This window comes from Pedobacter sp. Bi126 (genome assembly GCF_918698245.1).
Lineage (GTDB): Bacteria > Bacteroidota > Bacteroidia > Sphingobacteriales > Sphingobacteriaceae > Pedobacter.
The window spans coordinates 230,685-461,370 of the sequence record NZ_CAKKMS010000004.1 but is presented as its reverse complement, the minus strand read 5'-3'; the positions used below and the strand labels follow the sequence as shown (position 1 = coordinate 461,370).

Genomic DNA, 230,686 nt, shown 5'->3' with positions numbered 1-230,686 from the left:
ACGATCAGAACTTTAACCTAGAAGGCGCAACCTTTACAGGCAATGAGTGGCTACTTTTTAACCGCGGCAATGGGATCGATGCAAAGAATGGCATATTCAAAATCCAGGAAGTAGATTTAACTAAAACTAAACAAGCTAAGTTCAATCCTTTTAAGCTTCCAAATATCGATCATGTTGAATCCTCTTTTACCGATGCTGTATTGGTGAAAAATGAAATATTTTTCATTGCTACTGCGGAAGATACCAAATCGACTTATGCCGATGGCGAAATTCTGGGCAGTTTTATCGGCAGTATTAACCTACAGACTTTGAAGCTAACCTTCAGCCATAAAATTTCTGACAAACATAAATTTGAAGGCATTACTTTACTTAGCCAAAACGAGCATAGGACAACTTTTTTATTGTGTGAGGATCGTGATAGCGAAGAACTTAAAACGGTAATTTATAAGCTGATTCTAGATCATTAGCTTATGAACTATTAACACTCTAACAAACCATTAGCTGATAACACTAAGCCTTTATATCATTATGTAAACCCAAACATCTAATCAACTATGAAACGCTTCCCTCTCAGAATTTTTCTAGTCCTCACCACTTTACTTTTTGCGTGCCAGCATGATAAGCCGATTATACAAAAGAACGTCGTAAACGATGTTACGCAACTCAACCCCATAAAGGTTGCCAAAATAATTACGCCACAAACTTCTGCTGAAATTACTAAGGCAGTTAAAACCCACAATGGACCAATCTCGATAGGTGGAGCCCGATTTAGTCAAGGTGGACAAACGGCTACAGAAAATGCTTTTCAAATTGACATGAGAAAGTTTAACAGGATTTTAAGTTTCTCAAAAGAACGGAAGGAAGTCACCGTTCAAGCCGGTATAAGGTGGTGCGAGCTGATCCAGTTTATTGACCGATATGATTTATCTGTTAAAATTATGCAGACTTATGCGAATTTTACGGTTGGCGGTTCACTTAGTGTTAACGTGCATGGTCGTTATGTTGGGCAAGGGCCAATTATTTTATCAGTTAAAAGTTTTAAGATTGTTTTAGCCGACGGAAGTTTCATCACCGCGAGCCCAACGGTTAACAGTGAAGTTTTTTATACCGCTATTGGCGGCTACGGCGGAATTGGTGTAATTACCGAAGTAACCTTATCGCTAACAGACAATTATAAAATAGCGCGAAAAGATACCCTGATGGATATTGCCGCCTACAAAAAGTTCTTCTTTTCTAACGTTCGAAATAAACCCCAGTTCGTATTTCATAACGCAGATATATACCCAAACCGTTACAAGAAAGTTAGAGCGGTTACTTATGCAAGAACCGAAAATAAATTAACCATAACCGAGCGTTTAAAACCGAACGATGTAAATTATGGATTGAAAAAATTTGCCATGAAGGTAGTTGCTGGTTCTGATTTTGGAAAATGGCTAAGGCAACACATTGTAGATCCGATACATTATACAGGTAAAGTTGTTGAATGGAGAAATTATGAAGCGACCTATGATGTACAAGAGCTCGAACCAAATTCGAGAAAAAAAGCAACCTATGTTTTACAAGAATATTTTATACCAGTAGATCATTTTGATTCCTTTTATCCAAAAATGATTAAAGTATTAAAAAACAACGATGTGAATGTGATCAACATTTCAATCCGGCATGCAAACAAAGATGCGGGATCGTATCTCGCCTGGGCTAAGGAAGAAGTTTTTGCTTTCGTAATTTATTACAAACAGGAAGTATCTGATGTAGAAAAGGCAAAAGTAACCCAATGGACAAGGGCCTTGATTGATGCGTCGCTTTCTGAAAAGGGTGCTTACTATCTGCCTTATCAAATACAGGCTACTCAATCACAGTTTTCAAAAGCTTATCCAAATGCTGAAACATTTTTTAAATTAAAAAGGAAGTACGATCCTAATTGTAAATTCCGGAATAAGCTTTTTGATGCCTATTATAATCCAAAAAACTAGTATTAAACGAGTTGCCAACTTAATAACCATTTAGCTAGAAAGTTGACAACGCTGAATGATGTAGACCAAGATTTACTTCTTCGATTCGTCTATGGCTTTATTTACCACATCCTGAATTCTTCCTCTAATCTTCAGATTGGATAGTTTATCCGTAACGGTAGGGTTCACACGGTTAGACAAAAACACATACACCAAACCTCGGGATGGATCTACCCAAACACAGGTTCCGGTATAACCGGTATGACCATAAGTTTGCGGCGAAGCCAGTTCAGACGGGTAATGTTTAGTACTATCTGGATCCCAGCGATCGAAACCTAGCCCTCTTCGGCTAACATTCGATTGTTTGGAAGTAAACATATCTACTGTCGAATTCTTGAAATATTCTACTCCCCCATAAGTACCACGGTTTAAAAGCATCTGATAAATAATGGCCAGATCGTTGGCGCTGGCAAACAAACCTGCGTGACCAGAAACACCGCCAGCTAAAGCCGCACCCTGATCGTGAACGTAGCCAACTAAAAGGGTTTTCCTGAAATAGCTGTCCATTTCGGTTGGAATAATCTGCTCTGGTTTAAAACGGTTGCGTGGCAAGAAACCCGCTGTTTGCATACCTAATGGTTTGTAAAAGTTTTCGTAGGTATATTGATTTAAAGGTTCTTCGCTAATATGCTCCACAATATCTTTCATTACATACATGCTGATATCGCTGTATACATACTTGCCACGAGTTTTTATTGGCGAGTTTAACATTTTCGGCCACATAAAATCTTTAAAAAAGCCTTTTTTAATGTAATAATTATCGGCCACTTTCGTCGGATAGGCTGCTGAAGAATCCCTGCTGTAATCGCCGGTTTTCACATAATCGTGAAAAGGGATATAGGGAATGAAACCTGCCTGATGCAACATCACTTCACGCACCTGAATGTTGTTCATCGGCGTAGTACGTGCCTTTGGGATATAAGCACCAATATTGGTATCTAATTTTAGTTTTCCTTCTTCAAACAAACGCATTACGGCAGGTGTGGTTGCAGTTACCTTGGTTACTGAGGCCAGATCGAAAATATCGGTTACCTTATCGGGCACATTGGTATCATAAGTATGCGTTCCGTAGGCTTTGTTAAAGATCACTTTGCCATCTTTAGCCACCAAAACCACCAATCCTGGCGTTGCTTTCTGCGCTATGGCCTCAGCAGCAATGGCATCAATTTCTTTTAAGTTGTTCGAATTTAAACCTGCATCTTCGGGAACGGTGTACTTTAAGCGCGTGGCCGTTGTAGTAAAACCAGAACCCATGGTATAACGTGCGGAATAAGCAGTAGTTAACTTATTTGAAGCGGCAATGCCACCAAAAATATACTGTGGTACAATAGCAGCGGCATCAATATTGTTTTGACCGGTCCATACAATCGGCGATTTTAACAGATCGAATGATTTTAAACCAGGTCCGTTACCAAAAAAAGAAATAATTACCTGTTTATTTTTACTGATACTGTTAATGAAGTTAATGTATTTGGCTTTGCTTACATTTTGATCATCAATAGAAATTAAAATGGTATTAAAATATTTAAGGTCATCTTCTAAATCGTTCAAATTCACGCTGTCTTTATAAGAATCGGCAGAAAATGAAGTAATTTTATCATATTTATTTGCCAAACTATCGAAAACGGCACTATAAGCAAAGCTCAGGCTAACCGAAGCAATATTCTTTTTCTCCAACGATTTTAAAGGAATAACACCATCCTGATTGTTTAACAATACGGTTGTATTAGCTATCGCATTGGCAATAGCCAGTTTTTTCTCATTCGCTGTATGCTCCTGTGCGCAGGCGATTAAACATAAAATATTGCAGCAAAATGCTACAACCAGGATACACAATCTATTTCGCTTCATATACTTTTTCTCCGTTCAGGTAGGTTTTTAAAACTTTGGTTTTTAATATGTTTTGTGGTGTTGATTTTAAAATATCGTGATCGAGTATAACAAAATCGGCCAATTTACCTTTCTCCAAACTACCCTTTTCGTGTTCTTCAAAATTGGCTTTTGCTGCCCAGATGGTCATTCCGCGTAAAGCTTCTTCAGGTGTTAAGGCATTCTCCATTTGGAAGCCCCCTTTCGGAAAACCTTTTGCATCTTCTCTCACTGTTGCTGCATAAAACGTTAATAATGGATTAATGTTTTCGACCGGAAAATCGGTACCCAAAGGAATCCAACCGTTTTGTTTTAACAATTGTTTGTAAGCATAGGCACTTTTTAACCTTTCGGTACCTAAACGCTGTCCGGCCCAGTACATATCGGAAGTGGCATGGGTAGGCTGAACGGATGGAATAATGCTGGCCTTTCCGAACAGATCGAAATCGTTGGCATTTACCGCTTGTGCATGTTCAATGCGCCAGCGCTGATCGTTTTTGCCTTTTAAAATTTTATTGTAAATATTCAGGATTACCCGATTGGCCGAATCGCCAATGGCGTGGGTACACATCTGGAAATGATTGGCTGCGATCTGTTTGGCCACTTCTTCAAAGTGTTTTTGATCGCTCAATAGAAAACCCGTTTTATTTGGCATATCGCTATATGGATGCAACAGGCAGGCCCCACGCGATCCCAAGGCACCATCAGCATAAACCTTAAAAGCCCGGACATTTAACCGATCGGTTTTGATCGGCCCGCGACTAAAAAGATATTTATAATTATCAGGCTCATCAGAAAGCATTACATAAAGCCTCATTTTCAGTTTATGTTCTTTCTGCAGTTTTTCGATAAATTCGACAGCCAGGTAACTTAAGCCACAATCATCAATGGTGGTTAAGCCTGCCGCGAAACAGTTTTTCTGTGCATCGATAAATATTTTTTCAGCCAGTTTAGCATCTGGTGATGGGATTTTACGCTCTACTAAAGCGACGGCATTATCGATTAAAACACCGGTTAACTTTCCGTTTTGGGTAAGCATATCGCCCCCAACCAATTGCTGCCCGCCTTTAATGCCTGCATCATCTAAAGCTTTTTGATTGGCGATAGCCGCATGACCATCGATACGCTTTAAAAATACCGGGCGACCAGGAAAAAGTGCGGTTAACTTTTCATTAGTAGGGAAAGCTTTATTGTCCCAATCATTTTGGTCCCAGCCATTGCCAATTAACCAACCATCGGGATGTGTTTTGGCAAAGTCGGTTAAGCGCTTAAGCACTTCATCCCACGATTTTGTTTCTCTTAAATCGGCCGTTTGCAAACTTTGTCCGTAGCCATAAAAATGGGCATGAGCATCTATAAAGCCAGGATAAACAGCTTTCCCATCGGCATTAATCTCTTCTTTGCCAGCGTATTTTGATTTGATATCATCACTTTTGCCAAGCTCCAGAATCTTACCATTCTTCACTGCGAAGGCCTCAACTGTTTCGAACTTGTTGTTTACGGTATAAACCTTAGCATTATAAACAATTACATCAGCTTCTTCTTTCCTGGCACAAGAAGTCAAAAGTATAGCTAGAGAAAGGCTGTATAGAATGGATTTCATATCGATAAAGATAGAAAATTGAAATCATTGCCTTTGTAAATTCGGTTTTACAGAAAGGACGATTGTCATGCTGAGGCACGAAGCATCTGTAACCATCAACACACTTGTTGAATTTTACTGCTTATTTCAGTGGCTGTATTTTAACGGCAAAAGATTCTTCACTGTGTTCAGAATGACAGCCCGTTGTAAAATAAACCAGATGGAAGCGGTATACTTTTTGGCGGTCACCCTGAGGGATAATTTATTGTATAAAAATCAATATGAATGACGCATATCTTTTTTTGCCCAGAGGCTCATCCTTGCCTCGGCTCGCCGCCGCCGATGGGGCTCTTTCTTTTTGCTGTCAAAAAGAAACAAAAAACACCGGCTGAAAATTTTTCTTTCAAAGCTAGTGGGTAGGCTGGGTCGGCGGAGCCCGAAAAATTTGTTAGGCCGGATTTAAGTAGAACGGGGATACCGTGCTATGGCCTAGCTGGACGGAAATGCGACAACGGCTAAAATTTTGATTAATAGTTGTTTATGAAATAACGTCAATGGTAGCGTAGTCGAAGGGCAGCCAAAAAGATACAGCGGACAGCGGGACTACCGGAACCGATTGACACAGGAACCTGCTTTTCAAAAAAACAAAAAATTTAAGCATAAAGAATTAATTCTTTCCAGCCATATCCTTCGACTCCGCTCAGGATGACCACTGGTGTAAATAAAACCAGTAGAAGCAATTATTCCTCTTTACCAACAGTCATTTACATGTTGAGTTTTAAACAAATCGGGTTCTTTAAGCTTATTTTGCATAATTTAGCAAATTCACTTTGCCTTAATACATGACTGATATTATTCACTTATTGCCTGATGCTGTTGCCAATCAGATTGCCGCCGGAGAAGTTGTTCAACGACCTGCTTCTGCGGTAAAAGAATTGCTCGAAAATTCGATAGATGCGGGTGCAGATAAAATTCAACTGGTAGTAAAAGATGCCGGTAAGGCATTGATTCAGATTATAGATAACGGCTGTGGGATGAGCGTTACCGATGCCAGAATGTGTTTCGAACGCCATGCCACTTCGAAGGTAAAAAAAGCCGAAGATTTATTTGCCATACGTACCATGGGTTTCCGTGGCGAAGCGATGGCCTCTATTGCAGCAATTTCGCAGGTTGAAATGAAAACCCGCAGGCATGAAGATGAAATCGGCACCTGTATCTCTATAGAAGGTGCACAGGTAACCAATCAGGAACCCGTTGCTACCTCACCAGGGACACAGATTTCGATTAAAAACTTATTTTTTAATACACCTGCCAGAAGGAATTTCCTTAAAAGTAATCCGGTAGAAATGCGCCATATTCTGGATGAATTTCAACGTGTAGCATTGGCGCACCCCGCTGTTTTTTTTAGTCTGCACCATGATGGCACCGAGATTTTTAACCTGCCAAAAGGCAATTTAAAACAACGCATCGTTCACCTTTTTGGCAATAACTATAACGAACGCCTTGTTCCTGTTGAAGAAGAAACAACCATCATCAACCTAAAAGGCTATATCGGTAAACCTGCTTTCGCAAAGAAAACCAGGGGCGAACAGTTCTTTTTTGTGAATAACCGTTTCATTAAAGATCCGTATTTAAACCACGCGGTAAGTTCTGCTTTCGAAGATTTATTACCGGACGACAGTTATCCGCTGTATGTACTGTTTATAGAGATCGATCCATCAAAAATTGATGTAAACGTTCATCCCACCAAAACAGAAATTAAGTATCTGGATGAAAAATCCATTTATGCGATCATGAAATCGGCGGTAAAACGTTCGATTGGCCGTTATAACATTTCGCCGACTTTAGATTTTGATCAGGAAACAGGTTTTAGCAATATGATTACCCATAAAGCGGTTGAAGATATTGTTCCACCAAGCATTAATTTCAATCCTGATTTTAATCCGTTTGCCATCGATAGCAGTTCTACATCGGGTTACGCTTCATCACCAAGAAATTATGAAGCCAAACCGAGTGCTAAAAACTGGGGTTCGCTTTACGAAATAACAGAACAGCCAATTGTAGAACAAACTTCTATTTATGCTGATGAAACAGTTTTAGAAACCAAGCAAAAGCAGTACATGCAATTGCACAACCGTTATATTGTTTCGCAGATTAAGTCGGGATTGATGGTGATCGATCAACAAATGGCACATGAGCGAATCCTTTACGAGCGTTTTCTCGTACATCTGGATGACCGCAAAGGTGCATCGCAGCAGAGTTTATTTCCTCAAACCATTACACTAAATGCCAATGATTTCGAACTGGCCAAAAGTTTACTGGATGATATAAAAAGTTTAGGCTTCGATGTACGGGAATTTGGAAAAAATACGTTGGTAGTAGAAGGCGTTCCGGTTGACCTGGGCAGCAGTAATATTAACGAAACGCAGCTATTTGAACAGTTGATTGAGGGTTTTAAAAACTCACAGCAGGAACTAAAATTAAGCAAACGCGATAGCCTGGCCAGAAGTTTAGCAAAAAACAGCGCTATAAAAGCCGGAACAAGTCTTGGTCAGGAGGAAATGAATACTTTGATTGATGAGCTTTTTGCGTGTAAAACACCTAACTTTAGCGTGAGTGGCAAACCGATTATCCAAACCATTACTTTGGCAGAGCTGGATAAGAAGTTTGAGAAATAGACTAAAGACCAAAGCTAAAAGACTAAAGAGAAAAAGTCGGGGATCAGGGATCGGAAGTCAGAAGATTGAAGTGCGTAGCAAAACTTGAAGCCAAAGAGAAATACAAAACAGTTAACCGATTAACCAGTTAACCCTTTTTAAAATTAAATGAATAACATATATATCCCGCCAGTAGTAAAAAACCTACTGATTATTAACGTCTTATTTTTTGTAGCGAGTTACCTACTAACAACACTCCACCTTGATGATCGGCTAGCAGTATATTATTTCGACTCACCGTATTTTAGATATTGGCAGCCTATTACCTATATGTTTATGCATGGTGGTATTGCGCACATCTTTTTTAACATGTTTGCATTGTACTCTTTTGGAAGCATTCTTGAATCAAGATGGGGGGCAAAGAAATTTATCACATTCTATTTTATAACAGGCTTAGGTGCATTATTTTTACAGTGGGCAGTACAGGCCTTTGAGGTTCAGCAGATTATTGGTCAGATAACATTATTTGATAACTGGCCGCAACACGTAACAAGCCAAGCTCAAATGACTACTATAAAGGGAATATACGGGGGCGGTATGGTAGGTGCTTCTGGTGCTATTTTTGGTTTATTGGTTGCCTTTGGTATGCTTTATCCAAATGCCGAATTGCTAATCATGTTTATTCCTGTTCCGGTGAAGGCAAAATATATTATACCAATTTATATTTTAGTAGAGTTATCTTTGGGTGTTGCCCAGTTTGAAGGTGATTCTATAGCCCATTATGCTCACCTTGGAGGTGCCTTAATCGGCTTTATACTTGTTAAAATATGGAAAGACAAAAACGATACATTTTATACACTCTATGAATAATACTTTCAAAGATTTAAAATACAAGGTTTTTCAATCGGGCAACCCATTGTTCTTTTACATTGGGATTAATGTAATGCTGTTTTTGATTACCGCTATCATTGGTGTAGTTGTTTTTTTAGGCCGTATCCCTATCGATTTTGATTTATGGCTTAGAGAATATATTGGCTTACCAGCCAGTATTTCCAAATTGCCTGAACGCTTTTACACCATATTTACTTACATGTTTTTTCATGATGGGATTCTTCATATCCTATTCAATATGCTCGGCTTATTTTGGTTCGGCAACATATTCATGAATTTTCTAAAAAGCAGGCAATTTCATTTCGTTTATCTTGCCGGTGGTTTATTTGGTGGCTTATTTGCCATAGCCATATTAAATATATTTCCAGTTTATGCTGGCGGATTAGCAGGAGTAACCATTGTAGGGGCATCTGCAGCGGTAATGGCCATTATTTTCGCTGCTGCAACGCTGGTACCGAATTATACCATCACGTTACTTTTCTTTGGCGAGGTTAAAATTAAATGGATTGCCATTGTATATTTTGTACTCGATTTTATTGCCATCGGTTCAGTAAATGCTGGCGGAAGTTTAGCGCACATTGGTGGCGCACTTTTAGGTTTCACTTTTATTAAAAGTTTGCAGAGCGGAAGGGATTGGAGCAAGCTGTTCGAACGCAAACCGAAATTAAAGGTAGTCCGGAATGAAAAACCGGTTAAAAAACCCGAATTTAAAGGCGGCGTTTCCCAACAGGAAATAGACGCCATTTTAGATAAAATATCAACCTCAGGATACGATAAATTAACAGCAGTAGAAAAAGAAAAACTATTTAAGGCAAGTAAAGATTAATGGCCACAAAAAAAAAGAAGTATAGTTTAGTGGATAAACTCCTTTTGCCCATTGCCGTTGTATTGGCAATTGCATTGCTATTGGGGGTTCTTGCCGGAAATATGGATCCAAGAAAACATGCCATTATTGCTTTTTTCGGTCTCGCCTACCCCTTTGTCCTATTCGCTAATATTATCTTTTTGGTGTGGTGGTTTTTAAGCAAAAAATGGATTTTTGCAATTGCCACCGTTCTGGTTATTGCATTGGGTGCTAAAACTTTAAAAGCAACCTTTGCCATTGGTGGCGATGAAGGTGGCACTGAAAAAGCAGACAATAGCATCCGGATGATGACCTACAATGTACACAGCTTTAAACTATACGGCGAAGACAATACCGAATCGGTAAAAGAAAAAATGCTTCAGGTAGTGAAAGATCAAAATCCTGATATCATCTGTTTCCAGGAATTTTTTACCCGTTACAAAGGCGCTTTTGATACGGTTGATAGCTTGAAGGCACTACTAAATACAAAATATTACTACTTTGTACCCACCAATAAAAACGATTACGAAGCTACTGGCTTAGCCATATTTTCTAAATTCCCGATTAAGGATTCTGGTAAAATCCCTTTTGTTGAAGGTTTCCCTGGCAACATGAGTATTTATACCGATTTAAACATCAAAGGAAAAACCTTAAGGGTTTATAATGTGCACTTTCAATCTATTTCTTTCGAAAAACAGGATTACGAATACTTAGATAAGGTAAAAGAAATGAATACCGAACTGCAGCCATCGAAACGGATTTTAAGAATGCTGAAAAGTGCCTTTTTGAAACGGAGCGGTCAGGTTGATATTATGAAAAAGGAAATGGCAACCTGTAAAACGCCTTACCTTATTGCCGGCGATTTTAACGATACCCCGGCTTCTTATGTAGTTACCCAAATTACCTCTGGACTAAACAATAGTTTTATTAAAAAGGGTAACGGTTTTGGCAAAACCTATAATGGTAAGTTCCCCAATTTTCAGATCGATTATATTGCCACTTCTAAGGAACTTGAGGTGTTAAATTACAAAATTACCCAGGCCAAGTTATCCGATCACTTTCCGGTGCGCAGTGACCTTAGATTTGTGCCTTAGTTTTTCTGTTAATAAAAATTTATTTCGACTATAACTTATACGTTTTTCATTTGGAGCGGAAGGCCAGTACAAATCAGTAAGTTTCTTCCCGTTTTACGCTTTTACGCTTCGCTTCCTCGTGCCTCGTTGCTGCAGGGTAACGCTCCAACCGGGGCTAGGTGGCCAAAACAGCATTTCATTTTTGCGGTTGCATGGTGTACAAACCCTTGTTCCTAAACCTGACAGCAGCGACAGCATCCGTCCCGATTTTACATCGGGATTCATCGGAGCTATAGCGAATGGCAGGGCTGAAAACCGCCAAGAACCACAAGCCAATCATTTTCTAATTTTAATATAGTGCTTTCATCATTCGTCATTCTGACCTTATTCCATTTCGGTCAGTGAGACACCAACCTATAGGATAATCCTGTTTCTTTATTTCGCTTCTTATTCCGTTGGCTGAAGCCAACGGTAAAGAGGGATTTTTCTTAGCCGTTGGCTTCAGCCAACCGAGACCAAACAAAAAAATTTCTTACCATACATCAACAATAGGTTTATTCCTTATCTCCATATTTGCTTCATAAAATTTAAAAAAAATCTTCAAAAATATGAGCTTAATAGATGCCCTAAACTGGCGTTATGCCGTTAAGAAAATGAACGGTCAACCTGTTGAACAAGAAAAGGTTGATAAAATTATTGCTGCAGCACACCTGGCACCAACATCATCTGGTTTACAGCCATTTAAAGTGATTGTGGTAACCAACCAGGAGTTAAAAGAGAAAATCGCACCAATTGCATTTAATCAATCGCAGGTTATCGATTCTTCTCACCTGTTAATTTTCGCAGCCAACGAGAACTATACTGAAGAAGGTATTGATGCCGTTTTTAGCAGAATGAACGCTGAACGTGGCTTACCAGAAAGTGGAACTGATGCATACAAAGCGCAATTAAAAGGTATGGTTTTATCCAGAACTGCTGAAGAAAACTTTAACCATGCTGCCCGTCAGGCTTATATCGGTTTCGGCATTGCCATTGCAGAAGCAGCTTTGTTAAAAGTAGATGCCACACCAATGGAAGGCTTTAATGGCCCTGCTTTAGATGAACTTTTAGGTTTAGATAAAAAAGGCTTAAAAAGTGTTACCCTACTGCCATTAGGAAACAGGGATGAAGCTGGCGATTGGTTGGTAAATCTTAAAAAAGTACGTTCACCTAAAGAAGAATTTTTGATCGAGTTTAAATAACAGGCAAACAACATCATAATTTAAAACAGGCCGCTATTTAGCGGCTTTTTTTGTTTTAGGAGCGTTAGTTTGGCGCTGGGAGTTTGGCGTTTGGAGTCGATTAACCGATTTAAACAATTAACCGGTTAACTTAACCCCTACATTAGATCCTGAAACAAGTTCAGGAAGACGGCACGCAGGGAATGCACCAATGACCAGTAAACCAAAGGCCAATGACCAATAAACTTAAATCTTTTGTAAAAAAATGTTAAACATCATCACATTTTATGTGCTCTATTTATAATTGGATATATTTACGGGCTTAGCATTTAATATCCAATACATGAAGATTTTTAGATTATCGTTTATAATACTGTCACTTCTATCAGCACTAAGTTTTTCTTCGTCGGCACAAACCGACACCATTAGCATAAACAGCATCATTACTAAAACAAATAAGGTATTGAGCGATTATCCTGCAGAAAAAATTTATCTTCATTTCGATAAACCCTATTACGCTGTTGCCGATACGGTTTGGTTTAAAGCCTATGTTACCGAAAACCAGAATTTCTTATCTGCAATTAGTAAGATCATTTATGTTGATGTGATCAATCAGAAAGATTCACTTATCCAAACCTTAAAACTACCCATTACCGGTGGTTTTGCTTATGGCAGTTTTCCCTTAGATCAGATTAATTATAAACAAGGTAACTACCATATCAGGGCTTATACTTTATGGATGCTAAACAGTGAAGATCCTGCTTATTTTAACAAGACTTTTTATGTGGGGGAAGCCATTGACAAGGAAGTAAAAACCCATATCACTTATAAAAATACCTCTACTGATAAGTTAGAAAAAATTGATGCACGCGTACAATTTAAAGATGCCAATAATAAACCTCATGCCAATAAAAATGTAAGCTGGCAAGTGGTTACCAGTTATACAGTTATTGCCAAAGGAAGAGGCACAACAGATGCCAATGGTTTTTTAACAATAGCCATGAGCAATGCACAAAAGGCAGAATATCAACTACAAAAAGGCGAACTGATTACCAGCATTAATACAACTGATAAAGATGTGGCAAGCAGTAGCTTTCAACTTAAAAACGCTATCGTAAGCAAAGATTTTCAATTTTTTCCTGAAGGTGGCAGTTTAATTGCCGGCTTAACCAACAAGGTAGCCTTTAAAGCCATTAAAAGTGATGGTTTGGGCATTAACGCTAAAGGCACGGTAATAGATAACGATGGCAAAACTGTTACTACTTTTACCGCTCAGCATTTAGGAATGGGCAGTTTCAACTTATTGGCTGAAGCTGGCAAAACCTACAAAGCGGCAGTTACTTATGCTGATGGCACTACTCAAAATTATAATTTACCTGCAGTGGCTGCAAATGGTGTGGCCATAAACATCGATAACAGCAGCGCCGATAATGTGGCCATAAAAATTGCAGCGAATGATGCTTTCTTTGAGCAAAACCAAGGCAAAAAGCTTTATTTAATTGCGCAGAGTAAAGGTGTTATCTGCTATGGTGCGCAAACAGCATTATCGAACAAAACGTACAATACCACCGTACTTAAATCCAAATTCCCGAATGGAATCGCACAGTTTACCTTATTTAATGAATTTGGTAAACCATTAAGCGAACGCTTGGTTTTTGTTCAGCATAAAAATACCATGGCTGTAACTTTAACCAGTGCTGCAACTACTTACGGAATCAAGAAAAAGGTTAAGATAAATGTGGCGGCTAAAAAAGACGGCGCCCCTGTAGAAGGTAGCTTCTCGGTAGCAGTTGTAGATGAGTCGAAGGTTCCATCAAGCGAGGATGCAACCAGCACTATTTTAACAGGCCTGTTATTAAGCAGCGATGTTAAGGGTTATATCGAAAAAGCAAATTACTACTTTAATGCACCTGATGAGAAGAAAAACGCAGATTTAGATGTGTTGTTACTTACCCAGGGCTACCGCAGTTTCAAATACACCGATATCATCGCCAATAAATTACCCAAAATTGATTTCTTACCCGAACAAGGCATCGAAATTTCGGGTATTTTAAGGCAGAACAATGGCATACCAGTTAGAAAGGGAGCTTTGTTATTAACCATACCTGATAAACGTTTTAATTTAGAAAGCACCACAGATCCTGTTGGAAATTTTAAATTTCAAAACCTGATGTTCAACGATTCTTCTAAAGTGACCATTACCGCCAAGTATAATGTAAACTATAAAAACATGACGTTAAGCTTAAACGGTGCACCTGTTCCTTCTTTAACGAGAAACTTTAGCGCAGCCGAAGAGGTTCTTAACATCGATAGTGCTTTAACCAGTTACCTGGATAACAGCAAAAGACAATATGCTTATTTACATACCTTAAAAGATGTAACCATTAAAGCAGCCGTGGTGCCTAAAGTAAGCCATAAAGATTACCCGGCATTAAGCGGACTTAGCCAAATGGCCGACCATGAAGTGAGTGGCGATCGATTAAAAGGCTGTGGTTTACTGATTAACTGTTTACAGGGCATGTTGGCTGGTGTTACTTTTGCAGATAACAATTTCTATGTAACTAGAGATTATAACCAGGGCAAAAAAATTCCGATGGGTATCTTTATCAATGGAATGAACGTGGATGTAAACCAGATCAATACGCTTGATGCCAATCAGATCGAATCGGTTGAGGTATTTTTAAGAGATGAATTAGGCTTGGTAAACCGCGCAAACAATGTAAATGGGGTTATTGTATTCAATCAAAAGAAAGCGCCTAAAGGCACTAAAATATCTAAAGCACAGCTGATGGATATGCTACCCAAATACTACGAACTTACTTTCTCACCACAGGGTTACAACAAAGAAAAACAGTTCTATTCACCAAAATATGATGTTCCTGCCAGCATGAACCGCAATGATTTAAGAACTACCATTTACTGGAATCCTAAGGTGGTAACCGATGCTACGGGTAATACTTCTTTCGAATATTACAATGCAGATGGTAAAGGCCAGTATAAAGTAATTATCGAAGGTATAGATGCTAACGGAAATTTAGGAAGATCGGTATTTAAGTACATGGTAAAATAGATTCATGTAGACGGTCCATGGTTGATAGTTCATAGCCAATAGCTAACAGACTATCAACCAGTTATACCTGCGTAGTTAAGGGATCATGGCCATCAGACTATAAACCATTAACTATTAACCCAACAGAAATTTTCACCTCTTATACCTCAAAAGGCAGTTGCTCTCCTTTTAAACCAGCCAGAACATTTTTAACAATAATTTGTGCCATGGCTGCACGGGTTTCTTCGGTAGCTGAGCCGATATGTGGCAAAACAGCGACACTTTCCATCGATAGCAAAGGATTATCTTTATCCATTGGCTCCGGATTGGTTACATCTAAACCTGCTCCCCAAATGATCTTTTCTTCCAGCACCTGGATCAAATCTTTTTCATTGTGAATAGCGCCTCTGGCGGTATTAATAAAAATCGATTTGGGTTTCATCTGTTTAAAAACATCAAGCGTAAATTTACCCTTAGTTTCGGGCGTTAGCGCTGTATGTACAGATAATACATCACTTTGTGCCAAAAGTTCTTCAAACGAAACATATTTGGCTCCGATTTCTTTTTCAGCTTCTTCGTTACGCGATCTGTTGTGATAAATTACCTCCATTTGATAGGCAGCCATGCATTTTTTGGCCATCTCTAATCCAATTTTCCCCAAGCCAAAAACACCGAGCGTTTTGCCATTTACCTCAATTCCTAGTTCGGGTGATGGTTCATAGTTTTTCCATTCGCCTTTAATGATTTTTTTGTGCGAGAAAAAGGCCTTTCGCGATACGGCAAGCATCAATAAAAAAGCGGTATCGGCAGTTGCGCCGCTCAAAACACCAGGCGTATTTCCGATTGGAATATTTAATTTTTTGGCGGCAGCTATATCTACCTGATCGTAACCTACAGAATGTAAGGCAATAACCTTTAAATGACTACAGGCCTTTAAAAATTGGGCATTAAGCTTATTTGGCCCGACACTGATCAAGGCATCCTGACCTTGACAGGCTTCAATCAGTTTTTCGGCTGTAATCTGTCGGTTTTCTTTCCATTGGGTAATCGAAATATTGTTTTCTTCCAGTTCTTTTATGCCAACTGAAGCAATGTTGCCACTTATAAATACTTTCATGTTTTATTTAACACTAAAAATTCTAAGGTGTTTTGGATAATACGAATTGACTTATTTATGGGTACTATTTCACAGTTGCTGATAACATCTGGTAAGTATTGGCACTAAAATAGCCCAGTGCATGATTAGAAATATTTGAAGTCGGGTTAGCTGGTGTAGTACCCTGATTTGGCCCCCGGTTCGATTGCTGACTTAAAGCATACCAATAATCGAAAATATTCGAATCGATACACTCCATTTCTATTTTAATCTTATCGTTCGAATTCAACTCATCACTGTCGTGGTCGGTAGTAGGCGGTTTAAAAAATAACTGGATCCTTAAATCGTTTCCATTTGTTAAACGATCGTTATTTACATAGAAACGTTCCGATAAAATATCATTTACATAAAGGTTAAAATGGTAAAAATTGGTTTCGTTGATCGGGTCTTTTAAAAATACAGCAGCAGTTTTGCGTTCGCGACCAAAGAAAAAGTTTTTAATCACCCCTATCGAATCCATTTTAACCGCATTGGGCATTTTTGAGCTGGCGGTGTAAGTTTGGCCTTCGGCAGTAACGGTTAAATTATAGGTAACACCCGGCACGCCTTTCATTTTATTGATATAAGTCCCTGGTGTTGTACCTTCTTTAAAAACATAAGTATTTCCCTTATTATCGGTTACCGTTACGTTTGCTCCCGAAATTTTCGGAAAAACATTCGCTTCGGTATAACCAATGGTTTTGCTGATCTTAATCTGCTGATCGATCAATTGATCATTAATTATACCTTCAATTACGAGCTGAGGATCGGCATTTTCAGTTTCAATTTGAATAATTTTCTTGCAACCTGTAAAACAGAAAGTGAACAGCAAAAAGTATATAATCAGTTTTTTCATGTTTTTAAAATTTAAAGTTCCAGGTAATTGATGGGATAAGACCGAACAGCGAAGTTTGCTGGGCAGCAGTTTTGCCCGGATGATCAGGATCCGTAATAAATTCAATGGCATAAGGATTTTTTCGTGCCAATAAATTATAGATGCCAAAATTCCAGCTCGATTGGTATTTCTTACCGGGTTTCCCCTCTAAAGTTGCACTTACATCCCAACGCATATTATAAGGCATTCGGCCTGCGTTTCTTTGCGTGTAATAATAAGCAGCCTGGCCACCAATTGTATATTTCCCCGCTGGATAAGTAACGGCATTACCGGTGCTGTAAATAAAGCTCGAAGAGAATGTCCACCGCTTGGTCATATTGTAAATGCCCACTAACGAAATATCATGCGTACGGTCTTGTCTTGCCGGAAAATATTTACCATCATTAAGCTCGGTAAATTTACGCTCAGTACGTGATAAGGTATAGCCCACCCAACCGTTCAGCTTGCCAAATTTCTTTTTAAAAAATAGCTCCATTCCATAAGCCCTGCCTACTCCATATAAAAGTTCTGATTCTACATTTGAGTTAGCCAATAATTCGGCCGCATTTTTATAGTCGATCTGATTCTGGAGCCACTTATAATAAATCTCTCCCGAGAGTTCATAATTGTTATCCTGAATGTTTTTGAAATAGCCCAAAGCCACCTGATCGGCAATTTCGGGTTTAATATTGGTACTGCTCAACACATACTGATCGGTTGGTGAGCTGGAAGTAGCGTTGGTTAAAATATGGACGTTCTGGGTATTCCGGTTATAAGAGGCCTTGATCGAATTTTCATCGTTAAACAGATAGCTCACCGAAAAACGTGGCTCCAGGTTAAAGTAGTTTTTATGGAATTTTCCCTTGGCTACATTTTCTGTCGACAGGGTATTTCCATCAGCATCATAGGTACTAAAATTACCGGGGCCCATTAAAGAAAAAGCAGCCAAACGTACACCATATAAAAAGTTTAAATGTTCGTTTACGGCCCACTCGTCAGAAATGTAAGCTGCTGATTCTATGCCATAACGCCTTTCCTGCGTAAGCGAATTTACCTGCGATGCTTCATCGCTATCAATATCAATCGGCGAGATACGGTGCTGCGTGGCATTGATACCAAAACGAAGTGTATGCTTGTTGCTGAAATACTGAAAATCTTCTTTAAAGTTAAAATCCCGAACCAGTGAGGTTGCTTTAAAGTTGGTCGCATCATTTAATAAGCGAACGGTATAATTATAGTTGTTGTAAATTAACGAGGTATTCGAAAACAAACGGTCGCTAAAAATATGGTTTAAACGGATAGTGGTGGTTACATTGCCCCAGTTGTTTTCGAACAGGTCTTTAACGCCGATATTATCCTTGCCAAAATAACCTGAAATATAAATGGTGTTTTTATCGTTGATCTTATAATTTGCCTTTGCATTAATATCATAAAAATTTAAGGTACTCCCATTTACAGTCGAATCGGGCGAAGACCTTAAAAACAGATCGATATACGTTCTGCGGAAACTCACCATAAATGAACCCCTGTCTTTTACAATCGGCCCTTCTGCTTTTACACGCGAGGCAATCAATCCGATGCCACCCTGAAATTTAAATTCCTTATTGTTCCCATCGTCCATTTTAACATCTAAAACCGACGATAAACGGCCGCCGTATTGTGCAGGCATGCCACCTTTGTATAAACTTACATCCTTAATTGCATCAGCATTAAAAGTAGAGAAAAAGCCCAGTAAGTGAGAGGAATTGTATACCACCGCTTCATCCAGAATAATTAAATTCTGATCGGCAGCACCACCGCGCACATAGAAACCTGTATTCCCCTCACCACCCGACTTTACGCCTGGTAACAGCTGGATGGTTTTTAAGATATCCTTTTCGCCGAGCAGTACAGGTATAGAATTAAGCGATTTCATATCAATCCTTTCCAAACCCATCTGCGCACTTTTAACGTTTTCATTCTTACGGTTGTTTGCGTTTACCGTTACTTCAGCCAGATCGATTGCACTTTTTAATTCCTCATTCAGCTTCGTATCTTTAGTTAGATTGATGGTTTTAACAATAGGTGCATAACCCGTATAACTTACAGAAACGGTATAAGTTCCCTCAGGTTGGGTTAAGGCAAAATAGCCATAGTTATTGGTTAAAGTTGCCGCTGTAGATGCTCCAGTAATCCTTACCGTAGCACCGATTAAAGTTTCACCTGTACCTGCATCGCGGATGGTGCCACTAAGGGTAAATTTATTTTGAGCAAAAATAGGGGTTGATATAAAAAGAAGGAAGAATAAAGCTAAGTAGTGTTTTATGAGCATATTGGCTACTATCTAATTTTTAAGGTGGAAACCAAATGTACGAAATCCAAGTCCTATTAATGGATAGTGGGAAATTTCTTAATACAAGTTTGGGTTTTACTTATTAATAACGGGATAAATGGCAATATGGTGTGAGCGTAACCTATAAGGACTTAAATGATCTTTACCTGCCTGTTGAAAGGTGATCAGTTTTGAAGATTCTTTAGGCATATGGCAGTCGATACAATTGGTACTGAGCGATCCTTTAGCTAAAGTGGCTTCGCTATGATTGGTACTTTTGTGGCAATTGATACAGCGCTGAGAATAGAGGCTTAAATTCCCTTTAATATTTCCGTGTGTATTGTGGCACGATTGGCAAGTCATGGTTTCACTTTTCCGATAACAATTACTACCTTTTAGCATAGCACTTTGGTTACCGTGTACATCAATATCACCACCGCCAAAACCTGTAAAATCCTGTGAATAATAAGCCTCTAAATCGTCGCCGGGCTGGAAACCGAAAACCGATCGCTGTGCCACCAAAGTATTGCCCGAATGACAAACAGCGCAAACATCCATCTTTTGTTTTCGGGTAAGCGTTTTATACAATGTGATAAATTTTGCTGTCTTTTCTTCTGGATTCTCCATATGAAAAACAACATGTTGTTTGCCTGGTCCGTGGCAACGTTCACAATCTATCCCATAAATAACAGCGCCCTTTTCCATTTCCTCATCTTTTGAAAAAGTAGTTTTTTGTGTGAGTTTAATAGCTACATAAGATGCGTGGCACTCTAAACAACGGCTCGTTATCGCCCGATCATAATAAAAACTTTCTTTTGGAAAACCAGGGCTGATGGCCCAATTCTTAATAGCAGTGAAGTAAGATAAAGGCAGTTCGTACATTTTCTTGCCTTGCCAATAGCTATAAGTATAGGCTTTTTCGCCTGAACCAAACTGCATATCAAACTTTTGCGCACGCACAGCTTTGCCATTGTGATAAGCCACCTGAAATATACCACTGTCTCTCTTTTCTATTACTACTTTTTGGGTTGCATCATATTGGAAACTGTTCGAATCAGGGGCGAAAATTTTTAATAAAGCGGCATCTACCACAGGCTTAGAAGTTAAGCCATGCGGACTATGTGCGTAAGACTGCGATAAATCTTTATGGCATTTAACACAGGTAGCCGCTCCGGTATAAGCCTCACCCCTCGCATCTGCGGGCAATTGATCGGCCACATTCATGCATCTTGAAAGAACAACAACCGCAATGGCAATTGCGCCCAAAATAAGCAGGATACGTTTTATGCCTTTCAAGATGATGTTTTGTTTTTTATTTTATTTAACAAATTGAATATAACCAAAATTATAGCCCCCTGCATCTGCCAGCACCTTAATTTTTTGCTTGCCCGCCTTTAAAACAATGTTCTTTACCGCAAAGGTTGCAAACTTCTTATGATCTACGGTATTTGGAACCGCAATATCTTTGGCTACGACTTTGTTATCGATCATAATGGTCATTCTACCTGAAGTATTATCTGCCGCAGCATTTATTTTTAAAGTGTAGGTTCCTCTTTGCGAAACATTTACGGTATACTGTAACCACTCTCCTTTTTCGATATGGTTTACATAATACTTTTCGTACTGGGTAGAATCTTTTGCAATATCCACCCCATCATTCCGATAAATCCGGCCATGGTTACCTGCACTTCTTTTTCCTGTTGAGGTATGGTAATCGGCAGTATCTGTATCGAAATAAGCTTTGCCATTTTTACCTAAATCGTAATCTACAGCGTACACAATGCTTTTATCTCTAATTAAACTGGGCTTAAACGGTTTGGTTTCATTACTAAAAGGCTGACGGATCATTGCATCGATCACATCTCTGTGAATAATCGTATTTTCTAATCTTGAATAAATAGCCAGCTCCATTAAACCGCTGTATACGTTGCTATCTTTAGGTTTGTCTCCACCGTTATTGAAGTACTTTACCAGCGCATCGTAATTGGGGTTCGATTTAATTTCCATCGGATTATTCGCGCCTATCTTTTTCAATGGCCACCAAGCCCAGCCGATGTTATTCTTTTCTAAAAGGTGGATGGCATCAGTAAACCAAACATTCGAATTTTCTCCTGTTTCACCAAGCCAAACCGGAACATGCTGCTCATCCCTGGCCTTAATAATGTGCGCAATTGACGCCTGATCGTTATAATTCCAGTATTTATGATAACTCAAAACCATGTTTTTATCCCACAGTGGAAAAATGCCATTATAATTATTGCCCCAGCCATTGCCTTCGATAATAATGATGTGCCTTTGATCAACCTCACGGATGGCTTTGGTAATCTCGACCATTAATTTTCTTAATGGTGCATTCACCTTTTCTTTTGTTCCGTTTTTATCTTCTTCAGGGTTTGAGAAACCGTAGTTAGGTTCATTCAAAATATCGTATGCACCAATATAAGGTTCATCTTTGTAACGTTCAGCCAGTTTTTTCCAGAGTGCAATGGTTTTCTCCTGATTGGCTTCACTGTCCCATAAATAAGGTTTTGATGGATCGCGGTCGGCAATATTTAAATCATTCCCTTGTCCGCCGGGTGCAGCGTGCAAATCTAAAATCAAGTACATTTTATTGGCCTTACACCAGGCTAATAAGCTATCGGTTAAGGCAAAACCTTTTTCAAGCCAGGTATTTTTGCCTGCAACAGGCTCTTTATCTGCCGGCAGGGTGTATAAATTGTAGTGCATGGGTAAACGGATGGAATTAAACCCCCAGCGTTTCATCGAATCGACATCAATTTTACGCATGTGGTTGGCCAGCCAGGCATCGTAAAACTCCTGGGTCTGTTTTGGCCCCATCAGTTCTTCTATCCGTTCGCGGATGCGGTATTGTTGTGCCTCTTGGTTGATTTTGAGCATATAACCTTCCTGCAACATCCAGCCACCTAAACCAAAGCCGCGGAGCAAAACATTCTCGCCTTTTGCGTTCACTATTTTTTTACCCTCGGCTTTTAAAAACCCCTGACTAAAGCCTGTAAACGAAACGATGCTGAACAGAAAAATATATAAGATTGATTTTGTAAAAGACATAAATAAAATTAGGTTTTAGATAATTACCAGATATAAGTGGCTACAGATCCTTTATCAAGCGCTGCAACAAGTGATTGGCCATTAAAGCTAATATTAAACTTAGCGGCATTTTTACCGCTATTGGCTACAATTAAAACATGTTTTCCACCAGGTGTTTTAAAGGCGACATTGGACAGATCGGGTAAATCGTTCGTAGCAATGCGAACAGCGCCTGGACGAACAAATTTAGAAGCATGTGCAATGGAATAATAAGCCAGGTTTCTGCTATAAGAATCTTTATCAATGGTTACTGCGCCCTGGCACATCGAACAGCCGCCCCTATCGGTATAAGGTTTGTTTTCAGGATCGGCTGCTAAATTCCATTCCAGCACATTTTTGCTCCAGTTTCTGGTGGCGCCGATAATCAAACGCCTAACCGGATTAACAATTTTAATATCCGTAGCATTTGGCTGCTCCACTACCATTTGCTCAGAAAAGTAAATGTTTTTATCAGGATGGGCATTGTGCACATCAGTTAAGGCTTCTATCTTTCCTCCGTACAGATGAAAGGCAGATCCGTCGATATATTTTTTCGCTTCCGGATCATCTAAAATGCTAATCGGGTAATCCGGGCGATCGGCGTTATGATCGTAAACAATAATTTTGGTCTTAATATTGGCTTTGGCAAAAGCAGGACCGAGAAATTTCTTTACAAAAAGCGCCTGATCTGGTGCAACCATAAGCAAGCTGGGATTATTACCCGGGTGCAAAGGTTCATTCTGAACCGTAATGGCATCAATAGGGATCCCCTCTTTTTGCATTTCCTGTACGTAACGCACAAAATATTTAGCGTAAGCATCGTAATATTCGGGTTTTAACATCCCACCGCGGGCATCGTAAGAGGTTTTCATCCATAAGGGAGGAGACCATGGCGAGCCCATAATTTTCAGTTTGGGGTTGATCGCAAGGATTTCCTTCATTACCGGAATCACATCTACTTTATCTGGACCGAGATCAAATTTAGCCTGCGTTAAATCGGTTTGTCCTTCGGGAAGGTCGTTGTAAGAAAATACTTTTTCATTTAAATCGGAAGCACCAATGCTCAAGCGGATATAGCTCACCCCGATGTTGTTTCCATCAGTCGCAAACAACTCTTTCAATAAAGCGGCTCTGGCTGGTGCCGACATTTTAATAATATGCTGCGCACTTCCACCTGTTAGGGCATAACCAAAGCCATCAATGGTTTGATAGGTTTCTTTGTTATTTACGGTAATGGTTGGCAGATTGTCTTTAACTGCATTAAAACTTAATTTACCTTTCTGTTTGGCAAATAAAACAGATCGATCGGCTTTAGTAAGCCAAACTTCAGGTTGGTTTTGAGCAATGGTAGAAAGTGAAGAACAGGTAAAAACACAAATGATAAAAAGGCGAAGAAATTTGGTAGAAAGCATAGGTAAAAGATGAGCAGATTAAAAAACAGGAAGAAAGATTTCGCTTTCTCCCTGTTAACAATTAAACATTAAGCGTATATAATAGATGAGCAGCTATTTTGTTCCGCCCCATTCTTTACTTTGAAGAATTTTGGTGTTGTTTAACTCAGCCTGTGGGATGGGCAAGGTCTCATTTTTATTTGCCTGAAATCCTTTAAAAGCCAGTTTAGTTGGGGCAAGCTTCCACCTAACCAAATCGAACCACCTTTGCCCTTCTGCTACCAGTTCCAAACGTCTTTCTTTCATAATATTATCCATGGTTACCGCAACCGGGTTTAAACCTACACGGGCCCTTACTGCGTTAAGGAAAATGTAAGCCCTGGTACCCGCACCAACTGCGGCACCACTTTTCAATAATGCTTCGGCTTCCATTAAGTACGTATCAGCTAAACGTATTTCGTACATATTCTGCCCAAAGTTTAGTTCTAACTGGCCAACAGCTGCTTTGGTAGAAACTCTTCCAGCATATTTTTCAACAAAATACCCAGTATTATCATTGGCATGCTTGTAGGTTACAATACCTGCCTTTTCCAAGCTATCCAAATTGGCAACTGTAGGTTTATTACGCGGATCGTAGTGAATCAAGTCAAATAATTCTTTGGTTATCGGCATCACACTCCAACCCGAAACATAATCAGGTGCTTGTGCAGCAATTACAGGCACATAGTTCCGTGGCCCTACCAAAATGCCCATAACATTACCTTCACGGCTTCCAACGTTGCCCCAGCCCATGTTAGAGGTTGTATTGTAGCTGAGTTCTAAGATAGATTCTGAATTGAATTTGTTTTTCCAATTCCACAGATCGGCAAAATTTGGTAACAGCTTATATCCATAAGTACTCGCGCCTGGTGCAGTACCGTTTACCAATGCAAACTCTGCTGCTGCTGGCCCCCATTTTTCTTGCCATAAGTAAACCTTGCCTAAAACCGCATGAACTGCGCCCTGACTCAGACGCCCCGCATCAGCAGTAGGAATAGTTACAGGAAGAGCAGGCAATGCTTCTGCTAAATCAGTCTCTATTTGTTTATAAACATCTGCAGGGGCAACCTGTGTAACATCAAACATGCCAGACGGCTCTATAGGTGCTAAGATTAATGGTATATTTTTGAAAATACGGACTAAATCAAAATAAAATATAGCACGCAATGCTTTAGCTTCGGCAATATACCTTGCCTTGGTTGAAGCATCCATTGTAATTCCTTCTATTTTTTTCAATAAAATATTTGCACGGTAAACACCGGTAAAACCTTTACTCCATAAATAACTTGGGCCACCCGATAATGAGTTTACCGTATAATTATTCATCGCTTGCATATCTCCTAAATCTGACGGAGAATCGGCTCCGGCGAAATGATCATCCGATGCAGAGCTAAATAAATTAAGTTTAGTGAGATACCCACTGGATTGATTACCCAATTGATCATAAACAGCTACCAAGCCAGTAAAAGCTTGCTGCTGGCTTTGATAATAACTTGTCTCCAAAATACGTTCACGCGGATTTACATCCAGTTGCTTTTGACAAGAAACGATTATTTGAGAAGCAGTTAAAAGGGCTGCAATAGCTAAAATATTTTTTTTCATTTTAATTTTTTTTAGAATCCAACATTTAAACCTACCATAAACGAACGGGCTTGCGGATAAATCCCCCGATCTATACCCAATACAGTTCCACCGATTTCGGGATCGTAACCTGTATATTTCGTAATGGTCCAGAGGTTTTCACTCATCAGATACACCCGAACTTTTTGTGCGCCAATTTTTTTAATCACATTACCTGGAAGGTTATAACCTACCTGAAGGGTTTTTAAACGGAAGTAATCTCCTTTTTCCAAATAATTTTTAGAGAACTTGGTATAGTTTCCGTTAAGGTCTTTATCGGCAACACGGGGAACGGTAGTTGACGGGTTTGTAGGCGTCCATCTATCAAGAATTGATTTTTGCCAGTTTCCATAAGTTACATCTAAACGCCTTAACCCCTGGAAGATCATATTTCCACCTACGCCGTTTCCGAAAGCAACAAAATCAAAGTTTTTATATGCCAGATTGATGGTAATACCATAGGTGTATTTTGGAAGCGGACTACCTAAATAAGTACGGTCACTACCATTTATGGTTTCATTTCCATCTAAGTTGGCAAATTTAATGTCTCCGGGTTTTGCAGCAGGTTGCAGCACTGTACCACCTGGTCCTTTATAAGCATTAATTTCTGCTTGCGACTGAAAAATACCAGCCACTTCATACCCATAAAACTCATTGAATGAACGTCCAATTGCGGTACGGGTGAAGTTACCCATGCCCTGAAAACTCTGTGCATTATCCTCTATAAACTCTCTTCCTGGCAATAGCTTGGTTACCTTATTTTTTAAAGTTGAGACATTAGCATTAATACCTAAATTAAGCTCGCCGATTTTTTTTCTATAACCTAATTCGAATTCTATACCGGTGTTCTGCATATCGCCAACATTTTCTGCGGCACCGCCAGCTGCACCTAAATAAAGTGGAATAGAAGGTGTTTGCAATACACCAATAGTTTTCTTTTTGAAGTAAGAAGCACTAAGCGAAAAATCTTTAAACAATGTAGCATCTAAACCAATATCTGTTTGGTGGGTTTCTTCCCATTTCAAATCAGGATTTGACAAGGCAGCAGGACTCCATCCAATAGTACTTACATCTGTAGTGCCAAAAGTATAATTACGTCCGCTATTCACTAAGGATACGTAACTGAAATCTCCAATTGCATCGTTTCCTGTAATTCCGTAGCTACCGCGTAATTTCAAGAAATTAACGATGTTGTTTTCTTTCCAGAAAGCCTCTTTTGTAGGCACCCAGCCAATTGAGGCTGAAGGGAAATAACCAAACCGGTTATTTGTACCAAAGCGTGAAGAACCATCACGGCGAATAATACCTGTAAATAGGTATTTTTCATCATAATCATAAGTTACACGGGTAAACAATGAGTTAACAACATGCAACGTAGCATCACTACCATCGCCCTGAATATCGGCAGTTGCAGGTTTGTAATTTAAATTACTCTGATAAAAATCCTGCGCAATTATATTGTTAAACCTTACGTTTAAGCCACGGTTATTGTTATCCATATAATAACCTTGCCCAAATATTGCGTATGCATGATGTTTACCAAAGCTTTTTGAATAGCTAATGGTATTTTCCCAGTTATAATTTAAGGTCATATTCATCTCGCGATAGAAATTTGCCTTAGTATTGGTGTTTGAAGGACTTAACCAGAATAACGGGGTGTAAGACTCTGACCCATAAAAAGCAAGTTTCGTTCCCAGCGATGATCTGAATTTTAAATTCTGAATGGGCTCAATTTCTAAGAACGCATTGCCAACAATATTGTGATCCCAACCATAGTTACCTAATCTGGTTTGAATATAAGCAAGCGGATTGCTCATTTCCTGGCCTACAGGGCCCGAAATACCATAAGGAAATCCTGTTGCCGGATCTTTTATAATATTCGCAATGGTATAAGGAGATTTTCCTATAGCAGTTGGATCGGTTTGAATAACCGGCGTCATTGGATCTAAATGGATTGCCGAACTCAAAGGCCCACCGAACTCACTATTGGTATTACCTAAAGAACTGTTAACCGAATGGCTATAGCCTAAATTCTCGCCGAAGCTTATCCACTTGGCAGGCTTAAATGTAGAATTAATACGAATGTTAGCACGATTAAAATTAGAAATCGGTGTGGCTACAATACCTTCCTGGTCTATATAACCAAAAGAAGTATAAAAGGTAGATTTATTAGTTCCGCCTGAAACGCTAAACTCGTGGGTTTGTCTGCGGGCATCGTCGTTAAAAACAACTGATTGCCAATCAGTACCTTCTCCATAAGATGATGGATTTGAATACGGAAGTGTTAAAGGGCCATCAGTTGCTGCGTTATAGCTATTTGAATATGCTTCATTCCTAATCGTTGCATATTCACTTGCATTTAGCAGTTTTAGCTTTTTAGCTGGCGCCTGTGTGCCGTAAAATCCATTGTAATTAATAGATAACCTTCCTTCTTTGCCCTTCTTGGTTGAGATAATAATTACCCCGTTTGCCGCTCTGGCGCCATAAATTGCCTGCGAAGCCGCATCTTTTAAAACCTCGATCGATTCGATGTCTGATTGATTTAAATAACCAATGCCTCCATTATCTACAATTACACCATCAACAACCCAAAGCGGATCGTTATTACCTGAAGACGCAAAAGAGGTAAAGCCTCTCACTCTTACTGTTGAAGCAGACCCTGGCTGTCCATTACCACTGGCAATAGTTAAACCAGATGTTCTTCCTTGTAAGGCTTGCTCTACCCTGTTAATAGGCATTGATTCCAGATCTTTTGCTTTTACGCTGGAGATTGACCCAGTTACCAGGGCTTTTTTCTGTGTACCATAACCAACCACAACCACTTCCGTTAAATCTTTCGAATCCGCTGCAAGCGAAACATTGATACGGCCGCCTGCTGGAACAGTTACCGTTTGCGTTGCCATACCAATTAAACTGATGGTTAATTTACCACCAACAGGCGCCTGAATGCTAAAAACACCATTGGCATCAGTAGATGCAGCTTTGGTAGTTCCATCAAGCTTAACCGTTACGCCAGGTAAAGGAGCACCATTTTGTTCTGTTACTTTTCCTGTAACCGGAATGTCTTGTGCCAATAAGGCCAGCGGAAATGCCATGATACAGTAAATGAAGAATACGAATGTAAATCTTCCTCTCATAGAAATTAGTTTTAAGTTAATATTTGGTTAGTTAAATGACCGGGGCTTTTGGTAGCCCGTTTCATAAATCAAATCTATAACCGTGCAATACAATTGAACAATTTTGCGCTACTACACAAACCATACAGCAGCACTCAATTAACCTAAAAAGAAGATTTTTAGGCCTACATAAGCCCTACAATGAAAAAGAAATCAAACTGAATACCAGACACTTAAGACATTTTAACTAGAAACGTTATTATTTGTAACGAAAACATTGTTTTAAGGCGTTTTTTGGCGGGCTATGTTGATCAGGAACTCATATAAATTAGTTTCTGGCTTAAGCTGGAGTTTCTTTCTTAAGCGATATCGGCCTACTTCGATGGCTTTAATGGTTACATTCATCAACTGCGCCATTTCTTTTGATGAAAGATTCATCGATAAATAAGCACAAAACTTTAAATCGTTCTGACTTAAATCAGGGTAAAGGTCTTTGAGTTTATTAAAAAATTCGGTGTTTACATGATTGAAGTGCACGCTCAGATGATCCAGTTCCTGATCCTTCTTTTCTACATCTTTGATCAGCCTGATGAGGTGCCTGAAACTTGGCGAGCTCTCATTTATATCGTGGTTTTTAATTACAGCCGATATTACTTCTTTAATCTTGGCCAATACTTTACCCCGCTGTACCAGGTGCATGGTCATGGTAGAAAGTTCTTTGTTCTTATAATTTACATCGGCTTCTAACTTTTCGTTCTGCAGCCTCACAATTTCCTTTTCGTTCCGATCCAGTTCCAGTTGATGCAGGTAACTCATCCGCTCCTGCTCTTTAATGTGTTTGCGTTTTTGCCACCTGATAATCAACCTGATTAACAGCACAATCAAAATCAGGTAAAAAATCCTCATCCATATGGTATTGTACCAGGCTGGCAGCACGACAAAAGTATAGCCTACCACTTCCGATTCATTACCTACATCCGTTCTGGCTTTAATATTGAAAGTATATTTCCCTGCAGGTAAATTGGTATAGTCCTTTTCGCTTTTCGTGTTCCATGCCGACCACTCCTTATCGAAACCAACCAACTGATAACTGAATTTAATATTTTTATCATGCTCGAACAACGTTGAGGAATATTCGAAATGCATTGAATTTAAATTATTGGTGTATTCCGGTATCTCGTTCTGATCTTGTTTGGCAGAAATGATGCCTTTGGTTGTAAAATAGCCTCCAAAAACCAGACTATCCTTTTTACCAAGCAGTTTGATCTGCCCCAGCACTACAATTGGTTTGGTTATGTTCTCGATGTATTTTTCATAGTTAATATGGTAGGCTCCCTTATTGGCTCCAATAAATATGTTCTTACTATCCAAGGGGTAAATAGATTCGAAGCCGCCTACTACTTTCCCATCTAACTCTGGCAGATAAAAAATACTAAAAGGATTCGATCCTGATGGTCGGCTAAAATCGATTACACCTACTTTTTTATTGCTTACAAACCAAATGTTCCCGTCGTTATCCTCCTTCATATACTGCACCGAAATACCCTTTATGGCATTGGCCAATAATTTTAGGCGGACAAATTTTTTCTTCGTGTTATCATATTCATAAATGCCATCAACAGTTGCAATTACCGCCCTGTTTTTTATATGGTACACATAATTGTACAACTTAGAAGGTAATCCATCATGGTCGGTATACATGGTGGTATGCAACACACGTTTATGATCGGGCTGCAATTCTATTTTATATACGCCATGGTAGGGGTGCGATGCCCAGATATGATCGGGATTATTATTATCCGCTACAAGAAACCGCAGGGGTTCATTTATGCCGTCAATTCTTCCGCCATTATTAAACACGCCATCCTTATACGTTAAGTGTTGTAAACCCCAATAAGTGCCTGCAATAACCTCGCTGCTCGGGTAAACCCGATCTAAGCTCTGGTACAACCAGGTGCCTGGTAAATTGTAAAGCGGCTTAGCTACATTGTTCTGCACCAAAAGCGTACCTTCTTCGTGTGCTAGCAACAGCTGGCTGTTAATCTCATCAAGCCCCCAAACCTGCCCTTTGGTATTTTTCACCTCCTCAAAATTCGAGGTAGTATAACTTAAATCTTTGGCAGCAGGATTAACTTTGGTCATGTACAAACCGTTCGATGTACCAATGTAAACCGATTGGTTAAACTTCCTAAATGCATAACTCGTAATCTGTTTATTGCGGTCAGGAAAAATGCTTTTAATGGCACTATTTATGGCCACATAGGCAATCCCATCGTCTAAAGCCAGCCACATGTTCTTATCGCGGTCCTGCAGCACTCCCCTTACGTTGTTGTTCTGCAAACCTTCCCTGTAATTGTATTTCTGGATCAGTTCTCCACCTTTGTTCATAATATATACCCCACCAGAGGTGGTACCTACTACATACAGATTTTGATTGATCTGATTGGCAAAATAAATCCGGTCGTTAAAAAACACATGATCGAGATTGGTTTTGAAGGGTTTAAGCTGATGGTTAATCAATAGAAAAAAACCGCCCTTTAAGGTAGAAACCATCAAAGTATCGCCACTATAAGGCAAAATAGCTGTAACAGACGATTTCTTGAAAACCGGATCAGCACAAAAAGGCTTCCACATTTCCTGCTCGTAAACCATTAAAACCGATTCTTCCGATTGGGCAAACACTTTATTATTGGCCATGCCCATAAATAGCCAGGCCTTACTGGGTTTATAGTTTTTAATCACCCCATCCTTATAATGCAGAATGGAGTTGTTCGATCTGAAAAAAACTTCGTCGTGGATAATCGAGATGTCCCATATATCAGCCAATTTCCTCAGGTTTTCGGGTAGCAGGCCTAAAAGCGAAGTATATTTTAAAATCCCTTTCTCATTGGGGTAATAGAAACCAAATTCATCCTGCCCACCTACATAAATCCGGTTTTTAGAGTCGATCCCGATGGAGCGTACCGAAGTATAATTAGGTAAGCGAAACAGGCTCCAGTAGCGACCGTTAAAAGTAAGCAGCCCCTCATTGTTCCCAAAATAAAGAATCCCGTTTTTATCCTGCTTAACATCCCAGTTCTGCATCCCTGCGTTATACTGCTCGTTATTGTAATTTACTACCTGCGGAATGGCCAAAAGATCCTGGGCCGATGCATGATAGCCCATCAGAAGAAAAGTAACGGCAAGCAGAAGTTTGTACATATGGTTAGGGATCATTCGCACGCAATAATAAATATATAATTTTAATTCCGGTTAACATTGACTACCGCATCCACTAAAACAAATCATTTTGAGCATGAAATAGGCTAATGCTTATTCTTAGATGTGCCCAGGAGCCTTGGATGGTAAAAATGAAAGCTTATATGTCTTATATAGTAAAATTGACTCGTAAGGTGGGGTATGTGCCTGAGGTGGTGAGAAAATTTAATCTTATTTTTTTGGAGCGCAAAGCCTGTAGTGTTTAGGGTTGTTTCAGTCCCGCTTTTACTTCAAGTCCTCTCCCGACGAAAAATCGGGATTGCGGGCTTTCCGTTCAATCGGGGCTAGTTTGCTTGGACTGTGCAATGAAATTAAAAGCGTCAAGGGCTTCTAACCATATAAGAATTTAAGTACATGTAAGCTCATATGTTCTTACGTGTCTTATATAGTAAAAAATAATTAGAGATAAATATTTTGATCACAATCTCTTAGTTAGTAGAAAATGACTATTTTATTAAATACGGTTCTACCGCTTTTCGCCAGATGGCATAACCCGCAGCATTCATGTGCAACATATCATCCACAAAAAGTTCTGGCCTAAGTTGCCCGTCTTTGGTTAACATCAATGGATATATATTAACGAATTTCGTGTTGGCCTCGCCAGCTAAAAATTTCGCGATCAATGCATTCGAAGCTACGGCCTTTGCTTTAAATTTATCCCTGCTCGGACTCGGTTTAATCGAGATGTAAACAATAGGCACCGTTGGTAACTTTGCCCTAATGGCCTGCACTAAACGGATGGTACGGTTTAAAACGGTATCAGGTGTAACCGTTTCGTTTGGTAAATCGTTCTCCCCCACATACAGTACAATCTGTTTGGGCTGGTAAGGGAAAACAACATCATTTAAATAAAAGATAATATCGTTAATTACAGCACCACCTATTCCGCGGTTTAAAGCATTGTATTTGGCAAAAATCCTTGTACAGTCGTCCCATTTGCGGATAGATGAACTTCCTACAAATAACACCGGATGAACAGGTGGTTTGTACATTTGATCGTATTTTTTAATGGTTTGCACATCATCCCAAAAATTAGGTTTCTTTTGGGCAAAAGCAGATATAGTTAAAAAAGAAATTAAAAGGAAGCTTAAAAATGATCTTTTCATGCGAATATGGATGTTTAAAGGCACACAATATACCAATATCCTATTTTTTACAATCAATTCAATCAAATTTATTACTGTATGTAAAAGGAATAGATTGAAGTTTTCTGTGTAGTAGTGCCTGATTCGCCTGCATTGAGTAATGCAGGCAAACAGGTCTTGTTATCATCAACTAACCAAATATAATGATGAACAAATATAGATCTTTATTTAGAATTATTCTAAATAATTAACATTAATTAACTAAAAGCATAATAAAATACTAATAATCAATCCATTTAATTTTTAATAAGAACGCTTAACAACCCAGGAATGAAGTTTTTCAATAAAAATTGTTCAAAGGATTCTCCTTGCAGGCATCCTGCTATATCTAGCCAAGCCTGTTGAAGGTTATTAACGAACAATTTGCTATGATTAGTACAAAGGGGGGACCCCGCTGACGCTGATTTTTAGAATCTGTCATCCTGCGGGATAATTTATTTATAAAAATCATTATGAGTGACAGGAGAATTTAAAAAATTAAATCTCCTCAGATTATCGTCATTGCGAGAAGGCTTTTCAGCCGACGAAGCAATCTTACAACTATCGCTATTAACGTACGCTTTAAGATTCCCGCCTGCGCAGGAATGACGACCACTTTATGGGAGTCAGTCATTGTGGTCTATCGAAGCCCCTCTTTCTGTGAACCATATTAAGACATATAAGTTTCATATAAGCTCAACAAGTTAATCTATCTCTAGAAAATTGATGATCTTGAAGTTTCTGCGCTCATCACCTTAATCTGCGGGAACAAAAATGAGCTCAAAAGTTAACAGCTAGCACGGCCCTGACTCCGCTCTCCTTAGGAGTCCCTTGGACACACTGACAAACAAATAAATTTAGCCCCTGAAACCCGCACTAAACCTGTTAAATTCTAATGATAAAGCCGCAATATGTGCCAGTTTCTGTTTGGTAGAATGGTCATCATGATCAACATCTATTGCATCAAAATGAGCAGCCCGTTTTAATATAGCCCCATCACTTAAATTACTTATAATCTGCTTAACCAATGATGGATCAGCCTGTTCAGGTTTATGGTTAAGCGAAAGGTATATAGAAGTGATAATTGCATTGATCTGGTAAATCGTCGACTGTACCCCATACAAGCCATTAAAATCGATGTGTTTCCGCATCGGCTCCTGACTGGCCGACTCAATCGCTTCGCTTAATGCAGATAAACTCAGGTTGGCATTTTTTCTGGCCATGCGCGGAATATTCCCGCCCAGGTTTTCCTTCCTTTCTATCGCCACCTGCAAATAGTGCAAACTATCTTTTGTGGCTTTGCTTATTTTCTCTTTCAACTGGCGGCTGTCCCAAATTGGGAAAAGATAGGTGGCAAAAATGGCAATTACACAGCCCAGCACGGTAAATATAATCCTGTCGTGTACGATATGGTCGAAATGCCCTTGGTAACTACCCAATGTTAAAATTACCGCAGGGGTAATAAACAATACACTTACGGTATAATTTAAACGGTTAAAGGCATAAAAACCCAATAGAAAAACCACCGAAAAAGAAAGCAGCACCGCCGGACTCTTCACAAAATAAATGATGATCAATCCGACGGCAACCCCGCCAAGACTTCCTTTTAACCGCTGTAAGTTCCGTTTCCAGGTAATCGAAAATTTTGGTCGCGCCACAATGACAAGGGTGAGAAAAAGCCAGTAACTGTATTTACTCGGTTCCAACTGCCAAATAAGCAAGAAACCAAACAGAAAACAGATGGCCAAACGCAGCGAAAACCTAAAGATGGGTGATTTTAAGGTAAGGTGTTCCCTGATCGAAAAGCGATCGCCGGTAACAAACAAGGGATAAGAAATAGATTCGCTCAGCTCTTGTAAGTGTTTCTCGGGCGTACGCTCGTTGCCCCTAATCATTTCGATAATGCGCACAATATCGTTCATATTCGAAACCACTTTTAATACAATTTTACGCTGGGTTTCGTTTAAATGCTCTATTTCCTGCAACAACATCACGCGTTTCTGGTAATATTCGATATTGGTGGCCACTTCTCCCTTATAAGCCTTGGCCGACCGAACATGCCTGCCCAACTGTTCAAGCTCTTTCGCCAGCAATCCAATCAAGCTGGCAATCAGTTTTAAACTCGGACCCCTTCCCAGCGTTTTGCGCACCAAAGCATAATCATAATGTACGGCATTCAACTGCTCATACAAATCGATCAATAACCTCGCCCTTTCCAACAACAGTTGGCCCTTGGGGTTATTGGGGTTCATGGCGTACTTATCGGTAAGCAGCAAATTCCGGATGAGCTCATGTTTCTGGTTAACCTTAATGTGCAGTTTTATGGCTTCCTTTTGTTGCAGATCGAGCGGAACATCAATATCGTAATTTTTGGCTTTGGCATTCAAGAACATCGCGCTGCTCATCAAACATTCGAAAATGGCGTGGTGAAGCGAACGGTAAGGGCGCAGCAAAATCTGGATTAAACTGATCACGTAATACCAAATCCCGCCAACCAGGATATAACTGCTAAAATACAGCGGTCGTTCAGGATGAAGCCCCATCACAAAGGTGCACACAATCAGCGCCATGGTACCAATCAGTGAGAGTTTCTGCCCATATACGCCAAACATCGAAAAGCCGAAAGCTGCAATGACTACTACTACCGCGCTGAGGTAAACATGATCTAAAACGGATGAAACCACCAGCGTGGTGGCGAAAAAAACGATAATACTTGATAGTGCTGTTTTCAGTTTATTCAGTCGGTTATCGGGCAGATCGGTCAGGCTGATCAACAAAGCTCCAACGCCTATTCCTTTGGCCGCTTCAGGATTACCCAGGTAAAAGAATAAAATAATGGGTAATACCACGGTAATGGTGGTGCGCAGGGCATCAGAAAAGTACTCGCCTAAAAAGAAATACGAAATGGTAGAGCCGATGCTGTTTTTGCCCATGAATAGGTTACTGAATGCTAATAATTGATAAAAGCTGCAAAGATAACAGATTTATAATGCATGCATAACAAATAGCTACACAAAACCAGATACCGATCTGTTCTTTGGGCTTTAGAAGCGTAATTGCATGTTCATAACTTAATCTTCTGTGTTACTCTGTAGTGATGCTGCGCTGAACACTACGGAGAGGAAGGAAGGGGATTTGGGGAAAATAAATTGTGTTGTATTCTTATTATTTCCACGCCTGACTGAATACAGCACTTATTGGAGCGATCATAGGAGCAGCCCCGAATTTTTCAGCAAGTTCTTTTTCCACCTTACTTTTGATCTCGTCTATACAGTCAGGATTCTGTTTTTTGATCTCCTCAAAAACAGGTCCCCACTCTACCAAACCGCATGCAGCTTCTTTTGCGGTTGCACTTACGGAAAAAAGTTTTACTTTTTCAATTGATATTTTTGCAAAGCCGGCATCCTTTAGTAATGGTGTTATAAGCGCTTCATTATTCATCGAGGTTGCAAGGTTATGCGATTCGGGCAAGGGTTCGTCTAAATATTTCGTTGCAATAGATCTGGCAGAATAAGATGCCGCATTATTCTCCAGCTTATCCCAGGTTGTAAATAAAAACAAGCCACCCGGTTTTAAAACCCGATAGGCTTCTGCAAATGCTTTCGGTTTATCAGGAACAAACATATACCCGAAGCAACAAACCACCAAATCTATACTATTATCGTTAAAAGGAAGTTGCTGGGCATCAATATTTCGCCAGTCAATATCAAGGTGGCTCAATGTCTTTTTGGCTACGGCCAACATCTCCTCGCTAATATCTGAAGCGATCAGCTTTGCTGCGTGTGGAATATGCTCGCGGATATGACGGGTAACACGACCTGTCCCAGCCGCAATTTCGAGCGCAACAGAAACCGGAACGGAGTGAATTCGTTTTGCAACTTCTACAGCATAGGGTTCAAAGAATAATGGGCCGAAAAACTGCTCGTAACGAGTGGCAGTATCTTCGGGCAAATCAGCCGAAGGATCTTTTGTCAAATTATCGTTCATAAACGATTGATTTTATATTTCGTTCAAATACAATAGGTGATATTGTGACCCCTCAGGGGTTCGAACCCTGGACCCACAGATTAAGAGTCTGTTGCTCTACCAACTGAGCTAAGGAGTCTGGTAAAATAAATATAGGTTAAAAATAATAATTAGTCGCTTGGATTTAAATATAGATCCAACCTCATTGCTCCGCAATTATCAGCTCTCTCGCATCTTCTCGGTTCTCAGAAGTGAGTAACTTGTAAAAGTGTATTAATATCATATATTTGCCTGACATCTTATCATCAATATGGTGACTCTAAAATACCTCATTCTCACAATAATTGGATTCTTCTGTTTCAATAGTGTAAAAGCACAAACCTTTGGTTGTCTAAAATTCAAACAGGGAAAGTTTAAGATGATATATAACGAGAAGTTATTAATAATAAAACGTGACGCAACTCATCAATATGAATATTACGATAATTCAACCGTTCCTATTTCGTATAAAATAAAATGGATTAGCAATTGCTCTTACATATTAAAGCCAGATGCAAATAACTTCAAGAGATTTCCTAATACCCCTAAAAATGCACTTATTACAGTTAATATAATTAGCTATAGTAGGGATACTTATAAGATAAAGGCAATATCTAATTTCAGTCCGCTGGCATTAGAAAGTGAGATTACTAAAATCAACTAAGGTTGTCTCTCTGCAATTGAACCATATATTCTCACACGCGGCACGCGTGCGCCAGCGAAGGAGCTAGTAAGGATCCAAAATTATGAAATATGGAATGTACACCACCTATTTTCTTAATTAATAAATCTATCTATCTCTTGCTTCAAATGTTTAAGAGACTCTATAGAAGAATTTTTGCCAACCCGATAAGTAAAACTGTCAGAGTCAGTGTTTGTTAACACCCCGAATTTACCTGTTAACCTGAATTTCAAAATATTCATAAGACACTTACCGGGAGCGTTTACTCTTAAGCTATCACTACTGAAATAATCTTTACATATATCGAACTCATTATCAAAATCACCTGTTGGATATTTTAAGATATACTGACTTTTGACCAATGCAATATAATCTGAAATATAGTTACCTCTTAATGAATAAGGTTTAGTAATAATGTTTAAGTCTCTCGGAATGTTAATACTATAGTAACCACAAGATAGTTCATGCAGAAAAACAATAGGGAAGCAGCTTATTAAATCCAACAGCAAAACATCCAACTCAGCTAGAAAATTGTCAAATTGAAAAATCGCTTCAAAATCAGCATTTTTAAGTGTAGTTTTTTCTTCTTTTACCAATTCAAAAAGCGCCTCTTGATTTATCAAATAGTTCTCTATTGAATATTTACGCAAATAAAAAAGGTTAGGCAATTGTTGCTTGCTCCTAAAAAAGTCATCGAAGTCTTGGTCAACAATATAAACATCCTTTTTAGAATTTGCTATCGATTCAGCTGCCTTTATTACGTTAGCCTTTCCATTTAAGCCTATGATTCGATTTATTTTAATTCCATTAAAAAGATTTTTAAATAAGTGGAAATAAAAATGTTCTTTGTCTACATCCTCAACATAAAAATTAATATCATTAAACTGATCGAATAAAATTCCGAAATTAGACTTCGCTTGTAATGACCTTGTTGGCATAATCCCTTGGCTTTCTATACTCATCTACTATTTAAAATAAGGATTAAAAATCTTGCATTTGTCTTTATATACTCCAATAATCTCTGGCGAATGAGTTGCAATAATCAATTGTGTATCTGGTTTTTTAAACTTATAAATAGCTTTTAAAAAATCTTCCTGCCATTTTATATGTAAAGAAAGTTCCGGTTCATCAATCATGAACAACTTTTCTTTCCTATATTTTATGTAGGTGAATAAAATCAATAGTTGTCTCTCCCCGGAAGAAAGAGTATTAATGTTTATTCCAGATTCAACTATTTGTTTTTCACTATCTATAATATCATATTTCAACTGACCTGTCTTCTTCTCAAAATAAAGCCTTTTTGCTGAATCAACTAGAAAATCATTTATAATCGCAATAAATTCCTCTAAAGGTGCAATTTCAAGCTTAGAGTTTTCCTCAAACGTGCTAAAGGCATTTATTAGTTTATTCACCTTACTAAAATGACTTATATTAACCGCATATTCAAGGCTTTTCTCTGAAGGATTATCCTTAAGCAACCTTTTTAGAGAAGTAAAGTACTGTGAAATGTTAAATTCAGTAATATTGACTTCAGGAGAATCCTGAGCTTTCTTTTCGCGACCATTTGAATTGTGGTTCTCATTCAAAAAACTTATTATTTGTTTCTCGAGAGTTTCCAAAATTTCAATAGATGGAGGCTTTTGGCTCATTAAATCGATTAATTGCTCCTCTGTGTAGACCTCATCAAATGTAGACATGATGATTGTCTCGTTTAGGGTTCTAGTCAATTTTAAGATTTCGTTAGTGTGATTGGTAAATTCCCGAGATAAAATTCTACCGACCCGTTGTAATGGATTAAGTCTATTTGGACCGTAATGAGATTGATTAGTGTTAATATCTTCATCTACAGTAGTACCACCTTCATCCGATAAGATCAAAGTTCTATCCAAACCAATATTCATTGGTTTTGGAAAAGATTTTATTAGATTATATGTTTCCTGTTCAGTTTCATCGGGAGTTACTTTAGAATAAATATCAAATTGTTCATTTTTTACCCGCAGACTTTTTAGCCCTTTGGTATCATGATCAAGCTTAATAACTAAATTTTTAAACGAATATCCTGTTTGTATATCAAGTAGATTTATTATGACAGTCTTTTTATCTTGAACGGCGCTGTATAAATAATCCTTTCCATCTAACTCAAATGTTAATTCGATCTTTTCGTAACATTCAGTAGCTAGTTTTCCTGTATCTAATTTGATTAACCAATTTATAGCGTTTAGTGCGCTTGTTTTGCCACCACCATTTATCCCAACTAAAAGTGCTAAGTCGTCATCAAGATCAAATTTGCTGTTCAGATAACCATGTAGTTTTTTGATACTTACTTGTTTGAGTTTCATTCTAATTTAAATATACAAAATTGATCAAAAATGCCATTGATCAACAATAATTTAAGCTCAAAAATGAAAACGAAGTTATACTGATTTGAGAGCCGATCGTGCAAAGTACCAAAAAAACCTTTACTTGCAAATTCTATTAGCAAAACAATCTTTGCGAAAGAGAACATATCTTTTGGATATAAAAATCGTAACACAATCTATTCGCAGTTGAACTACAAAAAATTAGATGATAGGCTTAATAATGTTTTCTCATACGCGGCACCCTTTCCCATTCTAGCTCAACACTCAACCCCTGACTAATCCGCCAAACGCCAGTCACTAAACGCCACACGCCTAAAACCCTCTTGACATTAACTAATCATTTCGTTACTTTAGTTCTATCATATCCTTATTTTACTGAGCAGCGATTATTTCATTACGCTCGGCTTAATCATCCCACATTTTATTAACGGGTTTTATTACCCATAAATTAATTGAGTTATGGCAATAACAGGCATGATTAGGGAACCTCCGCGTTCTGCAAAGACTGCAAAGGCAGTACAAAAACAGGTTAAAAAGCATCTTTTTTGGTTAAAAGGGGCAAATTACTTTGAAACCTTCCTGCCATGGGCAGCACCCAACCAAAGTTACTTTGAAACCTTCCTGCCGTGGGCAGCGCCAAATCAAAGTTACTTTGAAACCCTCCTGCCGTGGGCAGCGCCAAATCAAAGTAAAATCTACAAAAACAGTAAAAAACATAATTATTAAAATCTATGATTAACAGTATAATATTACAACCACTCAGAAATGGAGAGTATATCCAGTTCTTAACCGATACCTTAAACATTGTATCGAAAAACAATCCTGAAGCACTTAAGGTTAGCGCACAATATGATGCCTTACGTACAGCAACCGCCGATATTGAAAAGCTGTTTAAAATTAGTCAGGGCAGTTTGGTAACCCAGGAATTAGAAGTTTTAGATAAACGAAGAGACGATGCTATAAACGGCATTACTTTGCAGGTGCAAAGTTTATCGTACAGTGCCGATGCCGTATTAAACAAACATGGCAAAACCCTTTCGGCCCATTTGGCACTGTTTGGCACCGGCATAGCCAAAGATAACTACCAGAGTGAAACCACTAGCCTGCGTAATATTGCCAACGATTGGAAAAACAAACCCGAACTGCAGGAGGCGGTAACAGCTTTAAGCCTGGGCAGTTGGCTAACCGAAATGGAAACGGCCAACGATGCGTTTAACCTGGCCTATATTAAACGGAATGAGGAACTGGCGTTGGCACCCAGCGATAAGTTAAAGGAACTGCGCAATACGGCCAACAACCTGTATTATAAACTGCGTACCCGGATTAACTCCAACCTCGACATTAGCGATGGTGCAGAACCATGGTCCGCTACGGTGAACCTGCTTAACCAGAACATCAGCACCTATACCGCCTTGCAAACCCGCCGCGGAGCAGGAACGGGCGGGGAAGCACTTACGCCAACCATTGCCTGAAAGTAAACAGCAGATGAAAAAGAGCTATAGCGATATAGCTCTTTTTTATTAATTTGTGCGTTATAAATACGCAGGAATGACTGATAATAATTATGTTTCCAGAGGTGGCTGGTTTAGCTTCAGATTAGCTGACGGCTGGACAGAATACGATGATGAGGATGATTCTACCCATGCTTTCTGGAATGAAGCGGAGGCATCTTGGACTGGTAATTTTAGGATTACAGCCTTCCAATGGCCAAATGTAACTGACTCTGATGTAGATAAAGCTGGTGAATATATTAGCAATGAGGTTTTGGAGAATACTGGCGCACAGAAAATTATTTTAGGTGAATACGACTGCGCGCATTATAAGAAAGAATTTCAACAAGAGGAAGATCAGCAGGTAGTCTATTATTGGGTTACCGGAGCACAGAATGATATATTTATCTGCACATTCGCAATTGATAAGGAACAGGAGGCATTGCCGATTAATAAAAGGGAACTAATGGCGGTTCAAAATATGATCGCCAGTATCAAAATCATTTAGAACGATTGATTGACTTTATTTATTTCCCAAGGAAGGAACTTATCAGCAACAATACAAAGACACCATGTACATTCAAAAACTATCCATTGATATAAAGACTAACACAAACAAAGACGACCTCATTGATGAGTTTGGTGTACTGATGTCTTTTTATCGTGGAAATGGGCAAACACAAGGAAGAATAGAATCTCGGTACATTAAAAACGACAAGATCGTTTGTTTACCTTTCACTCTTGAGAAAAACTCCCTTAACAGAAAATTCAATAATTTCTATGTAAATAGACAAACAAAAAAAATCGAAGATCTCTGTAATTCCAGGCTGAGCTATAAAACTATCGGCAAGTCGTATGACAGTTACAAATCTCCTTGCAAATGTAAAAAGTCTGACTTCTATATTCTGATTACAAATTATATCACAATTAAATCTCCATTAACTTGTGGCACTTGTAATAAATCAGTACCGCTTTACAGATTACCGATTTATTACGATCATGGCTATATGCCAATCTTAAGCTGGGAAACGAATTATATTTCATGCGACAGTTTACAAATGAATTGTGAAGTTGGAGAACGTTGGGCTTTAAATCAGATGCAAGAAATTAAATCTCAACTATCCAAACAAGGACTCGAAATTTGCAAAAAAATCGAAGGAATGACTTCAATCCCAACTTTTTACTATTTACATAATTACAAGAAATATAAAGGAGATCAGCTAACAAGACCTTGTCCAGGTTGTAATAAGAAATGGAATCTAAAAACACAACTAAACAATCAGTATGACTTTAAATGTGACGAGTGTAAAATAATATCAACAATATCGCCAAACGTTTAACAAAGAATAACCTACACGCATGCTTCCCAACCTACGCAAATCTCAGCACCCTAACCTAAGCAATTGCCTGAATCGGCTTTCAAATAAATCAACACATTAATCTCGCTAAAAGCTTAACGAGTTGGATACATAAATGCAAATTAATACACCCCATTGTATTCAACTTAAATAAAATTCGCTTCATTTACTCAATCAAGAATTTGATAAAAATAGCAATTATGTATATTTAAGCGTGGGGCAGCAACTTACAAAACCTAATATGGACCAAGAAACAGCAAGTTATATTATAAACTACTTCAGTAACTTAATGACTGACAATGAAAAGTTAGCACTGAAACACCATATGCATACCTATAAAACTTCTGATGATCCTAAGATGAGAAGGATTTTGACTAATAGAGGTTGGATTAGAACGGAACCCGAAATACTTAACTTTCTAAAAGACGGCTACGATGAATTTGAGTTGAGCATCGCAAAACGAATTATGACGGAAAATCCTGAAAAGGTATTTCTCAACAATTGTTCAAAGTGTAATAAACTTGCAAGGACTCCATACGCTAGGCAATGCCGACATTGTGGCGATAATTGGCATGCAATAACCGTTGCTCAGTTTAAGCTTAACAATGCTTATCAATTGAAAGGAAAACAATTTTTCTTACTTGGAACAGTCGTGAAAGGAGACATCAAAAAAGGCCAATTTATAGATCTGACAATGTTAGGACTGAACAAAAAACCAAAAATTGAGACAATTGAATTTGCACTTAAACGAAAAGACGGAAAAGTATCGGAAGACATTGCACTCGGTACAAACGAACTAACCGAAGATGATAAAGATTATATTACAAATAAGGGTCCATTTGCTACACCATTCGACATTATAAATGACCGATCAACTTAAAAACACTTGTGTTTTACACTATTGAACCTGAAGCATTTATAAAAAAAGTCCGCTCTTCAATTAAACATTTATGCAGATATATTAAAGCCAACAAATGATCATAATAATAATTGGATTTATATTTTTTTTCTTAATAACAGCCCTTATTTACCTTACATATTGGTTACCAAAGAAATTGGGCTACCCAAAGGTTGGAAAATATACCTCCATAATTTTGACACTTTTGATCTTGATAAAAACTGCTTTATATGTATTCGAAGACGAGCTGTTTTCGAAAACAGATGCAGAAAAATTATTAATGGAGCAGGGTATTCAGCTAAAAGATAATTATAAAATTGAGGAGAATAAATCTGATTGGGGAGTGGGTGACTATTACCACACCTTTACTTTGATTATTACACCTCATGATAAACAAAGAATCATAAATCAGATAAAAAATGCTTCTAATTTCTCTAAAGAGGAAGAAGTTATAACCCGTTTTGATAACCAGGAACGCGACTACAATGGCCCTAAAAGATTTACAAATTACGAAACAGAAGAACAGTATGTTAGGGAACTTTTTGAGCCACATGGAAGTGGATATGCACCAACCTGGAGGAAAATAGAAATTGAAAAGAAAAACAACAAATTAACGTTCGAAGACATAGATGAATGATACCTCCGCTGGCGCATGCGTACCACGTGTGAAGAACAAAAGAAAATAGGCTATAGAATTAAATTATATAGTTATTTACAAAATTTCATAAGAACGATGATCCTAATCAAATACTCATGCATCCAACAATAACAGACATTATAGCCAGAATTATGGCTGATAAGGAAGAACTTGGGATTATGCTTTATGCGCCAGCTTCCCCAGCGGAAATATTGGATTTTGAGAATAGCATGGGCATTAAATTACCAGATGATTTAGTTAAATTCTATCGCTTTTCAAATGGTTTCGAATCAGAGGAAGATATGTTTAGGATCATTCCATTAGACGAAATTATTGACAATATAGACCAGCCAGATACTTATGCAGTGGAACTAAATGATTTCCACTTTGCAGAATATTTAATCTATTCTGATATGTGGACAATCAATATAAATCCTGTCGACAGTAATGATTACCACATTTATAACAAGGTGGAAAATGTAATCACCTTAACAAATTCATTCCCTGAATTTTTAGAGGCATTTTTAACCGGCGGTGTTTTTGACGGGCTTTACACCTGGAGAGAAAATATAAAACGATTGACTAAATAAAATTGATTTTATTCGGTTTACTTTAGTATATCGGATCCCAAAACTTTATCTTTAGAACAACTCCAGCTATTCTACCCAAATGTTTCGATGCTAACTCCAATATTATGAAACGTTATCTAAATATTCTAGCTTTACTTTTAATTGTAGCTGCCTGTACTAATAAACACCCTACTAAATTGAGTATAGCTCAAAAAAATCCAAGTCAAAACTGTGATTGTACAAAGGATACATTGTTAGCCCAAATTATTTCTTGTGAACCAATTTCTTTAGATAATGGGGCAAAACTATACTGGAATTATAATTGCGACTCTTCATGGATAACTTTTGAAAATAGAAATCGAGAGAAAAAAACAATCTTTACATTAGGTGATGGATTAGTACAATTGACTAATCGGCTTGGACATACAAGTTTTCAAGAATTTAGAACAACATTCCTATATACAAACAGGGTCATTTCTGGTTGCTGCGATCCAGACGATTACTATTTATACAGCAAAGCTTCAGGTAAACTAATAAAAAAAATTGGAACAGCTATCTACGTTTCAGACAATAGTCAAATACCTTTTGTGGTTTCTGTTGCCAACAGAAGTCATATTCAAAAATTCGATTTTAATTCTCTAACACTCTATAATGTCGACACTCAAAAATCTTTCAGGATTAAAATCAAAAAAGGAGAAATCGAAAAGGGAATGAAAAATAACAATTACATGTTCCCAGAATACATTTTTGACAATCCTACTATTCACGGGCAAATCCTTACTATTAAATATTTTACAGAAAAGTATATTAAGGGGGTTAACCTAAAGTATAAAACGATCAAAATTGACTTAAAACAATACAACCGTTAGCAACTCCTTGCTATCTAGCCCAAGTCTTAGCACCCGGCCTAAGCAACGGCATGACTTGTTCTGCCGTTAAATTATAAATCAATTTCATTATTAAAAACTTGATGAGCCAAATACTGTGAATGCACAAATCATCCAATCCACTTCCTAGCCAATAAGAACTGCATCAGTGGGGGGGGCTTTCGAGGCACAGCCCTATCTAGCGCAAGTCTTTGCGCCCTGGCCTAAACAAGGCCTGACTTGTGCTTTAATTTAGCATTAAATTTAGATTGCTTCACACTACTTCGCTACCCCTGCCCTTCAGTTCGCAATGACGAATCTCTTCGCCTTTATAAACCCAAGCTTCGAACCTCCAACTCCACACTACCCTCATCAAAATATACCCAGTAAATGGTATTGACGCTAAATATCGCGATTGGGAAATTTGCCCATAACAAACAAACAATAAAGCATGAAAATAAACAAACTACTATTAATGGCAGTGCTTGTGCTATTGATTACTACATCCAATTTAATTGCACAGGTAAAGAAATCAGCAACCAAAACGGCTGGTCCCCTTAAAACCAAATATGGTGCATTGGCTATAGACCGATCCAATGGTTTTTATTATGGTTTTTCATTCGATCAGCCAAACCGGGCAGAAGCCGAGAAGAGAGCAGTTGACGAATGCAACAAACGAGGCGGGTCTTGTAGCATTGTACTCACCTACTCGGGTACAGGTTGTGCGGCATACCGCACCATAAACGGCAATGTGGGTACCGCATTTGGCTGGGGCATAGCCAAAACCAAAGAAGAGGCCGATGCAATAGCAACTAAAGAATGTTTAAAAAGAAGCGGCGGCATCCAACCTACCAACTTTGTTTGGAGCTGTAACACAGCACAAGCGGCGCCGTTAAAAGAAATGTACAATGCCTCGCCTGAAATTACCGGGCCGGTAAAAATTGGCAACCAGGTGTGGACAAGTACCAATTTAAACGTGAGCACCTATAGAAACGGCGATCAGATTTATTACGCAGCCAACCAAAAAGAATGGGAAAAAGTAAGCAGGGATAAGATTCCGGCTTATTGTTATCTTAATTTCGACAGTAGTAATGAAAAGAAATACGGTAAGCTGTACAACTTTTATGCGGTTACCGATCGCCGAGGCTTAGCGCCTGCTGGTTGGCATGTACCTAGCAGCAGTGAATTTTTAACCCTTATTGCGGCTTTAGGTGGTGAAAAAGTAGCCGGTAAAAAAATGCGTGGCACTACTGGCTGGGACGTAAAAGATTCGTACAAATTTGCGCATGGCAATGGCGATAACTCATCAGGTCTCAATTTACTTCACAATGGCAGTGCAGGTGGTGATGAATATGGTGGCGGCCAGTCTTTCAAGTATGGGGTGTGGTTAAGCTATTGGTGGTCGAGTACTACCAAATCAAGCGGCGACAGCTTTGCCTACTACCTTGACTTTAACAAATACAGCGAACCGCGTGTAACTGACTATAGTAAAACCACAGGCGCCGCGGTAAGGTTAGTGAAAGATTAATTTGCGGTATTATAATATTTAAAACCTTAAGGTTCGAAATCGCTTACTCAACCGGGAATGATCAAGATTTTCCGGTTGATTTTGTTTAAAGGGTCATAACAAACCAAACACCACTTATATTGGTATTTGACCATATCAGGAATTGAAGGGGATACAAACTGATATCTAATTATAGGGCTTAAATCGTTTGTTTAATAATTGGATTGCTTCACCTCACAGTTCCTCCCTTTGGTTCGCATTGACGTATCGTTTAGTTTACAAGTCCAGACTTCGGACCTCCAACCCCTGACTCCGACTAATCACAATGACCTACCAAAACCCTTCTTTTAACAATTGCCAAAACAATTGCCTTTTAAAAGGGATTATATAAGTACACCAATAACATTTGATATGAAAACGAAAATAATAATCTTGGTAGCTGCCTTTGGCTTAGCGTTGTCAGCGTGTAGTGGTAAAAAAGCCGATCAGGAAAATGCCGACAGTATGTACAAATACACCGATACGAACAAATTGATCGATAGTACAAGCACCGATTCAATAGCAGATTCGACCACCAATGCTCCAGCCGATGTTAGACGTTAAAGAAGAATAAACAAACAGCTAGCGCTCATACCTAAAAATATGGGCGTTTTTTAATGATTTACCAAATCCAATCTTTTGATGCTAGGTTTCAGGCCCCAAACCTCCTGAACCTGGATTAATACGCCAACAGATTGCTTCATACCTTTTCTTCGTTTCGGGGTACAGCTTAATGTTAAATAGCCCTGATGGAAGTGAAACGGACAGCAGGACCGAAGCCAGCCCAAGGATTACAGCTGCTGCGCTCCAAAAACCTTTCAACTCCAAACTAATCCACATCTTGTTCTCTTTCTAGAAATCAAAATTTCGGACTAATCCACAAATAGATTGCTTCACGCCACCTCCCCCCTACCCTTCGGTTGAGTTAATATAAACCTCGAGTTCGGCCCCCTGACTTTTGACTCCAAGCTCCAAACTAACCCTTCCCCAGTTCTCCAACATACCGATAAGTGTTCACCTGCACCCCTGTAGGCGTAGTTTTCGTGCTTAGAAAAGCCAGTTCGCGTGCATCGGCAGTATCAGAAAAGAAACGTTTGCCCGTGCCCAGCAATACCGGGTATACCATCAGCACCACCTCGTCAACCAATCCCTGCTCTAAAAGCACAGCAACCACCGTCGAGCTTCCATATACGATCAGATCAGGACCTTCTGTTGATTTGAGTTCGCGAATACGCGTAACGATATCTGTACCTAAATCTTCAACAGGTCCCCATTCGAGGCTGTCTGGCCTATGAGTGGCCACATATTTTTTGCCATTATTTAAACTATTTGCCATCGGATTATCGCCTGCTTTTGGCCAGTACTGGGTCCAGCTATCGTAGGTTTTGCGGCCCAGCAACAGATCGATATTAGTTCCCTGCGCCTCTAATACGGCTGCTAAGCCTTCCAAACTCCGGTAAGGTGTTGTCCATCCGCCATGCGTGAAATCCTCGCTGTTTTCGTGCTGCATCACGCCATCAAGCGAGATGTGTTCCATTATTTTGATCTTTCTCATGTTATTTTCTATTGATTTGATGATGATAAAGTTACAACGGAAGAGTAACACGCATGAGGGGCAATCGTGACAATAACAAGGCGTTTTTATGACCATTTGCATTGGACGTAAGATGGTTATTGGTTTAACTGGAAATGGGACTTGGAAACGAATGGTTCTGTGCTTTTCGGGTAGCGCAGCCCCGCCATTCGCTACAATCTTTTTGTTACTGTTATCCTGAACCTATCGAAGGGGCAACAAAAAGGATTTCCGCTATTGTCGGGTTTAGGGAGGAGGATCTGTAGCTTTTGGCAAGCTGAATAGCGATTGTTATATTCATATGGCCTTACCTGTCCCGATTGATGAACACTGGTATGGATAAGTCGACCGTAAACTGTCAATTTAAAACTGTAAACTAAAACCCCTAACTTGTGGCAACTAAATTAACAAGCATGCTCATAGATTTGATACCAGTAATTGAAATCGGATATAAAAATCAGGAGCTAGCTCCGCCAGACAAATTTCCTTATTGGGAGCATCCTGAAATTTGGAACGCCTATCACCAAGAATGCTTTCAAAAAGCGGGTTTTAAAGATAAACTGACGCCTTATTTAAAAGGTTTTCCATTGTATAAACTCTCAGAAATTACTGATAACAACTTAACCAAACTCATCATTGACCATACGCAAGAAATGAGAGATGGAAAATATGAACGACAACAGGCCGCAACATTTTTTGGCGGTTATGTTTTGAATATTGATGGGCAAGACAAATATTTTCCTCAATGTTGCGGAGGACTGAGTGATATCATGTATTGGGACAGCCTTTCAATGCTACAAAATGTTTATTACGAAGGACACCCTTCCCCACAGATCAAATTTGATGGCGACAATATCCTATTTGATTTTTCGGTTGACGAATTTGATGAACCTTTCCTACCTACACCACAAGAAATTACACTATCAATTGATCGACACGAACTCAGAAAAGCAGTTGAAAAAGTTAAAATAGCACTTCAATATTTTGAAAAACGTCTTGATAAAATAAACGATGTCGAAAAATTAAACATTGAAAACATTGGCGGACTTTTAATTTGGGGCGATTAAAACTACGGAATAAGATATTAATAGATAAACATACTCAAGTGTTAACCTAAATAATCCTGAATAAAGATATCATATACCAAGACGATCAACCACAAATGAAAACACTACTAAGCATTTCGATATTATTCCTCTTCTTTGGTTGTAAATACATCGACAAGAAGTCTGAAGTCAAATGGAAAACAATTGAAGTTGGTGACTACCTTTTTGACTTTCCTCAGAACTTTAGATTAATTAAAGAGCAAGGGATTGACTCTTATATTGGGAGAATTAAAGGAAATGATATAACCTTTGAATTTGATTTTGGGTTTTACTCAAATGACTTTGAACAAACCATTGATGAATATTTAAAAGATGGAGATTGGCGAAGTCTCATTGCATTTCAATTTATGAAAGATGGCGTAAATTATGATGACAGAAATATGCCAAATGTCGAAATTATCAATATCCGGCCCGCAACGTCGAAAGATGATTCAAAAAATAAAAAATACGATTTTGTTGCCGAATATATATACGAAAACAGCAAGTTTGAATACCCGATATCGATTCCGGATGATATCAAAAACCAAAATTTTAGCATTGATACCATCCAAAATGTATATAGAAAGATAGTATTCTCCAAAGATACGAAAAATGGAATTACTGGAATTTACCTGGCAAAAACAGATGGTACTGAAGCGCTATCAATGTTTACCAGTAACCTGACGACAGTGCAACAAAAAACAGTATTAAAAATTTTCAAAACAGGCAGGTTAAAAATTCAGTAGCAGTAGCACCCAATCAAGCCTCATAAATCTATCTTTGTTGAGGATCACTTAAATCGACAGACATTAATTAACTTTCATAAGCCCCAGTAAATCGTGAAATCATCTCTAACGCTCCTCATTTTTTTTAATCTTACCGCAGCATTATCTTACAATCAATCTCAAGCTGTGCCGATTAATTCCGAAAACACCAAAAGGTCATAATGAAACGACAAACTATACCAGCCAATCATTTAAAAACTATCTGTTGGTTTAACAATGCAGTTATAGACTGGGCTTCTGCTGGCAAGCGGTATACACTTGATGGAAAAACAGATCAATTGGGCAAAAATAGTTTTAATTTTGGCGACAGCGCCATTATATCGGCCGACGGACAATATGCGTTTATTTATCAAAAACTTGGCACAAAGGGACTTCTACTTAAAAACGGAGCACTTTTAAGAGAAATAAACCGTTCATATTATTGCGCAGATGTTTATGAATACCCTGCGGCATTCGTGACCTTAAACAGTAACACATTTTTAATTCATTGTCCATCCGAATACTGTAGGCTTGATTTTGAAGAGGTTGAAACCGGACAGATCATCACCAGTCGTGAGGGACGAAATCCTACCGACTTTTTTCATTCCCGGCTCGAAATAAGTCCCAATGGCAAATACCTGATGAGTAAAGGCTGGTTTTGGCACCCCTGGGATGCCATCAAAGTATACGACATCGAAAAATGTATACAAAACCCCAAACTGCTTGATGAATCTGAAATTTATCCAAACGTTGTGGTAGAAATCGCTACTGCAAGTTTTATTGATGACCGCTGCATATTATTGGGGTCATCGGATGAGGAGGAAATGAATGAGGAGCTATTGGAAAATCTTCCACCAAAACATATTGCCATTTGGGACATCAACTTGAATCAAATTTCTAAACCAGTTAAAATGGACATTGAGTTTGGAAATCTTTTCGCCATTAATGACCAGTATGCCTGGGATACATATGGCTTCCCGAAAATTATAAATTTGGTAACAGGCGAAATAGTAGATCAGGACGAGAGTTTGCAAAGTGGATTACAAAATTCATCAATCATTCGCAATATTGAAGAACTTCCGAAAGTGGCTTTTAACCAAAAGACCAAACAATTGGCAATAACGAACGGCGATAGTATTGAGATTATTGAGCAATAAAAGATAAAAACATGGAAATTCGCTTATTGGTACTACGAACAAGTAACACGAAACTTCTAGCAGATTTTTATAGTTTACTTGGGCTTAAATTTGAATATCATAAACATGACAACTCTCCATACCATTATTCGGCTATAATTGAGTCAACTATTGTTGAAATTTATCCATTAGCTAAAAACCAAGATAAAGCAGACAAAAACTTAAGGTTAGGATTTGGTATAGAAAATTTTGATCAGGTGATGATAACGTTAAAAACATCACAAGTTGATTTTTCGCAAGAACCAACCCAAACAGAATTTGGTTTTATGACCATTATAATTGACCCCGATGGCCGGAAAATTGAATTGTATAAAAACAGTTAATAGACTTTGTTTAAAATAAAAATTTATTTAAATCGGAATGGAACCATACAAAAGCATCGATTCCTTAACGCAACAGATTAAAAAATAAATCATTATACTACGTGCCGAAAACCTGATAGACAAAACCATTTATTATAGAAATTTAGCCACGAATAAATCTTATTATTTCCCAATGTGTAAACAACATGATTCAAAAAAAACAAATTATTTATTATTATTTCTTTTTTTCGCATTAAACGGCTGTAATATGATAAGTGCAGGACATGGCTCTTTGACAAGTTACGATTTCGAAACAAATAAGGCTAACTTGGAAGCTGCTGTAATGAAAGTGATAGCTGAAAATAAAAATATTTACCGTGAACCTGAACCTAATCAAGAAGCGAAGGATATTTATAAAGAAATCGCAAAGGAAAGGAATAAAGACGATGAAAGTATAAATACTGACACAACCTATGTTGATTATTATAATGATGGCAAAGACTATTTGACCATAAAAATCAAGGATAAAAACTATAGGTTCACATTCAGGTATTATGGTGACGAAGAGACGTGGAAGACATCCCCAACATCCTCATTATTTATTGTATATGCTTATAATGAACTTGGGCAAGGAGGAGGTTACAACGATAATCAGGATCCAAAACTTTTGAAACAGTTAACAGCTGTTTTTGAATCAGAATTGGCCAATAAAGTTGAAAAAGAGTTAGGTTTAAAATATACGGCAAAGAAATAGACTGAATTTAAAAGGTTAAATGTGAAAACAACAATCAAGAACCTATCAAATCAAGAATTAGAACTATACAACTATACTGTGTCTCTACAAGAAATGACAGATATGGATAATATAGACAAGAAACTCAAAGAGGATGGCATTTTCAGTCAGTATCGACACATCCACAAAAGCTATTTCGATTTATTTTTCAATACAGAAAACAAGGAAACCAAGCTTGAAATCCTGAAACGCCTTGTGTTTCTGAACTGGTATGGTGAAATTGAGCCGAGTTATTTCACTGGTGTTAAAGATCTGGAAAATTCAATTATTTTGGAATCGTATACAATTTTAAACGAATACCTTTTAAGCAATAAAATCGATGAAGAATTTAAATGGATGTTATCCTATTATTCGAGTTGGTCTTTCGCCATACTTCCCTTTTCAGAAAATAACCTTTGTGCACTAACAAAATTTGTCAGAGAAGTTGACACTGCCCTTTTAGCTTGTCCAAAAAAACTATTACCCAAAGGAACCATGGATAACAGAGGACAAATGGGTATTTATTGGACAAGCTGTTTGGTGGAAAGAAATGAATAAAAGAGGTTTAAATATAAATTATGATCAAACACTTACTAATTGCCATAGTTGCCCTATCTAATTTAGCCGCTACAGCACAGACCAAAATGCGACCAGTTAATGAACTCATCAATACCACCAACCCAGGCTGGCCTGTGGTAAAAGATTGGATTGAATCTGCAAAAAACAAAGTCGAAATTTTAACAGCTGATAGTGCAAAGGCAAAAGATGCCTTGTTTAAGACACAGGTAACCACACGTTCGCCAATGGGTTCGGTAGTTTATATGACTGGCGGAATTTTGGTTGATGATGGCTGGATCAGAATTCTTGGTTCGGGCAATCCAAAACTAAACCGTACACTACCTGATTGGAACAAAGAAAAATCAATACAGAAATTTGGAGAAGCATCGCCCTTCCTATTAGTTGCAGATGATGCAATTGGCGGTTTTTACCTTTTAAATGGTGGTGGCCTCGGTAAAGACCTGGGAAAAATATACTATTTTTCTCCAGATAATTTAACTTACGAGCCACTTGATCTTACTTATTCGGATTTCTTACAGTTTTGTTTCAACAACGATTTAGACAAATTTTATAAAGGCAAAAGGTGGAATAAGTGGAGAGATGAGGTTTCAAAACTAGAAGGGGATAAAGTCATTAGTTTTTATCCAACCCTTTGGTCAAAAGAAGGCAAAAACATAAACAAAAACACAAAGAAAGTGATATCAATTGAAGAACAGTACAATTTAAATATAGAGACACGTAAACAGTTAGGGCTTGATAAGTAAAGCTCTTAGTTCTGCGCCTATCACCTTAAATCTGCGGGAAACAACTACGAAGGGGTTCTCCCGCAGATCACACAGATATCCGCAGATATTTCTTTATAAATTGCAGTCTAAGCATAGTCGAAGGCCATCCAACTTTGCGTGCTCTGCGTCTTCTCTCTGTGATCTTTGCGGTTAAAACACGTTACTCCGTTAATTTCTGTCTAATCCCTTCAGTAAGTTTTTTCACTTTCATATAACCTGCCATAGAGCTGTTCCGCTTATCGAAGTCGATTACTAACCAGCCTCTTTTGGCTTTAAGGTTAAACTTATCGCTACCGTTTAAGTTTACGAACAGATCGATATTCTGATCTAACGGAAGTTCATTATTCAAGGCACTATCCAGGAATTTTTCCAGTTTACCCGTTTTATCTTCGGCGTACTTGGCTTCAAATTTGAAACTAGTATCATTATCGGTAGCATTTATTGATAAATAACCGCCACTATTATGGCATCCGTAAGCTAAAGCGGTAATTAAAATTGCGATACTGTATATTATATTTTTCATTGTTTTTTGGTTAATTGTTTAAACTGGTTAACTGTATAAATTGGTTAATTGGGGATTTACTACCCAGACTTTAGACTAAGGACTAAAAAACTACCCTCCTGCCCTTCCCTTGATATCATCGGTAGCTGTATTTCTAGACCGGGCCGATTTTACATTCTGGTTCCCGAAATTGTAGCTGATGCTGAAATTTGCCCTTCGGCTGGTGTAACGGTTCACTACGTTCATATTGATGTTCTGATAAACCAGTTTCCCCTCCCAATGGTTGGTAAGTAAAATATCATCCATATTTAAACGGAGTTTAAGCTTTTTGTTCATTAAAGTTTTCTGGATTCCGGCGTTTAAAGCGCCCTGATAAATGGTGGTTTGCTCTACACCCGAAACCCGCGGGGAGTTTAGCCATGCACTAATTTCGATACTAAAGTTTTGAGGCAAGGAAAAGGAATTGGAGGTGAAAATATTTACCGCAGCCTTACCCGCACTGTATGCAGCACCTTCAATATTTCCGTCATTAAATTTGCTGTAATAAACACTAACATTATTTTGAATATTCCACCATTTCGTCACCTTAACAGGAACATATAAATCGGCGGAGTAGTTCTGGAAACGGCCTAAATTCTGGCGGATTACACTGATCACCCGGGTAGCATCATCCTGTTTACTAATTTGCGTAATCATATCACGGGTGTTCGAATAGCTGAGCGAAAATGAAGCTTGTTTATAACTGTAACTGATCTGGTAATTATCAGTAAACTGAGGTTTCAGATAAGGATTTCCCTGATCAACCGCCAAAGGGTCCATGTAAAACACAAATGGATTAAGCTGTTGGTAATTTGGACGGTCTACCCTTCTGCCATAAGAATAACGGATGTTATGGTTTTCACTGATCTTCTGATTAACAAAAACCGTTGGAAAAACAGATAGATAGTTCCGGTCTACTTCTTTCTGGTCGGTTACAGAAGTGCCATTAGAATGGGTGTGCTCCGCCCTTAAACCCAGCTGAACCTGAAATACCTTCCATTCTTTAGAGAAACTACCATAGATGGCATTGATATTTTCTTTATATACAAAGTTGTTCGATTTGCCCAGATCATTTTGCCAGACACCAGATACCAACTGCTCAGAAATAAAATCGTTATTCGTAACTACATAGCTGCTTTTTAAGCCCGTTTCAATTTTCATCGTTTTAGAAATGGGCAAAGTGAAATCCGTTCTGGCGGCATACACATTGATCTCCGCATCCGTATTATTTCTTAAACTGGTTTGGTTGGTTGGGTTGCCGTTTGCATTTAAATAATTGGCCAAAAAATTTTCATCTTTTTTATTGCTGAAACCCGAATAATCTACATCAAAAGTAAGGCTCTTACCTTTTTTATCGAAATCGTGTTTAATGTTAAAGTTGGCTGTTAAATTACCCACAGGCGAACTCGAGTTGGCATCCTGTAAAATATAGCTGAGATTCGAAGTTCCATTCTGCACTGCATTAATATTGGTATTGCTAAAGTTAGTCAGTTTGGTGTTTACCGTATTGGCATCTAACATCACCCCGAAAACTGTTTTCTCTGATGCATAATAATCTGCACCCAGCTTCCCCTGAAAACCAACACCTTTATTTTTACGGTCGAAATTTTGCGTAAGTGAACTGGCCAAACCTTCAGATAAAGTGGTACGGGTTAAAAAGGTATTGTTAAACTGGGCTTTGCGTACAACGGCACCATTTCCAAAAATGTTCCATTTACCTTGCCTGTGATTTAAGTTCAGGTTTACCCCGGCGCGGAACAAATCGCTGGGCGAATCGGGCATAATACCCTGCCCGGTAGTAACAGAAACTGTACCATTGGTACCATAAGCTTTGTTGCGTTTTAGTCTGATGTTGATGATCCCGGCATTTCCGGCAGCGTCATACTTGGCAGATGGATTGGTAATAAGTTCGATGGTAGAAATCTGATCGCTGCTCATATTGCTCAGCAATGTGGTAACATCAGCACCAGATAGGAAATTCGATTTCCCGTCGATCATCACCATTACACCGCTTTTATTATTCAGTTTAATCTGGTCTTTTTGGCGGTCGATCTGCACGCCTGGGGCTTTCTCTAACACTTCTAAAGCCGTGCCTCCAGTTGCAATAATGCTATTTTCTACATTCAGCACCGTTTTATCGATCTGATGTTCAATAAAAGGTTTTTTGCCCTCAACGCTCACTTCTTTCAATTGTTTGCTTAAACTTTCGATACTGATGATTGGCAACTTTAAATCACCGTTGACTGAAAAGTGATCCGTCTTTTTACGCTTAAAACCAACGATCGAGATCGACAACAGATACTCACCATTTTTCAACTGATCAATTGCAAATTCTCCTTCAATATTGGTCGATACACTTTTAACCACGGTGGTATCAGGATAGTTTAAAATCCGAATAATGGCAAACGACACTGGAACAGTTTTTTCATCGACGATTTTTCCCGTCAAACTATTTAATTTCTGGGCAAAAGAAGCCCCACATGCCATTAAGCATGCAACTAGCGTAAGTAATATTTTCATGATTTCTTCTTTTTAGGCGTTCTATTTTTAATGCTGAGACAAATTTGTTATTGCGAAACTCAGTCGACCCGGAACTTCTGCCTCCAAACTTTCACCCCCAGACTCTCAACTCCAAACTCCAAACTTAGAGTCCAGACTACCCCCCGGCTCTGTTCTTAACATCGTCTGCCGCCGTTTTCCGGTCCTGGTTTGATTTTAGATTTTGGTTGCCAAAACTATAACTGATATTGAAAGATACCCTTCTACTGATGTAATTATTCTGCACCCTTAAATTCACATTTTGATAATCGAGCGTTCCTTTCCAGTAGTTGGTTTGAAAAATATCATCAACATTTAACTTAAGCTTTAAAGCTTTGTTCAGGAAACTTTTTTGCACACCAATATTTAAAGCATACTGATAAATAGTGGTCCGTTCTAAACCCCTAACTTTTGGTGAGTTTAACCAAAAATTGGTCTCAAATGCCCAGTTATCGCCCAAAATAATCGAATTCACCGTATTAAAATTGTAAAAGACTTTACTTAAAACAAAGGGGGCGCCCTCTAAATTATCATCATTAAATTTATTATAAGAAACCCTAAAATTGTTTTGCAAATTCCACCATTTGGCAATGGTTAGCGGAACAGATAACCCGGCCGAGTAATATTCCCCGCTGCCAATATTCCCTTGGCCTACAGTAACTATTCTGGTGCTATCGTTTTGTGCGGTTTTACTATCTAAAATTAAATCTTTTGTTTTGGCATAACTCAATAAAAAAAACAATCCGCTTTTATAATTGTAACTCACCTCAAAATTATTGGTAAACTGTGGTTTTAAGTATGGGTTTCCCTGTGCTATGGTATAAGGATCCATGTAAAAATTAAACGGATTTAATTGCTGGTAATTTGGTCGATCTATCCGTCGGCCATAGGTGTAATGTAGATTACTACTTTCAGAAATTTTCTGGTTAATAAAAACCGTTGGAAATAATGACAAATAATGTTGTTTTACCGATGTATTATTGGTTACTGATGTTCCGGTAGATTGGGTAAACTCTGCCCGTAAACCAGCCTGAACCTGCCACTTGCCCAGATCTTTTGATAAGTTTGCATAAGCTGCATTTACGTTTTCTTTGTAAATAAAATTATTGCTTTGCCCTACAACATTTTGCCATTCATTATTTACCAATGCCAACGACAAAAAATCATTATTGGTTTTTACATAAGCACTTTTTAAACCGGTTTCCAGTTTTGTAGTTTTTGATAGCGGCCAGGTAAAATCTGTTTTTGCAGCATAGATATCAATGGCTGTTTTACTATCATTTTTAATAATTGTATTGTTGTAAACAGCCCCTTTTTCATCGTAAAAGTTAGTGTTAAAATTTTCCAGCCCCGAGTAGTCAAAGCCGGAGTAATCGGCATCAAAATTTAAGCTGGCACCCTCTTTTTTAAAATCATGCCTGATATTAAAATTTGCACTATAATTTTTGTTTGGGGTATTCGCATCAGAATATTGGATTAACGAATTATTGCCCGCAACCCCATCCTTAATTTCATTTATAAAGGTTTGAGAGAAATTATCCAATTTACGTGTATTCGTACTGCCATCAAACATAATACCGATAGTTGTTTTTTCACCTGCGTAATAATCTGCACCTAGTTTTGCGGCCAACCGCGATCCTGTATATATTTTCTGAAAATTCTGGTTAAACATACTTTGTAAACCATTGGCATTGGTGCTCCGCTCTAAAAATAAATTCGAAAAATTATTATTCTTTGAAGCATTTGCATTGGTGAAAAAATTCCACTTTTCTACACGGTGATTTAAATTGAAGTTAAGCTCCGATCCGTAAATATTGGTGGGTAAGTTAGCCCTTATTGCATTGCGATAGGTTGACGAGACACTTCCGTTGGTACCAAATGCTTTGTTCTTTTTAAGTTTAATGTTGATGATGCCCGCGTTGCCGGCAGCGTCATATTTAGCCGATGGGTTAGTAATAATTTCGATGGTAGCAATCTGGCTGCTACTTAAGCCATTCAGATAAACAGTTAAATCGGCACTCGATAGAAAGTTGTTCTTCCCATCAATCATCACCATTACACCCGATTTATTGTTCAATAAAATCTGGTCGTTTTGCCTGTCTAACTGTACGCCCGGCGCTTTCTCTAAAATTTCGAGCGCCGTACCGCCTGTTGCAATAATGCTGTTCTCTACATTCAGTACCATTTTATCAATCTGATGCTCAATAAAAGGTTTTTTGCCCTGAACGCTCACTTCTTTTAATTGTTTGCTTAAACTTTCGATCGTAATGGCAGGTAATTTCATGTCTTCGTTAAGCGACAAACGGTTAGTTTTTTTACTTTTAAAGCCCACTATAGAAATCGACAATACATACTCGCCACTTTTCAACTGATCGATCGCAAACGCTCCTTCGATATTGGTCGATACGCTTTTAACCACAGTGGTATCAGGATAATTCAGCACCCTAACAACCGCAAACGATACCGGAACAGTCTTTTCATCAACAATTTTCCCTGTAAGTTTATTTAATTTCTGGGCAAAAGAAGCCCCACATGCCATAAAGCATGCAACTAGCGTAAATAATGTTTTCATTGGTTTTTTCTTATAGGTACTTTTATGATGTTTATCGGATCGTATTATTCAGGCGCTATCCCCAATTCTTCCTTAACTTCCTTAATCCGGTTTGATACAGAATCCTGGTAAAGGGTATCATTAGGTCTTTCTAGGTGCAAATGATCTAAATCACGTAGCTCTTGCTCTAACTTTTCCTTTTTTAACGCTTCTTCTTTTAATTTTGCAACGCATTTCAAACCATCATCCGTCATAATCCATACACTAGAATCGTTATGATCATTTTCGCTGTCGTTACATTCCCAGGTCCAGTAATTATTAACATAGCGGTAAGCATCCTGCTTTAAAATTAATTTTGTACCCACCGGAATTTCAAGGTTTAACCTTACTTCCTGGTTTCTCCAAATGGTTCCCTTTCTCAATTGAAACCGCGGACTAAAAATCAGTTCAGCATCTTTCACTACATAATTGTAGCTAATGTTCTGTGCATTTTGCAAGGCACTTTGAAAGGTTTTACCCTGTGATTCGTATTTCTGCGTTAAACGCGTAACACCGGTTTCACTTTTGTTAATATCAATGCGGATACGGTTCGGTGAAACAAAAGGTCCGTCTTCAAAATCGTCAACTACAATCTGGTGGCGGTTATTCGCATCAATGTGGTAAGCCGCGCTATCTTCTTTACTGAAATATTTACTTTTATCAATATTGATGGTGTACACTGGATAAGCTTTCAGGTCGGTTGTTTGTGTTAACTCTGCATGTTGCTTAAATTCTGATGATATTTTAGCGGCTTGATAACCTGTTATAGCTACCCCGGCCAACCAGATAATTAACAGGGCAAAAGAAAGTGTTTTGTTAATGGCCTGTTTGTTAAAAGCTACCCTGATCGAGAATAACACCAGGGCTAAAATCGGCACAAAGCAAACAATAAATGCACCAAATAAAATTGCCCCCCTATTGCCTTCATTTATAATAGAGAAGGGAAAATATTCATAGATACTCGCATCCCAAAACCCCTGAAAAGCGGCCGTACCAATAATTAAGGTAATTAAAAAGAGTACGCCAAAAACAATGATGAACCCCGCAATGATCTTAAAAATCACCTTTCCGGTGCCCGAAATAAACCGGCCAAGCCATTCGAAAAACTCTCCTATAAAATTCCCTAAACGGGCAAATATTGGCTGAGCATGTTTATTTACTTCGCCCAAGCGTTCCTTAACGGCCTGTAGCTCTTCATCTAAGTTCTTTTGGAAACCCTGAAGATTTGCAGGTTCGCCTTTCATTTCCATCCTTTCGATACGCGATTTGGCTTTTGGCATGATGATCCAGAGTATGGCATATACCAGTATTCCAAATCCACCGGCAATACTGATTAGCAAGGTCGCCAGCCTGATCCATTTAGGATCTGCGTTTACATAATGTGCAATACCTGCACAAACTCCCGCTACCACGCGGTCGTCCATATCGCGGTACAGTTTTTTCTCTGTGTATTGGTATTGATAGTTGTTATTGATCACTGGCGCTTCTTCACCTTCCTCTACCGTGTCAAAATCCTGCACCTTGCCCATTTGCGCAATCACCGAATTTACGTTGGCCGAATCTACCACTTGTTTTTTCTGCTCTTCCAATTGCTCGGTTAACAGTTCGGCAATCCGGTTTTCGATATCCGTTACAATTTCAAGGTCATCTGCATGGTTGGCAAAATATTGTTTTACTTCGTTCAGGTAGGCCTTTAAGAGTTCGTAAGCACTTTCTTCAATATGAATAATCGTGTTCCCTATGTTTATGATGATGGTCTTTTCCATTTCCTTTTTAATATTTATGAATTGGCTCCTTTTTGTGAAATACCTACAGCATAAGCCAGCTCCTGCCAGGTTTGATCTAGTTGTGATAAAATACCCCGACCATCTTCGGTTAAGGTATAATATTTACGCGGTGGGCCCGAGGTAGACTCTACCCAGTTGTAGCTTAATAAACCATTGTTTTTAAGCCTCGTTAATAATGGATATAATGTACCCTCAACCACCAATAGCTTTGCCGTCCTTAATTCGGCAATAATATCCGAAGCATATATTTCGCCCCGTGAGATGATTGATAAAACACAGTACTCCAGAATTCCCTTCCGCATTTGTGTTTGCGTATTTTCTGCTATCATATAACAAAGATATATGTTTTATATACTACCATGCAATACATAGTACTAAAATAAATTAAAGTAAATACATAAACACCTTATTATCAGTTAATTAATTTTTAATAAAAATTTTATGTTTAAGGTTAAATGAATAAAATCTAAGTATTTGTAGCCTTTTTTTGTAAAGCAGGGTGCTGTAATCCTTAGGTTTCTACAGTCCTGCTATCACCTATAGTCCCGATTTAGACACCCTTTAAATATAAAATATTCGATAAAATCGGGAGCTATTTGGTTCTATCAGGTTTAAGGTGGAGAGGGCTGGTTTTACGATTAATGGTTTTTGGGATAATGCCAGAACAGCCCCTTGTAAATAAACCCGACAGAGTGGATAGCCCGCATCCCGATTTTTCATCGGGAGAGGACTACAAGCGATGGCGGGACTGCAGCTCCCATGAAAAACAGGGCGCAGATTTTCTAAAAGAAGAAATTTGTAGTGACCGTTTTAGATTTCAAAGATCCGCTTGCACACACGCTCGTCCAGGCTTCGAGGAATTAAATATATAAATACTATAGATTTAATATATTTTAATAATTTTGCAACGTTTTAACTTATTTTCATGAAAAAATCTATTGCCAGCATTGTTGCTGAGGCAAACGAAAGCGGCGAAGGAACGCTCAAAAGAACCTTAGGGCCGATAAACCTTATTTTAATTGGCGTAGGCTTAACGCTTGGTGCAGGCTTATTTTCAATTACAGGTTTGGCCGCGGCCAATCACTCCGGTCCGGCAGTTACCTTATCGTTTATAATTGCCGCTTTAGGCTGTGGTTTCGCAGCACTATGTTATGCAGAATTTGCATCGATGATTCCGGTTGCCGGTAGTGCCTATACCTATTCTTATGCTACCATGGGCGAACTTTTTGCCTGGATTATAGGCTGGGATCTGGTATTGGAATATTCTGTGGGTTGTGCAACCGTAGCCATCAGCTGGTCGCAGTATTTAACCAGGTTTTTAGCCAGCCTGCATATTTATCTCCCTCCGCAATTAACCTTATCCCCTTTCGAAACTGCTAAACTTGTCGATGGTTCTACCGTTAATGGCATTGTAAACATCCCTGCAGCATTGGTGGTGGTTTTAATGACGGCCATATTAATCCGTGGCACCAAAGGCTCTGCCATTGTAAATGGAATTATTGTGTTTCTTAAAGTTGGTGTGGTATTGGTTTTTATTGCGCTGGGCTGGCAATATATCGATCCTGCAAACTATCATCCATACATCCCTGAAAATACCGGAACCTTTGGTCAGTTTGGCTGGAGTGGTGTTTTACGCGGTGCTGGTTTAGTGTTTTTTGTATTTATCGGCTTCGATGCCGTAGCAGCTTCGGCACAGGAAACAAAGAATCCAGCCAGGGATTTACCAATCGGCATCATTGGATCTTTAGTGGTTTGTACGGTTTTATTTGGCTTGTTCGGGCATGTAATGACTGGTCTGGCCAATTATAAAGAATTTGCCAACAGCGGTGCCCCGGTAGCCATTGCCATCGAAAAAACACCTTACGCCTGGTTAAGCCAGGCTATTATTTTGGCGATTTTAATCGGTTATACTTCTGTAATTTTAATCGATTTAATGGCTCAATCGCGAATGTTCTACTCCATTAGTAAGGATGGCTTATTGCCAAAGATGTTTTCTGATGTACATACTAAATTTAAAACGCCTTACAAATCGAACATTATACTTTGTGTATTTATTGGACTTTTTGCTGCATTTGTCCCCATGAATGTGGTAGGCGAAATGACAAGCATTGGTACCTTGTTAGCCTTTTTAATGGTTTGTGTTGGCATCTTGATCTTAAGAAAAACAGATCCCGAGGCTAAACGTCCATTTAAAGTTCCTTTTGTGCCCCTAATCCCTATTTTGGGCATTTTAACCTGTATTGCCATGATGGTATTTTTACCTTGGGAAACCTGGGTCAGGTTAGCGGTTTGGTTAATTATTGGTTTAGCCATTTACTTCTGGTACGGTAAAAAGAATAGCAAATTAAAAGCACAGAAAGACAAAACAGAACGATAGGTAATAAACTCATTACTATACACATAACATGATTAAGCTGTTTCATTTCCTAGACAGCTTAATCAGTGGCTACCCAACTAATTGCACTGATAAGCATATAAATATCAGCGGAATAACAAAAAAGTATAAGTTATTAACAATTCAACATTTTTCTTAATTTTTGGCTTGGGATTTGTCTTAAGAAAATTGACCCTATTAAACTCATCCCTATGCTTATTAAATTAGACACATCAGTTTTCAGGCTTTCCAGACACAAAGCAGAAAGCGAAAAAAAAACTATTACACCACTTACAAGAGCGCAATGGATTACTGCTGATAGAATCGTAATAGCAGCGATGTTTATTGCAACAATTGTTGGCGCAATCTTATTTTAAATTTCCGATGGTTGATCAAAAATCTTCAGAAATCATTTCCTTATTCATTACCACTGCGGCCATTGTTCCTGCAGCTGTGATGATAGATAGCGACCTGAACAAGGTTGCACAATCTCCTGCGGCATAAACGCCTTTGGCAGTGCTTTGCTGCTGCTCATCTACTTTTATTGTTTTTAAATCTGTTAATTCAAAACCGAGCTGTTCGTCGAAGTTGCAATGTTGTTCAACATCCGATTTGAGGTAGATCGCTTTTAAGGTTATTTTTTCACCATTTTTAAAAACAACATCTTCGAGATAACCATTATTGTGCAATAGTTCAACAACTTCGTCTTCTATAATACTAATTGATTTGGATTTCAGTTTTTCAGTCTGCTCGGTGCTTAGCTGCGATTTACCATTGGTTAAAACCGTTAAATCTTTATTCCAATGGTTCAGGGTTTTGGCCATCTCAAATGCATGCTCGCCATTCATTAACAGGCCTATTTTTTCATTCCTCACCTCGTAACCATGGCAATAAGGGCAATGTATAGCAGAAATAGCCCAGCACTCAGCCAAACCTTTAATATCAGGCAGCACATCTTTTAAACCTGTGGCCAACAATATTTTTCGTGCGGTAAAATTTTCGCCGTTTTCTGTACCAACATTAAAACCTCCATCTATTTGTATGGCCGAAATGGCTTTCCCTTCTAAAAATCTAACTGTTGGATATTCCAGTACTTCTGCTTTAGCAGCTTTAGAAATAGCTGCAGGCTCATGGCCATCGTGCGTTAAAAAATTATGGGAGTGTGGCGTTTGCCTGTTGCACGGTTTACCGGCATCAATTACCAAAACATTTCTGGTCGCCCTACCCAAAGTTAATGCGGCAGATAAGCCAGCATAGCTTCCGCCAATTATGATTACATCAAAATCCATATCTAAATCTTTTAATGCAAAGATCAGAAATGAATTATCAAATGCAACATAATTGCATTAAATTAATGTCATTTTTATTTTTCGGAAGATTGTTGCCTTAATAAAACTCCCATAATACAGCCGTTCGTCAACAATCAGATAATTGGCTTTGAAAAAGTAAGGATTCATATCGATAAGCTGATGCGCTTCTACAATACCCAATAATTTAAAAAAGCTGTACATCGATCTGAGCAACAACCATTTCCACCAGTTTCCGTTGATTTTATTTAACGAAAAATCGACCAGAAACCACAATCCATCTCTTTTTAAATACTCATTTAATTGTGCAAACACCTTTGCAGCGCGTTGTTCCGCAAAGTTATCAAACAAAAAAGGCGTTAAAATTACATCAAATAATACATCAGTTTTAAAATCCTCAATACCCATGTTTACAAATTCAACATGATTATTTTTATAGCTTCGTTTTTGAGAAAGCGCAATCATTTTAGCAGATATTTCTACATAAACGATCTTTAATCCACTAGAATAAATCTTCGCGAGCTCCTCTAAGATCCACCCGGTTCCTCCACCAACAATTAATATATGGCTATTCTCCTGAATATATCGAAGTTGATTGATCTGCGCATTAACCTGCGATTTAAAAAACACCAAACGGCTTAAAGTATCATAATGACCGGCTATTTTATCGTAGTTGTTAAGCATAGTATCAAGTAACGAGAATCAGGTATCAAGATTGCACTTTCAAATATAACATTGGCTTTGGTCTTTCTGCTTTAGCCTTTCTACTTAATAAATAAACTGCATCCCGATTATTCCACATATCGCCTTAAACAAAATAAGCCCATCAATTACCATTAAATAATAGAGAATGTTTTTTCTTCGGTGCATGGAATAAGCTACGTAAATGGTCAGGATAAAAGGCAACACGTTAAATAAAACCTGTGGCAATCCAAAACCTTTGTAACGCGCAAATATGCCTAAAGAAACTAAACCTATAATCAGCAATGGAATCAGGATACTGAAAATTGTTTTTCGCAGGCCATAACGTACTACGAATGTTCTTAAATGTCTATTAGCATCCGTTGGGTAGTCTTTAATATCAAAAATGATTGCATTTACGGTGCAGAACATCCAGTTTTTAATAAATAGCCAGGTCCACAATACAGAATCGTGGTAGCCAACCCCAGTTTCAATTTTAAGCATAATCAGCGGCAGCACATTGGCACAGCAGGCCCACACAAAACCGATTACAAAAGCCTTTAACCAGCCTGTATTGCGCAGATTAAATTTAAGGAAAGATCTGGGCAATAAACCGTAATATAAGCCGCCTGCAGTGATGATGATCAATATTGCGATCCAATAACTGATGGGCAAGCCCATAATATGCTGAAAGTTTTTGTAAAGCAGGTTTATGGCCAACAGCATACAAATAATAAAAAGCACAGCCTGACTCCAGTTGATAAATGTTTTATGTTTGAAATACCATTGATTGCGTGGGTTAGTTACAGATGGCTTGGTAGAAACCTTATTGTAAGCGTAGGTATAATAGATGGTTGGCGCCAGAAACAACAACAGGTAGTAATTTAATGAATTAAGCGGCAGTTTTAATTGCAAGGTAGCCTCGAGCGTTAGGGCAACAGCCAGAATACCCACAAAGTAGTTTCCAAAGAAAATGAACCTGATAACTTTACCAAACATTTGCTACTGTTTATCGACAGGCAATTTCGGATATATAATCGAATAAGGTAAATAAAATATAAATTACATTCTATTTAAACTCATTTCTGCAAAGAAAAACATTTTTTAGAAGAAGTGATTTTCTGCTATATTGAGCCAGTAAGAAAAACTAACAATAACGATATTGATTGTAACACCACTTACATTCAGCCAAACAGAAAAATAATATGGAAGAATATAAAGACGACTTAAATTCGACTACGGATACCACTCCAAAAGTGACAGGAATTGGTGGCATTTTCTTTTTTTCAGATAATCCGCAGGAAACGAAAGATTGGTATGCTAAAAATTTAGGATTTGAAATGAGCGCTTGGGGCACCTCAAGTTTTGAATCCAGAAACCTTAACAATCCTGATGAGATCGAATCACTTCAATGGAGTCCGTTCAAAAAAGGGGATGAATATTTTTCGCCATCCAAAAAAGATTTCATGATTAATTACCGTGTACAGAATATTGAGGGCCTTATTGAGAAGCTCAAAGAAAACGGTGTAACCATACTCGATGAGATTGCAACCTACGATTATGGGAAATTTATCCATATTATGGATGGAGAGGGTAATAAGATTGAGTTGTGGGAGCCTAAATAGCATTTTTTGTCATTCTGAACGCATTGAAGAATCTTTTTAAGATACTCAGGATCCAACATGATCATTGCTCTATGTTAGGGATTCTTCACTTCGTTCAGAATGACAGCGCTCAATAAGTGGTTTTTATAGCAGATGCTGACCACGAAGTAGCTATTAGGCCTTAAAAACAATAAAAACTGCTAATAAAATAAATTCAGCATGACGACCGCATTAGAGAAAGATTCTGAGAAGTCTTTATATTTCAGATTTGATTTACAACAAAAAAGCCTCTCAATAAATTGAAAGGCTTTAGTTGTGGGAAATGATCCCGATCAGAATCCGGACGACCCTTCGGTGTAAACGGGGTGCTATAAACCAGTTGATGCAATCAATTTTTCTATCATAACCCTGCTTTTCCATTTTTTAATCTGGTTTTCCTTAATTCTTGCATCTCTTAAATTATCAAAAATCCCGAACCAGACAATAAACCAATCACCAGTATGCCCGGTAAAACCTGAATGGTTTGTATTGTGCTTCTTTAACCGTTCCGTTAGGTTAACAGTAGAACCGATATAATATTTATCGCGCGTTTTGGAATATAGATATAGGTGTAAAACATCTTTAACAACTGTTTAATTATTGTGGGATGTCTATTTCTTTTAGAAATCTTAATAGGAAAGTGATTTCTATATGAATTAAAAGCCGTCTAATTTTACTAAAGGCTTAGTGGGAAATGATCCCGATCCCAATCGGGACGACCCTTCGGCGTAAACGGGGTGTTCTGAACCAGCTTCAATAATTATCAAACAAAAAAGTCCTTCAGTAAACTGAAGGACTTAAGTGGGAAATGAGGGGTTCGAACCCCCGACCCCCTCGGTGTAAACGAGGTGCTCTGAACCAGCTGAGCTAATTTCCCTTTTTTGGGTGTATTCAAAGTTTTATAAAAAAGCCTTCCAGTTGTACTGAAAGGCTTGGTGGGAAATGAGGGGTTCGAACCCCCGACCCCCTCGGTGTAAACGAGGTGCTCTGAACCAGCTGAGCTAATTTCCCTTTTATAATTTTGTCAAACTTAATGTCCCATCCTCCGTTTGGGAATGCAAATATAGCGCTATAAAACTGTTCTGCAAATCTTTTTTTCTTTTTTTTCAACTTAACAAAGTTTCGAGGATTTTATGTGATTGTACCACCCCGAACGACGCCGTATGTAAGGTATAGAAAACCAATATCTTATCTAACAGAAACCGTCGCTGTGCATTGCTCATTTTTATTTCAGAAATTTTTTCGAGTGGTGTATTAAAAAGCGAAATAAACCCGATGGCATCTTCTAATAGGAGATAATTGGAGTGGATTGGCAGTCTGGAAGTAAACTCGCCCTCTTGCAGATCGAAATAAATCTGGTCATTTCTCCTTTTCTCATTAGGCGAGAAACCTAAAAAACGGGTAAGTTTTAATAAAAACGACAAATGAAAATTGGGATTGATCTCTTCAATTTCATCAAACCAGGCAATCGAATTAAAAATATAATCGAATAAACTCTCATCGGCTGATTGTTGCCTGATGCTTTTATACAATACCTCATTTAAAAAAATAACGATACTGGTTTTAATCATATCGTAAGGGATGCTTTTAAAAACAGGCGTTTGCCGAACCTCTGATACCCTTTGAATATTGGTATTTGCTTTATGATAAACCACCATATCCAACAAATGGAGCGATTGCAGCATGTTCATCTTAATCTTCGCTTTTGGCTTTTTAACACCATTAATGAGGTAAGACTGCATACCGAATTTATCGGTAAGCACCTGCACTACTACACTGCTTTCACTGTAATTGGTGGTTTTTAAAACAATGCCCCTAACTTTGTGCAACATCCGGTTAAAACAATTTTTTCAAAAGTATGTTATTTGTGCAAATTTAATTGTGCAAAAAGTAATCACGTTTTACAAATAAGATTAGTTTTGCCGTTAATATTATTATTAAACTAAGCTGCACATGTGGGTTAAGCTATCGAGATTCATTCTTCAGAACCGTATCGCAATCATCGTATTTTTTTTATTAGGTACAATTTTCATGGCTTATCAGGCCAAAAATGTAAAACTCTCTTATACAGGGAGCAAAATCCTGCCCGTTACCGATAGTGCTTTTGTAAAATATAATGCCTTTAAAAAGACCTTTGGCGAAGATGGAAGTGTAATGGTGGTGGGAATACAATCGCCTGATATTTTTAAAAAAGAAGTTTACAACCAATGGGTCCAGCTTTCTAACGACATTCAGAAATTAAAAGGCATTAAGCAGGTTTTATCATCAGGCAGGATTTTTCAACTGGAAAAAGATACTGTAAACCAAAAATTTGTTTTAAAGCCGCTCCCTGGTGGTTTGGTTAAAACTGATGCTGAAATGGATTCGATCAAAAATACCATTTATAGCAATCCTTTTTTCGAAGGACTGGTTTACAACCGTCAGAATGCCACCTTAATGGCCATTACTTTTGATACCAAAATCTTAAATACTGCTGAGCGTAACCCTATTTTAAAAGAAATTGAAGCAAAAGCCAAAGCTTTCCAGGCCACAACTAAGATACAGGTACATATTTCGGGTTTACCTTATATCCGCACAGCGGTGAGTAAATTGGTAAGTAACGAATTCGTATTGTTTTTAGGCTTATCTATCTTGGTTTCTGCGCTAATCTTATTGTTTTTTTTCAAGAAATTTTATGCCGTATTCTTCCCTATTTTAGTGGTTGTGATGGGGGTTATCTGGAGTATCGGCACTTTGGTACTATTTGGTTTCGAACTTACTATTCTAACAGGGCTGATTCCACCGCTTATTGTGATTATTGGCATTCCGAACAGTATTTTATTGTTGAATAAATACCAGAATGAACTTAGAAAAGACGGCGATAAACAGCGTGCCTTAAGCGTAACCATAGAAAGAATTGCCATTACTACACTAATTGCGAACATTACCGCAGCCATTGGATTTGGCGTATTGTATTTTACAGGAAGCGAATTATTGATGCAATTTGGCAGTGTAGCCTCTATAAACGTAATGATTACCTGGTTAATGTGTTTATGTTTAATCCCAATTATCTTTAGTTATTTGCCAGCGCCTAAACTTAAGGCACAAAACCACGTTGAAGAAGGATTTTTGCATAAATTATTAGTCAAAACCGATACACTGGTACAGCACAAAAGTGGATTGATTTATATCGGAACGATTATCATATCCATCATTGCCTTTATTGGTGTAATGAAAATCAATGTTAATGGTTATGTGGTTGATGACCTGCCTAAAAACTCGGAAATTTTAACAGATTTAAAGTTCTTTGAGAAAAATTTTGAAGGTATTTTACCCTTAGAAGTAAGTGTAGATACCAAGAAAAAGAACGGCGTTTTCAATTTAACCAATCTGAAAAGAATGGAGAAACTAGAGAAGATGATTTCTTCCTATCCGGAGTTTTCGCGTTCCATTTCAGTAAATATGGGCTTAAAGTATGCCACCCAAGCATTTTACAATAACGATTCTACCTTTTTCCGCTTGCCAGATAATTTAGAAAAGAACTTTATCCTGGCCTACATCGCCAATGGCGGCAAAGGAAATGCAAGTCTGTTAACCAACTTTATCAGCAAGGGCAATCAAAGTACAAGGATCAGTTTTCAAATGGCTGATGTTGGCTCAAAACGTTTAGACGCCATTATGACCGAATTAAAACCGCGGATCGACAGTATTTTACCTCCATCTAAATTTGATGTAGAACTTACGGGATCGAGCATTATCTTTTCTAAAGGAACGGATTATATGTTAAAGCATTTGGTTGAAAGTATAGCCCTCGCCATCGTATTGATCTCCCTTTTAAGGTTGGCACAATTTAAGAGTTTGGGCATTATGTTTATTTCGCTATTGCCCAACATTGTTCCGCTAATCATTACTGCAGGGATTATGGGTTATTTTGGAATTTCCTTAAAACCTTCTACCATATTAATTTTTACCATAGCCTTTGGTTTAGCTTCCGATCAGACCATTTATTTCTTAACCCGTTACCAGCAGGAATTAAACCTGACCAATTTCAGCGTACCAAAAGTGATTACCGATACCATTACCGAAACAGGCGTAAGCATGACACACATTGCTTTAATCTTATTCTTCGGTTTCGGAATATTCACCGCATCTACTTTCGGAGGAACGGTAGTACTTGGCCTGCTCCTATCCATAACCCTATTGGTCGCTTTAATTTTCAATTTAACTTTATTACCTGCACTGGTATTATGGTTAGATAAAAAGAAAGTAAGAAAACTGGTATCTGATGAAGAATCGGCGAAGAATGCTAGTGAGTTTGACCATTAATTGAGTTGGGAGTTTTCAGTTGGCCGTTTGGAGTTCTTGACGCCTTAAACCTGAAACAAAATAAATATTATTCATAGCCTTGGGTTTATATCCAAGGCTATTTTATTTTAGATAAAAAAGTCTCCCATGGTTCGTGTCCTCACGAACCATCAGTTATCGGTCCGTGGAGACACGTACCGAGGCATGGAAAAGTAAGAAAACTGGTATCTGATGAAGAGTCGGCGAAGAATGCTAGGAAGTTTGACCATTAATCAGTTGGGAGTTTTCAGTTAGCGGTTACAAAATAGATATCATTCATGGCCTTGGGTTTAAACCCAAGGCTATTTTTACCAAATCGTCAACCCTACATTCCAACCTAACCAACCTGTATACCTCGAATTGTTAAAAGAGAAATCTTTATGTTTTTCCTGCAACAAACCAAATTCACCAATTTTGGTGTTTTGTTTGGTGTAATACACATTAACCGATGGACCGCCCTGTATGGCTAACCATTTATTTAAACGGATGTTTATTGGCAGCTCAAATTTATTCAGCAGATTGAGGTAATCCCAGCTCCCTTGGTAAACATATTGGCTACTTATTTCAGGATTTAGTGAAACACTTTTAAAAAGATTAATTTCCTTGCCAAAACCTAAGCCGCCGGTATATATTTTTTCAGCTGATTTTTTGTTCGTTCCAAACATTAATATATTGTATAAACGTTTGCTGCCACCTTTATAAGCCACATTAAAAGTAGTGCTTTCATTGGTGCTGAAGCTAAATTTATGATAACCTTTTAAAGCAATATTGATCAGCCCGATTGAATAACCATCATTTTCATTTGAAACATTTAATACCCCAACTTGGGCTCCTTTTAGGTTTTTGGCATAATTAATTGCTCCAATTTGCAATCCACTAGCAGTTTGTCCGGTAAAATTGGTGAGCACCGCAAGATTTACGCCACTGCTTTCTTTGTTGATATTGGCAATCCCTCCAACTTGTATTCCACTTGTTCTACCAGCTACTATGTTACCACCAATTCCAATCTGAACACCCTTCGTCTCTTCATTAACCAGGTTTAACGCACCTGTTTGCCAACCCTTTAAGGTTCCGCCTATGGTATTAAGACCTAAGGAAAGTTGAATGCCTTTCACATCTTGATTAACATGATTATAAATTCCACCTACTTGGAAACCCTCGAAACTCTTACCTACGCGGTTATAAGCCAAGGCAATCTGAGCCGCCCGAACATCGCCGATTACATAATTAAACAGGCCAGCAATCTGCGCTCCACGAACACCCCCCCCAACTAAATTAAAGGCTCCAGCAAACTGAAAATACTGCACATTACTTTTGTTAATATTGAAAACAAAACCAATTTCTCCGCCATCTACTCCTGCGCTATAAGCACCAATAACATTAAGTGAAAATTTATTCACCACCTGACCGCTCAATGAGCCATGGGAATTTAAACTAGGAATAAGCGAAAACTGAAACGGGGCTTTTGAGATAAAACCACCGATATTGATCGATTGGATTTTTTGTTGTGCGGTAACCAAAGTATTGCCCAGCCAGGTATTTTCTACATCGCCCAAATTTCCGCTGATAAACCTTTCGCTTGGATTTTCTTTTTTATTGGTAATGTTCACCTCTGCCAGAAAATGGGTAAGGGTAGACTTATAATTTTCTTTACTTACCGTTAGCGATATAGGCCGCGTAATGTTTTTTAACCGCATCGAAAAATAACCGTTCCCATCCGATATTTCAGAAACCAATAGGTTTCGCTCGTAAATACTGGCATCCTGGAGTGGTTTATTGGTCTGTTTATCTACAATCTGGCCCGTAATGGTATAAAGTTCGGCATTACCAACAGATTCGTTAACCAGCAACACCAGTTCGAGCGGTGCATACCGGATAATCACAAAATTGCCCGATTGGCGGTATTCGAACCTGTGATTTAAAATTTTATCCAGTGTTTCGGCAATATTTAAGTTGTCTTCGCGGATACTGATCAAACTATCTACAGGTAATATATTACTGTTGTAAGAAAACCTGAATCCGCCTTTCTCCTCTATCATCGCCAGTACTGAACTTAGTTTCTGCTGCTCGATATTGAGTGAAATATTTCTGGATAGATTGGATTGTGCTTTTATCAAGGGACTAAAAAAGAGGAGAAAAATAACAGTTATTTTGAGCGTACGCATTGGTTTTTATTTAAGTTTAATTATACCTTGCCCGTACTCAACTTTTATTTTAAAAGTTTCGGCAATCACATTCAAGATTTCTTTAAGCGATTCATCTTTAAAAGTTGTGCTAATTGGAAGCGCCTTTAATTCAGGATTTACAATAACGATATTGGATTTAAATTTTTGATTAAGTGCGGCAACTAATTCGCTAAGCGGTGTGCCATCACAAACCAATTCATTCGAATAATAGTAATTATACAACTTACCCTGATTTTCTCCTTTAGATAAATGCCGCTGATTTTGACTTACTTCTACTTTCTCTCCAGCGGTTAAACGCACACTGTCATTTCGGTTGTTCACCTTAACGATCCCGCTTTCTACAATTACCACAACAGCTGTCCCATCGCTTTTCACATTAAACGCGGTGCCTACAACAGTTACCTGAACATCATTAACACGAATGATAAATGGTTTCGACTTATCGGCGCTTACTTTAAAAAAAGCTTCGCCCTTTAATTTAACGTTGCGGGTTTTATTAAAAAACCCGCCCACGAAAGAAAGTTCAGATTGTTTATTCAAAATTGCAATAGAACCATCAGGCAACATTTGTGTTAAAGTATTTCCGCCACTATTTACATTTATTTTATTGCCGATTAAATTGTTGTAGAAAAATAAGCCAGCACTAAAAAATATAAATACCACAGCCACCCAACGCAAAACAAATGTATAGCTGATCGTTTTTTTTTCGGTTTCTAAACGGGTATTTAACCGATCTAAAGCCTGATATTCATCAATTTCGGGATCAATCTGCAGTTTGCTTTTCTCTAGTATCATCCTGAAATCTTCTAACTGTTTCAGGTGATCTGGATTTGATGCTGCCCATGCTTCAACCTGCTCACTTTCGGGCACAGTAGCCTCTCCAAGCAAGTATTTTGCAAGTAAATCATCATTAATAGGTATATAGTTTTTATCCATGAACTTATTTCAATAAAATAAAAATGAGAATCAAAAAATCTACCACCCTAAGGCGCAAAATCTTTAAGGCCTTCCCCATCTGGTTTTCTACCGTTTTGATAGAAATATTTAATGCATCGGCAATTTCCTGATATTTCATCTGGTCGAACCGGCTCAACTGAAATACATTTCTGCATTTTTCGGGCAGCTCATTTATCGCCGAATGGATATTCTTTTCCAGTTCTGTTGCCATGATCTCTGTATTTAAGTTTCCTGTATCGTTTTTCACAGCATCGGCATAATGAACGTTAAAATTCGATCTCACTTTTTGATGTTTCAAATAATTTAAACTCTCGTTGTGTACCGAACGATAAAGAAATGGTTTTAAAAATCCATCTGTTTTAAGTTGCGCTCTTTTCGTCCAGATGCGTACAAACACATTTTGAACAATTTCTTCGGCATCATCTTTTTCTTTAATTATCGCAAAAGCATAGGCATGCAGGCTTTTGAAATGCTTTAAAAACACTTCGTCGAAAGCCTGCTTATTACCGCTTTTAATTAATCCGATAAGATTGGTGTCGTTACTTTCCAAGCCCGTTAATGATGTTTCTATTTTTATATTAACCACAGATAGACACTGATAAACACGGATGCGGGTTAGTCATTTACATAACTCAGCGAAAGCGTCTTCGACTAACCTGAGACTGACCAACGCTTTGTTTAAGCCAACATCTTTTTAGCACAAAACGCTATCTGTGTCCATCATTTTTATCTGTGGTGATGATTAAGTCTATGTTGTTAAAATCGATTTCAATTTACGCCTAATTATAATTTCTTTTAAAAAGCCAGGTATAATTTTATCCAACACCACCAAAAAACGGTTTGCAAAACCTGGTATAATTTCTTTCTTGCCTTTCAGCATGCCATCCATTGCTGTTTTGGCAACGTAATCGGCCTCTAAAATCGTCGCTTTTGCAAACCCCTTTAATTCATTGTTCATTACCAACAGCTCGGGTTTCGTATTAATACCGCCAGGGCTAAGTAAACTAATATGCACGTTTGTACCGCTCAATTCGAGTTGCAAACAACGGGTAAAATAACCGATAAAGGATTTGGTTGCCCCGTAAACCTGTTTTTTTGGAACGATAAAATGTCCGCCTAAACTGCCAACATTTAAAATATAGCTTGCTGTACTTTTATCGATATGGTTTAAAAACAATCGAGTAAGCAACACCGTATTGGTAATGTTGAGGTCGATCTGTGTTCTGTAAAAATCGACATTTTTATCTTCAAACCAACTCCAGTTCCCTAAACCAGCATTATTGATCAAAACATTTACCCCGATGTTATGAGCGCTTACCTTTTCAAAAATTTCGCTTGCGGAGGTATTTTTGGTCAAATCTATTTCAATACAAAACACCTTACTGTTAAAGTTTACACGCAGGTAATTTGCTAAATGTTCCAGCCCACTATTTGGTAGCGAAACCAATACCAAACCTAAACCACGTTTGGCCGATTCGATAGCGAAAGATTTGCCCAAGCCCTCGCTTGCTCCTGTAATTAATACTGTTAATTGTTTCATTTTTATATTTTATATCGTCCTCGTTTGCAACGAGGATGGTTGAGATCCACATTTGCAATGTGGAATATAGAGTTATAAAAGTCGATACAATCGACATTCTCTTGCATCCTCGTTGCAAACGAGGACGATAATCTCTAATTATGTTTAAAGTGATTAATGGTTTTTCTTAAACCAATTGCAAAAGGTGTTATCCGATAATTTAGTTCGGCAATGGCTTTATTGCTCGAATATTGCTGATTACATTTTAACCTATCGGCAAATTCTGGAAGAAAAAACGGGGTAAGGTTAAAAAGTTTCGATTTTAAAGCCTCCAGCAAACTATAAGCTTTAATAATGCCTACCGGGACTTTATACAAACTTCTTTTTTTACCAGTGATCTGCCTTAGTGTGCCGAAAAAACTATTAAAAGAAATATCAACTCCACCCAAAATATACCGTTCGCCATTCCTGCCATTTTGCATCGCCGCAATATGTCCATCTACCACATCATCTACAAAAGCATAATTGGCAATTGCTTTTCCATCGCCCGGAATAAAATGCCATGTACCATTTATATAACCTGTAACCATTTTACTCACCGTATTACTATCAGTTATTGGTCCATCGCCATATACTCTTGATGGGTTTACAATTACCACTTCCAATCCCTTTTTTACAAATTCTTTCACCTCTAATTCAGCAAGGTATTTTGTGCGTTCATAGCTAATTGGGAAGCCGACTGCTCTTGGATCGTTTTCTGAAACCGGCAGATTTAGTGTTGGCCCCCACACCCCGCAAGTTGAGGTATGCACAACCTTTTCTACACCCAATTTTAATGCACAGCTAAGCACATTTCTTGTTCCAATTACATTCACATCGTAAAAATCCTGCTCATTCCGGCACCACATTTTGGCCATCGCCGCCGTATGGTAAACCTGATAACAATCTTTCATTGCGTTTTCTAAACTTTCAGGATCCAAAACATCGCCTTTTACAAACTGGATATTTCGGTGCTGAATAAGAAAGGGATGCTTAACATTTCTGCAAAGTGCCACTACATCATAGCCCATTTCTGCAAGGGTAAAACTTAACTTCCGGCCGATAAAACCAGATGCACCCGTAACCAAAACCCTCAGGCACTTATTTGCAACTGTTTCCATATTAAACCCTTTCCATTCTAATGGTGTACAAAGAGTGATTTACAACTACCAGTTTACATATTCCGTTTTCGAAATGGTAATCGTTATAATTCCCATCGGGAAGATTGATCCGATACTGATGTGCCCCGTTTTTCTGAATGGGAATAAAACACTGAAAGTTGTCAGAATAAATTTCGGGGATATTAACAGGCTCTTTGGTATACAGTAGCATCATATTATAACTGATGGGCTGATTTATTGTACTGGTTTTATCGCCTGTTTTAAGCTGGTAAACATTATTTATCCAACTTGTTTTCTTAGCCTCTTTTGCATTGCCATTTACTACCCGATTTACATTTGAGCTGAGGAGTTTGCCATTTTTAAAATGTGCTATATCCTCTGTTTCCACATCAATTTTGAAAACAAAACGGGTTTGTACTTTCGAAGTTATTTTTAGGTAAACATTATCGCCATCGTCTTTTTGCTGAAAATACATCTGGCCGATTACTTCTCCATTACGCTTGATGTTAAATTTACTTTGCTGTGCAAAAGCTGATGAAAATGAACAGACAAGAAAGAGCACCGAAGCAACACTTTTTGGATTGATTAGGCTTTTGGAAGAGAATGTTTTGTAGGTTTTTGGAGCAAAATATTTCTTGCAGAGCCAAATAATTAATGCAGGAATCATAGTTATCTCTATTTGTTATTTAGAGCTAATACAACTCACAAGAAATTTACCCCTACGTGGATTTTATTTTTTTCATGGCCTTGGGTTTAAACCGGCTATGAGGGTAAGATTTATTCAGCTGCAGGCTTTTGATCCTCTTCATCTACCGGAACTTCGACCGTTGGGTCGGTAATGATTTCGGCATTGCCATCATTATCTTTTTTGGCGAATAAAATTGGATATAACAACCATAATGCACCAATGATGATGAGTACGCCGGCCAGCATCTGTAAATAGATACTTCCTTTTACCTCATTTGCATCTAAAATTTTATAGGCGATAAAAGAAAGTACGCCAGCTATGAGGATGAAAACGGCTTTCTGCAATTTTAAGAGCTTAATCATGGGTTCTTTCTTTTTAGTGTTACAATATGGATTAAAACAAAAATAAGCCCGATTAGTTCGAGCAAGCCACAGAAATAAAAAGCATAAAGTACAAAATCCCGGTCTGAAGGGTTTATTACCGCAACAATTGGCAAGGCAATTACGGCAACAATCATCAATGTAAGCCCGATATTAAATAATTTCACATTAAAAGTATTTACATCAAAACTACCAAAATTCAGTCAATTCTGTTAACTTTGCAACCTTTAATTTTTTGAGGTACTTGATTGATGTATAGCGAATTTAAACAATTGGAACTTGCCAAAATAGGGCAAGAAATACTGGATTTTTGGAAAAAGGAAAATATCTTTGAAAAAAGTATTTCTTCCCGTCCTAAATCTAATCCGTTTACTTTTTACGAAGGGCCACCGTCTGCCAATGGCATGCCGGGGATCCACCACGTAATGGCGCGTGCAATTAAGGATATTTTTTGCCGCTATAAAACAATTAAGGGTTATCAGGTAAAAAGAAAAGCTGGCTGGGATACGCATGGCCTACCTGTTGAGCTTGGAACTGAAAAGGAATTAGGGATTACCAAAGAGGATATTGGTAAAACTATTTCTATTGAAGACTATAACGAAGCCTGTAAAAAAACAGTAATGCGTTACACTGATGTGTGGAACGAATTGACCGAAAAAATGGGCTATTGGGTAGATATGGATGATCCATACATTACCTATAAGTCGAAATACATGGAATCGGTGTGGTGGCTTTTGAAGCAGATTTACGATAAAGGATTAATCTATAAAGGTTATACTATCCAACCTTATTCTCCAAAAGCTGGGACAGGATTGAGTTCGCATGAGGTAAATCAGCCTGGCGCTTACCGAGATGTTACAGATACAACAATTGTTGCTCAATTTAAGGCGATAGCGGATACGTTACCTCCGTTTTTACAAACATTTGGAGATATTTACCTGATGGCCTGGACGACTACTCCATGGACTTTACCATCAAACACAGCTTTAACGGTTGGACCAAAAATCGACTATGTTTTGGTCAAAACTTTCAACCAATATACATTCTTGCCAACAAATGTAATTTTGGCAAAAAACCTGGTTGGCAAGCAATTCAGTAAAATTTTCTTTGAAAGCAACGAAGTTGAAGATTTTACAAATTTTAAAGCTGGCGATAAAAAAATCCCCTATCAAATACTTGCCGAATGCAAAGGAAGTGAGTTGGTTGGCATTAGATATGAACAACTATTAACTTACGCATTGCCGTATCAAAATCCTGAAAATGCATTTAGGGTAATTTCTGGAGATTTCGTAACTACAGAAGATGGTACCGGTATTGTTCATACCGCCCCTACTTTTGGCGCAGATGATGCTAAAGTAGCTAAGGAAGCCATTCCTGAAGTACCGCCAATGTTGGTATTAGACGAGAATGACACCCCCGTTCCATTAGTAGATTTACAGGGTAAATTCACTAAACATGTTGGTCCTTTTGCAGGCAAATATGTAAAAAACGAATATTACAATGCTGGCGAAGCACCTGAAAAATCGGTTGATGTAGAAATTGCTATTTTATTAAAAGAAGAAAATAAAGCTTTTAAAGTAGAAAAATATGTTCACAGTTACCCACACAGCTGGAGAACTGATGAGCCACTTTTATATTATCCTTTAGATTCATGGTTTATTAAAGTTACAGATGTTAAAGACAGGATGTTCGACCTTAATGAAACCATTAACTGGAAACCAAAGTCAACTGGCGAAGGTCGTTTTGGAAACTGGCTAAAAAACGCCAACGATTGGAATTTATCACGTTCGAGATACTGGGGAATTCCTTTGCCAATCTGGAGAACTGAAGATAAAAAAGAAGAAGTGTTAATTGGTTCTGTTGAGGAACTTTATAATGCCATTGAAAAATCTATAACAGCTGGTTTCCAGAAAGAAAATCCTTTTAAGGGATTCGAAATCGGGAACATGTCTGAAGAGAACTATGATTTGATCGATTTACATAAAAATGTGGTCGACAAAATTGTTTTGGTATCTCCATCAGGCAAACCAATGAGCCGCGAAAGTGATTTAATTGATGTTTGGTTCGATTCTGGTGCTATGCCTTATGCGCAGTGGCACTACCCTTTTGAAAACAAAGAAACAATTGATGGAAATGAAGATTTCCCTGCAGATTTTATTGCCGAAGGCGTAGACCAAACCCGTGGCTGGTTTTATACGCTACATGCGATCTCTACATTGGTTTTTGATAAAGTAGCGTACAAAAATGTAGTTTCGAATGGACTGGTTCTGGACAAAAACGGACAAAAAATGTCTAAACGTTTGGGCAATGCCGCTGATCCATTCCAAACCATTAATGAATATGGTGCTGATGCCACGCGTTGGTACATGATTTCTAATGCAAATCCTTGGGACAACCTAAAATTTGACATTGATGGAATTGCTGAAGTGCGCCGTAAATTCTTCGGAACACTTTACAATACCTATGCTTTCTTTGCCCTGTACGCCAATATCGATAAATTCGAGATCGATAAAAATAATTTAAGCAAAGTTGAAGAAAGGACGGAGTTAGACCGCTGGATTTTATCGTTATTGCAAACCTTAATCAACGAAGTTGATGGAAGTTACAACACTTACGAACCAACGAAAGCTACCCGTGCTATTCAGGCTTTTGTTGATGAACATTTGAGTAACTGGTACATCAGGTTAAGTCGTCGCCGTTTCTGGAAAGGCGAAATGACCGATGATAAACGTGCAGCTTACGAAACATTATATACTTGTTTAGAAACCTTGGCACAGTTGATGAGTCCTGTTGCGCCTTTCTTTGCCGATTGGTTATATAGAAACTTAACCATTACCGATGCACATGCGGAACAATCTGTCCACTTAACTTTATGGAAAGAGGCTGATCAAAGTTTAATTGATACCGATTTGAACGAGCGTATGGTTTACGCTCAGGATATTTCATCGATGGTTTTATCGCTGCGTAAAAAATCGGGCATCAATGTGCGTCAACCACTTGAGAAAATCTTAATTCCATCTTTAAGTGGCGATTTCGAACAAAAAATATCAAAGGTTGCAGATTATATCCTTTCTGAAACGAATGTTAAACATATTGAGTTCATTACCGATACGCATGGTATCGTTAAGAAAAAGCTGAAACCAAACTTCAAATCTTTGGGTAAAAAAGTTGGAAAAGAGATGAGCCTGGTTAAAGAGGCTTTAGAAAATTCCAATCAGGATGATATCCAACGTTTAGAAAATGATGGCTTCATCATCGTAGTTGGTAATAATGGTGAAGAATTTACCATCAATTTAAATGATGATGTTGAGGTTTTTGCCGAAGATATTCCGGGATGGCAGGTAACTAACCTGGGCAGTTTAACTGTTGCTTTGGATGTTACCATCTCAGAAGAGCTGAAACAAGAAGGTATTTCCCGCGAATTGGTTAACCGTATCCAAAACTTGCGAAAAGAATTAAACTTTGAAGTAACAGATAGGATTAAAGTTTCGTTACAAAATGATAACTTGGTGGCCGGCGCAGTTGCCAAAAACAAGGATTACATTTGCGCGGAAATATTGGCCGATGAATTTGAATTAACAGATACTGTAAATAATGCAAACAAAATCGTTATCGACGATGTTGAGTTAAGCATTTCAGTAACTAAAATATAAATCCATATATTAGAAAATTAGAAAAAGAACATGGAAAACAGCAACAAAACACGCTACTCAGACAGTGAATTACAAGAATTTAAAGAATTAATTCAAGATAAATTACGCATGGCGAAAGAGGAACTTAACTCTTTAACCACTTCTTTGAGTAATCCAAACGCAAACGGAACAGAAGATACTTCAGGTGCCTACAAAACATTAGAAGACGGTTCTGCAACAATGGAAAAAGAGCAGATCAATCAATTGGCTGCACGTCAGAAAAAATTTATTGACAACCTGGAGAATGCATTGGTGCGTATCGAGAACAAAACTTATGGTATTTGCCGCGAAACCGGAAAATTAATCCAAAAAGAACGTTTACGCGCTGTTCCTCATGCAACATTAAGCATGGAAGCTAAATTAAAGCAGAGTTAATGAAAGGCTATACAAAACCTTTAATTGTTATCTTTTTAGTTTTACTGGCCGATCAGCTGGTGAAAACCTGGGTTAAAACGCACATGTACCTCGGTCAGGAATTCCATATTATTGGCAAATGGTGTATTATCCATTTTACCGAAAATAATGGGATGGCCTTTGGGATGGAGTTTGGTGGTGAATTTGGCAAATTAGCCTTATCACTTTTCCGTATTGCAGCTGTTGCAGGAATTGGCTATGGCTTACATTATCTAATTAAGCATAAATATCACCGCGGTTTAATCTTAAATGTTGCACTGATTTTTTCTGGCGCATTAGGAAACATTATCGATTCTGTATTTTACGGAAAGATTTATGGTTACGAAAGCTGGTTTCACGGTCGTGTAGTAGACATGTTCTATTTCCCGATTGCAGAAGGCCACTTCCCTACCTGGTTCCCGATTTGGGGAGGCGAAGAGTTTGTTTTTTTCAGGCCTGTTTTTAACCTTGCAGACGCAGCCATTTCAGTTGGAGTGATACTGATCCTCATCTTCCAGAAAAACTACTTTAAAGAAGATGTAAAAGACGATGTGAGCATCAACAGTGAGATTGTAGAAGATTAAATAAATCCGTTGTCATTCTGAGCCTGTCGAAGAACGGCATCATACTATTATAAAACAAAGCCCATTTCTTAACTGAGATGGGCTTTGTTTTTTCAATGAATTCGTGATTGCGAGGAGGCCTTTTCAGCCGACGAAGCAATCTTTATTGTGAAATATCCGAAAGCATGAAAGATTGCTTCGCCGTTCCTTCTCGCAATGACGATAACAGTAGTGTTTGGAAAGCAGGTACAGCAACAAATATCAAAGTCTGTTCCCGCTATCCTTTCTGCCAATGCCTCTTGTGCTTTGCTTCAGTTTCTTCAGAAAAAATTAGGGCAGAATTAGAACGCATTGGCATTCATACTATCGGGTTTAGTAACTTTGGATGCTGCAAGAAACAAAGGTCAAAAACCCATAGCCCATAACGAATGATCAACTTTCTTGATATATCTTACTTAAAGCTTGGCAATGAAAGGCAAAAGAAGGCTTATCAGGTGCTAACTGATAATGAAATTATAGGAAAGCTTGCTCCTTACCATCCAATACTTGTGGGTACCATTCCAATCAATATCGACATCGAAAACAGCGATTTGGATATTATCTGCGAAGTTTCGGATAAGAATGAATTTATCGACAAATTAAATGTACTGTTTAGATCTGAAAAAGACTTCATCATTCGTGAAAGCCTCAAATTCGATGCGATTAAAGCGAATTTTATCATCGATGGTTTCGAAATAGAAATATTCGGCCAAAATATTCCCACCGCACGACAAAATGCATATCGGCATATGCTCATTGAACACAAATTACTCTTAGCTAGGGACGAAAAATTTAGGCAGGACATCATTGATCTCAAAAACCAAGGTTATAAAACCGAGCCAGCATTTGCTAAACTATTGAGGCTTGATGGAAATGCGTACGAAGAATTATTGAAATTGGAGTCTTAGCGAGACGCTAAAGACCAGATTAGGCAGCGGGGTATCGTCATCTCGACCGAAGTGGAGAGATCTATAAATACCGTAATCATAGATTTCTCCATTCCGTTGCACTCCAGTCGAAATGACGAACCCTCTTACAATTCTTCTGCCATTTATATTTAATATATTTGGAATACAAAAACCAAATATATCATGAAACTTTACTACGCCTTTTTACTACTAGTTATTATGAGCAGTTCAGCATTTGCTCAAAAAAGCCTTTTTAACGGAAAAAATCTAAGCGGTTGGCATGTAGATGTACCTGCAATGGATAAAAAGCCTGATACTATTAATCCATTTATTGTTCGCAATGGCATGTTGGTAAGTTTAGGTACGCCAGGTGGGCATTTAATAACCGATAAAATTTATAAAAATTACCAGTTAACAGTACAATACCGCTTTGCTGGCAAGCCAGGAAATTGTGGCGTTTTAGTTCATGCATCTACGCCAAGGGCATTGTATGGTATGTTTCCAAAATCGCTGGAAGTGCAGATGCAACATAAAGATGCTGGCGATTTCTGGTGTATCGAAGAAGATATTACAGTACCGGATATGGTTACCAGACGTGGGCCTCAAGAAAACTGGGGTGTAAATGGAAATAAACTCCGCCGGATTAAAAATTTAACAGATGACAGTGAAAAACCGCTTGGCGAATGGAATACCATGGTTATTCAATGTTTGAATAACGAAGTTAAAGTTTGGGTAAATGGCATATTGGTAAACTATGGCACAAATTGCACTGCAAGTAGCGGCCAGATTGCACTGCAAGCCGAGGGCAGTGAAGTAGAATTTAAACAATTGGATTTAAAAGCAATTAAAGCGCTTTCAAAATAAGAAAAGTGCTTTAGCTCAATCCTTAAAGCACAAACAGATCAGATAGCCTACAAAATAAGCGAGCAGATCGTAAACGCTAAAGGAAGTGCCCAATATAGTGCTCATTATTTTGTTGTTTTCCCAGCCAAACCAGGTAACATAATTTGCCTTTTGGAGGAACTCAATTACGAAAGAAAAAATTAAGACGCCTAATGATAACTGCTTATAATTGGTTTTAAGGAAAATCCTCAAAAATGCGTAAATCAAGATAACAACCAATACGTCTCCGCCAAACGGACGAATAAATGCATCATGAAGGTATTTGCCAATTAAGATTTCTACGATGAGAAGCGCGAGAAAAATAATGAGAAATTTTGAGTTGAACGTTAATTTCATTTTTCAGGTATAAAAAAAGAAGTCAAGTTTTTATAGCACGTTGGCCATTAAAACTTGACTTCTTTATCTTGACTTTCTATAAAGATTATAAGCCCTCTTTAGGGGACTTAGGGATTAGATACCTAATAATAATCTAGCCGGATCTTCTAACAATTGTTTCACACGAACCAAGAAACCAACCGACTCACGTCCATCGATGATTCTGTGATCGTAAGATAAAGCAACGTACATCATCGGACGGATGACTACCTCACCTTTTTCAGCTACCGGACGCTCAACGATGTTGTGCATGCCTAAAATAGCCGATTGCGGCGCATTAATAATCGGAGTCGACATCATTGAACCAAACACACCACCATTAGTGATAGTGAATGTTCCACCAGTCATTTCTTCGATGGTTAATTTGCTATCACGTGCTTTTAAAGCCAATTCTAAAACCGATTTTTCAATCTGCGCTAAAGTCATACTTTCTGCATTACGGATTACCGGAACCACTAAACCTTTTGGTGCAGAAACTGCAATCGAAATATCAGCGAAATCATTGTAAACCAATTCTTCACCTTCAATACGACCATTAACCGCAGGGAAATCTTTTAATGCTTCGGTAACTGCTTTAGTGAAAAAGCTCATGAAGCCTAAACCAACACCAAATTTTTCTTTAAACTGATCTTTATATTTTCCGCGTAAATCCATAATCGGCTTCATGTTAACTTCGTTAAAAGTAGTCAACATTGCGGTTTCATTTTTAACAGCAACTAAACGTTTTGCAACCGTTCTACGTAGTGGAGACATTTTTTCACGACGTTCGCCGCGACTACCTGCGGGAGCAGCAGCTACAACCGGAGCACTTGCTTTTGTTGCTTCTGGTTTTTTACCCGCCTCAGCCTTTACAGCATCGTCTTTAGTAATACGACCATCAACACCAGTACCTTTTACAGCAGCTGCATCAATTCCTTTTTCTGCAAGAATTTTACCAGCAGCAGGAGAAGGAGTTCCAGTAGCATAGCTTTCGCCTGATTTTTCGGCCACCGGAGCCGCAGTTTTATCTTCAGCAACAGCAGCCTTTTCTTCAGCTTTTGGTGCATCAGCTTTCGCCGGAGCCGCACCACCATCTTCAATTTTACAAACTACTGCACCGATGGCTAATGTATCGCCTTCGGCTGCTATGGTTTTTAAAGTTCCAGCTTGTTCTGCAGTTAATTCGAATGTTGCTTTGTCCGATTCTAATTCGGCAATAACTTCATCCATTTCAACAACATCGCCATCGTTTTTTATCCAACGTGATAAAACAACTTCGGTTATCGACTCACCAACAGGCGGAACTTTTATCTCTAAACTCATTTTTGTAATGTTATGTTTTTTATCTTCTAATAATCAATATCAAACGCCACGCTCCAAACGCTTAGCGCAATGCACCTAATCGATCTGAACTAATTTTTTTGTTGCTTTTTTGGCGATATCCTTTACATCATCCGTTACCGAAATCTCTAAAGCTTTTGCTAAAATATAAGCCTGTTGATTAGCATGTTGTTTTGCAAAACCTGTTGCAGTACTGCTGCTTTCTCTTCGCGAAATTACATCAATGCCTTTTAATGCTGTTTTGTATAACCTGCGGAACAAATATGGCCATGCGCCCATGTTCTCTGGCTCTTCTTGTACCCAGAAAACTTCTTTAGCATTTTTATATTTCTTCTGGATGGCTTCCATCTGATCAACTGGAGTTGGATACAGCTGCTCTACACGAACCAGGGCTACATGTTTCAATTTATCAGCCTGTTGTTTCTCCAGTAACTCGTAGTAAATTTTACCGCTACAGAAAACAATGCGTGTTACATCTGCAACTTTAACATTTACATCATCAATTACTTCTTTAAAACCACCTTCCGTAAATTCTTCTAATTTAGAAACACAAGCTGGGTGGCGCAATAAACTTTTAGGAGTAAATACCACCAAAGGTTTACGGAAATCGCGTTTAAACTGACGGCGTAAAACGTGGAAGAAGTTTGCCGGAGTAGTACAGTTTGTTACCTGCATGTTATAGTCAGCACAAAGCTCCATAAAACGCTCTATACGTGCTGATGAGTGCTCTGGCCCCTGACCTTCGTAACCGTGAGGCAATAACATTACCAAACCATTTTCGCGCTGCCATTTGGTTTCGGCACTTGCAATATATTGATCGACAACAATTTGCGCTCCGTTAAAGAAATCGCCAAATTGTGCTTCCCAAATGGTTAAAGCATTCGGGTTTGCCATGGCATAACCATACTCGAAACCTAAAACGCCGTATTCTGATAAGTGTGAGTTGTAAATATCGAAAGCCGCTTGTTGGTCTGAAATATTTGCCAATGGTACATATTCTTCCTCACTATCTTCAAGCGTTAATACCGCATGACGGTGAGAGAATGTTCCCCTCTCTACATCCTGACCGCTTAAACGAACACGTTTACCTTCTGATAACAAAGTACCATAAGCTAACTGCTCGCCCATTGCCCAGTCGAAAACATTGGTTTCGTTAACCATTTTGCCACGTTCAGCAAATAGTTTTTCGATTTTTTTGAAGAACTTTTTATTAGATGGCAAAGCAGTAATGCGCTTACCAATTTCTAATAAAGTAGACTTTTTAACCGCAGTAACAGGAGAAGATTCGAAATCTTTAGGTGTAGCCATACGCAAATCTGCCCATGCACCACCAAATTTAACTTCGGCATTACCTGCAACAAATTCTTTAGCTTCGTTTAAGCGTTCCTGCAAAATACCACGGAAATCTTTTTCCATTTCTTTTGCCAAACCGGCTTCTAACTTACCCTCTTTGGTTAACTGATCAATATAAATTTCCCTTGGATTAGGGTGTTTTTCGATTGTTTTGTATAATAATGGCTGGGTGAATTTGGGCTCATCAGACTCATTGTGTCCGAAACGACGGTAGCAAAGAATATCGATAAAAACATCGTTTTTATATTTCTGACGATACTCCATTGCCAGGTTAATTGCATAAACCAAAGCCTCAGGATCATCACCATTTACGTGGAAAACCGGAGATAAAGTTACTTTAGCAATATCGGTACAATAAGTACTGGTACGTGCATCTTTATAATTAGTTGTAAAACCAATCTGGTTATTAATTACCAAGTGAATAGTTCCACCGGTTTTATAACCTTCAAGGCCTGCCATCTGAATTACCTCGTAAACAATACCTTGTCCGGCAACTGATGCATCACCATGAATCAAAATCGGTGCTAAACGACTGTTATCGCCACCATATTTGAAATCGATTTTCGAGCGGCTCATGCCTTCTACCACACCATCAACAGTTTCTAAATGCGATGGGTTAGGACATAAACTTAAGTGAACACTTTTACCCGAAACGGTAGTTACATCTGTAGAATAACCTAAGTGGTATTTTACGTCGCCACCAAATGGCGTATCTGGGTTGTAGCTTTTACCTTCAAACTCAGCAAAAATATCTTTATATGTTTTTTGCATGATATTGGCCAACACGTTTAAACGACCGCGGTGTGCCATACCAATTACAAATTCCTCAATACCTAATTCAGCACCTTTTTCGATTACTGAATCTAAAGCCGGGATTAAAGCTTCTGCTCCTTCTAACGAGAAACGTTTTTGGCCCAAAAATTTGGTGCCTAAGAAATTTTCGAAACTTACCGCTTCGTTTAATTTCCGGAGAATGCGTTTTTTCTCATCGATTGAGAAATTAGGGGTATTACGTGCACTTTCCATTTTCTGCTGAATCCAGTTCAACACTTCAGGTGTACGTAAAAACTTATATTCTGCACCGATTGAGTGTGCGTATGTTTGTTTTAAAAAGGCTACAATGTCTTTCAATTTTGCCGCACCGATACCAATCTCAACACCAGAGTTGAAAACGGTTTCCAAGTCAGCATCCGATAATCCAAAATTTGCAAGATCTAATGTTGGTAAATGTTTACGTCTTTCGCGAACAGGATTGGTGTGCGTAAATAAGTGACCGCGGCTACGATAGCCATCAATCAGATTTAAAACATTAACCTCTTTTAAAAATTGTTCAGGAGTTTCCGCTGTTACTGCAGGCGCTTCTGATCCTCTTCCAAAATCGAAACCTTCAAAAAATTTCTGCCAACCAAATTCAACAGACTCGGGATCTTGTTGATAAGATTGATATAAAGACTCTATATATTCGGCGTTTGCGCCATTAAGATAAGATAATTTATCCATTATTAACTGTTTACTATAAGCATTACAAAATTAGAATTTTACCTTATATAAATGGCAAAAATCTCGATTAAAATGAGAATTATTGAATGAGAAAATTATTGAATGAGAGAATAACAAAAATACCACTTGTATTAGTCGATAAAATTTCAGTTCCATCATTCAATACTCTATCATTCAGTCATTACAACTATGATGCCCAAGTTAAGGAGTAATTGCCTTTTGGGTCGAGGTTTTTGATATTTTTATCTATGTCGAAAACACTTTTTGATTTCTGATCGTTACCTACACCTGCCACATTGGCCCAGTTTCCCCAATTACTTGCAGGATTATAATCAATCAGCTTTTCTTCAAAATATGCTGCGCCAAAAACCCAGCTTACTTCTAAATTATTGATTAGATATAAGGCAGCGGTTTGTCTGGCGATATTCGAAATGAAGCCGGTCTGATTTAGCTCTGTCATCACCGCATCTACCACAGCAAAACCTGTTTGCGCATTTTTCCATTTACTAAAATTATCCTGCTCATTCACAATGTCAACCAGTCCCTGGCTGCCAAATCCATCCGGACTAAAAAAAGTATTGCCATATTTTTTAAACATGAAACGGAAATAATCTCTCCAAAGCAGGCCTAATAAAATATGATTGAACATGGCTTTTGTATTGGGCACACCTTCCATCTTTTTAATTTCCCAGTATACTTTCCGTGGCGATAAACTACCCATGGCCAGCCATGCTGATAGTTTTGAAGCCAGAATTAAATTCTTGGTTGTTGCAGCCTGCTGCATAGCCACAATCACTTTTTGAAGGTGTGCTAATCCTTCGGCCTCGCCACCAACAAATTCAAAATCAGAACGTTGGTCTTTTTGCTGTGGCAACAGATTAAGATCTTCTAACGAAGATAATGTTCCCCAGTCAATCACCTCGGCTACGTTAATCCGATCGGGTGCCGCAAAACAAGGCTTGATAATCGAATCGCGTTCAATTTTCTTTTTAAATTGGTTAAAGGCGTCGGGAATATCCTTAATGGGAAAAGGGAGGTCTTCCTTATTATATAAGGTATGGCCGATAAAATGTTTCAGGTTGATGCGTAATTTCCAAAGTGCATTTTCTACCAAAGTTGAAACATGCGTTTCTTCGCGTGCCACTTCACGGTGATGGTAAACTTCGGTAATCTCATATTCCTGAACGAGTTGAGGAATAATATCTTCGGGGTTGCCTTCGGCGATAAGCAAGTTACCGCCAATCTGTTTTAAAGAATTGCGTAATCCTAAAACACTTTCTAAAATAAACTGTGCTCTAATATTACCTGTTTTTAACGTACCGTATTTTGTTTCGCCAAAAGAACGGCGATCGAGAATGTAAACAGGCAAAATTGAATCAGATTTAGCAATCGCCTCGACCAGCATTTCATTGTCATGCAAGCGAAGATCATTTCTAAACCAGACTAAAATTTTTTTGGACATCTTTTATCGAAAAGGGTGTAAGAACGCGTTTACAAATTTATCTTATTTTTCTTCTTCATCAAACCCCTAAATAATTCTTTACAAATAGGTAACAAAAGAATTAGAACTGAATTAATATCGTTTTAAATGAAGCCATAAAAACCCTTTTGTATCTTTGCTGTTTTAAAAAGATGGCTAAGAAGATTCTGATTACCGGGGCTACAGGACTTGTGGGTACTAAGCTGAAAAAACATTTACTAAATAAAGGTTATGAGGTGAACACACTTTCGAGAAAGAAAGACAAAAATCCGAATAATTTTGTGTGGGATGTTCACAATGGAACTATTGATGCTGACTGTTTGAATGGTGTAGATGCCATTATCCATTTAGCGGGAGAACCTGTGGCCGATAAAAAATGGACCAACGAACGCAAAAAACAGATCATCGATAGTCGTGTAAAATCAACAGAATTACTCTTTAAAACCATTAAATCAAAACCCGACAATCAGCTAAAATCGTTTATTTCTGCTTCTGCAGTTGGTTTTTATGGTGATTGTGGTGATGAAATTTTAACCGAAGAAAGTCCAAATGGTTACGGATTTTTAGCCGAATGTTGTAAACTTTGGGAAGATGCTGTAGACCAAGGTAAAAAGCTAAGCCTCAGAATTGTAAAACTCCGTACCGGAATCGTTTTAAGCAATCATGGCGGCGCCTTACCGCAACTCGATAAACCGGTTAAGTTATTTGCCGCAGCAGCTTTAGGTACAGGTAAACAATGGACTCCCTGGCTGCATATTGATGATATGGTAGAAATGTACATCGAAGCCATCGAAAATCTTAAAATGGAGAATTGTTATAATGCCTGTGCTCCTTTTCCAGTCACCAATAAGGCGCTAACCAAAGCCATTGCTAAACAGCTGCACCGTCCTGTTTGGCCGATCAAGGTTCCAAAAAAGGCACTGGAATTGTTATTGGGAGAACGTGTTGAAGCTGTTTTAATGAGCAACAATACCTCAGCTCAAAAAATCTTAGATGCAGGATTCAAATTTAAATTCACCCATTTGGAGGATGCTTTGAAGGATCTGTACAAATAGGGTTAATTGGTTAACCCACGCCAAACGTTCAGCTCCAAACGCTTCTTCAATTGTTCAAATCTTCAAAATAATTTGTTTCCTTATAATTCCCTTTAATGACTTCAATATCCATTCACTGGTTTCGCCGCGATTTACGTTTAACAGATAATACTGCTTTGTATCATGCACTTAAAAGTGGTTACCCGGTCTTACCATTGTTTATTTTTGATCAAAACATATTGGATAAACTTCCAACAGCTGATGCCCGCGTAACTTTCATTTACCAAACCATTGAGGATTTAAAAAAAGAACTTCAGCTACATGGGTCAGATTTATTGGTAAAATATGGCAAGCCCGAAAAAATATGGTCAGAGATTTTAAAGGAATATGATGTTAAGGGTGTATATACCAATCATGACTACGAACCTTATGCCCGCGAACGTGATGATAACATGGCCGAATTTTTAACCAGCGAAAAAATAGCCTTCAAAACATACAAGGATCAGGTTATTTTTGAAAAAAACGAAATCCTAAAAGCAGATAAAACACCTTACACTGTTTTTACCCCTTTTTACAAACAATGGCATGCCAAGCTAAACGATTTTTATGTGAAGGCTTATCCTACTAAAAAATACTTCGAAAATTTACTTAAAACTGAGCATTTGCCTGGTGTAACGTTAAAAGAGATGGGCTTTGAAAAGAGCAAACTGGATTTCCCGAAAATCAACTATAAAAACAAACTCGATGATTATGCAAAAGAACGTGATTTCCCTGCGCTCGATGGCACCACACATATCGGACTGCATTTGCGTTTTGGAACATTAAGCATCAGAAAAGCTGTAAAGGATGCATTGGAAGCAAAATCGGACGTCTGGCTTTCAGAATTGGCATGGCGGGAATTTTATATGACCATACTCTGGCACTTCCCCTACTCCGCTTTCGATTCTTTTAAAAAACAATACGATAAAATTAAATGGCGCAACAACGAAGCTGAATTTAAGGCCTGGTGCGATGGCAATACGGGTTATCCCATTGTAGACGCTGGCATGAGGCAGCTCAACCAAACCGGCTGGATGCACAACCGTGTACGCATGATTGTGGGCAGTTTTTTAACCAAACATTTACTCATCGATTGGCGGTGGGGAGAAGCTTATTTTGCCGAAAAATTATTGGACTACGAAATGGCAAGCAATGTAGGCGGCTGGCAATGGGCCGCCGGATCAGGGAACGATGCCGCACCATACTTTAGGGTTTTTAACCCTGAACTCCAAACCAAAAAATTCGACCCTAGGGTCGAATATATTAAAAAGTGGGTGCCAGAATTTGGGACAAAAAAATATGCCCAACCAATAGTTGAGCATACATTTGCAAGAGAAAGGGTTTTAAAAGTTTTTAAAGAGGCGTTATCTAATTCGTAACCTTTACAATTTCAATATCGAAATCTAAAGGAGATACCCCGTTAGCTAAATCAGCAGGGATAATCAAACGAAGCTTTCCCCCGGCTGTTACTTTTCCCGGCAATATTAACTGCCACCCTTTATATAAATTACTCAGAACATCAGTAAAAGTTCCATCGGTACTACTTTGTAAAACTGTTCCATCTAAATAGCGCACGGTGTAGTTAGCAACTATTGTAGAGTTCACATTAATTACGTCTGTTCCTGTTCCAGGGGTGGTAATACTATATCGCGCTCTGGAAGGATCTTTAATCAGTGTTAAATTATTGTTGGTAATAAATTTATTGATCTCAAACTCGTCTATTTCATGTCTTTTCGCTCCAGCATATATCCCTAAATCAACAAGGATATTTTCATTCGAACCAATATTTAAAAAACTTACGCCGTTCCTACCAAAAGCCATACTAGAAGGCATAATTAAAGTTGCTTTGCCACCTCTTTTTAATTTGGTTAACACTTCTCTAATTGGTGTAAATACATACGATACGTTATTAATGGTAAATCGATCTGTATAACCCAAAAAGGTTCCTGGAATCATTAAATCAGATGTTTGATTTAGCACCTGCCCGGATAAGGTTTTAAAGATATATGAATAATAAACCGAATCTTGGTTTGCAACACTTGCACCAGAACCTACGTCGGTGAGTTTATAATAATAGCCTTTTGTATCTTTAGTGAAGGTAAGATTATTCTTTTTAAGATAAGCCTGGATAGCGGCATCATCTACACTTTCAATAGACTCATATTCCTTTTTACATGAGCTGAAGATTGTAGTAGCCAGTAAAAGTGCAAATAGGCTAAGTTTAGTAAATTTGTTCATTTATTATTGTACGTCTGTAAGTGTTATAGTAAAATCGAGTATTGAATTTGCCGGAACCAAAGCTGAAGGTGATTGTGTCCCATAAGCGTAATAAGAAGGTATGATCAATCTGATCTTACCACCTTTCTGTATTTTTTGAATCCCAAATTGCCATCCTACAATAACGTTTCCGAGTAGAAACGAGGTTGGGGTTCCTTTGGTACTATCGAAAATAGTTCCGTTTAATAATCTCCCTTCATAATCTGACGTGATTTTTGTAGATGCTTTATACTCTACACTTCCAGTCCCAGGCTCTAATATCTGATAAAATATACCACTGGCATCTTTCGTAGCCGAGATATTATTAGTCTTAACAAAAGCACTTATTGCAGCAGTATCGGCCTTAAATTGTGGAGTAGGGTCGTAATCATCAACCGGCACATTTTTCTTACAGGCTGCTAAGCACCCTGCAAAGCAGATCATGAGTATAAAATATTTAAACTTAACCATCAATCGCAAAAATAAGCTTTTAATACGGATGCTACAATTTTTAACCTATTTTAACAATTTTAAGGCGCTTAAAGGTAAAATCAAAAAGACTAAAGCGGCATTTTGATTTGAATTTAGTCTTTTATCCTTAGTCTGTACGCTTATTGTGTATTAGACAGCTGTATGGTAAAATCTAATACAGCGTTACCAGGGATAGGACCTACCGAACTGCTTCCATAACCCAAACCCGGCGGAACGATTAATCTTATTTCTCCACCTTTTTGTATTTTAGGGATACCGATTCTCCAACCAGATATTAGTTCGGCAAGATTAAAGGTCTGCTCTTTGCCATCGCCATTATCAAATACAGTTCCATCTAATAACCTACCTTCATATTTAATGGTTATTTTGGTGTTATTTGGATAAGTGAACGACCCCGAACCGGGTTTAATGATCTGATAATATAAGCCAGAATCATCTCTAACTGCGTTAATATTATTTTGTTTGATGAAATCGGCAATTTGTTTTTCAGGGTCTTCATCTTTTTTACAAGATGAAACCATAGCTACACATAAAAGAAGTATCGGAAGTAATCTAAATTTAAACATGCGCGAAAATATGATTTTAATTACGCAACCTTAAAAACTAAGCTAATTTTTCAATTATGATGAAGCAATCTTAATACGGTCGCTATACCCCATAGTTGTAAGATTGCTTCGTCATTCCTCCTTGCAATGACGAACTTTCTTTTGGAATCTATCAATGTTAGGAACGAAGCATTTGTTAAAATTCGGTTAAGGTGTTTCGACAGGCTCAACATGACAAAATAGGATAAAAAACAACTCATATGAAAAAACACTATGTATTAAAAACCAAAAAAGGTTTAGCGCCTGAGTTAATGCACCCAAACCCTAAACCTTAAACCCTCTACCCTAAACCTACCTTAAAAAATATACTTATTTGCTTCAATAAGCTGTTGGGCAACTCTTTGACGGGCATCTTTAACATTAAATGGTTCTACTTTGGTAAAACGGCGTAAACCAACAAGCATTATACGTTGCTCATCACCTTCGGCAAATGCCCAAAGCGCTTCTTTACCCGCTTTGGCTATACCATCAACTGCTTCTACCAAATAAATTCTTAATAGATCTAATTGGCCTGCAACTGCTTCCTCTCCACGGATACTTGCTAATTTTTCTGTTCTCAACAATGCCGATTCGAGCACATAAACATAACTGGCCATATCTGCAATGTTCATTAAAATTTCCTGCTCTTTGCTTAAGGTCATCATTAATTTTTGAACCGCAGCACCAGCCACCATTAAAGTTGCTTTTTTCAAATTCGAGAGCACTTTTTTCTCTGCAGCAAACAAGGTGGTATCTTCTTCGCCAAAATCAGGGATACTCATTAATTCAGCTGCAACTGCTGTAGCAGGTGTCATTAAATCCAGTTCACCTTTCATGGCGCGTTTCAGCATCATATCAACGGTTAATAAACGGTTAATTTCGTTTGTACCTTCGAAGATCCGGTTGATACGTGCATCACGATAAGCCCTATCCATTGGCGCATCGGCACTAAAACCCATGCCACCGTAAATCTGCACACCTTCATCCACAGTATAATCTAAAGCTTCAGAACCCCATACTTTTAAAATGGCACACTCTACCGCAAATTGCTCAACAGATTTTAACCTTGCTTTACCAGATTCCATTCCACCTGCAACCAGTTGATCGTAAGTATCATCAATATTCTGACCTGCACGGTAGTTCGCCGCATCAACAGCGTAAAGCTTAGAAGCAATCTCTGCAATTTTAAAACGGATGGCGCCGTATTTAGAAATCGGGCGGCCAAACTGGATCCGCTCATTCGAATAATTAATCGCTGTATTTAAAGTTGCTTTTGAAGCACCAATAGCTGCCGCTGATAATTTAATACGGCCAATATTTAAAATGTTAACCGCTATTTTGAAACCGTTTTCTCTATCGCTCAACATGTTCTCAACCGGCACCGGACAATCGTTAAAGAAAACCTGACGGGTTGAAGAACCTTTAATACCCATTTTATGTTCTTCGGGATTCATGGTTATGCCACCGAAATCTTTCTCTACAATAAATGCAGTTAAGTTTTTATCATCGTCAATTTTAGCGAAAACAATAAAAATATCGGCAAAACCACCATTGGTAATCCACATTTTCTGTCCTGTAATGATATAGTGTTTACCATCATCGCTCAGCGTGGCTTTGGTTTTACCAGAGTTCGCATCCGAACCTGAGTTTGGTTCAGTTAAACAATAAGCAGCCTTCCATTCGCCAGAGCCTAGCTTAGGAATATACTTTGCTTTTTGTGCTTCATTACCATAATATAAAATTGGTAAGGTACCAATTCCGGTATGAGCAGAAAGTGCAACGGCGAAAGAGTGGCCTGCACCTACAACGTCTGCAACCAGCATGGAAGTATTGAAGTTTTTACCAAAACCGCCGTACTCTTCCGGTACCGAAACACCAAGAATACCCAGTTCACCAGCTTTGGTTAAAAGTGTAGGCATGAGCTCGGGATCTTCCTGTTTGTCAATTTTATCTAAATTGGGATAAACCTCAGCCGCCAGAAAATCGCGACAGGTTTGTGCAATCATCTGCTGCTCTTCATCAAATTCTTCAGGGATAAATACTTCCTGATAAGTGGTATCCTTAATTAAGAATTCACCGCCTTTAATTGTCTTTTTTTCAGTTGTTTCCATTGTTTTAGTATCTAGTAGCGACAATTGAAATCGCTTAATTTTCATTTTTTGTTCATTCTTCTTGCCGCATCGTCATGCTGAATTTATTTCAGCATCTTTCATGCTAAGCCACTTTGTAATTAAGACCCCGAAATAAATTCGGGGTGACGATCGCTCTTAGCATTTGCCTTACTCGGTTGTGATTGCTTCGTGCCTCGCAATCACACAACTGTCCCTATTATCAACACAAAGCATTAAGATTGCTTAGTGCCTCGAAATGACGATCTGCCTAAAATAGTTCAAAAATCCCCGCTGCACCTTGCCCGGTTCCTACGCACATGGTTACCATTCCGTACTTTTTGTTCTGTCTTTTTAGCTCATTCATAATCTGTACGGTAAGTTTTGCTCCTGTACAGCCCAACGGATGCCCTAATGCAATTGCACCACCATTTACATTAATTACATCTGGATTTAAATCCAGTGTTCTGATTACGGCTAACGACTGTGAGGCAAAAGCTTCGTTCAGTTCGATTAAATCGATATCTTCTTTTTTCAAACCCGCTTGTTTCAATGCTTTTGGAATTGCCTCAATTGGGCCAATCCCCATAATGCGTGGCGGAACTCCTGCGACACCGTAACTTACCAACCTGGCAATCGGTTCTGCGTTTAATTCTTTCATTTTCTTTTCAGACACCACTAGCACAAAAGCTGCCCCATCAGATGTTTGCGATGAATTACCCGCGGTTACACTTCCAACAGCATCGAATACGGGTTTTAATTTCGCCAACTTATCTAAAGTAGTATCTGCTCGTGGGCCCTCATCGGTATCAACCACGTAAGAACGGGTTTTCTTTTTAAGGTTGGCATCGAGGTAATTTTCGTTTACTGTGATAGGTAGAATACCGTCTTTTAAATGACCGTTTTTTATAGCGTGAATGGCTTTTTCATGAGATTTTAACGAAAAAGCATCTTGATCTTCACGGCTCACATTATATTCTTTAGCTACTGCCTCGGCGGTTAAGCCCATACCCCAATACCAGTCTGGATTGTTTTTTGCAACCTCCGCATTTGGTACAAGCTTCCAACCTCCAAAAGGCATTCCACTCATCACCTCTACACCACCTGCAATAATGCAATCGGCCATGCCAGCCTTAATTTTGGCAACTGCTGTAGCAATGGTATCTAAACCCGATGCACAATAGCGGTTTACCGTAACACCAGGAACTTTATCAGTATCCAACCCCATTAGCGAAATCATACGGCCAATATTTAAGCCTTGCTCTGCTTCTGGAGTAGCGTTACCCACAATTACATCATCAATCTGTTCGTTATCTAAATTCGGAACCGATGCCACTAAAGCCCTGATTACTTCTGCGGCTAAATCATCAGCTCTTGTAAAACGGAATACGCCACGGGGCGCTTTGCCCACTGCTGTACGATATCCGGCTATAATATATGCTTCCATTGTTTTAGTATCTAGTAGCCAGAATCAAGTATCAAGACCTAATCCTCGCATTGTTTTATTTGTTATTAATGTAAGTAAAACTTTATTCAACATTCGTATCTTGATACTTGATACTCATATCTAAACATTTAACTCACTAATTCCTCAACGGTTTCCCCTTGGTAATAATGCTTTGAATCCGCTCTAACGATTTCCGCTCACCTGCAAGTGATAAAAATGCTTCTCTTTCCAGATCCAATAAATATTGCTCTGTTACATCTGTTGGAGCCGATAAGTCGCCGCCACACATCACATAACCTAATTTTTCGGATATTTTTTTATCGTGCTCGGAAATGAAATGCCCTGCATACATGCTATTTGCACCTGCATAAACAATTCCCAAACCTTGCTTTCCTAGCACTTTAATATCGTTCCGTTGCACGGGTTTTGTATAACCAGCATCAGCCAATTCTATTGCTTTAGCTTTAGCATCGGCCAATAAGCGGTTCCGGTTCATCGAGATGGAGAATTTGTCTTTTTGCAGATAGCCCAGTTCATAAGCCTCGTAACCAGAAGTAGAAACTTTCGCCATTCCGATGGTTAAGAAACGGTCTTTCAGGGCATTTTGCACAATCTGATCATCTTTATACTCATCAGAAGCACGCAAAGCAAATTCTTTTGTTCCGCCACCACCAGGGATAACGCCAACACCAAACTCAACCAAACCCATATAAGTTTCGGCAGAGAGCTGAACATGATCGGCATGTAAACTAAACTCGCAACCACCGCCCAGGGTTAAATTATGTGGGGCAACCACAACCGGAATAGAAGAATAACGGATGCGCATCGAAGTATTCTGGAACATTCTGATCGCCATATTCAATTCATCCCACTCCTGCTCTACCGCCATCATAAAAATCATCCCAACATTTGCCCCGGCAGAGAAGTTTGCACCATCATTGCCGATTACCAAACCACGGTAATCTTTCTCGGCCATATCAATCGCTTTGTTGATACCCGAAATCACATCACCGCCAATGGTATTCATTTTGGTATGGAATTCTACATTCAGAATGCCATCGCCCAGATCGATAATGGAAACACCTGAGTTTTTCCAAAGGGTTTTATTTTCGCGGAGGTTATCTAAAATGATAAACTCATCCGTTCCCGGTAAGGCTTTATAACTTTTTGAAGGGATATCGTAATATTTTTTAACGCCATTTTCTACTTTATAGAATGAAGTATTCCCGGCATCGAGCATTTCATGCACCCAAGCCGCAGCTTTATTGCCATATTGCTCCATCCCTTCGATGGCTTCTTTTACGCCAACTGCATCCCAAAGTTCGAAGGGACCAAGTTCCCAACCGAAACCTGCACGCATGGCATCATCGATACGATAGAGTTCGTCAGAAATTTCTGGAATCCTATCTGATACATATTCAAATAAACCAAATGAAGAATGGCGGAACAATTCGCCTGCCTTATCTTTTCCCTTTGCAAAAATCTTCATGCGTTCACGAAGATTTTCAACCGGCTTAGTCATTTCTAAGGTAGCCGATTTTACTTTTTGCTGTGGTTTGTATTCTAAAGTTTTTAAATCAAGCGCAAGGATTTCGGTTTTACCATCAGCAGTTTTTGTCTTTTTATAGAAACCCTGTTTGGTTTTGTCGCCAAGCCATTTGTTCTCTTCCATTTTTTGCACGTATACTGGAAGTTTAAACAAATCATGTGCTTTATCATCCGGACAATTATCGTAAAGTCCTTTTGCTACTTTGATCATGGTATCTAAACCCACCACATCCGAAGTACGGAAAGTAGCCGATTTTGGTCTACCCAAGGCTGGTCCGGTAAATTTATCAACCTCTTCTACTGTCAGATCCAATTTTTCAACTAGATGCAAAAGTGCCATGATGGAATAAACACCTACACGATTGGCGATAAAAGCCGGGGTATCTTTACATAAAACAGTTGTTTTTCCTAAAAACTTATCGCCATAATGCATCAGAAAATCAACAATTTCAGGTTGCGTATGCGGCGTAGGGATAACCTCCAATAATTTTAAATAGCGGGGCGGATTAAAAAAGTGTGTTCCGCAGAAATGCGATTTAAAATCATCAGTCCTTCCTTCAGCCATTAAGTGAATTGGAATACCAGAAGTATTCGAGGTAATCAATGTGCCGGGTTTACGGAACTGCTCTACCTGCTCGAAAACTTTTTTCTTGATATCAAGATTTTCGACCACAACTTCAATTACCCAATCGTAACCGGCAATTTTCGGCATATCATCGTCGAAATTTCCAGTTTTGATCTTATTTAGTGCCTTTTTGCTATAAACTGGAGATGGATTTGTTTTTACAGCCGTTTGCAAAGCTGTATTAACAATCCGATTTTTTACAGCTGGGTTATCCAGTGTTAATCCTTTTGCCTGTTCTTCGGGACTTAGCTCTTTCGGGGCAATATCTAATAACAATACCTCTACACCAATATTGGCGAAGTGGCATGCAATACGCGACCCCATAATACCCGAACCTAAAACTGCAACTTTATTAATGCTTCGTTTCATTATCTATTTGCTTTTCATTAGTCTGATAGTACCATGTATGCAGCAACCTACCAAACAGATTTGATTATTATATTTGTTAATCAACAGTATAGGCTACAGTGATATCATTTAGTTTGATCAATAGGTTAATAAAAGTCTCTTTCTCCTTTTTAGAGAAATGCTCATCGAGATATTCATTAAATTTTCGAACAACACCTTTGGCCAATTGTTTTTTCTCTTTACCGAAATCAGTTAGAAAAACCTTTACCGATCGTTTATCGCCTGCAGATGTTTCACGATAAATGAGGTTGGCCTCTTCCATATTATTTAACATACGGGATAAACTGGTTGCTTTCACCCCAAGTAAGCCAGCTAAATTTGAAACCGCAGTTCCCTCGGCATCATCTATATTAATAAGCATATAACCAATGGCCTGGGTAATCCCAAAACCAGATGCCATTTGATTGTACTTATTAAACATATTTTGCCAGGCAAACTTAACGTGGTAATCTATGGTTTGTTGTTGTTTCATTTTTGCTAATTTATTATGCTTGCATAACAAAGCTAATGAATGTATTTTGTTAATGCAATAGAAAAATTCAAAATATTTGTCAAATTTTTCTTATCATAGTCAAACACAAAATGAAAACACTTAATATGTTAAAAGCTAGAGGAATTCTCTTATTTAGCCTATTTATTTTATGGGCTACAATTTGTAAAAGTCAGGTATCTTATTTCGGAGCTGCTCTTTTAAACAGTCAAAAATTAGAGACATTTAAAAAAACAACAACCTTGTTTACTTTACAGTATACGGATTATGCTGAATTGGAAAAATTTGATCGGGCCATTAAAAAAAACTGGACCATTACACCTTATAAAATTATTAAACCCGAAGAGCTTGCCCGTTACGATACGCTTTCAAATTACTCTTTTTTTTATTTTGATGGTTATGCCGAAAAGCTAGACAGTACAACCAATGTAAATATCGTTTATGCGCTAAAATTAATTACGCCATCTAAAAAACCTAAGGTAAAGGAAGAAAGTATATTGGCAACAGTTACACTTTTTGCTGATTGGAACACAAATCTGCTGGTTCAAACACAGGATCAACAATATGGCACAAAAAGAAGTATAAAAAATAATATTTTATCAAACTTCTACAACAAGTCTAGTTTCCTAAACTGGTCGCCAGGGTTTTTAATGGGTTATTTAAAACAGATTAATGATGGATTGCTCGCAAACAAGGATTGTAATTTAGATTACCAGTTTTACAATAAGGTCCGTTTACCAGAATTAACAAAAGAAACGCTGTATGTGCCTGAGTATATTAAGCAGGTATTCTCGTCCAAACTGGCTCTTTTGCCTCAATCGGGGGTAGTTTTAGAACCTTATAATTATAAACTCAAATTTGTATCGTACAAGGAATTGGATAGTTTAATTTTGAATACTGAAACGAATATTAAGTATGTAGTTTACACTCAACGTTCTAATGATAAAATAATCAGTGTTTATGATAGCAAAGACGATAAAATCATTTACCAGCGTTTTTATCCACAATCATCAAATTTTGAAATGAATGATTTAAGCGAAATCAAAAAGGTAATTGTTTCGCTTAAATAAATGTCTTTGACGATCCGTATAGATTAATCACTAACCATTCTGAGAAATCGTTTTTCTGAGAAATAAATAATAGTAGGATTGCTTCGTCGTTCCTCCCGATAATGACATCCTATAAAATCTGTCATTCTGAACACAGTGAAGAATCCCTAACAGAAGAACCACTGACGTTACAATCTCACAAAGCCATTTTCACTAAGGTCTGCATAAAAGATCCTTCATTGCGTTCAGGAGGGCAATTCATATAAACGGCCAACTAATACACTAGACTAACAAAAACAGATTTCAATTTGGAAAAGACTAACAGTATTTTTGAACCAAACGCCTGTAAAAACAAAATGGTTCCCATTAAAAACCTTAAACCATTAAGAGATATTTTGCAAATATTTAAGCACTTCTTCCCGTTTACGGCTAGAAACCGGAATTTGGCTACTATCGTACATTTGCAAAAAGCCTTCCCGAAAATATTTCTTTACATAATTAAAGTTAATGAGGTAAGATTGATGGCATCGAACAAAACCCATTGGCAATAACATCAGTTCGTATTCCTTTAATCCTTTAGAAACCAGAATTTCGCGTTTATCTTTTAAATAGAAAGTGGTATACCCTTTATCGCTTTGGCAGTACATAATATCTTCTATTAAAACAATTTCTATATATTCTAAACTTTTTAAGGCTATACGCTTGCTGTTATTTATACCATTTTCTAAATAATGGCTACGGGCTATTTGCAGCTGTTGTTTATTAAATAGCTCTTGCTCACGGTGATGGTAGCACTTTTTTAATGTTACAGCTAAAGCATCATCCTCAATAGGTTTTAACAGGTAGGCAAAAGCCCCTAAATTAAGCGCCTGTATGGCATATTGATCGTAAGCTGTAAGAAATACAAGCTGGAAATCTTCAATATCAATATTATTAAACAGCGTAAAGCTATCACCGTCTTTAAGCCTGATATCGGCCAAAACGACATCAGGCTTTAAAAGCGGAATTTCTTTTGATGCCGCTGCAACATAGGCCGAGTGGCCAACAACCTGAAGAAAACTGATTTTTTGCAATATTTGCAACAAGTGCTGCAATATGAGCACCTCATCTTCAAGAATATAAAGTTTCATCCCGTTTTTATTCATATACCGCTGGAATAGTGATCTGGACTTTTACACCTTTATCGTTATTTATTTTTTTATCTACAATAGCAAAATTAGCCTGTTGACAGTCTAGTTTAAACAATGCCTGTAATCTTTGTTTTAGTATGACCTGTGCCAACGAGGTTTTACCTGACTGCAACTTGCCTTTGTTTGTAATGCCGCTTCCATTATCGTCTACCGTGATCAATAATTGTTCATTGGCCAATTTAAACTGAATTTTCAGCATACCTTTATACCGGATGTTCCTAAAACCGTGTTCAATGGCGTTTTCTATAAACGGTTGCACAAGCATAGGTGGAATAAGTGTTGATTCTGTATCCAGCTCATCAGCTACAATCTCGTAATCAAAAAGATGGTGATAACGCATTTGCTGTAGCTGCATATAATTGTGCAATGATGCAATTTCTTCATCTATAGGTATAAAATCTCTCCGGCTTTGCTCCAACACATTGCGCAGCAATTTAGAGAAAAAAGAAAGGTAACGTACCGATTCGGAAGTATCGCCCGATGCGATAAGGCTTTGCAGATTGGCTATGGCATTGAAAACAAAATGCGGATTTAATTGTGCCTGTAACAATTTTTGCTCTATGTTTAGCCTTTGGTTTTCGCTGCGCAATAACTTGTTCTTCTCTTTTAAACTACGCTGTCTATATATGGTGTAAATTAATGCGATTGTTCCTAAAAACACTATAAGGACTGAAAAAATCAGCCATTTCTGCTGGCGGATAATACTTTCGCTGAGTTGGTTTTTACTTTTTAAAACCGCAATATCCTGATCTTTTTTTCCTGCTTCGTATTTTTCGTGCAATTCTTGGATTTTAACAACATCAATAGCTTTTAAATCTTCTATTTCTATAGCGTGGGCCTTAAGGGCAACATTAAATGCTTGTTTATAATCGCCCTTCATGGCATAGGCATCAATTAATCCCTTGTACAAATAACTTTTCTGCTTTGCGGGGTTGTTACTTTTGGCCAGCTCCATACCTTTTTTCAAATAAAATATGGCACTATCTGGTTGATTGACATTTAAATAGCTTTTTGCCAGATTATTGAAGGCAACATCATGTAGCATATTTATCTTAGCTAAATAATTAAAGTAGATTTTACTACTTGCCAAAGCATTGCGGTAATCTTTTTGCAGGGCATAAATCTGCGATTCATTATCATACGTACGGGCCAGGGCCATGCTATCGGGAATAGTTTTAGCCAAAAGGCGGGCTTTAGTATTGTAACTAGCCATCTTTTTATAATCCTGAAGCCTGGACGCCAACAAAAAACAAATATCGTAATAGCGTTGCTTAACGACCCTGTGCCATTTATGCGGATGGTGTTGGTAGTAAAGTTCCGAATAATAAAGTGCTTGTTTATTGTTTTGGTTCTGGTAATAGGCTTTTGCTAATAAATCGTAATACTTGTAAACCAGTTTGCTCTTTTTACGTTCGGCTATTTTCGTGGCAGCAACAATCTGACTCATCAATACAGCCTCTACCATTACGCTGTTATTTATAGTATGGTCAACTATGCTACAAGTTTTAAGCAAATCGATATCATCCCATTTCCTTTTGATTTTCATTTTTTTGTAGGCAATTATGGCGCTATCTGTTTTTCTTTCTAATTCATAAGCTCTTGCCTTAAAATAATGATAAAATGGGTTGGTATTGTAGTGGGCATCATGCTTAAAAACATGATCTTCTTTTAGGATAATGGCCATTTTGACCTTACCGGTTGGCACTGTATCCAAATCGAATATTTTTTGCAGGTAATCCTTTTCTGTAACGGTATTAACCTGTAGGTTTTTGATATCGCTTTTCGGCGTTTTTTTTGGCCTACAGGATGAGACAATGCATATGGAAATTATAGAAACAGCAATATTTATTTTTAAGCTCATTATTTTTTAGCTAAGCGGAGAAAGCATTTGATGTAAAACATTTTTAAAAGTAACAATAGATAATGGATTAGAAACTACGGGTAAATATTCGTTGGATTTAATCTGATATCCGTAGTTAAACAATCAATATCATAAAATGATGAGTTTAATTATTTCGAATATGAGATGAAACACTACGAATATTTGCACTTAACATTCGGATATGGATTAGGGGTTTGGGTTTGGGATTTTTGTACTGAATTTTACACTAACAAAATGAATTAAGACCATCCTTTATCTTACGTAGATTATTAAAAATTTAACGAAAATGAAAAAATTATTATTCGCACTCGCATTCGCGGTACTAGGTACCGGCGCTTACGCAAAAGATTTAAGATTACCTGTTGCAAAACCGAACTCGGCAAATATTGTTGTAAAAAATTTGCCGCAGCCCAATAAAGTTGAGATTGGAAAGATTGCAAATGAACAACTTGGCCTATTTCGCAGACAGATGAATTTCACATTTACAGATGCTTGTGGAGCACAAACTACAATATATGTTTCAGGTGCAAGTAGTGCATCTAATCATTCGTTGTGGCAGTTCGCATGGGATTACTTTAAAGACAATCTTATAACTGGTTGTTTCTGGGTAGGATAATAATAGAAATATAAAGAAAAAAGTTATGAGGAAAATATTTTTCGCAGTTATATGCACACTAATAGGATTTAGTGCATCTGCTAACGATTTAAAATTGAAGGCTTCTCCAGTAGCCAAGTTATTTAAAAATGTTGCAATTGTAAAAAACATCTATTTAGATGTGAACAACAAACAAAGTAGCTTGTTACGCAGGGCAAAGACCTTCCAGTTTACCGACGCATGTGGCACGAAATGGAATATACATGTATCTGGCGCTAACCATGTTGATGATATGACGTTAATGCAATCTGCTGTAAATTATTTTGACAACGGTATTGCTGATGGTTGGTTTGGTGACGGTTGTTTTCACCCCTATTAATATAACATAATTAAGCAAGAGGATGGTTTTTAATTCATTATAAAAAAAAAGATGCACAGATATTTAAAATTTATTGCACCGGTATTATCCCTGTTCGTTTTATACTCGTTCAGCTATAAAAGCACAAAACTGCCCGAGCAACCCACAACTATTGCCTATTACCAATTTTATCATATAAAAGATACTACACAAAAAGCAAAAGTTTTTAGCGAGGATTTTATTTTGGCATTTAATACTGAGAAAAGCCTTTACACCAGCCAAACGCGGTTAAAGCAAGACTCTACCATTCAGGCGGCATTAAAACAGGCCGAAACCAAAAACAACAATGTAATTAACATGGGCGTTATTTTGCCTGCTACAGAAGATGATATTTATGTTGATAAGCTAAAACTATCGGTAGTAAAAAACCATAACCAGCAAAGCTATTTAATTAACGAGAGCACAGCAAAAACCAATTGGAAAATTGAAAAAGACACCAAACAATTGTTAGGTTATACCGCACAAATGGCCACTGCAATGGTTAAGGGGCGTAAATATACAGCATGGTTTACTACCGACATAGCCGCAAATTTTGGCCCATGGAAATTAAATGGTTTGCCCGGGCTTATTTTAGAAGCATACGACGATAATTATTTTATAAAATTTACATGCACCAAAGTGGTAACTACTGGAAGTTTTCAAAATATTCCATCGGTAAATATACCAACAAAAATAATTTCAACCTCGTTAAAAGAATACGAACGTATGAGAAAGGCAGAAGCTGAAGGCTTGGGTACGGATGATTTTGGAAGTGGCATTACAATAGATAAAGTTACCAGCAGTGGCGGAGGTAATAACGGTACTGCCTCAAAAAAGAAGTTTACCATGAACTACCCCTTAGAATTAACAAATTAATTAGAAAGCTTGTATTTAAAACATTTGTTAGCAACCTGGGCTTTGTTGTTATCGATTATCTTAGCATCGGCCCAGCAAACAATTACTATAAATGGTGTGGTAAAAGATAGCTTAGCTGTACCGCTTGATGTTGCCACCATTGCAATAGTTACTAAGAATGGCTCGGGTTTAGCCTTTACCAATACCAATCAACAGGGCGTTTTTAGCTGTAAACTCCAAACAAATGACAACAGCCTTTCTATAAAAGTAACAGCAATGGGATATGAACAAAAGATAGTACCTATTAGCAGTTATACAAGCCAGCCTTATACCATCATCCTTAAAAAAAAAGTAAATCTTTTAAAAGAAGTTAAGGTTACTTCACTAAAAAAAGTATCGCTTGTTAGCGATACTTTAAGTTACAATGTGAAAGCCTTTAAAGAACAAAATGATAGGGTGATTGCCGATTTGATTGGCAGGTTGCCTGGCATAAAAATAGACGACAAAGGCGCTATCAGCTACAACGGAAAACCAATATCAAAGGTTTACCTTGATGGCGACAATCTGTTGGATGGCAGATATAAACTGGCCACCAACAATGTACCGGTAAATGCTGTAGAACAAGTACAGGTTATAGAACGGGACCAGCCTATAAAAGCCCTAAACGGATATACGGTTACCAATAACGTTGCCCTAAATCTTAAACTTACCGATAGCGCCAAAGCAATAACCATTAATACCGGTCATGCTGGTCTCGGAAATAGTGCCTATAGTGGTGAGTTTAATAACATGTTCTTTAAATCAAAAAATAAGAGCATCAACAACCTAAAAGCCAATAATGTTGGCGAAAATTTAGAACATGAAAATGCCGACGTTGGCGTATCCTCAAACAACGAAACCATTTTAAAAAAAGCTGCACCATTCCTGTCGATTACAAGTAGCGAACTCCCATCACTAGATGAAAAGTATTACTTGATGAACAATGATTTTGCAGGAAATATTAATGCGCTTTTTAAACTAAAATCTGATTGGACCTTAAGAATGAATGTGGCTACGCTACAGTTAAAAAGGAGATATAATTTTAACAACTCGGTTAATTATTTCCTTAACCGCGATACAGTTAGGTACACCGAAATACAGAACCATTTACACAGGCTTAACCAGTGGCAAATACAATCTCAAATAGAAAAAAACAGTAATGCCATTTATGTAAAATCTCTTACCAAGTTAGATTTACCAACATGGAAAAAAAATGGAAGCACCATACAGAACGATCAAGAATTAACGCAAAATTTGCCAACACAATATTTATCCGTTAGTAATGAAACGGTGGTAATAAAAGCGCTGGGAATAAACAATATACTTCAGTACAATGGCTTGACGCAGTATTACAAATTAAATGAGCGTTTAGAAACCGCTCCTGGGTTGCATGAAAATATTATCAATAACAATAAAAGTTATCTCTTTTTAGCACAACAGACGCAAACCAAAAATACGTTCATTGACCAAGCTATAACCTTTAAAACAAAATTCAACAAATTTATACTTTCTACCGCAATAGGTTTATCGTATAATGGCAATCTACTAACCAGCAATTTATACAAAACCGACAGCTTACACGTTACTTCGGCAGTGGGCGATAGATTTAAAAATGATGTAATATTTAATAATTTAGGACTATTGGGCAAGGCATCTGCAACTTACCTCCTTAAAAAAGGCGTTATTATTGCGGAGGTAACGCCAACATTCAACTTTATAGATTACGACAGTAAAACAGATTTTATCTATAAAAAAAACAGATATTTTTCACTGAACCCTTCTATAGATTTTCGTAAAAATTTAGGCCGGTACAGTGAAATTAATTTTAGATATCTTAAACAAACTACTTTTGGAGAAGTGGAAGACATATACCCGGGCAGCATTTTGGTAAATTACAGGGAGTTTAATTTTAACGAAACGCCATTACCCATAACAAATAACAACTCGGCAAACGTTAGGTTTAGCTATCGCAAACCTTTAGCAATGTTCTTTTACAATTTAAACCTAGGTTACGATAAAACGCAACAAAACTTTATCAACTCTTTTGAAATTGATAATGGCCTAACAAAATCTACTGCTATTAATTTTAAAAATACCGCAAAAAAATACGCTTTGGGTGGCAGTATTTCTAAATATTTATATTTTGCTTCATTAAATATCATGGCAAATGCTAATACAAGCCTACAAAGGGGTTTTAATTTTTATAACAACGAGATTCTGCCTTTCAACGTTAAAAGTATCGCTACTGCATTAACTGTCAGGAAAAAAATATTTAATAAAATTACAGTTTCGGTAAGTGGAGAGCTTTCAAGATTTATAAACGAGCAAAGTACAGTAAATGGTAAAACTGTAAACACTACTAATATCGAGAAGTTAAAATCTACTTGGCAACATCAGTTAAACCAAAAACTATCATACAATGTGGCTTATAATTTCACTTTGTACAAACAGAAATTACAACAACCTATGCACAATGTTTTTTTGGATATGAATGTAAAATATGCTCCTACAAAGTGGAAAAGCTTTTTTGAGTTTCAGTGCCTCAATTTAATAACCCAGAAGGTTTATAGGCAGATAAATTCGACTTCTAACCAGTTATTGGTATTTGATATACCTTTGAGAGACCGTACATTTCTCTTAAAATATTCGTTTACTTTTTAAAAAAAAATTGTCACAGAAGATATTCTCAAACATTCGATTTGCTACAGGAATCACTATGTGATAAAAGCTGATATGATAATCTACCTCCCTAGTTAAACAAGCATTACTGAGAATTGCGCTTGCGTTGCTACAACCCTACATCTCTTTATTCCAAAACCTGTCAGTTAACCTTATTTACTTTAATCACATTTAATTAATGTTCTAACTAAAATCTGATAGTGCTATAAGATATTTTGAGAAAAAATTTGTTACAAAAAAGCGCCCCAATAAATCGGGGCGCTTTAAAATGTATGTTAAAACAGACTAGTAAAGGGTAAACTCTACACGACGGTTTTGTTGACGACCAGCCGCTGTTTTGTTGGTAGCAATTGGTTGCCCCATACCATAACCAGTAGCCTCAATACGTGATGCATTTGCACCTTGAGAAACTAAATAAGCTTTTACAGATTCTGCTCTATCTTTTGATAAACGCAAGTTTAATTCTTTTGAGCCTGTATTATCTGTGTGGCCAGCTAATTTTAAGCTAAAGTTTTTCTGGATTAATAATGCAGCAACTCTGTTTAAAGAAGCATAAGATTTAGAACGGATGGTTGCTTTACCTAAATCGAACTCTAAGTTTTTAATCGCTTCGTTAACAACTTTACGATCTTCTTCTGTAACGATTACTTTCTCTACAACTTTTTCTGGAGTTTTTAACGGACAACCAGAACCATCAACAACAGTACCAGTTGGTGTATCAGGGCATTTGTCTAATTTATCTGCAACACCATCGCCATCTGTATCTTTCAAGATGTCGTTCATTTCTGAACGTAGTTTTGCATTTTCAGCCTTTTGAGCATTTAAATCAGATTTTAAACCTTCTGCAGTTTGTTTTGCTTTTAAAGCTTCATCGTACGTTAAAGCTACCGGATTATGGAAAGCCAATTGTTTTCCGGTACCTAAAGCAAACTCTAAACCAGCATATGCATAATTGTATTTATCGTTTCCGTTTTTGTAATAACCATCTAAGTTATCACCATCAACAAAGTTGATAGTCCAACCTAAATCTAAATTAACCGCATCAGAAATTTTAAACTTAGCACCTAATCCTACAGGAATGATCAACTCATTGATGTTATCCCCACCATTAAGTGTCGAAGTTCCAGCTGCTGTAGTAATAGTCGGTTTGTAGGCCGCAATACCAGCACCGGCAGAAGCGTAAAGCTGTAATGTATTCTCTTTTTTAAACATATCAATATTGAACATGTTTACTACAGCGTTTAAACTTCCAGAATAAGATAACTCTGTATCAAATGCTTTTACCGGAGAGTTGTTTACCAAACCACTTTCATAAGGCTCGGTATTATCTCCCTTTAATTTACCACGAACCCCATCTAAACGAAGAGAGAAATAAGGTGTAAATTGTTTTTTAATGTAAAGGCCATAACCTAAACTTGATTTGTTATTACTGAAATCATTTTTTCCACCTAATGGTGACAATGGAGTAAGTACACCAGCGTTTACACCGATAGACCATGTTCTGAACGTTGTTGTAGAAGTTGCAGGGCTTTCTTGAGCTGAAGCAACAGACCCGATGAGTAAACCAGCGAGTGCAACCGGGAGTGTTTTAAATAGTTGTAGTTTCATAAATTTTCTTTTAACGTTGAATAAGCGTTGGCACCCGTATTGCAATAGCCATACCAAAAATACAAGCATGTAAAAATACTTATCAACTTTTCAACACTAATAAACAGTTACGTACGTTGAATAAAACTAAAAGACACGTTATAAAACAGTAAGCGCAGCGTTTAAGCTCTCTAGTTCTTCCAAAATCAAAATCTTTAATTTCAGGCCTCAATAGCCCTATTTTCTGTGGATATTTTACGAATGGCAGGAATCGGCAGTATCCGTCTTGATAAAATAAATCAATGCCAATTTATCAGGTTAAATAAGTCGCTCTTGCGAATCACGGATAAATATTTTATCAATCCCTTTGTCTGATCATCTATTACTTTATGTTATCTACACCTATGTCAAAATTGTACTATTTAATATCGCCGGCAAATTTCCATCGGGTACTGAAATTTTCGGGCAATTGCTGGTTGGTTAACAAGGCCCTTACCATTTCTACAGGCATGTTGTTTTCGTGCAATACACGATTGTGAAACTGAATATTGGTCATTTTACCACTTTGTACCAGCTCTTTGTGCAATGCCCTGAACTGTAATCCACCTAACATGTACCCAATTTGGTATAAGGGCCCATAACCTCCCGTAAACGATCTACGCACCTCTGCTTCTGCATTAGCACGCTCAAAACCAACACGATCTACCAAAAAATCGATACACTGCTGAGGCCTCCATTTGCCTAAATGGTAGTTCATTGAAAAAATGATACGCGCACAACGGTGCATGCGCCAAAAAAGCATTCCAATTTTATCTTCCGGAGATTTTGCAAAATTCTGGTCCCACAGCAACATCTCCCAATACAGCGACCAGCCTTCCGTCCAGAAAGGCGTACCAAATACTTTACGATAAGGTTTGTAACGGCTTTGCATAAAATACTGAAGGTTGTGCCCGGGAATAAGCTCATGAAAAACTACAGCTCTGGAAAAATGCTTGTTATTGCCACGCAAGGTCATCATTTTGGCATCCTCCGTCATATCTGCTGTTGGATAAGCAATTAATACGGATTCGCCGCCTAGAAAAAACGGCGCAAATAATTGTTCCTTCGGACTTAGCATGCGCATGCGCCAGCCTTCTTTAGCCAGGGCCGGAATGGCGATGAGTTTATTTTTCTCTACAAAGTCTATGGCTTCATTAGCCAGTTCATAAACCAGTTCGGGCTGCTTCCCCAATTCAGGATAATCTGTTTTTACTTTTTCCAGTGCTTTTTTCCATTCCTTACCAAAGCCCATTTGTTGCGAGGCTTTAAGCATTTCGGCATCACACCAGGCAAATTCTCTCATGGCAATGGCCTCAATCTGCTCAGGGGTATAAGCAATCATCTCATCCCTTAAGCTGCTTAATAAAGCTGTTCTTCCTATCGGATTTCCAATAATGCCACTTCCATCGTCTTTGGCATTTGACGGTTTAGCTATTTTACCCAGTGCATCAGCATAATCCTTTATGGCATCTACTACATCGGGATACACCGCTTTGGTGGCTTTGGTAAATTGCGGATCGTAGCCATCATAAAATTTATAAGCTTCGGTAAATACAGCCAGATATTGATTAACGGTTTCCTGCGCCCAAGAAGCCTGTACTGGCGTAATTGCCAGGTCTTTGTTTTCTACTGCTTTTGTGGTTTTCTGAATAGCCTCTTTCAGTTGTTCGAATTGTTCTTTGGTAATTTTACCATCTTGTTGCTGGCCAATTCTTCGCTTTGCTTCAAAATCCAATAATATTTTGGCAAAAGGCAAAGTAAAAATGCTGCTTCTAAATTCGGCGTAGTGCTGTTGTAAACTTGCCGAATCTGATCGGATATCGCGTTTAAGCAAAATATAATCTACCCTTTCATTTACAGTTAGCTTGTTAAAAGGCAATGCCTTTGATTGTTTTTGCCATTCAGCATAAAAGCGTTCCATCCGCTTAAAGTATTCTTCCGATCGCTTGAGCGTGTATTTACGGTTTAACATGGTCTCGTCTGATTGGTATTGATTAATCAGTGGACTCACCAGGCTGGCTTCATTAGTTTGAGCGTGTAATTGTAGGGCAACTGTTAGAAATAAAAACAGCGAAAATAGTTTGCGCATAGCGATTGGGGCATGTTTGATTAGCTAACGCAATATAGCTAAACTGCTAAGTATTTGCAGCAGGGTGCCTGTGTAACTTATTGAAGATATTAGATTAAAGGTAGCCTAATTAAATATTATAAAATGGTTAAGCGCAATGCCTTTAATCCACTTAGTCCCTGTAAATCTTCCAAATCAAGATCTTCGGTTTCGGATTTCAATACACCAGTTTCCTGCAGGTATTTTACAAAGGGCAGGTAATCGTCGATATCTCTTTTATTGAAATAGATCAATGCCAGTTTATCAGGCTGGGTAAGGCGCTCCTGCGAATTGCGAATGAGTATCTTATCGATCCTTTTTTTGATCATCTGATACCTGATATTGTAAGCGCCTTCTACATCGAACTTTCGCTCGTCGATCCTAAAACTAATGTCTATTGGATGGTTATGGATAAAGATAAGTTGTGTGCTGGCCAACTTAACGGCCAGATCGGGCTGGAGCTGCTGAACCATTTTGGCAATCTCAGCCATTGATGATAGTTGCCATAACCGTAGATTTTTAAGATGGAAGTGATTAAAAATCCGATCAGGAGCGATAGACTGCCCGATATAGATATCGTATTCAACACCATCTGTCCTGAATTTTTCGAAATAACAGGGATAAGAATCTTGCAGTTTTTCGCGTTCACTTTCAAAATAATTGTTAATGGCTGTATTAATCAGCTGCATAGATGTTTCTAGCGCCTGACGGTGTTTATACACTTCGCCATGAGGCGCAGAAATGCGGTCGAGATATTTACCTATTACCTTTTGGGTATCAGGATGCGATTGGGAAATGAGCTTTAGGTAATCGCTGGTTTCTTCTTTAAGGAAAATATTGAGGCTGTTTTCATCCGTTGTATTCAACTCGTCGCCCTGCAAAATATCACTCCACTTGTTGCAGTTAAAAATGATCTCCACCAGCAAAGCATCGCTATAAGTTTTGCTCAGCTCTTCCAGCGTTTCACGAAACAGGCTCAGGTGCAGATTCAGATCGGCCTTACTGGCTACATTGCGTTCAGTAGTAGAATTCCTAATATCTATTGCCCCATAAAAGGGGTAAACGTCTGCAAAACTAATATCCTCATTACGCTGTGGCAAATTCCTTTTCTTATTGTAAAGGTGATGCCAGGCAGCTTCATTAAACTTCCATTGTACAGCAGGTTGGATAGAGGTATATTTTTCTTTGATGATGTTTTCAATCTCAAGATTAAACTCATCGATATAGACTTGTAAGAGTTGAGCAATAGGCGCTAAAACGGGCTCCAATAGAGTAATTTTCTTTTCGTCGAAAGTTTCTCCAATCCAGGTGTGCATGCCTAGTACACCTACCAATATCTGGTTGTGAAATACAGGTAGGAGCGCCATCGATTTTACATTTAGCTCCCTAAACCTGTCTAACCAGGGAAACATCTCTTTGCTTTCGGCCCAGATATCGGGCGAATAAAAGGAATTCGGATTTGCAGCGTAACCTTCGGCAATCTGCCGAAAAGCTTCGGGACTTAAAGTTTCTTCACCCCATACCGAAAACAACAGACCACTTCCGCCTTTTACATACCCATAAACCATTTTGTTGTTTACCCTTACGAAAGGAAAAAGATCGAACTGGATATTGGCATTTTGCACCAGCACTTTAAGCGATTGTATCACCTCTCCATAAACGACACCCTCACTGCCTGGCACACGGCTCAATCTTATACTTTTAATATTTTCTACCGCCTGCTTGGCAGTAACATCGGTAATGGTAAGTACTGAAATACCTCTAAGCTCAAAAAGAGTTAATGGCAGCACCTGCTGTAGCTTATCCAATCCAGATTCTTCAGTCAAATATAGTTGTAACTCACGGTAGCTAAGATCGGGCAATGGCTGCTTAGCCTTAACTTCGATAAAACTGGCATTTACACCAATATGGAAGTAACCTGGCAAGCCAGTATCAGCATTGATGCCTGAATGGTATTTTTCTTTTAAAGGTACATGAAATGCATATAATTCGTTAAGAATGAAGGAATAGATAAAATGCAGGTGATCATGCTGATGTTGCTCAAGCGTTTTTGACCCGACAAAACTATTCTGATCTTTTTCTTCATGTTCAAGCAGTTCGTACATCAGCTCCGTTCCATAAAAAGTAATGGGCTGCATTGGCGCACAAAGCCCCCAGGCCTGATGGTCTTCTGTTAAAAGTGCCGGCGAAAGACAGGCATACATATGTTCCAGCAGTAATTCGTGCTGATAAATATCTTCGATAGCGATAACCTGTTCATCAATTCCCTGTTTTTTAAATTCTTTTAAGGCATTGCTATAAAGGGTAGATTTTACAGTCCGTTCTTCTTTAATTTTTCGTTGCAGGTATTTGATAAAAGGGCCAAAAGAGATAGCCGAATCTACCTGGGGTAAACCTGGGTAATTTTGGGCATGATTAAATATGCGCTTTTTCATCTCTTTAAATTTTAAACCACACAACTAATTGAATTGCAAAAGATTGACTAGTGCTAAGATAAAAAATAGATGTGAGAAATTGCTACCAGCCAATGGCCTTATCATCTCCCCTTGGGTCGGCACCGCCCTGATAATTGCCCCATTTAGTTTTTAAGATGGCATCAACCCTGCCAATCGCACCTCTCGGTACAATTTTATAGCCTTTTGCTTTTAATTTTTCTAGGGTTAAACTATCGATGGCATCTTTTTCTATATATACTTCATCTGGTAACCATTGGTGATGAAACTTTTTAGCAGCTACCGCCGACTGCATCGACATATCAAAATCGATTACATTTATAATGGTTTGAAACACGGATGTGATGATGGTTGAACCGCCTGGGGTACCCACCACCATAAATAATTTTCCATCTTTCTCTACAATACTCGGGGTCATAGAGCTTAACATTCGTTTATTGGGTGCAATTGCATTGGCTTCGCCACCCACTAAACCATACATATTCGGTGCGCCAGGTTTGACAGAAAAGTCGTCCATTTCGTTATTCAACAGAAACCCGGCTCCTTTTACAGCAACTAACGATCCGTAAGAACCATTTAAGGTAGTGGTAATCGAAACAGCATTTCCATGGCGGTCTACAATAGAGAAATGTGTGGTCTCTTCGTGCTCTGCCCCTTTTATTTCGCCGGCCAAAACAGCACTGCTTGGTGTTGCTGCTGCCCAGTTAAAGTTTGCCATACGCTTTTTATTATAGTCGGCGCTCAACATTTGCTGTTGCGGAACAGTATAAAAATCAGGGTCGCCTAAATGTGTTGCCCGATCGGCATATACTCTTCTTTCGGCTTCTACAATTACCTGAACTGTAGAGTCTGCATTATGCCCCCACTTTTTTAATGGAAAATTTTCTACACTTTGCAGCAATTGAATCAGGGCAATACCTCCACTTGAAGTTGGCGGCATGGTAATAATTTTATAGCCTCTATAGTTGCCTGTTATGGGTTTACGCCAGGTAGCGTGATAATTTTTTAAATCTTCTTTTGTAATAAGTCCATGGCCCCGCTGCATTTCAGCCACAAGCGAATCGGCTACAGCACCTTCATAAAAACCTTCCCTACCTTTTTTCTGGATCAGTTTTAGCGTATTGCCAAGCTCTTTTTGAACCAGAAGATCATTTTCCTGCCAGGTACTTTCTAAATTTACGAAGGCCGTTCCATCGGGATTAAAATCCATAAACTTTCTATGCAAACCATTCAATTCGCTTGCCTGCCGCTTAGTAATTTTGAAACCATCTTGCGCCAAATTTATTGCCGGCTGCAATACCTGTGCCCAAGAAAGCTTTCCATATTTTTTGTGTGCCTCTACCATACCATCTACTGATCCTGGTACGCCGGCGGCTAAATGTCCGTATAAACTTTTATCTACAATTGGATTGCCGGCAGAATCGAGATACATATCTCTGCTGGCTGCCGCAGCTGCTTTTTCTCTAAAATCTAAGGTATTTATTTCGCCGTTTGCGCCACGGTACACCATAAAACCACCCCCACCTATATTTCCCGCGTTTGGATAAACCACAGCAAGTGCAAATTGAACAGCAACAGCTGCATCAACCGCATTCCCACCCTTTTTTAAAATATCTATACCTACTTGCGATGCTTCCGGATGGGCAGAGACCACCATCCCATTTTTATATTCACCACTATTGTTTTTACCCAATTGTCCGGTTACGCAACCAGCCAATAACAGCACAATACTTAGGTATATCAACGATTTTTTAATGTTATTGAGGTGCTTTATAGTTCTCTGCATCTTTATATATTTTCTCGATTACCCAATTATTTTCTAAGTAATCACTTTTTTTAATTTTAATTTCGGATAGAAAAACACTTCCTTCTGGCAGCTATAAATATTTACCAATTTGTGCATATAGTTTTTCTTTATCACTTGGCCTTAAAGCATTGTCAACTACTAATTTCCCATTTTTAATAATTAAATAACGGGGTATTCCATAGCTCCCGTTTTTTCCCAATTTATCGCTCAAATCTTTTCTCAGGGCTTGATTAGTTCGAATATGATTGCCAGAAAGTTTAAAATATTTTATCATCTCCTTCCATTGCTGCGCTGCATCATCTTTATCAATGGAGATAAAAAGCATGTCAACCTGTTTTGCTTTGAGAAATTTCTCCAGATCCTTACTATATTTAAATTCTTCTTTACATGGCCCACACCAGGTTGCCCAAATATCAACAAATACCGTTTTGTCTTTAAATTGGCCGATTAAACTATCCAGGCTATTTACTTTATCGTAGTTGGCCAATATTTTTTGCTCAGGTTCAAAATCCTTTTTTACTTCGTTGTGGTAAGCTATAATCTTACTGGCCATTGGTTGCAAATATGGTGTAAAATTACTTTTAGGGTAACTGGTTTTAAATGAATCGAACAAATCGACCAATACTTTCTGATATCTATTTTGTAACATCTCATCATATAGAAAAGTAGCCAGCAAAAACTCTTTCATTTTGCCTGTAAAATTATCTTCGAAGGTTTTATATATAATTTTAAAGCCAGTATTCTCATCTTTTTTGGGCAATTCAGCTCCTTTTTTTAGCGGGATGTAGTAATTGAGATAAGTATTTGCGTAATACTTGGCGTGGTAATAAAAATCTGGGTAAAAAGCATCCTGAAGATTGTTCATTGAATACTTTTCATAGGCATCTGCCCACATTTTATCCAAATCGTTATTTATTTTTTGCTTTGTGCTTAAAACTATCATTGGGATAGCAGCTTGCAAAATTATCTGTTCAGTTGAAAAATACCTTTTTATTTCGTTATAATAGTTTGTGGAAATCTTTTGTTTAGAAAATAGCTCAGTATAAGGCTTTAGGGCTTCACTCTTATCATTTTCTAGCAATTGATACAAACCAGCTACAGTGCTATCTTTCTTATAATAATCTCTGGCTCTGTATTGATAAAAATCGGCATTCCTCCTGTTAAAAAGTAACATGCCTTCCTTATTTTTATCGCTCTGTACCAAAATACCTTTATCGAAAACTAAATTCGTAGTACCTGGCTCTATTAATACTGTATTATTGTTAATTCTTAACCAAGCAAGTTTATTAATCTTTAAAGAATAGTTTACTGTACTATCATCACCAAATTTAATCTCTTTTTTGGCAGGATAAAACCATGTATCATCCACAGGAATTTGGATAATTACCGTATTATTTTTAGCATTTAAACTTTTAATATTAAGTTTTGCTTCTTGCGCAAAAGAATTTATTGCACCTGTAATTAGTAAAATAAATAAAATTATCCTTTTCATAATTTGGCTGTTATTAAGGCTATTTTTTCACCAATCCTTACTTGGAAATCTTTCTATGGTTTATAACCTTCCGCATCTTTATATATTTTTTCGATTACCTGATTATTTTTCTCGGTAATCACTTTTCTTTTCAAACTTAATTTTGGGGTAAGCTCACCGCCATCTATGCTCCACTCTTTTGGTAACAGCGCAAATCTTTTTACCTGTTCCCATTTACCAAAACCTACATTTGCCGCTTCGATAACCTCGTTATATTTAGTGAGTACCTGTTCGTTTTTAATAATCTCTTCGTTCGAGGTAAAAGTAATGCCTTTTCTTCCAGCCCAGGTTTTTAAGGTTTCGAAATTTGGAACAATCAGTGCAGAAGGGAACTTTCGATTTTCGCCTAAAACCATAATCTGTTCGATAAAAATTGATTCTTTATATTTATTCTCCAGCATTTGTGGGGCAACGTATTTACCGCCTGCTGTTTTAAACATTTCTTTTTTACGGTCGGTAATTTTTAAAAAGCGACCATCAACCAGTTCTCCAATATCTCCGGTATGGAACCATCCCTCATTATCTACCGCCTCATCTGTTAAATCAGGTCGGTTGTAATAACCTTTCATTACCTGGTGCCCACGAGTTAAAACTTCGCCATCCTGTGCTATTTTAACTTCCACACCTTTAATTACTTCACCAACGGTGCCGAACATGGTTCCTCCGAAATGGTTAACGGTAATTACGGGTGAAGTTTCGGTTAGTCCGTATCCTTCAAAAACAGGCATACCCGCGGCCCAGAAAATTCTGGCCAAACGCGGATTTAGCGCTGCTCCGCCTGATACAATCACTACGATTTCGCCCCCTAAAGCTTCCTGCCATTTTTTGAAAACCAGTTTACGGGCTATCCCAAGCTTGAAATTATACCAGCCCCCCGCATCAATTGTATACTTTTCGGCTAAAGCTACCGACCAGAAGAAAATTCCTTTTTTAATCCCTGTTAATGCTTTTCCCTTTTCCATTATCTTATCGTACACTTTTTCGAGAAGCCTTGGAACGGTAGAGAATACATTGGGTTTTACATGCTGAATATCAGCAACAATGGTTTCCATGCTTTCGGCATAATAAACTCCTGTATAATTAAATAGATATAGATAAATGATCATCCGCTCGAAAATATGCGAAAGTGGCAAAAAGCTTAACCCTTTTTTAACGCCTTCGGGTATCACCACAGCCGAGTTAACAAAATTTGCCACCAAGTTATGATGCGTTAGCATTACACCTTTTGGCGTACCTGTAGTGCCGGATGTATAAATTAGGGTTAATACATCCTCGGGGGCAACTGTAGCGCGATATTCTTCTAAATCAATATCTGTACTCGCTTTGCCCAATTCAATTAATGTATTCCAGTTTTCGGTTTCTGTAATTTCTTTAAAACTATAAATCTTAATGGCTGGGTTAATTGCATCGGCACAAGGTTTAATTTTTTTATACAAATCTTCGTCGGCTACAAATATAATGGCGATTTCTGCATCTTTTAAGATAAACTGGATATCGTGCTCGGCCAGGGTTGGATATAAAGGAATCTGATAGGCACCGATCTGGTTGGCTGCGAAATCGGCAATATTCCACTCAGGTCGGTTATGCGACATTACAGCAACCCTGCCTCCTTTGCCTATGCCTTGTTTAATTAATCCGCGGCTTAGGTTATCTACGGCTGTACAAAAATCGGCTGTACTATAATTTATCCATTTTCCGTTAATTTTTCCGCTGATGAATTCTTGCTTTGGATTTTCGAGGCTATATTTCAAAAGATCAAAAACCCGTTTAATTTCTGCCGCCATATGAATTGTTTATTATTTGGTTAAGTTAAAAAATCAAACATAAAGATTAACATCTATATGCCTTTTTAATAAAAATAATACCTCGTAGTTAATAAAACGCTGTATTTACTTTTCGTAAAAAATATTTAAATAAACTTAGTGATTACAAAATTACTATGCAAGCATTGTTTTTTATCCTGATGGATTTTTACCAAAAAAACAGAAACGGCATTAAAGTTGTTAGGCAGATAATTATTTACAAAACATTTAAATTATGAAAAAGTTATTTACAATTTTAGGATGCATTGCATTGTTTGCCCTTACTACAACAAACGTTAAAGCCCAAAACTATAAAACCGGACTAGGTTTAGGTATTGACTTTGGTGATGGCGCTACACTGGTTGGTCCTTCAGTTAGACATCACTTCAGCCCTAAAGCTGCACTTCAAGGTGAAGTTTTATTTGGTGGAAACTCTACTATTATTCAGGGATTTCTTCAATACAATTCATCTATCCCTGGTGCAAAAGGTTTAGACTGGTATTTAGGTGGTGGTCCGTCGATTCAATTGTATGATGGTGGTTCTAGTTTTTACCTGGTTCCGATGGTTGGTTTAGATTATAAATTCTCTGGCGCACCATTGGCATTGGCTTTAGACTGGAGACCAAGACTTTACATTGGCGACAACGATAGCGATTTTAACGCTGGAAGATTTGGCCTAGGTTTTAGATATACTTTTTAAGCGGAGGGCGTTTGGCGCTGAGCGTTGAAAGACTAAAGCTAAAAGTCCAAAGCCTAAAGATGAAAGCCTAAAGCAAAAGTGTAAAGGCATAAAAAATCCCGTAAGATGAATTCTTACGGGATTTTTTATTGAACTGAAAATTGAAAACTTTTAACTGTGAACTGACTAAACGCCTGTCCATTTTTTTAACACTGCTTTTTGAGCTGGTGTTGCATTTTCGTTTACGGTTGCTTTTAAACGTACATTTGGATTTTCTTTCAAGCTTAAAGAAATTTCTTTTTCAAGTCCATCGCGGATTACTTTAACCGTTAGCTGATCGCCAATTTTTTTATCGGTAATGATGGGTAAAATATCTAAAGAAAATTTCGGTTCTTTTAACTTCACATTTTTCAGTACATCACTTAATGATGAGCCATCAATCAGTACAATTACATCGTTAACATTTAAACCACTTACCCAAGCTGCTGAGTTTCTGGTAACCGAAGTTACTTCTAAACCTTTAGTAGCCAACTGAACTGCTGCACCACTAACCGGTTTACCAGGCGTTGCATTTTCTGTAGAAACATCAACACCGGCATATGCGAAATATTTTACATAGTCTACATCATCTACACCATTAACATACTTTGCCCAAAAGTTAGTAAAGCTAATTCCTGATATCTTTTCAACCATTGCTTTAAACTCTGCATCGGTATAGCCGCGTTTTAAAGTTTTGCACTGCAAATACATGGCTTTCATTACATCATCTAAACTTTTAGCACCTTTGGTAGCGTTAATGATTTCGAGATCCATCAAAATACCGATCACTTCTCCTTTATTGTAGTAAGAGATGGAATTGTTTTTTGAATTCTCATTCGGACGGTAGCCAATAATCCATGCATCATAACTAGATGAAGCAGCTGACTGATATTTAGCACCAGGGGTATTTAATACTGTACCAACACCGCTGGCCAGATCATTCAAAAATTCGTTTACATCTGTAAAACCTGCTCTGTGCAAATATTTATTTTCGTAATACGATGTAAATCCTTCAGCTACCCAAAGGTTTGTGGTGTAATTTTCGTTGTCATAATCAAAAGGGCCTAATGCTACCGGGCGTAGGCGCTTAACATTCCAAAGATGGTGATACTCATGTGCAACCAGGCCTAAAAAGCCTTTATAACCTTCGGCAGTATTGTAGGCATTTCTTGTAGCGCCTAAAGTGGTAGAGTTTAAATGCTCTAAACCTCCTCCACCTTTCAAGAAATTATGAACAATGAAGAGGTAATATTTATTAGGGTTTTCGCCATAAACTGCAGTTTCTTTTTCTACAATTTTAGCCATATCTACTTTCAGTTTCTCTTTATCGTAATTACCACCGCCGTACATGGCTACTTCATGGCGAACACCAGCAGCTGTAAATTCGAAAATATCCTGATTACCCACTTCAATAGGGCTATCGTAAAGAATATCAAAATCGGTAGCTTTATAGGTGAATTGCGCTCCAGCAACAGGTGTTAAACCAGTAGAAACTTTACTCCAGGTATTAAAAGGAATAATTTTTACAGTGTTTGGCGATTTGATCATGCCATCAGGATGCATAAAAATCCCTGTTGGAGATAAGAAAGCGTGGGATTCGTCGATAAAAGGTGTACGCACCGAGATTTCGAATGCATAAACACGGTAGTTGATCTGGATATTGGCAGCCTTGGCTGAGAAAATTCTCCAGGTGTTTTTCCTTACTTTTTCAACTTTTACGGCTTTACCTGCTGCAGTAGCCTTAAATTCTTCTACACTTTTTTCAAACTCACGAACCAAGTAAGAACCAGGTGTCCAAACAGGCATTTTTACATCTACATAATCTTTTGCCAAGCCAGAAATATTCATCTGAACTTCAGCATAGTGTGCCTGTGGTTCTTTAAAAGAAACCTCAAAGCCTATTTTTACCTGCGCCTTCGCTGCCATAATACACGTTAGTAGTAAAACTAAACTTAAAATTGATTTTTTGTTAAACATATTGATATTGACTGTGTTTTGCTGCAAATTTAGATTTATTGGCGGGGTTTTGAAAGAAAAAGCCAGCGGCGATGTAAAATAGTTGTTTCCCTCAGATTCGTTCATGGTTAATGGGTGATATTTTTTTAGCCAATCTAACCCTAGAAATCAATTGACTTTCTCTTCTCTAACTTAGTTTAGGGATATAAAGGCTCATTATATTGTATTCTCAGCCAGATTTACTCCAAACTGAAAACTGCCAACTCCAAACCGAAAGGCTGTAACATCCTTAATACAACAAATTTAGGACTAAACTATTTGAATATTTTTACGCTCTAATTCTAGAATATTAATCTTATTTTAATGTTCGGAATACGCACGACACAAAAAGAAACATGAAGAAAAGGTATATTATCTATGCTGTTTTAGCTATAGGCTTGGCTTATTTGGTCTATTACAGAATTAACGCAAATAAAAAACTCGAAGGGAAAGGCGGGCCATCTGCCGGGGCAGGAAAAGGTAAAGCTGGTGGTAAAGGGGGCGCTTCTGCACCATTGGTAGTTGATGGGATCATCGTAAAGCCGGTATCCTTTGATAATGACCTGGAGGTAACCGGTGCCATTGATGCAAACGAATCTGTTGTATTAAAAAGTGAAGTATCAGGATTGGTTACCGGTATCTATTTTCAAGAAGGTACAACGGTATCGAAAGGAAGTGTACTGGTTAAAGTAAACGACAGAGATATACAGGCCCAATTGCAGGATGCACTAACCAAACAAAAACTTTCCGGAACAAATGAAAACCGGGCAAAACAGCTTTTGGCCAAAGGTGCAATCAGTCAGGAAGAATATGATACAGCACTAGCCGATTTAAAATCGTTACAGGCGCAGGCACAATTAATCAGGGCACAACTGGCAAAAACGACTATCCGTGCACCTTTTACTGGCAGAGTGGGTTTACGTAATATTTCTGCAGGAACATATTTAACACCAGCCACCGTAATTGCCAATTTGGTAAGCACGAACCCGGTTAAAATTACATTTTCTGTTCCTGAAAAATATGCCGGACAGATTAAACTGAATTCGGAAATTACCTTTACTACTGATGGTTCTCCTAAAGAAAACAAAGGAAAGGTTTATGCCATTGAACCTGGAATTAACGCTGCAACCAGAACATTACAGATCAGGGCTCTGGCTCCAAATGCCGATAATCTGTTATTACCCGGCTCGTTCGCCAAAATTAAACTGGCTTTAAACACCCTTCAAAATGCTATTCTTATCCCTAACGAAGCAGTTATTCCTGTTTTAAAAGGTAAGATTGTTTATATCCAAAAAGATGGAAAAGCACAAGAGGTTAAAGTAGAAGCAGGTACACGTACCGATGAAAATATTGTAATTACCTCAGGATTAAAAGCTGGCGATACGGTTTTGACAACCGGATCGATGGCATTAAAGAAAGATGCCCCGGTAAAAGTTCATTTAGTTAAACAATTATGAGTATCTCAACCACGGGTATCAAAAAAGTAGCCTTTATTGCCGTCGCAAATATGGTTTTTGGCCTGGTTAGCTGTAAGCAAAGCCCTAAAGAGCGTGCAGTGATGCAGGTACATGTATCGTATGCTGAGGCAGATTCGGCTACAGTAATGAAAATTTTAGACCCTTTGCAAAAAGAAATTTCAAAAATCAGCAATATCCATAAAATATTAACTTCATCCCAAAAAGGTGCTGGCAACATTATCGTTGAATTTAACATGGATAAAAATATAGATAGTGCGGCTATTGAGGTACAAAACAGGCTAACTGTAGCTAACACCGGTTTACCAAAAGAAGCCAAAATATATTGTTTTAGAATGAACAACGAGCATAAAAAAAATAAATACAATCAATAATGAGTATTTCAACCACGAGTATAAAAAGGCCGGTTTTGGCCATTGTGATGAACTTATTGATTGTCCTTTTCGGGATAATCGGCTATACCTTTTTAGGTGTGCGCGAGTACCCATCTATCGACCCAACGGTGGTTTCGGTAAGGACTTCCTATCCTGGTGCCAACTCAGATATTATCGAATCGCAAATTACCGAACCTTTAGAAAAATCGATCAACTCAATTGATGGCATCCGAAATATTTCTTCATCAAGCAACCAGGGAACAAGCAATATTACCATAGAGTTTAACCTCGATAAAAATATAGAAGAAGCCGCAAATGATGTACGTGACAAGGTATCGCAGGCGGCCCGTACCTTACCAAAAGATATTGACGGTTTACCGGTAGTAAGTAAGGCCGATGCAAATTCTGACCCGATTTTATCGATGACGATCCAGAGCGATAAACGCAATACACTGGAGTTAAGTGATTTCGCTGAAAACGTAATCGCTGATCGTATCCAAACCATTCCGGGTGTAAGTAGCGTACAGATCCAGGGGCAACGGAAATACGCCATGCGTATTTGGATGGACCCGAATAAACTAAGTGCTTACGGTTTAACTTCACAAGATATTGTTACCGCTTTAGATAATGAAAACGTAGAGCTTCCATCAGGAAAAATTACCGGAGCTACTACCGAGCTAACGGTTAAAACTTTAGGAAAACTGACTAACGAAAGCGAGTTTAACAACTTGATCCTGAAAACAGATAGCAACCAGGTAATCAAATTAAAAGACGTAGGTTATGCAGTTTTAGGGCCTGAAAACGAAGAAACCATTTTACGCGAATCGGGCAGACCGATGGTGGCCATAGCCATTATCCCTCAGCCAGGAGCCAATTATCTCGATATCAGTAAAGAATTTTACAAGCGTTTTGATAAGCTAAAAGCCGATATCCCTCAAGACATTAAGCTGAAAGTTGCATTAGACAATACACTATTCATCAAACGATCGGTAACCGAAGTTGCCGAGACCATTGGTTTATCATTGGTACTTGTAATTTTGATCATTTACCTTTTCTTTAGAGATTGGGCTATTGCTTTCAGACCATTGATCGATATTCCGGTATCGTTGATTTTCACTTTCTTTATCATGTACGCCTTCGGATTTTCAATCAACGTATTGAGTTTGCTGGCCATTGTACTCGCTACGGGATTGGTGGTAGATGATGGTATTGTGGTTACCGAAAATATCTTTAAAAAGGTTGAAGAAGGGATGTCGCCTTTCGAGGCAGCCATTAAAGGATCAAATGAAATCTTTTTTGCCGTAATTTCGATCTCCATTACCCTTGCAGCTGTATTCTTACCGGTAATTTTCTTACAGGGGTTTGTTGGCCGCTTGTTTAGAGAGTTCGGGGTGGTAATCGGTGCAGCAGTACTCGTCTCGGCCTTTGTATCGCTTACTTTAACACCAATGTTAAATGCCTACCTGATGAAAAAAGGCGGACATAAACCATCCAGGTTTTACAATTGGACCGAACCCTATTTTGTAAAATTAAATGATGCCTACGAATCGAACCTGAATAAATTTTTGGATAAAAGATGGCTATCCGTTCCAATCATTTTGGTTTGTATGGGCTTAATTTTCTTATTCTGGAAGATTTTACCAAAAGAAACCGCTCCATATGATGATAGAAGTGCGATAAACATTAATGCGACTACTCCAGAGGGTGCATCTTTTACCTATACCGATAAGTTTATTATGAAATTGAACCAATTGGTTCTGGATTCTGTACCTGAAAAAAATGTGAACATAACCATTACCTCGCCAGGTTTTGGTGGTTCAGGCTCGGTAAACTCTGGTTTTGTAAGGATGGGTTTAACTGATCCCGAAGATCGTAAGCGTTCGCAAAAAGACATTGCCGATATGCTTACCCGCATTACAAAGAAATACACTGAGGGCAAAACCATTGTAAATCAGCAACCTACCATCTCCGTTGGTCGCCGTGGGGGTTTACCGATCAGTTATATCATCCAGGCACAAAATTTCGAAAAATTAAGGGAGAAAATCCCTTTGTTTATGGATGCGGTATCGAAAGATCCAACATTCACCGTTTCGGATGTGAACCTAAAATTTAACAAGCCAGAAATTAATTTAACCATCGATAGGGATAAAGCCAAAAATTTAGGCGTTTCCATATCTGCTATTGCCCAAACCTTAAATTTAGGTTTAAGTGGCCAAAGGTTTTCATATTTCTTTATGAATGGAAAACAATATCAGGTAATTGGCCAGTTCGATCGTGGAGACCGGAAAGATCCATTAGATTTGAGCTCGGTTTATGTACGTAATGATAAGGGCGAATTGGTTCAGCTCGACAATGTAGTTACTGCTAAAGAAGAAAGTAGTCCACCACAACTGTACAGGAACAACCGTTTTATCGCAGCAACTGTTTCGGCAGGGTTAGCACCCGGAAAAAGTATTGGTGAAGGTATTGATGCCATGGATGCCATTTCTAAAAAAGTATTGGATGAAACTTTCTCTACTGATTTAAGTGGAGAATCGCGGGATTTTAAAGAAAGTTCTTCAAATACCTTCTTTGCATTCGGTTTGGCACTGTTACTCGTTTATTTAATTCTTTCGGCACAGTTTGAGAGCTTTAAAGATCCGATTATTATCATTTTAACCGTACCTATGGCCGTTGCGGGTGCATTTTTATCGCTATGGTTATGTGGCCAAAGCTGGAATATCTTTAGCCAGATCGGGACCATTATGCTTATTGGTCTGGTAACTAAAAATGGTATTTTAATTGTTGAATTTGCTAACCAGTTAAAAGAAAAAGGCATTCCAATCCCCGAAGCCATACGGGAGGCTGCTGTTTCGCGTTTGCGTCCAATTTTAATGACAAGTTTGGCCATTGCCATTGGTGCACTGCCTATTGCATTGGCTTTAGGAGCTGCTGCAAAAAGTAGAATGAGTATGGGAACCGTAATTGTTGGTGGTACCTTATTCTCTTTGGTTTTAACCTTATTTGTAATCCCTGCTATTTACTCTTATTGGGCTAAACCATACAAACCGAATAAAGAATTGAAAGAAGCCCATCGTTTTGAACAAGAAGCTTTACACATAGAAGAATAAGATGAGCAAGAAATTAAAAATATTTACCCTACTACTAAGCTTATCCCTTTCGGGCTTTGCACAAGAGCAGCTGAGCCTGCAGGAAGCCATTACCATTGCTTTACAGAATAATTACGACATTAAAATCAATAAAAACCAGGTCGATATAGCAAAGAACAATGCCAATATCGGCAATGCTGGTATGTTGCCCAATTTAACCGGAAGTTATACCAATGGTGGAAGTATCCAGAACACCAGACAAACCCCTGCAACTGGTCCTGATCGGGTAATTACAGGAGCAAAAAGTACTAATAACAGTTATGGAGCCGATTTAAACTGGACCATTTTTGATGGTTTTAGCATGTTCGCCAATTACGATCGCTTAAAAGAACTGCAAAAACAAGGTGAATTAAACGCACGCCTAACCATTTTAACTACTGTAGCGGATGTAATTACAGCCTATTATGATATTGTAAGACAGCAGCAATTGGTTATAGCAGCTGATAGTGCTATGGATGTTTCAGTATTACGCACCAATATTGCCAAAACAAAACTGCAGCTTGGCCGCGGTTCTAAACTGGATGTATTAACCGCACAGGTTGATTATAATACCGATACCTCAAATTACCTACAGACGAAAAATGCCTTACAGGTGGCTAAAGTTCGATTAAACCAATTGATGGTTAGAGATATAGGCACATCGTTTTCTGTTATTAATAACATTGATGTAGACAAAGGTATCCTCTTTAGCAAAATGGCCGAAATGGCCGAGCAGCAGAACCCGAATGTACAAAACGCCTTCATCAATCAGCGGATAGCTTCCTTGACCTTAAAATCTGTACGTGGGGCAAGATATCCATCTATCAGTTTAAACTCTGGATACAGCAGGGCAAACAGCACCAGCCCGACGGGCTTTAACCAAAAGTTTGCTGCAAACGGGCTTACTTATGGTGTTACGGCAAGCCTTAACTTATTTAACGGCTTTTTACAACGCCAGCAAGAACGCAATGCAAAGATCGAGATCGACAATTCTATCCTGAATTTAAACAAAACCAAGCTTGATGTAAACGCGCAGTTGCTTACCGCTTATCAAAATTACAGCACTTACCTTGATCTGATTAAATTAGAGCAACGAAATGTAGATATTGCAAAAGAAAACTTAGATATTACTTTAGCAAAATACCGTTTAGGCAGCATAGCCCCTTTAGAGTTAAGAGAAGCACAACGAAATGCGATAGATGCACAGAACCGTTTCATCGAAATGCAATATCAAGCCAAAATTGCTGAAACAACACTGAAAGAAATCAGTGGAAATATAAATTTATCTAATTAATTTTTATATTTAGTCCCATGATACTTGTTGCAGATAGTGGCTCATCAAAAACCGATTGGATGGGCTATCATAATGGCGAAACCATTAAATTTAGCACTCCTGGAATAAACCCTTATTTCTTAAGTGAGCAAGAAATTACCAAGCTGATTTCTAAAAATGAACCCTTATTACAATATGCGAGTGAGGTGAAAGAAATCTACTTTTTTGGAGCGGGTTGTTCTTCACCAGACAAACATGAAGTAGTCTCAAATGGCTTATCAGCTGTGTTTGGTAATGCTTTTATTTCAGTAGATCACGATCTTCTGGGTTCGGTATATGCTACCTGCGGAAATGCCGAAGGCTTAAACTGTATTTTGGGCACCGGATCGAACATTTGTTATTTCGATGGAAAAAAAATCCATGATGGCCACCATGGCTTAGGTTATGTACTTGGCGATGAAGGTTCCGGTACTTTCTTTGGAAAAAAAGTGCTTTTAAGCTACATGTACAATAAAATGCCATCCAACTTAGCGGCAGAATTTAAAAAATCTTTCCCAGCAGAAAAGGAACAAATTATTACCAACGTATATCAAAAACCTTTCCCTAACATCTATTTAGCAGGTTTTAGCCGTTTCATGGCCAGCCATACAGACCATCCATTTATTCAGGATATTTTAAGAACTGGCTTTCAGGAATTCGTAGATACGAATGTTAAAGATTATCCAAAACATAAAAACGTTCCATGCCATTTTGTAGGTTCCATAGCTTATTATTATCAGGAAACATTAATTTCGGTGTTATTAGAAAATGGCATTGAGCCTGGGAAAATACTACAGAAGCCCATTGAAGAGTTATTTAATTTTATCTTAAATAAAGAAGGCATCGTACAACAAGCGAGTTAAAATCGATGTCTAATTTTTATCTACTATAAATTTATTGTTAAAATATCCTTAAGATTGTAAACATAACAACATAAACTTTTGTTATATTTTTAGCGGCATATAAATGCTAACACATATGAAGAGAATACTGGTAGTAGACGATGATATTGAGGTTTTAGAAACCATACAATTAATACTGGAAATCGGAGGATTTAAAGTTTCGGCACTAAATGATGGTGAAGAAATTTTTAACAGAATCGAAAAATTTAGCCCTGATTTAATCTTACTGGATATTTCTCTTGGGCATATCGATGGGCGTGTGCTCTGCGAGCAGTTAAAATCAATTGAAAGTACCTCGAAAATTCCAATTTTACTGATTTCTGGTTTATACGATCCAAAAGATTTTACAACCTTAAACTACGGTCAGGACGATTTCTTGTCAAAACCATTCCAAATGGATGTATTGCTTAAAAAGATCAGTAAAATTCTTTCACTGGAAGAAGATAAACCAAGTTTTCTTTTAAATTAAGTTAATCCAACATTAAAATATTTAGCCAAGAGGATTTTCAAATCGTCTTGGCTTTTTTATTTAAAAGAATAAAATTTATCTTCCTAGCGAACAAATTTTAAATACCATGATACCAAGCAATGAATGGTTAAAAACCTGGAACGAGAAACGTGCTTTATTAGCCTGCCCCAACAATTTGAATGATTATTTTGAGGAAACCTCAGTAGCTGGTAAAAAAATAGATCACCTAGAACTGGGAAGTGTTTCTATTCCAACAGGAGAAATACTGGTCAGAGATCCACTTGTATATGTTCAAAAAGATGCTGAACCGTATTTAATTAAGGTCCCTAGAGGCGAATTTCCGGTAACTGCAGCTGTAGTTGTTCCCGATGGTGAAGATTGTGCCAGATATGCTGCCGTCAAAGTGCAATTTACAGCTTATGATGCTATACGCTTTGAAGAGGCACTAATAGGCACAGAAGACCTTGTTGATTTTAACGAAGGAGAATTTTTTGGTTTTAATGTGGATGCAGGACTAGCTTGTGTACTGGATAAAGAAACGTTAAACCATTTCTGTGCATTTCAAGACACGTTTAATAAGGAGAATCCCGGTAAAAATCTGTATGATGATTACTTCGCTGCACTTTTTGCAGGTAATTATGCTGAAAACCCTGACTACCAACGTGAAGAAGGCGATTGGATCAACTGGACAATACCCAGAACTAAATATCATATCCCATTTTTTCAAAGTGGCTTTGGTGATGGTACCTACCCTGTTTATTATGGTTTTGACATTGATGGCAATATTTGCGCACTGATTATTCAGTTTATTGATCTTGAGCTGGCTTACGGAGAAGAGGCATAATTGTCCAACTTCCGATAGTGGTCTGTGGAGACACAGACCACGGAATCAAACAAAGGCGCGGAATAGGCGCTATGAGTGGAAACCCCTCCTACTGGCACAGCCCGATCTCATCTAAACCCGATGGCACGAATGCCCCCGATTAAACACTGCTTTTTTATTATGCTATTGTGTGCTTGCTTGTTTCACAGGTTTTCATCGGGGCAGCAGGTACAGCGGGACTAACATTGATTGAAATACTGGCTTTGCTTTCCGAATCATTATTTAACTGTGCAATAATAAAAACAACTAGTGGCCCGTGAGACACAGACTACGGAATCAGAAATTGGCTTCGCAATGACGACTCGCGCGGCTGTCATTTTGGCAAACAAATTCTTTTGGAACAACCCTTGTTATGCAGGATATAGATTAAACAATTTATTTACATATGAGCATACAAGAAAAAGGAAATATCTCCATACATACCGAGAATATTTTCCCGATAATTAAGAAGTTTTTATACTCTGATAACGAAATTTTTCTTCGTGAGTTGGTTTCTAACGCAGTAGATGCAGTCCAGAAAATTAAAAGACTAGGTTCATTAGGTCAGTTTAATGGCGAAGTTGGTCAACCACTGGTGCAAGTTGCGGTTGATAAGGATGCAAAAACCATTACCATTAGTGATAACGGTTTGGGGATGACTGCCGAAGAGATTAAAAAATACATTAACCAGGTTGCATTTTCTGGCGCAAGTGAGTTTGTAGAGAAATTTAAAGATGCTAAAGATGCCAATGAAATCATCGGTAAATTCGGTTTAGGTTTCTACTCAGCCTTTATGGTTGCAGATTTAGTTGAGATTCAAACTTTATCATACCAGGATGGCGCTGAACCTGCACGTTGGGTTTGCGATGGCAGTACAGAATTTGAAATTACTGAAGGCACTAAAACTACACGTGGTACCGATATTATCCTCCATGTAAACAAAGATTCGGAAGAGTTTTTAGAAGAAAGTAAACTGCAGGAAATTCTTGATAAATACGCTAAATTTTTACCTGTTCCAATTAAGTTTGGTACTAAAACAGAATCGGTTGAAGATGGCGTAGATGAAGAAGGTAAAGCGAAGTATAATGATGTTGAAGTTGATAACATTATCAACACCACCAACCCGATCTGGACAAAAGCTCCTGCAGATTTGTCAGACGAGGATTATTTAAGCTTTTACCGCGAATTATATCCATTTAGTGAAGAACCATTATTCTGGATCCACTTAAATGTTGATTATCCTTTTAATTTAACAGGCGTATTGTATTTCCCTAAATTGAAAAACGATTTCGAAATGCAGCGCAACAAAATTAAATTATACTCCCGCCAGGTATTTATTACCGATGAGGTTAAAGATATTGTTCCTGAGTTTTTGATGTTATTGCATGGTGTAATCGACTCTCCAGACATTCCGTTGAATGTATCGCGTAGTTTCTTACAGGCCGACAGCAATGTTAAAAAGATCAATAACTATATTACTAAAAAGGTTGCTGATAAATTAGGGGAGTTATTTGCTAAAGACCGTAAAGCTTACGAAGATAAATGGAAAGATATTGGTCTTTTTGTAAAATACGGGATGATCAGTGAAGAGAAGTTTTATGATAAAGCCAAAGATTTTGCTTTAGTTGGAAACACTAAAAATGAGCTTTTCACACTTCCTGAGTATAAGGAGAAGGTAACCGCATTACAGACCGATAAAAACGGCACAGTGGTTTATTTATATACCAATGATGCTGCTAAACAAGATGCATTTATCCAATCGGCCAATAAAAAAGATTACGATGTTTTAGTATTGGATTCGCCGATCGACAATCACTTTATTAATCAATTGGAGCAAAAACTAGAGAAAACATCAATCAAACGTGTTGACTCGAGTGTTGCAGATAAGTTAATCGAGAAAGATGAGCAGAACGAGCATGTTTTAACCGAAGAACAGGTAAAAGAAGTTACTGCTATTTTTGAAAAAGCCATTACCAAACCAGGTATGCATGTAGAAATTGTGGCTTTACACCCTGAAGAATTACCAGTTACCATTACCATGGATGAATTTATGCGCAGGATGAAAGACATGGCTGCAATGGGTGGTGGAATGGGCTTTTATGGCCAGATGCCAGACAACTATAAGGTTGCCATTAATGGAAACCATAAATTGGTAAGTAAAATTTTAAAAACTGAAGGAGAAGAGCAGCGCAACCTGGCTAAACAAGCGGTAGATTTAGCACTTTTAGCACAGGGTATGTTAACTGGTGCAGAATTAACAGCTTTTGTAAGCAGAAGTGTAGAATTAATTTAATCAGGAAATCCTGTTATAGTTTAAAGGGCGAAATCGATTAGATTTCGCCCTTTTGTTTTTAGGCCAAGTCCACAAAAAAAGTCCCGACTAGATCGGAACTTTTAGGCAAGAATTTTCGGGAACTCTTAGATTAAAATTAATATTGTTTAGCTTGCTATTGGTGCCTGCTTTTGATCTACGTTGAAGTAATCTTTATGGTCTTCGATCATTTTGGCAATCGTGGCCGCTTTAGTATCGGTTATTTTAAATTCGAACAATGGCTCTTGATTTTTCTTTGATCTCACCATTTTCTCTGTATAAAAGCGGTATACCAAACCATTGGTTAATAAACCATATTTAGCTTTTGTTTTACGGAAATATTTAGATAAGCGTGAATCATGGATATCTAAATTTTCAGCATGGTGTTTACATTCCACCAAAATTGTTGGTTCGCCATCTTTCATAATGGTGTAATCAACTTTTTTACTTTTTTTAACCCCGAAGTCTAGAACAGCTTCAGATTGAACCTCAGAAGGATCAAATCCTAAAATTTGGATAAAAGGCATAACTAACGCATTCCTGGTTAAATCCTCAGATTGAACTTGTGGAAGCATTTTCTTAATTCTTACGGCAAACTGCCCGATTTCGTCTTTCAATTCCATGATGTTATCTATTATAGGTAGTTAGTTTTTTAAATTGTATTGGTTAAATACCGAGTTTGCAGTGATAATAATTTGATCCAAACTTTGTTTATCAAAAAAATTTCTGTTCAACATATCGATCATATAAGTCAATTTATTGATATCAGTAGCGCGCATGGTAAACTGAAAATTTTTCATACCATCTTTTATCGCCTGCTGAACATAATTACGTACAACCAGAAAAGATTTTCTGAATGCGTATTCGCCATCTAATTGGCCCTTAACAAGGTTTTGTCCATCAAGATTGCTATATTCATTTTGCATTCTCTGGTACATATCTGCGTTGATTCCTTGATTTTTTAGAATCCCCTTGTAGTAGATTTTATTAAGTAAATACTCGTATTCGTTGTGTTTCATGTGGAGGCTTGGTAGATGTAGGGGAATGTTTCTTTTGCTTTCGGTATTTTTGTTTTTTGGTTTTAATAAATCTTTAACCCAGTATTGTATGGCCTGTTTTTAATTTTATTATCTACAGGCTACACAAGATTGGGCAGGCAGATGTTTTTCACAATTAGTAGTTTTCACTGCTAATTATTTTGTTTTTGGCAAACAGTATAAAGATTATAAAAAGAAGGGGCCTGGATAATTTTTTTACATCAACCACCCAGAATATTACACGAAACCCATGTTTTTTTACACGAAAACTGGAATAAGTTTTTTTGGCGCATTTGTTAATTCAATTCATTTTTATTTAACTTGCAGTCAAATCAAATAAAACATACATATTTATACTCATGAATCTAAAATGCGTTGTTATAGACGACGAGCAACATGCAATTGAAGTGTTAACTGACCACATTGCAGAAATGCCTGGTTTAACAGTTTTTAAAACTTTTACCAGCCCTGTCCAAGCACTTACTGAGATCAGTATTGAGGACGAAATTGATTTATTGTTTATGGATATTGATATGCCAGGAATCAATGGATTGGAACTGGCTAAAAATATCAGAGAAAAAGCAAAATATTTGATTTTCACTACTGCACATCCTGATTATGCCCTGCAGGCATTTGATGTACAATCAGATCAGTACTTATTAAAACCTATTTCCTTTGCAAAATTTGCACTAGGAATTGATAGGATTTTAAAAAAGGAAGCAAATAATACCAAGGTTACTACGAAAGAAGCCGATCAGGTGGCTGCCCTTTATATTAAAGGCGACCATAAATATGCCTTTTCTAACATTGCCATTGATGAAATACTTTACATCAAAGCGCTACAGAATTATATACAGATTATTACTAAATCTGAAACCCACACTACCTACCTTACACTCAAGGAAATTGAAAAGGCCTTAGAAAACCACGCATTTATCCGTGTTAATAAATCGAACATTGTTGCTAAAGCGGCAATTAAAAAAGTAGATGGAAATATAATCCGTTTGGTAAATAACGAGATGATCCAAATTGGCGAAGGTTATAAAGAAGCTTTCTTCGCCTATGTACAGAGCAGTTTGTTAAAATCTAATCGAAATCAATAAACTAAAGGTCTACAATCCAGCTAGTCATTACTACTGTGTGGCTTTGATCACCTGTAGTGTTAGTAGTAAAGTTGTTTTGACCTTTAACATTTTTATAAACAAAAACAGTTTTTTTTGCAAGTTTAGTAGTGTGTTGTGCTTTCATGATATTATATATTTAATAGTTATTTATTGTTGTTATTAATTTCTGTAAAGATGCAGCGTAAAATTAACCACAACTACTTTTTTACACAAAACCCCAATTTTAGGAGACAAAAACCCTATTTCAATAGATTTAAAGCGAAAAAATGACTTTTTCAACCCTCAAAATATTATATAAAAAATATAAACTTCATTTACTTATCTGGAGTATTTACATCATATATGAAGTATTTATTTTAGGTTACACTTCTAAACAATTTAGACCGGCCGGTATCTATCTGCTTATATATATCACTAATATATCTGCTTTCTATTCTCATTCATTTTTGTTAAAAAAAGTGTTAAATAACAAGAATGGAGCCTTCAGATTCTTAAAAATATCGTTACTAATATTATTCATGTTAACAGCTTATATTATTGTAAGTTATTTACTTGTAATGTTATTTGGAAAAATTGGGATAATAGAAAGTGAAAATTGGGACTTTATTGGTCGTAGTTTTATATTATCAGGTATATACAGGGCATTATTATTTATAGGTTATGCTACTGGCTATGTTTATATTATCAAATCATTTCAGGATCAGAAGAAAGTAGAAGCATTGGAACGCCAAAACCTGGTCACCCAGATAGAGAAACAGGCATTAGAGAACGATCTCGTGCAATCGCAGAATAATTATCTGCGGAGTCAGATCAATCCACACTTTCTATTTAATACTTTAAACTTTATTTATAACGACGCCCGCAAAAAGGCACCTATGGCTGCAGATGCAATTATGAATCTGGCCGAAATGATGCGTTATGCCTTAAAACGTCCTGAAGCATCAGAGATGGTTCCATTAAGTGAAGAAATTGAGCAAATTGAACACTTGATCAATCTTCATAAACTCCGAACGGCTAACACAATTAATCTGGAACTTGAGGTAACGGGCGATATGTTCGGGTTAAGATTTCCACCGCTTATCTTATTAACTTTGGTAGAAAACATATTTAAGCATGGAAATGTTTCACACTCTACTCAACAGGCCCTTATTAAAATTGCTTACCAAAATGACAACCTCAATATCAGTACCATAAACATGATTAATGATAATAAGGGCAAACAGACAGAAAGCCATCATGTAGGGATTGACAATATTAGCAAGCGCCTGAGTAATTTTTATGGTAATGATTATGTATTCAGGTATTATAAAGACCCGCTTAACCGGTATATTACTGAAATAAATGTAACTGTTGTTAACCCCTTAGCCAAGTTAAACCGTTAAGCTTTCATTGCATTTTGGCGCTGGATATCTTTTAGCAGAAAATAATACATAACCATTTCATGTGTCCGCTGATCTTTGCTGAAAAGTCTGTTTACATGCATATGCATTAAATCAGTTAATAGCTTTAGTGCATTTTCGGGAGCACATTGTTTAAGAATTTTGATGAACGAATCTGAAAACTTATCGAACTCCTGCTCCTGCGCTGTTGTTAATGCCATCCACTCTGTTTTACGAAACTCCTGGTAGTGATTGTTTAATTGTTTAAAATCGGCAGCATCTAATCGATGTTCCTCATTAAAGGTATCAGACATTATTCTCACGATCTTATTGATGGCCAGCTTATCTATAATGTTAGATTCGATAATCTTAGAAATTAAAAGACTACACAATTTATATTTGTTGAAATCATCAGTCTGAGTTTCTAAAAGCGATAATACAAATTCACTATCTACAGCAAAATGCTGCTCAACATCTTCGATCATGTTGCTGCCATAACGCTCTAACTCTCGCTTATAGGTTTTAATCTGTACATCAGACACCAAACCTGAATTTAAAAACAATTCCAGCTCATCCATAAGTTTTGATGTTAACAGCTGCCCATCCCTTAGATTGTTAAGTTGAACCCTAAACCTGATGTGGTTTCCATTTTCATTGTAGCGGATAAAAAACCACGATTTAACCTGATCAGTATGAGTGGATATGAACGGCGCAATTACATCTGTCAAAATCTGATCACCGCGTTGCTGGTGGCAATAAATTTCGAAATACAGCCATTCTTTACCTGGCAGGAAAAATCGCGTTACTTCAGCATTTGTGGATGTTTTAGCCACACCATGATAAATCTTTTCGCCATGACCTATACTTAAAACAAACTGGGCTAAATAGGGTTTAGCTGCTTCATCAACCACGATACTGTTTTGAGGCAGTAGCATTTCTTCTATGTAAGTACTCCCATGTTTTTGCAGGTATTGCAGAAAAGCATTTATATCATCGTCGTTTTGTAGTGCAAAGCATAATGTTTGATCGGATATGCCTGCTTTAAAATATTCGCTAACACCTAAATTGCTCAAGTATGACCTACAGTTGGCGACAGATAGCCACTTTTGATCGGCACCTAAAAGGACTTCTTTTTTAATCCTCCATTTATTACTGTTTAAAACTATATTTTGATATTGTAACCTTGGATAATAATCCAAATCAGGGAAAATAGTATCAAGTGAAAAGGAAAGATTTGTTTGTAAGCCTTGATGTTGCAAATCGCACAGTAACCTAAATACTGAAAGATCTGAGCGGATGTAGTTGTACGCAGAAGCCATTCTTGGAACGAGCCGTTTATTTAAATGCTTAGAGCGAAGGATGATTTCTGTGCCCCGAATTGAAATCTGTATATCATTTAAGGCAAGTGGCGATGCTGAGGTATCAAAATTTAAGATTGATAATTGATGCCCATAAATCAGTTTTCGTCTGTTTATATTATCTACATTGGCCTCAACCATATAGGCCACATCAAAAAATAAAACCTCAGGGTTTGCCTGTTGTTCTGCGCCCGCAATATCTTTAGCATATTGTGTTACATCATCGGCTGCCATTGTAAATCTTCCGCTTAATGCATTTGATGTTGCTCCACCTATCTGTTCGATAAAAATCAAATCGTCATGAACAGACATTACCATGCTAAGTGAATTAGGTAAGGCTGCCAATTTCTGATTCGGTGTCAAGGTAAGTTTGTTCAGATAAACAGTTTTACCTTTTTCGAAGCTTTGTTCCGTCAGGAAGGTTTTTAATGCCGTTTTAATATTTTCTGCCTCCGCTTTTTTCGGCGGCTTAGTATTGAAGCGTGCGATAAATTCGCTGTTTTGACCAGCTTGCTCCAGTTCATCGTAGCCTACACCCATTTCTGGATCTAGTGCCAGTAATAATGGTACTTCCTGATCTTCGAATTTCTTTTTAAACCTGATCTGAAACTGGCTAAGGGCATCACGATCTTTTGCGGGCATCATACCATGGAGTATATTGATCAAACCTGGAATAGCCTGAAGCAAACGTTCATTAATACTACCCGATAAAGCAGTGCGTTGAGCGATAAGATATTTTGGTAACTCAGCCGTAGCAGTGAGCCTTAAACGTTCAAAATAATCATCCCCTATGATATTGGGATCGTAGTTGGTAAAAACAAGCTGTAAATCGTGCATATCCTGCAGCAAAGCAAAAAGGTTTTCGGTTTCAGCATCATTTAAATTTAATTGTTTTGCCAGATCGTTAAGCCTAATCGGTGTTAAGCAAGCAGCCAATATTTGCTTTACAAAATCGTCTTGATCTAACTCAGCAAGTTCGAAAACACCATCGGTACAAGCTATATACCGGATACTGTTGGGCGTTAAATAATAACTGCTGTTACTAAATATAAGGCAGTTCTTTCGCAGCACTTCTGCCAATGGCAATTGAATATTATTCTTATAAGGCCAATCAACCAATTCGCGAACCTTTTGGGTTTCTTCAACTACTATTCTGCTTTCCGATGATTTAATGGCATTGCTCAACAAACTAAAACCAGCAAAGGTACCATATGGGGTCGACCGGAATTTCGCACGGTTAAAATATTTCCATATGGTAAAATAAACTTTAGGTGGAAGATCTTTTAGTTCGTTTGCCTTTACTTCTTTTATGGTTTCGTAAAATACTGTAGAAGATATTGCAATTGCTGCTTTTAATTCCTCCCAACAATCTACCAGTTCAGATTGATATGAAAATTTAGGTGTTCTAAAAATTACGGTTGGTTGGATATTAAGCTTCATTGAATTTAAATAGTGTGCGAAAATTACAAAGATTAATTTAAAAAGTTATCAATTGACAGTTTCAGTTTGCAGTTCCATACGCACAATCCTTTAATAGTGCATTAAAAATTCAGGGGCACATAGATCTAGATTACAAATCCCCAACCAACTTCATATAAACTAAAAAGCCATCTTCTTTAGGAAGATGGCTTACCGGAATGTTAATTGAATTTTATTTTTTGGTTACTTTAAATTCTGTTCTTCTGTTTTTTGCTCTTCCTTCGGGATTATCTTTTTTCTTGCGTTTCACTACGATTTCGTTTGGCGCAATCGGCATTGATTCTCCATAACCTTTAGAAGTCATTCTAGCAGCAGCAATTCCTTTACTTTCTAAATAGTCTGTACAAGATTTTGCTCTTCTGTTCGATAGATCTAAGTTGTACTCATCAGTTCCAATATTGTCCGTATGAGAACCCAACTCGATTTCCATTTCAGGGTTATCTTCCATAATCGGGATCAGGAAGTCTAACACTTTTTTAGAAGGTTCAGTTAATTCGGCACTGTTAAATTCGTAATAAACATTATCCAACGCCATTGGGATACCTATTCTGAAAGGGCTTAAACAGTAATCTTTATAAATTAAGGTATCTGCTTTTGCCAATTCTTCGTAAGCATAGTTTTTCGTTACCGCAAAGTAATTATCTTTCGCAAAAAGCAATTTGATTGGTCTTTTTGAATCTACTTTAAATTTGTATACACCATCAGTGCCTGTTGTAATTTTCTGAGCACCCTCTGCATTGGTAAGCGTTACATTTGCCCCTGCTAATGGCAATTTAGTTTTACAGTCAGTTAAAATACCTGCAATTGAGAGGTATTCTTTTTTCACTTCAAATACCTCTAAACAGCATGATGACTCGCGATCAGAACTGATATATCCTTTTGTTCCCTTATCATCTGTTGCAGTGAAGTAAAGATCATCTTTTGATGAGTTAAATGGGTAACCAGCATTTTTTGGCTTGGTCCAATCTACAAGATCACCTTCTGATTCAAAGAAATCGAGACCACCAAAACCTATTCTACCATCGGTACTGAACAATAACTTTTTGGTTAATGGGTTGTAGTATGGTGCCCGTTCATCATCTTCTGTATTAATGGTTGGGCCAAAGTTTACGGCCTGACCTAAAGATCCGTCTTCGCGAACGGTACAATACCAAAGATCGTACTTACCATAACCACCGCTTCTATCAGATGAGAAAAGCAGGAATTTACCATCGCTGGTTACAAACGGTTGAGTTGAATTAAAATCTTTACTGTTTACCTGTAAACCAACCGGTAGTGGGTCTGCCCATTTATCACCTGTTTTTTTAGAAGAATAAATGGCATATTTTTCTTTATCCTTCCAGGCTGTAAAGTACACTGTATTTCCGTCAGGAGTAAAAGTAGCAGCAGCAACTTCCATGTTTTTAGGAAAACTGATATCAATCTTTCTCACCGCAATATCAGCCGAAGTTAACTCGCCCTTAGCTGTATAAATATTATTTAGGAATGGATTGCTTTTAGTTGATACCTGAACTTCTCCAGCACCTGTTTTAACCATGTCTTTTTTACTACCTACAGCAACCGGACGGGATGAAGTAAAATATAACTCGTTGTTGATTCTAACAGGAGCATAATTAGAGCCTAAACCATTTACATTACCAGGTACTTTTTTAACTTGCACCATGCGTGGAAAACGCATTTCTTCGATCGCAAATTTGCACGATTCGATTTCCTTTTGGGCGTCTTTAGCTAAAGCATCACCAGGATTTTTTTGGATGAACTGTTGAAAAGCATCGATAGCCAGGTTAAATTTTTTATTTGCCCTTAAGCTTTCTGCATAATAAAATAGCGCCTTTCTAAAACGTGTATTGGTAAAGGTGATCGCTATGGCGTAATATTTTTCAGCCTCGTTAAATTCCCTATACAACCTACTAGATTCTGCAAGGTTATAAATCGATCCTTCATAATCGTCTATCACTTTATCATCAGTCGCTGATTTCCTTTCCATACCGTAAGGTAAAATGGCCTGGGTACTGTCTCCAGTAATTTTTAAGGCTTTTTTATAAAAAGTAGATGCTGCGTAGTAATCCTTATTTTCGAAATAAGTATCTGCAACCTTTTTATAATTCACCACATACTGTGCGTTTGCAAAACCGCCAAATGCCACTAACAAAAAGAGTAATATTTTTTTCATTTGATTAATTATAAACGTGGACAAAAGAAGTTTGGACCAATAAGGCCGTTACGGCCAATTAAGGATATCGAAAGCTCTAAACCACCGTTACTGTTAGAAGCACGGTTGAAAGTAGAGGTATTAATATCATAACTTAAGCCGAAAACCATATTCTTTAACTGTAGGCCAACAAAGGCAATTGCAGCATCTTTATTGCGGTAGTTACCACCAAACAAAATGTTTGCTGATGGATTAACATTAAGCTGAGCATAAGCACCTAAAGATACCTCGTTTGTATTACCCTGATACATAAACAATGCATTAGGTACAATATCCAATAACTCTGAAGCCTTGATCCGCGCACCTCCATGTGCGGTAAAACGAACGGGGATACGTGAATTTGAGCCAGAGAAACGATCCATAGGGCGGGTTAAGTGTGCTGCACTTGCGCCTAAGAAAACGTTTACACTTTTGTTGGGGTTACCATCAAAATACATGATACCTGCATTTACATCAGGAACCAAAGAAGATTGAGATGAAAGTGTTTCGCCGCTCATCATACCACCATCATAACCTGAAATTGGATTAAACTGGTTACCAAACCTGGCCTGAGAGAAATCGAAACTGCGGTTAATTACACCAGCTTGTAATCCAAAACTCACCATCTGTAAACCTTCGGCACCAAACCTTAAACGGTACGAACCTGATACCAAGGCAGATAAGTAGTTAAAATCTAATTCCCCTGCCCTTTGGTTTAAAATGGTTGCACCAAATGCGAAGTTCTTTTTTGGCGCCATATCGAACGATGCACCGCCTGTTAAGAAAGAACTGTTTAATGCACTCCATTGTTGTTTAAAATTTACAGTTGCACGGTAATCGCCGTCTATTACCCCGGTTAAGGCCGGGTTAAGATATAACGGGTTTGCATAATATTGTGAAAAATGCGGATCAGTTTGTGCAAAGGACTTAGCTGTACACAGCAGCAATCCTAGCACTGCAACATATATTTTTAAAGCCGATAGTATTTTCATGGTCTTTGATTTTATCTGTTTATTATTAATCCTCTTCTTATCTAATCAGCGTTACTGTACCTTTTCTTAATGATGTTGTTCCATTGGTGAATGTAATATCAACCATGTACACATAAACTCCGATCGGTTGATTTACTCCTTTGAAAGTTCCATCCCATCCATTTGCTACATTATCTGACTGGAATATCAATTGACCCCATTGTGTGAAAATACTCATTTTGGCGCTTGATATGGTATTGCCATAGATTAAGAAGCTATCGTTTTTACCGTCGTTATTTGGTGTAAATGCATTTGGTATGTAAACCTGATCTCCAAAAGGATTAGCTGCTTTACCAGTTACCGGAGTAGAATTCGCACTGGTTTGGCACTCAATCTGGCCTCTTGCCCGTACAATAATGGTTACACTTTGATCTGGTTTCAAGCCTGCTACTAAATAAGTTGTTCCGGTTGATCCGCTTGTTGGGTTTACCCATGTTAAGCCATTATCTTGAGAAACTTCGTAAGCCGTAGCGCCAGCAACCGCAGCCCATGCAAAGGTTACACTGTTTGGTGTTGTGCTTTGCACCACTACTACTGGTTTTTCTAATACCGGCAGTACATTAACCGTAACGCCTGTTCTTGTTGGACTAGCACAACCACCCACAGCTATTGCCTCTACGTAGTAAATTGTGGTAGCAGTTAAGTTTGGTGTAGTAAAGGTTATACCTTCTGCCAGTACAGGGCCGCCAGAGCTTGCAGCATACCATCTGTAAACTAATCCTGTTCCCGGATTATTAACCGTTAATATGGTTGAGCTTCCTGCGCAAAGTGTTCCATTTGCTGCCGTTACCGATGCTGGTGCAACTGGTACTGGTAGTGCAATTATATTTACCGGTGTTCTAGATGATGAGATACAAGTTCCATTTGCACCTTCAACATGGTATGTGATGTTTGCATTAACCGCAGGAGTGGTAAAGTTTGCTCCTGTTCCAGCCAATGTTCCGCCCACAGCTGCAGTGTACCAATTGTATGTTACACCTGTTTGAGGACTTGTTACCGTTAATACAGCTGGGCTTCCGGCACAAACATTAACCGATGTTGAAGCTACTGTTGGCACTGTTGGTTTTGCGTTAACAGTAACCGTTACTTTAACACGGCCACCATTGTTGTTACAACCTCCAGTTCCGATTGCTAAAATATAGTAATCTGTTGTTGCAGCTAAGGCTGCTACATTGAATGTTGTACCAGTGAATAATAAATTACCACCAACCGCTGCAGTGTACCATTCGTAAGTAACACCTGCCTGTGCATTCGTTACTGTCAGGGTAGCTCCATCGCCTGCACAAACACCACCATTTGGACCAGATACCACTGGATTGTTTGGTAATGCATTTACGGTAATGGCTACTGCCCTTGCTGTTGCTGCAGTATTTTCACATTTATTATCGCCTTTAACCGTTACATAATAAGTTGCACTTGCAGTTAATACCGGTGTAGTAAACACTGAACCAGTAAATACTACGGTATTTAAAGTCGCATCACTATACCAGGTAAATATTGGGTTTGTTACTGTTGTGCTTGTTGCTGCTAATGTTGCGGCTGTGCTTGCACAAACTGAAGTTGATCCGTTTACTGTAATATCTGTTGCCACAGCAACTGGATTAACAGTAACAATTACTGTTTTTGCGTTAGCCGCAGTGTTTTCACATTTATTGGTTCCCTTAACAGTTACATAATAAGTTTTAGTAGCTGTTAATACCGGTGTGGTAAATATTGGTCCTGTAAAGGCCATACTGGTTAACGAAGCATCGTTGTACCAGGTAAATACCGGATTGGTTACTGTTGTTGAACTTGCATTAATTACTGCTGTTCCAGAACCACATATTTTAGCTGGAGTAGATAAGGTAATATCGGCAGCTGTTGCACCTGCATTTACATTAACGGTAACTACTTTTGCAGTGATACCTGAGTTTTCACATTTGTTATCACCCTTAACCGTAACATAGTATTTAGTTGTTGCCGTTAATACAGGGGTAACGAATGATGTGCCTACGTAAGCTACCGAAGTTAGAGCAGCGTCGTTGTACCATGTAAATGTTGGGTTGGTAACGGTTGTTGTACTTGCTACCAAGGTAGTACCAGAACCTGAGCAGATTGTTGCATCAGTAGCAGTTATATCGGCAGCGGTAGAAACCGGACTAACAGTTATGGTAATTACTCTGGCAGTACCAGGGGCATTCTCACATTTATTATCCCCTTTTACAGTTACATAATAAGTAGCGGTGCTGGTTAAGGCCGGTGTAGTATATGTTGCGCCAATGAAACTTACATTGGTTAATGCCGCATCACTATACCAGGTAAATACTGGATTGGTTACTGTTGGAGATGTTGCAGTTAATACGGCCGATGATCCTGCGCAAGCCACTGTGCTTCCGCTAAGAATAATATCGGTAGTAGTTGCCAAAGGATTAACAGTTATTGTTACCGCTTTGGCATCTGCAGCACTGTTTTCACATTTATTGGCACCTTTAACAGTTACATAATAAGTAGTAGTGGCAGTTAAACCAGTTACTGTGAAAGTTGGGCCTGTAAATACAACACTTGTTAATGATGCATCACTATACCAGGTAAATACCGGTTGGGTAACCGTAGTACTCGAAGCCATTAACATTACGGTAGAACCTGAACAGATTTGAGCATTGCTTACCGCAATATCTGCAGAAGTTGCAAACTCTTTAACTGTTACGGTAACAACCTTAGCATTTGCAGCTAAATTCTCACACTTATTGTCACCTTTTACGGTTACATAATAAGTAGTGGTTGCAGTAAGTGCAGGTGTACTAAAGCTGGCACCTACATGAGCCACTGTATTTAAAGTAGCATCGCTGTACCAGGTAAATACAGGATTGATTACTGTTGTTGTTGAAGCAGACAGTGCAGCAGTAGATCCTTTACAGATTGATGCAATTCCATTAATGGCGAGGTCTGCATCAGTAGCTGCAGGATTAACCGTAATGGTAATCGATTTTGCAGTAGCTGCTGTATTCTCACATTTATTATCGCCTTTAACCGTTACATAATAAGTGGTGGTTGCAGTAAGTACCGGCGTAACGAAGTTAGCACCAGTAAATGCTACTGTAGTTAAAGCCGCATCACTGTACCAGGTAAATACTGGGTTGGTTACGGTTGTACTTGTTGCATTTAAAGTAACTGAAGAGCCACCGCAAACGGTACTTGTTCCAGCTAAGTTAATATCAGCTGAGGTAGCAACAGGATTTACCGTTACAGTAACCTCTTTTGCATTACCTGCTGTGTTTGCACATTTATTTGTTCCGCTAACGGTAACATAGTATTTGGTAGTTACGGTAATGGCTGGTGTATTAAATACTGCACCAACAAACGCAACCTGTGTTAAAGCAGCATCAGCGTACCAGGTAAATACCGCACTTGTTACTGTTGTACTGGCTGCAGTAAGCACTGCTGTACCAGAAGCACATAATGATGTTGTTCCGGTTACTGTTAAATCGGCAGCAACAGCTGATGGATTCACAGTGATGGAAACCTTAGTACGTGTTGAGTTTGAACAACCTGCTCCACTTAAGGCTTCCACATAATAATCATGTGGCCCTACTGCAAGCGATGCAGGCGTAGTAAAGCTACTGTTGTTAGTTACCAACATGTTGCCGCCTGAAGCAGCGTCGTACCAGTTATAAGTAATACCTGCCACTGCCTGTACACTTAAGGTAGCAGGTGAGCCGATACAAGTTGTAGCTGGGTTGGTAGTTGATGGAATCGGTGCTACTGCCGGAGGTAAAATAGTTACCGTTACTTTGGTTCCTACAGTCTCACAACCGTTAGCCGTAGCTGTTACCGAATAAGTATAAGTTCCAGCAGTTAAAGCTGGATCTGTTGTGAAAGTTGCTCCATCTTTTCCTGCTTGATAGGTGGTTCCTAAGTACCATTTGTACACTACACCAGCTTGTGGGTTCTGAACACCTATGGTTGCAGATGATCCTTGACAAGCGCTTGCTGTAGCTGCGGTAACTGTTGGCGTAGTGATTACCCTTTGGGCATAATCTAAATTAACAGATGTTAATGCCCCAAGAAGACCTGAGCTTAATCTCAATTCTGCCCCATCAAATTTACTGGTTGGTACGAAAGTTAATATGGCTGATGTTCCGCCGGTTAATAGTTTTAAGCTAATTAATGGGTTAGATATAGAAACTGCATCGTTATTGCTGGTTGTACCCTGGAAAGTGGTTACCGTTAAATTATTTAACACTCCAACCGAAAGCAACGTACCTGGAGTGGTAATTTTCACCCTTAAAGTATCGCCTACGTTTGATAATCCTGTAAAGCCAACATGGTGATAAACAGATGCGCCAAGTAATCCCACTGGTATAACCAAGCTTGATCCCGTGTTGATATCGTTATCAACCGCAAAAGTAGGGTTGAAAACTCCAGCCAATAATGCCACTCCTGTTACACCACTTGCAACTGTTGTTGTAGCTGCTCCACAAGGTGTAGTTACCGGATTACCATTTGGAATTACCGTAACCGTTACAGTTGCCCTGCTTGTTGCAGTACATCCACCAGGGATAGTGGCTTCTATGTAGTAGGTGGTGGTTGCGTTTAACTGTGGTGTTACATAAGTTTCGCCAGTAAATACCGGAACTGTTCCGTTTGCCGTAGTGTACCAGTTAATGGTTGCACCTGCTGTACTCGAAGTTGCTTTTAATACAGCAACCGAACCTTCGCTGATGGTTACTGATGGTGGTGTAATTACCGGAACATCAATAGTTCCCATTATAATTTTAGCCTCAGTTCTTGCTGATGAGCTACCACAGCTATTTACTGCTGCTACAAAATAACTCGTATTTGCAGTAATTAAAGGTGTTGTAAAGTTATCGCCTGTGAATACCAAGTTTCCACCTGTTGCAGCATCATACCAGTTATAGGTTGTGCCTACAATTGGGTTTTTAACCTGGAAAGTAACTGATGTATTAGGACAGGTATTTACAGATGCTGAAAGTAGATCTGGTGTTACCGGTGCAGGGTTTGTAGTTACATTAATTACTGTTTTATAGCTTACACAACCAGTTGCAGAAACTGCTGCAACATAGAATTTAGTATCGCCTGTTAAAACTGGGGTAGTAAATATGATACCGTCTTTACCTGTTAAGTATGTACCTGTAGCATCGTACCACCTGTAGGTTAAACTTGCCGATGGGTTGCTTACTTCAAGCTGCGCAGTTTGGCCAACACAAGCAGTAACATTTGCTGATGCTACGGTAGGCGCAACCAAAATGCGCTGTGCGTAATTTAAATTGATTGATGTTAAAGCACCCAATAAACCTGAGTTTAATCTAACCTCTACTCCGTCGAAAACATTCGTTGGAACAAAAGTGATTAAGGCCTGGGTATTACCGCTTAACAATTGAATATTGATTAAGTTATCATTTAACAATCTAGAATCACCATTACTGTTGGTTCCAACATAAGTAGTAATTGCAGCGTTTCCTAATAACGAAAGTGATAATAGTTTTCCTGGAGATGATACCAACACGCGTACCGTATCGCCCACTTTAGATAATGATCCAAAACCAACTCTTTGATAAACTGAAGCACCAAGTGCTCCTACTGGCATTACCAATGAAGATGCAGTTTGGGTATCGTTATCAATAGCCAATGCCGGGTTAAATACACCGGATAATAAAGCTACACCGTTAACACCGTTAACTTGTGTTGTTGCCGCCTCGCAAGGAACAGGATTTGGAGATCCATTACCATCAACTGTAACGGTAATCTGAACGCGGCTTGCTGATGTACAACCATTTGTAGAAACCGATTCTACATAATAAGTTGTCGTTGCCAATAGTGGCGGTGTAACATAAGTTGCACCTACATAAACTGGTGTGGTTGAAGTGTTCGAAGTGTACCAGTTAAAAGTATTGGTTGCATCTGCCGAACTAGCTGTTAAAATTGCAGTCTGACCTGCGCTAACTGTTGATGAACTTGCAGTTACTACTGGTAAAGCCGGACGAGGATTTACTGATACTGCTGCTGCAGCTCGTGTAGTGCTTGTACAGTTTCCTTGAGATGCTTCTACATAATAAGTAGTTGCCGCTGCTAATGCCGGTGTTGGGAATACCGCGCCAGTGAATACTAAGTTTCCACCTACCGCAGCATCGTACCATTTATAAGTTACAGCAGCATCTGGATTGGCAACCGATAAAGTTGCTGATGATCCTTCACACACATTAGCTATTGTTGCCAATACTGGTGTTGGTAATGCAGGTGTAACCGTTACAGTTACCGGAACTCTTGTTGTGTTCGGACAACCACCTTTGCTTACCTGAATATAATAAGTAGTGGTAGCAGTTAAAGCTGGTGTAGTAAATGTTTCACCTGTGGCCAATTGTGTGCCAGCAGTTGCTGCATCGTACCAGGCCAATGTTGTACCACCGTTTGCAGTTGCAGTTAATGTTGCTGTACTTCCTGCGCAAATGGTTTGTGCACCCGCTGTTACCGTTGGGTTAGGATAAATTACCGTTGCACCATAAACATCTAAACTGGTTAAAGCTGTAACTAATGCACCGAAGCTAACCTGTACCCTATCGTAAGCACCACCTGCTAATATAGTTGCAGCGAAGCGGTTACCTGATAACAGCTGGAGATTTAATAATCCGCCGTTTAATTGTACTGTTTTTACAACTGTAGTACCATTTAATACGGTAACGGTTACATTGTTTAATAAACCAACATCGGCTAAACCGGTCGGTAAAGCTAAATCTAAACGAAGACTATCAGTAGCTGTTCCAACTGTTGGGAAAATTAATTGTTGATAACCTGATGCACCAACACCTACAGAAAGTGATATTCTGGTAAAGTTTGAAGGATCAGCATCAGTAGAATTTCCAGCGCCGCTTATTCCACACAATAAACAAATTCCGTTTATACCTGTGTTTTGCGCATTGGCAGCGTTACAAGCAGTACCACCACCATTGTTTAATACGGTAACAGTTACCGGAACCCGGGTTGCACTTTTACAACCACTGGCATTTGTTGTTTCTACATAATAAGTTGTAGTTGCCGATAATACCGGAGTAACAAATGAAGTACCTGTTCCTACCTGTGTTCCACCCGTTGCAGCATCGTACCATTGAATGGTATTGCCTGCATCAGCCGTTGCTAACAATGTAGTAGACTGGCCAGCATTGATTACCTGATTGTTAGTGGTTACTGTTGCAGCAGTTGCTGGTGGGTTAACTGAAACATTAACAGCAGTTCTCGAACTTACTGCAGTTCCAGATACCGCCTCTACATAAAAAACTGTTGGAGCGGTTACTGCTGGTGTTACAAAAACACCTGTGTTGTTGGTAACCAATGGGGTGCTTCCGGTAGAAGCATACCAGTTATAAGTTACGCCAGCTTGCAAATTGCTAACACTTAATGTAGCTGGGCTTCCAGAACAAACAGTTGCTGCAGCAACCACAGGCGCATTAACCGTTACGGTTAAGCTATAAGCTGTTGTTGCTTTGTTTCCGTTTGCATCTGTTGCAGTTAAAGAAATCGTAAAGGTTCCGCCTAAAGTTGGTGTTCCTGTAATTTCTCTTGTTGCAGTATTAAAACTTAATCCCGGAGGAAGGTTTGTTGCTAAATAAGTATACGGAGCTGTTCCACCTGTTACTGCAGGTAAGGTTTGTGTTGGGTAAGCTGTGCCTACAATACCGTTTGGTAAAGTTGCACCTGGTAATGATAATACCCCTATTACTTTAAGTGCATAAGTATTGCTTGCGGTTCTGCCTTCACTATCTGTAGCAGTTACACCGATCGAATAATTTCCGGCCTGTGTAGGTGTTCCTGAAACTTCTCTTGTTGCTGGATTAAAAGTTAATCCGGCTGGAAGGTTGCTTGCTACATAAGTATATGGGCCAACACCACCAGTTGCCGATGGTAAGGTTTGTGTAGCATAAACTGTTCCTTCTGTTCCATCAGGCAAGGTTGCTGCTGGTAACAATAAAGGATCAACCACTACGATTGTATAGTTATTGGTTACTGTTTTTCCATCAGCATCAGTAACCGTTACCGGTACTGTGAAAGTTCCAGATTGTGTAGGTGTTCCTGTAATTTCCCTTGTAGCCGGATCAAAGGTTAATCCCGGAGGAAGACCAGTTGCCGCATAAGTATAAGGTGTTGATCCGCCTGTTGCAGATGGAATAGTTTGTGTCGGATAAACTGTTCCTGTTGTTCCGTTAGCTAAAGTCGCTGCCGGTAAAACCAATGGATCAGTTACTTTAATTGTATAGTTAGCAGTAATGGTATTGCCATTAGCATCTGTTACTGTAACCGGAATGGTAAAGGTTCCAATTTGAGTTGGTGTACCTGTAATTTCTCTTGTTGCCGGATTAAAGGTTAATCCCGGAGGAACACCAGTTGCCGAATAAGTATATGGTCCGGTTCCACCTGTTGCAGCCGGAATTCCGTTTGTAGTATAGGCTGTACCGGTTACGCCGTTAGGCAATGCTCCAGGAACCAAAGCCAATGCTGGTGTTACGGTTAAAGTAAAGGTTGAAGTTGTGCTACAACCTTTAGTATCAGTCGCTACAACATCGAATGTTGGATTACCTGCTGCTGTTGGTGTTCCACTTACTACACCACTTGGTGATAAAGTTAAACCAGCTGGCAAAGTACTACCTGCAGCTAACGTATAAGTATAACCAGGTGTACCGCCAGTAGCAACCGGAAGTTGTTTACTGTAAGGAGATGCAATGGTTGCATTGGTTAAAGTTGTGCCTGCAAATACAATTGCTGGGTTAACGGTAATAACCACCGGAACTCTTGTTGTATTTGAACAGGTTCCTTTGCTTACCTGAACATAATAAGTAGTTGTTGCAGTTAAGGCAGGAGTTGTAAAGTTTGCACCCGTACCTACTTGGTTTCCGCCTGTTGGTGCGTCGAACCACGCTAATGTAGTGCCACCATTTGCAGTTGCACTTAATGTTGCAGTACTACCTGAACAGATAGATTGTGCACCTGCTATAAATGTTGGGTTGGGATAAACTACTGTTGCACCATAAATATCTAAGCTGGTTAAAGCCGAAACTAATGCACCAAAACTCACCTGTACCCTATCGTATGCGCCACCTGCTAAAACAGTTGCAGCGAAACGATTTCCGGATAAAAGTTGAAGATTTAATAATCCACCGTTTAACTGTACCGTTCTTACAACTGTAGTACCATTTAATACGGTAACGGTTACATTGTTTAAAAGGCCAACATCAGCTAAACCAGTTGGTAAAGCTAAATCTAAACGGATACTATCTGTAGCAACACCTGTTGATGGGAAAATTAATTGTTGGTAACCAGTTGCAGCAACACCTACAGCAAGAGAAATCCTGGTGAAGTTGTTGGCATTCGCATCAGTTGAGTTACCTGCGCCATTTACAGCACATAATAAACAGATACCATTAATACCTGTATTCTGACTATTCGCTGCATTACAAGCTGTTGCACCACCGCCGTTAATTACAGTTACAGTTACCGGAACGCGACTTGCACTTTTACAGCCATTGCTGCTTGTAGTTTCAATGTAATAAATTTTGGTTGCTGTTAAAGCTGGAGTAGTGAACGAAGTTCCGGTTCCAACCTGTGTTCCTGCTGTTGCGGCATCAAACCATGCAATAGTGTTTCCAGCATCAGCGGTTGCAGTTAATGTTGTGGTCTGTCCAGAGTTGATTACCTGATTATTGGTAGTAACTGTTGCTAAAGTTGCAGGTGGGTTTACTGAAACTGTAACCGATGTTCTCGAACTGATTGCTGTTCCAGAAACGGCTTCCACATAAAACACAGTTGCTGAGCTTATTGCAGGTGTTACAAAAGTTCCATTATTACCAGTTACCAATGGAGTGTTTCCTGTTGATGCATACCAGTTATAAGTTACACCAGCCTGAAGGTTGCTTACTGTTAAAGTAGCAGTGCTTCCGGTACATACTGTAGCAGAAGCCACAACCGGAGCATTAACCGTTACAGTTATTGCGTAAGTGGTAGTTGCTTTATTATTGTTGGCATCTGTAGCGGTTACAGAAACATTATAGGTACCACCTTGTGTTGGTGTTCCGGTGATTTCTCTTGTAGTTGGGTTGAACGATAATCCCGGAGGAAGGTTTGTAGCTACATAAGTATATGGAGCTGTTCCGCCTGTTACTGCTGGTAAGGTTTGTGTTGGATAAGATGTACCCACAATACCGTTTGGTAAAGTTGCACCTGGTAATGATAAAACACCAATTACTTTAAGTGCATAAGTATTACTTGCGGTTCTACCTTCACTATCTGTAGCGGTAACACTGATCGAGTAATTTCCAGCCTGTGTAGGTGTTCCTGAAACTTCTCTTGTTGCTGGATTAAAAGTTAATCCGGCTGGAAGGTTGCTTGCTACATAAGTATAAGGACCAACACCACCTGTTGCAGCTGGCAGAACCTGGGTAGCATAAGCTACATTTTCTGTTCCATCTGGTAAGGTTGCCGCTGGCAATGCCAATGGACTATTTACAGTAATGCTATAATTTGTAGTTGCCGTTTTTCCATCAGCATCGGTTACCGTAACTGGTACGGTATAAGTTCCTGGTGTTGTTGGTGTTCCAGTAATGGCTCTGGTTGACGGATTAAAAGTTAAGCCCGGAGGAAGTCCTGTTGCCGAATAAGTGTAAGGCGTTGTTCCACCAGTTGCAGCTGGAATAATCTGCGTAGTATAAACTGTACCAGTTGTACCGTTAGCTAAGGTGGCTGTAGGTAATAACAATGGATCAGTAATTTTTACAGTATAATTTGAAGTAATGGTATTACCGTTCGCATCAACAACTGTAACTGGTATCGTATATATTCCAGGTTGAGTTGGTGTTCCGGTAATTTCTCTTGTTGCTGGATTAAAAGTTAAACCTGGAGGTACACCGGTTGCAGTATAGGTATACGGCCCTGTTCCACCGGTTGCAGCTGGAATAGTCTGCGTTGGATAAACCGTTCCTGTTAAACCATCAGGCAATGCGCCTGGAGTAAGTACCAATGCTGCCGTAACAGTTAAATTATAAGCTGCTGTTGCTTTACAACCTTTACTGTCAGTTGCAACAACTGAAAAAGTGTAAGCATTGGCTACGGTTGGTGTTCCGGTAATTGCACCGGTTGATGATAAAGTTAAACCAGCTGGCAATGTACTTCCTGCTGCTAAAGCATAAGTATAACCCGCTGTACCGCCAGTAGCTGCATCTAATTGTTTAGCATAAGCAAAGCCTGGTGTTGCGTTGGCTAATGTTGCCCCATTAAAAATGATTTGCGGATTTACTGTAATTACAACAGGAATCCTTGTCGATTCGGCCGTACAACCTAATCTTCTGGCAGCAACATAATAAGTTTTAGTAGCGGTTAATGGAGGTGTAGTAAAAGTACCATTAAAAGCAACGGTGCTTACTGGTGCTCCACCTTCTATAGCCTCATACCATAGCAATTCGTTGGTATTTGGCGTAGTCGCATTTAAAGCAACTGTACTATTATAACATGCCGCAATTGCAGTGCTTGCTGGTGTTGGCCTGCCCGCAGAGCGGATTACACCATAAACATTAAGCGTTTGTGTAAGGTTTACAGTAACTACCGAACCTAGTGTTACCTTCACCCTGTCGTATACTACATTTGCACCTGGAGAAAAAGGTATCGATACCGGCTGCCCACTATTTAATAATCCTAATAAATCTAAATTTAAAGTAGTTGGAACTGATCCGGTATATACCTGAGTACCGCCATTATATGCTGTTATTGAAATATTCTGTAAAAGCCCTGCGGTTAGTAATGCAGGGGTAGAACTAAATCTCAGGTTAATATCGTCACCAGGGTTTGATGGTGTTGCAAAATAAAAATTTTGGCTAATGGATGAGCCCACGCCAAGTATACCTAAACTAAGTTGAGAAAAATTATTTGGATCCGAATCAATCGCCCTTTCGCTATTGGTTACCCCCGAACTACCCAATTGTAAGGCATCGAGCGTAATACCTGTTCCTTCGTACCCTGTAGTAAATGCCTGTGCACAAGGATCAGTACCCGAAGTATAAAAAGAATAATAAACCTTCGTACTGTTAGAAACTGAAAGCAAAAGTGCGTTGGTTACGTCTTTTAGAAACACCCTATCATAAGCCTGTGTAGGGGTTATCGCTATGTAAAAGAAACCATTTGCATCTTTTACTAAGCGTAAATTATCTGAAGAAAATCCGTCTACACTATTACCACCCGTTGGCGGTACGGCTGAAGCACCGTTTCTGGCACCAACCTGGAAAGAATGGTTTCCAAGAACTACCGTTCCACCTACATTAGCAAGTATGGTACCTAAACTACCACCTAATAATCTATTCAGGATATCGCCGTCAAAATCTATTCTGAGATAAGATGTAACTCCCGCAGCAACCGAAGCCGGATATTTAAGTTCCAACTCGCCACTATACGAACCTATACCAACAGCAATTCCACCGTATGAATTTACAGTAGCAAAGTTATTGTTGTTTATTGTTGCATTTGTTGCATTATCAACATGATCCGATTTAGTGACAGTATTTGCAAAAATTTTAGTTTGCGCATACGATTTAGTGGAGAAGAGCGTTAATAGAATGATGATTGCAATTAAGGTATTGCTAATTATCCCTATCCGGGACGAGTAAGTATGAGTTTTCATCATGTCAGGCGTTATTTTAGAAGACTTACTATGTACTAATGCTTGTTTGGTAAATGCTTTTTGGTGCATTATATAATTATGACAAATCTAAATCTAGAATAGCATCCTATCCTATCCATTGCTATTCATTTTTATGCAATCCATTTCATTCATTTTATTCATACAGGGCAATCTTAGTGAATAGATTTCTTCAATTGTGAAATTATGATGACATTAGCGCTAGTCATCCCATCTGTTAATTAATGAATGCTAACGATCTCCTTATCGAACTCAGGAAGTTTGTCCTTATAAAATCTGGTTTGAGAAATATCGACCCAGCTCATTGTAAGATTATTTCAGAGTATGTATTTCAAGAAACTAAAAACTACGTAAGTGAAACAACCATCAAGCGATTCTTTGGCTTTGCGAACACCCTACATAAATTCTCTTTATTTACTTTAAATAGCTTATCACAATATATAGGTTATAACGATTGGGACTCATTTTGTAAAGACAAGGAAAACCAAACTACCTCCGTTCAAAGTATCTGGCAAGATTTAAAGCTAAAAGCACATGCCATTACAGAGATATCGTTAATTGCAAATAAAAATAATTCGGGCGTTCCATTTAATGCTACCGCCAACAGAAGTTTTTTTTACCCCGATTTTGATTATTTCTTAAAAAACAACTACCAGTTTACAACCATTAGTGCTCAACCCGGTCAGGGAAAATCGATACTCCTTGCACACATGGTAGAGTATTTTTTCTTATCAGAAAACGCCCTCTACAAAAACGATATCGTTTTATTGGTTAACTCTAGCAGCATTAATACCATTATCCAAAATGGAGACACTTTAAAAGACTGGTTTTTAAAAGAATTTAAATTCGGGAGTCTTACCGAGTTAATCAGTTTTTTCAAAAAAAATCCCGAAAAGAGAGAAGGCCGTTTCATTATTATTGTTGATGGTATTGATGAACATTTAGCAAGAAGTAATTATTTTAAAACGTTTATCGACTTTTTATATAGTATTGAAGAAAACAACTTTGTTAAGCTCGCATTTGGTCTGCGAACGAATAGTTGGATTAATCTTCAACCCGCTATTTACGGTTCTGCATCTTTAACTAAAGCCTGGTATACGGGCTTATTTTATGATGAGGAAACCCTAAGTAATGTACCATCGTTAAATGTTGATGAGGTACTCTACACCTTAAGCAATATAGAAAACAAAATTATCAACCGGGCAGATGTAAGCCTGCCCCTATTAACTCAGTTCAAAACCCCATTCTGGTTACAGGTTTATTTCAAGCTCAAAGATGAGAACCACCATCTTGAGCTGAGTAATCCTTTATTACGTTATGAATTAATTAACTACTTCTTAGAGAAACGCGTATTTCTGGCAAAAAAAAGCACAGAAAAAGTATTTCTCCTTAAAAAAATAAGCGATAGCATTTCAGAAGGAAATAAGAAATTAAGGGTTTCTAAAGAAAAAATCCTGAGTTATATCAATTGCTATCCCGATGCATACGAAGAACTTTTGCATACCGGGATCATCATCGAAGAAAAAAGGTTAAGTACTGCCATCCCTACAGAAATTGTCCGCTTTTTAAACGACGATATTTATACCTATTTCCTATTTATACAGATCACCGATAAGTTTGAATATAGGCCTTGTAAATCATTTTTCGAGCATATATTAAACAGTTTCCCTGGCCAAACCTCGCTCAGAGACTATATACTTAACTGGGCAATTAGGTTCTGCATCACAAGAAATGAGATTGCAGCCTTAAAAAACATTTTCAGGCTGCCATTTACCAACATTGAAAAAAACAGTGCCTTCGATTTTATCTGTTATGTGTCTAAATACGAACTTGGCAAACCCAATTCTAATTTCAATAAGTTAAGCATTGGCGTCGATTTTATCGACATTATGGCTACAGGGCGAACCATGAGCAACCTGTATAAGGAAACCATTAAAACCATTTCAGAGAATGTACTCAATGAAGACATTCAGATTATCCTGCATGTAATAGAATGCAACGTTAATCTAATTGATGTGGACAAAGTAGCTTTAGCCAATACCATGCAGCTGCTAAAGCGGAACTACAAAAGATTAAATGAATTGTTCCCAATTAATCCTTATGATTTAATTCTTTATTTCTACAATAACCTGGTTAATAAACCTAACGAGAGTAAAACCCTGGAAGATAAAATAATAAAACTTTGCCAGGAGATAGACCAGAGTAAACCACAGAAAAACGAAGAAATCACTTCTACCGAAATACTCTCTTACCGCTTGGTATTGATTACCTTATTTTCTCAAAAAAGCTATGCAGAATGCCACCGCTTTATTATGGCTATTTTGGCTAAGTACCCCAATATTTTTTATGTAAGACATTCCGTTTTCTCTTCTTTTTTACTGCTTCACTTAGGTCAAACCTATATCAAGCTCAACTATTTTAAAAAAGCGCAGCGCATTATGCAATTTGTTGATAAAATCATCAGCAGCGATTACACCTATTATACCAATTTTATTTTGGCCAGTTTCAGTGTGTTTAAAGCCAACTTTTACAATGCTACACATAATTACGAACAAGCGCTTATAGAAACGAATATCGGCTTGGGTATTACGGGAAAGAATGATTTTAAGATGTTCGAGATTGCCCTGTTATTAAGTAAGATCGATACCCTAAAACATACCGAAGAATCAGAAGAAGTATCAAACGTAATTAAAGAACTGTTAAACTTTTTAACGGTACATAAAATCTCCATGCCCGATTATTCTAACCTAAGCAGTTACGAGTTCGAGCATACCTTTAAAATTTTAAAATCTTACCGCAGGCATCAAAATCTATAAAAAGCCCTGCAATTATCGCAATGCTTTTCCCAAACGCAGGTCATTCATTTCTTAAGTCTAAAATGCTTTTTTTTTATGGAGCGCAGGGCCTGTATAAAACACTAAGTTTCTTCCCGTTTTACGCTTTTACGCTTCGCTTCCTCGTGCCTCGTTGCTGCAGGGTAACGCTGCAACCGGGGCTAAATGGCAAAAACAGTTTTTCATTTTCGCGGTTGTTGGGTGCAGAAACCCCTGTTCCTAAACCCGACAGCAGCGGCAGCCTCCGATTCTTATCGGAGCTACAGCGAATGGCGGGACTGGAAACCTCCAAGAACCACAAGCCAGTCATTTCCTAAGTCTACACGCTTTTTTTATGGAGCGCAGGGCCTGTATAAAACACTAAGTTTCTTCCCGTTTTACGCTTTTACGCTTCGCTTCCTCGTTCCTCGTTGCTGCAGGGTAACGCTGCAACCGGGGCTAAATGGCAAAAACAGTTTTTCATTTTCGGGGTTGTTGGGTGCAGAAACCCCTGTTCCTAAACCCGACAGCAGCGGCAGCCTCCGATTCTTATCGGAGCTACAGCGAATGGCGGGACTGGAAACCTCCAAGAACCACAAGCCAACCATTTCCTAATAAGAATGTCTTTATTTCGGTCGGTGAGACACCAACCGATAGGATAAAGGCTACCAAGAACCACAAGCCATTCGTTTCCTAATTTAAAGAAAAGTGAGTATGCTTATTTCGGTCGGTAAAATGCCAACCGATAGCATAAAATATTTATTTAATCAAGTTATAAAGTTCATCCAGCTTAGGCGAAAGTACAATCTCTATCCTTCTGTTTTTGCTTCTTCCATCTGCATTTGCGTTGGTACCCAACGGTTGGAACTCGCCCTTACCTGTAGCTGTCATCCTTACACTTTCTACCTTCTCATTCTCTGTTAAATAACGTACTACGGAGGTAGCCCTCAATACACTTAAATCCCAGTTATCTTTAATCTGCCCCAGGTTATTTATTTTCTGGTTATCGGTATGACCTTCAACTGCAATGTTTATCTCCGGTTGTTGTTTTAATACGTTGGCCAATTGAGTCAGTGCTTGTTTTCCTTTTTCATCGATAATAATACTTCCCGAAGGGAACAATAGTTTATCCGTTAGCGAAACATAAACTTTACCATTTTTAATCTCTACGGTTAAACCACTTTTGGTAAAGCCCAATAAAGCCTGTTGAAGTTTTTCTTTCAATGCATTGGTTGCCTCATCACGTTTACGCAAAACTTCTTCTACTTCTTTTAAACGTTTTTCGCGGGCAGCTAAGTCTCCGGATAGTTTGGTAATTTCTGATGAAGAATTATTTTTAAGCTTTTTATAGCTCGCATCCATTTCATTGTAATTGTTCTGCAGATCGCGAAGTTCTTCAGCCATTAAGGTAGTATCCTTTTTAAGCTTACCTACTTCTTTTTCTAAATTTTCGATTTTAATTAAACCTTCGTTAAAAGCAGTATATAGCGAATCTTTGGTACCCAATAAGGCTTTGTACTTTTTAGGCGAAAGAACAACGCAAGAGCTAATTGAAGAGATAAACAAGAGCAGCGCAAATGCAAAAAAGGTATTTTTCATATTTTATTTTCAAGATTTGAGTATCAAGGATCAAGACCTTTTATAGGTTGAACATTGACTATTGGTTATTGATTATTTTGGGTTATGGTCATTAAAAATTAAACGGTTGATTATTGTTCAATGGCATTCCGTAAAAATGCAACTAATGGTTGTACTGTTTTAAAAGAACTTATCAACTTATTAACGAGGTTTGGTTTTAAAAATTCTTCATCTCCGATTTTTGTGGTGGCCTCGAAGCTTTTTAACTTCAAAAATTCGATATTTGGATCTGCAGGATCATAACCCTTAGGTGCATTTTTAAGTGCATTATCAACCCCCAGTTTAAAGTTTTTCTTGAAGGCTGTATTGTTAATAATTTCTTTAAAATCGCCTATATTATAATCAATCTCTTGCCTGATCAATTTTAAATGTGCCGCATCTGGCATCCAGTATCCACCTGCAATAAAACTTTTTCCTGGCTGAATATGCAGATAATAGCCGGGTTCGTTCCCTCCTTTTTTAGTGGAGAACCATATGCCAAAGTTATTTTTATAAGGATCTTTATTCTTGCTGAAGCGCACATCACGATAAATGCGTAAAAGGCACTTTTTTGGATCCATCTCTGCCGGAAGCATTGGATCTACTTTGGCCAGCTCCGGGATGATATTGGCCACAAGTTCGAGTACATCGGCCTTTGCATTTTCATAAACTTCTTTGTTGGCGGCAAACCATTCGCGGTTGTTATTCTCCGCTACGTCTTTTATAAAACTAAGGGTTTCTTTTTTTAACATACGGGTATTGGGTTAACTGGTTAATCGGTTAATTGTTTAATCACAGAATTTAACAATTAACCAGTTTATACGATTTAAACGACTAACCAATACTACTACTTATCGTAATATGGCTTATACTTAATGTTCGGCGATAAAACATGGAGCAGTATAATTCTCGAATATCGATAGTTAAATGGATACAGAATAAAACAACCTGCAAAAATAACAATTAGATAAGGCCAGAAAGTTGCATCGGTAAGCGGACCAAAAATTAAATAGGTGATGAAACTGGCGAAAAGCATTTCGATTACGTTCATGGCATAACTTACATACATGGCTGCATAAAAGTAACCAGGTTCAATTTCTATGCGTTGTGCACAATGCCCGCAGATTTCTTTGGTATGCTGAATGTTCCAGCCATACATACTGCCTGTAAAAATATCTCCTCTACGGCAATGCGGACACTTACAGTGTACAATGGCATAAAGTTTTGAGGTAGTTTGCTCAGACATACTTTTAATTTAAATTAAAAGGTTCCTTTTTCATATTAAGGTGCACATTCTTTTTGCGGTATTTTTTATACCATACCACACCAACAATAACAGCCATTAAATAAGGAAGAGATAAAAGATACAGTACACCTGTATTTAACCCTGCTGTTTGCGTATTCCCGTTTTTAACACCTTGCTCGGCATTAATGGTACACATGGAACATTGTGCGTTAACATTTGGGCTTACCGCGAATGTAAATACCAATACAAACAGGATAAAAATTGCTTTCTTCTTCATTAGTTACAAATATAAGCATAAACGTTTGGAGGGGTTTAAAAATTATGTCATAAAAAACCCTTGCTTTTTAGGGCAAGGGTTACGGGAGAGAGAGATTAAAATTTATATTAGTTACAGCGTACCATAAAAAAATGATGCTGCGTCAATAGTCCTATAAAGTCCGCCAAGTAAAGGTGCATTTGGGTTGGTGCTAGTTACCCAATCAATTTTAAATGGACCAGTTAGAAAATAATTCTGAATATCAATTAATTGTGTTGTTCTTGCGACCCAATTGCTATCATAAATTGGATTACTCAACGTAATTACTCCATTCTCCATAACATAATTGTATGTAGCAACCGCTGTAAGAGTAGTTGTACCATTATTATTTTGGGTAGTCACTGTTGCGGTATTATTACTCGTTAATGCAAAACGGACAGCTACAAGTGTACGGGATGGGACAAGTGTAGTTGCAAACTTGGTTACACTTGCCTGATATGCAACATTAAATCCCGATGTAACACCTAATGGTAAACTCGTCCCAATATTAATACTTCTATACGCAAAAGCAGATGGGAAACCAAACTGTAATGATAGTGGTATAATAGGAACTGGAGAATTTTGCACATTAATCCTGGTAGTACCAACCATAATATAATAAGCCTTACTAGCCGAATCGTATAGTAGTTCATTGAAATAAGTACCTCCGTAATTTAAATAAGCACTTAGCGAAAGTTTATTGATGCCATAAGCAAAAGTTACATTTTTCGTTTGCACAATACCTTTACTATCTAAATAGGTTAGTTTCATGGTTTTTGAAGTTGGATCGATAGATAATGCCCCCTTTGTTCCATCAGCAAATTGTAAATACGGATATTTATTAGCTGCAACATATGCCGTATTTGCATCGGTCATGGTTTTCAAACCACCCGCCAAAATACTTTGGCTCTCGGCAGCAGATAAAGTTACCATCGACATTTTATTTCCATAAAATGTTCCTTCAAATTTTAAGGTATCGCCAGCAATACCAGCAAAAGCAAATTCAAAGTCAGATTTTAAACCGCTAGCATTTGCCCCGCCACTAATACTCGCATCAGGATCGGCTATTAAATGAATATAGTTATAAGTATCAAAAATTAAAGTTGGCCTTTGCAAGGCTTTTAACCTATAGGTACTTGTTTGTGTTGCGCCAGATGATGTGTTGTTCACATCACCCATCATATCTACCTTTCCATCTGCCAAAAATTTAAAATAAAAAGAGAAACCTTTTCCGCCCGAAGGGTAAATGGTGGCTTTCCATCCATTTGATGCAGCTACTAATTTAGCTTGGTTGGCAACCAGTTCTGCTGTTAATCTGGTATCAGGATCGTCCAAAATAGGATCAGAATCCCTTTTACAACTGACCATTAACAAAACAACAAGCGCTATATATAAAAATTTATTTTTCATGTTCTATAAAATTAATTTCCTAAAACGCCATAAGTGAATGAAGCAGCATTGGTAGTTTTTCTGAAGCCACCATATTCAATCCTCATATCTGGAGTATAAAAATAATTTAACAATAAAGGACTTTGCACAAAATAACCCGTTAACGGGGCAACAGCCGGAGCAATCACATTTGCATTTGCATCTCTGGTGGTAGCGGTAAAGGTAACCTGGTTTCCAGTTGCAGCGTAAGTATGGGTAAATAACCCAGTATAGGCTGTTCCAATTGCTGTTCCTGCGGTAGCATGAAAATTAACCTTCATTTGCATTTCTGTTGCGCTGGTAAATGTAATTGTCATATTGTCCAGTTCATATTTTGCAGTGGTATTTAAAGCCAAGAGTGCCGTCTTAGCATTATTATAGGCTGTGGTAAACTCATCTGATAAACCTGTAGTGGTTACCGGGTTAATGTTCACCGAGCTAAATGCTTTACCAAAACCTAAATAGCCAGATAAATTTATCGGTGACAAATCATTGAAAGATTTTTGTACCCTGGTTTGTAATCCATAAAAATCTATGCCCCAGGTTTGCTTAAAATAGGCTACAACCAGTGCTTCTTTTGCCCTGATAGCGGTTACAGCAGTAGTAGAAGTGTTGGCTTTAAGCAATGTCTCGTAACCCGACTTACCTTCGGTTAACATAATAGAAACCATTTCGGCATAATCTTCGCCTGGCGCAGCCTGTGCATATTGACTAATGAAACCATTAGCTGCAAAGCCTGTACTATTGTTCCAATCGGCAGTATAACCAGCAGGTGTAATCTGCTGAAATTCTTTCTGATAAGTGATCGTTTGGTTTAAAATATGCGTAAATTCATGGTGAATGGTTTTCAAAACTCTTTTCGCTACAGAACGTTCAGATTTATCGAAATTGTTTACATTAAACAAAGTTACTTTAACTCCACCTTCAGCTTCTCCTAGTGTAACGGTACCTCCAGAGTTATACTGAAGACTTCCAACTAAAACATATTGTTTAGGAGAATATTTTTTTATAAAATCTGCACCTGCTTCAGCAGTATAAGGATCAATCCACGAGCCTTTTACTACTTCCATTAATGGCTGCACCTTATCGTACTTTACTGGTGTAAGGGTTTTACTATTATCATACTCTGTACCATCCCATCTGTATTTTACATATAGATTGTAAGGTTGGGTAAAGTTGTCAAACAGCCATTTATCAAGGGTAGTTTCTGCCCAGGTATCTCCACCTAATCCAACAATTTCGCGGTTAAGGTTTTCATCTTCTTTTTTACAACCAGAACCCGCAACTAAGAGCGCTAGCATTAAAATATATAATTTTTTCATGTTGATAAAATTTAGGTTATCTAGGATTTTGTTGCATTCCTGCTAAGGTTACTTCACTTGGCAACTGCCAAACTTTTCTCAAATCATCAGCTGCTAACTCTACATTATTTCCATCTGGATCCAGGTGACTAACAGGTAACTTATACCTTAAAATATCCATCCAACGCATTCCTTCTTCTACAAACTCTGCCCTTTTCAAATCCAACAAAGCGTATATATATGCTTGTTTGACATCGGAGGTTCTTGAAGTGTAAAAGCTCTTAATTTTAGCATCAGTAAAATTGTGGGTAGATGCTACATAACCGGTAACTCTTTGGCTGATTAATGTATTCATATCAACCAAAGCATCACTAAGTCTGTCTCTCATAATATAAGCTTCGGCTCTATTCAACAAAACCTCTTCAGTAGTTAATAGTGTTTGCATCACATATCCAACTCCAGTGCTTGCATTTATACTGGTCCGTACAAAATGTTCGTAATGTTTAGGGATAAAGTAAAAGGTTGAAGAGTTAGAGTATCGCTGATATGCATTTAAGCTTATACCTAATGGGGCAGTAATCGTATTCAACCTATTTTGGCTTAGAGAATAGATCGTAGTTTTGTAATTCCTGGCGCTCCAAGATGCAGTTTCTGCCAACAACAAATTACCAGGATTTGCAGCACTCGACATGTTTTGAGCAACTTCATTTGAACCACCTGTTGGTGCAGAATAAGCGAACCAAGGTCTTACGTTTGTAGCAAAGTTGTTAGAAGGGAAAGCCAGATTAGCATAGGTAATCACCTTCTCATAATCTTTCTTAAACAAATAAAAACGTGTAGCAAAAGCATTTGCCGCTTTACGGGTAAAGTGATAAGCAGGTACTCTATAAAGTTCGTCTTTTATTAGCGGAATGCCTTCAAGCAAATCTTTTTCTATCTGCTCGTAAACATAAGCCACCGTTTTACGATCGTAATTTCTCAGCACCACTGTTTCTGGCTTGGTAACATATGGAATACCTAAATCTGAAGCCGCTGTTGCACTATCATAACATTTCGAAAAGAAAGTAACCAACATAAAGTGTGCATAAGCTCTTGCTACTAGTGCCTCTCCTCTTTGATGTGTATAATTCTGTTGATCTGTTGCTTTATCAATTGCATCCAGCGCCTGGTTTGCAGCGGCAATTGCTTCGTAACAGTTATTCCAATAGTTATTTGGCGTGTCCTGTCCAGTGCCCTGAACATCTCTCCAGTAGTAAGCATCTCTATTTTCAGGTTTATCAAGTCCTGTTAAACTCACGAAAGATGGGTTATCAGACATTGCTTCTGCTACCATCACATAACTTCCACCAGGATAAGCTGTAACCAATAATTCAGAAACTTTCTCAGGTGTGTTTAATTTGGTACGCTGATCTGGCGATACCTCTAAATATTTCTTACAGCCTGAACCAAATGCTGCAAGAGTGATGAACGTATAAATTATATATTTCTTCATTTTAATTCTTATTAAATACCAACTTTTAGGGATAAAGTAATTTGTCTGGGTATTGGCAATGCTACACCACCAGATCCAAAAAACTCAGGATCTTGCCCTTTTAGTTTTTTATCAGCATAGATTAACCAAATGTTATTTCCTTGCAGTTTTAACGATAACGAGTTTAAACCGATTGATTTTGCATATTTTGTAGATAAGTTATATGCAAGCGAAACCTGTTTCAGTCGTACAAAAGAACCATCAGCAACTCGATCTGAAGAATAATTGTATGCCGTATAAGGATAAGTACCTGTTAAAGATTTTCTCAATAAATAATCGGCAATTGATGGCACATTGGTAATAGCTTCATCACCTGGTAAAGTCCATCTATCTAAAAACTCTCTCGGCATGGCATCACTATCATCATAATTAGTTGCAAAAACATTTGTTAACCTTATTTTATTTCCAGCTTGATAAGAAACAAATACGTTTAAAGCGAAATTTTTATAATTGAAAGTATTATTCAAACCACCAGTATAAAGTGGATCAACAGCGCCTTCATATTTAAGGTAATCAGTAGTTGTGCTTTGTACATATACATTACTGCTGGTTACACCACTTTCGTTTGTAAATACTGGAACACCTAAACTATTTAGTTTTTGAAAGTCGATAGAATATAATCCTCTCACCGCACCACCTTCTTTAGGCCCGCCTTCCGGGATAATTAAATCATAAATACGTGGTTTGCTTTTTAAATTGGTAATGGTGTTTTTATTGTATCCAAACGTAAAGGTGGTATTCCATTTAAAATCGGCTGTTTTAACAGGCATACCACTTAAGTTTACTTCAAATCCATGCGAATTCATATCAGCATAATTAGCTGATTTTGTAAACTCACCGCCGATACCGGAGGTTCTAAAGTTGCCGATAAGATCAAAACCTTTTCTATTATAATAATCCAATGATACATTTAAACGGCTTTGGAACAAACCTAAGTCTACCCCAATGTTTGCTTCATATTGTTTTTCCCAGGTAAGTTCCGAATTCTCTAAACCATTTAAAGTAATGCGGGGCTCTACTTCAGATAATCTTGGCCTTAAAGTAGTGCTATTGGCTAAAACTACAGATGAGTTAGTAGCACTACCCATACTTGCTGTTAAACCGTAGCCGCCTCTTACTTTTAAGTAACTTATTTGCGAAATGTTTTTAATAAATTCTTCTTGATCTACGTTCCAGGCTGCACTTAACGTCCAGGTTGGAAGCCATCTTGCAACGGCACTTTCACCCAAACGGTTACTTCCATCATATCTGAATGTTCCATTAAATACATATTTAGAATCGTAAGAATAACTACCGTTTAAAAAGAAAGCTGCATATCTATCAAAAAATCTATCCATACCATAGTAATTATAATTTCCTTCTAGTAGCATTTTAATGATCCTATAGTCAATAAATGGTTCGCCCCCTTTATCGTATTGGTAACCATATCCATTATTGAAACTGTTTTGGCGGTTTGCAAATTTGATCTCTTGACCAATAAAGGCACCAAGTGCATGTTTACCAAAATCTTGTTTCCAATCTATTTGATTTCTTACGTTGAAGTTTAAGAGATAATCATCATTTCTATTATAGAATCCTCCTTGAGGAAGTACACTTTCTTTATCAATAATTTCTGGATGATCTGGATCATCGTATAAGAAAATATTGGCATTGGCAATAGTAGAATTTGGCGCATAACGGTAAGCTGTAGCCATGTTAGAATACTCAGTAATTTTGTGCTCGCGGGTTGTTTTAACATAACGCATTGCACCTACCGATCTGAACTCAAAGTTTTTAATAAACTTGTAGTTAAATTCCCCTTGCATTTTCATATCCAACATATCCAAATCGATGTGGTTGTTTTCTGTTTCGTTAAGGATATTAAATGGTGCATAATTTCTGGTAAAATATTCCAGATTACCATTATCATCAAAGGCCCTAATTGTTCGGCTAGTATTTAATGCATAGCTGAAAGGATTGATATCAAAATCACGTGTATACGTTCCTTCTACTACATTACTGGTTCTACCCAATGTGCCTGGAGCTCTTTGTTGCCTATATGCACCTGTAGCTAATAAGCCAATATTAATTTTAGGGGAAAGTGTATAATTTCCACGAAGGTTCATGGTATATCGCTTCACGTTATCAGCAATAGACCATCCATTATCATTATAGTAACCAACTGAGAAATAATGCTGTGATTTTTCAGAACCCGAAGAAATACTGATTGAATGTTCTTGTACAAAAGAATTTTTGAAAAGTACATCAAACCAGTCGGTATTAGCTGTTGCATATTTTCGCAAAAATGCTGCTCTTCCTTCTGGCGTATTAACAACACCAAATTGACCGGTACTACTGTTATACTTATTAATTTCCTGGTACATTTTAGCAAAAACACCTCCGTTCATTCCGTTTACGATGTTTGGAGATAATCCACCTTTTCTATAAACTTCCGCGTACAAAGACATCTGATCTGCAGAATTCATGATATTGTACGAATCGTAATCTGGTTTTAAGAACGAAGAAAAGTTACCACTATAATTAATAGTTGTATTTCCAATCTTTCCTTTTTTGGTGGTAATTACCACCACGCCATTCATGGCTCTGGCACCATAAAGTGCAGTTGCAGATGCGTCTTTTAAAATATTAAAGCTTTCAATATCATCGGCATTTATTCCTGCTACCGATGAACCGATTAACGTTAAAGCGTCTCCACTCGACAACTGATCGTTAGAAATGTTAACAATATCCTCCAATACAATTCCGTCAACTACCCAAAGAGGCTTATTCTCTCCTGAAATGGAAGTAGCTCCACGAACACGGATTTTCGGTGCTGTACCAAAAGTACCCGAAACGTTCTGCACCGAAACCCCTGCAACACGGCCCTCTAACATCCGGCTAACATCCACAACACCATCTTGCTTTACATCGCTTCCCTTAACGGTCGTTGCAGATCCGGTAAATAACTTTTTCTGTATATTTTGGTAACCAGTGGATACTACATCAACCGTTTTTAGATCATTAACATTTTCTTTCAGGTTTACGTTAATTTTCGTGCGGTTATTAACCTCCAGTTCAATTGGGTTATAACCTACATAACTAAAAACAAGTGTACCCGCATCACTTACTCTAATGGTATATTCACCATTTGCGTTGGTTGTCGTAGAGTTTGTCGTTCCCTTTTCACGGATACTTGCACCTGGGATTCCACTCCCATTATCATCCGATACCCTTCCTTTTACTTCAATAACAGCAAAATAGTTGACAATCTTATCGAAAATACTCTTCTCTTTTGGTTTGATTAAAATTGTTTTATCTTCAATAGTATAGGTTAAATCCCGACCAGAAATAATCTTAGTCATTACTTCTTCTATAGTTGCATTATTAAAATTGGCATTTAAAGTAGTAGTGCTTTTAATGGTGTTGGTTGATAATAATACATCGTAACCAGATTGCTGTCTGATTTCCCTAAACATTTTTTCTAATGTTACATTTCTTTCTTTTAATGTAACCAGCTGGCCAAATGAAGCTGCACTTACCTGCATTAGCGAGGCAAGTAATATGACCGTAACTAACTTCATAATTAATAGCAATTTAGGTATGTAGCGTCGATGCGTACATAAAATTCTAATATAAATTTTGTACATTTAATAGTCTGTTTTTGTGCGAAGCGCAATAAAGTTTAGACGCCAAAAAGCGTTTCGCGGTTATCCAAGAAATAATTAATTTTAATCGATTCCGGTTTACGGAATAGCTAAACAGATAATAAAGGGGGTGTTGCAAGCACTCCTTTTTTATTTATTCAACTTTTGAATCGTTAGGAGGTTTGTCGAAGTATATTCATTTAGTTGTAGTGGTTTTAGGTTATTGTTGATTAATTAGTTTTGTTTTTAGAGATAAAGGTTAGTTACGCCTTCATCTTTTCAGGTTATTCTTTATAGACAATAACTTTATTGCCTTTAATATCGAAACGTACTTCACCAGTTTGCTCAAGTTTGGTTAACACTTTCGATATTTTTTCAAAACGGCTTACCGTTCCGTAGTACATCACATTTTTTGCATCCGCATCTGCGTATTCTATTTCTACATTATACCAACGGGCAACTTTACGTAAAATGCTTTCTTGCCGTTCGTTATCGAACATAAAATAGCCGTTTTTCCATGCTATTGCTTCATCAACATTTACTTCTTTTACATCCATGCCAGAAACAGATACCAAAGATTGCTCGCCAGGTTTAAGCACCTCGCTCTCATTGGTAGTATTATGTGAAACTCGTACGCTTCCTTCCAACAAAGTAGTTTTAGTTACCCTTTCATCTTTATAACTATTAATATTAAAGTGCGTACCCAATACCTCAACAGACTGTTTATCGGTTTCTACAATAAAAGGATGTGCTACATTTTTAGCTACTTCAAAATAAGCCTCCCCATCTAATTTCACCAAGCGCTGCTTAGCCGTTCCGATATTTAACGAATACTGAATTGAAGATGCTGCATTTAGCCAAACAGTAGAACCATCGGGCAACTGGATTTGCCATTCGCCACCATTTGGGGTTGAAATGGTATTTAAGCTCGCATCATTTACATTTTCTGATCCAGCCATGTTATACACCAATTGACCATCGGCAGTTTTGGTGATAGAGAAGCCGGCTTCTTTGGCAACATCGCCATTCATCGCATCTGAAAGTGAAATTTTCTTTCCATCGGCCAGGGTGAGAATAGCTTTATTTTTTCCCGGCGCCACGTCACTAACAAAAACGTGCTCTTTCTTTTTCTGTAAAGAGAGGTAAGCGGTGAATGAAAACACAATAAAAACAACTGCAGCAGCAGCCCATTTTAAGCGCTTCATTAAAATCCGTTTAGGCGATCGGCTTGGTTTATCTACCGCTAGAATTTTATTTAGGACGGGATTCCATTTTTCCGCAACAACATTAACCGCATGTTCTTCTTCTGCGATAATCATTTTCACGATTTCGTCAGAAAGCAATGATGTGCTGTTTTCTGCTAAAATTAAAAGTTCTTCCCTTTCGGCCTCGCTTAAGGTCTTAGCTGTAAACTGTTGTAAGAGATAATGTATACGTTCTTCCATAAAGATTCTGATACTAAGAAGCAGCAAAAGAAAATTAGGACTATCGGGATATTAATTTTTTTCTATTTTATTTTCAAAAAAGAAAAAACAATTGGAAAAAAGAATACAATCCCATGTTGATCGAGGTGTATACGTATCGATTTAAGGGCAATTACTAGGGCATTTTTAACCGTATTAGGCGAGATATTGAGTATTTCTGCAATTTCAGGTATGGTTTTACCATCGCGTCTGCTCAATTGATATATATTTTTGCGTTGCTCAGGTAATTTTTCAACAGCAATAGCAATAATTTTCGTTACCTCGTTTAAATTAATGGTTTCTACCGTATTGTTATGGCTATTTTGTTGCTTAGCCACAAATGCATCCACAACTCTATCTTCTTTTAATTTTTTACGCAAGTAGCTTAAACATTCGTTAGAAACATATTTATATAGATAGGCTTTCACATTATCGACTTCAGCTAATTTATCGCGATTTAGCCAAACCCTCAAAAATGAATCTTGAATAATTTCTTCAGCGGCATCTTCAGATTTAGAGAACTTAGCGGCAAAAATGTGGAGTACAGGAAGATATTTGAAGAACAAAACAGAAAAAGCCTGCTCATCTCCCTCTACGATTTTTTCTATAAGCTTACGTTCATCTTCTGTCCTTCCTGGCGCCATAAATTAGTCGATCTACCTGCTCATCTACAAATTATAAGTGTTTTTTTTGAGATGTAATATACATAAAAGTGAAAAAAAAATTGGGTTAAAACAAATATGATGTTCTGGCTAAGTAACATTAAATAAAAAAAACCTTACTTGTTAGGTAAGGCTTCAGCACTTTCTAAGCGAAAAACGCTAATATTGATAATATGGTGAAATCATCAAATAGACCACTACACCAGTTATTGCAACATAAAGCCATAATGGAAATGTAATTCTTGCAATTTTTCTATGGCGATCGAAACGCTCGGCCAATGCCCTTACATAAGTAACCAAAACCAGAGGAATAATGGCTATTGACAATAGGATATGCGTTAACAAGATAAAGAAGTAGGCATATTTAATGGCACCATCACCACCAAATTTGGTAGATGGGGTAGTCATATGATAAGCGATATACATTACCAAAAACAATAAAGAACAGCCGATAGCGGTTTTCATCAAGTTTTGGTGCAATTGTATTTTACCATTTTTTATGGCCCAAACCGCAACCACCAACAGTACAGCCGTAATTCCGTTAATGGTAGCATATATTGGCGGTAAAAAAGGAAGTGTAGGTGCATTGATACCTAAATCTTTTAGTTTTACTACGAATAAAAATGCTACTGCTAGGGGTATAAAAATAGAAAGAATGATGATCCACTTGCTATACTTTTTCTCAATTGGGCTATTTTCCATGAGTTTTTTAAATCTCTTTATATTATTATTATTTTGTATCGACTTCCGACTCCAAACGCTAAAAACCCTAACTGCTAAGCCAATTACCTGCCGTCTTTAACGTTCCGCAAATACTCTGCAATAAGTACTTTTATTTCGTCCTCCAACCTGGCGTTTGCCTCGGCGTTATCTGCATCATAAATACCACGTATACGGTGTAGATTATCGATAAGTACTATTTTATTGCTAAAAATAAAATTGGTTTTCTCTTTCGTTTCATCTGTTACTACATCAAGTAACAAACCTTTCCTGATCAGCGGATAAGTTTGAATGGTATCACCAACCAGAAAATCCCATTTTCCAGCTTTTGCCTTAAAATGCTCCGCAAAATCTTTTATTCTACCTTTATCAAGTGGATCGACAGAGAGGCTTAAAAACTTAACCAAAGGTTTTAGCTCATACCCATCAGATAATTTCTTAATGTATTTACTTGTTTCCTGGTTGTTGGCACCGGTATAAAATAAATTTAGTACCACAATCTTGTTCGCGAGCGATTTCCAGGTAATGGTATCGTTATGTTGGTTTACGAGTTTAAAATCAGGAACCAGGTGATAAATGGTATCTGGTATTTTTTTCCCTTTTTCGCTATGAAAGGTTGATGCAACAACTTTCTCACCAAAGATGGGTAAACGCTTATACCTGTTCTTTGCAAAGTGTGGCAATAAGTAAAAAAACAAAAATCCCGGTATAGCTAAAATGCTTACCAGGATTATTACCTTTTTTATAGGACTTCTTTTCATTAATGGTTCATCATGTGGATGTTTAAGAACCCACCTTCTATCAGCATTAAAACAATAAAGTAAATAATGAAAATAAATGATACCGTTAATGCAAGCTGTAAGCCCAATTTCTCAAACTTTAAGTGCATAAAATAAGCTACGATATAAAATGCCTTTACCAAAGTTAAAGCGATATAAATGTAGTTACCGATATGCTGAGGAATATGATGCCCTGGAATAAGCCAAAGTGCTATAATAAACTCAATACCTGTAATTAGTGATAAAATACCTGCTACTTTCCAGATTTTGGCTTTATTCATTCCTGCATGTTCGCCATGCTCATGGCCTTCTGTTGTATGTGCGTGCTCTGACATAAAAATATTTTTATAATATGATAAATTAAACCAAATAGAAGAATGTAAATACAAACACCCAAACTAAATCAACAAAGTGCCAGTATAAACCCACTTTTTCTACCATCAAATAGTGTCCTCTTTTCTCAAAACTTCCATTAATGGTCATCACTAATATGATGATATTAATTAAAACACCAGTAAATACGTGGAAACCATGGAAACCGGTAATGGTGAAGAACAGGTTAGAAAATTGCTGTGCCGATACTAAAGATACCTCACCTGTAAATAAATGATGTAATGTTTCCATCGGTGGAATTTTTCCCCATCCAAAACCTTCATGGAATAAGTGTGTCCACTCTAAAGCCTGGCAGCCCAAGAACATAAAACCACCAATAATAGTAGCAACCATCCACCAGATTACTTCTTTTTTTGCACGACGGTGACCAGCCTCAACAGCCATAACCATGGTTACGGAACTAAGAATTAATATAAAAGTCATGATACCCACAAAAACTAACGGGGCACCGCTTTCTTTTAATCCAGGGATTGATTGGAAAACCAAATCCGGATCAGGCCATGTTAATTTAGAAAAACGCTGAGCGCCGTAGTAGATCAATAAAGATGAAAAGGTAAAAGCATCTGACAAAAGGAAAAACCACATCATGATTTTACCATATTCTACCGACCACGGAGAACGACCACCATTCCATGGTCCGGTTTTAACTTGATCTAATTGTGATACTGCATTCATTTGGAAATAGTATAATAGTTTGTTAACAAATTTAACGGTTCAAAAGTAAAAAAACATACAGATATATCCATAATATATCTATAAAATGCCAAAAAATAGAAGCAATTTCCATTCTATACTGGACTTTGGCAACAGGCAGGCTTTTATAACTTCCTGCTAAAGCATTAATAATAAGGCCAACACCGCCAATAATGTGTAATAAGTGCATGCCAGATACCACATAAATAAATGATATTGCTGCGTTATTTCCTACTAGGGTTGCACCGGTCCGCACCATACTTCCCCAGGCATTAAACTGCATTACACCAAAAGCGACGGCTAATATTACGGTAATCCACAGCATATTGCGCTGTAAGCTAAAGTTCAGTTTCTTTAAAGCCTTTGATGCAAGCACCAAAGTAATGCTACTGGCAATAATTACCAAACTAGAGTAAATAAAAGCATCTGGTAAAACCAAACCATGCCCCTTTCCCTTCGAAGCGGCAAATACCAGATAATAACTGGTAAAACCACCAAACATAATTGTTGATGATACGACAAATAACCAAACAATAAATTTCCTTGGTTTAGGGTCAAACGTATCCTGCATCTTTTCCATTGTTAGCACCATAAATTATTTTGCTATAAAATTTAATAATAAACCCAACTGTACTGCCGGGATGTAAAAAAACGAACAGAACATTACTTTCTTGGCATCAGCCAATTCTCTGCTCATTAAAAGTTTAAAAGCCAGCCAGCTAAAAATAAGTCCGGCTATTAATGATAAACCAGCAATGTAGTATCCACCAAAACCATATAGCGTTGGCAGTAAACTTACCGGAATTAAAATTAATGTACTTAAAAAGGTAAGCAAAGCAGAGGTTTTATCTCTTTTCTTGGTAGGCAACAACCTAAAACCTGCTTTCTTATAATCATCATCCAAAACCCAGGCAATTGCCCAGAAATGTGGAAACTGCCATACAAATTGAATTAAAAACAGAATGCCTGCAATGTAATAATCAATCTCGTGGAACATCTCGGCTTTTAAACTGCCAAATGCTGCTAAATACCCAATAAGCGGTGGTAAAGCACCTGGAATGGCACCTACAAAAACTGCTATTGGCGATTTTCTTTTCAAAGGTGTATAGGCAAAGGCATACAAAAGGATCGAAAATACAGAGAGCAAACCTGTTTCAAGATTTAATTTCCCTAATAACCAGGTACCTAAAAATGCCATAAAAACCCCAAGAATCAAACCCTGTCCGGTAGTCATTCTACCTGCTGGCATAGGACGATCTTTAGTTCTAGACATTAACTTATCTAAGTCTTTCTCAATAATTTCGTTAAAACAGTTTGCAGCAGCGGTTACTAAAAAACCACCGGCAATCAATATTAACCAGTTTCCCCAATCGATACTAGGGATATGGCCTCTACCCACCTGCATTTTCTGTCCGATCAAAAAAGAGATCGACGCCGAAAACACCACCGTAAACGATAGCCTGAATTTGATAAGTTTAGAAAAATCTGAAAGATATTGCTTCAATTTTCTTAAATATTATTGTTTAATATGTACTTGTTCGGTAAACCAATAAGTACAGGTAAAACTGTAAACTAAATAACAGCGTAGAGAATAAAATATGCAATGCCTGCGCTGCCGGTGGGAAAGCTATATATGCCAAAGCGAAACCACTTAATAACTGTATGAGAAGCGTTATTAACATAAACCTTGCAGTTAACAACGGTGCAGCCTTACCGCTAAAACGGTCGATAACCATTTTATACACTACTGCATTCGCAATTACTACGAGTATAGCTAAATCACGGTGATAAGAGAATACTTCTCCTACTTTCGAAATCCATGTATTCTTGTTTCCGTAAGAGAGCGACTTTGCAATAACATCTACCGCTTCTCTAACCTCGGTTCCTAAAACAATCTGAACGATACTAATTAGGAGGGTAAAAAACAAAAATCCTTTTAGCCATGCTATACGGTACATAATTACAGAAGGCGCTTTGTTCAATTGCTTCGCATAATTGTAGGTATAAATAGATATCGCTAAAATAACCAGCGCTAACAACATGTGTACGGTTACCACCCATTGTGCCAGGTTGGTAGAAACCACTATAGAACCTAACCAGCCTTGGTATCCCACTACAAAAAGATTTAGGATACTGAGTACAATAATTCGTTTGGCCGTTTTTCGGTAGGCAAATGAGTATACAACTGTTAAAAACAGGAATATTCCCGCGGCTACCCCAGCCAATCTGTTCAGATATTCGGTCCAGGTTTTAGTTGGATTAAATTCTTCAGGTATGGTGATACTCTTATCGTGTCTAATGCTATCAGCTAAGGCTACTTTGCCCATGCTTTCCAGGTATTTGGCAAACTTTTCATTCTTCTTTAACCTACCTGCTACGTATTTCTCTTTATAATTGGCAGGAAGTTGCGATACATCAGTTGGCGGAATGTAACGATCGAAACATTTCGGCCAATCCGGACAACCCATGCCAGATCCGGTACTGCGTACAATACCACCGGCAAGTATAACCAATAGCGTAACTATAATGGTTATAAGATTAATTCTAATGAAACGTTGTTCTGATCTGCTGACCATATATCTATTAAGATGAAAAGGGTATCCGGATAAGCAGAAACTTAATCAGATACCCCTTTTAAAATTTTATTTTAAGCCTAAACTAGCCCTTGCTTTCTGCAACAGGGTTAGCCAATTCCCAATCTTGCTGTATTTTTTCTGCTTCTGCATTTCCTTCAAAATCGTGAGGCAAGTTAGAGCTCATGGTTTGAGAGAATGGAACAGTTTGAGGAATAAAATCGGCATCATGTCCTGGTTTGCTATAGTCATAAGGCCATCTGTAAACCGTAGGAATTTCTCCTGGCCAGTTACCGTGAAGGTGTTCTACTGGAGCAGTCCACTCTAATGTATTCGATTCCCAAGGATTTTGAGGAGATACTTTTCCTTTAAAGATTGAATAAAAGAAGTTAAATAAGAACGCTACCTGAGCTAGTGCTGCCATAATAGCTGCCCATGTTACAAATACGTTAACAGTTAACCATTTCTTCATAAATTCAAACTCGGTAAATGCATAGTAACGACGAGGTACACCATCTAAACCTAAGAAGTGAAGTGGGAAGAATACCAGGTAAGCTGCAATGAAAGTTAACCAGAAGTGTAAATATCCTAATTTAGCATTCATCATTCTACCGAACATTTTAGGAAACCAGTGATACACACCTGCAAGCATACCAAAGATTGCTGCCGATCCCATTACCAAGTGGAAGTGGGCAACAACAAAGTAGGTATCGTGTAAGTTAATATCTAATGAAGCATTTCCTAAGAAGATACCGGTTAAACCACCAGAAATAAAGAATGAAACTAAACCAATAGCAAATAACATTGCTGGAGTGAAACGGATGTTACCACGCCATAATGTGGCTAAGTAGTTAAAGGTTTTTACTGCCGATGGTACTGCAATGATTAACGTTGTAATCATAAACACACCACCCAACAATGGATTCATACCGGTTACAAACATATGGTGACCCCATACGATGAATGATAATACGGTAATACCAATTAAAGAGTAAACCATTGCATGGTAACCAAAGATTGGTTTACGTGAGTTTACAGAGATAACCTCAGATGAGATACCTAAAGCTGGCATAATTACGATATATACCTCAGGGTGACCTAAGAACCAGAATAAGTGTTGCCATAAAATTGGCGAGCCACCTTCATTTGGCAAAATATCGGTACCCATTACGATATCTGATAAGTAGAAACTTGTTCCAAAACTACGATCGAATACCATTAATACTACCCCAGCTACAAGAACAGGGAAAGATAAGATACCTAAAATAGCGGTCAAAAAGAAAGCCCAGATGGTTAATGGCATTTTCCAAAGGTCCATACCTTTAGTACGCATGTTTAAAATTGTACTTACGTAGTTAATACCACCCATTAAAGATGATGCTACGAAAAGTACCATACTGATTAACCACAAAGTCATACCTAAACCAGAACCTGGCATTGCTTTCGCAACAACCGATAACGGCGGATAAACCGTCCAACCACCAGATGCAGGACCTGTTTGGATAAAGAATGAAGACATCATGATCACACAGGCCATAAAGAAGAACCAGTATGAAAGCATGTTTAAGAATGGCGATGCCATATCTCTTGCTCCAATTTGAAGCGGAATAAGTAAGTTACTAAATGTACCACTCAATCCGGCGGTTAGTACAAAGAATACCATGATGGTACCGTGAATGGTTACCAAAGCCAGATAAAAGTCGGGTTTAATACGGCCACCTTCAGCCCATTTACCTAAAAATGTTTCTAAGAAAGGGAAGTTTTGATCTGGCCATGCCAATTGAATACGGAATAAAATTGATAAGCCCATTGCTATTACCGCCATAATAATACCGGTAATCAAAAATTGCTTAGCAATCATTTTATGATCCATACTAAAGATGTACTTTGAAATCAAAGTCTCTTTATGATGCCCATGATCAGCGTGATCGTGATTGTGTTCGTCGTGTAATGCTATTGTTGACATAATTCGTTCGCTCCTGCTTAATATTATTTATTTAAAGCCATTTGGTTAGTTTTCACAGCTGCTGAATCTTTAGCTGCTGAATCTGCTACTGATTTTACAGGTGCAGGTGCCACTGGCAAATTAAATTGTTTTCTTAAATCGTCGTTTAAGTATGTTTTCTGTTCGGCAATCCAAGTTTTGTATTCGGCCTCAGAAACTACACGTACCACTTTTTGCATGTTGTAGTGACCGGCACCGCAAATTTTAGCACATAAGAAAAGGTACTTAAAGTTAGGATCGTTAGTTTCTTGCTGCATTTCTGCAGTAGTTTTTGTAGGCGTAAACTCAAATATAGTTCTCATACCTGGTACGGTATTTAACTGTACCCTGAAGTGTGGCATGTAAAAACTGTGAATTACATCTTTACTGGTTAAGATCAATTTAACTGGTTTACCAACAGGAAGAACCATTTCATCAGCCATCTCATCATCGCGAGAGTTGATATCTTTGAAATCGATACCCAATGTATTGGTAGCTGTAGTTAATTTGTAGTTTTTGTTCCCTACTATTCCATCAGCTCCAGGATAACGGATAGACCATTTAAACTGCTCAGAAGTAACTTCTATCTGCAATGGTTTGTTGTTTGGATCTTCAACTTTGAAGAAAATAGATCTCCAGGTTAAGAATCCCATTAATACCAAAACAGTTAACACTAAAGCCGGAACGATTGTCCAGATTTTTTCGATGGTATTATTGTGTGGATAGTAGTAAGCTTTTCTTTTAGCTGAGTATTTATAGATGTAAGAAAATCCGAATAGTAAGATGTGGGTAACTACAAATACAATGGTGGTAATGATTAATGTTAAATTAAACATCTCATCAATTTTCTTTCCGTGCTCAGATGCCGCATCAGGAAGTAACATTGCCCCATGTACTGTATATTCCCAATATACACCATATAAACCGATCACTAAAAACAGCGCAAATAAACTTGCGTGTACCCTGTTCCAGTTAATACCAACAGGTTTACCTTGTGCCTCGCGGCTTAATTCATATACTTTTATTGCTTTACCAATAATTGCAATGAATAAGCATACGGCAAGGAAAACCAGAATATAAAATATTACCGATTTATAAACCTCGCCCATATCAACTTTCGGTGCCGCGGCAGCACCTGCTGCTGCATCTTGCGCAAATACGCTAGTGTTTGCAAAAACAGTAATCAATACTGCTAAAGCTGCGGTCGTTTTATTCGTTATAAACTTTCTTAAACTCATTTTCTTAAAAGTAGTACGCTGTACTGCTAATTATAATAATAATTAAATATTTGCTTTATCCTATCACCACTACAGTTGATGATGCAAACTTTCTTGTAATAATGGGTGGTTCTTTGCAATTAACGGTTTTTTGCTTAATGATGTTAAAACCGTAAAGGTAAACAATCCTACGAAACCTATTGCAGTACCAATTTCAATGATACCAAAACCATTATGTCCATCTTCTACCGCTCCTGGCATAATCATTTGGTAGTAATCTACCCAGTGACCTAAAAGTACCACAATAGAAACGAACAATAATTTTGCATCTGTTCTTTTGTTATCTCTGTCCATTAATAATAATACTGGCGCTAAGAAGTTCATGGCCAGGTTTAAGAAAAACCAGAACTTGTAATATTCAAAGCGTTTGTAGAAATATACAGTCTCTTCAGGCATGTTTGCATAGTAGATCAATAAGAATTGAGCAAACCATACGTAAGTCCAGAAGATAGAGAAACCGAAGATAAACTGACCTAAATTGTGTAAGTGGCTATTGTTAACCCATTGCATATAACCAGCTCTTCTTAATAAGATAAGAATAATAGCAATAGTAGCTAAACTGCTTACCCACATAGCGGCGAAGTTATACCAACCGAACATGGTTGAGAACCAGTGCGCCTCTAATGACATTACGGTATCGAAAGCAAAAATCGGTGTTGTAAAACCGTAAATTACCAAGAAGATACAGGCATTTTTAAAGCTTTTTCTGTAAGAATTTAAACCACCTGCTAAATCTTCGTTGTATGAAAACTTAACAAACATGATCGAAAATATACTATAGATACCTAAGAACACCACTTGGCGACCTAAGAAAAAAGGTACATTTAAGAATACTGCCTTACCAGCGATTAATGAATCGTAGTTAGGGCTTTTTGGATCTGTTAATCCATCAGCATGCCAGTGGTGATAAAGGTTATGTGTATATAAACCTGCCGAAATTACTACAACAAGTATTACAGCTGCAATAGGCAATGTTTTTGCCATAGCTTGTGGTACACGTAAAATTGATGCAGACCAACCTGCTTGAGCTACATATTGAACAGCCAGGAAAAATGTACCCGACATACAAACGCATGCAAAGTAATATGCCATAAGCAACAGGTTAGCAAAAGTACGCTCGTGCATTACTTTATCGCCGGCTAAGAAACCGAACAATACAGCTGCAATACCGATAACGATACCAACAATGCTTAAGGTTTTTACTTTACCTGTAAACTCAAACTGTTCACTAAAATTAATATTGTGAGTTCCCATTTATATTCTGCTTTACTATTGTCCTTTTTGTAATTGTTGAACATACATCACCACTTTCCAACGATCTGTTGGTGAGATTTGCGAAGCATGCGAGCCCATGTTATTTACACCGTATGTAATGGTGTGGTAAATTTTACCTGCGGTAAGGTCAACCATGTTACCACCTCTAGAAGATGAGCCTGTTTGATAAGCAGGTACACCACTAAATTTCTCAATTTTAACTAAGTGTCCTTGTCCATCACCTTTTTCTCCGTGGCAAGGGCTACAGAAAACGGTAAATAAGTGTTTACCCTGAGCTAAATTAACAGTATCTACTGGTAAAGGGTTAACCATACTCACACCTGCTGCTTCATATCCTTCTTTTGTATTAGGATACTCATCATATTCAGTAAAACCTACTGGTTTAGTATGTGCAGGTGGCAACTGAGCTGTTTTACCATCTTTAAAATTTTTGTTTGGCTGATCTGGATTGTAAGCAATCGGATCATACATGTTTCTGGCATATTCCAGGCCAGTACTGCGTTTATCTTTACAAGCAGAAAAGGTAGCTGCAAAAGCGATAGCTAAAAACGCCGTGTAAACAAATTTTTTCTTATTCATAGCTAATGTACTTCCTTTCATTATACTTTATTTCTAAAGCACCTGCATCTTTTAATAATCCATCAATTACAGTATGTTCTATATTGTCTTTTGCATCAACTGCAATAACAAAACGATCATCAGTCGCACGTAAATCCATCACTCTTGGTGCTCTTCCCGGAAATAAGTGAGTAGATGCATAATAAGTTAACACCATACCAAAAGCACAGAATAATACTGTAAGCTCGAACATTATCGGAATAAAATCCGGTAATGCGAATGATGGTTTACCACCTATGTTTACTCTCCAATCGATTACTGCGCAGAAATAAATCAAAGCGAATGCACAGCAAGTACCGGTAATACCAAAGCAAAATGCTGCGATATCGATTCTAGATCTTTTAATTCCTAATTTGGCTTCTATTCCGTGTATAGGCATCGGTGTATATACATCATGAATGCTGATGTTATTTTCCTGAAGCTTTTCGATGCCGTGCATCATTTCGTCAGGATCGCCAAAGCTGCCTAAAATATATTTGATATCACTCATTGTTATATTTTTGCGTAATCTTCTTGTTTAACACTATCAAATTTTTCTAAAGACTCTACGTATTCTGCAACGTATTCTTTATTCTCATGCCCTTCTTTAATCTGTTTCATTTTGGCTTGCTCACTTGCAGTTTTTAATAATAATTTAACCTCTGCTATAGCGATTGATGGCAATACTCTTAAGAATAATAAGAATAAAGTAAAGAACAAACCAATTGAACCTACGAATACACTGATATCAACCCATGTTGGATAGAACATTGCCCAACTTGATGGAATATAATCGCGGTGCAATGAAGTAACGATAATTACGAAACGCTCGAACCACATACCCACGTTTACCACGATTGATAAAATCCAGGTAGCTTTAATGCTTAAACGGATCTTTTTGAACCATAACAACTGTGGAGAGATTACGTTACAAGTCATCATCATCCAGTACGACCACCAGTAAGGACCAGTAGATCTGTTGATAAATGCGTATTGCTCATACTCAGAACCTGAATACCAGGCGATGAAGAACTCAGTTAAATAAGCCACACCAACGATTGATCCGGTTAAGATGATGATTTTATTCATCGACTCGATGTGGAACATGGTGATGTAGTTTTCTAAGCCCAATACTTTACGTGCAACCAATAATAAGGTTAATACCATCGCAAATCCAGAGAAAATCGCTCCAGCAACAAAGTATGGAGGGAAGATGGTCGTGTGCCATCCCGGAATTACCGAAGTTGCAAAGTCCATTGATACAATGGTGTGTACCGAAAGTACAAGTGGTGTAGAGATACCTGCTAAGATTAACGACACCGCTTCGAAACGTTGCCATGTTTTAACACTTCCACTCCATCCAAAAGAGAAGATAGAATAGATTTTTCTACGTGTACCCACTGCACGGTCGCGGATGGTAGCGATATCTGGTAATAAACCTGTGTACCAGAATAATAATGATACAGAGAAGTAAGTCGAGATCGCAAACATATCCCACACCAATGGTGAGTTAAAGTTTACCCAAAGTGATCCGAATTGGTTTGGTAAAGGTAAAACCCAATAAGCTAACCAAGGACGGCCCATGTGCGATACAACGTAAGTTGCGGCACAGATTACGGCGAAAATAGTCATCGCCTCTGCCGAACGGTTGATGGAGTTACGCCAGTTCTGGCGGAAGAGTAATAGTACTGCTGAAATTAGTGTTCCAGCGTGACCGATACCTACCCACCATACGAAACCGGTGATATCCCAAGCCCAACCAACTGTTTTATTTAAACCCCATGCACCGATACCGTTCCAGAAAGTGTAGCTTACTGCTACTACCCAAAGTAAAGCACCTAATGAGGCAACGATGAAACCAATCCACCAAGCCTTGTTCGGCTTGTTTTCTACCGGGCTTAAAATATCATCCGTAATTTTTGCATACGTGATGTTATCTCCGGTAATTAATGGTTCTCTAAGTATTGATTCGTTATGTCCTGACATAATTTGTATTTTCTTTATACTAAAGCTTACGCTTGTACTGTTGTATCTGTATTTCTAATTTTTGTCATGTATCCGATACCCGGTTTCACGTTGATCTCTTCTAATACGTAGTAGATACGCTCAGAACGTAATGCTTTTGAAACCTCTGAATTTGGATCGTTTGCATCACCAAATACAATTGCATTTGCTGAACAAGCTTCCTGACAAGCCATTTTAATATCACCATCTTTTAATGGACGTTTCTCCAGTTTAGCTTGTAATTTGCCACCTTGTATACGTTGAATACACATAGAGCATTTTTCCATTACCCCTCTCGAACGTGTAGTTACATCAGGGTTTAAAACTAATTGGGTAAACTCGTTATTTAAATAGTTATCGAAACGTGAATCGTTCCAGTAGTTAAACCAGTTGAAACGACGTACTTTATACGGACAGTTATTCGCACAGTAACGTGTACCTACGCAACGGTTATAAGCCATGTGGTTTAAACCATCACTTGAGTGAACTGTTGCCAATACCGGACAAACGGTTTCGCAAGGTGCGTGATCACAGTGTTGGCACAACATTGGCTGGTGAACCACAGAAACGTGATCTAAGTCTTCTAACTTAGCAATTTCTTTTTCTCTGGTTACATCACCGTCTTTAGTTTCATAGCTGTAATAACGATCGATACGGATCCAGTGCATTTCACGACGACGACGAACCTCATCACGGCCTACAACAGGAATGTTGTTTTCTACGTTACAAGCAACAATACAAGAACCACAACCTGTACAAGCATTCAAATCGATTGCCATCACCCAGTTGTTACCTGGTTTTTCGTATTGATCCCAAAGATCGTAATCTTTATGCTCGCCTTTTTCGTTACCAGCTCCAGGATTTTTCAAGTACTCCTTAAAAGTAGCTTCTTTAATCACTGCACGGCCCTCGAAAGAGTGGTGAGTTTGTGTTTGAGCCAATTCGTAATAACCGCCTGTTGGGGTAATGGTTACCGAAGTAGCATATTGGAAAGTTCCATTTACAAAAGAAACAAAAGGGAAAGCATTTTTACCTACATCGTTACCCGCTTTACCAGTTTTGGTACGGCCATAACCTAATGCGATAGATGCAGTTCCTTGTGCTTGTCCTGGCTGGATCAATACCGGAAGATCTACTGAGTATCCGTTGCTGGCCTTAACCGTTACAACATCAAATTCTTTAACTTTTAATTTCTCGGCAAATTTTGGTGCAAGTGCAACATAGTTATCCCAGGTTACTTTAGAAACCGGATCAGGTAGTTCTTGTAAGAATGCATTGTTTGCATTTTTACCATCACGCATCGGGATGCTTTCGTAAACCTGTAATTCTACTTCTTTAGCTAAAGCTTTGCTGCTATTCGCAATTGAAGTAGCAACTTGTGCTAAAGATTGAGTAAATGAATACGCTCCAGCAGTTTTTGCTGCTACAGTAACCACACCTTTGTCTAAAACTTCTTCCCATTTCAAACCAACAGCTGGTAACATTTTAGCTTCCCAGTTGCTGCGTACAAACTGATAATAATCTTTAACAGGAGCATCAGCCCAGGCTAATAAACTCTCTTCAGCCTGGCGGCTATTGAAAACCGGGTTGATAGTTGGCTGAACGATAGAATAATATCCTTCGTAAGCGTTTGCATCACCCCATGATTCTAAGTAGTTATGGTTAATTGCAATGGCATCACAAGCGGTTGCAGTTTCATCAGCACGATCAGAGAATGAAATTTTAGCAGGAACCTTAGCTAATGCATCAGTAAATGCTTTTGCATTTGCAGCATCGTAAACGGGGTTACTGTTTAAGAATAAAACAGCACCAACTTCGCCACGGTTCATTTCAGCAACTAAGCCGTTAAATTCGGCATCGTTACCTGCATATAAATAACAAGGGTTATCCAAATCGATAGTTGTACCATAACTTCCGATAGCGGCGTTAATGGCATTTACTAAAATCTGAGTAGAAACATCGTTCGAACCGCAAACTACAAGGCCTTTACCTTTAGCTTGTACCAATTCTTTAGCTACCAATTTAATTACTTTATCGGCAGTGGTGTTGTTACCTAACGTTCCGCCAGGTAAAGCACTACCGGTAATTGCATTGTATAAGGCAATTAAAGCAGGTCCTTCTTCCGATAATTTAACCGGAACACGGGTATCTGCATTGGTACCTGTTAAGCTCATTCCACTTTCGAACTGAATGTGGCGGCTCATTTTTTTATTTTCTAACGATTTGTAGTTACGGTTAGCAGTATACTGAGCAGTAAACTCTTCTCCGCTAATCCAGGTACCTAAGAAATCGGCACTGAAACTTACAATTAAATCGGCCTTATCAAAGTTGTATTTAGGTAAAACTGCTTTACCGAAACTGTTTTGGTTGGCCTGGATAATACCAGTATAAGAAACCGCATCGTACTGAACCAGTTTAGCAGCAGGATATTTTGCAATAAACTGTGCAATAACTGCATTAGTTGATGGGCTGTTTACAGTTGATGCTACAATACGGATTTTCTTTCCACCCGCCTGTGCTTTTGCCAACTCGCCTTTTACAAAGCTGTCGATTTTTGCCCAGGTAGTTTCTTCGACTTTTCCATCTTTTACTAAAGCTGGTGCTTTTAGTTTAGATACATCATATAAATCTAAAACCGAAGCTTGCGCTCTCGCATCTGTACCGCAGTTAAATTGACCCGCATTTGGATTTGGTTCAATTTTAATCGGGCGTCCCTCTCTTGTTTTAACTAAAATACTCTGGCCATTAAAGCTCGAAGTATAATAGTTAGGAATACCTGGAGTAACCTCTTCAGGCTTTACCAGGTAAGGAATAGATTTATGAACAGGGGCAGTTTGACAGGCTGCCAAAGTTACTGCACCTAAACCAAAACCTAACGCCTTTAAAAAGTCGCGGCGTGGGGTAACGGTACTTAACCCTGCTTCATTTAAAACATCTTCTATTGGAAGTGGCTCGGCGAATTCGTTTTTGCTATTCTTAACAAAATCGGGGGTATTGTTATACTCCTCTAAGCCTTTCCAGTATTTTTTGTTGCTTTCCATTTAAGCTATATTACTGTTTATTCGAACGTTCTTACTAAACTCTATCTATTAATAGTGGCATTTACCACACTCTAAACCACCCAATAACGCTGGTGTAATTTTCTCGCCTTTTTTAATCTTCTCGTGCGCTTCGATAACCTTAGCGTAGAAAGCATTATTTTTCTGACCAGAAATATCTGTTTCCTTATGGCAGTTAATACACCATTTCATGGTTAATGGAGAATATTGGTAAATTTCTTCCATTGTATTAACCGGACCGTGACAAGCGAAACATACAGGTTCTGTTGGTTGTAATCCTTTTGCTTTACGGATTGCATCTTCTGCAACAACTACGTGTTGAGAGTGATTGAAGTAAGCAAAATCAGGAAGGTTGTGTACACGTACCCATTCCATTGGTTTAGCTTTACCTTCATCATATTTCTGTGTTTCAGGATCGTAACCTAAAGCATTGTAGATTTTTTTGATCTCAGGAGAAATCTCACCATCATATTTATCTCTTGCCTGAACAGCTTTATGGCAGTTCATACAAACGTTTAATGATGGAATAGTTGCATTTTTAGATTTAAATGCCCCATTGTGGCAATACTGACAATCGATCTGATTGATACCAGCGTGCAACTCGTGAGAGAATTTAATTGGCTGAACTGGTTGGTAACCGGTGTGAACACCAGTGTTCCACATGCCCATCCAACCCCAAGAACCTAAAGCGATGATTAAACACAAGATAAAGAACATTACAAATTTCTTGTTTTTGAACATCTTGCGCACACCAACCTTTAATGGCACATCTTCTTCAATCTCGATGCCTTGTTTTTGTAAAATCAGGCGCTCTAACAATTTAGAAGCACGACCCAAGATTACTAAAATAACAATCGCTAATACAACAATGGCTACAATACCTGCAATTGACAGACCTGAAGTAGATTCATCTTTTACTGCAACAGCACCACCTGCAGGAGTAGCTGCTTTTGGCTCACCTTCTTTAATGTATTGTAAGATGTCTTTAACTTTTGTTTCATCCAATTCAGGAAAAGAAGTCATTGGTACTTTTCCATTGTCATTGAATAATTTAACAGCCTCTGGATTTCCAGATGCCACCAATCCCTGAGAATTAGGAATCCACTTTAAAAGGAATTCTTCTGAATGGCGATCGCTTACACCAGTTAAGGCTGGACCAACCAATTTAGCATCTAACGCATGGCACGAAGAACATTTTGCTTTGAAAAGCGTTCGTCCCTCTTTAGCATCCTGCGCATTTACGGTAGAAACCGCTATTACGGAAATTGCTGAAAATACGAATAACGACTTCCAAACGCTTTTTAAAATCATCGAGATATCTCTCATAATGAACACTTTATACTTATTTAATTTACTTTTTGTTGTGAAATTGATGCTGAACTAGGGGTAGCCCCACCAAAACTTGAACAAAAGTATAACTTATTAATAAATCCCATGACATAATAGTGACTGGAAATACAATTTATAATCATTCTAAACAAATGTCATTTCAAGCCATTCAGGCAATAAAAATGCCCATTTTTGATATGTTATCTTCAATGGGCATACTAGAAACCAATTTGGTTTATTTATTTTTTATGATTATTGTTTTAATATCCAGGCAAACATCAGCGGTGCAACAATTGTTGCATCACTTTCTACAATAAATTTTGGCGTATTAATATCCAGTTTACCCCAGGTAATCTTTTCGTTCGGTACAGCACCAGAATATGAACCATAAGAAGTGGTCGAATCTGAAATCTGGCAGAAATAACTCCAGAAAGGAATATTTTCCATTTCCATATCCTGATAAAGCATTGGTACTACACAAATCGGAAAATCGCCGGCTATACCGCCACCAATCTGGAAGAAACCAATTCCTTTGCCCCCGCTGTTCGCAATATACCAGTCGGCCAACCAACCCATATATTCAATACCGCCTTTTACAGTAGTTGCGGTAAGTTCTTTTTTCATCACATACGATGCAAAAATGTTTCCCATGGTAGAATCTTCCCATCCAGGAACTACAATTGGCAAATTCTTTTCAGCCGCAGCAAGCATCCATGAATTTTTAGGATCAATTTCATAATATTGCTCTAAATCTCCGCTTAAAAGCATTTTATACATAAATTCATGCGGAAAATAACGCTCACCTGCAGCTTCGGCATCCATCCAGATTTTTTGAATGTGTTTCTGCAAACGGCGGAAAGCCTCTTCTTCAGGGATACAGGTATCGGTAACACGGTTGTAATGGTTTTCTAAAAGGTCCCATTCATCCTGTGGACTTAAATCGCGGTAGTTTGGTACACGTTTATAATGTGAATGTGCTACCAGGTTCATAATATCTTCTTCAAGGTTTGCACCAGTACAAGAAATAATAGCCACTTTATCCTGGCGAATCATTTCTGCAAGTGAAATTCCCAATTCTGCAGTACTCATTGCACCAGCAAGTGTGATCATCATTTTACCACCTTCATCTAAATGCGTTTCGTATCCTTTAGCCGCATCCATCATTGCCGCAGCATTAAAATGGAGGTAATTACGCTCCATAAACTGAGATATTGGTCCTCTTGTATTGCTCATTTCGTTTTGTATTATTTGCCGCAAAAATAGGTATTTAGGCCGAAAGGTAAAAGCGTTTTACGCTTGAGGCATGGCGTTTAGCATTAAATTAGTCCAAAGTCCATAGTTTTCAGTCCCAAAGTCGATTAAAATCATAAAGCGCATTTCCCTTGCGATTTTCATCCTGAACGTGGCCGAGGGGTCTTTTTTGAAAAGCAGTTGCTTAGCCCCTATTAAGGGTAGTCCGCTTTTCGGTACAAGTCCTTCCCGATGAATCGGGATGCCTCACCTGCGGGCTTTCCCCTTCAATCCGGTTTAGATGGTGGCAGGCATTACTTCGAATCCTAGCGATCGTCATCTCGACTGAAGCGCAGCGGAACGGAGAGATCTATCTCGAGGTAGATTTCTCCACTGAGTTGTACTCCGCTCAGGCGTTTGGAGTTGAGATTGAGCAGTCGCCAGGTACAATTAACCAATTTAATCTGTTAACCAATAACTAGCAGTTTGAAGTACCAATCAACAAATGAACCATCGACTAATGAACTATAACTAAATTTCCTTTTCTTTGTGACAATGAAAAAATATTATCTAATTATTTTACTTGCGCTCATTTCAGGAAGTTCGTTTGGACAGATGAAACTGATCAAAAAGATGCTCTCAAACGAAAAAGATACTACCCGTAAAGCAAGCTTTTTACCTCTACCAGCTTTTGGCTATAGTCAGGAAACAGGGTTTGAATTTGGCGTTGGTGCCATTTATTCATTTTACATAGATCGTAAAGATACGCTGAACCGCAGTTCGAACTTCGCCTTGAACACAACCTATTCTACCAAAAAGACGGCTAATTTTATGCTTAAGGGCGATGCCTGGACAAAAGGAAACAAATATCACTTTATCGGCGATATCCGTTTCAAAAATCAGCCTTTCAATTTTTATGGTATTGGCAACAATGCAATAAAGGCAAATGAAGATAAACTAGACCAACGGGTATTTAAAACACTTTTCGATGCGGAAATGAATACTTTGCCGAAGGCTTATACTGGTATTTCGCTAGGTTTTGAGAATTACCGTTTTATAGACAAGGAAATTGGTGGTATTTACAGTACAAATCCTCAGATTTTAGATAAAGATGGTGGCTCGGTAGCCTGGATCGGTGCATCGCAAAGTTACGATACACGTAACAGCAATAATTATCCAACAAAAGGCTTTTTTGGTAGGGCAACCTACCAATACGCACCCGATTTTTTTGGTGGAGAAAGTTTTAATGGCTCACAGATTAAGCTAGATCTCCGTGGTTTCTTTAGCCTGGCACCAAAAGTAGTTTTAGGGGTACAGGGCATTTTTTATACCATTCAGAGCAAAAGCACCCCATTTTACCTGTTACAACAGTTAGGCAACGACCAGATGATGCGCGGTTACTACAGTGGCCGCTATCGTGACGAAAACCTGATGGCCACTCAGGCCGAAATCCGATACCGTTTTATGAACCGTTTTGGCATTGTCGCTTTTGCGGGTACTGGTAAAGTATTTGCAAATGGCCAGTTTAATACAGATGGGCTAAAACCAAACTTTGGTGTTGGTGGGCGTTACTTTTTCGATCCGGCAAAAGGTTTGAGTGTTCGGTTAGATTATGGCATTGGCGAAAAATTGCCAAACGAAAAACGCCAGGCCGGGTTTTACATCAGTTTGGCGGAAGCGTTTTAAGAATGTGTAATGTATAATGGAAAAGGGGGTGATGGAGGAGGCCCGTACTATCATCCCGTTCCTTTTGTCATCCTGAGCGTAGTCAAAGGATCTTTACCGCAGATTCGTACAGATAAAATTATTGCCACGGAAACACAGAAGCACGGAATTAATCAGTTCTAACTGTAACTCAGTAAGTCTGCTTTTTTTAACATATTAATACAAATAAGTTGCTCCGTAGTTGGATCGTAATGCAATAAACTTTAAGATTCCTGCTTGCGCGGGAATGACCACTATTCTTTTCACAACCTGTCATTGATAGTGAACTCTTTTAATGATCTTTGAAGAGTTATGGATTAGATACTTTACTTTACGAAATAAAGTTTGCCTGCTTCCTCAAGTTCAGTATCCGCTTCATCGTCAAATTTAAATTTATAAATTCTCCATTTATCCTTTGCTTTATAAAAGATGAAGATAAATCTTATTGGCTGTATGTCATGCTTTACCAAGAAACTATAATAAACTAGACTTTCCCTAATTCGTTGTTGAGTGATGGACTCATATCCTTCGTAGTTTCCTGCTATAACTGTTAACTTTGCTAACCTTCCTTTTAACTCACTCAGTTGTTCTGGAGACGCACCGGAGGCTGCAAAAATAAAATCTACTGCTTTATCTGACCCATCATTTTTGTATGTTTTAAAAAAAACATCTAAAGTTGACTTTAGTATTTCCTCGCTTTTAGGATAACTAGTCGCTTTAACATTTTTATCATCGACATCCTTTGATGAGCAGCCACTAATGAGGAAAACCAACAGGAAAAGATATGTTATTTTATTTTTCATTTATTATTGTGAAAGACATTAGAAGAAAGAGCTGTAAACTTACGAATCAAAAAGGGAATGATTTTTAGAAAAATTGCTAATTCTTAATCCTTAAATTACCTTTGGTTATTTCCCATGATAAAGCGCCAAAATCTTCCCGTCAGACTTCTGTATTTCAATATGTGGAACACCACCATTCATACCTTTTTCTAAGGTCCCATCAACCATCCAAATTTTGCCATCCTTTAATGTTGGAACAAAAGGTTTCTTTTTAAGCACTTTCTCTCCATAAATCCTGACAAAAAATATCTGTGCAAGTTGAACCGCGGTTGTGCTATCAGGAACATAACCTTGGTTAGGATCCCATTCAATATGATCCTCTTTGTGAGCACAATCTGTAAATAAAACTATCGATAGTATAACTAAGAATAACTTTCGGATGACATGCATTTATTTTTATAATTTGATTTACCATAAAAGGTAATATTTTTTTGCACTTATAATACAAAATCAATCTATAATAACTAAAGTAATATCCTTGATGGAAGCTTTATACTGCGACAAGTGTCCTCTTTGTTTAGCATCAATTTTTCCATGCAATATCACAGTTTTATTGTACATTTTTTTGAAACTTTCTTCTTTTCCAAAAAGATCTATCTTAGTTTCAGTTGATACTAAAGGACATTTTAATATGAAAGCATCATATTCAACCCACAATGCATTTTCACTATTAATATGAAATCCTTTTGCATACAGTGCAGATTCTTCAAATCCCGATTTATATTTTCCTTTAATCTCTACATATTTACCATCATACATATCTATGTTTATCAAAAGCTTATCCATCTCTACCTTACGATATGTTATATCTTTATTACATACACTTCTGTAAATTTCAGGTTTCAATGAGCAGGATGCCATCCCCATTACCAAAATGTATAATAAATTTCTATAACGACTCATTACAATTTAATTTAATAATACCTGTATAAATGTAACCAGAAGATGCCTACATTCCGCTACCGATGAAAAATCGGTATACTCTGGTCGAAATAACGATTTATTCTACAGCCGCCATTTCCCAATCTTGCCTTACATTTCTCATCATCAATTACTCCTCTTCCGCTCCTCTTCATTACCAGGCTTCCTATCCTGCTGTTTAATTTTTTCATTGCCAAAATTATAACGGAAGGCAATCTTGAGTTGGCGGCTATCGTAATAGTTATTGTATTCCTGCCTGATGTTGTTGACCAAACTGTTAAAACGGTATTGATTGGTTTTTAAAACATCGGTAGCGGTAATGGCCAATTGGATCTTTTTGTTAAATAATAAGACTTTTATACCCAGATCGAGGTTGTATTGACTTTTATTTTTGTTCAAGCCATCAACGGAGGGAAATTGATACCAGAAACTGGCTTCGCCCAAAATAGTTTTCGATGGGTTAAAAACAAACTGATTTAAGGTAGAAAAATAAGTGCCAAATCCATTCAGGTTACTCACGGTTTGCATGATACTGGAATTTGATCTATTATAAAAAACATCAACCTGATTGATACTTTCTAACCATTTCAACACATTAAAAGTAACTGCATTGCTGAACTGATAATGATACCCTGTAATAAAGTTAACAGGTTTGGCTGCCTGAATATTAGTGCCAGCATCAATAAAATTTACATCATTAAAGCCGTTTGTGGTGTGACTAAAAGATAGTGTTGTGGTGAAGACATTGTAAGTGTGAGAAATTTCGATGTTATCGTTATAAGATGGTTGCAAAAAAGGATTTCCTTCAGTATAGGCATATTGGTTGCTATACCAGCGGAAGGGATTTAGTTTACGGTAAGCAGGTCGGTTGATCCGACGGCTATAATTAAGCGCAAAAGTGCTTTTATCATTTGCACGATAAACAATGTAAAATGTAGGGAAAAGACGGAAATAATCATTTCGATTCTGTTCATTAACGGATATGCCATCAATCTGCGTATATTCTCCCCGCAGCCCAGCTTGAAAACCCCAGTCCCTTATGGTTTTATTATAATTAACATAGAGGGCCTGCGTATTTTCCTGATAATTAAAAAGGTTGGTTTGGCCAGGGTCTAATTCGTAAATTGCATTACGGGCTTTGTAAAAGGCAAGATCACTCTGGTTATTGATAAAGCTCAGTTTTGCACCGAAGGATAACTTAAAGGTTTTATAGGGCAAGTCTACATCAGCTTTTAAAGTATATAAATCTATATTTTGTTTGCTGGTTGATAGGTATTCAACAAAAGAATTCGGAATAACCCCTCCATTTTGGAAATAACTTGTATTGTTGAAAAACCTGTTTTTATCATCATTATATTTAAACCAATCGCCGTTAATGGTCAGTTGTTTTCCTGTAGAATCCAAGGCCTGTTTTAAATAAATATTGGCCGAATGATAATGAGACCTGATTTTGGCATTGGCATCAGAATTCAGCACCGAATCTAAATTACCGTTCTTTTTATAAACAGTGGTTTTAATATTTTCTTCGGAATGGAAGTTAGTTAAACCACCATTATATGATAAACCCAATACTGTTTTTGGGGAGACCTGATAATCAATGCCGATCTGTCCGCTGGGTACTGTTCTAAAATTCCGGTCTTTATTTACAATATCCCAGGTCTGTGCAGGATAAAAATTGGTACTTTGTTCAAACGGCACAAGAGATCCTTTTCTGATATTGAAATTTGAGGAGAGCGTAATTTTATTTTTCCGAAAACTCAAATTTCCACCTGCAGATGCCGTTGGATGAGTAGCTTGTGAAAAAATAGTATTAACCGACACCCTAAAGCCTTCGGCATTAACTTTCTTCAATACAATATTAATTAATCCGTTATTTCCCTGGGCATCATATTTTGCCGGCGGATTGGTAATCACTTCAATCTTGGCGATATTGGCTGATGAAATTGATTTTAAATAATTCGACAATTCATCATCTGATAAGGGCACCAATTTATCGTTAATCATGATGTTAACAGCACCTTTGCCTACTAAAGAAACCTTATCATTCAAAACCCTAATACCAGGCACTTTCGAAAGCAGTTCCAAAGCATCTGTTCCGATGGCAGAAATACTGTTCTCGACATTAAAGACCGTCCGGTCGATCTGTTTTTCTATTAAAGCTTTTTTAGTATTGATCTGGACATCAGTAAGCTTGTTTGGATTTTCCTGGAGCTGAATATTGATCACTGTGTCAGCTACTAAAACCAATGACTGATTAACAGCTTTAAAATTGAGTATAGAATAAACAACTGAATATTTTCCAGTTTGCAGATTTTTAAAGGTGTAAAAACCTAAACTATCTGTTTGGGTATAGTTTACGCTGTTTTGAGGACCAGAAATTTTAACGGTAGCAAAAGGTATCGTTTTATGTTCCTGATCGGCTACCCTACCAGAGAGTTTGAATTGGGCCCGAGAAGATAAAACAGAAAACAATACAACAACAAAAAAAAGAAATTTCAGCATCTATTAGTAAGGCTGTATCATATAGCTATAATTAACTAACAACCACGTTTCGAAAAAGCTACAAATCCATCTAAAATCAAATTACTGATTCTTCGGATATTTTTTTCCTGATTGATATAATCAAGCGTCTTACTGTCTGATATATTTCCAAGTTCAATTAAAACTGCAGGTATTTTAGATTCGCGGAGCAACAAAAGGTTTGCGTTTTTTAATGAATCTCTTACTTCCATCCCTTTAAGCTGTTTCAGATTGCTTAAAATTCCGGCACCAAGATCTTCCGCAGTTTTAATATTGCTGTTCAGTTTCGAAACATAAACTTCAATAGCACCGAAAGGTACAGCCGCATTTGCAAGCGTTGCATTATGATGGATGGAAATAAAAGCCGTAGCCTCCTGTTTTGGTAAACGATCGCGAAGTGAAATAAACTGGTCAGAATTTCTTGTTAATATTACTTTAATCCCTCTTTTTGCTGCTTCTTCCTTTAGGATTTTTACCGCCCTTAGATTTAAGTCTTTTTCCTTTTGTCCATCCAGGGCACTTACAACTCCATCTTTTCCGCCATGGCCGGCATCAATAACCAAAGTAGGTTCTACTTCATTAAAAGCAGTATTCGGATTAACCTTAATATTGCTGTTTAAATAGTTCATCGCATAAACATTTGGCTTTGTCGGCGCATCTGCAGAAGCCTGGTTCCCTACTGACGTTTTCTCAACAATAATTTCTTTGCGGTTTATAAATGCCATACAGCAGATCATTAAAACGGGAACAATGGCTAAATAGGCAAGCTTTTGCAGCTTGGCGTTTGGTTCTTTATACAACATCATGATTCTATTTTTTAGTGGAAGTTTACTAAAACTATTAATGGCTAAATTTTTAGCTGGCATAGCCAGATTTAAAAGTAAAGAAGCATAAACCTTCTTATCTGCAACTTTCGAAGTTTCACGGTCGGCCAGAAATTCGTGGTTATGATCGATCGCATTCCGCCAGAAATAAATAATGGGGTTAAACCAAAGGATTGCGGTAACGAAATTGACTAAAAGTTTGTCGACAGCATGCAACTGCTTCACATGAACCAATTCGTGTTTAATTACCAGGTTCTTTTCTTCGGGCTGCAAAGAGGAGTCGACAATAATCTGGTTAAAAAATGAGCAATTTTTTATGGTCGATTTCGCATCAACCAGGATAACGGCTCTGTTTCTGTCTATGGCATGTTTACGCAATTGAATCTGGATGCGTATCATCATAAAAAGCATTCTAAAAACAAGAGCGGCTAAAACCAAGCAATAACCATACATGAGTACTTGATCCCAGTTGATGTTAGTGTTAGCAACATTACCTTCATCTACAAAATCCCGTTCAACAAAACCATCGTTGCTGTAAGCTATTTTTGATGGGATCTCCTGGCTGGCAACCATTACTTCCTGACGGTTTTCGACGGTAACTGCCGGAATACTAAAACTCAACACCAGCATCATTAATAAATAAGCACGGTTAAGGTTGAAAAACGTGAGTTTAGCCAGTAAAAACTGATAGGCTGCAAAAAAGATTACGGTACAGGCCGATACCTTTAATAAGTAAATTAAAATCATGGCTTTGGATCTTGGTTAATGATTTTTTTAATTTCTTCTATATCCTTTTCACTTAGTTTTTCTTCTTTTACCATAAACGATAAAAGGCTGGTTGGAGAATTATCAAAATAACCTGAAAACAATTTCGAAAAGGTAGTTTTGGCATATTCATCTTTTGTAATCGCCGGAAAGTATTCGTAAGTTTTGCCATAGGCCTTATAATTAACATAGCCTTTCTTCTCTAAAAGCCTAACAATTGAGGAAATGGTATTGTAAGGTGGCTTAGGTTCTTCTTCCAGTTCATCAATAATATCTTTCACAAATGCCTTTTGCAGTTTCCATAAAACCTGCATAATGCGCTCTTCTGCTTTGGTTAATTCTTCCATACCCAAACCTATAACTTATTCCTCAGTTTTACAACTAAAAAACAAGTTATATTACTGAAAAATCAGTTTAAAATAACAAAGTGCTGATTTACAGCCAGATAAATCGTTGTGAATTTCAATTTGAAAACGACCAACATGTGATTCTTGGCAAGTGAAGCCCTGCCATTCGCTATAGCCCGATGAAACCTGTGAAACAAGCAAGCACACCATAAAAACAAACGAATCGTGCTTAAATTCGGGGCTACCGCTGCTGTCAGGTTTATAATGAAAGGACTGCCCCTAGCATGGTGCATAAGGCGTCCACCCTTGGTATCTAAACCTGATCGAAGTGGTTCCGGTTCTTCACCGGAAGGAACGGAGAGCGGGACTGAAGACCGCCAAAAGAACTGGATTGCTCATTTCCAAATCCTAAACATAACATCTTTTATTGAAAACGAAGGGCCCGTGGTTCTTGGCAAGTGAAGCCCTGCCATTCGCTATAGCCCTCATGAAAAAATCGGGGCTACCGCTGCCGTCAGGTTTATAATGAAAGGACTGCCCCTAGCATGGTGCCTAAAGGCATCTATCCTTTGGTACCTAAACCTGATCGAAGTGGTTCCGGTTCTTCACCGGAAGGAACGGAGAGCGGGACTGAAACCCGCCAAAAGAACTGGACTGCTCGTTTCCAAAATACTAAAATTTACTATAGCGTCGCCCACACCAGGGCAAACTTACGAAGTTCGCCTGTGCTTTGGCCTTCCTAAACTTCGTAAGTTTGCCAAAGCCTTCGCTAAAACTTATTTGCTTAACCCAGCCAATGCATTAATGGTTAACGCCACAATTACGGTATTAAATATAAAGGCGATTAAACTGTGTAAAAGGGAAAGCCGTCTGATCTTCCGATCTGAAATTTCTACATCAGAAACCTGGAAAGTCATGCCGAGCACGAAAGAAAAATAGGCAAAATCAATAAAATCGGGTTCATCATCTCCAGGAAATTCAAGTCCTGTTCCTTTTTTATTTGAATGCCCTTTCTTATTATCGCCATAGTAAAGATGTGCATAACGCATGCTAAAAGTAGTATGTACCAAAAACCACGATAAAAACATACCTGTTATGGCTACCACTAAATCGAGTGGTTCAATATCTTTATTAATCAGCAATAAAATTACGGCAAGCAAACCAGCAAAAGTAGAAACCACCACAATAGCAAAAATTTCACCTCGGGTTTCATCCTGCATTTTCGCTTTAAGATGCGTTTCGGCAGCGGAAGTATGAAAAAACATATACCAATGAAGGGAAATTAGGATTAAACAAAATATATCCCAACCGAACATGATATGTGTAAGCACACTCATTTTAAAAAAAAGCGAAATCAAATAAAAAGCAACCCCTAAAAAAAGACTAATCAACAAAATAAACAACGCTGACCGTTTCTGGATACCTTCTAATTTCGGCTCGATTTCCATTATCTTAAAATTTAAGCTTAAAATGTTCTTTTGCCTGTCCTTTTTTAAAGTAAACCAAGCCGATCCAGAACAGATCTACTGTTATGGTAACATCAGGATGGTTTTTAATTTCAGCCCAGGCTTCTTTCATACCTTCGCTCCAATAAATATCGTCAAAAATCAACAGTGAATCTTCATTAACTTTAGGCAAACACCAGTTAAAATAGCTCAGGGTAGCATCCTTGCGGTGATTACCGTCAATGTAAACGAAATCTAAACTTGGTTGTTTGGCAATAATATCGGGTAAAATCAAATCAAAATTGCCCACATGAAGCTCGATATTCTCTAAATTTAGATCCTCGAAATTTTTCTTCGCCACCTCTGCTGTTTGCGGGCAACCTTCAATGCTAATTACTTCTGTATCAGGATTTGTTGTGGCCAGATAAGCTGTTGTAATGCCAAGGCAGGTACCTAATTCTATAGCACTTTTAGGATTTGTATTTTTCGCCAACCTGTAAATCAGTTTGGCCAAGCGAGGACTTTTCAACGCATTCTTCGCAATCTGGCTTACCTTTTTTGTACGGTTTTTATTGAGGTGAGAACCCGCACCAAGGTCTGTAACGGTGATTATCGAATCGTCATTAAAAAGTTTTTTTCGCTGTTCTTCTATGTTTTTGTATTCAGATTTGTCGGTAAAATCGTAAATTACCTCATCAGCGAGCTTGTACACGAATGGTGAGTGCGTTCCATGTCGGCTTTTTGCTGTTAAACGGTGTTTAAGGTAATCTGTAATAAATTGAAATAGCATAATATTGCAAAAGTAATTAAACACTGCAAACGTAGGTATGTTTTATGGAAAATAACGCAGAGATAAGTGCTTTAGTAAAATTGTTGGATGATCCTGACGAGGAAGTTTTCCATCATGTAGAGAAGAAACTGCTTGAATATGGTGGCGAAGTAATACATTTTTTAGAAAATGCCTGGGAACAGTCTTTTGATGGCTTGTTACAGGAGCGAATTGAAAACATTGTTCATCAGATCCAGTTTAAAACGGTTAAAGAAGATTTAAACTTATGGTATTTAAGTGGTGCTTTTGATTTATTGCAGGGTGCTTTGATTATTAACCGGTACCAATATCCGGATTTAGATGAGCAAAAGGTAATTAACCAGCTGGAAGAAATTAAAAGAGATATCTGGTTGGGCCTTCAGTATGAAATGAGTTCGGTTGAAAAAGTTAAACTGATCAATCACGTTTTGTATCAACAATATGGTTTTGGTGGCAATACGAAAAATCACCACGACCCTCAAAATTCTTATTTAAACCAGGTTTTAGAAAGTAAAAAGGGTAATCAGATTTCGCTGGCCATTATCTATTCTACCCTGGCACAGAAATTAGATCTGCCTGTTTATGGAATAAACTTACCACAGCACTTTATTTTGGGTTATATAGACGATAGCAAACAGGAAGGAAGCGAATATGGCGTGCTTTTCTACATTAATGCTTTTAACCGTGGCAATATCTTCGGCAAACATGATGTGGATCAGTTTCTTCGTCAGCTTAATTTAGAGGCGCTGCCCGAATATTACAGGCCTTGCAGCAATAGCGATATTATCCGCCGGGTAATCAGAAACCTGATTTCGGCTTATGAAAATGCAGGGGCTACCGATAAAGTTGCCGAATTGAACGAACTTCAAGATATTATTGCCGAAAAATAGTTTACCCAGATCCCCATGCACAAAAGAAAGCTTACCGCATCTACTGTACTGTTCTGCATTACAGCCATCATCTCCTTATCATTTTTGAGTACTCAATCAAAAGCTCAAAAAACAATTAAACCAAATGTTATTGCCTATTACACCGGACAAAATTCAGTAATAGATAGCTTTCCGATCGAAAAACTGAGTCACCTGATCTACAGTTTTGGGCACTTAAAGGGCGATAGCTTAAACATTAACTCGGCGAAGGATTCAGCCTTAATTACTAAAATGGTGGCCTTAAAAAAACGGAATCCTGATTTAAAGGTGATGATTGCCATGGGTGGCTGGAGTGCCTGCAAAGATTGTTCTGAAGTTTTCAGCAGGGCTGAGGGACGAAAAACATTTGCCAAAACCACTAAAGAAATACTCGATTTTTTCCATGCCGATGGGATAGACATTGACTGGGAATACCCGGCAGTAGTTGGCTATCCTGGGCACAGATATACAGTTGACGATAAACATAATTTCACTTTACTGATTAAAGAACTCCGTAAAAAACTAGGTAAAAAGGCCGAAATCAGCTTTGCTGCAGGCGGTACAAAAAACTGCATCGATTCTTGTTTCGAATGGGATAAAGTAATGCCTCTGGTAAACCGGGTTAATGTTATGAGCTACGATCTGGTAAGCGGATATGCGACACAAAGCGGCCACCATACCCCGTTGTATGCTACCGCACAGCAATCTTTATCAGGCGATTACGCTGTAAAAGCTTTAATAGATTTAGGTGTACCCGCACAAAAAATTGCTTTAGGAGCAGCTTTTTATGCCCGTATTTTTGAAAACAGCACCTATGCCAACCAGGGATTATACCAGCCTACCAAATTTTTAAGCGGTGTTTCTTTTAAGGATTTTAAAAAGCAGTTCACTGCAGAAAATGGCTATAATTATTATTGGGACGAGAAAGCCAAAGCCCCATATTATTATAATCCACAAACAAAATACCTTGCCACTTTTGACGATCCGAAATCAATTTCATTAAAAACCAAATATGTAATTGATCAAAAATTAAATGGCATCATGTTCTGGGAATTAACAGATGATGCTTACACAGATGGACTATTGGATGTGATTGATAAAACGATAAAAGAATTATAATGGATTACCAAAGGTTACCACCCAGTAATTTTGGGCCATGCCCACACCAGCTTCTTTACTATTAGCATCCATCATGGCTTTACAATGGCTTACACTATTTTTCCATGCAGCAATTACCTGATCTGCCTGACTATATCCCTTAGCTAAGTTTTCTGCTCTAAAATCACCTGTATAACCGGCATTTAATGCACGCTCCGCAGGAGTACCGCCTTCAGGAGATAAATGATCAAAATAGTTTTGTTTTGCCATATCTTTGGCATGAGTTATTGCGGCATTTTGCAGTTGGTTATTTAATGATAGGGTGGGTACCGGAGGCATGTATGCTGTGCCACAATTACACCCACTTTGCCTTAACAGATTAATTTTAGCAATTACCAAATTAACATCATTCTCTGGCACAGCCACTTCATCCTTTTTACACTGTGCAAATAAAATGCAGAGCAGTATACAGGCAAACATGCTTAGGCATTTTTTCATATTTATTTTATGCTACAAAAGGAGGTAGCTATAAAGCTACCTCCGAAAGTGAATATTTATTTTTATAAATTAAAAAGCTCTTTCTCTACCCATATAAACATTTTTACCGGTATAGAAAGTATTGCCAGAAGGGCCTGGAGAGCCGCTATCGCCTTCCATTTGCATATTAATGATTAGCCACATGGGTTTATTTACCGAATTACTCATGGTATGCTTGGCTACCCAAACGTTATCAATATAATAATGGCAATCTACATCTGTTGCACTTACTTTATTATACCAGCATTTGTAATTATGGTATGAGCCTGCGTTAGAAACTGCGGTGAGTTTATTCTCCCAACCACCATCATAAGTATTCTGCCAATTTGTGTTATTGCCCTTAAATTCCATAATATCACTTTCAGGTGGCCATGAATTAACGCCGGTAATCCAAAAAGCAGGCCAGGTTCCTTTACTGGTTGGTACAGCAAAATCGCCAGAAATGGTATAACTGGGAAACTGATCATTAATTACAACCTGTTGTTTGGCGTAACAGGCACCTGAATTGTACCAAATTGCAATATTGGTAAAACCATTGGCGGTACTGTTTCCTGGAGATGAAGCCAGGCGGGTGGCTTTAATGGTGAGAACACCTCCGCTTAACGAGAGCTGGTTATGATTTGAGGTACTCCCTACCATACGTGCAGAACCATTATGATCGGTACCCCAGGGATAATTATAATTCCATTGTGCCTCAAAATTAGTATAGTTGGCAAGAGAATTACCATCTATTAATGTTTCCCAGGCTTTAACCTGTCCGTTTTCTTGTTTAACTTCTTCTTTCTCTTTCTTACAAGATAGAAGCACCACAAACATGCATGTAAATAACATACACCATTTCATTTTTTCATTTCTCATTTTTTTTGAATTAGGTAAATATTTGGTTAATTGTAAGGCATTAGGATGTGATCAATAGACTGTAAATCAATAACTAACAAATACAAAAGATTTCAGTGACCACTGTAGGGTAGACAAGGTTGATTGGTATTTTTTCCATAAGATTTGGTTAGGTTATAATATCATCTCAATTTTAAATCGACATGCTTGTAAGCAAAGATATACGCGGGCTGATCAAAAAATGAGGGGCTAAATCGTAAAAAAAGAGTGGTAAAATGAGCGTTTTACATCATTTTTCTTAATACGGGTTATTTTCTGTTTCTGATGGTTAGGCGTTTAATTTTTATTGACGAAAAAAAAGCCCACAAAAACAAAAGCCTGATCATGGTTATGATCAGGCTTTCAATGAAATTTTTTATATCTATTTACAAGTATAATTTAAGCTATATTTTACATTGTAAGTATCCGTTTGAACTGGTCCACTGCTTGGATAAAAAGTAGAAAGCACCGAAAACGATACCGATGTAGCGTTTCCTTTTCCATCGTATTGATAACCGAAGGTATAAACAGCATCAGTAAAAGGATCACCATCACCGTCCACCGTTTTTGCTGTGCCTTTAAGCAATACATTTTTAGATTGTTTCCCAAAATATCCACCAGGGAAATAATCAACATGATAAGAAAGTGGATCCGCAATCTCGTATGTGTTTACCGCATTTTCTGTTGAATATACATAGGTAGTGGTTTCTGTGTAGCCAAGGTGAGCATCAACTGAAACTGCTTTTACTAAATTGCCGTTAGCATAAGTTAAGTTATCAGTTGTATTTAATTCTCCGTTTAAATAATTTTTCACCTGAATTAAATAACCATCTGCGTTGTAGGTGTATTTTCTGGTATAACTATAACTAACCCCACCTCCACTAATAACGCCATCACTCCCACTCGATATTGCCCTTCCATTTTCCAAAACGATTTCAGACACATTCCCATCCCCATCAGTAGCGGTAATTTTATTTGCCGTATATACATAATTACTCGTCTGACCATCGGTAGTGGTTGCTTTCGAAATCCTACCAGAAGCGTCGTAAGTAAAGTTAAGCGTGTAAGTGCCTAAAACATCAAGATCAGCCTTTAAACTGGCTAGCTTGCAGCCATTTCCATTAGGATCAAGCTTGGCATTCCAATTAATTTCTTTTTTACAACTTGCTATTGATATGATAGCCACAAAAGCTACCATAACATATTTAATTGTTTTTTGCATTAAAATTTCCGGTTAAGAGGTTAAAATATCAGTAAAGATATTAAAATTTCTCTTTTTTCATCCAGTCAGCCAACAAGTTAAACCAATCTACATCCGAAGTTCTGTTGATTAAGCCGAAACCGTGACCACCTTTCTCATACAGATAAATATCGGTATCTACCTTATGCTGCTTTAGTGCCTCATTCATTAAAACACTATTTTCGAAAGGAACAGTTTTATCATCCTTCGCATGCACAAAGAAGACAGGGGGTGTTTTCTTGTTTACATTTTTATTGGCAGAAAAATAATGTTTTAAACTATCGGCAGGGTTCGGTCCCAATAAATTCTTCATGGTACCAGTGTGTACAGATTCTTCAAAACTGATTACAGGATAAATTAATGCAGCGAAATTTGGCCTAAGATCTATCTTTTCCGGATCGGAAATCTTAAGATCGTTATAATGGGCAACCAAAGTTGAGGCAAAATGCCCCCCGGCAGAAAAGCCCATAATCCCGATTTTGTTGGCCTTAATCCCATATTTTTTTGCATTTTTCCTGATCAGGTAAATGGCCTGCTGTGCATCCTGCAATGGGCCATAAGTTTTATCAACCATAATCTGATCGCTCGGTAACCGGTACTTCAATACAAAAGCCGTAACTCCAATTGCATTAAATCTTTTGGCTACATCGGTTCCTTCATGGCTAAATGCCAAAGCGCCATAACCACCACCCGGACAAATAATTACTGCAGTTCCTTTAGCAATATTTTTAGGTGCTTCGAAAACCGTAAACGTAGGTACCGATACTTTGGTAACACTCAGGGTACCATTTGCACGTACTTCAGTATTTTCTACATAATCAGCAGGTGTAGTTTTAGCGCCCGGAATTTCACCTGAATATAACGGTACAACTTCTTGGGCACTCGAATAGTTAACTGCCATAAACAATAACATGATAAGGATGGATGATTTTGCCATTTGTTTTAGATTAAAATTCCATTAAATATGCTTTTAAAAACCCGTTAATATCGCCATTCAAAACCGCATCAGGATTGGAGGTTTGATAATTGGTCCGGTGATCTTTTACCCTTCTATCATCCAACACATAACTTCTGATCTGCGAACCCCATTCTATTTTCTTTTTCGATCCCTCTACCGCAGCAATTGCTTCGTTACGTTTTCGTTCCTCAATTTCATACAATTGAGATTTTAATAGCCGGATAGCATTCTCTTTATTCTGTAACTGCGATCGCGACTCCTGATTTTTAATAATAATACCCGAAGGTTTGTGGTATAAACGTACAGCTGTTTCAACTTTGTTTACGTTTTGTCCGCCTGCTCCACCAGCCCTAAATGTTTCGAATTCTATATCAGCAGGATTAATATCAATCTGTATGGTATCGTCAACCAGGGGATAAACATAAACAGAAGCGAAAGAGGTATGCCTACGGGCGTTCGAATCGAATGGAGAAATCCGAACCAAACGATGCACACCATTTTCGCCTTTCAGATAACCATATGAGAAATCGCCATCAAACTGAAGCGTTACCGATTTTATACCGGCAACCTCCCCTTCCTGGCTATCCTGTTCGGTAATTTTATAACCGTTCTTTTCTCCCCACATCATATACATGCGCATCAGCATATAAGCCCAATCACAGCTTTCAGTTCCACCAGCTCCAGCTGTAATCTGTAAAACGGCAGAAAGCTGGTCTTCCTTGCTACGGAGCATGTTTTTAAGTTCCAGTTCTTCTACGGCAGTTTTACTGATCTCGAACTGGTCTTGCAGCTCCGCTTCCGAGGCATCGCCCGATTGAAAAAACTCAAACATTACCGCAGCATCTTCAACAGCATTATTGGTTTGGTTAAAGCCATCCGTCCATTTTTTCTTTGAACTGATTTCGGCAAGAATTTTTTCTGCTTTTTTAGGGTCGTCCCAGAAATCGGGAGCCATTGTTAATTTTTCTTCTTCGCGGATGGCGTAAAGTAGCTCATCAACGTCAAAGATACCTCCTCAGCGACGTTACTCTGTCCCTTAAATCCTGAATATTTTCTTTGGTCATGAAACAAATATATAAAATCGCTTTGAGCATAGTGCATGGCGGAAAGCGATTTCAATTAAACAGCCCCCTTTACTGTTTGTTAATCAATTTTATTTTCTTTCTTAATCCATCAGGCACCATGACTAATTAACCAGTGACAAATGAATTAATGAACCACCCTTATTTCTTCATCGACATGTAATCTAAAGTAAGATTAGATAATAATTTAACCCCTAAAACAAAACCGCCTTCATCAAGATAAAAATCCGGTGTGTGGTGCGATGCTGCTTTTAAAGGATCTTTACCTTTTGGCATTCCTCCTAAAAACACAAATAAACCTGGTACTTTTTCCTGAAAGAAGGAGAAATCTTCTGCGCCTGTAACTGGTGGTTTTAATTTCACGTGATCCTTACCTGCCGTCGATTCCATGCTTGGCAACATCTTTTCGGTTAGCGCAATGTTATTAAAAGTAACCGGATAATGGTTGCTATAAGGGATTTTGACTTCTGCTGTTGCACCGCCTGCTTCAGCCGTTTTGGTTACGATGGTTTTAATCCTTTCGATAAACATGGCCTCATCTTCCTTACTAAAGTTGCGTACCGTACCTAACATTTCTACCTTTTCGGGAATAATATTCGACCGTACACCACCATTAATAGCACCAATGGTAACTACACCTGGGTTTTCGGTCACATTTAAATTCCTGCTTACTATGGTTTGCAGGCTATTGATAATCTGGGCTGAAACCACCACCGGATCGATACTGCTCCATGGATAAGCCCCATGTGCCTGACGGCCAGTAACGGTAATTTTCATATCGTTTACTGCTGCCATCGTCCCCCCCGGGCGGTAAGTTACATCGCCAACTTCGGTTTGAGAATTGATGTGTAAACCGAAAATTACATCAACTTTAGGGTTTTCGAGTACGCCCTCCTTAATCATTAATGCAGCCCCACCTTCATCTCCAGCAGGCACACCTTCCTCAGCGGGTTGAAATATGAATTTCACCGTCCCCTGGATATCTTTTTGCATAGAAGCCAGCACTTCTGCTACGCCCATTAAAATAGCCACGTGACTATCATGTCCACAGGCATGCATTACGCCAACCTCTTGTCCGTTATACTGGGTTTTTACCTTCGAAGCAAACGGAACATCTACCCGCTCGGTAACCGGCAAGCCATCCATATCGGCACGCAAAGCCACAACTGGCCCAGGTTTACCTCCTTTTAGCACACCAACTACGCCTGTTTTGGCTACACCTGTTTTTACTTGTATACCCAAAGATTCTAAATGTTTTGCAATAATGCCAGCTGTTCTTACTTCTGTATTTCCCAATTCGGGATGTTCGTGAAAATCGCGCCTCCAGGTAATTACTTTTTGTTCGATGGCATCAGCTTTTTTTGAAACCAATGGCCTCAAATCTGATTTTTGGGCGAAAGAATTTAATGCCAGTAGGGAAAAACCGATCAGGAATATTTTCTTCATAAATGAATTATTTAGTTTAGGTGCCCTAAGCTAAACAATTTTAAGGAGAGATGGAATTTGGTCTTGCCAGAACAGACAACAACAGTATTTCTGCGGGCATCGACGCAAAGGTTTCCGGTATAGACTTTAGGATTGTCAACTTTAATGGCAGGTTTGCCATTAAAGTTGACAACTCTTCTCAAATATATATTTTTACAGGTGGATCTGAAGGAAATGAATCCTAAAAATCAGCAATATTTAATTAAACATTCCCTTTAGCTTATCCATAATGCCGCCACCTCCTGCCTGCCCCGGCTGCTGCGCCTGCCCACCACCATTAAACATTCCGACTACATCACTTACATCAAATTTACCATCATCACCGCCCAAACTTCCCAAAACATCTTTAATGTTAAAAGAGCTATCGTTCGGGTCGTTTGTTTTTTGGGTAAACTTGGCAATCAGGCCCGGAATAATACTTGCTGCCAAAGATTTCGCTGTATCAGCATTAATGCCCAAGCCACTTAATTTATCCATAAAATTCCCCGAAGCCTGCTCAGCAACCTGGGTACCTTCTGCTTTATTACCGTTAAATATATCGGTTAATGCACCAATATTACCTGATGACACCTGATCTTTCAGCGTATCGAAGATAGAACCCGATGCAGCCTGGATTACCGCTTCATTTTGTTCGTTCGGAATGGCAGTATTGTTTACAACACTTTCCTGGACGTTTTCACGCACCATATTATTTAAATTTTCTAACATAACGTAGAATTTAAAGGTTAAAATAATTAATGAACTAACAGGGATGGTGTATTAAAGTTAATGTGTTTAATCGACATTAAAAATTCTTATTCATTTAGAACATTAAAAAGACCATTTTAAATTTTTGCTTTATTACTTTTACAAAAAAACAAAGATTATGTTACCTAAAGTAAATTTCACAGAAACTGAGGCCTACAAGTATTTAGCCGATCATTTTATAGATATTAACCAAAAAAGCATTAAAGATCTTTTTGCTGAGGATGCAGATCGTTTCAATAAGTTTTCTGTTTTTTTTGAGGATATTCTGCTAGATTATAGCAAGAACCGCATCAGCGATGAAACACTAGCACTATTGATTCAATTGGCGCGCGAGTGTAAATTGGATGAAGCTATAAAATCGATGTACAACGGCGATAAAATTAATGAAACGGAAGACCGGTCGGTACTTCATATTGCCTTACGTAATTTAAGCAATACGCCAATTTTAGTTGATGGTAAAGATGTGATGCCCGAAGTAAATGCAGTACTGGCTAAAATGGAGAAATTTAGCAACAGCATCATTAGCGGCGAATGGAAAGGTTATACAGGCAAGGCCATTACTGATGTGGTTAATATTGGTATCGGTGGGTCAGATTTAGGCCCAGTAATGGTTACCGAAGCGTTAAAACATTATAAAAACCACTTAAACATTCACTTTGTTTCGAATATTGATGGCACACACATCGCCGAAACATTAGCAGATTTAAATGCCGAGACAACATTAGTCTTGGTCGCATCAAAAACTTTTACCACACAAGAAACCATGACGAACGCACACTCTGCACGCGCTTGGTTTTTGGATAAAGGTGGAAAAGAAAGTGATATTGCTAAACACTTTGCTGCATTATCAACCAATGCGAAAGACGTATCAGCTTTTGGTATCGATACCGAAAATATGTTTGAGTTTTGGGATTGGGTTGGTGGCCGCTACTCATTATGGAGTGCTATCGGTTTATCCATCTCACTAAGTATAGGCTTCGATAATTTTAAACAATTGTTAGCTGGCGCCCACGCAACTGATAACCATTTTAAAACCGCTGAATTTGAAAGCAACTTACCTGTAATTTTAGGTTTGTTAGGGGTTTGGTATATCAATTTCTACAATGCAGAAACACAGGTTATTTTACCTTACGACCAATATATGCACCGTTTTGCTGCGTATTTCCAACAGGGAGATATGGAAAGCAATGGTAAACACGTAGATAGGAACGGTAATGAAGTTGATTATGAAACCGGACCGATTATCTGGGGTGAGCCCGGAACAAATGGCCAGCATGCCTTTTATCAGTTAATCCACCAGGGTACCAGAATTATCCCAGCCGATTTTATTGCTCCGGCACAGAGCTTAAACCCACTAGGCGATCATCATCCAATTTTACTATCAAACTTCTTTGCACAAACAGAAGCTTTAATGAATGGTAAAACCGAAGAAGAAGTAACCGCTGAGTTAAAGAAAGAAGGCAAATCTGATTCAGAAATTGAAAAAATTGCGCCGTTTAAAGTATTTGAAGGCAATCGCCCAACAAACTCTATCTTATTGAAAAAAGTAACGCCATATACTCTAGGTAGTTTAGTTGCCATGTACGAACATAAGATATTTGTTCAGGGAATTATCTGGAACATCTTTAGTTTCGACCAGTGGGGAGTAGAACTTGGCAAGCAATTGGCCAAAAAAATTCTTCCAGAGCTGGAGGGCAGCGAAAAAGTTTCGAGCCATGATAGCTCTACCAACGGCTTAATTAACCAATACAAGGCCTGGAGATAAAATATATTAAAAAAAGCGAGTGTAAATACTCGCTTTTTTTGTTTAAATCCATAATTTAGGCCATCCTTATTATTCTTCACGCTGGTGAAAAATCCAAATTAACTTATTAATGAAATAGTTGCTCGCTTTCGCCTTTGATTATTTCTAATCATTAAAACAAACTATCAATGAAAAAAAGAATTCTCTTTGCTTTGGCTATTTCCGGTCTGTGCTTAAGTGCTTCTGCCCAAAAAGTACAGTTTACGGAATTTGACCTTGACAATGGCCTCCATGTCATTCTACACCAAGACAAAACCGCTCCAGTAGTTGCCGTTTCGGTAATGTATCATGTTGGTTCTAAAGATGAAGAAACCCAGCGTACGGGTTTTGCTCATTTTTTCGAACACTTATTATTCGAAGGTTCGGATAATATCAAAAAAGGTGAATTTATGAAATTAGTGAGCAGTAACGGCGGGCAGAACAATGCCAATACTTCTCAAGACCGCACCTTTTATTATGAACTTTTTCCATCAAACCAATTAGAACTCGGTTTATGGTTAGAAAGTGAAAGAATGTTACACCCCGTAATTAACGAAGGTGGAGTAAAAACACAAAATGAGGTAGTAAAAGAAGAAAAACGTTTACGCATAGACAACTCTCCTTACGGAAAATTTACAGAGAAAATTTTCGCTCATTTGTTTGATGGGCACCCTTACCGTTGGCAGCCAATTGGTTCAATGGAGCACTTAGATGCTGCAAAATTGAGCGAGTTTATTGCTTTCTTTAAAAAATATTATGTTCCTAATAATGCGGTTTTAACAATTGCCGGCGATTTAGATATAGAGAAGACCAAAGCTTTAGTAAAATCATACTTTGCCGAAGTACCTAAAGGTGCACCAATTGTTCGTCAAGAATACAAATTACCAGAAATTACCAAAGAAATTATCGATACGGCTTATGATGCCAACATTCAGATCCCGGCCATCTTTGCGGCTTACCGCGTACCAGGAATGAAGAGTAGAGAAAGCAAGGTTTTGGGTATGATCAGCTCTATTTTATCAGAAGGTGGAAGTTCGAGATTAAGTACTAAAATGGTCGATCAAAAGAAAACAGCCCTGCAGGTTGCTGCTTTTAACTATTCGCTTGAAGATTATGGCGCTTATATCACCTTAGCTTTACCCAATAAGAATACACCGCTTAACGATTTATTAAAAGATATTGATGAAGAAGTTTTACGTCTTCAAACCGATTTGATTAGCGAAAGTGATTATAAAAAACTGCAGAATAAATTCGAAAACAACTATGTAAGTGCAAACAGTAAAATGTTGGGTGTAGCCGAAAACCTTGCCGATGGTTATACTTTCCATGATAAGGATACAAATGATATCAACAAGGAATTAGAGGTAATCAGATCCATCACCCGTGAGGAGATCAGAGACGTTGCTAAAAAATACCTGAACAAAAACCAAAGAGTTGTATTGTATTACTTACCTAAGAAATAAGCTGATCGCTTTTTCATTTTAATTATTAAAAACATGAAGAAATTATTCATTATAGCTGCAGTTTCCTTATTGGCTCAAGGTATTTCAGCACAAACAATAGATCGAAGCCACAAACCAAAACCAGGTCCGGCACCCATTATTACCGTTGGCGATCCTGTGATTTATAAATTAGCGAATGGCATCACTGTTTTGGTGGTAGAAAACCACAAACTACCAAAAGTAGCAGCAAGCTATAGTATCGATGCAGGTCCCATTACTGAAGGTGCTAAAGCAGGCGTTGTAGGCTTGATGGGCAGTATGCTGAACGAGGGAACCACAACTAAAACAAAAGCACAATTTGACGAAGCGGTAGATCAGCTTGGCGCTGATGTAAGTGCAGGGGCATATGGTGGCTCTGCTTCTGCTTTAACCCGTTATTTTCCTGAGGCCTTTGCTTTAATGGCGGAGGGTATCCGTAAACCTGCTTTTCCTGCAGAATCTTTCGAAAAACTAAAATCGCAAACCATTACTGGATTAAAATCTAACGAAAAAAGTGCAAAAGCCATTTCAGCACGTGTGGTAAATGCATTGGCTTATGGCAAAAACCATCCTTATGGAGAGTTTGAAACGGAAGCTTCTATTACAGGCATTACTTTAAACGATGTAAAAGCGGCTTATAAGAAATACATTACCCCATCTAGAGGTTATTTAACTTTTGTGGGTGATATTAAACCAGGAGCAGCAAAAGCTTTGGCAGAGAAAGCCTTTGGCGATTGGAAAGGAACTGCCTTAACTTTACCAGTACTTACTAAAGTTGCTAATCCTGCCAAAACAGAAGTTGACATCATTAATGTTAGCAATGCTGTTCAATCTGAAATTACAGTTGTGAACTTAATCGACCTGCCAATGAGCAGCCCAGATTATTTCCCGATTTTATTGGCAAACCAGATTTTAGGTGGTGGCTCTGAATCGAGATTATTTGATAACCTCCGCGAGAAACATGGCTTTACTTATGGTGCATATTCAAGCACAGGCTCAGGCCGTTTCCAATCTAAATTTTCGGCCAATGCAGCAGTTAGAAACGAAAAAGTTGATAGTGCAGTGGTGGAATTTTTAAGAGAAATTAATACGATCCGCACTACAAAGGTAACTGCTGATGAATTACAGAACGCGAAGAATCTTTTCAACGGATCGTTTGCCTTGGGTTTAGAAAATCCGGCACGTACTGCAGGTTTTGCAAGCAATATCTTGATTAATAACTTACCAAAGGATTTTTACCGTACTTACTTACAAAAGATTAATGCCGTAACAACCGATGATATTTTAAGGGTAACCAAAAAATACTTTAACCACGATAATACTCGCATTGTTATTGTGGGTAAAACTGATGCGTTTGCGGCAGGCTTAACTAAGGCAGGTTTTAAAACACAGGTTTATGATAACTATGCGAATGCAGTTAAAGCAGCCGAAACTACTGCTGTACCAACAGCTGCTCCTGCAGAAATTATCAAGAACTACATTAAAGCCATTGGCGGTGAAGAAGCCATTAAAAAAATCACTTCATTACAGCAAAATGGTGAAATGGAAATGCAAGGTCAAAAGCTTACCGTTACCATGAAAAACATGGCGCCTAACTTAAGCAGCATGGAAATTTCTATGGGCGGCCAAACGGCAATGAAACAGGTTTACAATGGTAAAACAGGTTATGCGATGCAAATGGGCCAAAAAGCTGAATTAACTGGCGATGACCTGGCTGAAAAGAAAGATGATAAAGGTTATGGTAGTCAAGTGTACTACGCAACTGATGGAACTAAAATTGAAGCAGCCGGAACAGCGAAAGTAGGTACTGCTGACGCTTTTAAATTAAATATCACTTCGCCATCGGGCAAAAAGAAAACTGAATATTACGATACCAAATCGGGTTTACTTTTAAAAGATGAAAGTACCACGACCAAAGGTGGGGCTGAAATTAGCCAGTCTACAGAATATTCAAACTACAAGAAAATTGGCGATGTATTATTTCCATTTACCTTAACTCAATCGGTGGCAACCCCACAAGGTGCTCAGGAGTTTTCAGTCGTAATTAAAGAAATTAAAATTAATCCTCCATTAAAAGCCGAAGATTTTAATTAGGTTTTAGATACAATTTATCTCGAAAGCCGTCCCGATTTAAAAATCGGGACGGCTTTTTTTTTTGTTTTTTTTATTGCAGGCAACCAATTGTAAAAAGTGCACGTAACGATTAAGATTTCAATAGAAATTATTTAAAAACCCATGGTTATTACAAAAACAGCGATAGTTTTCAAATAAACAAAACATAAATCTTAAAAAATTCGGATATGGCTGCAAAAAAACAAGTTATCGCAATTTTATTTGCTGTATTTCTGATCATGTTATGCCTATCGGTAAAAGCAAAAAACAATTCGGCCATCCCTGCAAAAAAATCCATTACCCTGTACCATAATCGAATATGAGGATATAAATATGAATCTACCACCAATTTTAATCTTAACTAAATACCTATGAAAAAACAAAATTCAATCTTTTTATTAGCCGCAATTACAGCCATGCTTTTTGCCTGCTCTAAAAAACAAGCAGAAGAATTAAAGCCCGAAACACCAACACCCAATGGCCCTACGCCTGTAACCACTGCGAATGTAACCTACACAAATTTTGCCGGGGCATTGTTTCAAACCAAATGTAACAGCTGCCATGGCCCTAATGGGGGAATGAAAGGGGTATGGGCACTGAATGGTTTAGCCTCTATAAAAAATGATGCACGTGTAGCTAATTCTGTTCTGGTTACCAAAACAATGCCAAGAGGTGGATCGATAACCACCAGCGAAAGGGAATTATTACAATCCTGGGTTGATAAAGGCATGCCAGAATAATAAGCAAGGATTAACGCTAATCAAGATGGTTCCATTAAAAATTTAAACAGATACACCGATGCAAAAACTACTTTTCACCTTAATAGCCTTGTTATTATGCACAGGCATAAAAGCGCAGATATGGGTAAGTAAAAATGTAACTTCTTCATTTTTCTCTTCAACACCTGTTGAAGATATAGATGCGTTGAGCAAAACAGGCGCTTCGGCCCTCAATGTCAAAACCAACGATATCATTTTCAAAATCAACAATACTTCTTTTCAGTTTAAGAAAAAGTTGATGCAGGAACATTTTAACGAAAACTATATTGAAAGCGACAAATACCCAACTTCAGATTTTAAAGGAAAAATTATAGAACAGATTGATTTTTCGAAACCAGGCACTTATCCAATTACCATAAAAGGGAACCTACAGATCCATGGGGTTACCAAAGAATATCAGGTTAAAGGTTCGCTGGTTATCACAGCTGACGAGGTAAAGGCTACTTCGGCTTTTAATGTAAAACTTGCCGATCATGCCATCAAAATCCCAACAATTGTTTTCAAACAAATTGCCGAAACCATACAGGTAAAAATGACGGCTACTTATCAACCTAAAAAATAAAACCTTATGAAATATCATCTAAAATCACTTTTATACTTGTTTGCCCTTTGTTTACCAATAGTTGCTTCTGCACAGGATTCGCTCGAAAATGCATTGCAGATGCCTGTAGAAAAAAAAAATGTAAAGGCCACATTTAAAGCAACCAAACTCATTAACATCCAAACCAATGAAACCATTTACAAAAATGAGATGGATTTCAGGGTAGATCACCGGTTTGGAGACATTGCCGGATCAGGGGGCGGGATTAAAAACTTTTTCGGTCTGGATCAATCTACCGACATCCGCATTGGTTTTGAATATGGAATCAGCGATAAACTTTCTGTAGGCTTAGCCAGGGCAAAAGGCGCCGGAATTGTAACACAATTGTACGAAGGAAACTTAAAATATCGGTTACTGGAACAAACAGATGATGAAAAAGTACCCGTAGCGGTAACCTTGTTTGGCAGTACAACCATTGCAGCCGTAAAAGCTTCAACTGATCCGACAGCGGTGAATGCTTACAGCAAATTTCAAGATCGTTTGACCTATGTGGTGCAAGCTGTAATTGCCCGTAAATTTAATTCGAACTTCTCAATGCTGGTCATGCCGTCGTATATACACCGCAACTTTACTGTTTTCGGAGATCAGAACGATATGCTTGCACTGTCGGTTGGTGGGCGTATTAAGATCACTAAACGGATGGCTTTTGTTGCCGATTATACCATTCCATTCAGAGATAAAGATAAAAAAGCCTACCTCGAAAACACCTTGGGAACGCAATATTACAAGACACTTGGTGCCGGACTTGAGTTTGAAACTGGCGGTCATATTTTCCACCTTAATTTCACCAATGCCACGGCCATACAGGAATCGCAATTTATTACCGATACCAATACTTCTTGGCTTAAGGGACAATACCGTTGGGGTTTTAGTATTGCCCGAAGGTTCTCTTTCGATAAGAAGAAAGCAAAGTAGATCAAATTCAACCAAATAAAAACTTAAACAATTATGGAACGTAACGAATTTATCAAATCATTGGGGCTGGGTGTTGCCATGGTTTGTACCGGAGCTTGCTTTTCTGCCTGTGGTAAAAAAAGTGATGCACCAGAACCCGACAAACCAAAGGGCGGTGGTGTTCCTTCGGGTACTACCGCAAGTGTAGATCTAAGTACGCAATTACTAGCTGTTGGTGCATCCATTACTGTAAACAGCATATTGTTTATCCGTACCGCAACAGGGAATGCCAGCACCTCATTTGTGGCGACACAGGCAGCTTGCCCACACCAGGGCGGTGCATTGAGTTTTATCCAGGCCAGCAATTATATTCAATGTGGCTTACATAGTTCGAGATATACCACTTCGGGTAGCATTTTGGCCCAACCAAATGATGGTGGCACCACGAGTGCGCTAAAAGTTTATCCGCTTACTGTTTCAGGAAACACACTGACTGCTACAGCCTAAGTTTTTGTTTTTAAGGGTAAAGCAGTATCGTAATTGGTACTGCTTTTTTTATGATATTGATTAAACAGTTACATTTTGTCCTTTTACATCAAAGGCATCGCGTAAGCCTATAGCCAGTACATTAAAGGCATAAACAGTAAACATAATGGCTAAACCGGGCAAAACAGCTAAGTAGGCTGCATCCATAATAATATAACCATAATGTTCCTTAATCATGCTTCCCCAGCTTGGCATAGGTGGCTGAGCGCCAAAGCCTAAAAAGCTTAAGCCTGTTTCCAGCAATATGGCTGAGGCAAAATTTGATGAGGCAACAACTAAAATTGGTCCCGCGATGTTTGGTAGTATATGTTTGATAATGGTTCTGCTCGTGCTAAAGCCCAAGGCCCTTGCGGCCTCTACAAATTCGACTTCTTTTAAAGCCATTACCTGCCCGCGTACCAACCTTGCTACATCGACCCAGGTTGATAAGCCTACCGCAATAAAAATCTGCCAAAAACCCTTGCCTAAAGCGAATGATATGGCGATTACCAACAGTAACGAGGGCAGTGACCAAACTACGTTCATAAACCAACTGATGGCTGCGTCTACGCGACCACCAAAATAGCCAGCAATGGCTCCTAAACTCACGCCAATAAAAAGAGAGATAAGCACGGCCATTAAACCTACAGATAACGAAACTCTGATACCTAAAATCAACCGGCTTAATAAATCACGTCCGTAAATATCTGTACCTAAAATATAAGTCTTTTTATAAATGTTATTTTTTTCGAAAAGCGCCTGCGGGCTCCCTATTTTGGAGAGTACTACGCAAGAAGGGCACAAATCCTTAAGTTCATACTTCGTTTCCTTGGCTTTTTCATCATCACCAATATATTCCTGTACAAAAACATTTTTACCTTTTATCTTGTAAGAAGTAATCGGGATACTTTTAAAAGTTGGTGTTTGCCCGTTTAACATTCTTTCGAAAAAGTTAAGCTTTTCTACTTTCGGGCTCCTACTGATAATTAAAAACGTAAATGTACTTCCGGGTTTCTTTTTGTTTAACTGGAGAATCTGAACGTTCGCATTTGGAGAATCATCAGGCATAATTAAGTAGCCCAAAATACCCATTACCATCAAAAGTAAAATAAAGACCAATCCGCCGAAGGCAAATTTATTCCGTTTAAACTTTAACCATACTTTTTTTGATGGGCTATTATCCATTATCTAACCATTCTGCCTTTCCAATTGTATTTTCCGCTGTTTCCAGCAATGCCGATGTACACCATATAAAGCACATGCAGCACATTTAAAACCGGGATTAAAATGAGTAAACTGCGCCTTTTTGCAAAGCCCGTTACATCCCATAAAAATAAGGTTTCTAAAATCATTTTAACCAATAGTTGATAAAATGTAATGGTCAAAAAACCCGGAATAAAAAGCCCGGTGATAAAGTTTGCCAGAATAGTGAGGTTAAAGATCCAAATCAGAACCCCTAACACGATAATAGCCTTATTTTTATAACGGGTACTTTTAGAAGCCCAACGTTTGCGTTGCTGAATAAATGCGCCCAAGGTTTCTTTTGCATGTGTATACACAATGGCTTCTCTATTTTTGAGAAAACCGATCTGATCAGGATACTTGGCAGCAATTTTATGCAACAGTAGCTCATCATCACCTGAAGCCAGGTCATCTATGCCCTGAAAGCCACCAACTTCATAAAAGGTTGTTTTCGCGTAAGCTAAATTTGCTCCGTTACAGGTAGAGGGTTCCTTATTGCCAATAGTAGAGGCCCCCAAGCCGATCAGGTATAGAAACTCTAACGACTGCAGACGCTCAAAGAAACTTTTCTCCTGAAAATAGGCTACCGGAGAGGAGATCATTTTATAATTTTTCTGCTCATATAGGTTTACAATGGTAGCCAGCCAATCTGCGCCCATCCTGCAATCGGCATCAGTAGTGATAATCAGATCGCCAGAACAAGTCCCTATTGCAGTTTGTATAGCCTTTTTTTTGTATGAATTCAGGGCCCTATCTTCATTCAGCTTAATCAGTTTCACATTCCGGTCTGCATAACTTAACACAATTTCTGCCGTACGATCGGTAGAATGGTCATCGATAATAATAATTTCGGTTAAAACCTTAGGGTATCGCTGTGCAACCAGGTCATCAATGGTTTTAGTGATATTGGCTTCCTCATCCCTTGCGGCAACAATGATAGAAACTTTGGTTTGAGGATCGGACTTTTGTGGAGTAAAATAAACCAGGTTATGCCATCCTCTGATAAAATTAAGGACCAAAAAACCATAGATTAAGGTTAAAGCAGCAGATACTAGACTAATTAGATTTAAGATTTCCAAAAAAATTGAGTTTAAAAACGAAATAAGTGCCTAAGATAGCAGGAATTATAATATTTATGAGCCAAATACTTGCAGTACATGCAATAACGGCCACATGCTGATCAGTTACGTGTTTAAATAATTCAACAGCGGTAACACTCCTGATACCCACATCAAAAAGATCAAGTGACGGTAATGCCGATTGTACCAAAAAGAGCAAACAGGTCATCATGATGATATCTGCATAATGCAAACCCGGCACCAACCATACAAACAAGATGAAGTATTGTGAGCTAAACACCAAATAGCGAACAAAACAATAAGTGATGATTTTGAATAGTTCCCTTTTTCGATACCTCGCTAAAATGCTGTAAAATTTCTTGTATTTCCTGGTAAGTTTAAAGGATAGCAAAATGCCGTTTAACCATCGGATGTTAAAGTAGAAGATCAGGAAAAACAGGCAGAAAAATACCGCGAGAAATACCATGGCGATAAAAAGTACACGGTCGATCGGAATAAAACGATAAACAAAAAAACAGGCGGCTATGGCTCCAAAAACATTCGTTAATACCAGTTGACCGATGCTGCCCACACTCATGGCAACTATGCCTACAATCCTTCTTTTAGGTGACAGGAAAAATACCCTTCCTCCATACTCTCCTAGCCTGTTGGGTGTAAAAATGGCCAGTGTTAATCCGCAAAATACCGATTCGATAGCGCGATAAAAACTGATAGACTCGATGTGGCTCATGAGGTATTTCCATTTTCCCGCCTCCAAAAACCAATTCACAAACATCAATAACACCACGATACCGATTACCGTAATAATTTCTGTTTGAGGGATATTTTTTAATAATGCACTGAAATCGTGCAGATTTTTATTCGCAACGAGCTTATGGTAAATAAACCAAAAAGCAAATATTACGATTGCAGCTTTGATGAAGATTGATAATATTTTTTTGTTCCTGCCTGTCAAGATTATCTTTTTAGTTTGCAAATATGCTTAATATTGCTGTAATGTTGAACGAAAAAAAGGAACGGGTTATTATGGGCATTGATCCAGGCACAGCGGTGATGGGTTATGGCGTAATTTTAGAGAAGGGAAATAAAACAGAACTGATCAGTTTAGGGGTGGTAAAGATGACCCATTTGGATGATCCTTTTCTTAAGCTTCAGCGGATATTCGAAAAAACAGTGGTTTTGATCGATCAGTATAAGCCAGATGTCCTCGCCATCGAAGCACCATTTTATGGTAAAAACATTCAGGTATTATTAAAACTCGGCCGCGCGCAGGGCATTGCCATTGCAGCTGCACTCTCCAGAAATATCTCGGTAACCGAATATTCTCCACGTAAGATCAAACAATCCATTACCGGCAGCGGAAATGCTACTAAAGAGCAAGTGGCAGCCATGTTGCAACGCTTGTTAAATTTTAAAGAAACGCCAGAGTTTTTAGATGCTACCGATGGGTTAGCAGTAGCCGTTTGCCATTCTTTTCAAAAAATTACCTCTGGTGGAAAATCCAAAACCTATTCAGGTTGGGAATCTTTTGTAAGTGATAACAAAACCAAGGTTAAAGGTTTAGTGGTTAAAGCAAAGAAATAAATATCGGTTGGTGAATCACCAACCGAAGGAGAGCGAATGACGATGATAGGTCACGAGGTATCGTCATTCCCAACTTGATTGGGAACCACGGAGTGCTCATGAATGCCTCTGAAAAAAAGAAAACTTATGAATAATCCTAATGCTATAAACTTTAAGATTCCCGCCTGCGCGGGAATGACGGTCGATTATTTAATCTGTCATTGGTAGCGTAGTTGAAGGAATAGATTCTTACTGCCTAGCCTGATCAATCATATTTTTAGTCGCTTCAGCCATTGCCAGTTTATTCTTGCGGACAAAATATTTGATAGTGAAGAAGATTGCGATACCGACCAATATCAACATCCATAAATTGGAAATTGCGATGATGATTTCTTTAAAAATGGTCCAACCATTTACAATACCCAACCAAAGTCTGTTGATAAATGCCGGGCGGTAATCGTACAGATTGTCATTGGCAACAATCATCGTTTTAACGGTATTATCCTGATAAAAATTAAGAGTAATGGTACTGAATTTTACACGGCTATCGATTTGCATATTCTCAATTCTCTTGTCAACATAATCGTCTTTGATGTAAAGAGAAGATTCTACATTGGCACTTTTCTTCGAGGCTACTTTATTGATTTTTTCAATCGCATCGACCCGATTCTGTGCTTTCAGCTTATTGGATAAATAGGCGATACTCTGATCGTCCATCTTCATCGATTGGTTATCCACAAAAACCGCCATTTTTGCAATGGTATTGGTAAATTCATCCAGTTTCTCAGACGGAACTTTTGCCACCAAATAACCTTGTGTACGATAGGAAGTAATTTCTTTTAACGAATCAGTAGATTGCTTAACCTTATCGGTTTCCTGGATGGAACTTTCAATAGAAAACTCAGCCACCGTACCCCCTTCGGCTTTAATGGCTTTACTGAGCTGTTCTTTGGTGTTTTGAACATCTTTCACACGAAACCGCATATCAGCAGTTTTAATAATTTTTTCGGCGGGCAACTCTACTGTAGCAGTAGTATCTGCCATACTTTCTTTGTCAGTACGGGCGTAATCTTTTTTTTCGGCGTTACAGCCAAATAGGGCCAAAATTATGGCTATAGCAATAATATTCCTTTTCATGATTGTGTGTTTTTAAATAAATAATCATTTTAAATATTTGCTTCAAATGGCCATAAGAAGTGCAGCGTTTTGGTTAGCTTTTAACGCTGTGTTTCCCTTAATACAGTAATCGTATTTAGGTAACCCAATGTTGAGCTTGGAGTAGTGAGAAGGGGGTTTGGAGGTTTTTTTTTGGTTATTATAAACCTCGCAGGTTTTGAAAGCTTGCGAGGTTTGCCTAGCGTCTTTAATGTGTGTCTTTTTTGAAAAGCAGGTTACTGTGTACATCGGTTCCGAAAGCCCTGCCATCCGCTTTACCGCTCTGCGTTCGGTGCCCGCTCCTGTCAGGTTTAAATTACTTAGGCAGACCTTTCTATCCTAAACCCGACAGTCGCGATAGTCCCTGATTCTTCATCAGGGTATTATTTTAATGGCCTCAATGAGGCTGCAAGATTTAAAATCTGATGGATTTGTGCCTATAAACAAAAAAGCCGATCATGAATAAACATGACCGGCTTTTATATCTTGATCGCAATTGGCTTATGCGTCTAATATTTTGAATACACCTTTAATGGCAATAATTGCACCGATGAATAAAACAATCCAGGATGCTAAAGATACTTGCCACGAATCATAAGCGAAACGTGCGTAAGTACCCACCATGCAAACCAGTACACCAAAAATCATTAATTTATAAATTCCTGGCTGGTTAGCCGTTTTCATACTTTCTGTATTGTGCTTTAATTCGTTGTTCTCCATAATGTTTATTTTTATGATGCTGCAAAAGTAATACTTATTGCTGAATAATTATAAAACTTAGTAACTTTTTAATCGTTCTAATCTTTGTTTCGCTTTATCTTTATCACTAAGTTTTTCTCCCTGATACAAAGGCTTTTCCCAATCTCCGTACATTGGGTTTGGCAACACGATATACTTTGTACCAAATAGGTGCTGATTTGTGTTTACCTGTTCAAAGGTATTTTTATTTTCACGATAAAAAATATTGCTAAAATCGCTTAAATTATCGCCACACAACAAGAGAATGTTATGCGTTTCAGTAATTTTTTGGCGGCGCGGTTCTTTATTTGATGTTCCTTTCGAAACTACTAAATGCGCATCATCTGCATACGGAAAGCCAAAGCTTTTAAGATTTTTCAATGTTGCGGTATAATCCTTTTCATCGCGGTTGCTCACATAAAATATTTCGATATGCTTTAATGCAGCAAACTTTAAAAAAGCCAAAGCCCCCGGAACAGTGTCAGCTTTAGCCAGGTTTGTCCATTCGGTCCAGTCTGCAGGTACGTAACTCAGTCCTTTCTTAATTTCATGTCCCTGAAAAGCCGAGTTGTCCAAAACCGTCTCGTCTATATCAACAACCACACAATTTGGCTTTTTGCTGGTATCGGCCCATAATGCTTCTTTTAATGATAAACGGGCAAAGTTATAAGCCTGAAAGCATAACGCCCTGTACTCGCCTGAAGTTTGCTGCCAAAGCACTGCATTGGTATAATCACGGGCAGGATTTTGGGCCTTTGTAAAAAACGGAAAAGCAGACAAGATGATGAAGATGTATTTTTTCATTGTTGATATTATACCGCAAAGATATTAAAAGACTATCATTAACCAGGCCTGAACGCTTGTAAAACAGTTCTTATATAATTTGCATAGAAATACTTCAATACAATACACCTAAGTAAGAGATAGACTACGGAGCAACCGCAATAATCAGAATAATTTCTACCAATTAAGATTTTAGTTATAAAAATAACTATTTTTGGGCACACACAAATAAAATCAATTTATTATGAAATCTAAAAGCCTACTAGGGATAGCTATTGCCCTATTTTTCTTTGCGGCCTGCAAGAAAGATGACCCGATTATTAAACCTCCGGTAGTTATCGAAAAAGAAGACCCTTTAGAATATGCTCATGACAGTATATCTTACAGTATCGATGGGATCACTTATAAACTATCTAAATATTCCAGTTTCTACAGTGCCAGTAATAGACAACCGTATTCAAAAGTAGATTCAATTGTCGACAACGGTTATTATATATCTGGTATTAAAGATTCTGTTTTATACTCAAGGAAATATGGAATGTATAATGATGAGCAAAAAGTGGACGTAATATTTATTAAAACTTATAACAAAGCATCGATGTTGCAGTCACTAATTTTAAGGCCAAAAGATATTATGGATTTATTTACAGTGGGGCAGAGAAATTATGCGCTGGATTATGGTAGAGATAATATACAAAATGGGGTTGCGATAAGCATCTCTGATGGATTTAAAACATATGGTTCAGATTCATTTAGAACACCACCACAATTAAGCGCTGATGCTCAAAATAATTCAAAATTTGAAATCACAAGTTTAAAGAAATTAAAGTCTGGCACATCTATTTTAGAAGCTAAATTTAATGCAACGGTTTACAACGAAAAGAACGTGAGCAAAAAATTAGAAAATGGATATTTGAGATTAGTTATGAGTAAATATGACTCAATCTTATAAATAAGTAAGATGCCCATTCCAATTTAAGAATGGGTATCTTAGTTTTATCAACAAACGATTAACCATTCAAAAAACTTCCTCTTTCGCCTTTTGATAAAGCCAGTGTTTCCGCTTCAGGATAAGCCTGGGTAAAAGTTACAGGGATTTTATTTTTACCTCTTTCATTCCATTTAAATTCTACAGCGAGAAGCCTCGTATCCGTTTTTTCGATATAATCGATTTCCTGTTGTTGAGTTGTACGCCAGAAAAAGCATTCAGCTTCCATTTGATGCTGATGCAAAAACTTCATCCGCTCGGCAATCATATAATTTTCAAACAATGCACCTACATCGTTTCTGTTGGCAATGGGATTAAAATTCCTTGTAATGGCGTTTACAATCCCGGTATCGTAGAAATAAATCTTTTTATTCTTTTTTATTTCGTTGCGCACGTTACCCGAAAATGCTGGCAGCGTAAAAACTACAAAAGATTTTTCGAGCAGACTGATATATTTATCAACTGTTTTCTGGTCGGCTTTTACCAATTGTGCTAGTTCAGAAAAATTCACTTCGCTTCCAATCTGTAAAGCCAAAGCCTTTACAATTTTCTCAAACAACAGTGGCTTCTTCACCTCCTCGAGTGCAAATAAATCCTTATACAGGTAGCTATCGGAAAGTAATTTTAAATGCTCTTCGGCATGCTGTGGATCGTTAATAATTTCAGGATAAGAACCATAAATTAAACGTTGCTCCAGCGATCTTTCTTCGGAAATGAAATCGGTATCATTTACCAGTTCGGCATACGAAAAAGGCAAAAGCATCATTTCATATTTCCGGCCAGTTAAGGGTTCGTTAATCTTACCCGATAGTTCAAAAGCCGACGAACCTGTAGCAATTACTTGAACATTTTTAAATCGATCTACAATGATTTTAATCAATAATCCAACATCACTTATCCGTTGAGCTTCATCAATAAATAGAACTTCATAATTACCAAGCATTTGGCCAATCTGTATAGCATTCGGTTTAGCTAAAGTTTCCCTCACATCAGCATCATCTCCATTCAGGTACAATGTCCTTTTATCCACTTTGGCTAACAGCTGTTCTACAAAAGTAGTTTTACCTGTTTGCCTTGGGCCAAAAACGATGAAAGCTTTCCCTTTAAAGAGCCTTGCCAAAGCATAATCCAACTGTTTCCTAATAATCATAACAAAAAATTACTACACAAAAGTATAATAATTTTGGATTACAATCCATAAAAAGTATAATAATTTTGGATTGAAATCCATAAAAAATATAATAATTTTGGATTACATACTATATTAATATTAAAAAAGCCCATTTCAGTTAAGAAATGGGCTTTATATTTTTCGGACTCGGGACTAAAAACGCCCAACCCCAAACTACATGTTATCCGTTCAATGCTGCTGCACCACTCACAATCTCAGTTAACTCAGTTGTAATTGCTGCCTGGCGAGCCTGGTTGTATGAAAGTTTTAAGGCTTTCAATAATTCTCCAGCATTTTCAGTTGCTTTATCCATTGATGTCATACGTGCACCGTGCTCAGAAGCGTGAGAATCTAAAACGGCTTTGTATAACTGAATTTTAACTGATTTAGGAATCAACTGTCCTACAATCTCTTCTTGCGAAGGCTCTAGAATGTAATCAACATTGGTCGTTTTACTTTCAACCTTTGTTTCTTCCGCTTTTGGTAAAGGCAACAATTGCTCAGTTGTAATAAACTGAACCGCTGCATTTTTAAAACGATTGTAAACAACCTCCACTTTATCGAACTCACCTTTAATAAAACCGGCCATAATCGCATCGGTAATTTTGGTTACGTTTTCGAAAGTTAAAGCAGCGTATACTTCGTTATTATTACCAATTACGTTATAATTACGTTTTTCGTAAAAATCCTGGGTTTTCTTACCGATAGAAATAATGCTTACATTACCGTTTTTCAACTGTTCGCTATATTTCTCAGCAATTAAATTGTTGGCCGCTTTAATCACGTTCATGTTAAAAGCACCAGCCAAACCACGGTTTGATGATACTGTTACAATTAAAACCTTATTAGGTTCACGCTCTTGTATAAAAGGCGATGAAGACCCTTCTAAACTTGCTGATAGATTACCTAAAATCTCTTTCAGTTTAGTCGCATAAGGACGTAAAGCGATAATTGCATTGGTAGCACGTTTCAACTTAGCTGCCGAAACCATTTTCATAGCCTTGGTAATTTGCTGCGTTGATTGTACCGATGCAATCCGGTTTCTTACTTCTTTTAAATTAGCCATTTTTTAAGTATCGAGTATTAAGTATCAAGTATCAAGATAGGTGAACAAACCCAATCTTGATACTTGATACCCGCTACTTGTATCTAATTAGTATTTACTTGAAATCTCTTTTGCTACTGTATCTAAAACACCTGTAATGGTATCATCAAATTTACCAGCTTTTAATGCCGCTAAAGTTTCTGGATGACGTAGTTCCAATTGCGTTAAATATTCAGTTTCGAATTCTTTTACTTTATCAACTGGTACACTACGCATTAAGTTTTTAGTACCTGCATAAACAATAGCTACCTGTTTTTCAACTGTAAAAGGGGTAAACTGAGCTTGTTTTAACATTTGTACGTTACGTGCACCTTTATCTAAAACCGATTTCGTTGCAGCATCTAAATCAGAACCGAATTTAGAGAAAGCCTCTAGTTCGCGGTATTGAGCCTGATCCAATTTTAAAGTACCTGCTACTTTTTTCATCGATTTGATCTGCGCATTACCACCTACACGTGATACCGAAATACCTACGTTAATTGCCGGACGGATACCTGAGTTGAACAAGTTCGACTCTAAGAAAATCTGACCATCAGTAATCGAAATTACGTTGGTTGGGATATATGCTGATACGTCACCTGCCTGAGTTTCGATAATCGGTAAAGCTGTTAATGAACCACCACCTTTAACGATATGTTTGATCGATTCAGGTAAATCATTCATCGCTTTTGCGATATCATCGTTAGAATTGATTTTCGCAGCTCTTTCTAACAAACGACTGTGTAAGTAGAAAACGTCACCTGGATAAGCTTCACGGCCCGGTGGACGACGAAGTAATAAAGATACCTCACGGTAAGCTACAGCTTGTTTAGATAAATCATCATAAACGATTAAAGCTGGTCTGCCAGTATCGCGGAAAAACTCACCAATTGCAGCACCTGCAAACGGCGCATAGAACTGCATTGGAGCAGGATCTGCAGCCGAAGCAGCAACAACAACTGTATATGGTAAAGCGCCGTTTTCTTCCAATGTACGTACAATGTTAGCTACAGTAGAGTTTTTCTGACCGATAGCAACATAAATACAGAACAC

At 38.1% G+C, this 230,686-nt stretch carries 178 protein-coding genes, 3 tRNA genes and 1 pseudogene (2 of these 182 only partly in view); 67 read left to right on the top strand and 115 right to left on the bottom strand.

From position 1 onward, the window contains the following. Both LQ201_RS16770 and LQ201_RS16765 read left to right on the top strand, forming a co-directional pair. Positions 1 to 467, top strand: the 3' portion of a protein-coding gene (locus LQ201_RS16770) for a hypothetical protein (protein WP_230144585.1). 376 nt of this gene lie to the left of the window's left edge; 467 of the gene's 843 nt are visible here — the last part of the coding sequence; the start codon falls outside the window, past its left edge; its stop codon occupies positions 465 to 467. A gap of 87 nt (positions 468 to 554) precedes the next feature. Then, positions 555 to 1,973 (top strand): FAD-dependent oxidoreductase, encoded by a 1,419-nt coding sequence (locus LQ201_RS16765; protein ID WP_230144584.1) that lies wholly within the window; start codon positions 555 to 557, stop codon positions 1,971 to 1,973. A 72-nt stretch (positions 1,974 to 2,045) separates the two neighbouring features. Here LQ201_RS16765 and LQ201_RS16760 read toward each other — a convergent pair whose 3' ends face one another. Together LQ201_RS16760 and LQ201_RS16755 are read right to left on the bottom strand one after the other, a co-directional pair. Further along, positions 2,046 to 3,863 (bottom strand): serine hydrolase, encoded by a 1,818-nt coding sequence (locus LQ201_RS16760; protein WP_230144583.1) that lies wholly within the window; start codon positions 3,861 to 3,863, stop codon positions 2,046 to 2,048. Beyond that, on the bottom strand, positions 3,850 to 5,484 hold the full coding sequence (locus LQ201_RS16755) for an amidohydrolase (RefSeq protein WP_230144582.1): 1,635 nt from the start codon (positions 5,482 to 5,484) through the stop codon (positions 3,850 to 3,852). Before LQ201_RS16755 ends, LQ201_RS16760 begins: the two co-directional genes overlap by 14 nt. An 821-nt stretch (positions 5,485 to 6,305) precedes the next feature. Between LQ201_RS16755 and mutL the strand changes: the two genes are divergently transcribed. From mutL to LQ201_RS16725, 6 genes are all read left to right on the top strand, one after another. Further along, positions 6,306 to 8,141, top strand: a complete 1,836-nt coding sequence (mutL, locus tag LQ201_RS16750; RefSeq protein WP_029279969.1) for a DNA mismatch repair endonuclease MutL — start codon at positions 6,306 to 6,308, stop codon at positions 8,139 to 8,141. Between the two features lie 147 nt (positions 8,142 to 8,288). Beyond that, a complete protein-coding gene (locus tag LQ201_RS16745) occupies positions 8,289 to 8,990 on the top strand; it encodes a rhomboid family intramembrane serine protease (RefSeq protein WP_230144581.1) in 702 nt (233 codons plus the stop codon). After that, complete coding sequence (locus LQ201_RS16740; RefSeq protein WP_230144580.1) at positions 8,983 to 9,837, top strand: rhomboid family intramembrane serine protease; 855 nt, start codon at positions 8,983 to 8,985, stop codon at positions 9,835 to 9,837. The genes LQ201_RS16745 and LQ201_RS16740 overlap by 8 nt, the downstream gene beginning before the upstream one ends. Further along, positions 9,837 to 10,949 (top strand): endonuclease/exonuclease/phosphatase family protein, encoded by a 1,113-nt coding sequence (locus LQ201_RS16735; RefSeq protein WP_230144579.1) that lies wholly within the window; start codon positions 9,837 to 9,839, stop codon positions 10,947 to 10,949. The genes LQ201_RS16740 and LQ201_RS16735 overlap by 1 nt, the downstream gene beginning before the upstream one ends. Before the next feature lie 587 nt (positions 10,950 to 11,536). Next, complete coding sequence (locus LQ201_RS16730) at positions 11,537 to 12,169, top strand: nitroreductase family protein (RefSeq protein ID WP_230144578.1); 633 nt, start codon at positions 11,537 to 11,539, stop codon at positions 12,167 to 12,169. Positions 12,170 to 12,491: 322 nt separating this feature from the next. Next, positions 12,492 to 15,218 carry a carboxypeptidase regulatory-like domain-containing protein gene (locus LQ201_RS16725; protein ID WP_230144577.1) on the top strand — a complete coding sequence of 909 codons (2,727 nt, stop codon included), beginning with the start codon at positions 12,492 to 12,494 and terminating at the stop codon, positions 15,216 to 15,218. 139 nt (positions 15,219 to 15,357) lie between these two features. Here LQ201_RS16725 and LQ201_RS16720 read toward each other — a convergent pair whose 3' ends face one another. The 15 genes from LQ201_RS16720 to LQ201_RS16650 all read right to left on the bottom strand — a co-directional run bounded on the left by LQ201_RS16720 (position 15,358) and on the right by LQ201_RS16650 (position 40,178). Next, positions 15,358 to 16,314, bottom strand: coding sequence for a D-glycerate dehydrogenase (locus LQ201_RS16720; protein WP_230144576.1), 957 nt, complete (start codon positions 16,312 to 16,314; stop codon positions 15,358 to 15,360). A gap of 64 nt (positions 16,315 to 16,378) precedes the next feature. After that, positions 16,379 to 17,188 (bottom strand): DUF4249 domain-containing protein, encoded by an 810-nt coding sequence (locus LQ201_RS16715; RefSeq protein WP_230144575.1) that lies wholly within the window; start codon positions 17,186 to 17,188, stop codon positions 16,379 to 16,381. A 4-nt stretch (positions 17,189 to 17,192) separates the two neighbouring features. Then, positions 17,193 to 19,517, bottom strand: a complete 2,325-nt coding sequence (locus tag LQ201_RS16710) for a TonB-dependent receptor (protein ID WP_230144574.1) — start codon at positions 19,515 to 19,517, stop codon at positions 17,193 to 17,195. A 96-nt stretch (positions 19,518 to 19,613) separates the two neighbouring features. Continuing rightward, entirely contained in the window at positions 19,614 to 20,813 is a 1,200-nt protein-coding gene (locus tag LQ201_RS16705; protein ID WP_230144573.1) for a cytochrome c family protein, read from the bottom strand. A 21-nt stretch (positions 20,814 to 20,834) separates the two neighbouring features. Continuing rightward, entirely contained in the window at positions 20,835 to 22,586 is a 1,752-nt protein-coding gene (locus LQ201_RS16700) for a cellulase family glycosylhydrolase (protein WP_230144572.1), read from the bottom strand. Positions 22,587 to 22,609: 23 nt separating this feature from the next. Beyond that, positions 22,610 to 24,016 carry a glycoside hydrolase family 30 beta sandwich domain-containing protein gene (locus tag LQ201_RS16695; protein ID WP_230144571.1) on the bottom strand — a complete coding sequence of 469 codons (1,407 nt, stop codon included), beginning with the start codon at positions 24,014 to 24,016 and terminating at the stop codon, positions 22,610 to 22,612. Between the two features lie 93 nt (positions 24,017 to 24,109). Further along, positions 24,110 to 25,636 carry a RagB/SusD family nutrient uptake outer membrane protein gene (locus LQ201_RS16690; RefSeq protein WP_230144570.1) on the bottom strand — a complete coding sequence of 509 codons (1,527 nt, stop codon included), beginning with the start codon at positions 25,634 to 25,636 and terminating at the stop codon, positions 24,110 to 24,112. Positions 25,637 to 25,647: 11 nt separating this feature from the next. Further along, complete coding sequence (locus LQ201_RS16685) at positions 25,648 to 28,791, bottom strand: TonB-dependent receptor (RefSeq protein ID WP_230144569.1); 3,144 nt, start codon at positions 28,789 to 28,791, stop codon at positions 25,648 to 25,650. A 261-nt stretch (positions 28,792 to 29,052) separates the two neighbouring features. Then, positions 29,053 to 31,971 (bottom strand): triple tyrosine motif-containing protein, encoded by a 2,919-nt coding sequence (locus LQ201_RS16680; RefSeq protein ID WP_230144568.1) that lies wholly within the window; start codon positions 31,969 to 31,971, stop codon positions 29,053 to 29,055. A 503-nt stretch (positions 31,972 to 32,474) separates the two neighbouring features. Continuing rightward, a complete protein-coding gene (locus LQ201_RS16675; protein ID WP_230144567.1) occupies positions 32,475 to 33,134 on the bottom strand; it encodes a GDSL-type esterase/lipase family protein in 660 nt (219 codons plus the stop codon). 875 nt (positions 33,135 to 34,009) lie between these two features. Continuing rightward, complete coding sequence (locus LQ201_RS16670; protein WP_230144566.1) at positions 34,010 to 36,085, bottom strand: FUSC family membrane protein; 2,076 nt, start codon at positions 36,083 to 36,085, stop codon at positions 34,010 to 34,012. 232 nt (positions 36,086 to 36,317) lie between these two features. Next, on the bottom strand, positions 36,318 to 37,139 hold the full coding sequence (locus LQ201_RS16665; protein WP_230144565.1) for a class I SAM-dependent methyltransferase: 822 nt from the start codon (positions 37,137 to 37,139) through the stop codon (positions 36,318 to 36,320). A 45-nt stretch (positions 37,140 to 37,184) separates the two neighbouring features. Then, positions 37,185 to 37,257, bottom strand: a tRNA-Lys gene (locus LQ201_RS16660). A gap of 677 nt (positions 37,258 to 37,934) precedes the next feature. After that, a complete protein-coding gene (locus tag LQ201_RS16655; protein WP_230144564.1) occupies positions 37,935 to 38,801 on the bottom strand; it encodes a DUF4435 domain-containing protein in 867 nt (288 codons plus the stop codon). 3 nt (positions 38,802 to 38,804) lie between these two features. Then, on the bottom strand, positions 38,805 to 40,178 hold the full coding sequence (locus tag LQ201_RS16650) for an AAA family ATPase (protein ID WP_230144563.1): 1,374 nt from the start codon (positions 40,176 to 40,178) through the stop codon (positions 38,805 to 38,807). Positions 40,179 to 40,658: 480 nt separating this feature from the next. On the opposite strand from LQ201_RS16650, the gene LQ201_RS16645 reads away from it, so the two are divergent. The 10 genes from LQ201_RS16645 (at position 40,659) to LQ201_RS16600 (ending at position 48,127) form a co-directional block, all read left to right on the top strand. Continuing rightward, complete coding sequence (locus tag LQ201_RS16645) at positions 40,659 to 40,925, top strand: hypothetical protein (protein ID WP_230144562.1); 267 nt, start codon at positions 40,659 to 40,661, stop codon at positions 40,923 to 40,925. 5 nt (positions 40,926 to 40,930) lie between these two features. Next, a complete protein-coding gene (locus LQ201_RS16640) occupies positions 40,931 to 41,671 on the top strand; it encodes a DUF6261 family protein (protein WP_230144561.1) in 741 nt (246 codons plus the stop codon). Positions 41,672 to 41,747: 76 nt separating this feature from the next. Beyond that, entirely contained in the window at positions 41,748 to 42,197 is a 450-nt protein-coding gene (locus LQ201_RS16635) for a DUF3805 domain-containing protein (RefSeq protein WP_230144560.1), read from the top strand. A 64-nt stretch (positions 42,198 to 42,261) separates the two neighbouring features. Beyond that, positions 42,262 to 43,029 carry a Zn-ribbon-containing protein gene (locus tag LQ201_RS16630; RefSeq protein WP_230144559.1) on the top strand — a complete coding sequence of 256 codons (768 nt, stop codon included), beginning with the start codon at positions 42,262 to 42,264 and terminating at the stop codon, positions 43,027 to 43,029. A gap of 259 nt (positions 43,030 to 43,288) precedes the next feature. After that, a complete protein-coding gene (locus tag LQ201_RS16625; RefSeq protein WP_230144558.1) occupies positions 43,289 to 43,927 on the top strand; it encodes a hypothetical protein in 639 nt (212 codons plus the stop codon). A 223-nt stretch (positions 43,928 to 44,150) separates the two neighbouring features. Continuing rightward, positions 44,151 to 44,582, top strand: a complete 432-nt coding sequence (locus LQ201_RS16620) for a hypothetical protein (protein ID WP_230144557.1) — start codon at positions 44,151 to 44,153, stop codon at positions 44,580 to 44,582. A 116-nt stretch (positions 44,583 to 44,698) separates the two neighbouring features. Then, positions 44,699 to 45,172: an SMI1/KNR4 family protein gene (locus LQ201_RS16615; protein ID WP_230144556.1), complete on the top strand. Its 474-nt coding sequence runs from the start codon at positions 44,699 to 44,701 to the stop codon at positions 45,170 to 45,172. Positions 45,173 to 45,276: 104 nt separating this feature from the next. Beyond that, positions 45,277 to 46,020 carry a hypothetical protein gene (locus LQ201_RS16610; protein WP_230144555.1) on the top strand — a complete coding sequence of 248 codons (744 nt, stop codon included), beginning with the start codon at positions 45,277 to 45,279 and terminating at the stop codon, positions 46,018 to 46,020. 448 nt (positions 46,021 to 46,468) lie between these two features. Next, positions 46,469 to 47,545 (top strand): FISUMP domain-containing protein, encoded by a 1,077-nt coding sequence (locus tag LQ201_RS16605; RefSeq protein WP_230144554.1) that lies wholly within the window; start codon positions 46,469 to 46,471, stop codon positions 47,543 to 47,545. 390 nt (positions 47,546 to 47,935) lie between these two features. After that, the gene (locus tag LQ201_RS16600) at positions 47,936 to 48,127 is read left to right on the top strand and encodes a hypothetical protein (RefSeq protein ID WP_230144553.1); all 192 of its coding nucleotides are present in this window, start codon (positions 47,936 to 47,938) and stop codon (positions 48,125 to 48,127) included. A gap of 412 nt (positions 48,128 to 48,539) precedes the next feature. Here the strand turns inward: LQ201_RS16600 and LQ201_RS16595 are convergent, their stop codons facing one another. After that, complete coding sequence (locus LQ201_RS16595) at positions 48,540 to 49,118, bottom strand: dihydrofolate reductase family protein (RefSeq protein ID WP_230144552.1); 579 nt, start codon at positions 49,116 to 49,118, stop codon at positions 48,540 to 48,542. 410 nt (positions 49,119 to 49,528) lie between these two features. On the opposite strand from LQ201_RS16595, the gene LQ201_RS16590 reads away from it, so the two are divergent. The 7 genes from LQ201_RS16590 (at position 49,529) to LQ201_RS16560 (ending at position 54,577) form a co-directional block, all read left to right on the top strand. After that, positions 49,529 to 50,203 (top strand): hypothetical protein, encoded by a 675-nt coding sequence (locus tag LQ201_RS16590; RefSeq protein WP_230144551.1) that lies wholly within the window; start codon positions 49,529 to 49,531, stop codon positions 50,201 to 50,203. Between the two features lie 95 nt (positions 50,204 to 50,298). Further along, entirely contained in the window at positions 50,299 to 50,967 is a 669-nt protein-coding gene (locus tag LQ201_RS16585) for a hypothetical protein (protein WP_230144550.1), read from the top strand. A 200-nt stretch (positions 50,968 to 51,167) separates the two neighbouring features. Beyond that, positions 51,168 to 52,142 carry a hypothetical protein gene (locus LQ201_RS16580; RefSeq protein WP_230144549.1) on the top strand — a complete coding sequence of 325 codons (975 nt, stop codon included), beginning with the start codon at positions 51,168 to 51,170 and terminating at the stop codon, positions 52,140 to 52,142. 11 nt (positions 52,143 to 52,153) lie between these two features. Beyond that, positions 52,154 to 52,504, top strand: a complete 351-nt coding sequence (locus LQ201_RS16575) for a VOC family protein (RefSeq protein ID WP_230144548.1) — start codon at positions 52,154 to 52,156, stop codon at positions 52,502 to 52,504. A 247-nt stretch (positions 52,505 to 52,751) separates the two neighbouring features. Next, on the top strand, positions 52,752 to 53,237 hold the full coding sequence (locus tag LQ201_RS16570; RefSeq protein WP_230146653.1) for a hypothetical protein: 486 nt from the start codon (positions 52,752 to 52,754) through the stop codon (positions 53,235 to 53,237). Positions 53,238 to 53,258: 21 nt separating this feature from the next. After that, a complete protein-coding gene (locus tag LQ201_RS16565) occupies positions 53,259 to 53,813 on the top strand; it encodes a hypothetical protein (protein WP_230144546.1) in 555 nt (184 codons plus the stop codon). Positions 53,814 to 53,833: 20 nt separating this feature from the next. Next, on the top strand, positions 53,834 to 54,577 hold the full coding sequence (locus LQ201_RS16560; RefSeq protein ID WP_230144545.1) for a DUF2625 domain-containing protein: 744 nt from the start codon (positions 53,834 to 53,836) through the stop codon (positions 54,575 to 54,577). Positions 54,578 to 54,758: 181 nt separating this feature from the next. On the opposite strand, the gene LQ201_RS16555 is transcribed toward LQ201_RS16560, so the two are convergent. The 5 genes from LQ201_RS16555 to LQ201_RS16535 form a co-directional block, all read right to left on the bottom strand. Continuing rightward, the gene (locus tag LQ201_RS16555; protein WP_230144544.1) at positions 54,759 to 55,121 is read right to left on the bottom strand and encodes a hypothetical protein; all 363 of its coding nucleotides are present in this window, start codon (positions 55,119 to 55,121) and stop codon (positions 54,759 to 54,761) included. A 90-nt stretch (positions 55,122 to 55,211) separates the two neighbouring features. After that, a complete protein-coding gene (locus tag LQ201_RS16550; protein WP_230144543.1) occupies positions 55,212 to 57,659 on the bottom strand; it encodes a TonB-dependent receptor domain-containing protein in 2,448 nt (815 codons plus the stop codon). A gap of 136 nt (positions 57,660 to 57,795) precedes the next feature. Then, on the bottom strand, positions 57,796 to 60,249 hold the full coding sequence (locus LQ201_RS16545) for an outer membrane beta-barrel family protein (protein WP_230144542.1): 2,454 nt from the start codon (positions 60,247 to 60,249) through the stop codon (positions 57,796 to 57,798). Positions 60,250 to 60,293: 44 nt separating this feature from the next. After that, entirely contained in the window at positions 60,294 to 62,033 is a 1,740-nt protein-coding gene (locus LQ201_RS16540) for a PspC domain-containing protein (protein WP_230144541.1), read from the bottom strand. A 14-nt stretch (positions 62,034 to 62,047) separates the two neighbouring features. After that, on the bottom strand, positions 62,048 to 62,383 hold the full coding sequence (locus LQ201_RS16535; protein WP_029275299.1) for a PadR family transcriptional regulator: 336 nt from the start codon (positions 62,381 to 62,383) through the stop codon (positions 62,048 to 62,050). 596 nt (positions 62,384 to 62,979) lie between these two features. On the opposite strand from LQ201_RS16535, the gene LQ201_RS16530 reads away from it, so the two are divergent. Further along, a complete protein-coding gene (locus tag LQ201_RS16530) occupies positions 62,980 to 64,431 on the top strand; it encodes an amino acid permease (RefSeq protein ID WP_230144540.1) in 1,452 nt (483 codons plus the stop codon). 209 nt (positions 64,432 to 64,640) lie between these two features. Then, complete coding sequence (locus LQ201_RS16525; RefSeq protein WP_230144539.1) at positions 64,641 to 64,805, top strand: hypothetical protein; 165 nt, start codon at positions 64,641 to 64,643, stop codon at positions 64,803 to 64,805. Positions 64,806 to 64,820: 15 nt separating this feature from the next. On the opposite strand, the gene LQ201_RS16520 is transcribed toward LQ201_RS16525, so the two are convergent. The 3 genes from LQ201_RS16520 to LQ201_RS16510 all read right to left on the bottom strand — a co-directional run bounded on the left by LQ201_RS16520 (position 64,821) and on the right by LQ201_RS16510 (position 67,415). After that, positions 64,821 to 65,717, bottom strand: coding sequence for an NAD(P)/FAD-dependent oxidoreductase (locus tag LQ201_RS16520; RefSeq protein ID WP_230144538.1), 897 nt, complete (start codon positions 65,715 to 65,717; stop codon positions 64,821 to 64,823). Between the two features lie 57 nt (positions 65,718 to 65,774). Further along, positions 65,775 to 66,419: a class I SAM-dependent methyltransferase gene (locus LQ201_RS16515; RefSeq protein ID WP_230144537.1), complete on the bottom strand. Its 645-nt coding sequence runs from the start codon at positions 66,417 to 66,419 to the stop codon at positions 65,775 to 65,777. Between the two features lie 84 nt (positions 66,420 to 66,503). Next, entirely contained in the window at positions 66,504 to 67,415 is a 912-nt protein-coding gene (locus tag LQ201_RS16510) for a hypothetical protein (protein WP_230144536.1), read from the bottom strand. A gap of 206 nt (positions 67,416 to 67,621) precedes the next feature. On the opposite strand from LQ201_RS16510, the gene LQ201_RS16505 reads away from it, so the two are divergent. After that, on the top strand, positions 67,622 to 68,041 hold the full coding sequence (locus tag LQ201_RS16505; RefSeq protein WP_230144535.1) for a VOC family protein: 420 nt from the start codon (positions 67,622 to 67,624) through the stop codon (positions 68,039 to 68,041). A gap of 347 nt (positions 68,042 to 68,388) precedes the next feature. On the opposite strand, the pseudogene LQ201_RS16500 reads toward LQ201_RS16505, so the two are convergent. The 4 genes and pseudogenes from LQ201_RS16500 to recO form a co-directional block, all read right to left on the bottom strand. Continuing rightward, positions 68,389 to 68,610 (bottom strand): annotated as a pseudogene (locus LQ201_RS16500) (GIY-YIG nuclease family protein); the annotation flags it as partial. Between the two features lie 251 nt (positions 68,611 to 68,861). After that, positions 68,862 to 68,936 (bottom strand) — tRNA-Val (locus tag LQ201_RS16495). Positions 68,937 to 68,992: 56 nt separating this feature from the next. Further along, positions 68,993 to 69,070: transfer RNA gene (locus LQ201_RS16490), tRNA-Val, on the bottom strand. A 95-nt stretch (positions 69,071 to 69,165) separates the two neighbouring features. Next, positions 69,166 to 69,891, bottom strand: a complete 726-nt coding sequence (recO, locus tag LQ201_RS16485) for a DNA repair protein RecO (protein ID WP_230144534.1) — start codon at positions 69,889 to 69,891, stop codon at positions 69,166 to 69,168. Between the two features lie 121 nt (positions 69,892 to 70,012). Between recO and LQ201_RS16480 the strand changes: the two genes are divergently transcribed. After that, positions 70,013 to 72,364, top strand: coding sequence for an RND family transporter (locus LQ201_RS16480; RefSeq protein WP_230144533.1), 2,352 nt, complete (start codon positions 70,013 to 70,015; stop codon positions 72,362 to 72,364). Positions 72,365 to 72,690: 326 nt separating this feature from the next. Here the strand turns inward: LQ201_RS16480 and LQ201_RS16475 are convergent, their stop codons facing one another. From LQ201_RS16475 to LQ201_RS16440, 8 genes are all read right to left on the bottom strand, one after another. Then, the gene (locus LQ201_RS16475; RefSeq protein ID WP_230144532.1) at positions 72,691 to 74,547 is read right to left on the bottom strand and encodes an LA_2272 family surface repeat-containing protein; all 1,857 of its coding nucleotides are present in this window, start codon (positions 74,545 to 74,547) and stop codon (positions 72,691 to 72,693) included. A 6-nt stretch (positions 74,548 to 74,553) separates the two neighbouring features. Then, positions 74,554 to 75,504 (bottom strand): FecR domain-containing protein, encoded by a 951-nt coding sequence (locus tag LQ201_RS16470; RefSeq protein ID WP_230144531.1) that lies wholly within the window; start codon positions 75,502 to 75,504, stop codon positions 74,554 to 74,556. A 4-nt stretch (positions 75,505 to 75,508) separates the two neighbouring features. Next, positions 75,509 to 76,111, bottom strand: coding sequence for an RNA polymerase sigma factor (locus LQ201_RS16465; RefSeq protein WP_230146652.1), 603 nt, complete (start codon positions 76,109 to 76,111; stop codon positions 75,509 to 75,511). A 162-nt stretch (positions 76,112 to 76,273) separates the two neighbouring features. Next, a complete protein-coding gene (locus LQ201_RS16460) occupies positions 76,274 to 77,065 on the bottom strand; it encodes an SDR family oxidoreductase (RefSeq protein WP_230144529.1) in 792 nt (263 codons plus the stop codon). 134 nt (positions 77,066 to 77,199) lie between these two features. Next, a complete protein-coding gene (locus tag LQ201_RS16455) occupies positions 77,200 to 78,204 on the bottom strand; it encodes an SDR family NAD(P)-dependent oxidoreductase (RefSeq protein ID WP_230144528.1) in 1,005 nt (334 codons plus the stop codon). Between the two features lies 1 nt (position 78,205). Further along, a complete protein-coding gene (locus tag LQ201_RS16450) occupies positions 78,206 to 78,871 on the bottom strand; it encodes a DUF6134 family protein (RefSeq protein ID WP_230144527.1) in 666 nt (221 codons plus the stop codon). 110 nt (positions 78,872 to 78,981) lie between these two features. Beyond that, positions 78,982 to 79,254 carry an isoleucyl-tRNA synthetase gene (locus LQ201_RS16445; RefSeq protein ID WP_230144526.1) on the bottom strand — a complete coding sequence of 91 codons (273 nt, stop codon included), beginning with the start codon at positions 79,252 to 79,254 and terminating at the stop codon, positions 78,982 to 78,984. Next, on the bottom strand, positions 79,251 to 79,439 hold the full coding sequence (locus LQ201_RS16440; RefSeq protein ID WP_131031924.1) for a hypothetical protein: 189 nt from the start codon (positions 79,437 to 79,439) through the stop codon (positions 79,251 to 79,253). Before LQ201_RS16440 ends, LQ201_RS16445 begins: the two co-directional genes overlap by 4 nt. 84 nt (positions 79,440 to 79,523) lie before the next feature. Here LQ201_RS16440 and ileS point away from each other — a divergent pair, with 84 nt between their 5' ends. From ileS to LQ201_RS16415, 5 genes are all read left to right on the top strand, one after another. Beyond that, entirely contained in the window at positions 79,524 to 82,925 is a 3,402-nt protein-coding gene (ileS, locus tag LQ201_RS16435) for an isoleucine--tRNA ligase (RefSeq protein WP_230144525.1), read from the top strand. 30 nt (positions 82,926 to 82,955) lie between these two features. Further along, on the top strand, positions 82,956 to 83,339 hold the full coding sequence (locus LQ201_RS16430; protein ID WP_025144123.1) for a TraR/DksA C4-type zinc finger protein: 384 nt from the start codon (positions 82,956 to 82,958) through the stop codon (positions 83,337 to 83,339). After that, the gene (locus LQ201_RS16425; protein WP_108198061.1) at positions 83,339 to 83,941 is read left to right on the top strand and encodes a lipoprotein signal peptidase; all 603 of its coding nucleotides are present in this window, start codon (positions 83,339 to 83,341) and stop codon (positions 83,939 to 83,941) included. Before LQ201_RS16430 ends, LQ201_RS16425 begins: the two co-directional genes overlap by 1 nt. Positions 83,942 to 84,348: 407 nt before the next feature. Beyond that, the gene (locus tag LQ201_RS16420; protein ID WP_230144524.1) at positions 84,349 to 84,867 is read left to right on the top strand and encodes a DUF4269 domain-containing protein; all 519 of its coding nucleotides are present in this window, start codon (positions 84,349 to 84,351) and stop codon (positions 84,865 to 84,867) included. A gap of 183 nt (positions 84,868 to 85,050) precedes the next feature. Then, the gene (locus LQ201_RS16415; protein WP_230144523.1) at positions 85,051 to 85,731 is read left to right on the top strand and encodes a DUF1080 domain-containing protein; all 681 of its coding nucleotides are present in this window, start codon (positions 85,051 to 85,053) and stop codon (positions 85,729 to 85,731) included. Between the two features lie 15 nt (positions 85,732 to 85,746). On the opposite strand, the gene LQ201_RS16410 is transcribed toward LQ201_RS16415, so the two are convergent. The 4 genes from LQ201_RS16410 to LQ201_RS16395 all read right to left on the bottom strand — a co-directional run bounded on the left by LQ201_RS16410 (position 85,747) and on the right by LQ201_RS16395 (position 91,780). After that, positions 85,747 to 86,106 (bottom strand): DUF2809 domain-containing protein, encoded by a 360-nt coding sequence (locus LQ201_RS16410; protein WP_230144522.1) that lies wholly within the window; start codon positions 86,104 to 86,106, stop codon positions 85,747 to 85,749. Between the two features lie 114 nt (positions 86,107 to 86,220). Then, the gene (gene odhB / locus LQ201_RS16405) at positions 86,221 to 87,447 is read right to left on the bottom strand and encodes a 2-oxoglutarate dehydrogenase complex dihydrolipoyllysine-residue succinyltransferase (protein WP_230144521.1); all 1,227 of its coding nucleotides are present in this window, start codon (positions 87,445 to 87,447) and stop codon (positions 86,221 to 86,223) included. Positions 87,448 to 87,522: 75 nt separating this feature from the next. Further along, positions 87,523 to 90,318, bottom strand: coding sequence for a 2-oxoglutarate dehydrogenase E1 component (locus LQ201_RS16400; RefSeq protein WP_230144520.1), 2,796 nt, complete (start codon positions 90,316 to 90,318; stop codon positions 87,523 to 87,525). Between the two features lie 187 nt (positions 90,319 to 90,505). After that, positions 90,506 to 91,780 carry a DASH family cryptochrome gene (locus tag LQ201_RS16395; protein ID WP_230144519.1) on the bottom strand — a complete coding sequence of 425 codons (1,275 nt, stop codon included), beginning with the start codon at positions 91,778 to 91,780 and terminating at the stop codon, positions 90,506 to 90,508. A 170-nt stretch (positions 91,781 to 91,950) separates the two neighbouring features. Between LQ201_RS16395 and LQ201_RS16390 the strand changes: the two genes are divergently transcribed. Together LQ201_RS16390 and LQ201_RS16385 are read left to right on the top strand one after the other, a co-directional pair. Continuing rightward, positions 91,951 to 92,853 (top strand): TIGR01777 family oxidoreductase, encoded by a 903-nt coding sequence (locus tag LQ201_RS16390; RefSeq protein ID WP_230144518.1) that lies wholly within the window; start codon positions 91,951 to 91,953, stop codon positions 92,851 to 92,853. Between the two features lie 95 nt (positions 92,854 to 92,948). Then, complete coding sequence (locus LQ201_RS16385; protein WP_230144517.1) at positions 92,949 to 94,250, top strand: deoxyribodipyrimidine photo-lyase; 1,302 nt, start codon at positions 92,949 to 92,951, stop codon at positions 94,248 to 94,250. Here the strand turns inward: LQ201_RS16385 and LQ201_RS16380 are convergent. The 7 genes from LQ201_RS16380 to LQ201_RS16350 form a co-directional block, all read right to left on the bottom strand. Then, positions 94,240 to 95,109 carry an FKBP-type peptidyl-prolyl cis-trans isomerase gene (locus tag LQ201_RS16380; protein WP_230144516.1) on the bottom strand — a complete coding sequence of 290 codons (870 nt, stop codon included), beginning with the start codon at positions 95,107 to 95,109 and terminating at the stop codon, positions 94,240 to 94,242. The genes LQ201_RS16385 and LQ201_RS16380 overlap by 11 nt on opposite strands. 3 nt (positions 95,110 to 95,112) lie before the next feature. Then, positions 95,113 to 95,598: an FKBP-type peptidyl-prolyl cis-trans isomerase gene (locus LQ201_RS16375; protein ID WP_230144515.1), complete on the bottom strand. Its 486-nt coding sequence runs from the start codon at positions 95,596 to 95,598 to the stop codon at positions 95,113 to 95,115. Between the two features lie 140 nt (positions 95,599 to 95,738). Continuing rightward, positions 95,739 to 96,185 carry an FKBP-type peptidyl-prolyl cis-trans isomerase gene (locus tag LQ201_RS16370; protein WP_230144514.1) on the bottom strand — a complete coding sequence of 149 codons (447 nt, stop codon included), beginning with the start codon at positions 96,183 to 96,185 and terminating at the stop codon, positions 95,739 to 95,741. A 335-nt stretch (positions 96,186 to 96,520) separates the two neighbouring features. Beyond that, positions 96,521 to 98,314, bottom strand: a complete 1,794-nt coding sequence (locus LQ201_RS16365) for an acyl-CoA dehydrogenase family protein (RefSeq protein WP_230144513.1) — start codon at positions 98,312 to 98,314, stop codon at positions 96,521 to 96,523. A gap of 268 nt (positions 98,315 to 98,582) precedes the next feature. Continuing rightward, positions 98,583 to 99,758 carry an acetyl-CoA C-acyltransferase gene (locus LQ201_RS16360; protein ID WP_230144512.1) on the bottom strand — a complete coding sequence of 392 codons (1,176 nt, stop codon included), beginning with the start codon at positions 99,756 to 99,758 and terminating at the stop codon, positions 98,583 to 98,585. 136 nt (positions 99,759 to 99,894) lie between these two features. Further along, entirely contained in the window at positions 99,895 to 102,300 is a 2,406-nt protein-coding gene (locus tag LQ201_RS16355; protein WP_230144511.1) for a 3-hydroxyacyl-CoA dehydrogenase/enoyl-CoA hydratase family protein, read from the bottom strand. Between the two features lie 76 nt (positions 102,301 to 102,376). Then, on the bottom strand, positions 102,377 to 102,811 hold the full coding sequence (locus tag LQ201_RS16350; protein WP_029277114.1) for a MarR family winged helix-turn-helix transcriptional regulator: 435 nt from the start codon (positions 102,809 to 102,811) through the stop codon (positions 102,377 to 102,379). A gap of 110 nt (positions 102,812 to 102,921) precedes the next feature. Between LQ201_RS16350 and LQ201_RS16345 the strand changes: the two genes are divergently transcribed. Beyond that, positions 102,922 to 103,899, top strand: coding sequence for a hypothetical protein (locus tag LQ201_RS16345; RefSeq protein ID WP_230144510.1), 978 nt, complete (start codon positions 102,922 to 102,924; stop codon positions 103,897 to 103,899). 362 nt (positions 103,900 to 104,261) lie between these two features. Here the strand turns inward: LQ201_RS16345 and LQ201_RS16340 are convergent, their stop codons facing one another. Together LQ201_RS16340 and LQ201_RS16335 are read right to left on the bottom strand one after the other, a co-directional pair. After that, a complete protein-coding gene (locus LQ201_RS16340) occupies positions 104,262 to 105,008 on the bottom strand; it encodes a LytTR family DNA-binding domain-containing protein (protein WP_230144509.1) in 747 nt (248 codons plus the stop codon). A 7-nt stretch (positions 105,009 to 105,015) separates the two neighbouring features. Next, positions 105,016 to 106,929, bottom strand: a complete 1,914-nt coding sequence (locus LQ201_RS16335; RefSeq protein WP_230144508.1) for a histidine kinase — start codon at positions 106,927 to 106,929, stop codon at positions 105,016 to 105,018. A 307-nt stretch (positions 106,930 to 107,236) separates the two neighbouring features. On the opposite strand from LQ201_RS16335, the gene LQ201_RS16330 reads away from it, so the two are divergent. From LQ201_RS16330 to LQ201_RS16315, 4 genes are read left to right on the top strand one after another with little or no spacing between them, the layout of a single operon-like run. After that, positions 107,237 to 107,566: a hypothetical protein gene (locus tag LQ201_RS16330; RefSeq protein ID WP_230144507.1), complete on the top strand. Its 330-nt coding sequence runs from the start codon at positions 107,237 to 107,239 to the stop codon at positions 107,564 to 107,566. Between the two features lie 25 nt (positions 107,567 to 107,591). Further along, a complete protein-coding gene (locus tag LQ201_RS16325; protein ID WP_230144506.1) occupies positions 107,592 to 107,924 on the top strand; it encodes a hypothetical protein in 333 nt (110 codons plus the stop codon). A 51-nt stretch (positions 107,925 to 107,975) separates the two neighbouring features. Next, a complete protein-coding gene (locus LQ201_RS16320; protein ID WP_230144505.1) occupies positions 107,976 to 108,818 on the top strand; it encodes a GLPGLI family protein in 843 nt (280 codons plus the stop codon). Between the two features lie 9 nt (positions 108,819 to 108,827). Continuing rightward, on the top strand, positions 108,828 to 111,497 hold the full coding sequence (locus tag LQ201_RS16315) for a hypothetical protein (RefSeq protein WP_230144504.1): 2,670 nt from the start codon (positions 108,828 to 108,830) through the stop codon (positions 111,495 to 111,497). A gap of 303 nt (positions 111,498 to 111,800) precedes the next feature. On the opposite strand, the gene LQ201_RS16310 is transcribed toward LQ201_RS16315, so the two are convergent. From LQ201_RS16310 to LQ201_RS16285, 6 genes are all read right to left on the bottom strand, one after another. Further along, complete coding sequence (locus LQ201_RS16310; protein WP_230144503.1) at positions 111,801 to 113,123, bottom strand: DUF6089 family protein; 1,323 nt, start codon at positions 113,121 to 113,123, stop codon at positions 111,801 to 111,803. A 397-nt stretch (positions 113,124 to 113,520) separates the two neighbouring features. Then, positions 113,521 to 115,230 (bottom strand): DUF885 family protein, encoded by a 1,710-nt coding sequence (locus tag LQ201_RS16305; RefSeq protein WP_230144502.1) that lies wholly within the window; start codon positions 115,228 to 115,230, stop codon positions 113,521 to 113,523. Positions 115,231 to 115,346: 116 nt separating this feature from the next. Further along, entirely contained in the window at positions 115,347 to 117,683 is a 2,337-nt protein-coding gene (locus LQ201_RS16300; RefSeq protein ID WP_230144501.1) for a GAF domain-containing protein, read from the bottom strand. An 82-nt stretch (positions 117,684 to 117,765) separates the two neighbouring features. Beyond that, complete coding sequence (gene ggt, locus LQ201_RS16295; protein ID WP_230144500.1) at positions 117,766 to 119,487, bottom strand: gamma-glutamyltransferase; 1,722 nt, start codon at positions 119,485 to 119,487, stop codon at positions 117,766 to 117,768. A 91-nt stretch (positions 119,488 to 119,578) separates the two neighbouring features. Beyond that, positions 119,579 to 121,000 (bottom strand): TlpA disulfide reductase family protein, encoded by a 1,422-nt coding sequence (locus LQ201_RS16290; RefSeq protein WP_230144499.1) that lies wholly within the window; start codon positions 120,998 to 121,000, stop codon positions 119,579 to 119,581. Between the two features lie 53 nt (positions 121,001 to 121,053). After that, positions 121,054 to 122,823, bottom strand: a complete 1,770-nt coding sequence (locus LQ201_RS16285) for a long-chain fatty acid--CoA ligase (RefSeq protein WP_230144498.1) — start codon at positions 122,821 to 122,823, stop codon at positions 121,054 to 121,056. Positions 122,824 to 123,076: 253 nt separating this feature from the next. On the opposite strand from LQ201_RS16285, the gene LQ201_RS16280 reads away from it, so the two are divergent. Beyond that, a complete protein-coding gene (locus LQ201_RS16280; RefSeq protein ID WP_057933119.1) occupies positions 123,077 to 123,541 on the top strand; it encodes a hypothetical protein in 465 nt (154 codons plus the stop codon). A 165-nt stretch (positions 123,542 to 123,706) separates the two neighbouring features. Here LQ201_RS16280 and LQ201_RS16275 read toward each other — a convergent pair whose 3' ends face one another. Then, on the bottom strand, positions 123,707 to 125,641 hold the full coding sequence (locus LQ201_RS16275; protein WP_371823052.1) for a M61 family metallopeptidase: 1,935 nt from the start codon (positions 125,639 to 125,641) through the stop codon (positions 123,707 to 123,709). A 269-nt stretch (positions 125,642 to 125,910) separates the two neighbouring features. Between LQ201_RS16275 and LQ201_RS16270 the strand changes: the two genes are divergently transcribed. The 8 genes from LQ201_RS16270 to htpG all read left to right on the top strand — a co-directional run bounded on the left by LQ201_RS16270 (position 125,911) and on the right by htpG (position 136,369). Then, positions 125,911 to 127,011 (top strand): efflux RND transporter periplasmic adaptor subunit, encoded by a 1,101-nt coding sequence (locus LQ201_RS16270; RefSeq protein WP_230144497.1) that lies wholly within the window; start codon positions 125,911 to 125,913, stop codon positions 127,009 to 127,011. After that, a complete protein-coding gene (locus tag LQ201_RS16265; RefSeq protein ID WP_230144496.1) occupies positions 127,008 to 127,403 on the top strand; it encodes an efflux RND transporter permease subunit in 396 nt (131 codons plus the stop codon). Before LQ201_RS16270 ends, LQ201_RS16265 begins: the two co-directional genes overlap by 4 nt. Continuing rightward, positions 127,403 to 130,513: an efflux RND transporter permease subunit gene (locus LQ201_RS16260; protein WP_230144495.1), complete on the top strand. Its 3,111-nt coding sequence runs from the start codon at positions 127,403 to 127,405 to the stop codon at positions 130,511 to 130,513. The genes LQ201_RS16265 and LQ201_RS16260 overlap by 1 nt, the downstream gene beginning before the upstream one ends. Before the next feature lies 1 nt (position 130,514). Next, entirely contained in the window at positions 130,515 to 131,825 is a 1,311-nt protein-coding gene (locus LQ201_RS16255; protein WP_230144494.1) for a TolC family protein, read from the top strand. Positions 131,826 to 131,842: 17 nt separating this feature from the next. Then, positions 131,843 to 132,706, top strand: a complete 864-nt coding sequence (locus LQ201_RS16250; RefSeq protein ID WP_230144493.1) for an N-acetylglucosamine kinase — start codon at positions 131,843 to 131,845, stop codon at positions 132,704 to 132,706. Between the two features lie 115 nt (positions 132,707 to 132,821). Continuing rightward, positions 132,822 to 133,214 (top strand): PleD family two-component system response regulator, encoded by a 393-nt coding sequence (locus LQ201_RS16245; RefSeq protein ID WP_230144492.1) that lies wholly within the window; start codon positions 132,822 to 132,824, stop codon positions 133,212 to 133,214. Positions 133,215 to 133,320: 106 nt separating this feature from the next. Further along, the gene (locus LQ201_RS16240; RefSeq protein ID WP_230144491.1) at positions 133,321 to 134,058 is read left to right on the top strand and encodes a DUF4241 domain-containing protein; all 738 of its coding nucleotides are present in this window, start codon (positions 133,321 to 133,323) and stop codon (positions 134,056 to 134,058) included. A 424-nt stretch (positions 134,059 to 134,482) separates the two neighbouring features. Further along, on the top strand, positions 134,483 to 136,369 hold the full coding sequence (gene htpG, locus LQ201_RS16235; RefSeq protein ID WP_230144490.1) for a molecular chaperone HtpG: 1,887 nt from the start codon (positions 134,483 to 134,485) through the stop codon (positions 136,367 to 136,369). 146 nt (positions 136,370 to 136,515) lie between these two features. Here the strand turns inward: htpG and LQ201_RS16230 are convergent, their stop codons facing one another. Next, a complete protein-coding gene (locus tag LQ201_RS16230) occupies positions 136,516 to 137,010 on the bottom strand; it encodes a type I restriction enzyme HsdR N-terminal domain-containing protein (RefSeq protein ID WP_057933126.1) in 495 nt (164 codons plus the stop codon). A gap of 21 nt (positions 137,011 to 137,031) precedes the next feature. Beyond that, positions 137,032 to 137,406, bottom strand: a complete 375-nt coding sequence (locus LQ201_RS16225) for a hypothetical protein (RefSeq protein ID WP_215130574.1) — start codon at positions 137,404 to 137,406, stop codon at positions 137,032 to 137,034. 377 nt (positions 137,407 to 137,783) lie between these two features. Here LQ201_RS16225 and LQ201_RS16220 point away from each other — a divergent pair, with 377 nt between their 5' ends. Beyond that, positions 137,784 to 138,527: a LytTR family DNA-binding domain-containing protein gene (locus tag LQ201_RS16220; protein ID WP_108198032.1), complete on the top strand. Its 744-nt coding sequence runs from the start codon at positions 137,784 to 137,786 to the stop codon at positions 138,525 to 138,527. A 1-nt stretch (position 138,528) separates the two neighbouring features. Here the strand turns inward: LQ201_RS16220 and LQ201_RS16215 are convergent, their stop codons facing one another. Further along, on the bottom strand, positions 138,529 to 138,672 hold the full coding sequence (locus tag LQ201_RS16215) for a hypothetical protein (protein ID WP_230144489.1): 144 nt from the start codon (positions 138,670 to 138,672) through the stop codon (positions 138,529 to 138,531). A gap of 394 nt (positions 138,673 to 139,066) precedes the next feature. Between LQ201_RS16215 and LQ201_RS16210 the strand changes: the two genes are divergently transcribed. After that, entirely contained in the window at positions 139,067 to 139,930 is an 864-nt protein-coding gene (locus LQ201_RS16210) for a sensor histidine kinase (protein WP_230144488.1), read from the top strand. Here the strand turns inward: LQ201_RS16210 and LQ201_RS16205 are convergent. From LQ201_RS16205 to LQ201_RS16190, 4 genes are all read right to left on the bottom strand, one after another. Next, positions 139,927 to 142,725, bottom strand: a complete 2,799-nt coding sequence (locus LQ201_RS16205) for a lantibiotic dehydratase (RefSeq protein WP_230144487.1) — start codon at positions 142,723 to 142,725, stop codon at positions 139,927 to 139,929. The genes LQ201_RS16210 and LQ201_RS16205 overlap by 4 nt on opposite strands. A 211-nt stretch (positions 142,726 to 142,936) precedes the next feature. Beyond that, positions 142,937 to 144,937, bottom strand: a complete 2,001-nt coding sequence (locus tag LQ201_RS16200; RefSeq protein WP_230144486.1) for an OmpA family protein — start codon at positions 144,935 to 144,937, stop codon at positions 142,937 to 142,939. An 8-nt stretch (positions 144,938 to 144,945) separates the two neighbouring features. After that, entirely contained in the window at positions 144,946 to 145,947 is a 1,002-nt protein-coding gene (locus LQ201_RS16195; RefSeq protein WP_057933132.1) for a PorP/SprF family type IX secretion system membrane protein, read from the bottom strand. 37 nt (positions 145,948 to 145,984) lie between these two features. Beyond that, positions 145,985 to 158,641, bottom strand: a complete 12,657-nt coding sequence (locus LQ201_RS16190) for a putative Ig domain-containing protein (protein ID WP_230144485.1) — start codon at positions 158,639 to 158,641, stop codon at positions 145,985 to 145,987. A 239-nt stretch (positions 158,642 to 158,880) separates the two neighbouring features. Here LQ201_RS16190 and LQ201_RS16185 point away from each other — a divergent pair, with 239 nt between their 5' ends. Next, on the top strand, positions 158,881 to 161,472 hold the full coding sequence (locus tag LQ201_RS16185) for a hypothetical protein (RefSeq protein WP_230144484.1): 2,592 nt from the start codon (positions 158,881 to 158,883) through the stop codon (positions 161,470 to 161,472). Positions 161,473 to 161,655: 183 nt separating this feature from the next. After that, the gene (locus LQ201_RS16180; RefSeq protein ID WP_230144483.1) at positions 161,656 to 162,084 is read left to right on the top strand and encodes a hypothetical protein; all 429 of its coding nucleotides are present in this window, start codon (positions 161,656 to 161,658) and stop codon (positions 162,082 to 162,084) included. Positions 162,085 to 162,228: 144 nt separating this feature from the next. Here the strand turns inward: LQ201_RS16180 and LQ201_RS16175 are convergent, their stop codons facing one another. The 26 genes from LQ201_RS16175 to LQ201_RS16050 all read right to left on the bottom strand — a co-directional run bounded on the left by LQ201_RS16175 (position 162,229) and on the right by LQ201_RS16050 (position 192,551). Continuing rightward, on the bottom strand, positions 162,229 to 163,068 hold the full coding sequence (locus tag LQ201_RS16175; RefSeq protein ID WP_230144482.1) for an OmpA family protein: 840 nt from the start codon (positions 163,066 to 163,068) through the stop codon (positions 162,229 to 162,231). 110 nt (positions 163,069 to 163,178) lie between these two features. Beyond that, entirely contained in the window at positions 163,179 to 163,838 is a 660-nt protein-coding gene (locus LQ201_RS16170) for a DUF2461 domain-containing protein (protein WP_230144481.1), read from the bottom strand. A 95-nt stretch (positions 163,839 to 163,933) separates the two neighbouring features. Further along, positions 163,934 to 164,332, bottom strand: coding sequence for a DUF983 domain-containing protein (locus LQ201_RS16165; protein WP_230144480.1), 399 nt, complete (start codon positions 164,330 to 164,332; stop codon positions 163,934 to 163,936). A gap of 4 nt (positions 164,333 to 164,336) precedes the next feature. After that, positions 164,337 to 164,609, bottom strand: a complete 273-nt coding sequence (locus LQ201_RS16160) for a hypothetical protein (protein ID WP_057931686.1) — start codon at positions 164,607 to 164,609, stop codon at positions 164,337 to 164,339. 111 nt (positions 164,610 to 164,720) lie between these two features. Beyond that, the gene (locus tag LQ201_RS16155) at positions 164,721 to 166,037 is read right to left on the bottom strand and encodes a DUF4302 domain-containing protein (protein ID WP_230144479.1); all 1,317 of its coding nucleotides are present in this window, start codon (positions 166,035 to 166,037) and stop codon (positions 164,721 to 164,723) included. 11 nt (positions 166,038 to 166,048) lie between these two features. Then, entirely contained in the window at positions 166,049 to 167,377 is a 1,329-nt protein-coding gene (locus LQ201_RS16150) for a substrate import-associated zinc metallohydrolase lipoprotein (protein ID WP_230144478.1), read from the bottom strand. Between the two features lie 16 nt (positions 167,378 to 167,393). Next, a complete protein-coding gene (locus LQ201_RS16145) occupies positions 167,394 to 168,848 on the bottom strand; it encodes a RagB/SusD family nutrient uptake outer membrane protein (protein ID WP_230144477.1) in 1,455 nt (484 codons plus the stop codon). Positions 168,849 to 168,859: 11 nt separating this feature from the next. Beyond that, entirely contained in the window at positions 168,860 to 172,447 is a 3,588-nt protein-coding gene (locus LQ201_RS16140) for a SusC/RagA family TonB-linked outer membrane protein (protein ID WP_230144476.1), read from the bottom strand. Between the two features lie 347 nt (positions 172,448 to 172,794). Further along, a complete protein-coding gene (locus LQ201_RS16135; RefSeq protein ID WP_230144475.1) occupies positions 172,795 to 173,955 on the bottom strand; it encodes a FecR family protein in 1,161 nt (386 codons plus the stop codon). A gap of 62 nt (positions 173,956 to 174,017) precedes the next feature. After that, positions 174,018 to 174,617, bottom strand: coding sequence for an RNA polymerase sigma-70 factor (locus LQ201_RS16130; RefSeq protein WP_230144474.1), 600 nt, complete (start codon positions 174,615 to 174,617; stop codon positions 174,018 to 174,020). Positions 174,618 to 174,794: 177 nt separating this feature from the next. Then, complete coding sequence (locus tag LQ201_RS16125; RefSeq protein ID WP_230144473.1) at positions 174,795 to 175,337, bottom strand: DUF420 domain-containing protein; 543 nt, start codon at positions 175,335 to 175,337, stop codon at positions 174,795 to 174,797. A gap of 83 nt (positions 175,338 to 175,420) precedes the next feature. Continuing rightward, positions 175,421 to 176,116 (bottom strand): SCO family protein, encoded by a 696-nt coding sequence (locus tag LQ201_RS16120; RefSeq protein ID WP_230144472.1) that lies wholly within the window; start codon positions 176,114 to 176,116, stop codon positions 175,421 to 175,423. Next, positions 176,116 to 176,469, bottom strand: a complete 354-nt coding sequence (locus tag LQ201_RS16115) for a cytochrome C oxidase subunit IV family protein (protein ID WP_083505300.1) — start codon at positions 176,467 to 176,469, stop codon at positions 176,116 to 176,118. The genes LQ201_RS16120 and LQ201_RS16115 overlap by 1 nt, the downstream gene beginning before the upstream one ends. Before the next feature lie 25 nt (positions 176,470 to 176,494). Further along, the gene (locus LQ201_RS16110; RefSeq protein ID WP_230144471.1) at positions 176,495 to 177,202 is read right to left on the bottom strand and encodes a cytochrome c oxidase subunit 3; all 708 of its coding nucleotides are present in this window, start codon (positions 177,200 to 177,202) and stop codon (positions 176,495 to 176,497) included. A gap of 31 nt (positions 177,203 to 177,233) precedes the next feature. Continuing rightward, a complete protein-coding gene (locus tag LQ201_RS16105; RefSeq protein WP_230144470.1) occupies positions 177,234 to 177,800 on the bottom strand; it encodes a cytochrome c oxidase subunit 3 in 567 nt (188 codons plus the stop codon). 15 nt (positions 177,801 to 177,815) lie between these two features. Then, positions 177,816 to 178,724: a heme o synthase gene (gene cyoE / locus LQ201_RS16100; RefSeq protein ID WP_029275893.1), complete on the bottom strand. Its 909-nt coding sequence runs from the start codon at positions 178,722 to 178,724 to the stop codon at positions 177,816 to 177,818. A 19-nt stretch (positions 178,725 to 178,743) separates the two neighbouring features. Beyond that, on the bottom strand, positions 178,744 to 179,796 hold the full coding sequence (locus LQ201_RS16095) for a heme A synthase (protein WP_230144469.1): 1,053 nt from the start codon (positions 179,794 to 179,796) through the stop codon (positions 178,744 to 178,746). An 82-nt stretch (positions 179,797 to 179,878) separates the two neighbouring features. Further along, complete coding sequence (locus LQ201_RS16090) at positions 179,879 to 181,759, bottom strand: cbb3-type cytochrome c oxidase subunit I (protein ID WP_230144468.1); 1,881 nt, start codon at positions 181,757 to 181,759, stop codon at positions 179,879 to 179,881. Between the two features lie 23 nt (positions 181,760 to 181,782). Then, complete coding sequence (locus LQ201_RS16085) at positions 181,783 to 183,015, bottom strand: cytochrome c oxidase subunit II (RefSeq protein WP_230144467.1); 1,233 nt, start codon at positions 183,013 to 183,015, stop codon at positions 181,783 to 181,785. 69 nt (positions 183,016 to 183,084) lie between these two features. Next, the gene (locus LQ201_RS16080) at positions 183,085 to 184,308 is read right to left on the bottom strand and encodes a quinol:cytochrome C oxidoreductase (protein ID WP_230144466.1); all 1,224 of its coding nucleotides are present in this window, start codon (positions 184,306 to 184,308) and stop codon (positions 183,085 to 183,087) included. Between the two features lie 15 nt (positions 184,309 to 184,323). Further along, the gene (locus tag LQ201_RS16075; protein ID WP_230144465.1) at positions 184,324 to 184,929 is read right to left on the bottom strand and encodes a cytochrome c; all 606 of its coding nucleotides are present in this window, start codon (positions 184,927 to 184,929) and stop codon (positions 184,324 to 184,326) included. Next, on the bottom strand, positions 184,901 to 185,437 hold the full coding sequence (locus LQ201_RS16070; protein ID WP_132402965.1) for a DUF3341 domain-containing protein: 537 nt from the start codon (positions 185,435 to 185,437) through the stop codon (positions 184,901 to 184,903). Before LQ201_RS16070 ends, LQ201_RS16075 begins: the two co-directional genes overlap by 29 nt. Before the next feature lie 2 nt (positions 185,438 to 185,439). Beyond that, a complete protein-coding gene (nrfD, locus tag LQ201_RS16065; protein WP_057931705.1) occupies positions 185,440 to 186,912 on the bottom strand; it encodes an NrfD/PsrC family molybdoenzyme membrane anchor subunit in 1,473 nt (490 codons plus the stop codon). Between the two features lie 26 nt (positions 186,913 to 186,938). Further along, positions 186,939 to 189,971: a TAT-variant-translocated molybdopterin oxidoreductase gene (locus LQ201_RS16060; protein ID WP_230144464.1), complete on the bottom strand. Its 3,033-nt coding sequence runs from the start codon at positions 189,969 to 189,971 to the stop codon at positions 186,939 to 186,941. Positions 189,972 to 190,019: 48 nt separating this feature from the next. Then, on the bottom strand, positions 190,020 to 191,315 hold the full coding sequence (locus LQ201_RS16055) for a c-type cytochrome (RefSeq protein WP_230144463.1): 1,296 nt from the start codon (positions 191,313 to 191,315) through the stop codon (positions 190,020 to 190,022). 255 nt (positions 191,316 to 191,570) lie between these two features. After that, the gene (locus tag LQ201_RS16050) at positions 191,571 to 192,551 is read right to left on the bottom strand and encodes a deoxyhypusine synthase family protein (RefSeq protein WP_055903284.1); all 981 of its coding nucleotides are present in this window, start codon (positions 192,549 to 192,551) and stop codon (positions 191,571 to 191,573) included. Between the two features lie 552 nt (positions 192,552 to 193,103). On the opposite strand from LQ201_RS16050, the gene LQ201_RS16045 reads away from it, so the two are divergent. Further along, entirely contained in the window at positions 193,104 to 194,234 is a 1,131-nt protein-coding gene (locus LQ201_RS16045) for a BamA/TamA family outer membrane protein (RefSeq protein WP_230144462.1), read from the top strand. 344 nt (positions 194,235 to 194,578) lie between these two features. Here LQ201_RS16045 and LQ201_RS16040 read toward each other — a convergent pair whose 3' ends face one another. The 8 genes from LQ201_RS16040 to LQ201_RS16005 form a co-directional block, all read right to left on the bottom strand. Beyond that, on the bottom strand, positions 194,579 to 195,055 hold the full coding sequence (locus tag LQ201_RS16040; protein WP_230144461.1) for a hypothetical protein: 477 nt from the start codon (positions 195,053 to 195,055) through the stop codon (positions 194,579 to 194,581). Between the two features lie 105 nt (positions 195,056 to 195,160). Next, on the bottom strand, positions 195,161 to 195,484 hold the full coding sequence (locus tag LQ201_RS16035) for a YbbC/YhhH family protein (protein ID WP_230144460.1): 324 nt from the start codon (positions 195,482 to 195,484) through the stop codon (positions 195,161 to 195,163). A 60-nt stretch (positions 195,485 to 195,544) separates the two neighbouring features. Further along, positions 195,545 to 195,997, bottom strand: coding sequence for a hypothetical protein (locus LQ201_RS16030; protein WP_230144459.1), 453 nt, complete (start codon positions 195,995 to 195,997; stop codon positions 195,545 to 195,547). Positions 195,998 to 196,141: 144 nt separating this feature from the next. Next, complete coding sequence (locus LQ201_RS16025; protein WP_230144458.1) at positions 196,142 to 198,517, bottom strand: outer membrane beta-barrel family protein; 2,376 nt, start codon at positions 198,515 to 198,517, stop codon at positions 196,142 to 196,144. A 35-nt stretch (positions 198,518 to 198,552) separates the two neighbouring features. Further along, positions 198,553 to 200,106 carry a M56/M15 family metallopeptidase gene (locus LQ201_RS16020; RefSeq protein WP_230144457.1) on the bottom strand — a complete coding sequence of 518 codons (1,554 nt, stop codon included), beginning with the start codon at positions 200,104 to 200,106 and terminating at the stop codon, positions 198,553 to 198,555. Continuing rightward, complete coding sequence (locus tag LQ201_RS16015) at positions 200,103 to 200,471, bottom strand: BlaI/MecI/CopY family transcriptional regulator (protein ID WP_108197999.1); 369 nt, start codon at positions 200,469 to 200,471, stop codon at positions 200,103 to 200,105. Before LQ201_RS16015 ends, LQ201_RS16020 begins: the two co-directional genes overlap by 4 nt. A 776-nt stretch (positions 200,472 to 201,247) precedes the next feature. Further along, positions 201,248 to 201,919 (bottom strand): DUF1345 domain-containing protein, encoded by a 672-nt coding sequence (locus LQ201_RS16010; protein ID WP_230144456.1) that lies wholly within the window; start codon positions 201,917 to 201,919, stop codon positions 201,248 to 201,250. 4 nt (positions 201,920 to 201,923) lie between these two features. After that, positions 201,924 to 202,706, bottom strand: coding sequence for an O-methyltransferase (locus LQ201_RS16005; protein WP_230144455.1), 783 nt, complete (start codon positions 202,704 to 202,706; stop codon positions 201,924 to 201,926). Positions 202,707 to 202,750: 44 nt separating this feature from the next. Between LQ201_RS16005 and LQ201_RS16000 the strand changes: the two genes are divergently transcribed. Together LQ201_RS16000 and LQ201_RS15995 are read left to right on the top strand one after the other, a co-directional pair. Continuing rightward, on the top strand, positions 202,751 to 203,614 hold the full coding sequence (locus LQ201_RS16000) for a transglutaminase-like domain-containing protein (protein ID WP_230144454.1): 864 nt from the start codon (positions 202,751 to 202,753) through the stop codon (positions 203,612 to 203,614). Between the two features lie 15 nt (positions 203,615 to 203,629). Further along, positions 203,630 to 204,751: a glycoside hydrolase family 18 protein gene (locus LQ201_RS15995; RefSeq protein ID WP_230144453.1), complete on the top strand. Its 1,122-nt coding sequence runs from the start codon at positions 203,630 to 203,632 to the stop codon at positions 204,749 to 204,751. On the opposite strand, the gene LQ201_RS15990 is transcribed toward LQ201_RS15995, so the two are convergent. From LQ201_RS15990 to LQ201_RS15965, 6 genes are all read right to left on the bottom strand, one after another. Next, the gene (locus LQ201_RS15990) at positions 204,746 to 205,228 is read right to left on the bottom strand and encodes a CAP domain-containing protein (RefSeq protein ID WP_230144452.1); all 483 of its coding nucleotides are present in this window, start codon (positions 205,226 to 205,228) and stop codon (positions 204,746 to 204,748) included. The genes LQ201_RS15995 and LQ201_RS15990 overlap by 6 nt on opposite strands. Before the next feature lie 69 nt (positions 205,229 to 205,297). Then, on the bottom strand, positions 205,298 to 206,125 hold the full coding sequence (locus LQ201_RS15985) for a glycoside hydrolase (RefSeq protein ID WP_230144451.1): 828 nt from the start codon (positions 206,123 to 206,125) through the stop codon (positions 205,298 to 205,300). Between the two features lie 400 nt (positions 206,126 to 206,525). Next, positions 206,526 to 207,365, bottom strand: coding sequence for a DUF4595 domain-containing protein (locus LQ201_RS15980; RefSeq protein ID WP_230144450.1), 840 nt, complete (start codon positions 207,363 to 207,365; stop codon positions 206,526 to 206,528). Between the two features lie 40 nt (positions 207,366 to 207,405). Further along, on the bottom strand, positions 207,406 to 208,320 hold the full coding sequence (locus LQ201_RS15975; RefSeq protein WP_230144449.1) for an alpha/beta hydrolase: 915 nt from the start codon (positions 208,318 to 208,320) through the stop codon (positions 207,406 to 207,408). 10 nt (positions 208,321 to 208,330) lie between these two features. Next, positions 208,331 to 209,405 (bottom strand): peptide chain release factor 2 gene (prfB, locus tag LQ201_RS15970; RefSeq protein WP_131030342.1). Its coding sequence is split into 2 segments (ribosomal slippage): positions 208,331 to 209,344 and positions 209,346 to 209,405, totalling 1,074 coding nucleotides; the frame shifts between segments, so codons are not numbered across the junction. A 159-nt stretch (positions 209,406 to 209,564) separates the two neighbouring features. Then, a complete protein-coding gene (locus LQ201_RS15965) occupies positions 209,565 to 210,869 on the bottom strand; it encodes an amidohydrolase (protein WP_230144448.1) in 1,305 nt (434 codons plus the stop codon). 50 nt (positions 210,870 to 210,919) lie between these two features. Between LQ201_RS15965 and LQ201_RS15960 the strand changes: the two genes are divergently transcribed. Beyond that, on the top strand, positions 210,920 to 211,093 hold the full coding sequence (locus LQ201_RS15960) for a hypothetical protein (RefSeq protein WP_230144447.1): 174 nt from the start codon (positions 210,920 to 210,922) through the stop codon (positions 211,091 to 211,093). A 13-nt stretch (positions 211,094 to 211,106) separates the two neighbouring features. Here LQ201_RS15960 and LQ201_RS15955 read toward each other — a convergent pair whose 3' ends face one another. Beyond that, positions 211,107 to 211,616 carry a hypothetical protein gene (locus LQ201_RS15955; RefSeq protein WP_230144446.1) on the bottom strand — a complete coding sequence of 170 codons (510 nt, stop codon included), beginning with the start codon at positions 211,614 to 211,616 and terminating at the stop codon, positions 211,107 to 211,109. Positions 211,617 to 211,773: 157 nt separating this feature from the next. Here LQ201_RS15955 and pgi point away from each other — a divergent pair, with 157 nt between their 5' ends. The 7 genes from pgi to LQ201_RS15920 all read left to right on the top strand — a co-directional run bounded on the left by pgi (position 211,774) and on the right by LQ201_RS15920 (position 219,812). Further along, the gene (pgi, locus tag LQ201_RS15950; protein WP_230144445.1) at positions 211,774 to 213,420 is read left to right on the top strand and encodes a glucose-6-phosphate isomerase; all 1,647 of its coding nucleotides are present in this window, start codon (positions 211,774 to 211,776) and stop codon (positions 213,418 to 213,420) included. A gap of 167 nt (positions 213,421 to 213,587) precedes the next feature. Beyond that, positions 213,588 to 214,901: a pitrilysin family protein gene (locus LQ201_RS15945; RefSeq protein WP_230144444.1), complete on the top strand. Its 1,314-nt coding sequence runs from the start codon at positions 213,588 to 213,590 to the stop codon at positions 214,899 to 214,901. 33 nt (positions 214,902 to 214,934) lie between these two features. Then, positions 214,935 to 217,013, top strand: a complete 2,079-nt coding sequence (locus LQ201_RS15940; RefSeq protein WP_230144443.1) for a pitrilysin family protein — start codon at positions 214,935 to 214,937, stop codon at positions 217,011 to 217,013. A 389-nt stretch (positions 217,014 to 217,402) separates the two neighbouring features. Next, on the top strand, positions 217,403 to 217,771 hold the full coding sequence (locus LQ201_RS15935; protein ID WP_230144442.1) for a cytochrome c: 369 nt from the start codon (positions 217,403 to 217,405) through the stop codon (positions 217,769 to 217,771). 58 nt (positions 217,772 to 217,829) lie between these two features. Then, a complete protein-coding gene (locus LQ201_RS15930) occupies positions 217,830 to 218,372 on the top strand; it encodes a YceI family protein (protein WP_230144441.1) in 543 nt (180 codons plus the stop codon). A 6-nt stretch (positions 218,373 to 218,378) separates the two neighbouring features. Next, positions 218,379 to 219,326 (top strand): DUF5777 family beta-barrel protein, encoded by a 948-nt coding sequence (locus LQ201_RS15925; RefSeq protein WP_230144440.1) that lies wholly within the window; start codon positions 218,379 to 218,381, stop codon positions 219,324 to 219,326. A 33-nt stretch (positions 219,327 to 219,359) separates the two neighbouring features. Then, positions 219,360 to 219,812: a ubiquinol-cytochrome c reductase iron-sulfur subunit gene (locus LQ201_RS15920; protein ID WP_230144439.1), complete on the top strand. Its 453-nt coding sequence runs from the start codon at positions 219,360 to 219,362 to the stop codon at positions 219,810 to 219,812. 60 nt (positions 219,813 to 219,872) lie between these two features. Here LQ201_RS15920 and LQ201_RS15915 read toward each other — a convergent pair whose 3' ends face one another. Genes LQ201_RS15915 through LQ201_RS15905 form a run of 3 tightly spaced genes read right to left on the bottom strand, consistent with a single transcriptional unit; the run spans position 219,873 to position 223,106 of the window. Continuing rightward, positions 219,873 to 221,015 carry an ABC transporter permease gene (locus tag LQ201_RS15915; protein ID WP_230144438.1) on the bottom strand — a complete coding sequence of 381 codons (1,143 nt, stop codon included), beginning with the start codon at positions 221,013 to 221,015 and terminating at the stop codon, positions 219,873 to 219,875. Beyond that, positions 221,015 to 222,151 (bottom strand): glycosyltransferase, encoded by a 1,137-nt coding sequence (locus LQ201_RS15910; protein WP_230144437.1) that lies wholly within the window; start codon positions 222,149 to 222,151, stop codon positions 221,015 to 221,017. The genes LQ201_RS15915 and LQ201_RS15910 overlap by 1 nt, the downstream gene beginning before the upstream one ends. Further along, positions 222,129 to 223,106: a lysylphosphatidylglycerol synthase domain-containing protein gene (locus LQ201_RS15905; RefSeq protein ID WP_230144436.1), complete on the bottom strand. Its 978-nt coding sequence runs from the start codon at positions 223,104 to 223,106 to the stop codon at positions 222,129 to 222,131. Before LQ201_RS15905 ends, LQ201_RS15910 begins: the two co-directional genes overlap by 23 nt. Before the next feature lie 41 nt (positions 223,107 to 223,147). Here LQ201_RS15905 and ruvC point away from each other — a divergent pair, with 41 nt between their 5' ends. Continuing rightward, positions 223,148 to 223,735, top strand: coding sequence for a crossover junction endodeoxyribonuclease RuvC (gene ruvC / locus LQ201_RS15900; RefSeq protein WP_230144435.1), 588 nt, complete (start codon positions 223,148 to 223,150; stop codon positions 223,733 to 223,735). Between the two features lie 228 nt (positions 223,736 to 223,963). Here ruvC and LQ201_RS15895 read toward each other — a convergent pair whose 3' ends face one another. The 3 genes from LQ201_RS15895 to LQ201_RS15885 all read right to left on the bottom strand — a co-directional run bounded on the left by LQ201_RS15895 (position 223,964) and on the right by LQ201_RS15885 (position 226,411). Further along, positions 223,964 to 224,851, bottom strand: a complete 888-nt coding sequence (locus LQ201_RS15895) for a DUF4349 domain-containing protein (RefSeq protein ID WP_230144434.1) — start codon at positions 224,849 to 224,851, stop codon at positions 223,964 to 223,966. Positions 224,852 to 225,370: 519 nt separating this feature from the next. Beyond that, the gene (locus LQ201_RS15890; RefSeq protein WP_029278686.1) at positions 225,371 to 225,589 is read right to left on the bottom strand and encodes a hypothetical protein; all 219 of its coding nucleotides are present in this window, start codon (positions 225,587 to 225,589) and stop codon (positions 225,371 to 225,373) included. A gap of 57 nt (positions 225,590 to 225,646) precedes the next feature. Next, entirely contained in the window at positions 225,647 to 226,411 is a 765-nt protein-coding gene (locus tag LQ201_RS15885; RefSeq protein WP_230144433.1) for a 5'-nucleotidase, lipoprotein e(P4) family, read from the bottom strand. A gap of 223 nt (positions 226,412 to 226,634) precedes the next feature. On the opposite strand from LQ201_RS15885, the gene LQ201_RS15880 reads away from it, so the two are divergent. Next, a complete protein-coding gene (locus tag LQ201_RS15880; protein ID WP_230144432.1) occupies positions 226,635 to 227,342 on the top strand; it encodes a hypothetical protein in 708 nt (235 codons plus the stop codon). A 58-nt stretch (positions 227,343 to 227,400) separates the two neighbouring features. On the opposite strand, the gene LQ201_RS15875 is transcribed toward LQ201_RS15880, so the two are convergent. The 3 genes from LQ201_RS15875 to atpA form a co-directional block, all read right to left on the bottom strand. Further along, positions 227,401 to 228,528: an ATP-binding protein gene (locus LQ201_RS15875; RefSeq protein ID WP_230144431.1), complete on the bottom strand. Its 1,128-nt coding sequence runs from the start codon at positions 228,526 to 228,528 to the stop codon at positions 227,401 to 227,403. Positions 228,529 to 228,730: 202 nt separating this feature from the next. After that, entirely contained in the window at positions 228,731 to 229,615 is an 885-nt protein-coding gene (gene atpG / locus LQ201_RS15870; RefSeq protein WP_215132261.1) for an ATP synthase F1 subunit gamma, read from the bottom strand. Positions 229,616 to 229,702: 87 nt separating this feature from the next. Beyond that, positions 229,703 to 230,686, bottom strand: the 3' portion of a protein-coding gene (gene atpA, locus LQ201_RS15865) for a F0F1 ATP synthase subunit alpha (protein ID WP_029279568.1). 591 nt of this gene lie beyond the right edge of the window; the window shows 984 of its 1,575 coding nt (coding positions 592-1,575); its start codon lies beyond the right edge, outside the window; the stop codon is at positions 229,703 to 229,705.

Bases quoted from the DNA above. Each gene is read 5' to 3' on its own strand.
- LQ201_RS16745 (WP_230144581.1), top strand. From the start codon at position 8,289: ATGAATAACATATATATCCCGCCAGTAGTAAAAAACCTACTGATTATT.
- LQ201_RS16365 (WP_230144513.1), bottom strand. From the start codon at position 98,314: ATGGAAACAACTGAAAAAAAGACAATTAAAGGCGGTGAATTCTTAATT.
- LQ201_RS15895 (WP_230144434.1), bottom strand. From the start codon at position 224,851: ATGAAAAGGAATATTATTGCTATAGCCATAATTTTGGCCCTATTTGGC.
- LQ201_RS16680 (WP_230144568.1), bottom strand. From the start codon at position 31,971: ATGTACAAACTTCTGCTTGCCGTTACTTTTCTTCTGATGGGCTATCAT.
- LQ201_RS16520 (WP_230144538.1), bottom strand. From the start codon at position 65,717: ATGGATTTTGATGTAATCATAATTGGCGGAAGCTATGCTGGCTTATCT.
- LQ201_RS16550 (WP_230144543.1), bottom strand. From the start codon at position 57,659: ATGAAAATATTACTTACGCTAGTTGCATGCTTAATGGCATGTGGGGCT.
- LQ201_RS16050 (WP_055903284.1), bottom strand. From the start codon at position 192,551: ATGAGCAATACAAGAGGACCAATATCTCAGTTTATGGAGCGTAATTAC.
- LQ201_RS16275 (WP_371823052.1), bottom strand. From the start codon at position 125,641: ATGAACGAATCTGAGGGAAACAACTATTTTACATCGCCGCTGGCTTTT.
- LQ201_RS16160 (WP_057931686.1), bottom strand. From the start codon at position 164,609: ATGAAGAAGAAAGCAATTTTTATCCTGTTTGTATTGGTATTTACATTC.
- LQ201_RS16535 (WP_029275299.1), bottom strand. From the start codon at position 62,383: ATGATAGCAGAAAATACGCAAACACAAATGCGGAAGGGAATTCTGGAG.
- LQ201_RS16090 (WP_230144468.1), bottom strand. From the start codon at position 181,759: ATGTCAACAATAGCATTACACGACGAACACAATCACGATCACGCTGAT.
- LQ201_RS16140 (WP_230144476.1), bottom strand. From the start codon at position 172,447: ATGAAGTTAGTTACGGTCATATTACTTGCCTCGCTAATGCAGGTAAGT.
- LQ201_RS15880 (WP_230144432.1), top strand. From the start codon at position 226,635: ATGAAATCTAAAAGCCTACTAGGGATAGCTATTGCCCTATTTTTCTTT.
- mutL (WP_029279969.1), top strand. From the start codon at position 6,306: ATGACTGATATTATTCACTTATTGCCTGATGCTGTTGCCAATCAGATT.
- LQ201_RS16165 (WP_230144480.1), bottom strand. From the start codon at position 164,332: ATGTCTGAGCAAACTACCTCAAAACTTTATGCCATTGTACACTGTAAG.
- LQ201_RS16185 (WP_230144484.1), top strand. From the start codon at position 158,881: ATGAATGCTAACGATCTCCTTATCGAACTCAGGAAGTTTGTCCTTATA.
- LQ201_RS16025 (WP_230144458.1), bottom strand. From the start codon at position 198,517: ATGCTGAAATTTCTTTTTTTTGTTGTTGTATTGTTTTCTGTTTTATCT.
- ileS (WP_230144525.1), top strand. From the start codon at position 79,524: ATGTATAGCGAATTTAAACAATTGGAACTTGCCAAAATAGGGCAAGAA.
- LQ201_RS16095 (WP_230144469.1), bottom strand. From the start codon at position 179,796: ATGGTCAGCAGATCAGAACAACGTTTCATTAGAATTAATCTTATAACC.
- LQ201_RS16625 (WP_230144558.1), top strand. From the start codon at position 43,289: ATGGACCAAGAAACAGCAAGTTATATTATAAACTACTTCAGTAACTTA.
- LQ201_RS16200 (WP_230144486.1), bottom strand. From the start codon at position 144,937: ATGAAAAAAATATTACTCTTTTTGTTAGTGGCATTTGGCGGTTTTGCA.
- LQ201_RS16430 (WP_025144123.1), top strand. From the start codon at position 82,956: ATGGAAAACAGCAACAAAACACGCTACTCAGACAGTGAATTACAAGAA.
- LQ201_RS16330 (WP_230144507.1), top strand. From the start codon at position 107,237: ATGAAAAAATTATTATTCGCACTCGCATTCGCGGTACTAGGTACCGGC.
- LQ201_RS16695 (WP_230144571.1), bottom strand. From the start codon at position 24,016: ATGCTTTCTACCAAATTTCTTCGCCTTTTTATCATTTGTGTTTTTACC.
- LQ201_RS16540 (WP_230144541.1), bottom strand. From the start codon at position 62,033: ATGGAAAAGACCATCATCATAAACATAGGGAACACGATTATTCATATT.
- LQ201_RS15925 (WP_230144440.1), top strand. From the start codon at position 218,379: ATGAAATATCATCTAAAATCACTTTTATACTTGTTTGCCCTTTGTTTA.
- LQ201_RS16415 (WP_230144523.1), top strand. From the start codon at position 85,051: ATGAAACTTTACTACGCCTTTTTACTACTAGTTATTATGAGCAGTTCA.
- LQ201_RS16015 (WP_108197999.1), bottom strand. From the start codon at position 200,471: ATGGAAGAATTAACCAAAGCAGAAGAGCGCATTATGCAGGTTTTATGG.
- LQ201_RS16640 (WP_230144561.1), top strand. From the start codon at position 40,931: ATGATTAACAGTATAATATTACAACCACTCAGAAATGGAGAGTATATC.
- LQ201_RS16530 (WP_230144540.1), top strand. From the start codon at position 62,980: ATGAAAAAATCTATTGCCAGCATTGTTGCTGAGGCAAACGAAAGCGGC.
- LQ201_RS16340 (WP_230144509.1), bottom strand. From the start codon at position 105,008: ATGAAACTTTATATTCTTGAAGATGAGGTGCTCATATTGCAGCACTTG.
- LQ201_RS16505 (WP_230144535.1), top strand. From the start codon at position 67,622: ATGGAAGAATATAAAGACGACTTAAATTCGACTACGGATACCACTCCA.
- LQ201_RS15960 (WP_230144447.1), top strand. From the start codon at position 210,920: ATGGAATTTGGTCTTGCCAGAACAGACAACAACAGTATTTCTGCGGGC.
- LQ201_RS16605 (WP_230144554.1), top strand. From the start codon at position 46,469: ATGAAAATAAACAAACTACTATTAATGGCAGTGCTTGTGCTATTGATT.
- LQ201_RS16425 (WP_108198061.1), top strand. From the start codon at position 83,339: ATGAAAGGCTATACAAAACCTTTAATTGTTATCTTTTTAGTTTTACTG.
- LQ201_RS16265 (WP_230144496.1), top strand. From the start codon at position 127,008: ATGAGTATCTCAACCACGGGTATCAAAAAAGTAGCCTTTATTGCCGTC.
- LQ201_RS16130 (WP_230144474.1), bottom strand. From the start codon at position 174,617: ATGGCGCCAGGAAGGACAGAAGATGAACGTAAGCTTATAGAAAAAATC.
- LQ201_RS16710 (WP_230144574.1), bottom strand. From the start codon at position 19,517: ATGCTCATAAAACACTACTTAGCTTTATTCTTCCTTCTTTTTATATCA.
- LQ201_RS16215 (WP_230144489.1), bottom strand. From the start codon at position 138,672: ATGAAAGCACAACACACTACTAAACTTGCAAAAAAAACTGTTTTTGTT.
- LQ201_RS16225 (WP_215130574.1), bottom strand. From the start codon at position 137,406: ATGAAACACAACGAATACGAGTATTTACTTAATAAAATCTACTACAAG.
- LQ201_RS16180 (WP_230144483.1), top strand. From the start codon at position 161,656: ATGGCAAAAACAGTTTTTCATTTTCGCGGTTGTTGGGTGCAGAAACCC.
- LQ201_RS15915 (WP_230144438.1), bottom strand. From the start codon at position 221,015: ATGGATAATAGCCCATCAAAAAAAGTATGGTTAAAGTTTAAACGGAAT.
- LQ201_RS16670 (WP_230144566.1), bottom strand. From the start codon at position 36,085: ATGGGCAAAAACAGCATCGGCTCTACCATTTCGTATTTCTTTTTAGGC.
- LQ201_RS16035 (WP_230144460.1), bottom strand. From the start codon at position 195,484: ATGCATGTCATCCGAAAGTTATTCTTAGTTATACTATCGATAGTTTTA.
- LQ201_RS16460 (WP_230144529.1), bottom strand. From the start codon at position 77,065: ATGAAACAATTAACAGTATTAATTACAGGAGCAAGCGAGGGCTTGGGC.
- LQ201_RS16545 (WP_230144542.1), bottom strand. From the start codon at position 60,249: ATGAAAACATTATTTACGCTAGTTGCATGCTTTATGGCATGTGGGGCT.
- LQ201_RS16045 (WP_230144462.1), top strand. From the start codon at position 193,104: ATGAAAAAATATTATCTAATTATTTTACTTGCGCTCATTTCAGGAAGT.
- LQ201_RS16475 (WP_230144532.1), bottom strand. From the start codon at position 74,547: ATGCGTACGCTCAAAATAACTGTTATTTTTCTCCTCTTTTTTAGTCCC.
- LQ201_RS16325 (WP_230144506.1), top strand. From the start codon at position 107,592: ATGAGGAAAATATTTTTCGCAGTTATATGCACACTAATAGGATTTAGT.
- LQ201_RS16230 (WP_057933126.1), bottom strand. From the start codon at position 137,010: ATGGAATTGAAAGACGAAATCGGGCAGTTTGCCGTAAGAATTAAGAAA.
- LQ201_RS16290 (WP_230144499.1), bottom strand. From the start codon at position 121,000: ATGAAAAGGATAATTTTATTTATTTTACTAATTACAGGTGCAATAAAT.
- LQ201_RS15965 (WP_230144448.1), bottom strand. From the start codon at position 210,869: ATGAAGAAAATATTCCTGATCGGTTTTTCCCTACTGGCATTAAATTCT.
- LQ201_RS16720 (WP_230144576.1), bottom strand. From the start codon at position 16,314: ATGAAAGTATTTATAAGTGGCAACATTGCTTCAGTTGGCATAAAAGAA.
- LQ201_RS16105 (WP_230144470.1), bottom strand. From the start codon at position 177,800: ATGGAAAAGATGCAGGATACGTTTGACCCTAAACCAAGGAAATTTATT.
- LQ201_RS16255 (WP_230144494.1), top strand. From the start codon at position 130,515: ATGAGCAAGAAATTAAAAATATTTACCCTACTACTAAGCTTATCCCTT.
- LQ201_RS16595 (WP_230144552.1), bottom strand. From the start codon at position 49,118: ATGAGAAAGATCAAAATAATGGAACACATCTCGCTTGATGGCGTGATG.
- LQ201_RS16760 (WP_230144583.1), bottom strand. From the start codon at position 3,863: ATGAAGCGAAATAGATTGTGTATCCTGGTTGTAGCATTTTGCTGCAAT.
- LQ201_RS16575 (WP_230144548.1), top strand. From the start codon at position 52,154: ATGGAAATTCGCTTATTGGTACTACGAACAAGTAACACGAAACTTCTA.
- LQ201_RS16655 (WP_230144564.1), bottom strand. From the start codon at position 38,801: ATGAGTATAGAAAGCCAAGGGATTATGCCAACAAGGTCATTACAAGCG.
- LQ201_RS15885 (WP_230144433.1), bottom strand. From the start codon at position 226,411: ATGAAAAAATACATCTTCATCATCTTGTCTGCTTTTCCGTTTTTTACA.
- LQ201_RS16305 (WP_230144502.1), bottom strand. From the start codon at position 115,230: ATGCGCAAACTATTTTCGCTGTTTTTATTTCTAACAGTTGCCCTACAA.
- LQ201_RS15985 (WP_230144451.1), bottom strand. From the start codon at position 206,125: ATGAGAAATGAAAAAATGAAATGGTGTATGTTATTTACATGCATGTTT.
- LQ201_RS16650 (WP_230144563.1), bottom strand. From the start codon at position 40,178: ATGAAACTCAAACAAGTAAGTATCAAAAAACTACATGGTTATCTGAAC.
- LQ201_RS16190 (WP_230144485.1), bottom strand. From the start codon at position 158,641: ATGATGAAAACTCATACTTACTCGTCCCGGATAGGGATAATTAGCAAT.
- LQ201_RS16600 (WP_230144553.1), top strand. From the start codon at position 47,936: ATGAAAACGAAAATAATAATCTTGGTAGCTGCCTTTGGCTTAGCGTTG.
- LQ201_RS16370 (WP_230144514.1), bottom strand. From the start codon at position 96,185: ATGTTTAAATTTAGATTACTTCCGATACTTCTTTTATGTGTAGCTATG.
- LQ201_RS15930 (WP_230144441.1), top strand. From the start codon at position 217,830: ATGCAAAAACTACTTTTCACCTTAATAGCCTTGTTATTATGCACAGGC.
- LQ201_RS16155 (WP_230144479.1), bottom strand. From the start codon at position 166,037: ATGAAAAATAAATTTTTATATATAGCGCTTGTTGTTTTGTTAATGGTC.
- LQ201_RS16120 (WP_230144472.1), bottom strand. From the start codon at position 176,116: ATGAAAAGAAGTCCTATAAAAAAGGTAATAATCCTGGTAAGCATTTTA.
- LQ201_RS16070 (WP_132402965.1), bottom strand. From the start codon at position 185,437: ATGAGTGATATCAAATATATTTTAGGCAGCTTTGGCGATCCTGACGAA.
- LQ201_RS15940 (WP_230144443.1), top strand. From the start codon at position 214,935: ATGAAGAAATTATTCATTATAGCTGCAGTTTCCTTATTGGCTCAAGGT.
- LQ201_RS16470 (WP_230144531.1), bottom strand. From the start codon at position 75,504: ATGGATAAAAACTATATACCTATTAATGATGATTTACTTGCAAAATAC.
- LQ201_RS16395 (WP_230144519.1), bottom strand. From the start codon at position 91,780: ATGTCCAAAAAAATTTTAGTCTGGTTTAGAAATGATCTTCGCTTGCAT.
- LQ201_RS16410 (WP_230144522.1), bottom strand. From the start codon at position 86,106: ATGAAATTAACGTTCAACTCAAAATTTCTCATTATTTTTCTCGCGCTT.
- LQ201_RS16270 (WP_230144497.1), top strand. From the start codon at position 125,911: ATGAAGAAAAGGTATATTATCTATGCTGTTTTAGCTATAGGCTTGGCT.
- LQ201_RS16630 (WP_230144559.1), top strand. From the start codon at position 42,262: ATGTACATTCAAAAACTATCCATTGATATAAAGACTAACACAAACAAA.
- LQ201_RS16400 (WP_230144520.1), bottom strand. From the start codon at position 90,318: ATGGATAAATTATCTTATCTTAATGGCGCAAACGCCGAATATATAGAG.
- LQ201_RS16210 (WP_230144488.1), top strand. From the start codon at position 139,067: ATGTTAACAGCTTATATTATTGTAAGTTATTTACTTGTAATGTTATTT.
- LQ201_RS16615 (WP_230144556.1), top strand. From the start codon at position 44,699: ATGCATCCAACAATAACAGACATTATAGCCAGAATTATGGCTGATAAG.
- LQ201_RS15975 (WP_230144449.1), bottom strand. From the start codon at position 208,320: ATGGCAAAATCATCCATCCTTATCATGTTATTGTTTATGGCAGTTAAC.
- LQ201_RS16515 (WP_230144537.1), bottom strand. From the start codon at position 66,419: ATGCTTAACAACTACGATAAAATAGCCGGTCATTATGATACTTTAAGC.
- LQ201_RS16115 (WP_083505300.1), bottom strand. From the start codon at position 176,469: ATGTCAGAGCACGCACATACAACAGAAGGCCATGAGCATGGCGAACAT.
- LQ201_RS16675 (WP_230144567.1), bottom strand. From the start codon at position 33,134: ATGAAAAGATCATTTTTAAGCTTCCTTTTAATTTCTTTTTTAACTATA.
- ruvC (WP_230144435.1), top strand. From the start codon at position 223,148: ATGTTGAACGAAAAAAAGGAACGGGTTATTATGGGCATTGATCCAGGC.
- pgi (WP_230144445.1), top strand. From the start codon at position 211,774: ATGTTACCTAAAGTAAATTTCACAGAAACTGAGGCCTACAAGTATTTA.
- atpG (WP_215132261.1), bottom strand. From the start codon at position 229,615: ATGGCTAATTTAAAAGAAGTAAGAAACCGGATTGCATCGGTACAATCA.
- LQ201_RS16610 (WP_230144555.1), top strand. From the start codon at position 45,277: ATGAAACGTTATCTAAATATTCTAGCTTTACTTTTAATTGTAGCTGCC.
- LQ201_RS16740 (WP_230144580.1), top strand. From the start codon at position 8,983: ATGAATAATACTTTCAAAGATTTAAAATACAAGGTTTTTCAATCGGGC.
- LQ201_RS16360 (WP_230144512.1), bottom strand. From the start codon at position 99,758: ATGGAAGCATATATTATAGCCGGATATCGTACAGCAGTGGGCAAAGCG.
- LQ201_RS16445 (WP_230144526.1), bottom strand. From the start codon at position 79,254: ATGATTAAGCTCTTAAAATTGCAGAAAGCCGTTTTCATCCTCATAGCT.
- LQ201_RS15920 (WP_230144439.1), top strand. From the start codon at position 219,360: ATGGAACGTAACGAATTTATCAAATCATTGGGGCTGGGTGTTGCCATG.
- LQ201_RS16300 (WP_230144501.1), bottom strand. From the start codon at position 117,683: ATGAAAAAGCGCATATTTAATCATGCCCAAAATTACCCAGGTTTACCC.
- LQ201_RS16480 (WP_230144533.1), top strand. From the start codon at position 70,013: ATGTGGGTTAAGCTATCGAGATTCATTCTTCAGAACCGTATCGCAATC.
- LQ201_RS16635 (WP_230144560.1), top strand. From the start codon at position 41,748: ATGACTGATAATAATTATGTTTCCAGAGGTGGCTGGTTTAGCTTCAGA.
- LQ201_RS16280 (WP_057933119.1), top strand. From the start codon at position 123,077: ATGAAAAAGTTATTTACAATTTTAGGATGCATTGCATTGTTTGCCCTT.
- LQ201_RS16735 (WP_230144579.1), top strand. From the start codon at position 9,837: ATGGCCACAAAAAAAAAGAAGTATAGTTTAGTGGATAAACTCCTTTTG.
- htpG (WP_230144490.1), top strand. From the start codon at position 134,483: ATGAGCATACAAGAAAAAGGAAATATCTCCATACATACCGAGAATATT.
- LQ201_RS16245 (WP_230144492.1), top strand. From the start codon at position 132,822: ATGAAGAGAATACTGGTAGTAGACGATGATATTGAGGTTTTAGAAACC.
- LQ201_RS16725 (WP_230144577.1), top strand. From the start codon at position 12,492: ATGAAGATTTTTAGATTATCGTTTATAATACTGTCACTTCTATCAGCA.
- LQ201_RS16755 (WP_230144582.1), bottom strand. From the start codon at position 5,484: ATGAAATCCATTCTATACAGCCTTTCTCTAGCTATACTTTTGACTTCT.
- LQ201_RS16335 (WP_230144508.1), bottom strand. From the start codon at position 106,929: ATGAGCTTAAAAATAAATATTGCTGTTTCTATAATTTCCATATGCATT.
- LQ201_RS16220 (WP_108198032.1), top strand. From the start codon at position 137,784: ATGAATCTAAAATGCGTTGTTATAGACGACGAGCAACATGCAATTGAA.
- odhB (WP_230144521.1), bottom strand. From the start codon at position 87,447: ATGAGTTTAGAGATAAAAGTTCCGCCTGTTGGTGAGTCGATAACCGAA.
- LQ201_RS16350 (WP_029277114.1), bottom strand. From the start codon at position 102,811: ATGAAACAACAACAAACCATAGATTACCACGTTAAGTTTGCCTGGCAA.
- LQ201_RS16585 (WP_230144550.1), top strand. From the start codon at position 50,299: ATGAAAACACTACTAAGCATTTCGATATTATTCCTCTTCTTTGGTTGT.
- LQ201_RS16250 (WP_230144493.1), top strand. From the start codon at position 131,843: ATGATACTTGTTGCAGATAGTGGCTCATCAAAAACCGATTGGATGGGC.
- LQ201_RS16510 (WP_230144536.1), bottom strand. From the start codon at position 67,415: ATGTTTGGTAAAGTTATCAGGTTCATTTTCTTTGGAAACTACTTTGTG.
- LQ201_RS16145 (WP_230144477.1), bottom strand. From the start codon at position 168,848: ATGAAGAAATATATAATTTATACGTTCATCACTCTTGCAGCATTTGGT.
- LQ201_RS16420 (WP_230144524.1), top strand. From the start codon at position 84,349: ATGATCAACTTTCTTGATATATCTTACTTAAAGCTTGGCAATGAAAGG.
- LQ201_RS15890 (WP_029278686.1), bottom strand. From the start codon at position 225,589: ATGGAGAACAACGAATTAAAGCACAATACAGAAAGTATGAAAACGGCT.
- nrfD (WP_057931705.1), bottom strand. From the start codon at position 186,912: ATGTCAGGACATAACGAATCAATACTTAGAGAACCATTAATTACCGGA.
- ggt (WP_230144500.1), bottom strand. From the start codon at position 119,487: ATGCAGAGAACTATAAAGCACCTCAATAACATTAAAAAATCGTTGATA.
- LQ201_RS16195 (WP_057933132.1), bottom strand. From the start codon at position 145,947: ATGAAAATACTATCGGCTTTAAAAATATATGTTGCAGTGCTAGGATTG.
- LQ201_RS16765 (WP_230144584.1), top strand. From the start codon at position 555: ATGAAACGCTTCCCTCTCAGAATTTTTCTAGTCCTCACCACTTTACTT.
- LQ201_RS16080 (WP_230144466.1), bottom strand. From the start codon at position 184,308: ATGGGAACTCACAATATTAATTTTAGTGAACAGTTTGAGTTTACAGGT.
- LQ201_RS16560 (WP_230144545.1), top strand. From the start codon at position 53,834: ATGATCAAACACTTACTAATTGCCATAGTTGCCCTATCTAATTTAGCC.
- LQ201_RS15995 (WP_230144453.1), top strand. From the start codon at position 203,630: ATGCACAAAAGAAAGCTTACCGCATCTACTGTACTGTTCTGCATTACA.
- LQ201_RS15990 (WP_230144452.1), bottom strand. From the start codon at position 205,228: ATGAAAAAATGCCTAAGCATGTTTGCCTGTATACTGCTCTGCATTTTA.
- LQ201_RS16260 (WP_230144495.1), top strand. From the start codon at position 127,403: ATGAGTATTTCAACCACGAGTATAAAAAGGCCGGTTTTGGCCATTGTG.
- LQ201_RS16700 (WP_230144572.1), bottom strand. From the start codon at position 22,586: ATGTCTTTTACAAAATCAATCTTATATATTTTTCTGTTCAGCATCGTT.
- LQ201_RS16175 (WP_230144482.1), bottom strand. From the start codon at position 163,068: ATGAAAAATACCTTTTTTGCATTTGCGCTGCTCTTGTTTATCTCTTCA.
- LQ201_RS16205 (WP_230144487.1), bottom strand. From the start codon at position 142,725: ATGAAGCTTAATATCCAACCAACCGTAATTTTTAGAACACCTAAATTT.
- recO (WP_230144534.1), bottom strand. From the start codon at position 69,891: ATGTTGCACAAAGTTAGGGGCATTGTTTTAAAAACCACCAATTACAGT.
- LQ201_RS16715 (WP_230144575.1), bottom strand. From the start codon at position 17,188: ATGAAAAAACTGATTATATACTTTTTGCTGTTCACTTTCTGTTTTACA.
- LQ201_RS15980 (WP_230144450.1), bottom strand. From the start codon at position 207,365: ATGCAAAAAACAATTAAATATGTTATGGTAGCTTTTGTGGCTATCATA.
- LQ201_RS16055 (WP_230144463.1), bottom strand. From the start codon at position 191,315: ATGAGAGATATCTCGATGATTTTAAAAAGCGTTTGGAAGTCGTTATTC.
- LQ201_RS15875 (WP_230144431.1), bottom strand. From the start codon at position 228,528: ATGATTATTAGGAAACAGTTGGATTATGCTTTGGCAAGGCTCTTTAAA.
- LQ201_RS16040 (WP_230144461.1), bottom strand. From the start codon at position 195,055: ATGAAAAATAAAATAACATATCTTTTCCTGTTGGTTTTCCTCATTAGT.
- LQ201_RS16110 (WP_230144471.1), bottom strand. From the start codon at position 177,202: ATGAATGCAGTATCACAATTAGATCAAGTTAAAACCGGACCATGGAAT.
- LQ201_RS16375 (WP_230144515.1), bottom strand. From the start codon at position 95,598: ATGGTTAAGTTTAAATATTTTATACTCATGATCTGCTTTGCAGGGTGC.
- LQ201_RS16125 (WP_230144473.1), bottom strand. From the start codon at position 175,337: ATGGAAAATAGCCCAATTGAGAAAAAGTATAGCAAGTGGATCATCATT.
- LQ201_RS16730 (WP_230144578.1), top strand. From the start codon at position 11,537: ATGAGCTTAATAGATGCCCTAAACTGGCGTTATGCCGTTAAGAAAATG.
- LQ201_RS16170 (WP_230144481.1), bottom strand. From the start codon at position 163,838: ATGTTAAAAAAAGAAACCCTTAGTTTTATAAAAGACGTAGCGGAGAAT.
- LQ201_RS16690 (WP_230144570.1), bottom strand. From the start codon at position 25,636: ATGAAAAAAAATATTTTAGCTATTGCAGCCCTTTTAACTGCTTCTCAA.
- LQ201_RS16085 (WP_230144467.1), bottom strand. From the start codon at position 183,015: ATGAGTTTAAGAAAGTTTATAACGAATAAAACGACCGCAGCTTTAGCA.
- LQ201_RS15935 (WP_230144442.1), top strand. From the start codon at position 217,403: ATGAAAAAACAAAATTCAATCTTTTTATTAGCCGCAATTACAGCCATG.
- LQ201_RS16240 (WP_230144491.1), top strand. From the start codon at position 133,321: ATGATACCAAGCAATGAATGGTTAAAAACCTGGAACGAGAAACGTGCT.
- LQ201_RS16525 (WP_230144539.1), top strand. From the start codon at position 64,641: ATGCTTATTAAATTAGACACATCAGTTTTCAGGCTTTCCAGACACAAA.
- LQ201_RS16570 (WP_230146653.1), top strand. From the start codon at position 52,752: ATGATAAGTGCAGGACATGGCTCTTTGACAAGTTACGATTTCGAAACA.
- LQ201_RS16685 (WP_230144569.1), bottom strand. From the start codon at position 28,791: ATGAGAGGAAGATTTACATTCGTATTCTTCATTTACTGTATCATGGCA.
- LQ201_RS16135 (WP_230144475.1), bottom strand. From the start codon at position 173,955: ATGGAAGAACGTATACATTATCTCTTACAACAGTTTACAGCTAAGACC.
- LQ201_RS15955 (WP_230144446.1), bottom strand. From the start codon at position 211,616: ATGTTAGAAAATTTAAATAATATGGTGCGTGAAAACGTCCAGGAAAGT.
- LQ201_RS16345 (WP_230144510.1), top strand. From the start codon at position 102,922: ATGAAAACACTTAATATGTTAAAAGCTAGAGGAATTCTCTTATTTAGC.
- LQ201_RS16450 (WP_230144527.1), bottom strand. From the start codon at position 78,871: ATGATTCCTGCATTAATTATTTGGCTCTGCAAGAAATATTTTGCTCCA.
- LQ201_RS16555 (WP_230144544.1), bottom strand. From the start codon at position 55,121: ATGAAAAATATAATATACAGTATCGCAATTTTAATTACCGCTTTAGCT.
- LQ201_RS16455 (WP_230144528.1), bottom strand. From the start codon at position 78,204: ATGGAAACAGTTGCAAATAAGTGCCTGAGGGTTTTGGTTACGGGTGCA.
- LQ201_RS16580 (WP_230144549.1), top strand. From the start codon at position 51,168: ATGAAACGACAAACTATACCAGCCAATCATTTAAAAACTATCTGTTGG.
- LQ201_RS16060 (WP_230144464.1), bottom strand. From the start codon at position 189,971: ATGGAAAGCAACAAAAAATACTGGAAAGGCTTAGAGGAGTATAACAAT.
- LQ201_RS16665 (WP_230144565.1), bottom strand. From the start codon at position 37,139: ATGAACGATAATTTGACAAAAGATCCTTCGGCTGATTTGCCCGAAGAT.
- LQ201_RS16010 (WP_230144456.1), bottom strand. From the start codon at position 201,919: ATGGAAATCGAGCCGAAATTAGAAGGTATCCAGAAACGGTCAGCGTTG.
- LQ201_RS15945 (WP_230144444.1), top strand. From the start codon at position 213,588: ATGAAAAAAAGAATTCTCTTTGCTTTGGCTATTTCCGGTCTGTGCTTA.
- LQ201_RS16320 (WP_230144505.1), top strand. From the start codon at position 107,976: ATGCACAGATATTTAAAATTTATTGCACCGGTATTATCCCTGTTCGTT.
- LQ201_RS16380 (WP_230144516.1), bottom strand. From the start codon at position 95,109: ATGAACAAATTTACTAAACTTAGCCTATTTGCACTTTTACTGGCTACT.
- LQ201_RS16020 (WP_230144457.1), bottom strand. From the start codon at position 200,106: ATGATTTTAATTTACTTATTAAAGGTATCGGCCTGTACCGTAATCTTT.
- LQ201_RS16645 (WP_230144562.1), top strand. From the start codon at position 40,659: ATGGCAATAACAGGCATGATTAGGGAACCTCCGCGTTCTGCAAAGACT.
- LQ201_RS16030 (WP_230144459.1), bottom strand. From the start codon at position 195,997: ATGAGTCGTTATAGAAATTTATTATACATTTTGGTAATGGGGATGGCA.
- LQ201_RS16005 (WP_230144455.1), bottom strand. From the start codon at position 202,706: ATGCTATTTCAATTTATTACAGATTACCTTAAACACCGTTTAACAGCA.
- LQ201_RS16075 (WP_230144465.1), bottom strand. From the start codon at position 184,929: ATGAAAGGAAGTACATTAGCTATGAATAAGAAAAAATTTGTTTACACG.
- LQ201_RS16285 (WP_230144498.1), bottom strand. From the start codon at position 122,823: ATGGCGGCAGAAATTAAACGGGTTTTTGATCTTTTGAAATATAGCCTC.
- LQ201_RS16355 (WP_230144511.1), bottom strand. From the start codon at position 102,300: ATGAAACGAAGCATTAATAAAGTTGCAGTTTTAGGTTCGGGTATTATG.
- LQ201_RS16385 (WP_230144517.1), top strand. From the start codon at position 92,949: ATGACTTCAATATCCATTCACTGGTTTCGCCGCGATTTACGTTTAACA.
- LQ201_RS16390 (WP_230144518.1), top strand. From the start codon at position 91,951: ATGGCTAAGAAGATTCTGATTACCGGGGCTACAGGACTTGTGGGTACT.
- LQ201_RS16000 (WP_230144454.1), top strand. From the start codon at position 202,751: ATGGAAAATAACGCAGAGATAAGTGCTTTAGTAAAATTGTTGGATGAT.
- LQ201_RS16150 (WP_230144478.1), bottom strand. From the start codon at position 167,377: ATGAAAAAATTATATATTTTAATGCTAGCGCTCTTAGTTGCGGGTTCT.
- LQ201_RS16310 (WP_230144503.1), bottom strand. From the start codon at position 113,123: ATGAAACTACAACTATTTAAAACACTCCCGGTTGCACTCGCTGGTTTA.